We start from the raw sequence: 230,686 nt of genomic DNA on the forward strand, positions 1-230,686 counted from the left end.
GGCAGCACCCACCGATAAGAGCTCAACGGATCTAGCCGAGCCATGTATGGTCATTTTGCGGTCATAAGTTAGTTGGGGAAGCGTTACTTCAAGCGTTAGTATAGACTCTTTGATTTCTTGTAAATAACCTATTTGCGAAAGGTGCTCTCGTTGTTTGGAATCGTTCAGTTCGAGCTCGAGAGAGGTATTAAGCTTATTAAGATCCTCATCAAGATTAGGAAGCAGTTTCTTCATTCGGGCTAGCCAGTCGGGTTGAGTTTTTATCATGAGCTCTCTAGTTCTACTGGAGGATATGATTACTTCTTCCGAGAAGAATTGGTTCCCTCTAACGTGGTCTCCATGCCAATGGCTGTTGATGACGTATTTGATAGGTTTATTAAAATAATACAGAGCGGCATCCCTAAGATCTTTGCCAGCTTGTGGAGTGTTGAATGTATCAAAGATTAATGTGTAATCACCCATATCTATCAAACCGGCATTGCTCATGGCTCCGCCTTGCTCCTTCGCTTCAAGGCAATAAATGCCTTCCACTAGAGGGACGCAGTTAAAATGTCTGGAATGAAACATAAATTAACCTCTTTTCCTAGATAATCGAATGAAATTTATATCTATTTTATAATTTTATGGAAGTTTATACTATGATTTAATTACTCTCGGAATAGAAAAGGTTGCTTTTATACGCCCGATTTGCTACCATACGATGTAACTTAATCATTTATTTGTTTTCTAGGGTTCCGCAGCGAGTGCACAGCTGGTCTGGTCCGAGGGAAAACGCACGAACATTAAGTTTGTGTCTACACGGAGGGATAAAAGCCCGGGAGGTATCGCCATTTGGCGATGACCTTCCGGGCTTATTTGTTTGTCCGTGGGCAATCATAAGATATGGTGAATTGAAGGAGGGCTTGAAATGAAAAAGAATTCAGAGTGGCTGAAGGTAGTTGGCGCTGCGATTTTCGAAGTCATGTGGGTCATAGGTCTAAAGCATGCTTCAAGCGTGTGGGAGTGGCTGATCACAGTTGTAGCCATAATAATAAGTTTCTATGTCATTATTTCAGCAAGCAGTAAATTACCGGTGGGTACCGTATATTCTGTATTTGTTGGGCTGGGGACAGCAGGTACAGTCATTGCGGACATGGTTTTATTCGGTGAACCCTTCAAGCTAATGAAGCTGGTACTGGTGGTTATTTTGCTGGCAGGAGTAATAGGTCTGAAAATGGTAACTAACGAAACCAAAGATATCAAAGAAACTGAAATAAAGGGGGAGTCTTAAATGGCATGGGCATTTTTGGTTGTTGCTGGATTGTTTGAAATGTTCGGAGTGGCTATGATCAACAGGTTGAATAAACACCGGAATCTGCAGTCGTTTTTGCTGCTCTTCCTTGGTTTTGGGGGGAGTTTTCTTTTTCTATCATTTGCAATGAAAAGTTTGCCTATGGGTACAGCTTATGCGGTATGGACGGGGATCGGTGCATCTGGTGGGGCGATTTTGGGGATGCTTTTATATGGAGAGGCCAAAGATTGGCGGCGGGTTATCTGTATTTTTATGATACTGGGAGCCGCAGTGGGGCTGAAGTTGATAGCGTAGTTAGCAATCAATTTGTTGCTTTTTCTCTCCTAAAGGAAAGAAAAGTTATAAATTAGACACGATTCAGATGTTTCGAAAGGGTCATAAAGGTCGTATAAAGTAAGTATACAATTTATCGGTAAGGAGATTTTTACAATGACTAAGGATTCAATCGAGCATTTGGCTGAAATTGTGAAAGTGAACCGAGCTAACCGCATGCTTCTTCCAGATGGTACCTCTCTGCCTAGAATAGGACAGGGAACTTGGAATATGGGTGATGATGTTTCCCGTAGAGAGGAAGAAATTGCTGCTCTTAGATTAGGCGTGGAACTAGGCATGGATTTGATAGATACGGCTGAGATGTATGGGGAAGGAAACTCAGAGCTTTTAGTAGGTGACGCTATTAAAGGAATTCGGGATGACGTTTTCCTGGTGTCCAAAGTATACCCACATAATGCCGGCAACGAGAATCTTATTCGTAGCTGTGAAGAAAGCTTGCAACGACTGAATACGGATCATCTGGATCTCTATTTACTGCACTGGCGGGGAGATATTCCGCTTGAAGTGACTGTGGAAGGCATGGAGAAACTGGTCTCTCAAGGTAAAATAGCAAGATGGGGTGTATCGAACCTTGATGTTGACGATATGAAAGAGCTGCTTAGTATAGCTGGGGGAACTCACTGTGCTATGAATCAGGTGCTGTATCATTTAGGGTCGAGAGGCATTGAAGCTGAATTGCTGCCATGGCAGAAAAGTCACCGCATGCCCGTAATGGCGTACTCTCCGCTTGCACAAGCAGGCGCGCTCCGCAAAGGGGTTATTGAGAGTGAGGCGGTTCAGGAAATTGCCCGTGTTCATAACGCAACACCACTGCAAATAATGTTAGCTTGGACGATCCGCGAGGAGGACATTATTACGATTCCGAAAGCTTCTTCACGTGAGCATGTAATTGAGAATGCTGCTGCAGGTTTAATTACGCTGAGTGAAGAAGAAAGATGGAAGCTGGATGAGGCTTTCCCGATACCTTCGTGGAAAGTGCCACTGGATATGAGTTGATATAGCTGTCTGAGAATGGTCAAAGAGCTCGCCGTGAGGCGGGCTTTTTTTATATGGGACGGGGGATAGTGGAGTATCTATAGGACACAGATGATCTTAAACGCAGAAATATGCCACTTTTGGAGGAGTATCGGACACCATAGTCGCTATTAGCATGAATGACACCAATTATGAGCCCATTTCTATGGAATAGTGTCACTGGGTTCGGAAGCAACATTGGGGGCGTAAATAGTAAACAACATGGGTTCGTTAGCAAGCAACATGGGGGACATAAACAATAAACAACGTGGGTTCGTAAGCATCATGGGTCCGTCGTAGTACCTATAGCGGGATCAGCGGGCAATGGGGTTCATAAGCATAAGCACAATTGTTTTTTAGAAGTAATATCGGGGTTTGTAAACACCACAGGGGCGCAAGTGACACAGGTCCGTAAGCCACGACCCCAAAAAAAGAGCAGCAATCCTTCAAAAAGGATTGCTGCTCTTTTAAAAATAAGAACCTAGCTGTTCTCAATAATCGTTTGCAGTGTAGTGCGGTCGAGGCCTTCTACCAGTTTAACTAGCAGCTCTTTAGCAGCTTCGTAGTCATCGCTATGAATAACTGATGAAGCGGTATGAATGTAGCGGGAGCATATTCCGATGACTGCGGAAGGAACGCCGATTCCACTTACATGAACCTGACCTGCATCTGTTCCACCTTGGGAGACAAAATACTGGTATTTGATCTTGTGAGTATCCGCTGTGTCTTGTACATATTCGATCAGGCCGCGATGTGTAACCATCGTTGGATCAAAAATGCGCAGGAGAGCGCCTTTACCCAAATGGCCAAAGGCTTGGCTATCACCGGTCATATCAGCAGCAGCGCTCGCATCCAAGCCAAAGAAGATGTCTGGGGACAGAAGATTAGCGGCTGTACGTGCTCCACGAAGTCCAACTTCCTCTTGTACGGTAGCTCCAGCATAAACAGTATTAGGCAGCTTTTTGCCGTGTAATGATTTAACCAGCTCAATGGCGAGACCTACGCCGTAACGGTTATCCCACGCTTTAGCCATGATTTTTTTAGGGTTGGCAAGCGGGGTGAACGGACAGATTGGCAGTACTTGTTGACCTGGTCTGACGCCAAAGCTTTCTGCCTCTTCACGGCTGTCTGCACCGATATCAATATACATTTTGCTGATTTCGCCCGTCTTGCCGCGTTCTTCAGCGCTTAGTAGATGGATAGGGGTGCTGCCAACAACACCAGTCAATGTGCCTTTTGGTGTAATGATTTGGAGACGCTGGGAAGCAACAGCAGAAGCAAGCCAGCCGCCTAGCGGTTGAAAACGAATCATCCCGGTGTTAGTAATTCCGGTGACCATAAAGCCCACTTCGTCAAAATGTCCAGCGACCATAATTTTTGGCCCGTTTTCCTCACCGCGCAATACGCCGAACAGACTTCCGAGACGATCCTGCACGAACTCTTCGGTATAAGGTGTCATAGCATCCTTGACGTAAGCGCGGAGTTCGTGCTCAAAGCCCGGGGCTGCAGGGAATTCGGTAAGTGTTTTGAATAGATCCAATGTTTCTTGATTCATTTGAAATCACTCCTTTATTAAAATATAAGGACGTATAAGCTTTGCGTTATACATCATCCTTATAGTTCTACGAGAAACGGTTGCCATCCAAAATGGACGACAACGTTATTTCTTCCTGCCACTTAGTATGAACATTGTGAGCTCACTTGTCCATGCTAAAGAGACAAATGAACACCCGGTGAACGCTCCGCGAATACAATGCAATAGGGGCTCTGGTGGCAGGAGCTTTAGAAAGGATGCGAAGGAAATGAGGGTAGCAGGTAGTGTACCCAAAAGAAGGGTGCAGGGAGGATACTCCAAAAGAAACCTAAAGGTTAGCGGAGCGCGCAGACGTTACTGGCGCCACAACTCTCTGGAAAAGGAAGCGGTGCTTATTCTTGTGCTGTTCCTGCTGCTGATAGTTGTGTTACTGTATTTTTCCTGAATTGGAGGGACATAACGAAGCGGGGTATGGCAAACAATAAGGAAAACTTCTAAGCGAAGAAACAACTTGAGGGGCTCAAAGTGAGTACTACTATGATGCTTGTCAGCCCCCTTCGCCTAACTTTCAGGAGGTGCTCTCAATGCCGGCGAAAACGAAAAAATCGGGTGTCAAGCTGAAGCTTGATACCCTGACCCCGCAAGATTACGAGAAATTGTCCAAGCCCTTTGTACCCGCTAGGCCCGTATTCAAAAACTGTGTGCGAGCATTTCTTGCTGGCGGCCTAATCTGTGTAATTGGACAAGGGATTCAGGAGGCTTATATGGCCATATTCGATATGACCTCCAAAGAAGCCGCAAGTCCAACTGTAGCGACGATGATTCTACTCTCTGTAATTCTGACCAGCTTTGGCGTTTATGACAAAATGGCCCAATGGGCCGGTGCAGGAACTGCGGTTCCGGTTACTGGTTTTGCGAACAGTATGTGTTCAGCAGCTCTGGAACACCGTGCGGAAGGACTTGTGCTCGGTGTGGGTGGCAATATGTTCAAGCTGGCGGGTTCAGTCATCGTATTTGGTGCTGTCGCTGCTTTCATAATTGGTATCGTCTATCTCTTTTTAGGCGTAGGTGGAGGTGCACATACATGAAACAGCTTGGCAGTCAGACTTGGGAGTTCACGAGCCGTCCCGTTATTTTAGGCTCTTCCGCTGTAGTGGGGCCTGAAGAGGGAGAGGGTCCATTAACGTCAGATTTTGATTTTATATTTGACTCCCTGGAAATGGGAGAAAAAACATGGGAAAAGGCCGAGCGGGCTCTTTTCGAAAAAGCTTCCCTACTGGCACTGATTAATGCAAACCTCGATAAGGAGAAGCTGGAGTTTTTTGTTGGCGGAGATTTGATGAACCAGATTATCAGCAGCTCCTTCGCGGCAAGAAAATTAGGTGTGCCTTATCTTGGAGTCTTTGGTGCTTGCTCCACTTCCATGGAGAGCCTGGCGATTGCCTCTATGATCGTTGATTCCGGAGGGAGCAAATACGTGCTCGCGGGAACATCTAGCCATAACTGTACGGTGGAAAAGCAATTCCGTTATCCTACCGAATACGGTTCACAGAAGCCGCCAACAGCGCAATATACGGTCACAGGCTCGGGCTGTGCTGTAGTAGGTCAGAATGATGGGACTGGCAACAATCCGGTAGTGGTCTCGGCTACCCTTGGACGAATAATGGATCTCGGTTTGACAGATCCTTTTAATATGGGAACAGCGATGGCACCGGCGGCGGCGGATACGATCACTGCGCATTTTCGGGATACCGGACTATCCCCCGGGCATTATGACTTAATTGTAACAGGCGATCTTGCATCTGTAGGCTTGCCCATTGCGAAAACCTTATTAGCTAAAGAAGGGATTCCAATGGAGCAAACAACCTTTGATGATTGCGGTTTGCTTATCTACGATTTGGAGAAACAGAAGTATGTGATCGCCGGAGGAAGTGGTTGCGGATGTTCCGCGGTAGTGACTTATGGTCATATACTCAAGCGTATTAAAAAAGGTGAGCTTAAACGGGTGCTGATTGTGGCAACTGGAGCCTTATTATCCCCATTGTCATACCAGCAGGGAGAGAGCATTCCGTGTGTGGCTCATGCTGTTGCTATAGAAAGTGGAGGTGAAGTTTAATGATGATTTACTTATGGGCTTTTCTGATCGGAGGAGCCATTTGCGTTATAGGCCAGCTGATGTTTGATGTATTGAAGCTGACACCTGCACATACGATGAGTACATTAGTTGTAGCCGGAGCGATTGCTGATGCTTTTGGCATCTACGATCCACTTGTGAAATTTGCGGGTGCAGGCGCAACCATTCCAATCACAAGCTTCGGTAACTCTTTGGTCCATGGGGCATTGACAGAGCTGGAACGGGATGGCTGGATCGGTGTAGTTACAGGGATTTTTGATATCACGAGCGCAGGGATTTCGTCAGCGATTGTGTTCTCTTTCCTGGCTGCATTGGTTGTCCGGCCTAAAGGATAATGGGATTCTAGCGCTTTAGATTAGAACCTGCGGGACATTGTGTCCTGCGGGTTTTTGGTTTGTTTACACTTCGTAAGCTTCAACAATGTACTTTGGGTCCCCTAATCATGTAAAATATAAATATTACTGCTTATTCTGACCTAGGAGGATCATATATGCCCGTTCGTCAAGAATCAATGCACATCATGAATGCTGTCCGTAATAATCTAGAATCCTGCATACTTGGAAAATCATTTGAAATACAATTGCTGCTAACAGCGCTGCTTGCCGGTGGTCATGTTCTGATCGAGGATGTACCGGGAACAGGAAAGACCCAGCTTATTCGCGCACTTTCCAGATCAATGTCCGGAGAGTATCGCCGGATACAATGTAATCCTGATATTCTTCCGAGTGATATTACCGGTGTATCTGTGTATCATCCGAGGGACGAGATGTTTCATTTCCGCCCAGGTCCAGTGATGACGAATATCCTGCTGGCCGATGAAATTAACCGAGCCACCACAAAGACACAATCCGCCCTTCTGGAAGTGATGGAGGAACGAAATGTAACCGTAGATGGGGAGACCTATCCGCTGCCGCATCCATTTATGTTGTGCGCCACCCAGAATCCGATAGATTTTGAGGGAACCTACACGTTGCCGGAAGCTCAGTTGGATCGGTTTATGCTAAGAATTAGTCTTGGTTATCCTGATGCAGCAACCGAAAAAAATCTATTGCTGAGCCACCAAGAAGGTCAACCAGTGGACAGGCTTACAGCCGTCACTAGTATGGAGCAGATCGCTAGTATTCAGGAGGAGATTCGTGAGATTTATATGAGTGATCCTGTACTGAATTATTTGTTAGATATTGTGCGCCAGACAAGAGAGCATCCGCTTGTATTGCTCGGTGCAAGTCCACGAGCTTCGTTATCGTTTATGCTGGCTTGTAAAGCTTATGCTTTCTTACAGGGAAGAGATTATGTGCTTCCAGATGACGTAAAGGTGCTTACTCCATTTGCCTTGGGTCATCGTATATTGCTGCGTCCAGAGTCGCGCCTAGATAATGTTAGCGTAGATTCACTGCTTCAAAAGCTTCTGCAGAGCATTCATGTGCCTGTTACGATGAGGCAATAATATGAGACGTTATTTGTCTACGGTGGCAGCTCGCATTCAGCCTACTAAATTCGCCAGCATCCTTGTAATTTGGAGTATTACTCTCTTATATGTACTATTTCAGGGCGGTAAAACTGCATTTATGTTGTTTATTATGGTCTCTGTACTTATTGCATATCTGATTGCTGGAGGTTTGGGAGGCGTTCGGCGGGCTAAGGGTGTTCGCAGTTTTTATGCCGAACAGGATAAGGGAGATTTGCTCTCTGCCGGTGGGTATCTTCGTGTAGGTCTGAAGGTCACAATCCCGGGGATTTTGCCTTTACCTTATGTAGTTGTAAGGGAAGTTCTGAAACGGCATAATGGCGAATCATGGGTATTTGAGGAAAGTCTGATTCCCAGCCTCAGAGGACTTGGGGAACTGCGGTTTCAGACACCAGTTCTGGAACGGGGCACTTATACATTTTCAGATACGGATATCATCAGCCAAGATATTTTCGGCCTTGTCGAGCATAAAGGTACTTTTTTGGCTGAAGGACAGTTTCAGGTGTTGCCTCGTGCAATCTATGTTCCGCGCTGGCAGTTATATGAAAGAAAATCCCGTCTTTCTGGACCACAGACCTCTGTAGTTCAATCCCGTCGTGAGACTACCCAAATTAACGGTGTACGTGATTATGTATATGGCGACCGCTTAACACGTATTCATTGGAATGCAACGGCAAAGACAGGCTCGTGGAAGTCCAAAGAGTTCGAGCATGAGTCGATTCCCAAAACCATTCTAGTTCTGGACGGCTCTGCTTCTGCTTATATGAATTCGAATCAATTTGAACTCGCAGTCTCCGTCGCAGCCTCACTACTTGGATTCGGCATTCGAGAGCGAATTGGGATCGGTCTTTGCTGCTTGGATAAAACCACGAAGGTATTTGCACCTGTTGAAGGTGCTGCTGAGCGTCAGAAAATGATTCAATATTTGATCGATCTTAACGCCGAAGGGCACGGTCCACTCATTTCCCGTTTGGAAAAAGGTTACCGTATGTTCCCTAAAGGCTCATACTTCGTGCTAATTAGTCCTCAACGTGGGCAGCCTGTACTGGATGCACTACGTTGGGCTGACAGCAGAGGGATGACTCCGTCGCACATTCATATAGGGAATTTATCAGAAACGAATAGCAGCACAGATTGGACAGACGTTCTAAGATCACGGGGGATTACAGGCTACAGCATTAGCTCACTGCAAGAGCTTCCCATAGTATTAGGAGGGGAAGTCTGATATGAGAAACTGGTGGAATCAGATGAAATTCTCCTGGCACCGTTCTTTAGGTCTATTGTGGCTTTTGATTATAGCCCACCAGTGGGTCTCTTATACGGAGCCTATCTGGTTAAGACAGACAACTGCTGTTGTGTGGGCTGCATTAATAACGATCACCGTGATTGAAATCATAATTCCTGTAAAAGTTCAGATAAGGCTCTTTATTGAAGCGGCAGCTATTATTTATATCGTTTATCGTATACTTATCAATTATGGTATATACGTCGCTGATCCTTGGGCAACAACCCTCCCGGACAGACTGCAGGATATTGCAGTTCATATGGTGCCCTATATCTGGTTTGCTCTCGGGGCCTCAGCCCTGCTGCTGTTGTCGTCTTGGTGGGCATCCTCAAAAAGACGTATTTTATGGTTTATAGGAATGAACATAGTGGCTTTTGCTGCCTTGGATTCCTTTACATCTATCGTTTTGTGGCAGGAAGTAGCCTGGACGGTATTTGCGGGGATGGGCTGGCTGGTCAGCCATCATCTGAGAAGCTTCCAGCTACATTATCCGCGTGGTTGGGTGCATCTGCTGAAATATCCCACGAAAATTGTCATTAATATTGCCATCGTCTTCTCTTTGGTCATCCTAATTGGAGTGAATATGCCTGGGGTAAGGCCTACCCTAACCGATCCTTATACCGCTTGGCAAGAATGGAATGGGATTGGGAAGTCTTCTGGGAAGGGCACAGTTGGGACCACGAAATCTGAGATGGGTTCTGTCTCCCCTACTAACAATACTTCGTCAGGTTACAGTCTGAATGATGATCAACTAGGCGGCGGCTTTACCTTCGATTATACACCGGTGATGACAGTGGTTTCTGATTTGCGTATTTATATGCGGGGAGAAACGCGCAGATTATATTCCGGAAGAGGCTGGGTCGATAGAGATCGGTTAAATCGGGGACCTCTAGAAGCGGTGGATGTAGGTGAATCTTTAGAGAGCAGTGTGGGTTCTAAAGTGAATACACGAACACTGAAACAAACAGTAACCGTGCTTAATAATAATGAATTTCCTGTGCTGTTTGGCACTTATTCAGTATCTTCGGTGGATTCTTTAAATGGGGAAAAAGCTGGAAATGGACTCTCCTGGAGAAGCCGGGACAGCGAGCTGATCTGGGATGTGGATGGGAAGAAACTCGCTTATCCGTCTACCTTTGAGGTGACGTCTGAGGTTCCTGTAATTCCTGTTCAAGAATTGACAACAAAGACGTATGAGGAGCTATATAAAGGGAACGATTTGGAGAAAATGTTTCTTCAACTGCCTAACGATTTTCCTAAAAGAGTCAGGGAGCTGGCTGAGGAAATCACGGCTGAAGGAAAAACGCCGTATGAAAAAACAGCGCTTTTGCAACAATACTTACAACAAACCTTTCCATATACCAATAATCCAGATATATCACGTGTCACAAGCAACGATTTTGTAGAAGGGTTTTTGTTTGAGTTAAAGGAAGGTTACTGTGATTATTATTCTACGGCACTGGTTACTATGGCGCGCTCTCTGAACATCCCTGCACGATGGGTTAAGGGGTACGCACCTGGGGAACAGCCAGAAATCCCAATGAATCCGGCACAACAGCAATCAGGCACAGTGAATAATAATTATACAATTACCAATGCGGATTCCCACTCTTGGGCTGAGGTTTACTTTGGTGATTATGGTTGGATTCCAGTTGAAGCTACACCTGGATTTAATATTCCGCTTTTAACTCAGAATGAGCAAACCCCTGAGGTCGAGTCAGAAGATCAAGAAGAACAGGCAGAACCTACACCAGCGCCTGTGAATAACGCACAAGAAGATCAAGGGTTTCATGTAGGTCTTTGGGTTGTTGTGGCAGCTGTAGCGGTGTTGCTGTCCTGGACGATTTTTATAGTTTGGCATAGACGCTTTAAGCTTCGCTTCTTCATGCAGCAGCTGCGCAATGGCCGGCCTTTAACGCCAGATCAGAAAGTAGTGGCGGAAACTGAGCGTTGGGTAAGGTATTTGCACCGCAAGGGAATGCTAAAAGAAGAGCACGAAACTTTGCGTGAAGCCGTAGATCGCTGGAGTGGAGAACGTCCGGCAGTGGCTGATCATCTATCCTCACTACTAGCAATGTTCGAAAAGGCGAAATATAGCCCTGAGGTTATTGAAGACAAAGACTGGCAGAGCGTGTATACTGAAGCTTTGTGGGTGCGGAGAAAAATGAGATCCAAGAAATAACACTTTGCGTGAAAGCATAGATACAGATTTATTTGCGATGCGCAAGGAGTATGTTATAGTTTTTTGTATGAAATCGAGGTGAACGTATTGTTTGAAATGTTAGTTCCCAAACTCCGGGTGAATACGGTATTCGATATTGCTCTGGACGAGCTGTATAGACAGGGATATCGCGGAATCATCACGGATCTGGATAACACACTGGTCGGTGCCAAAGCGCCTGTGGCTACTCCGGAGCTGTTGTTATGGTTCGAAAATGTGAAGGAACTGGGCTTTAAGCTCATCATCGTATCTAACAATAACATGGAACGGGTGTCACGCTTTGCAACACCGCTTAATATTGAATTTGTGCACCAGGCTCGTAAACCGAGTAATGCTCCTTTTCTCAAAGCGATGAAGCAGATGGAGCTGCCACCTGAACAAACGATTGTGGTGGGAGATCAAATGCTTACAGATGTATACGGCGGCAATCGCCTTGGCCTGTATACTGTTTTGGTACTGCCAATCTCCGTCAAGGATGAGGGGTTCGGCACAAGGTTTAATCGCCGGGTAGAGCGGGTTGCTCTGACACGGCTTCGCAAAAAAGGATTGTGGCACGAGGAGGAAAAATAGTAATGAACGAACAAAGCGAAACACAGCGTCCTGAGAAGTGCAGCGGTTGCGGCATCAAGCTTCAGACGGAGCATAAGGATCAACCAGGATACCTTCCGGAGGTTGCACTTGAACGGGACCCGGTGATTTGCCAACGCTGTTTCCGGATTAAAAATTATAATGAGGCTTCATCTGTTTCGGTGAATCAGGATGAATTTCTTCGCCTGCTGAGTGGAGTAGGAGAGAAGAATGCGCTTGTTATTCATATTGTCGATATCTTCGATTTTGAAGGCAGTCTGATTTCCGGCCTGCAGCGCTTTGTTGGCAATAACCCTGTTATTCTTGCAGTGAATAAATGTGACTTGCTGCCGAAAGTTACAAACTGGAACAAGTTGCGTAACTGGATGCAGCAGCGCTGTAAAGAGGAAGGCTTGCGGACGGCTGAAATCGTACTTTGCAGTGCGAAACGCAATCAAGGTTTTGACCGTTTGCTGGAAGCCGTAACGGAGTTGCGCGGCCAACGTGACGTATATGTCGTGGGTGCTACCAATGTGGGCAAATCCACACTTATTAATCGTCTGATTTCGGACTATAGCGATTTGGAGCAGGAGTTAACGACTTCACGTTACCCTGGCACAACACTCGATACGGTCAAAATTCCATTGGATGATGGCCACTACATTATAGATACTCCAGGGATTGTGTATCCTTGGCGTTATAGTGAATTAGTAGAGCGTCAGGATCTGGATGCAGTTATGCCTGCCAATCCTTTGAAGCCAACAGTCTATCAGTTGAACGAAGGACAGACTCTTTTCTTCGGTGGATTGGGACGTTTTGATTTCGTACAAGGCCCGCATCAATCCTTCACTTGCTTTATTAGTGGTACTTTAAAAATCCATCGCACGAAGCTGGAACGCGCAGATTCCCTCTATCAGGATCATCGCGGTGAAATGCTGTCTCCACCGGGAAGTGACCGGATGGACAAGCTGCCACCTTGGCAGCGGCATGAGTTCCGGATTAATCGGGGCAGCCGAACCGATCTGTACATTTCGGGTCTGGGCTGGATTAAGGTTAATGGAACTGAAGGTGCAGTTGTGGCCATTCACGTTCCGCGTGGGGTGAAGGTGCTTACCCGCCCTTCGATGATTTAACGAGGGAGGATAATCTATTGTCTACAACAGCAGTCGAAGGCTACAATAGCGGTAATATTCTACTCGGTGTAATGGGAGATCCTATTATACAATCCAAATCTCCAATTATGCATGAAGCAGCGCTGCGAGCGCTGGGAATTCCGGGTGCTTATGTACCGCTTCATATCCACCCGGAGAAGCTGGGCGATGCGGTGCAAGCGATCCGTACGCTTGGTTTCCGTGGAGTGAATGTGACGATTCCGCATAAGGTTGCGGTGATGGAGTATTTGGATGTATTAGATGAGAGTGCAGTAGCCGTTGGTGCAGTCAATACGATTGTTAATGATAACGGAGTGCTCACCGGATATAATACGGATGGAATCGGTTATGTGCGTTCGCTCAAAGCGGAAGCTATTTCTGATTTGTCTGGTGCGAAGATTATGGTTATCGGGGCCGGTGGAGCAGCAAGAGGAATTGTTGCCGCACTACTTCAAGAGAAACCTTCTTCAATCATTATTGCTAATCGCAGCGCTGAGAAGGCAGAGGACTTGGCGACACAGTGCCGGAGCAAAGGGAATGTCATCGGGATTAGCATGAACGAAGTAGCAGAAAAGCTAAGTGGTGTAGACGTGCTGATCAATACTACCTCCGTAGGTATGTATCCTCATATGGATGAGACACCGATAGATCCTGGACTGCTTCGTGAAGGAATGGTCGTAAGCGATCTGATTTATAATCCGCTGCGCACGCGGCTATTGTTGGAAGGACTCGAACGGGGCTGCACGATTCATGGAGGCCTTGGTATGTTTGTCTATCAGGGAGCTTATGCTCTGGAGTATTGGACAGGGCAGCCTGCTCCTACAGAAATCATGCGGCAGACCATTCTGGATTGTTTGGGTGGAAATGAGTAAGAAATGGATTCATTAAGTTAGGGTAATAATAGGTAATAATATATGTTAATTAAGGAGTTATTCATTTATGTTAACTGGTAAACAAACACGGTATCTTCGTTCATTGGCGCACCATCTCGATCCTATTTTTCAAGTGGGCAAAGGTGGAGTAAACGATCACCTCGTACGCCATATTGAAGAAGCTATTGAGAAGCGCGAGCTTATGAAGATTAGTATACTGAGCAATAATATTGAGAATCCCAAGGAAATCGGTGCTGCTCTGGCTGAACAATCGGGTTCTGAGCTTGTGCAAGTGATCGGTAAGACTGTCGTTCTATACAAAGAATCACGTGATAACAAAACCATTGAGCTGCCGCGTTAATAGCTGTAAGTATACCTTACCGAGGAGGTCGTCCTCTTGAAAGTTGGAATTATGGGAGGTACCTTTGATCCTCTTCATATCGGTCATATGATGGCAGCGGAAGCCGCAAGAGATACTTATGGTCTGCAAGAGGTATGGTTTATGCCTTCACATATCCCGCCTCATAAACATGAGGCAGGTGTATCTGGAGAAGACCGGCTAGCAATGGTGCAGGAAGCGGTGAAGAATCACGAAGCTTTTTGCACATTAGATTGGGAAGTTGTCAGAGGTGGCGTCTCCTATACCTATGAGACCATAAGACGTCTGCAAGAGGAGTATCCGCATTTCGATCTTTATTTCATAATTGGAGCGGATATGGTCCAGTATTTGCCGAAATGGAACGAGATTGAAGAACTGGTGCAGCGGCTTACATTTATTGGTGTGGGTCGTCCGGGAACACCTCTTGATCTAGATGCATTGCCAGACTTTATAGCAAAAAAGGTATTGCTTGCAGATATGCCACTGGTTGATATTTCGTCAACGATGTTAAGAGAACGGGCGGCAGCAGGTAAATCTATTCGTTATATGGTTCCAGAGGCAGTGTTCGATTATGTTCAAAGGAGTGGATTGTATGGCATACGGCCGCGAAGCGCTGATTGAGGCGGTCTCCACACAGATGCCTGATAAGCGCTGGAAGCATACACTCGGCGTGATGGAGACATCTATTCAACTGGCGAAGCAATATGGTGCTGACCCTGAACGTGCAGAGACAGCAGCGATTCTGCATGATGTGGCCAAGTATTGGCCGGTTGAGCGAATGAAGGAGATCATTGAACAAAATCAATTGAATTTGGATCTTCTGGTGTATGACAAGCAGATGTGGCATTCGGAAGTAGGCGCCTTTGTAGCTGAGAAAGACTATGGGATTACGGATCCTGATATTATCAATGCGATTCGTTTCCATACCTCAGGCCGTGAAGACATGAGTTTACTTGAAAAAATCGTCTGCCTAGCTGACTACATCGAGCCTGGGCGTGATTTTCCCGGGGTTGATAAGATACGCGAGAAGGCACAAGTAAGTTTGGAAGAAGGATTAGTCGCTGGGTTCGATTCTACGATTAGTTTGTTACTGGAGAAACGCCGGGTGATTTTCCCCTTAACGGTACTGGCGCGTAATGATTTAGTTAGAATATTGGAGGATAAAATATGAGTGTACAACCAAGCAAGCTGTTAGAACTGGCCCTTAAGGCTGTTGAAGATAAAAAAGCAATGAACGTCGTGGCACTAGATCTACGTAATGTTTCACCAATCAGTGATTACTTTATCGTATGTCACGGTAACTCGGATATTCAGGTACAGGCGATCGCTACCGAAGTCCGTAAAGTAGTTCATGAAGCAGGCGGAGTCATCAAAGGGATTGAAGGCATGGATTCAGCACGCTGGGTGCTGATGGATCTTGGCGATGTTATCGTTCATATATTCCACCGCGATGAGCGTGAATATTACAATATCGAGCGTCTGTGGTCCGATGCCAAGGTTGTGGAGACTGTATGAGCCTGATTGCAGGAACTACGGTTAGACTTCATGTAGAGCGGGAAGTTTCCCCATACGGATTCTTTTTAAATGCTGGAGACCAAGATGTTATGCTGCATTATACGGAGCTGACAGAGAAGGTAAAAGCAGGCGATAAAGTTGAAGTTTTCATTTTCTTTGATACCGAGGACCGTCTTGCGGCAACGATGAAAAAACCATTTCTGACGCTGGGCGAGATGGCGTTATTGGAAGTGGCTGATATTCATCCGCGTCTGGGCTGCTTTTTGGAAATGGGCCTTGGACGCCAGCTGCTGCTGCCTATTCGTGAGCTTCCAGAACTTCCAGAGCTGCGTCCGCAGGTTGGAGACTATGTGTTTGCGATCATGGAGCATGATAAACAGGGGCGTCTGCGTGCCAAGCTGGCCGGAGAACAGGAGCTTGCTCCACTAGCTCTGCCTGCACCTGAATCTTGGATGGGACAGACTGTAACAGCCCGAGTGTATAAGCCGCTGCAAATGGGTACTTTTGTACTTGTGGATGCGGGTGTTCTAGGCTTTGGGATTATCGGTATGGTCCATTCATCTGAGCGGAGCCGTCTGCTGCGTCTTGGTGAGCAGTTTGAAGCACGTGTCTCTCATATCCGTGAGGATGGACGTGTTAACCTTTCTATGGGTCTCCGTAAAGAAGTGGGGATGGATGTAGATTCTGCCGCACTTTTGGAGTTCTTAAATGCTCGTCCAGGTGGAGCGATGCCTTATTCGGATGCTACGCCGCCAGATATTATCAAACAACGGTTCGGAATCAGTAAATCCGCCTTCAAGCGTGCACTTGGGAAGCTGATGAAGGAAGGCCATATTACTCAAAAAGAGAATTGGACTTATCTTGTTGCTAAGGATAATGAAGAAGGAACAACCGAAGGGCAAGAAGAAACGACGGATTAAGCTTACGATTCAATAGACGTAATTTATAAAATGTTGTTATAGAAAGCGGTGTAATTGTGTCTTCCTATGGGAAATTTGCTTATGTATACGATGAGCTTATGGCAGATATGCCGTATCCAGATTGGATATCCTTTGCTGAAGCCGCATGGAGTAAATACGGCAAGCCGTTAACTGTAGCCGAGCTTGGCTGTGGTACAGGGAGTATTACAATTCCTTTGGCGGGTTCAGGATATCATATGACCGGAATCGATTTATCTTCTGACATGCTCTCAGTGGCACAGCGCAAAATGGAGGAGCATCCCCAGGGACGGCGCTTTTTGCGTGAAGGCAGTGTTCGTTGGATTAGACAAAACATGAAGGAATGGGAGCTTCCGGAGCTGGTGGATTCTGTGATTTCCTTTTGTGATTGTCTGAATTATGTGTTGGAAGAGGATGACATCAGCGCTGTTTTTGCCAGTACCTATGCAGGGTTAAAGCAAGGCGGAACCTTTCTGTTCGATGTGCATCATCCAAACACACTAATTCGTTATGAAGAAGAACAGCCCTTTATTCTGGACGAGCCATCTGTGTCTTATATTTGGACTTGTGAGATGGATGTTCCACGCCGCGAAATTGAACATCATCTGTCCATTTTTGCCCGTGAAGACGGACACAGCGATCGCTATCGCCGATTCGAAGAGACCCATATTCAGCGTGCCTACGATCCTAACTGGATGAAGGAAGAGCTGCTTAAGGCTGGGTTTAGTGATGTGAAGATCTATGCCGATTTCGAGTGGGTAGAGGCAGAAGATGATGCTGAACGATTATTTTATGTAGCTATAAAATAAATATTCAAAATGCTAAGAGGGGCTGTCCCATAAGCTATGAAAATAGCTGCTGGGACAGCCCCTTTTTTGACCTTAGCTGATTGCTGGGGGAAGCGAGTGGAATGCTGCTGTTGGAAGCACCTAGGTTGACGCTGCCGGAAACAAGTGTGTTTCCGCTATCGAATGCTCATGCATTACCGCTGGCGTGAGCGTGTGGGTTCTCGCTCTCGAAAGCTCATATACTGCCGCTTTGCGGAAGCGTGTAGGTTCTCGCTCTCGAATGCTCATGCATCGCCCTTTACGGATGCGTGTAGGTTTTCACTATCCAACAACATGCATGCACAACTACCATCAGATATACGTATTAGTAGTAGCTATCGGACCCAGCGGACCTTATACGCAGCATTTTCCAATATATTGGGTGCTATCGGACTCCAGTGCAGCTATTGGCTTGAAAAACGTCCAATATTGGTCATTTTCCAAGGGATAGCGTCACTGGAGTCCGAAAACATGCTCCAAGGGCTAAAAATATGCAAATAACGTCATCTGTGGACCTCTGTCAAGAAAGTGGACAGTCACGCAACAGACATTCTAGTCAATTGCTCAGCAAAACGAACTGGAGAAAGATACCCCAGCGCGCCATGCATTCGCTTGCGGTTATAGTAAAACTCAATATATTGAAAAAGTGTCTGGTAGGCTTGCTCCTTAGTTTTGAATCGTGGATTACAATAAATGAGCTCCTTTTTCAAAATGCTGTGCCACGACTCGATACAGGCGTTATCATAACAGTTACCTCTGCGGCTCATGCTGGACTCCATGCCATACGCTTTCAACTGCTTCGTGTATTCATGAGAAGTATATTGAGAACCTCTATCGGAGTGATGTAATAGACCCTTTTCCGGTTGTTTAGCTTCGTAAGCATCTTGTAAGGCGCCCGAAATTAAGCTAGTTTCCATATGGTTCTCCAAGCGCCACCCCACGATTTCACGCGTGCAAAGGTCCATCACACTAGCCAGGTACAAGCGCCCTCCCCGGCAAGGAATGTACGTAATGTCGGTAACCCATACTGAATTGGGTTTGAGTATTTTAAATTGCTGGTTCAGCGTATTCGGGGCAATCGGATGGTCATGATTGGAGTCAGTGGTCTGTACGCGATACGTTTTGGAGACAATGGAGCGAAGCTTCATATGTCGCATGTACACACTCACCGTGCGTTCGGTAACGGTATAACCTTCTTGATGTAACAGGCGGGTGATCTTCGGACTCCCATACCGCTTTTGATGGTCGGCAAAATGATACTGAATTCGCTTCATTATCGCAGCCTTACGAAGCATATGCGTACTGTTTTTTTCTGTCCGCCACTTGTAGTACCCGCTCCGTGACACATGTAGGGTCATGCACATCTTCTCCAAGAGAAACTCGGAGCGATGTTTTTCAATAAACTGGAATCTCAGTTCCTTGGTTTGCTGAAGATGTGCACTGCTTTTTTTACGATCGCTAATTCCTCTTCCACATCAGCAATCTTGTTATCTTTTTCTTGAAGTTGACGGCTCATTTCTTTCAACTGTGCCTCGAGTTCCCGTACTCGATCCACGCTAGCTGCCGGTTCATTCTTTAGTTCTCGATACTGGCTCATCCATTGATGCAGGGTACTTTTTGGGATGTTGAGCTCTTCCGCCAAGTCGCCCACTGTCTTTGTTTGCTCTTGAATGAACTGCACTGTCTGTTTTTTAAATTCTTCGTTATACCGTTGTCGATGTTCTCCCATGTGAACACACCTCCGTGGACTCATTATCGCCAGTCTGTTAACTACTGTCCACTTTTTATTCTAGCTTCACTGGGTCCGTGAGCCACGTGAGATACGTAAGCCACGTGAGATACATGTGAGATGATGGGGACAAGGTTGGAGTAACCAGCCAGCGACCCAAACATAAACAGCGATTCTCCGATATCAGGAGAATCGCTGTTTTTATGACTTCATTCGTTGGAGCAGCTTGTAATTGCGCCAACATAATAAATACAAAATAAACCGGGCAGTGTTTATACCACCCGGCATCTTCCAATCCTTACCGATGCTCAAACAGATCAATGGCACCCAATACGACATGAGCCAGACCAAATCCAAGTACGCCTGTTGCTGCCATCTTATACTTGCTTCCAAGAAAAGCGGCGCTAGAAGCGGTTACGACGGTTCCAAGAACAGCGGGAATTAGACCTTCACGCATTCGAAACACTCCTTCTCGGTGGTTTGGGAGACAAAGTTATTATGGTTCAATATCGAAAAAATATACGAAGCTCAAAAAGACCCTAAATCAGCGTTAGCTGAATTTAGGGTCTTTTTATTTAGATTAGGGTTGGTTACTCTGCTATTATAACAGCGTTACGAGGGAGGCCCTCTCCAACTTCATGTACATCATACAACACACGTGCCAGTAGGTCCTGGCTATAATTGCCGAAATGTTTTCCGTAAATCGTGAGTCCACGTTTGTTTGTAGGCTTGTCGGTTACTGCGATACGGAATGTGAGTTCACTTTTGTAATCCAATTGAATATCATCAAGGGTCACATCAGAAATCCGACAGCCATCAATGAAGCTGCCTTCATTATTGATACGGATCAGCTTCAGCATGCCGTATTGGTTTAGGTGCGGAGGCCACCAATCGGGGTTAAACGTTCCCCGGGTATCTCCGAAATCGCCAGGGCTAGTCCAGAATCCGATTTCAATTCCATTTAAATAGAAATAAAGGTCGGACGGATAGTTATCGTTAGACCCAGGAGCTTCAGAGCCGATCTCCATCGAGAACTGAATTTCGCGGAACGTTTGGTTGGCTTTAAGGTAGTTTGGAATTCTATATTCGAGGAACCCTTCAGCCATCCAAATAATTTCGGATTCAATTCGCTGCGGATCTGCAAAATAACGCGGCTCGTCGAAATCCCCGATGATGCTATCTTTGGTAGCCAATCCACAAGTTGGAACAGCCTGATAGTTGCTGTAATGACCTACTTGAATTTCTACTTCGTAAAGATTATCAACATCCTTGCTGCGAAGGTCAACAATAAGCTTGTCCTTATTTAAATAGCAGACCTTTTGAATACCGTGTTTGCCCACTGATGTGTTTATCTCAATGAGACCGCTTTCTTCTAACTTTTTAATATGCATGGTAATGGCGCCGTTGCTGAGGTTCAGTTTTTTGGCAATTTCATTCAGGTTCAAGGCTTGATTGGTGGCAAGGAGCTCTAAAATGAGGATTCTGATTTCTGAGCTTAGTGCCTTGAAAATTTCTAATCCACTCATTAAATCTTTAATATAGATCATTTTATCAATACCTTCTTCCGATTACGTCATAAATTATACTATTTTATAAAATTATAAACTAATAAGGCATATAAATAAAGTATACTTCCTTATTTTGTAGAATGGTCAAATATAAGAGGGATTTTTGGCATGATTTTCTTTTAATTTAGTAAAATTTAAACAAACAAAGGATTAAACTAAAGAAAAAGACGATTATTTCGCCATAATTCATTTATTTCGAGTTTAATTTCATATAAATATGAAAAGGTTTATAGAAATATATTTACAAGGCTTTTTATATATGTTATTTTATATTGTAAGCGAATACATATTTTTTCATTTTAAATTTAATATTTATTGCTGCTCAATCTGTTGCTATTTCTGAGGTGATAATTTAATGGTAAAAAAAACAACAGATCTTGTCTTTCCAAGTTCCCCAGGGAACATGCCAATGTATGATCTATCAGTGATTGATATTGAGTCTTTATGGACGCTTCACAACACACATGATCCAGGCATTATTAAAACAGATGAGGGTTACTATGTTTTTTCTACCGACATAAGAGTCGGAGGAGAATTACGACCAGGCGTAATGGTTCGAAAATCACAGGATCTTATCCATTGGGAATGGGTTCATTATGCGCTGCCGGGAATTCCCCGAGTTGCGAAGGAATGGGCAGGGGCTACTAATTTATGGGCACCCGATGTGGTGAAATACGGTGATCAGTATCGAATGTATTACTCGGCCTCATCTTTTGGAAGTAGACAATCGCTAATCGGACTTCAAACTTCATCTTCTATTGAGGGACCTTGGACCGATGAAGGTGTGGTGATTCAGACGCGTGCTGAAGATTCACTGAATGCGATTGATGCAAATGTGCTTACGGATGCAGATGGACGGATGTGGATGGTGTATGGTTCTTTTTTTGGTGGAATTCATATCATTGAGCTGAATGCGGAAACGGGCAAACCGAAGCAAGAAGGTTTTGGTACGCTGATCGCTAAACGGGATAACACCATTAAAGATGGAGCAGTTGAAGGACCGTACATAGTGTATAACGAGCAATTCAAAAAATACTATTTGTTCGTCTCCTATGACTCCCTGTTTGAGGATTATAACGTTCGTGTCGCTCGTGCAGATACTATTACCGGCCCATATGTGGATTATAACGGACGAGATATGACTGATAGTGCGCATCAACCCCGATATGAGGTCGGCAATAAAATACTGGGTGGCTATCGCTTTGGACAAGATCCAGGTTGGATTGCTCCCGGCCATAACTCAGTTCTTCATGAGGATGGCAGCTATTATATAGTTCATCATGCACGTGGTGAAATCGATAAACATTGGTCCTATTTACAGGTTCGTCGAATTCTGTGGACAGAGTATGGTTGGCCTGTTGTATCTCCAGAACGGTATGCGGGTGAAGTGGAACAGGATATTCCAGAACAGCTAATCGCAGGACAGTGGGAATGGATTGTAATGGACCCCTCAGTGGATGGCCAGATTCAGTCTGCCCTCATAAGTCTATCCTCTGACTTTAAGCTGGAAGGTGCGAATGGAAAGGGAAGCTGGTCTTTTGATGGACGCAGAGTTCTGACCTTGGTATGGAATGATGTTGTCGAGGGTAAAGGCCGGATAGAGAAGGTGCAATTGCTTCCGTCATGGGATTGGGAGAAAGAAACTCAGACCCTTGTATTTACTGGATTAAATGAAAATGGAATTTCCATCTGGGGTAAGCAAAAGAATGGAGAAGAGAATAGATGACTACTATCAAGCTACATGCAGGTAAAGGAATTAATAAGATTAGCAAGTATCTATATGGTCATTTTGCCGAGCATTTGGGCAGATGTATCTATGATGGGATCTATGTGGGGGAAGATTCGCCGATTCCGAACACCAAGGGCTTTCGCAACGACATCCTAGCAGCACTCAAAAAAGTTAATATTCCTGTCCTTCGTTGGCCGGGGGGCTGTTTTGCCGATGAGTATCATTGGAAGGATGGCGTCGGTCCAAAAGAAACCCGTAAGCGGATGGTGAATACGCACTGGGGCGGTGTCGTCGAGAATAATCATTTTGGGACGCATGAATTTTTTGAATTATGTGAGTTGCTGGATTGTGAACCATATATCTGCGGGAATGTTGGCAGTGGCACTGTTCAGGAGATGTCGGAGTGGGTTGAATATATGACCTTTGAAGGCGAATCACCGATGGCGGACTGGCGTCGTGAAAATGGGCGTGAAGAGCCGTGGAAGTTGAAGTATTTTGGTGTAGGTAATGAGAACTGGGGCTGCGGCGGCAATATGCGTCCAGAATATTATGCAGATTTGTACAGACGTTACCAGACATATGTGCGTAATTATGGTGAAAATCAGATCTATAGAATCGCTGGTGGCGCCAACGTTGATGATTATAATTGGACAGAAGTGCTAATGCGCGAAGCTGGACGGTTTATGGATGGTCTCAGTCTTCATTCGTATACGATTCCTGGAAGCTGGGAAGAGAAACGTTACGCTTTAGGTTTTGACGAAGCCGAATGGTTTGAGACTATGCAAAAAACCTTGCATATGGATGAACTGATTACCAAACATTCAGCGTTAATGGATAAATATGATCCGGATAAGCGGGTTGGAATGATTATAGATGAGTGGGGAACCTGGTTCTTAAATGAACCTGGTACGAATCCGGGGTTCCTGTATCAGCAGAATACACTCAGAGATAAATTGGTAGCAGGGGTAACGCTGAATATTTTCCAAAAGCATAGCAGTCGTGTGCAAATGGCGAATTTGGCTCAAGTGGTCAATGTACTGCAGGCTCTTATCCTGACGGAGGGCGACAAGATGATTCTAACGCCTACCTATCATGTATTTGAAATGTACAAAGAGCATCAGGATAATGAACTGCTTGAAGTAACTGTTGAGAGCCCTGATTATACGTTTGGGGATCTAACAATTCCACAGATTAGCGTTTCTGCTTCTCGCGATACGAATGGCAAAGTATATGTTTCTCTCTGTAACTTGAGCCATAATGACAGCGCATCGCTAAGTATTGGTATTGAAGAGGTTACCTTTAGCAAAGTGACAGGTCAGATCTTAACGCATTCCGTGCTGGGTGCGCACAATACGTTTGAGGCACCGGATACAGTTACTCCAGTAGCTTTTGAGGGTGCATCTTTATCGGGTGAAAAGCTGAGCTGTGAGCTTCCACCTGCTTCTGTAGTAGTCTTGACTCTGGAATAATATCATGTCAGAGAATCAAGAAAAAAACCGTCGCTGCAAAAGCTGTGATGAGAACATGAGAATAAGCCCAGAAAAACTGGAGCGTTTAATAGAAATAGCCACTAGAGAAAGACCCTTAGCGCCGGAGGAGCAATATTTGCAGCGTATTGAACATTGCCGAGATTGCTCTGGCCTGCAATTTGGTAGCACTTGCCGTTATTGTGGCTGCCTCGTAGAGGTGAGAACAAGATTACAGGACTCTACTTGCCCTTATCCCTCGGCACCTCGCTGGGAGTGAATACTAAGTTTTTGAAAAGGACGTGAAAATCATCAAACAAAATTTGCTAGCTGCTACGCCCCCGATGGGCTGGAATAGTTGGGACTGTTACGGAGCCAGTGTAAATGAAGAAGAAGTAAGAGGCAACGCAGAATATATGGCTACCCATTTGAAGGACTTTGGTTGGGAATATGTAGTTGTGGATATTCAGTGGTATGAGCCTGGAGCGAATTCTTCGCAGTATCGCAACTTTGTACCGCTGGTTATGGATGAGTACTCCAGACTTCAACCTGCTGAGAATCGGTTTCCTTCCGCAGCGGGAGGCAAAGGGTTTGCGCCACTCGCTGAATATGTGCATGGATTGGGTTTGAAATTCGGTATACACATTATGCGCGGAATTCCGCGTCAGGCTGCTCATGCGGCCAGTGCCATACTAGGATCTGAGCAAACCGCACGCGATGTGGCTCACCCAAATTCTATTTGTCCATGGAATACGGACATGTATGGAGTTGATGCTTCAAAAGAAGGCAGTCAGGCGTATTATGACTCGCTGTTCCAGTTGTATGCCAGTTGGGGCGTGGATTATGTGAAAGTGGATGATATTGCCGCTTCTCGCATTTATGGATACCACAAAGAAGAAGTTGCTATGATCCGTAAGGCTATTGACCGCAGTGGTCGCGAGATGGTGCTCAGTCTTTCGCCTGGACCTGCTCCAGTGGAAGAGGCTGAACACTTAGCCGGACACGCTAACCTTTGGAGAATGACCGATGATTACTGGGATCATTGGCATCTGCTGCGCGGGATGTTTGAGCGCTGTGAGAAATGGGCTCCTTATGTTCAGCCGGGCCATTGGCCGGATTGTGACATGCTGCCGTTAGGTCATCTGGGCATTCGTTCTGTAGATGGCGGGGGAGACCGGTTCACGCGGTTTACTCATGACGAGCAGGTCACCATGATGACACTGTGGAGTATTTTCCGCTCCCCGTTAATGTTTGGAGGAGAACTTCGGGACAATGATGATTGGACATTATCTTTATTGACCAATAAGGAAGTGCTTCATCTGCATCGTTATGGTAAAGGCGGCAGACAGGTAGCGCTAAATGAGGAGCATGCGATCTGGACATCTGAGGATGAACAAGGTAACCATTATGTAGCTTTGTTTAATCTTAGCGATGAAACATTAACGCTTCAGGTATCATTCGAGCAGCTTAATGTTTCAATTCCTAGTACTATACGTGATCTATGGCAGAGCCGCGATTTGGAAGTAGTTAACGAAGGTATTTCTCAAACTCTTCCACAGCATGGTTCTGTATTGTTAAAGTTTAAATAGAGGAGAGAGATTATGAATACGAGTGTAGAATATAAAAATCCATTGGTGGAGCAGCGTGCTGATCCATGGGTATATAAACATACAGATGGTTATTACTACTTTATTGCTTCTGTCCCAGAATACGACCGGATCGAAGTGCGGAGAGCAACAACAATCGAGGGATTGGCTGCTGCAGAACCGGCTGTAGCTTGGCGTAAATATGAGACGGGTCCGCTTAGTGCAAACATTTGGGCACCAGAGCTCCATTATATTGACGGGAAATGGTACATTTATTTCGCAGCGGCGCGTACTACGGAGACGAAGGATGGATTATTCGATCACCGTATGTTTGCTCTTGAGAATGAATCTGCCAATCCTTTAGAAGGAACATGGGTAGAAAAAGGCCAGGTGAAAACCGCTTGGGAATCCTTCGCTTTGGATGCAACCACCTTCCAGCACAAAGGAAAATTGTATTATGTATGGGCACAGAAGGACCTGAATATTGAGGGGAATTCTAATCTGTATATTTCTGAAATGAGTAATCCATGGACGCTAACGGGTCCTCAGACGATGATTGCTACTCCTGAATATGACTGGGAAATTATTGGGTACAAGGTAAACGAAGGAGCTGCAGTGCTTAAACGTAACGGCCGTATCTTTATCAGCTTCTCGGCTAGCGCTACGGATTTCAATTACTGCATGGGACTTTTGGTTGCGGATGAAGACAGCGATCTGCTGGACGCCGCTTCATGGACCAAACTGCCGGAACCGGTATTCCAGACCCACGAAGAGAATGGACAATATGGTCCAGGTCATAACAGTTTTACTGTAAATGAAAATGGGGAAGATGTACTCATCTACCACTGCCGCAATTATAAAGAAATTACTGGCGATCCGTTGTATGATCCGAACCGTCATACTCGTGCTCAAGTCTTCCATTGGAATGAAGATGGTACGCCGAATTTTGGGGTTCCCGTTAAGGATGCTGCTAAACAATAATTCGTTGAGTATATAAAAAAGAGGGTTACTCATAAGCCATGTAGATGGCTGCTGAGTAACCCTCTTTCTTATGTTGCACCTTAAGGTATATATTGTTGAACGATCGAAGTAATTACGCCGTCCTGAATGGTGATGTGATACGGGAACTGGCTCAAGTCGATGACATCCGTATTATTAAATTGATCCATAAATTGCTGTAAGGTGATGGACTCATTCCAGTTGATATCCAAGTCTTCCATGTTGCCAGTGTGATCAAAAATTTGCATCGTCACTGTGGCGTTATCCGCTATCGGATAAGTTGTTAGAGTATCAACATCATTTACAATATAATAACTGTCTGGAGCTCCGCCGATTTCTGCTGCAGCTTCTGGATCTCTTTCAGCAAAGATTCGATCGGCATCAGCACCCTGATACCAGTTTATTTCATCGGTCGTACCGGAGAGCTTGCCATGGTCGGATTCAATAGTATGAAAGTAAACTGTTTGATGCTGGGTCTTGTCACTATCTTGCGCATCTACCCGTGTTCCAACGGTACTTGCAGAAGTAATGAGGGAAAGAAACAACAGAACAACAACCGGTAACACATACGCTGACTTTTTCTTAAACATTATTAATCTCCCCCTTGAGATATGTAAGACGTTGTATAAAACTTATTACCCGCTCCGTTTTTTCTTAAACGGGTTATATATTACTCTTTACGTGAAATGAGCAGTTTTTGTTGCATTTTTTTAAAAGTTTTTTTTAAAAAAAGCAATGAGAAGTCACGAGTTCCCTAAAATGAATAGTAAAAGCTTATCTCCTCGGGCATATTAAAATATCAAAACATGCAGATTAGGGGGAGCAGCGAATGGGCGGAATACTACGGATTTATAGGAACGATTGGCGTAACTTATTCAGAGTTCCTGTGGCCGTATTGCTGGTTGCCGCTTTGGTGGTATTGCCCTCCGTGTATGATTGGGTGAACGTTGCGTCAGTATGGGATCCTTATAGCAATACTTCTGGCATTAAAATTGCAGTTACCAGCTTAGATGAAGGTACTAAGGTACAGGAGAAGGATTTTAATATCGGGAATGAGGTCATGGAAAGTCTTCGGAGCAATAAAAACCTGGGCTGGACCTTTGTAGATGCAGAGACTGCACATAATGGTGTCAAACGCGGAGACTACTATGCCAGTATTGTTATCCCTGCTAATTTCTCCAAACGAATGACTGGAATTCTTGAAGGAACGATTGTGAAACCAGAGATCGAATATACCGTCAATGAGAAAATAAATGCGATTGCTCCTAAAATCACGGATAAGGGCGCCACTTCAATCACCACACAGATCAGTGAGAATTTCACGGAAACGATTAGTGAGACGGTATTTACTGTTTTAAGTCAAATCGATAAGGAATTTCAATCTGAATTGCCCATTATACGCAAGGTAGAAAAAGGATTGTTTAAATTAGAGGCGAGCCTGCCAGAAATTGAAACCGCAGGTAAACGTGTATTGAAAATTCAGGAAAATTGGCCGCAGATTCATGCTTCAGCAGAGCGTATTTCCACATTGGAGAATAAGCTGCCAGAGGTGGAAAAAGCGGGTGAGGCTTTAGAGAAAATTGCTGAGCATTGGCCGCAAATCGCGAGTGCCTTAGATCATTTAGGAGGGCTACAGGACAAGCTGCCCAAGATTGAAGAAGCGGCACAGCTAATCGTTCAACTTGATAACCATTATGGTGAAGTTGAACAGATCATGGCTCAGGCCTCGCAAGGTCTTACGGAAGCGCATAAGATCGTTAATGCTGCCTTAACAGCGCTGCCTGAGGCAGAAAAGATTGCCACTGCCGGAAATGATTTTGTTCTGGAGCTTCAACAATTTTTGGAGAAGAGCAGTGCTGCATTTGAAGCTGTTCCAGCAGCTATCAAACAGAATCTTAATCTCCTACAGCAAACGGAGAACTCAGTGGTCAAGCTTGCTGAACAGTTAAAGGGAGAGGATAACGAGCCGCAAGCTGTACGTGAGCAGCTGGAGGTGCTCTCAGCACAGTTGGCTGCAGGAAGCAGCGTGATTGAACACACACTTTCTATGTTAAATGCATTGAACACATTTTCACCTGAAACAGTGTCTATTGCTGATCTTGCAGCATTGAAAGGTGTAGACAGTGTTTTGAACAGTCAGAAGTCCTTGGTAAATGCTATGGCGGCTGACGTTCAGAATAAGGATAACGCTGATTCCAGTGCAATTAACCAATTGTTCCTAAAGTCTGGTCTTGGGAAGCTGGCGATTGCGAAGCTTATCTCAGGGTATGATTCGTCGACAATCCCTGCCATAAAAAATACACTGGAGCAAATAACTTCGGCGGCAGATGTCACAGCCACCGCATTGCAGCAGGTGCCAGATCGCTTACCCGCGCTGGGTACCCTGCTGGAAGAGACAGTGTCGGCGATTGAGTTTGGGCAGACAAGCTTAGCTAGTCTGCAGCAGGATTTGCCAGCTATACGCGAAGCGGTCCACACAGCAGCCAGTGGGGTTGCCGATCAGACCCAGGGCTTTGGTGCCTTCATCCGAGATACACTTCCGCTATTGGAGAGTAGCTTGCCTACTGCAGGGGAAAAGATACAGCAAGCTGCGAACTTCGTGCGTCAGGATCTGCCTACTGTAGAAGAGCGGGTTCATCAGGTCTCGGAGTTGATTCGTACAGGACTCCCCCGTGCGGATAAAGGAGTGGCGCTTGCCGCAGATTTGGTGAGAAATGATCTTCCAGTACTGGAAGACTCGATTCGAAAAGCCGCTTCCACGATCCGCCAAATTAAAGAGGAAATTGATCTGGGGGAGATTGCACAACTGCTCGGAGGAGATATTAAGAGCAAAAGTGATTTTTTGGCCAATCCGGTAGTGTTAAAAGAGAATAAGTTATATCCCATTCCGAATTATGGCTCGGCAATGACTCCTTTTTATGTGGTACTTTCCTTATGGGTCGGAGGCACACTGCTTGTCTCCCTTCTCCGCACAGGTGTGGATACGGGTGGGCTAACGTACAAAAGATATCAATTGTATTTTGGCCGCCTGCTGACCTTCCTTACGGTGGGAATTCTTCAGGGGCTGGTGGCTGTCCTTGGCAACATTTTTATTCTGCACTGTTATGTGGTGAATAAGGTGTGGTTTGTACTTTTTGGAGTGTTAATCAGCATCGTGTTCGTAACCATTGTATTTACGCTTGTCGCTGTATTTGGCAACCTGGGAAAAGGAATAGCGATCGTGTTCATGGTGCTTCAATTCTCTAGCTCCGGCGGTACATTTCCGATTAGTACGACAGGGCGTTTTTTTCAAATATTAAATCCGTATATGCCGTTTACCTATGCAATTAGTCTGATGCGGGAGGCGGTTGGGGGAATTCTGCCAGAAGTGGCGATTCGTGATGTGATCTATCTGATTATCTTCGGTGTGCTGGCACTCTTGCTGGCATTACTCCTCAAGAAATCACTGGAGCCTTTTATCCATAAGGCTTCTGAACAAGCCGAAGAGTCTAAATTGATTTCTTAAAGAAAAAGAGGATGTGCCTAAGCCATGGTGATGGCTTTTGGCACAACCTCTTTTGTGTACTATATGGCAAGTGTGCAATAGGTTATCTTGCAGGAGCAAAATCAGCTACTGGCTTAAGAATCTCCTCGATCTGCTGTAAAGTATCAGCGGAGAGTACCGCATCTACAGCTTTGGCGTTTTCTGCAACTTGTTCTGGCTTACTGGCACCAATTAATGCTGAACTTACACCAGGCTGGCGCAGGATCCAAGCCAATGCCAATTGCGACAGCTTCAGGTCTAAACTGTGAGCGAGTTCAACCAGCTGTCCAACCACAGACAACACATCATCACGGAGGTAGCTGGAGATTACACCATTAACTGAATTATCCGCAGCACGGGTTCCTGCTGGAGGTTGTTGTCCCGGTTTATATTTGCCAGTCAGAATTCCTTGCGCCAGTGGAGAGAAGACCACTTGGCCCAACCCCTCACGCTGGGATACTTCAAGGACCTCGTCTTCAATATAACGTTCGAACATATTATAGATGGGTTGATTGGAGATCAGTGGACGCAGATTCAGTCTGCGGCTGATACCAGCAGCATTAGAGATTTGGGCTGCGCTCCATTCGCTAACAGCGGAGTAGAGAATCTTGCCTTGAGCTGTGAGATCATCCAGTGCGCGTAGAGTCTCCTCTACAGGGGTCTCTGTATCGAAGCGATGACAATAATATACATCAATATAATCAGTGCCTAAGCGGCGGAGGCTGGCCTCGCATTGCTCCATAATGTGCTTGCGGGACAAGCCACGGTTATTAACATCGTCTCCCATGGGGAAAAAGACCTTTGTGCTTAGCACATAAGATGATCTTTCATAGGAACGTAGAGCAGCACCCATCGCTTTTTCGCCTTCGCCACGGTTATATGCATTAGCCGTATCAAAGAAATTGATACCGCATTCAAAAGCTTTGCTTATACAAGCATCGGCTGCCTTTTGCTCTGCTGCGGTTCCATATGTAAGCCAACTGCCTAGTCCGATCTCACTGATTTTGAGCCCTGAATTGCCTAGTCTTCTATATTTCATTTTTCTCTTTCCTCCTTGTATTCTATATGATAACTTTACTTGTATTATAGGAGACATTCAAGTTGAATGATTAATATACTAGTAATCAAGGAGATGAAAGATTCAATGACTAATCCAGCTACTAAAAAATCAAAAGTGATCTTATTTCAGGGTGACTCCATTACGGATGGGAATCGAGGTCGTGATGAAGACCCGAATCATATTCTTGGACATAGCTATGCGTATATCATCGGAGGCAAGCTAGGGAATGAGCGGGCAGAAGAAAATCTGGTATTCTATAACCGCGGAGTGAGTGGAGATCGAATCTCCGATTTATATGCACGCTGGAATGAAGATGCAATTAGCTTGCAGCCTGACATCATTAGTATATTGATTGGGGTAAACGATATTTGGAGAATGATGAAAGGGGAACCAAGTGGAGTTACGGACCGTTTTGAACGCGCTTACCGTCACGTACTTGAAGAAACACGTGAAGTTCTGCCACATACGAAGCTGGTTTTATGTGAGCCTTTTATTTTAAATACCGGAGCTCCAGCTGAACAGTGGACAGAATGGGAAGCGAAGATTACACATTATCAGGGAGTGGTTAAGCAGCTGTCTGAGCAATTTGATACAGTTTATGTACCTCTACAGGATGCTTTCAACGCAGCTGCAGAGAGAGCAGAGGCAGCCTATTGGCTGTGGGACGGCGTTCACCCGACGACTGCCGGGCATGATCTGATTGCTGGGGAATGGCTGAAGGTCGTTTTGGAAAGTGGTCTTTTAAACAATTAAGTTATAAAGTCATTATCTCTCTTTATCTATGCACCTACTGATCACTCAGCGGGCGCATAGATAAGAGATACATGGTAATTATTTAAGAAATCGATCCATTCCTCAGAAGGCTTCTGATCTGTAACGATATAATCCACTCTATCAAAGCTGAACAACTTAATGAACGCGGTCCGGTCAAATTTGGAGTGATCTACGAGCAGAACCACTTTATTCGCCTGCTGCTGCATAAGCACCTTCAGTTCGCTTTCTTCTTCATTTGAATCACTTAGACCGCCTGTCATGGACAATGCTTTACAGCTGAATATGGCTACATCCACATTATATTTTCGAATTGTCTGTGAAGCGGTATTTCCAACAAAGGAGCTGGTCTCGGGGCCTAAAATTCCACCTGTGGAAATCAGCTTTTGACCGGAGTGTTGAAATTCAGATAATACCACCAGAGAGTTCGTAATAATTGTCAGATTGTTTTTCTCCTCAATAATTCTACGCAAGGCTTCAAACACCGTTGAGCTCGTATCCGTCACCAAGCTGTCTCCATCATTGATTAATTGCAGTACATTATCGGCTATGATTCGCTTCGCTTCAATATTGACCTGATGCCTGCTGGTATAGGAAGGATCTTCATTGGTATGGGCGTTGAGAATGGCTCCACCATAATTTTTTTTGGCAAGACCTTCTTTGTCCAGTTTATCTAGATCCCGCCGAATGGTCTCTTCCGAGACGTTGAATTTTTGCGCTAGCTCTGCGACATGGACCTTCTTCTGTCTGTAAAGCTCTTTAATAATTAGATCCCGTCGTTCAAATGCTTTCATTCGTTCACTCACCTTTATATATAAATCGTCTGCTTTCTAGTGTACTACATTGTTGTTTAAATCTAAAAATAATTACATATTCACATAAAACCACAATATATAATAATTATATCACATAAAACCACACTTTTGTTTAGGTAATATGTTGTTTTGTGTTGACTAAAGCGCTTGCAGATTTTATGATGAAGGAGAAATAGATCTATTAACGATGACTCTAAGATGATCTTGAGGAGGAACGGCATTGATAGAAAACTATCCGAAAATTGGTATCCGCCCAACCATTGATGGCAGAAGAAGAGGCGTTCGTGAATCACTGGAAGAGCAAACGATGGGCATGGCTCAGCGGGTGGCTAAGTTTATTGAAGCGAATTTAAGGTATCCAAATGGGAGTCCTGTAGAGTGCATCATCGCCGATTCTACGATCGGTGGTGTTAAAGAAGCTGCTGCGGCGGCTCAGAAATTCTCCGGGGCTAACGTAGGGGTGTCGATCACCGTGACGCCTTGCTGGTGTTATGGCTCAGAGACAATGGATATGGATTCATCCATTCCGCATGCCGTGTGGGGATTTAACGGAACGGAACGGCCGGGTGCTGTGTATCTAGCTGCTGTTCTCTCTGCGTATGCTCAAAAGGGAATTCCTGCGTTTGGTATCTATGGTGAAGATGTTCAAGAGTCTAGCAGTGAAGAGATTCCAGCGGATGTGCAGTCTAAATTGCTACAGTTTGCTAGAGCAGGCTTAGCAGTTGCTCAAATGAAGGGGAAATCATATTTATCTATGGGTTCTGTTTCGATGGGGATTGCGGGTTCCATTGTGAATGAACAATTTTTCCAAGAGTATCTGGGCATGCGCAATGAATATATAGATATGTCTGAATATGTCCGGCGCTTTGAAGAAGAGATTTATGATAAAGAGGAATTTAAGCGGGCGCTTGCCTGGACTAAAGAAAACTGCCAAGTTGGCGCTGATAATAATCCGCAGCATCTGCAAATCAGTGCAGAAGAGAAAGAGAAGCAGTGGGAGACTTGTGTGAAAATGACATTGATCGCCCGCGACCTGATGATCGGCAATCCGGTTCTCGCTGAGCTTGGTTTTGAGGAGGAAGCTAACGGCCACAATGCAATTGTTGGCGGTTTCCAAGGCCAGAGACAATGGACGGACCATTTCCCTAACGGCGATTTCATGGAGACGATGTTGAATTCTTCTTTTGACTGGAACGGCAAACGGGCACCTTATCTCGTAGCGACAGAGAATGACAGCCTGAATGGGGTAACGATGTTGTTCAATTATTTGCTTACGAATACAGCACAAATTTTTGCTGATGTCCGAACCTTCTGGAGTCCCGATGCCGTTAAGCGAGTGACGGGTCATCAATTGGAGGGAGAAGCAGCTCACGGAATACTGCATCTGATCAACTCTGGTTCGGCAGCGCTTGATGGCACAGGTGAGCAGAGGATAGAGGGTAAGCCTGCAATCAAACCGTTTTGGGAGATTTCAGACGAAGAGGCTGAGGCTTGTCTAAGCAATACACAATTCCGGCCAGCTTCTCAAGAATATTTCCGGGGAGGCGGCTTCTCTACCGATTATTTAACCAAAGGCGGAATGCCGGTTACTATGGCTCGCTTGAACCTGGTGAAGGGGCTTGGACCTGTTCTTCAGCTTGTTGAAGGTTACACTGTAGAGCTGCCTGAAGAGGTTCATCATATTTTGGATCAAAGAACAGATCCGACCTGGCCGACGACCTGGTTCGCTCCTAAGCTAACTAACAGTGGTTCATTCCAATCGGTATATGATGTCATGAATAATTGGGGCGCGAATCATGGGGCGATCAGTTATGACCATATCGGGGCGGATCTAATTACGCTGGCGTCGATTTTGCGTATTCCAGTAAGTATGCATAACGTTGAGGAATCACGTATTTTCAGACCACGGGTGTGGTCGTTATTTGGGACGGAGAATCTGGAAGGAGCAGATTACAGAGCCTGTCAGAATTTCGGACCGCTATATTAAAATCTTCTTGTGAAGCAGGTGTACGTGAAATGGGTGATACGATTAAGCTTCTGGCTATGGATCTTGGCGCCAGCTCCGGAAGAGTGATGTTGGGATTGTATGACGGTAACACCCTTCGCATGGAAGAAATTCATCGGTTTGCTAATACCCCGGTGTATATTGGCGGGCATTTGTATTGGGATGTTTTGAAGCTCTTCCACGAAATGAAAAAAGGAATCCAGAGAGCTTATAGGGCGCGTGGAAAATTGAGGTCTCTAAGCGTGGATACGTGGGGAGTCGATTACGGTTTTATTGATAAAAGAGGGATGTTGCTCTATTCCCCCCATCATTATAGGGATAAGAGAATGGGAAGTCATCGTCTAGGGTTGGAGGTATTGCTTCCGCCAAGGGAGCAATTTAGCGTTACTGGTATTCAACCGAGCTTGATTAATACGGTTTATCAGCTGTTTGCTGATTATCAGGATAATGATTCTCTGCTAGAGGTCGCAGATACTATTTTAATGATGCCAGACCTGTTCCACTATTTGTTCTCTGGTATCGCGGCAGCAGAAAGCACGATTTGGAGTACAAGTGGCTTAATGGACGCTGTATCTGGTGAAGTCTCTACTGAAGTATTTAGCAGGCTTAGTATCCCGGTTAGCCTAGTGCCACAACAGGTTCAATCGGGGACGGTCATTGGTCCTATCCTTCCGGTAATACAAGAGGAGCTTAGCGTTGGTCCAATGGAGGTAATTGCGGGTGCTTCTCATGATACGGCTTCAGCAGTAGCTTCCATTCCGTATTCTCTTAAGGATAATGCAGCATTTATAAGCTGTGGAACATGGTCGATAGTGGGCATGGAGACGCCTGAAGCTGTCATTACAGAGAAAAGCTATGAATACGGATTCACAAATGAGCAGTGTTACGGCCAATCTAATCGTTTGCTCAAAAATATAACGGGACTATGGATTTTGCAGGAGCTGCAAAGGAATTGGGCAGAAGCGGGAAAATACGTCAGCCAAGGCCAAATGGTTGAGCTAGCTGAAACCATAAATCATGCCCCAGCAATTATTGATCCGAATGATGAACTGTTTAGTACACCCGGTGTGATGACCCAACGGATTAGAGAATATTGCGAACGAACAGGCCAGCAAGCCCCCTACACGAAAGCTGAGATTATTCGCGTCATACTTGAGAGCTTAGCAGAGTCCTATCGCCATACGATTAACGAAATGGAAGAGATCACCGGCAAAAAAATCAATATCATTCATATGGTCGGTGGTGGGATTCAGAATGAACTGCTCTGTCAGCTTACCGCTAATATTACGGGGAGAAAAGTTGTAGCAGGGCCTGTGGAAGCTAGTGCAATTGGCAATATAATTATTCAACTGGCTGCCCTAGGGGAATTGGAAATCTCCGAGGGCAAGCAGGTAGTGGAAAGATCTTTTGCCTTTAAGACATATCAGCCTTCTTTGGTGAAGGTTTGTGAAAAATAGGATACGAGGAGAGAAACCCTATGGATACATTGGAACAAAAATTACGTTTGCAGATTTGTGATATCGGGAGAAACCTGTTTAATAAAGATTTTATCGCGGCTAATGATGGGAATATTTCTGCTCGCTTATCAGAGAATGTAATTCTGACTACCCCCAGAGCGGTGAGTAAGGGATATTTAGAGCCTCATATGCTTGTAAAAGTGAATCTGCAAGGTGAAGTCCTTGAAGCTGCTGAAGGCTACAGACCCTCAACGGAAGCAAAAATGCATCTAAGAATTTATAATGAGCTGCCAGAGATGAAGGGCGTGGTCCATGCACATCCCCCGTATGCTACTGCATTTGCCATAAAAGGTGAGGCGCTCGACAAGATGATGATGCCAGAGTCGGTGATTATGATCGGAGATATTCCGTTGGCGGAATATGGAACACCATCGACGGAAGAAATTCCAGATTCACTGATGCCTTTCCTGGGCAAAAAAACTGCGGTCCTGCTCGAGAATCACGGAGCCCTTACTTGGGGAGAAGATGTTATGGAAGCATATCTGAATATGGAACGGCTTGAGTATACGGCCAAGCTCACCTTCATTACCCGGATGATTGGCGGGGAGAGAGAATTGCCGCAGCATCGGATTGATGAGCTGGTAGCGTTGCGATCATTTTATGGGAAGTAAAGAGGTGCCTTATGTTAAAAGGAATTCCTAAGCTGCTCTCTCCGGAGCTGGTGCGCATTCTGATGGAAATGGGTCATGGGGATGAGCTTGTATTGGCTGATGCTAATTATCCCGGACATTCGTTGAATCCGAGGGTACTGAGATATGATGGCATCGGTATTCCTGACCTGCTGGATGCCATCTTAGAGTTGTTACCTCTGGATCATTATGCAGAGCAACAGGTGGCTTTTATGGCAGTGGTGGCTGGAGATCCAACTGTGCCGGTCATCTGGTCCACATACGAGACTATCATTGCCAAGCATGATGCTGAAGCGACGATTAAACATGAGGAACGTTTTGATTTCTATAACCGTTCTAAGCAAAGTTATGCGGTTATAGTTACTGGTGAAGAAGCATTGTATGGGAATGTTATTCTTAAAAAAGGCGTTATTAAAAGTTAAAATAACGGAAATGAAGCCGCTAACCGCTTGGGTGACCAAGGAGTTAGCGGCTTTTTATGCTGTAAGGATAAGTATTTATAACCGGATTACTCTGTACTCATATGCACCAAGGGAGAGGGGGCCGCAGGCCACGGATTTGCCTGAGAGAACATCATGTCCGTCCCGCGGGAGTGTGAGACTTCCCCCGTGTCCATCCATATTTACAATGGTCCACACTTCGGTACCTTGGTCATTGCTTCTAGGGCAGACAAGGGTTCCCTTAGTGACATCACTGCGTACGGTAACACCAGTACGTTCTGCATAATGATCAATAAGTTTACATAACATTAGGTCACCTTCTTCACCGGCAGGCATTGAACCCAGCATAACAATAGTACCTTGTCCGTAAGGCTGCTCCGTCAGGAAGGACAAACCCGGTGTCACCCCCTCCGTAATCATTCCGAGACTGGAAGCGGACTCTGAAACGGGTTCAAAAACAGAACTCCACATGGACAAGGGAGCAGATACCCCAAAAGCGTGTCCAATCGTGCCTGTTAATTCCAGCGGATAGATAAACTTAGTTTTGACTCCTGCTAATCGCTCCAATTCCCCAAGTCCGGCATTCCTATGAAGGGTATGCTCCTTCGTTCGTCCTCCGGTAAGAGGACCGACAATCCAAATCCCGCCAGCTGCTGTGAAGGCCAGCGCACTTTCCACATACTCGGGGGACAAATAATGTACGAATGGAGTGAATAACAGCTTGTATCCGGTTAAGTCACCACCTTCGGGCAGCAGATCCCGGTGAATACCCATATGTAGAATTCTTTTGTAGAAATCGCCCAGCAGACTACGATAATTTAGCTTCCGATGAGGTTCAGTTGCGAGATAAGCTTTGGTTCTGTCCGAATAGGTAATCGCAACATCTGCCCGAAGGGGCCGGGTGGAGAGCATAATTTGTTCAATTTCTTGCCGTGCTTGATTGGCCTCCAGCACATTATCGTACCCTAGAGCGGGTTCTCCCCAGGCACTAAGGATCGAGCTATGTGTTTGTTCACTTCCGGAAGTATGCTGGCGCCAGAGCCAATAGCAAAATGCACCTGCACCCAGCGCATAGGCGGCAACCGCTTCTGCCTTCAGATATCCGTTCGGATGTGGCACACCAAAACTTACTAGAGATGCGGCAAACGAGGGTCCTGTCTCCATTATCCAGAAATCTTTTCCCGGCTTGAAATTTCGCCATAGATCACAGTTAAGCAGATAAGCATGCATATTTTCCTGTGAGGCATAAGAGTCGTAGGCGGCAAAGTCGAGATTCTGAAATAGCCGCTCATTATCTAGATGAAAAGCGACACTGCTGTTGTGGGTAATTGGTGCAGAGGAGTGGCGGCGGATAATATCAGCCTGCTCATCGGCGAATTCAGCGATTTTTTCCATTGAAAATAAGCGGTACATCGTCCGCAGAGATGAATTGTGGAGGAAAGGTGCGGGTCCTGGCTGTGGCACCTGATCAAAACGTTGATAAGTTTGGCTCCAGACGGCTGTTCCCCATGCCTCATTCAACTTTTCAATGGAGCTGTAGCGCTGCTGCAACCAGATATGCCATAAGCCTTTACAGGTCTCACACATGCACTCCGCCACATGCGCTTTGAATTCGTTATCGAGCTGCCAGGCGGTTAACCCCGGAAGTGCTCCGGTCTCCTTGGCAATATGCTCCGTAATGATGGCAGCCCGCTCACGAAAATAAGGATTGTTCGTACAGATATGCTGCCGTGCTCCATGTCCCATTACCGTTCCGCTCTCATCCACATAACAGCGCTCAGGATGTCCATGGGTAAGCCAAATGGGGGGTGTAGGTGTCGGCGTACACATTACTGTGTCAATTCCGTTTCTATGTAACCTTTCGATATATTTCACGACGGGACGGATATCAAGCTTATCTTCTTCTGGCTCCAAGGCAGACCAAATGAATTCTCCGATTCGTACGATATTAATCCCCGTTTCTTTCATTAGAAGGATGTCCTGCTCAAGCACCTCTTCACTCCATAGCTCGGGATACCAAGCAGCACCATAGTATAACTTGTTCTTCAATTCAGCTCCCCCTTTAAGGCAAACATTTGCTGGAAATCATCACTTGGAATCATAGGTTGTTAGGGTCTTGCGGGCAATAGTAAACTTTTGCGCGGTTTGGACTTTTTAGATAAAATGGGATTTTTAGCTTATATAGAGCGTTCAAAAAAGTCCGATTGCTGGAAAAAATCACTAGCAGCATAATAGGAGTCGCAGTAAGGGTGATTGCAGTAATCCATGGCTACAGTAATCGCGAGATGTACATGACAAATGGAGGTGAACAGGATGAAGCACGTAACAGTTCCGGGAACTGCAGAACAACAGCTAAAACCGCAGACCTATCGAAATATCCGGGTAAGAAGATGGAAACGTTTTAAACGTGATAAATGGTTATATATTCTGCTGCTCCCTGGAGTCCTTTATTTTCTTGTTTTCAAATATGTTCCGATGTGGGGCGTGCTGTTGGCTTTTAAGAATTACCAGCCGTTTCTTGGTTTTCAGAAAAGTGAATGGGTAGGTTTTGAGCATTTTCGTGTTTTTTTCCAGAATCCCGATTTCTTTATGCTGCTGCGCAATACGTTATTGTTATCTTTTTATAATTTGATTTTCTTTTTTCCGGCGCCGATTATTCTGGCACTACTTCTAAACGAAATACGGCTTTCCTTCTATAAAAAGACGATACAAACGATGATTTATGTTCCGCACTTTATATCCATGGTCATTGTGGCCAGTATGAGCTATGTATTTCTAACTACGGAAGGCGGGACTGTAAATGAGTTTTTGTATACGTTTACAGGCAGGAAAATAGACTTTCTAGCTAATCCCGACTGGTTCCGTCCATTGATTATTCTCCAGACGATCTGGAAGGAGTGCGGTTGGGGGACAATTATATTCCTGGCAGCGCTGGCCGGTGTAGATGTGGAGCAATATGAGGCTGCGGTAGTAGACGGTGCGAACAGGTGGCGGCAGATTTGGCATATTACGTTGCCTGCTATTCGCAGTACAATCGTTATTTTACTTATTCTTCGGATGGGAACGATTTTGGATAACGGTTTTGAACAAATTTATTTAATGATGAATGCTCTTAATCGTGAAGTAGGTGAGGTGTTCGATACCTATGTATACGCACTGGGAATCACCCAGGGAGCTTTTAGCTACAGTACAGCTGTTGGATTATTCAAATCAATAATCGGTGTGACGCTTGTGCTCGGGACGAATTGGATCGCCAAAAAATTTGGTGAATCCGGACTTTATTGAGAAGGGAGTAGCTTGCTGTGGCCAAACAATACAAGAGTACGGGTGGAACTGCATTTGATGTATTCAATTATATATTTTTAGGGATTATCGGAATCGTAGCGATTCTCCCTTTCCTCTTTGTGGTTTCGGGCTCCTTCGCTACAGATGCGGAAATTACTAAACGTGCCGTATTCCTGATCCCGACCACGATTTCATTTGACGCCTACCGATTTATCTTTTCAACAGATACGATTATGCGCAGTATAGGGGTTTCTATTTATGTTACGGTAATCGGAACTGTCGTTAATTTATTCTTCACGGTAACAATGGCTTATCCGATGGCAAAACGATATCTGATGGGCCGTAATTTGGTACTCAACCTTGTTATTTTTACGATGCTGTTCGGTGGAGGAATGATTCCAACCTATCTCGTCATTCGGGAACTGCATCTGCTGGATACGCTCAATTCTCTTATTTTACCGGGAGCAATTAGCGCCTTTAACCTGATTATTGTCAAAAACTTTTTTCAGGAGCTGCCTATAGAAATGGAAGAAGCGGCGCGTATTGATGGTTGTTCTGAGCTGGGCTTGTTGTGGAAGATAGTCCTTCCGTTATCCAAACCGGTTCTTGCTACATTTACGTTGTTCTATGCTGTGGGACATTGGAACAATTTCTTCTCGGCACTGCTCTACATTACGGATCCGACAAAATGGCCTTTGCAGGTGATGCTGCGACAGATCGTAATGTTGTCCCAATCTGCAGCTGGCGATATGAGTTCTATGGATCCGAGCTTTGTGCAGCCACCGGAGCAGTCGATTAAAATGGCGGTTATTGTAGTAGGTACTCTACCAATTTTATGTGTGTACCCATTTCTGCAAAAACATTTCGCTAAAGGGGTGATGCTGGGTTCTGTTAAAGGATAGCAAACTTAACTTATTCCAATTTGGAGGTATAATAATGGAAGCTAATCGTTCGGTAAAAAAGAAGCGCTGGTTGTTACTTTTACTTGTGGCTATGATGGTTACCACTGTTGTTGCAGGTTGCTCAGGTAATGAATCTGCAGGTTCTAACAGCAAAAGTGAGGGGAGTAGTAATACTGGAGAAGAGAAAAGCGAGTCCCCGCTGGATCTGACCCTCATGCTGCCGATATTCAAAACAAATTATCCGAAGGATGGCAGTCCGGTTGCTGCTGAACTGGAGAAACAGACCCACACAAAAATCCACTTTGAGTGGGTCCCGAACGCATCTTATGCAGATAAATTTAATATTACGCTAGCTTCTGGGAAGCTGCCGACTATTATCTACGTGGGGGATGTTAAGGCTTCTAGTTTTGTGAACGCTGCCAAATCGGGCGCATTCTGGGAAGTAGGGCCTTATCTTAAGGATTATCCGAATTTAAGCCAAGCGAACCCGGTTATTCTGAAAAACTCGGCTATTGATGGGAAGAATTACGGAATCTATCGGGGGCGTGTACTCGGCCGTAACGGTATGGTTTTCCGTAAGGATTGGCTGGAGAAGGTGGGGCTGCAAACACCGCAGACGGTAGATGATTTCTACAATATGCTGAAAGCGTTCAAGGAAAAAGATCCAGACGGCAATGGTAAAGAGGATACTTATGGCATGGTGCTGGTCAAATGGAGCGGCCAGTGGGCCAGCGGTTTTGATACCATTAAGTTATGGTTTGGAACACCGAATAAATGGGGCGTGCAAGATGGCAAGCTGGTGCCTGAGCATGAATATCCAGAATATTTGGAAGCGCTTAAGTTCATGAAGAAGCTGTACGATGAGAAATTGATCAACTCCGACTTCGCTGTGATGGACAGTGCCAAATGGACAGATCCGATCGTGAACAATAAGGCAGGAGTAATCGTCGATGTGGTCGATACAGGTGCCCGGGTGGATGATAAAATTCACGCTGCGCTAGAAAAAGAAGGCAAAGACGAACCGGATAAACATTATGTAGATGTAAGCGGGGGCGTAACAGGTACGGATGGCAAGCTACATACATTGCCGACCTCTGGTTTCTCGGGCATGCTGGCTATTCCAAAATCATCTGTGAAGAGCGAAGAAGAATTGAAACGGGTACTGGCTTTTCTAGATCAAATCAATAATCCGGAATTACAAACGATGTTAGGTTTTGGTTTGGAAGGTACTCACTACACTATGGTGGATGGTTTTATTGAACGCTCCAAAGACACTGTCCTTCTGGAGTCAGAAGTGGAAGGGTTAAACCAAATTCTGGCCTTTATACCTGAGGACAAATCCAAGACTGTAGCTCAGACACCGCTGCGGCTTAAACAAATCGAAGTTCAGAAAGCAAATGAAGCTTCGATCGTGGTTAATCCGGCAGAGGCCTTTATTTCCACAGTATATTCGCAAAAGGGCGCTCAACTTGACAATGTAATTAATGATGCACGCATAAAATATATTGTAGGACAAATTGATGAAGCTGAATTGAAATCAGCATTTGATGTATGGAGAAAAACAGGTGGAGATGATTTAGTTAAGGAAATGAACGAGTTATACGCTAAGGCTGACCGCTAGATCCTTCCTAGTGCTTTTATCCGGCTGGAAAGGATCTGAGGAGCAAAACGAATGTGGTTCGATTGCACTTCAAATTTATCTGATTCGGCTGGTGAGAGCATAGTGATGAGAAATGTGGCGAAATGGAAGCGTTATACAAAAGGCTGGTCAGGCTGTAAGGGCCGATATTATCGTAAAAATCTGATCATTATGCTGGTGGTGTCATCCATTCCGGGGTTTATTATTGGTGCGCTTGTCTACTGGATGGCAGGGGGACGCCTGGAGAGCGAGCTGCTGCAGATGCATAACAGGCAGATTGAACAGCGGGCGGCTAATATTGATGATCAACTGTCCAATCTGGAGCTGATGCTGGCACATTGGGCCTTTGATCCCAAGTTTGATTACAGCTTGAATGGCCTTGATTTTATTCAGGATCATGAGCGGGCTTGGGATATTACGAAGACACTCGTAGTGATGCAGGGCTCGAACACGATGACGAGTAACGTTGAACTCTATCTATCAGGAGATCATCCATTACTATTTAATCCCGAATATGGCACGATTGACTCCAGCGCGGTATCGGGTCAATATGACAAATTGATTGATACTGAACAAAGCACCTATTGGACGCAGTGGGCATTCGATCCCAATAAACCAAATGTCAAAGAATTAACGCTTGTCCATCATATTCCGGGCGGAAGCTTGAAGCCCTTCGGGGCTCTTTTGCTCCGCATGGATACGGAGAAAGTAGCTGCGATGCTACGAACTATGACACCTTATAATAGCGGCGAGACATTTTTGCTGCAGACGACGGGGGATTTGTACGTATCTGCTGGAGACAGTGCCGAGGATTCTCCCTTACTTACCGCATTGCATAATGAGATTGTGGAACGGGGCGCGAACCATGAGTCAAATCTTGAGTCCTCTTTTCTCTTCGACTGGGGTAAGGCTACATATGCAGTGACTTATGGTGAGTTTTCCCGACTCTCCGCAGATTGGCTCTATGTATCCGCTTCACCGATAACCAGCATAACTTCACCTGTCGTCTTCATTTCAAGACTGATATTTTTAGTTAGCTTCAGTGCTTTGCTGCTGGCGGCGATTCTGTCTTGGTTTGCTTCCCGCAAAATCTATTCACCGATAGGACGTTTGCTGCAGACTTTGTTGCCTGACCAAGCGGCGGCTGCGAGTAGGGAGGATGAGTTTATTCTGATTGAACGGCATTGGCAGAACTTGCACGGGGAGAGCCATGCCCTGAAGTACACTCTTTCCGAGCAACTTCCACATGTGAAGGAAAGCTTCCTGCATCAGCTGTTTCAGGGGTATTTATATTCTTATTCTGAGCAGGATCTGCAAAGCCGGATGCGGCGTTTTAAGTGGGAAGTAGAGGATTGTCATTATATTATTCTTTATATTCAGCTTACAGGCATCTCCAGCCAGGAGGGGAAGTTCCGCAACGGTGATGAAAGTCTTGTATCATTCGCCGCCGTCAATATTATCGGAGAATTGTCTGCCGAGCACTTTAAGCAGGCTGATATTATCAATTTCCATGATCTCACGGCAGGATTACTTCTTATCGAACCCGTTGCGAATCCATCGCTGGAAGCGGTGCAAGCCTTTAGCGAAGAACTGACAGGAACGATTAATCGCATGTTAAAAATGAGGGTAACAGTGGCGTTTAGTGCACCGGTTGGAAGGATATCCGGTATTCCGCTAGCGTTCGAGGCTGCGAAGCAAGCCGCTAGTTATCGCCAGTTTGGTGGTGAGAACCAGATTATTAATATGGAGCTACTGGATCGTGAGGGGCAAAGTACGCCTGAACCGCAATATTCGTTCACTTTGGAGCGCGGAATGATTCAGGCCCTGCGCACAGGAGAAGCGGAAGAGGCTTATCGGCTGTTGGAGGAATTTCTGGAGGCACTGTGTGCCAATGGGGCAAAAGTGATTGATGTGCAGCAGGGCATGCTTCATTTGTTAGGCAGTATTCAGCACGCCATTATGGTCTCAGGCATTCATCCAAACCAACTGTTCAAAGGGGCTAATCTGTACGCGGCACTGTCGCAAATTCATGAGCCGAAGCTTATCCTTGCCTGGTTTCAGGAAAAGGTAGTCGCACCGTATCTGACGGAGCTGAGCGAGCGTTCTGATGCCGGAATCAAACGGACGATTGAGCATGCCATGATGTATATCAATGAGCATTATATGGATAATATTTCGCTGGATGGATGTGCGGATTATACAGGGATCAGCCCATTTTTACTGAGTAAATCATTCAAACGGGTCACCGGGAAAAATTTCATTGATTATCTGACCGAATTGCGGCTTGATAAAGCCAAGGAGCTGCTGCGTGATACCTCGCTGCGAATTAACGATGTAGCTGAACAGGTGGGTTATCAGCATAGCTATTTTAACCGGATTTTTAAGAAACAAGAGGGAATAACCCCAAGCCGCTATAGAGAGCTAAGCCATAATAATGAAGCTCTTTAAAAGTAAGAAGACGTGCGGCGAAGAAGGTATAAAGGAGATGGTTGTTGTGCCTACGGCTCTGCCGATTAGCCTGCATTGGCTAAAAAAGCCCGCTATTGATGTGGGTGTTACCTGGGGGGTTCCTTGGAAAAAAGGAGCGCTCAACAGGGAATCGTTAAAGAATCTCTGCTTAAGTATGCCGAAGAACGAAAAGCTTGTGCCGCTGCAAAGCTGGCCGGCAGCTTTTTGGCCTGACGGGAGCATCAAATGGTCCACGCACTCGGCAGTAAACAAAAATTCGGATATTCAGCAGGATTCCTTAGCGACAATGACAATAAATCAAGCGGCTCCAGCTACGGAAATGACTGAGCGACTAACTGTGCAGGAAACAGAGGAAGCTTTCATTATAGATACAGGTGTTATTATTTGCACGGTTAACAAGCAGGGGAAGGGTCTTATCCGCAGTATTGTGCGCAGAAATCCGGCGGACACGGAAGGAACCGAAGTATGCAGTAATGGAGAGCTTGTATGTATACGTGAACAGAGAGATGAGGGTGCTGGCACCCTGAGCATACGTGAGGAGCGATTCACAGGACGAACGTTAAGTGCCATCCTTGAACAGGACGGACCTGTTCGCGCAGTGGTGAAGCTAGAGGGACTTCACCAAGCTTCACACAATGCTCGTGAGTGGCTTCCCTATACGTTACGTTTATATTTTTATGCTGGGCTGGAGTCTATTCGATTAGTTCATACGTTTCATTATGACGGTAATCCACAGCAGGATTTTATTAAAGGATTAGGAATAGAATTCACAGTGCCGCTGCATGGACCGCTTTACAACCGCTATGTTCGTTTTGCCGGAGATAGCGGCTTGTTTAGCGAGTCTCCTAAGACGTTGCATACACGGCGAACCAAAGGTAAGTACCGTGATTTATTCGTCGATCAGGTAGCAGGATGTGCTGTGAAATTTGATCCAGAAGAGGATGCCTATTTCCTTAGTTTATTGGATGACTCCGCGACTTGGGGCAGCTTTCGGCTGGTTCAAGATTCTTCCGAGCATTATGGGATCTGGAAGCGGACAGAGGATGGGTGCGCTTGGATCAAGGCAGCAGAAGGCCGCCGGGCAGGTGGGCTTGGTTATGTTGGAGCAGAGGGTGGAGGGCTAGCCGTCGGGATGAAGAATTTCTGGCGTAAGCATCCGGCAGGAATGGAGATTGGATCCACTGCCACAGACGCGGCAGCTCTTACTGTCTGGTTCTGGTCACCTGATGCGGCAGCTATGGACTTGCGGCATTATGATACAAAAACACATGTGGAATCCTCGTATGAAGGTGCAGAAGAATTACGGGCCACTCCATTTGGTATCGCTAATACTAGCGAGCTAACATTCTGGTGTACGGCGCAGACTCCCGGGCCTGAATTGTTGCAGCGGATGCAGGCAGAAGCTGAAGAACCTTCATTGCTGGTTTGTGAACCAACTTATTATCATGAAGCGGGTGCTTTTGGTTTCTGGAGTTTGCCTGATCGGAGCACGCCAGCCAAGGTGTATCTGGAAGAGCGGCTGGACGGGATCATCTCCTTTTACAAGGAAGAGATCGAGCAGCGCAAATGGTACGGTTTTTGGGACTACGGAGATTTCATGCACAGCTACGATCCGGTCAGACATGTATGGAACTATGATCTCGGTGGCTGTGCCTGGCAGAATTCCGAGCTGGTGCCAAATATGTGGTTGTGGGTAACGTTTCTCCGGTCCGGGAGAGCGGATGTGTTCCGAATGGCCGAAGCTATGACCAGGCATACGAGTGAGGTAGATGTATATCATTTTGGCGAATACGCCGGACTAGGCTCGCGGCATAATGTCATCCACTGGGGCTGCGGCTGCAAAGAGGCTCGTATCGCTATGGCGGGTCTGCATCGCTACTATTATTATCTGACCGGAGACGAGCGGGTCGGCGATATTATGGACAGTGTAAAGGATGCTGATTATTCAACAGTTACTCTGGACCCGATGCGGGCGTATTTTCCGAAGGATGAATTCCCCACTCATGTTAGGGTGGGTCCGGACTGGGCGGCCTTTAGCTCTAATTGGATGACCCGCTGGGAGCGGTTCGAGGATACCGCTTATCGTGACAAGATTATAACAGGCATGAATTGCATCAAAAGGGCAAATTTACGGCTTTTATCTGGTCCCACATATGGGTATGATCCGGCAACTGGCCTATTGTCGGGAATGGGCGACGATAACTGGGGGCGTCATCTAGCGATTAGTATGGGAGGTCCGCAGGTGTGGTTCGAGCTGGCGGCAATGCTGGAGGACTCGGACTGGGAAGATATGCTGGCTGAGTTCGGCGTATTTTATAATTTGCCACAAGAAGAGAAGGACGCATTTACAGGAGGGTTGATTTCAGGAAAACTCCGTTTTGAGCATCCTGTGCTCAGCGTAGCCATTGCTGCATATGGAGCATATTACCGCAAGGATCCGGCGACGGCAGAGCGGTGTTGGACGATTTTGCTGGAGAATCCGTTTGGTTGTGTGAATCTACAGGAGGAAGCTGATCGGGTCACTTATATGACTGAGTTAAATGAGATCGATTGGATGAATACAAATGAAGCCTCGCAGTGGTCTTTAAATACGATCATTGCCTTGGAATTAATCGGTAGTGCTATACCGGAACTCGCGAATTGAAGGCTTCATTGTGGGGAGGAATGATTTATGGCTAGGCCGATGCAGGACACGGGTATAGGTGGTTTGATCCCTGAAGCATGGAAACCAATCTACCATAATCCCCTCGCTTCAACTAGTGATATCGCTGGATTCCAGATGGAGGGAGAGGGAACGGTTTCCTTCCCTTTGCAACGAATGAGATTAGAGAGCACTATCCATGCCGAGGCCGGACAACAAGCAAATGTCGTTCTCTGGTGTCCAGAGGAGTTCCCGGCAGACCTCGCCGTATCGTGGAATTTCCGCCCATTGTGTGAGCCGGGGTTGGCGATTTTGTTTATAGCGGCCAAAGGAGAGGGTGGGAAGGATTTATTTGATTCCACGCTTGCTCGCCGTACGGGTGAATATGATCAATACCATCACGGGCAGATAGACACGTATCATATCTCGTATTTTCGCAGGCGTTGGGTGGAAGAACGTGAATTTCATACCTGTAATTTGCGCAAAAGCTATGGTTTTCATCTCGTTGCACAGGGAGCCGATCCGCTTCCGGACGTCAGCGACATGACTGAGCCCTACCGGATGTTAGTGGTGAAGCGTGGTCCTATGCTGTCTTTTGCGATCAATGAACTGCCGATTTTTACATGGATAGATGATGGTGAAACCTATGGGCCGCTACTGACAGGCGGGAAAATTGGGTTCCGACAGATGGCACCCCTGATTGCTGAATACTCGAATCTCACGGTTTATGGACAGTAATGCGAAGGAGGGTTTAGAGTGATGTCTATTATATATTATTGTTACCCTGAGGGCAGACATAAGGCGCTTACGATGAGCTATGATGACGGCAGACGGGCTGACGAAAGATTGGTTGGACTATTTAACCGCCATGGGATTAGAGGAACATTTCATCTCAATTCTGGCCTGCTGGGTGAAGGTGATCGTATTACGGCAGATGAAATAACTGAGCTGTACCAGGGACATGAAGTATCTGTCCATACGCAACACCATCCGACGCTGGCCCGTTGTCCGCAGGAGCAAATCATCCATGAGATTATGGAGGATCAAAAATATTTTGAGACGCTGCTCCAGGTGCCGATACGGGGAATGTCTTATCCTAACGGTTCCTTTAACAAGGAGATAAAGAAGCTTTTGCCTCATTTAGGCATGGAATATGCCCGTGTGGTACAGACCACTGGCGGCGGCTTTGGGCTGCCGGAGGATTGGCTGGAATGGCGGGGGACTTGCCATCATAATGATCATTTGCTGGAGCATGCGGAGCAGTTCGTGAAGCTGCATAAACGGCAGTATTTATATCTGATGTATGTGTGGGGCCATAGTTATGAATTTGATAACGATAATAACTGGGAGTTGATGGAAAGCTTCTGTGAAGCAGTGGGAGGACTAGAGGAAATCTGGTACGCGACAAATATTGAACTCGTTTATTATATGAAGGCTTGTGAAGCCCTTATTTTCTCCGCTGCTCGGGATTTTGTATATAATCCGGGAGCGGTATCTGTCTGGCTGGAAATCGACGGTGTGATTATAGAAGTAGCAGGCGGACAAACCGTCCGTTTCCCTGAGATTTAATCGAAGAGAGAAGACAGGAGGATTCTAATGAGAACGAAGGACACACAATCAGTCTATCAGCTGGCAAAAGTAGATATTTCCGCTGCTGGTCCACGCTGTAAAATGCTTATTGGCGATCTGAATGGGGATGGACGTGCAGAAATGCTGCTGGTCCAGCCGGATAATCGCCAGGATGTTCGTTATATTCCCCATCAGGTGCAATGCCTGACCGCTTTTGATATGGATGGCAAGCTGCTGTGGCAGGTGGGCACACCCGATCCTGACGCTGGCAGCCAAGGCTCGGACTATCCAGCGCAAGTTTATGATATAGATGGTGATGGGTCGCTGGAAGTATTATGTGTAATGGATGGACGTTTTCATATTTTTGAAGGTTCAACAGGAACGGTTAAGTCCATATACGACTTACCTGCTGAACATGCACATGATTGTATTATCATTGCCAATCTAACAGGGCAAGAACATGCTTCCGACATCATTCTGAAGGACCGTTATCATCAACTGTGGGCCTTGGATAAGGATTTCAATTTATTATGGACGCATACAGGCAATGTAGGACATTATCCGTGGGTTCACGATCTTTATGGAAATGGACAGGATCAAGTGATGGCAGGTTATGATCTGCTTGATTCTAAAGGTAATTTATTATGGAGCTGCCACGATCTGGATGACCACGCGGACTGTATTTGGGTTGGCGATGTGAATGGAGATGGTTATCCTGAACTGGTTGTCGGAGGAAGCGTAACGGTGATGTATGACCGGGACGGACAAGAGCTTTGGCGTTATGACGGCTCCATCGAGTCACAGCATTTGGCGTTAGGCCGATTCCGGCCTGAACTGCCTGGCCTTCAGGTTGCCGGGCTGGACCGAATGATCCGCGAAGATGACGGCAAAGGGCTAAAAGGTAAGGATGCGTTGTTCCTTTTAGACTGTAATGGCAAGGAACTGTGGAAAGAAGAACGTACAACCGACGGTTGGCTGACTATCGTTGAAGCCGTTAGTAACTGGCAAGTGGGTTCTCCGGATTATATTCTCGCGTACCGCCGGGGAGGCGGGATATATCCTGCTTTGTACGATGGACATATGAGGGTTGTAGCTGAATTCAAGGAGGAAGGTTATGCCGTTCATGGCGATCTTCTGGGATGTGGCAGGGAACAGGTTGTAATTTATAATGATGAGTCAGCAACGGTATATTCAAGCGAGTGGATAGATATTAGTACATGTGCCTCTGAGAAATCGTTACCTCAGCCTAAAAGATTGTACAGCTCGACGCTGTATCCGGGTGGAGAAATAACGGTGTGAAGGAGGATACGTTTAGTGAGTACTTATATTCCAGAATACTTTCCTGATCCTGATTGTATTGCCAAATATAATGGGGGCAAAATCGAAAATGTACTGGCCGCTGTGGCCAGCCGTTTTATCGGTGCCTATCCCCCGCAGCCTCCGGTTTACCGGGTACATTCGCAGAGTGGTTTCAAACGGCTCCGCGACTGCCGTTATGATATGAATCTGGAAGAACGACTGCCGGAGCTAGAGGCAGGACAGTTCGTATATGTGTGGGGAAAGCTGTGGAGCGACAATGAGGTAGAAGCCCCTTTCTCAGTTAGTTGCTACAGTCCAGTTAAGGTTTACATAAATGGACGGCTGGTGTTTAGCTCCAATCTAAATGATGATGTGTTTCCGGACCGGAGGACGTTTTTTCGGGCGGGCATGGATAAAGGCTGGAACCATCTTGTGCTGGAGTATGTAGCAACAGGTACAGGTTGCGGAGGGGTTTTTGGAACGGGCAGCGTCAAAGGTGCACCGGTACACTTTCTTACTCCAACGGCGCAGTTAAGCGGTTGTGAAGGTTGGATTTATAGTGGACCCCAACAGACGTCTTGGGCAGCTTGGCTGGAAGCTGATTTCACTGAAGAGCAGATGACAGCTCGCTGCGCTTGGTTTCCGACGCCGCAATGGTCGCCACAGGAACAGGCAACTGGCAACTGTTCACGTATATTTGGGGAATTACTAGGAGCCAAGGCGTTTGCTTGGTGTAAGCTGGAAGTTAAGAGCCTACAGAAAGATGACATACGCCTGCAAGGTAGCTATCGTGGAATGGCTGAAATCTCTATCTATGTGAATGGGGAACTTGTAGCTGAGCACCAGAACGTGAACGGCATGCTTGATATCCAACTGGAGCTTGGTTATGGACTACATGATCTCGTCGTGGAGTCCGTCTGCGGAGAGGGGAATTGGGGATTTGAACTGGACGTACGGTCTGGTGGTGTTCAGAGTAGTCTCGTGCAACCTTATTCAGTTGAAGGATTAACTGATCCTTGGCTGTACCTTGGACTATTCACCTCGGGGACAGCGCCGAAAGTCTTAGAACTGACCTCTATGGATACTTTATTTGGGGAAGCGGATGAAGTAACCTTTTGGCGGGTGGACCAACCGAATAGCTGGGTTAGGCCTTATTTGGAGAGTGTTATGTTTGGGCGCTGGAATTACCCTCTAGGCGTAACCCTGTACGGATTGCTGAGAACAGGAGTAGAGCTTAAGGCCCCCCATTATGCCGAATATGCACAACACCATATTGAGCAATGTACAGGGCTGCACGAATATGCCTTATGGGACCTTGAATGTTATGGCGCTCCGGGCATCAATCATCAGCTGGCGCTGATGGATTCGCTGGACGACTGCGGATCCTTCGGGGCAACGATGCTGGAAGCAAATAAGCTTCGTCCACTACAGGGCGCACCGGAAGCTGCTGCTGAAATTGCCAATTACATTACTAAAGTGCAGAGCAGGCTGCCTGACGGAGCTCTGTATCGGACCAGTGGCACAGTTGATTTCATGCAGCAGACGATGTGGTGTGATGATCTGTATATGAGCACGCCTTTTCTAAGCAAATATTATAAATTGACCGGAAATGCGGCTTATCTTGATGATGCGGCGGCGCAGTTTTTACATTACAAGGAGCGGCTGTTCCAGCCGGAGCTTGGCATTATGCATCATGTATATGATTATAAGTTTAATAAACCCAATGGCGTGCCTTGGGGCAGAGGTAATGGTTGGGTGATTTTCTCACTGACTGAGCTGCTTGAAGTTATGCCTGAGCAACATCCGTTGCGGGCTGATTTACTTGATTATTTCCGTGAGCTTAGTAAAGGCTATCTTAAGCTGCAAGATGAGCATGGCTTATGGCATCAAGTGTTGACGGATCCTGAGTCTTACGCGGAGGCTTCTTGTACCTCTATGTTTATTTACGCTTTTGCTAGAGGTGTCCGCTGCGGTTGGCTGCTGGAACCAGAGTCATACGTAACCTCTGTACTCCACGGCTGGAGCGGCTTAACCCGTCATTGTATTGACAAACAAGGCAATGTTTACGGTGTCTGCCGCGGTTCGGGTTATTCGTTTAACAAACTGTATTATAAAGATGAATTGACCTGGCAATTAAACGATACACATGGGATTGGCATCGTGCTGCTGGCCGGAATTGAGGTTCACAGGCTTGTACGAGATTTGGAAATGAAATCACATAACGAAGCAAAATGAATGGCATGATGAGGAATGAGACGACCGTATTAATCACAAAATGACAGCGGAGCAGCGATACTCCATTAGTGGGGATCGCTGCTCTTGTTATGCGTTACAGTGCTACCTAAACCCCCGAAACCCCGAAACCCCGAAACCCCGAAACCCCGAAACCCCGAAACCGCCGATTACTCCTGCGAGACAAAGTTATGCGGACCCAGATGACGTTATTTGCAGATTTATTGCTTATTCGGCAGGGGTTCGGACTCCAGTGACGTTATTCCTTCGGAAACGCTCAATATAGGTAGCTTTTTATACCAATAGCGACTATGGGGTCCGATAAAATCCCAAAATAGCGATTATGCTGCGAATAAGGTCCACTGGGTCCGATAGCCTCATGAACTTTGTTCGCGCGAAAAGGTAATCTAGGGACGGGGTATTGTTGTTGCCTCAATGCTCCGGATGCCCCCGATGCCAGATGCCAGATGCCAGATGCTCCCGATGCCCCCGTTCCCGATGCCCCCATATGCCGACAACATTTCACATGTATACTTCCGGGCGACGGAGCGGCTACATAGAGAATCGGTTGTGATTTCTAGCTGTGGATCAGCGGTTTTGCTTGCGATATTGCAAAGGCGAGCGTTTAACGATTTGTTTAAATACACGCCCGAAGTGGGCGATGCTGTCAAAGCCGGTATCCTCGGCGATGTTCGTAACTTTAGCGTTGGTGCTCTGCAAGAGACGTTGGGCTTCCTTGATCCGAATGTAGTTTAAATATTCTACGATGGTGAAGCCAGTTGTCTGCTTGAACACACGGCAGAGATAGGTGCTGCTGATGAAAAAAGTCTCAGATAGCCGCTCTAATGTAAGCTTTTCAGCATAATGTGCTTGTAAAAAATCGATAATTTCGTAGACTTTTAGCTGCTTCTCACTGCTCTCAGGGGCAATGGGCTCGCGGCTTATTTCCTGTATTCTGTTCATTTCAATAAATAGTTGGATGAGCAGCGTCTGAAGATAGGAGATTTGCTGTGTCCGTGGTTCTGTTTGTTCTTTTAGCATGCTGAAAAGAAGATATTCAATGGCCCCCTGTTCATGTACTCCGGGCCGCAAAAGCAAGCTTTGTGTAGCCATAAATGGAAAATGCAGCTCGAAGTGCGCCAATGTCTTTTGCAGAAAGCTTTCCTCAAAGTTAATTAAGATCCGTTCATGGCTTGCAGAGCCTTTAGAGGTGGTACGATGGAGCTCGTTCTTGTTAATAAAAATCAGATCACCTTTACGCAAGGTGTAGATCAGATTGTTAATGTAATAACTGCGTTCCCCGGCGAGTAAATAATAGATTTCATAAGTATCGTGATAATGGTCGGAATCCATGCTGAATGGACCGGCTCTTTTTATTTGCTCAATCATAAAAGGAGGCTGAGGCTCCTGTTCCATGCTAAATCTGCTCCTTTCAGATAATGAAGATAATATATGCAAAGTTTTTATTGTTTCTGCTAAGAATCGCTTAGATTCAGATGTATTTTATACTATACACTATAAGAAGAAAACGCTTTTAAATCAATAAGTGATGGAGTGATCCTGATGTCCAACAAGAAATATGCTTTCGTAGGAACCGGCGGCCGAGCGGAGTTTTTTTATGGTGAGATCACTACGAATTATCGTGAAACCTCTGAAATTGTAGCCTTTTGTGATGTGAATGGAGCAAGAATGGATTATGCGAACCGTTTGCTGGAGGAAAAATATAAATATCAAGCGGTTCCTACCTATAAAGCTCATGAGTTTGACCGTATGATTGAGGAAACCCAACCTGACACGGTAATTGTCACGAGTATTGACCGCACGCATCATCGTTACATTATCCGGGCGATGGAGCTTGGCTGCGATGTTATTTCGGAGAAACCGATGACAGTGGATGAAGAGAAATGTCAGGAAATTCTTGAAGCGATTGAGCGGACTGGGAAAAAGCTGCGTGTGACCTTCAATTACCGCTATGCACCACACAACACCAAAATCCGTGAACTCATTATGGACGGCGCGATTGGAGAAGTGCTTTCCGTCAACTTCGAGTGGCTGCTGAATACGCAGCATGGGGCGGATTACTTCCGCAGATGGCACCGTGATAAACGGAACAGCGGAGGTCTCTTGGTTCATAAATCCACACATCATTTCGATTTGATGAATTTCTGGCTGGGTTCGCGCCCGGATACGATTTATGCGATGGGCGATCTAAGATTTTATGGCAGAGAAAACGCGGAGAAGCGCGGGGTGACTGAGTTTTATCAGCGTGCTCATGGAAGTAGCGCGGCAGAAAATGATCCGTTTGCCCTGCATCTTAAAGACAATGAGCAGTTAAAGCAGATGTATCTGGATACGGAGCATGAGGATGGTTACCTGCGTGATCAAAGTGTGTTCGGTGATAATATCAGCATTGAGGATACGATGGCGGTTATGGTCAAATACAAAAATAAGACGATTATGAATTATTCACTTAATGCTTATCTGCCTTGGGAGGGCTTCATTGTAGTATTTAATGGAACGAAGGGGCGGATGGAAGTAAAGGTCGTCGAACAGTCTTATGTAAATGCCGGAGGAAACAAGGAAGATGAAGGGGCGTTAAAAGACAAGCGGATCACGGTTTTCCCTCATTTCGCAGCACCTTATGAAGTGGAGATTGAAGAAGGAGTTGGGGGGCACGGGGGCGGAGATCCTGTGATGCTGCGTGATATTTTTGAACGTCCACTAGAGGATCGCTTTAATCGTGCGGCTTCCCATGTGGACGGGGCGTTGTCTATTATGACCGGGATTGCGGCAAATCGTTCGATAGCTACTGGACTTCCAGTTAAGGTAGATCAGTTAATAAAATTGTAGTAGCCCGTTTATGAACAAGCGGCTTTGGGTTCGTAGGTTCTTACGATCGCTGTTAAAGTCCTATTCCTGGATTATTAAAATTCGCAGTTAAAATAGGACTTTAAAGGCGAACATTGGTATTTTTCCAGAATCTCCCCGATCTTCCGCGCTGTCCGCACGTTAAGTCAACTTCTACTTTTAAATTAAGCTAAAAAAAGTAAAATACAAGGCTATCTCTTAGTCATCTACGATGACTAAGAGACAGCCTTGTTTATTTTAGCTAAAGCAATTATTGTTTGACGACGTTAAAGCCATCTTTTTGCAATTGGGTCACGATACCATCGTCACCGAGCATATGCAGCGCGCCAACGACGACAAGGTAAGTCGCTTTTTTATCACTATTCAAATATTCTTTTACATGCTTCACCATGTTGACGTTACGATCCGAAACCAGGCCCTTATAATACTCTGGCTCTTGCGCGACCGCTTTTGTCATCGCTACGAGCGACTGCTCATCACCTTGCATCCACATTTGGGATAGTGCATCCAGTGAAGCTGCTGCGGAAGTATTGTCCGTTTGATTGAGGCTGCCGAGTGTGTCGACAAGAAGCTTTTCTTGCAATCCATCTGAGAACTGGTCGAACATATTCAGCTGCAATTGTGTGTTTTCCAGCTCAATAATAGGTTTGTTCAGCTTGCCTGCTTTTTGTAAAAAATATAAATCAATGCCGGTATCCGCCGTATAACTTGTAACTTGCATCTGTAGACTTGAGACACCTTGGGTAACGACCCACGGTTTGAAGGAATCGAATGCATTTTCCGCCAGACCATTTGCTTTTAGCAGTTGAGTCACTTTGTTATAGGTATCTGCGGATACATGATCCTTGAGCTTGGTTCCATCTGTATAGGAGCCTTTTTCCAAAATAAACTTTTGGATCTCAGCTTGATCAATCTTAGAGATATCTACTTCGACACCTAAATATTGCGAGGCTTCAAAAGCAGCTTCAATCTCCGGACGCAGCGGGTACATTTTGTCGTTAGCCACATGGATAGAACCAAGCAGATAAACGGTGTTGCCTTTGTTCTCCACTTTCCATAAGAATCCGGTGCTTCCTGCAGCTTGAGTATTGGCCACAAAAGTGATGGTGCGCAGCGCTGGACTCCACTCCACTTTATAGCCGATCGTTTCTCCTATAAAGCGGACAGGAACATAGGTGACATTGTTGATGGTCTTAGGAGCCACCTCTAGTTTTTTCTTCTCCCCATTTACCGTTGCAGTTGTGCTGCCAATGGTCAGTGAGAGGGCCAGTCCATTTTTGGTCCCTGTTACGGTTTGGGTTTTTTTATTCCAATTAATATTTACATTAAGCTTCTCTAGCAGAGGACGCATAGGAACTAGGGTCGTTCCTTTTTCTACAACAGGGTTAGAATCGCCTAACTTTATTTCGGTTCCATCAATCCATACACCGACAGGCTTTTCAGCAGCATGCGCAGTGGTAAAGACAGACATAACCATGAAAATGGATAAAAATAATGCACCTAGCTTTTTCATTAATAGGACACTCCGTTTCTAAAAAAGAATGAAAGATGTAAGTCACTCTCTGATTTTAACGTATTTTCCCATAAACAGTTATACCTTTTGTTACTATATTGATTTGATGCCTATGATTGGAAAGTAAACTTACAGTACTTCACGTCATTCAAAAGTCAAAATAATGCACATCAAAGCAAAAATCGCCCCTATTAGATCCTGTTCACTCTCCTTATCATGAAACGTAAGAAACGAAGAGCCTGAAGGGAGCAAGGAACTTATGTGGAGCAGTGCGATTGAAGATGCGATAGAGAAGGTACGTAAGAACATAGACCGGTTCGGGGGCAGTTTCCCTCATGTCAGCAGGAATGGAACTTATCAGCTCAATAACAACGACGACTGGACTAACGGATTTTGGAGCGGCATGTTGTGGTTGTGTTATGAATATACGCGGGATGACAGCTTCCGTATTGCGGCATCCCATACCGTAGAAGATTTCCGCCGCCGTTTCGCGGCAAAGACCGTGCTTGATCATCACGACATTGGCTTCCTGTATTCGTTATCCTCTAAAGCCCAGTGGATTATAGATAAAGACGAATCTGCGCGTCAACTGACATTGCAGGCGGCAGACCTGCTGCTGAAGCGCTGGCGTACAGCTGGCGGTTATATTCAGGCATGGGGACCGGAGGGGGATGCTCAGGAAGGCGGGCGCATCATTATTGATTGTCTGTTAAATCTTCCCCTTTTGTATTGGGCAGAAGAACAGACCGGTGATTCCGTATACAGGGAGGTGGCGGTCATGCAGGCGGAGAAAACGAGACGGTATCTGGTACGGGGAGATGACAGCTCTTACCATACGTTTTTCTTCGACCCGAAGACCGGAGAGCCGATTGGCGGCGCCACACACCAGGGTTTTACTAACGGATCGACCTGGACGCGCGGGCAGGCTTGGGGTGTTTACGGTTTTGCGTTATCTTACCGCTATACCAAAGATCCGTTGTATTTGGAAACGTCCAAGCGGATGGCCCGCTATTTTCTGGAGCATTTGCCGCAGGATCATGTCGCTTACTGGGATTTTAATGCTCCGGTATCTCCGGATACTTACCGGGATAGCTCGGCCTCAGCAATAGTAGCAGCCGGACTACAGGAACTGCTGGAGCTAATGGATGGGGAGGATTCTGAGCGGGCTTATTTTCAGCAGGGATTAGTGCAGTCGATGACTTCGCTTGTGCAGAACTATTCCACGCTCGGCGAAGAGGCGGAGGGGCTGCTGAAGCATGGTTCTTACCATGTGCGCGGCGATCTGTCTCCAGATGACTTCATGATCTGGGGAGATTATTTCTATCTCGAAGCATTGATACGGCTGCAAAATGGCAACAAGGGGTACTGGTATGAACGCTGATGTCAGACAAATCTCCCCCTATGCCGTCTTTGCGCTGCTCGATCTTGAGTTGCCCGCTTTAGTTCTAGTGAAGAATGCGCTCAGCCAAGCGCGGCAGGACGATGCGCTGACTGAATTGCATCGGTATTTGACCCGCCGGACCACGCCGGGCTGGCGGATAGAGGATAACCGGAAGCAGCAGCTTATTGACTATGTACAGCGCTATTGTGCAGGCGAGCGGGAAGCTGTAATGAAGACAGCGGATGAAGTTGTGGAGCAGACGTTTCTCTTTCGTTTTCCCTGGGATATGGAGCGCAGCCGCATTCCGGTTACCTTTGAGGAAGAAATTGACTGGCGTCATGTTCCAGACAAGGATGTAGAATGGGCTTATATGCTGAATCGCCACCGCTACTGGGTGGCATTAGGACAAGCGTATACGATAACAGGTAAAGAGGATTATGCGAGAGCATTTTGCTGCCAGCTTGAAGATTGGATAGACCGTAACCCCGTTCCAGACAAGCCTACGAATGATACGCTGACATGGCGCACAATTGAAGTGGGCCTTCGCTGTGCTAACTGGATCAAAGCGTTGTCCTATATACAGGATAGTCCACTGCTCACACCGGCGCTGCTGGCCAAAGTGATGGTATCTCTGTATGAACACGGCCAATATTTAGCTTTATCGTTTACGGGCTGGAAGAAGATCAGCAACTGGGGGGTGCTGGAGACTTGTGGTTTGTTCCAAACTGCGCTCTACTTCCCTGAGTTCACTAGCGCCAAAAACTGGCGACAACTCAGTAAGGAGAGACTGGGAGAGACAGCTCGAATTCAGATTATGGCGGACGGCATCCACTGGGAGCAATCGCCCACCTATCACCATGAGGTTTTGGTATGTTTTCTCGACTGCATCCGTTTAGCCCGATTGAATGGAGTGGAGCTTCAGGATGAGTTTCAGCAAAAGGTTCAGCAAATGGCTGCCGCTTCATTATATTGGGCCAAGCCGAATCACCGGCAGCCGATGCTTGGCGATAGTGATGACAGCGATATCCGTTCGCTTTTGACTTATGCGGGCTGGTTATTTCAGGATGCTGTACTCCGCTTTGGCGGATACGATCAAATGGATTATGACAATGCCTGGTTGTTTGGGATAAATGGAGTTGAGGGCTACGAGCGGCTGACTGCGGAGCTACCACCAAACTTGTCACACGCCTATGCACATTCCGGCCATTATGTGATGCGAACGGGCTGGGACGAGCAGGATTTGTACCTATATTTTCACTGCGGACCGCTTGGGGGTGGACATGGGCACGCGGATCTGCTACATTTCGATCTGTATGCCTATGGGCGGGATCTGCTTACCGATCTTGGCAGATACAACTATAGTGATCATACACCACTTAGAAAAGCGCTAAAAGAAAGCGCTGCCCATAATACGACCACTGTCGACGGAATTGGATTTACCGAAGTCACGGATACATGGTCCTTCTCTCAGATTGCGAAGCCAATGGGCTGCCAATGGATCAGCCATCCGGACTTTGATTATGTAGAGGGTAGCCACGACGGCTACCGTCATTGGGATGATCCGGTTTACCCGTTAAGGAGGATCCTATTTATTAAGCCTTTTTACTGGCTTTTGGTGGACAGCTTCAGTTCCCGGCAGGAGCATACATTTTCCCAGCATTTTCATTTTGCACCCGGAGCGGTTCAGATGGAAGATGGAACGCTAATATGCCGTACAAAAAATGAGCGGGAAGCCAATCTTTGTATCCTTCCTGTTCATGTTGAGGGTCTTCAGGGCAGGGTTGCTGCTGGGGTAATCTCCCGCGAATATAATCTGCTGGAACCCAATCAGTATGCTGTGTACTCCCGAAAGGGGAAAGGGACGGTCTCGATCATGCAGGTGCTGTACCCGCAGTCTTCGGGTGAGTTGTTCTGTCCGCTGGTCGAACAGGTGCCGATTTACCGCCATACAGGTGAACCGGTGGCTGCTGCACATGCGGAGGCCTGCCGCATCATCCTCCCCGAAAGGAATGAGGAGCATATTATCGTGATCAGCCACGAGATTCCATCCAGTCATTTAGATTCCTATGTAGTGGAAGGCGTACAAATTTTTGGAGAAGTAGTGCTTATTGTTTCTGCAGACGGTCAAAAGAAGGTCACGGTAATCAGATAATGTATGAATACTGGACAACGGGCTGATAGAATAAAAGAAAAGAGCATGAGAGAGGCGCGGAGAAAACATGTTCAAATTCACTTACTATAGACGTATCCAGGTTTCATTTCTTTTGCTGATTTTTATCCCTCTGATTGCAGTATCGATCATTTCCTTCGTGCTCATCCGGGATACGATGGTAGAGAAGCTGCAGCTCAGCAACGATAACTTCCTGAACGTTATGATTGACGAACTAAATAAAACTATTGATGATGTGACGTTCGCTTCCCATTTTATTGTAAACGATACCAATTTCCGCGCTAATCTGAAGTCTTTTGCGGATACCGAGCGGCTGAATAGCTATCAGGATTACGTACATTTTACGCAAATTCAAGATGTGTTTTCGCTCATCAACTCTAAGCCGTTGAATAATAATATCCGCATGTATTTGGTCAACCGGAAACACTTTGTGATCTCCTCTGGGACTGAGAATTTATCCGTGATCAATGCCAACCTGGACAAGCTGATGAGCCGTGTCAATATTCACGAACCGGAGACCTTGCAATGGCTTGGGATGGCTGATAGCGGTTCCGGTAAAAGCAGCAGCTATTATATTGCCAGAGTTATCTATGACAGCCGGGAGAAACGGCAGGTGTCCGTGCTGCTTATCTCAATTCCTGAATCCTATTTCAATAAATTGCTCGGACCCGTCGAATTTGGCAAGGTTGCGTTATTTGATTCTGGAGGAGGCTTGATCGCTGGGAACTCAGAATTGGCTCCAGAAGGCAAGGAAGCAAGAGGAAGCGTTCGTACGGCCAGAGCTATCGACAAATCTAATTGGCAGCTGATCTATGAAGCTTCGGAGAAAGAATGGTCGGGCCAGATCTCGCGGACGTTTTATAGTGGCATTGGCTTGGTACTCCTCTTATTTATTGTCTTTTCGGCTACCTCCATGCTGATTGCCAAAAGATTGCATAGTCCGATCATGAAGCTGCAGCGCGTTGTGCGCCAGTTCGGGATGGGGAATCTTGATGTCAGGCTGGAGGTCAAGGGCAAGGATGAAATCGCTGAGCTGGGGCAGACGTTGAATACTATGCTGGACCAGCTGCAAGGTCTGATTCACGACATCGAGCTGGAGCAGGAACAGAAGAGGGTGATGGAGCTGGAGGCGCTGTTTATGCAGATTCGCCCCCACTTTTTGATCAACACGTTGAATTCGATTAAATGTAGCCTTATTTTGGCCAAAGATAAGCTGCATAGCGGGATCATCGATTCATTAATGAGTCTGCTCCGGGCCTATTTGAAGGTCAATGAACCGGCCACCTTGCGGGAAGAATGCAAACTGCTTGGCCATTATATCGATATTATGAAGATCCGTAATGAAATCCCTCTTGAACTGGAGGTCGATCTGGAAAAGGATACAGAGAAGCTCATCGTCCCTAAGCTGATTTTGCAGCCCCTTGTAGAAAATGCAATCGTCCACGGATTGGTTGACCACCCGGCACCGCGTATTGTCGTTCGCTCGCGAACGGTCCCTGATGGGATCATGATTGAAGTTGAAGATAATGGCTGCGGTGCAGGGGCTGAAGTTCTGGCGGGACTGAACCGCAGGTTACTGTATAAGGACGATGAACAGGATGAAGTTTATCAAAGGGTCGGGTTAATGAACGTAGTTCAAAGGCTGAGGCTGACCTATGGGCAGGATACCCGCTTGTCGCTGCATAATCTGCCGCAGGGTGGGGTGTCCGTTTCTCTGTATTTGCCGCAAGGCAATCATCAGGTTAATCTGTCAGAGAGAGAGGGATATTGATGTATAAAGTGATGCTCATAGACGATGATGTTCCTATGCTCAAAGTGCTTCAGCAGATGATTGACTGGGAGGCACATAGCTTGCAGATTGTCGGCAGCACCTATTCCAGTGCCAAGGCGTTATTAATGTTTGAGGAAGTGCAGCCTGACATTGTGATCACGGATATTGGTTTGCCGCAAAAGAACGGGATTGAGCTAGCCGATTGTTTCACCCGCATGAAGCCGGAGGTCAGAATTATTTTCCTGACCTGTCATGAGGATTTCCATTATGCTCAGCAGGCGGTAAAGCTGAAAGTAGATGATTATTTAATCAAGGACCAGCTTACAGAAGAGCAACTGGAGAAAAGCCTTGCCAAGTCCGTACACTTGCTTAAGTCGAAGATTGGCTTGATCAGCCATGGGGAGACAGGCTACAACAGCCAGCTCTTCCGGCAGAACCTGCTGCAAAGGGTGATTGGCGGTGCTCCGCCTGAAACCACACTGGCTTATGCGGCGCAAATCGGCATATCCTGGACGTATCCGTGGTTTATGCTGGGCACGGTTAGTATTCATTTTTCCAGTTTCGACAAGCGATACAAGCAGAGTGAGTATCCACTTATTTTATATGCTATTTACAATATAGCCTTGGAACTGTCCGAAACATGTGAAGGGATTACGCCTTTCTTGGAGCAAAAGAATATTGTGATTCTATATAATTACCGTGTGAATCTCGCGCAGAATGCCAGTCTTCATTTTCACGATTATTTACAGCGGCTGTGTTCCGAATGCTCCCATCTCCTAAAGATTCAACCGGGCATTATTGCCGTCACAGAGAAAATGGAGCTACAGGCGATTGGCCAGATCCATCGGCAGATTGTTCAGGACAAATGCGAGTTCTATGCAAGTGCGGATTACACGGTTCTGGATACTCTGCAAATCGCTTCTCCACGTTTCCAGCCTGCACCCCAAGGATTTCTGGACAGCTATATCCCGCAGATGGAACGGGCCGTGATTAAAAAAGACCTTGAAGCCATCCGTGGCACTCTACAGGAAATCGCTAGGACTGCAAAAGCAATGTCTATTCATCCTGGCGATTTCGCCCGGGATTTATCCTTTATGCTCCGCGGCATCGAGTTAATGTTTACGAGCCTGATGTTCGATGAGGATCTGTTCGTCTATCTCGTGCAGACCCGCACACTTGAAGATACGATGGAACTGGTGGAAAGAAAGCTTGTACAGATTACAGGCAGCAAGCAGCAGGTGACAGGAGCTTCTCCGCAGGAGCCCAAGCTGCAGCTTATCCAGCAGTATATCGACCAGCATCTTGGCGATAATATCACCTCAATTGATATGGCACGTTATCTGTTTCTGGATCCAAGCTATTTTTCGCGTTATTTCAAGCGCATGACTGGCCTGACCTTTACGGACTATGTACATCAGCACAAGATGAAGGTCGCTACCAAAATGCTGAAAATCTCCAGCCAGAACCTGGAGTCGCTGGCCGTCGGCCTGGGATATTCGGACAGAACCTATTTTTCAAAAGTGTTCAAAAAATATGTAGGAACTACGCCAAGCGAATATAAATCCAAACATTCGGTACGCTGAGAAGCACAATTGTTAACGATATGAACAGACCCGCCGCCCCTCTAGGGCGGTTTTTTGTTGTCGGCGGACAAAGGTCAAAATCTTGCACATTCCGGGTCATAATCACTCCTTCTTGCGGAAGGCGGATGTATTACTATAATGACAAATCAAATTGTCGAGGTGATACAACGTGGAGGCTGCAAAACAACCTGTGCCAAAAATTCTGCAAGAGAAGCGGAAATTCTGGACTCCGCAACGGAAAGAGGCTTTAACCGGATGGCTGTTTTTGGCACCGGAAATTGTCGGGATGCTTTTTCTTAATGTATTTGCGCTTGGATTCTCACTTTATTTGAGCTTCTCGAAATGGGATCTATTGTCGGGAGTCAAAGGAATCGAGTTCATCGGATTGGATAACTATATCAAAATGTTCCATGATCCGAGTATCATTCAAGCTTTGAAGAACAATGCTTTTTATATGATTATGACCGTGCCGATACCGATTGCGATTGCGCTGGTGCTCGCGGCATTGATTCAAAACAGTGTGTTCCTCAAAAATTATTTTAAAGTGGCTTTCTTTATTCCTTATATTTCTTCGATTATTGCGATAGCTGCCGTATGGAGTGCATTGTTCCATCCGTCTCTTGGACCGATCAATCAGTTGCTGATGGAGTTTGGAATTTCCAGCCCTCCGAAATGGCTAGTTGATCCAAAGACCTCACTGTTATCCATTGCTATTATCAGTTCTTGGGCGAGTCTTGGCTACACCATTATTATCTATATGGCTGGCTTGACGAATATTTCCGATGAAATCTACGAAGCCGCCGAAATAGATGGCGCCAGCGCGCTGAAAAAATTCTTTGCCATCACAGTTCCGATGCTGCGTCCGACTACATTTTTCCTGCTTATTACCATGCTGATTGGCTCGTTTAAGGTGTTCGACATCATCGCCTTTTTGACCGAAGGCGGTCCGAATAATTCTTCTACCGTGCTTGTGTTCAGGATCTATGAGGAAGGGTTCAAATACTACAACATGGGCTACGCTTCTGCAATTTCCTGGCTGCTATTCGCTGTTATCGGCTTGATTACCGCAGCCACTTGGAAAATGAGAAATGAAGAATAAAGGGGGGAGATTAACATGCAACTGATTAGAAAAAATATGTCCAGAGTGATCACTACCTGCATCATGGGGGCTTTGTCCATTGTGTTTCTTATTCCGCTGATCTGGATGATTTCCGCAGCCTTCAAGTATGAAAAAGATGTAATGCGCTTCCCGATCCAATGGATTCCCGAGAAGATCAATGTAGCGTATAATTTCAAGATGGTTTGGATGGGACGGGTACCTTTCTCCCATTTCTATTTAAACTCCTTTAAAGTTGCGATTATTACAACCTGCATCACACTGATCATTTCATCTATGTCGGCGTACGCCTTGACCAAAATCAAGTTTAAAGGACGGAATATGGTCTTTCTGGCGCTGCTGTCGTTCATGATTATTCCTGACCAGGCCACGCTGATTCCGCGTTTTCTGCTGATTCGTTGGTTCGGCCTCTATGATACTCATGCTGCTATCGTACTAATGAGTATGTTCTCCATCTACTTCACGTTCTTGTTGCGGCAATTTATGATTGGTATCAGCGACGAATATATTGAAGCGGCGCGAATTGATGGTGCAGGCCATTTGCGGATATTCTGGTCTATCATTGTTCCGCTCTGCAAGCCGGTGCTCGCTACCGTGGCGATCATCAAATTTATCTGGACCTGGAATGACTACCAGAATCCGCTGATCTTCTTGCTAAACAAGAATTTGTACACTATCCCACTCGGTATGACACTGTTCCGGGACGATTATTCGAACAACTATGCGATTATGATGACGGCAGCCGTTTCGGCGATCATCCCATTGGTCATCGTGTTCATTGCCCTGCAAAAGCAAGTCATTAACGGAATCTCCTTGGGGGGCGTAAAGGGCTGACTTGCGGGTATGCAAAAGTGGGTAAAAGTCAAAAATGTGATCCTACTACAGCAAAATTGTGCACTTGGCTTGTACAGCGGGTGCCTATAATAAGAAATGAACAAGGCACTATACTTAAATTTCAGTGCGGGGGGAAGTAAAATGAAAACAAAGGGCAAAAAAAGATTATCCGTTGTACTAGGCTCCATGCTGGCGGTTTCCTTAACGTTAAGCGCCTGTGGAAATTCCGGAAATTCAGAGAAGAATGGCGGTGCTGAAGCCAGTACGAATGCCGGGAACACCAAGGTGGACAAGCAAGTCGCCATCAAATATTACAACTGGGACAATGAAGCCCAATCAGCAGGCACGGATGCCATGCTGCAGGAATTTATGGATCAGAACCCAAATATCAAGGTAGAGCATGTGACACTCGTTCCCGGTGATTCTGTGGAGATGCTGAAGAAACTCGACTTCCTGATTTCATCCGGCGAAGCGATTGACGTTGTTCAGGTACCAAGCCTCGGAGGCGTACTTGAACGGGCGACCCGGGGAGCACTTGCCCCGCTGAATGAATTCTATGAGAAGGATAACCTCGTTCCTGAGGATGAATATTATGTGAATGCTAAGGTAGACAACAACTATTATGGGATGCAATATACCAAGAGCAGCAACTATGTAATGCTGAACAAAGATGCACTGGATGAAGCTGGGCTGCCTGTACCTACTTTTGGCTGGACATGGGATGACTACCGCGATTATGCTAAAAAACTGACCAAAGGTGAAGGCGTAGACAAACGTTACGGCACATACTTCCACACCTGGGAGTTGTATATGAACGCTCCGGCCCAAACGATGATGAAAGATCCATTCGTGTATGATGACGGGACGACCATTTTCGCGGATCCAACCTATAAATACTTCTTCCAGCTGCGCAAAGATATGGAGTCTGCTGATAAATCTGCGAAAACTTATGCAGACGCTTTAGCGGCTAAGCTCAATTACCGCACGGAATTCTTTAATGAAGAAGCCGCTATGATTCTGGCTGGTAACTGGACGATTGCTGATCCGGGCAATACTGAGCAGTATCCGCATGATTTCAAGACAGCTTTTGCTCCGGTACCGGTGCCTCCGGCAGGATCGGAACCGAAAGAATACGAGGGCAAATACTTCACCAGCGGCAATATGCTGGCGATGGGCGCTACTTCGAAGAACAAAGAGGCGTCTTTCCAACTGATGAGATTTATGTCAACGGCTGTTAGTGATAACAGACTGGAATTCTCCGGTTATAAAAAAGCGGATAATGAAGCCTTGCTGACCAAACTGGTAGCTGGCAAAGAGGATATGTATGATATGGATTCACTCAAATATACACTCTTTGACAGTGCAATTCAGTTCCTTGATGGTGCGCAGGTGATGACGACGGCAACATCCGAATTGACCAAAATAATCGATGACGGCTTCAGCAGATTTATGCTTGGAAATGAATCGATTGATAAGGTGCAGCAATGGATGGTTGATGAAGCGACAAAAATCATCAACGAAAAAGGTGTTATCAAATAAATAGGGAATAAGCAAGTATCACAAGTTGTGGACGGGGCTTTGGAAGGTCATCAACTGGCTTTCCAAAGCCTTATTTATATATTGGGCCTACACAAACATATGGGAGAGTGTAGAAATGATGGAAAGCAGATTTTCACAGAATAAGCCGGAAGAGCAACTGGCGCTGCCTTCTAGGGAACAGCTGGAGTGGCAGGACCTGGAGCTGGGGATGTTTTGCCATTTTGGCATCAATACGTTTTGCGATCAGGAGTGGGGAGAAGGCAATGATTCACCTGCGGTCTTCAATCCGCTTCATTTGGATGCCCACCAATGGGTTAGTACGGCCAAAGAAGCTGGATTCCGTTATTTTATACTGACAGCTAAACATCATGATGGCTTCTGCTTGTGGCCGACTGCGACAAGTACTTATTCTGTGGCTTCTAGCCCATGGAAAGAAGGTCGCGGCGATGTCGTCAAGGAATGCGCGGAGGCTTGCCGTGAACTTGGAGTTGGCTTCGGCATTTATTTGTCTCCGTGGGACAGACATGAGCCCTGTTATGCAGATCCGCAAGCGTACGATGATTTCTATGCCCTGCAATTACAGGAATTGCTTACGGGCTATGGTCCGCTTACGGAAATTTGGTTCGACGGCGCAGGGTCGGAGGGCCGCAATTACGATTGGCAGCGGATTATGGATCTGATCAAGCGCCACCAGCCAGGCGCCATGGTGTTTAATATGGGGGCACCAACGATCCGCTGGGTTGGCAATGAGGATGGCGTTGCTCCTTATCCATGCTGGAACACTGCAAATTCTGCGCGGGGTAGCATGTTTAGTGAAGCTTCATTGAACTGGCTTCCCGGAACGCCGAGCTGGGTGCCTGCGGAATGCGATGTGCCCATCCGTAAAGACCGCTGGTTCTGGCATCCTGAGGAGGAGCATCTGCTGCTGTCTCTGGAGCAGCTAATGGATATTTATTATCGTTCGGTTGGACATGGGGCAACTTTGCTGCTCAATGTAGCCCCTGACAACCGCGGGCTGTTTCCGGAGGCTGATGTGCAGCGGCTGCTGGAATTCGGCAAGGAGATAAGACGCAGATTTGACAAGGCTCTGGCGGTAACAGCAGGTACTGGAGATATTGTTGAACTGGAATTGCCAGCAGCTACTGTGATTGATCATGCCGAGATTATAGAGGATATCGCTTACGGCGAGAGCGTGGAAGGATATGTGCTGGAAGCGTACAGCAACGGGGCGTGGCTGGAGTTGAAGCGTGGCAGTGCGATTGGCCATAAGAAAATCGACGCCTTCCCTCCGGTTGTCGCAGAGAAAATCCGCTTACGGGTGTCAGAAGCTGCCGCAAGCCCCAAGATCAGACGGCTTGCCGTCTACCACTGCGGGGAATCGTTAGAATAAATATTAATAAAGGAGGTTGTCGATAATGAGCCTGCTCACCTGGAACGACGGACACTATTTGCTGGACGGACAGCCTTATCGTATCGTATCAGGAGCCATTCATTATTTTCGGGTTGTGCCTGAATATTGGAAAGACCGGCTGCTGAAATTGAAAGCCTGCGGATTCAATACCGTGGAGACCTACATCGCCTGGAATATACATGAACCTAAAGAAGGGGAGTTCGTATTTGATGGCATGGCCGATGTGGTATCTTTTATCGAACTGGCTGGTGAACTTGGGCTTCATGTTATTGTCAGACCGAGTCCATTCATCTGTGCGGAGTGGGAGTTCGGAGGCCTGCCGGGCTGGTTGCTAGCTTACGGGGAACTCCAGCTTCGCTGCTGTGACCCTCTTTATTTAAGCAAGGTAGACCGTTATTACGATGAGCTAATTCCTCTGCTGGTTCCGCTGCTCTCCACACATGGCGGACCAATTCTGGCCGTTCAGGTAGAAAATGAATATGGCAGCTATGGTAATGACAGTGGCTACCTGGGCTATATGCGTGATGGACTGGTCAGCAGAGGGATCGATGTGCTGCTCTTTACTTCCGACGGGCCAACCGATGAGATGTTGCTCGGCGGAACACTGGAGGATGTGCATGCGACAGTCAATTTCGGCTCCAGTACAGAGGAATCCTTCCGCAAATATCGGGAATACCGCTCTGAAGAGCCGCTTATGGTGATGGAATACTGGAACGGCTGGTTTGATCACTGGATGGAGGATCATCATGTACGCGATGCCGGGGATGTAGCAGGTGTTCTGGATGAGATTCTGACACAGGGCTCCTCATTTAATATGTACATGTTCCATGGTGGAACCAATTTTGGTTTCTATAATGGTGCGAATCATATCGTCACCTACGAGCCAACGACTACAAGCTATGACTATGATGCCCCGCTCACGGAATGGGGAGATACGACGGCGAAATTTGAAGCTGTCCGGTCGGTACTCAGCAACCATGGATTTGCCCCGACTTGTCCACTCCCTGAGCCGATTCCGAAGATTTCTTACGGGAAAGTCGCTTTGACGGAAAGAGCGGAACTATTCACGGCTTCCAATCTGGAGAAGTTATCAGAGACGGTGAACAGCGTGTGTGTACAGCCGATGGAGAAGCTCGGACAATCCTATGGTTTTATATTGTACAGCACTTATGTGAAAGGGCCGCGCTCTAGACAGAAACTCTACATCGAGGGCGTGCGCGATCGGGCGCAGGTCTTCCTGGATGGACAGGTGCTTGGGGTGATTGAGCGCTGGAATCCGCTGCCACTGGAACTTTCCATCCCCGCTGGGGGAGCGCAGCTGGATATCCTCGTCGAGAACATGGGACGAATCAATTACGGGCCGCTCATTCGCGATCCGAAAGGGATTCTGGACGGGGTTCGGATTGATAACCAGCTGCAATATAACTGGACGATTCGTACTTTGCCGTTGGAACAGGAACAGCTGGATTCACTAGCGTACAAGAAGCACCCGGTGGAGAAGCAGCAAACTGCGACCCTTTCGGGTCTGCCCGGATTCTACCGGGGGAGCTTCGAGGCGGAGGAGATTGGCGATACCTTTCTACGATTCGATGGATGGAATAAAGGGGTCGCCTGGATCAATGGTTTTAATCTGGGCCGCTACTGGAACGCAGGGCCGCAACGCGCCCTATATATCCCGGGCCCATTGCTGCGCAAGGGGCGCAATGAACTTGTTCTTTTGGAGCTGCATTGCCGTGCGGAGACTTGCGAGATTGAGCTTGTGAACCTTCCTGATCTGGGAAGAACTTCGGCCGTCGATGACGCCGTGTTGAATTTTGTGCAGGATGATAACTTGTAGATTCGCAGCTAGGGCTTTGGGGCGGTTCTTTAGAACCCTTCCAGAGCCTTTTTGACGTCTATAAAAATCTCCGGGGCACGTTTCATTTCACCTTGGTATGTGAATAATGGGGGATTGAATAGGAAGGGAGCATTAGAGATGCAGGTGTATATGGACATTGTGCTTAGGGCGTTTGTTGCTATGATCATGCTTTTGCTGATCGCCAAAATATTGGGAAAACAAACGTTATCTAACTTGACCTTCCACGATTTCGTGACGGGTATTATATTGGGCTCAATAGCCGCGAACCTGGCGTTTAATAAACAGCTGCATTCTTCCTACATGATCCTGGCGCTTATAGTCGTTACCGTTACATCTTTTATACTATCTATCATCGCTTTAAAAAGTCGTAAAATGAGAAGCTGGATTTCAGGTTCACCCACTGTACTTATTGAGGATGGGAAAATTCTTGAGCAAAATATGAAAAAGGTAAGGTATTCGTTGGACTCTTTGGATCAGGCATTGAGAGAAAAGGAAATATTTAATCTAGAGGTAGTAGAATACGCTGTGCTGGAAGATAACGGAATGGTGTCTGTATTAAAGAAACAAGAGTACCAATATGTTACCCGAAAAGATCTAAAGCTGTTGTCCGTTCCTCAGAGCTTTCCCGTTGAATTGATTATGGATGGAATAATGCTCGCAGATAATCTTAAGGATAATGGCCTGACCCAAGAGTGGCTGGAGAACGAGTTAAGACGTAAGGGAAAACAAATTTCTGATGTGTTTTACGGGGTAAGAGGAACGCAGCAGCAGCTCATTTTTGACTATTATGAAGACGGGATAAAGAAACCTATTGATAAAGAATAGCTTTTATTCATATTGGAGATTGACGGATGCCTAAGCAGCGTCTTATAATGTTTATATAATTATTAATTAGTTAATAAAAATATAAACGTTGAGAGGTGGTATTTAACCATGGCAGAACGTGCGATCCTTAATACTGACATTCGCAAAGGGACGATTAACAGAAATATTTACGGACATTTTTCTGAGCATCTAGGCCGTTGTATTTATGAAGGGATTTGGGTTGGAGAAGATTCAACTATTCCTAACACCAACGGCATTCGTAATGATGTCGTGAAAGCGCTTAAGGAAATTAAAATTCCTGTACTTCGCTGGCCAGGCGGCTGTTTCGCGGATGAATATCACTGGAAAGATGGTATCGGAGCCCGTGAAGGTCGTAAACGTATGATCAACACTCACTGGGGCGGAACGGTTGAGAACAACCATTTTGGTACACATGAATTCATGGAATTATGTGAGATGCTGGAATGTGAGCCTTACATTAACGGTAATGTGGGCAGTGGTACCGTTCAAGAGATGTCCGAATGGGTGGAGTATTTAACCTTTGGAGGCGTATCTCCAATGTCCGAGCTTCGCCAGCAGAATGGCCATCAAGAGCCTTGGGCTGTGACTTATTTTGGCGTGGGGAATGAGAACTGGGGCTGCGGCGGGAATATGCGTCCAGAATATTATGCAGATCTTTATCGCCAATATCAGACGTATGTACGTAATTACGGGGACAATCGTATTCACCGGATTGCTTGTGGTCCTAACGTGGATGATTATCACTGGATGGAGGTTCTGATGCGTGAGGCAACACGCTTTATGGACTCGATTACCCTGCATTATTATACAATCCCTGGTCCAGCATGGGAGAATAAAGGTGCAGCTACAGGCTTTGAAACGAGTGAATGGTTTAGTACATTAGAGAAAGCCCTTCGCATGGATGAGCTGATCACCAGACATGGCGTTATTATGGATAAATATGATCCGGATAAAAGAGTAGGCCTTATCGTAGATGAGTGGGGAACTTGGTATGATGTAGAGCCGGGAACGAATCCAGGATTCCTGTATCAACAAAATTCAATTCGGGATGCTCTTGTGGCAGGCGTGACCTTGAATATTTTCCATAAACATAGTGACCGGGTACGGATGGCAAATATTGCGCAGACGATTAACGTACTTCAGGCAGTTATATTGACCGAAGGGGAAAAGATGGTGCTGACTCCTACGTATCATGTGTTCAATATGTTTAAAGTCCATCAGGATGCGGAGCTGCTGGATTTGGCACTGGAAAGTGGCACTTACAGCTTTGAAGGCCGTGAGATTCCTGAAGTATCTGCTTCGGCATCCGTAACTGCTTCTGGAATCATCCATGTCAGCCTTTGCAACTTGAACCATGCTGCCTCTGCTGCTGTTCCACTTGAGCTTCGTGGTCTTTCCGGGAAGAAGGTTGAAGTGACAGGCACAACACTTGCCGGTGATAAAATTGATGCTCACAATACCTTCAGCCAACCGGAGGCGGTAGTGCCGCAAGCCTTCACTGCCTTTACTCTGGAGGGCGATCTTCTTAATGTTGAGCTGCCTCCAATGTCAGTAACCGTGCTGGAGATTACGCCGAAGGCTTAAGGTGGTGTTACCATGTCAACAACATCAACATGCAAGGGATGCAGAGAGGATTATAAAGTTACGCCAACGCAGATTAATCGTATCTTGTCTTCTTCCATGTTTAAGCCAGAGTTTTGTGTTCCAGATGAAGTTTATGCTGAACGGGTTGCCCTTTGTGGGACTTGCCCTAAGCTGCACGAAGGGGTAACTTGCGTCGCTTGCGGCTGCATCATCCCCGTAGTAGCCAAGCTTAAGGAACGTAGTTGTCCATTGCCCGGGGGTGGCTTGTGGGGTCCCTTTATCGAAAAGAATTAAGCTAAAATAAGAGCCGCATTCGACTCTCCAATGGGAGGTGAATGCGGCTTTATTCTTGGTTATCCGTATAGAACAACTCAACGATTAGATCTTCATTGTAATTTCCAAAACCTTTGCCAAAAAGAGTAATCCCGCCAATATGCTCGGCATCTTCATCTACGGAAAGCTTGAAAGACCACTGTTTGTCACGGATATTTACTTGATCAAGGGTAACTTCTGAGAGCTTCAAACCATCCATAAATGTACCTTTTGCTGTAATGCGCAGCTGCTTGAGCAAGCCGTATTGGTTCGTGAGTGCTGGCCACCAGGCCGGTGTATATTTACCACGGCTATCCCCGTAGTCACCGGGACTTGTCCAGAATCCAAGCTTCACTCCGTTCAGAGTGAATGTGATATCCGAAGGCCAATTATTATTAATGGAAGGTGCTTCGGAAGCAATTTCCATGGTTATAATCAATTCCTCAGGATGCTGGCTGGAGAGTAGGAAATTAGGGATTTTATATTCAATAAATCCTTTGCCGAACCAAAGAATCCCCGCATTCATACGCTCAAGATCCCAGAAATATCGGGGATCATCAAAACTGCCGATCACTTTCTCAGTAGTTGCAAGACCACAGGTTGGCTCGATCAGGAAGTCGGAATAATGTCCAACCGGAATTTCCTTGCGATAACTTTTGCGCTCATTGATTTGTCTGCCTGGAAAGGTGATTTCTGCTCCTTCAGCAGCTAGAGTACAGATCTTTTGCAGACCACTTCGACCAGGTGCCATATGCGTCTGGATCAGGCCGGCAGCTTCCAGCTTACGCACATGCATAGTCATAATGGCGCTGCTCAAATTTACTGCTGCGGCCAATTCCTTAACATTCATAGGATTTTCGGCAAGCAAACGCAACATGTGTAGGCGTACTGAGCTGGCTAAAGCTTCATAGACGGGAAGGGATTCTTCCGACAGGTCAAGTTTCATAAATGGCCTCCAATTAAAATTTATGGGCTAATCGCCGATGATTAAGAAATTTATTAATAACAATATAAAAATCGACGTTTATCTCGGACGTATAGTTAATGATTATATTAGTTAAATACTTTTTTTACAATATGGGACTTTAAAAAAAGAACGGAGCCTGTGGCTCCGCTCTCTCTTTTCAAATCAAGTCTTGCTTAATCTACGTTCGAGCTATACTCTGCCTGTACTTCATCTGACTTGAGCGCTCTGCTGTAAATCTTCAGTTCATCAATCATACCCTGAAATGGTGCATCCCAATAGTTGACGCCTAGAGCGAAAACACCATTCTTATTCTTAAAGACATTCGGGAAGCCCTCACCAGAGAACTGCTCTACTCCGTTGAGGTAAACTTTTACGGTTCCATTGCTGACCGTAAACGCAACATGTGTCCATGTATTTACTGGAATCTTCATGGCAGAAATAGCATCATACCAAGCTTCTCCGGACCATAACAACGTTTTACCGCCACCGTTCTGAGGAACGAAGCTAATCCAGCTATTTTTAGTGGCAGCGCCGAAGAAAGTAGTTGTTGCATCTGTAAGTTGTTCAGGGTTTAGCCACATAGATACGGTGTAGGTATTGCTGTCAATTAATCCATCAGGCAAACGGATACCGGAGGTACCGTTGAATATTGCAGCTTGACCGAGGACACCGTTACCGTATGTGATATTGCCTACTGTTGGGCTATCTACTTTTGCTCCTGTAACTTCGCCTTTTCCGTTCAATTGGAAGGAGTCATCCAGGTCGCCATCAAAAGCATAATGAGCTACTTTTCCATCAGTTACATTTACTGTGTAGCTGGCTGAAACTTCGCTTCCATCAGTCGCTGTTGCAGTAATTACAGCTTGGCCACCGACAGTTAGTGCTGTTACTATTCCGCTCGCTGCGTCAACAGCCACTACGCTGGAATCGCTAGAGCTCCAAGTTAGCGCCTTATTTCCGGCATTGGTCGGAAGCACACTTACTTGAGGGGTGAAAGTATTTCCTACAGCTACTGATTTAACAGCTTCACTGAATGAAATATTACTTACTTTGATGTTCGTATCAGGCTCACCGTTTACAAGCCAGCCAACAGCTTCCGCAGACAATGCTCTATCATACACGCGGAATTTATCAACCAAACCTTTGTAGGGTGCATCCCAATAGTTCACACCAAGAGCAAATACGCCGTCTTCTGTATCAAAAATATCTGTGAATCCTTTTCCGGAGGATTTCAATACACCATTTACATACATATTGACTGTTCCAGCATTGTAAGTGAAGGCTACATGCGTCCACTGGTTAACTGGAATTTGTAAGCCTGTATCAGCATCCAGCCAAGTCTCGCTACCGAACCAGAGTCTAGTGGTTGCTCCACCGTTTCCATAAGGCAGGAGACTGAACCAGTTCGTTTCGGTTTTAGCACCGAAGAATACAGGAGTAAAAGCTTTTAATTCGGATGGATTCAGCCACATCCCTACCGAGTATGCGCTACTTTGAATTAATCCGTCAGGTAGACGAACACCGGATTTGCCATCAAACTTGGCTGCCTGACCGTCTTTACCAGCCTCAAAAGTGATGTCTCCATCCTCAGTGTTGTTGATCAGATTTCCGGTGACTATGCCGTCAGCTGTACGATCACCATTTTCTGCAAGGTCGCCATCAAAGTCAAAGGCAGCTACTAAGCCGTCTTCCAGTTGCGTGCTCTTTTTTTCCATAACAACGGCGGTGAAGGTTTTAGTTACTGCGACTTCGCCCAGCTTAATTGTAGCAGTCAGTTCAACTGTAGCGTTTCCAAGTCCAAGTTCAGGACGAGTAACCTTACCATTGTTACCAATTACAGCCTCATTGGAAGAGGACCATGAAATTTCTGCTCCGCGCAAGCCTTCCGTAGGGAGGGTGATGTCATCGTATATTTTTCTTGTGTCACCAATACTCAAGCCTGCAGCAATATTGTTCAAAATCTGCTCAACGCTCATCGATTCCATCTGGCTGCCCCAGATAGTGATTCCTTGATCTGACATTGCGGTGAACGTCATAACATGCTGTTGGCGTGAGGAATCCCATTGCTTCACAAATACACCTTTGTAGAGATGTTGTACGGTGTTTCCATTTTCCGTTTCGTTAATAAGCAAATGAGCGAAGTACTCATCCTTCAATTCCCAAGTTCCGGTTAACGATCCAGCGATCGTTCCGTCACTTTTCAGCTCGATATCTACTGTAGGTTTGATGATGCCTGAAACATCTTTGCCGTGGTTAACGAACTGATAAGAGCCGACAACATTATCCCGTGCTACAGCCCCAATAGTTTCACCCGTGTAACGATGTACGGCAGTTACTGGCCAGCCATCTTCGTTAGTGAACATTTGATGCACACGAAGTTCATGTGTTTCACCACGGAGTGGGAAACGAGTGTGGAAGAAGTTAAATATTTTACCCGTTTCATCATCATATTGTACCGAGTTATGTCCTGAGGACACATAACCATACGTTTGGAAATTCGGGTCTGCATTTTGATTTGTAAACATGAAGTTTCCTAATAGCTTATTACCATATGGTGTGTTGTCACCATCGGTAGTTAGAACAGCATTCTGTCCTGCTGCATCCGTATAAGGGCCGTCCGGATTTGTTGAACGGAACTGCCGCATGCTGTAACCGCCTTTGGAGTCAAGTCCACCGTAAGTTACATACAAGAAGTAGTAACCAGTATCCTTGTCGTAAACGATATACGGACCTTCACCCGATTTGGTCATTCCGCCAGAAATATGGGTTCCGAAATAGCGGTCGATAAGACGTCCATCAGCGGTCTTTCCATCTTTGCCTGGATATTTAGGTTCTCCGGTAGCTGGATCAATCTCCAGAATGAATATACCACCTGACCATGAACCATAAGTCATCCAAAGCTTGTTGTCTTTGTCGTAGAAAATAGTTGGGTCAATTGCATTTGTATAGGTTTTGTTTTGGTACAAACCACCTGCATTAAACCAATCTGGATTGACACCTTCCAGCGTTCCATTGTCGATAAGGTCCTTGATATTTGTATTGTCCCATTTCTTATTTACTTTACTGTCACTGTCATAAGCCTCTTCCTTGGTGAAACCGGAATAAATTACGGTATTTCCATAAGTATAAGGCCCTTCGATATTTTGCGAAGTGGCGTAGCCAATCGCCGAACGGATATAAGTAGAAGAAGCGCTGTAATACATCATATAAGCGCCAGTTGTTCCATCAGCGTTCTTATAATCGTTATTCCAGAATACGTCCGGTGCCCAGATGGAGAATCCGCCTTTACTGTCCGAATCGTTCTCGCCAGCCCATTTAAAGGATTCTGCCAGATTCTTGGACAGATCACCAAAAATCACGTTGCCCGGTGTTGTATAACCATTAGTGAACTGTGTCCAGTTCATCAGATCATCTGATTTGGCCGCATCGATATGGGAGCCAAATACATAATAAGTTCCATTATCCACTACCACCGATGGATCATGTACCGAGACATTGGTGAGTGCTGGTGCAGTTGCTCCCGGACTAGGTGTAGCCGTCGGACTAGGTGTAGCCGTCGGATTTGGTGTAGCCGTCGGATTTGGTGTAGCCGTCGGATTTGGTGTAGCCGTCGGATTTGGTGTAGCCGTCGGATTTGGTGTAGCCGTTGGATCTGGTGTAGCAGTTGGATTTGGTGTAGCCGTCGGATTTGGTGTAGCCGTTGGATCTGGTGTAGCAGTTGGAGCCGGAGTAGCTGTAACTTCCGGAGCTGATGTAGCAACAGAACCGCTGTTAGATCCACCAGTACCAGTGGTTGCCGTAGCCGTTGGAGTTGGTGTTTCAAAATGGATTAGCTGACTGTACTTGCTATCAAAGATAACCTTACCCGTGCCTTGGATGGTTAGGATATCGTTGAAACCAAGGATTAGATTCTTGATTTCCGTACCTGCCTCTACACGCAGCTTGGCTTTTTGCTTCAGTGTAACTTCAGCAATACTGCCTGCTGTCAGATGGAGTGTAGGCTCTCCCAACGCTTGAAGCTCAACGGAATCAAAGCTTCCTCTCAGCTTGAGGATGGAATCCTTAGGCAGCGTATTCTCAACAATAACCCGGCTGAAACCTGCCCCCGTTAATGCATCTTCCTCTAGTATTACACTGGAATGTACGCGTACGTTTGGTACAGCACTTGTGCCTCTAGTAACGACGCGCAGCTTGCCGTTATGCTTATCTACTACCATTTCAGCAGCATTGGAGTCGCTTAGTACGACACTGTTCTCACCGCCACCGGCAACGAATACTTTTCCCTTAACAGTGACATTATTCAGTGTGATATCGCCCTCAGCAATACCTTCGGTAAGGTAGAGATTCCCTGAGATTGTGGAGTTTTTCAACTCTACGCCTGGGCTGCTGATAACCATATTCCGAGTGTTAATCCCCGAATAGCTTCCGCTCTTAGGTGTGATTTCTCCGCCCAGCTTCTCAATCATGCGCAGTGCTTCCGCTCTTGTTACAGCCTGAGTTCCTTTAAAGCTGCCGTCAGTGTAGCCTTGCAGATAACCTTCACCAAGTAAAGACAATACTGCTTCTTGGCTCCATTCTGGCAAATCAGCAGCATCCTTTGGTGCAGAAGTGCCAACAGATGAGTTGAGTTGGAACAGTCTGTATAACATTACTGCAGCTTCTTGACGACTTACTTGCTGTGCGGGTCGGAAGGTGCCATCGCTGTATCCTGTCACATATCCTGCAGCGGTTGCTTTTTGGATATCGCTGTAGTAAGCACCTGTCGTGGAAACATCCGTGAAGCCAATTTCGGCTTTTTCCTGCAAATTAAAGACCCGATTAACCAGAGTAACCCACTCTGCACGGTTGATTTCTTGATTTGGCTTATATATTCCGTTTCCGTAACCCAGAATCAAGCCCTTATCTACCCAAGATTGAAAATCCTTCTGTGCCCAGTGGCCGGAATAATCGGCGATTTGTTGCTGAGTGGATAATGCGACTGATTTGGAATCGCTTGCAGAAGCTGCAGAAATTAATGGAGCAGGCACTAATAGAGTGAGTGCAAGCAGGGAAGCGGTTAGTTTACCAGTAGTTTTTCTCAAATGTATGATCCTCCGATTCTAGTGATGTAGAGCTTGTACACGCGTATTTTTCCAATTCCTCCCTTCTTTACTGAAAAAAATGTAAAACGCTTACATAAATAGCTACTAAAAAAACGCTTTCGTATATGAAAATGGTTTTAATTTATGTATTACTAAACCATAACAAGAAAAACGTTTTATAATGCTCTCATTTTAAGCATGATATCAGCAAATAGTCAAATAGAAATTTATAAATCTGTGAATCTTTTTATATTTTTATAAATTATAATTTCAAATAAGAGGAAAATGATTTAACTACTGGTGATTAATGCTGAAGTGGATAAGAGTGAAATTTGGTGAATGGATGACTAGGCGGGATATATCAGCATGGATAAAGAGAGGGGGTAGGGCATAACGGGTGGGGGGGAGCTAAGGAAGAATAGCTAATTAGTTGTTCACCCCCGCAAAAAGAACCAGTTTTGCTTAGAACATAAAAGAAAAATTTACAGATAGTACAATTTGAAAATGATATCTTGATCATGGTTTCCGAATTTTTTTCCGAAAATCGTTGCTCCTCCTACATGCTTTGCATCTTCCTTCACTTCGATCCGAAAGGTCCAACGGTCACAAGTCGTATCTAAATCCTCAATCGAAACCTGAGACAGCGGGTCACCGTCAATGTAAGTTCCATTGTGGTTTGTAATTCTAATCGTTTTTAGCAATCCGTATTGATTGATATTGTGTGGCCACCATTCCGGTGTGAATTTACCTCTAGCATCAGCGAAATCCCCGGGGCTCGTCCAAGTCCCTAATTCCAAGCCATTCAAAGAAAAGGTGATGTCTGAAGGCCATACGTCATTAGCAAAGGGGAATTCGGAAGAAAGCTCCAAGCTAATTTCAAATTGCTGTAGGGTTTCCTCTTTTTTTAGGAAATTAGCGATATTATATTGCACATAACCTTGAGTGAACCAGAGAATCTCTGCGTCCACTCTTTTAGAATCCATGAAATACTTAGGTTCGTCTACTCTGCCGATAAACTCCTTATCCGTAGCAAGTCCGCAAGTAGGTTTCAGATCATAATCGGTATAATGACCAATCGGCACTGATGTCTCGTAGGAGGCAAAGGAGTGAAAGATTTTCTTCGGGAAGTTAATCTCAATATGATCCACCCTAAGGATTGAGATTTTTTGCATTCCTGATTTACCAGGCACCTTTTCCGTTTTTATGAGCCCTGCATCTTCTAGTTTTTTAATGTGTTTGGTAACGATAGGACTGCTTATTTTAAGTTCTTCTGCCAAATCTTTGATGTTCATCTTATTTTTGGAGAGCAACTGAATAATTTTGATGCGTACTTCACTCGCTAAAGCTTCGTAAACAACAAGAGAGGATTTGTCGATTTCCAACTGCATTTTACCCACTTCTTTCAAAGTTATTTCATATACTGTAAAGTTTATTAATCTATATATAAAGTAACATGAAAGGTAACCGAAGTAAATATAATATCGCTTTCATCTCCGAGAGATGAATCAAAAGGTTAATTAAACGAAAAAAAATTCTGTTAAGTTTATTTAAATGTTATTGACTACGCTTTCACAATGAATGTATACTAATCTCAAGTTAATCGTTTTCAAAGAAAGTGAACATGAATGGTTATCTTAACATTACAGCTGCAGGGGGAGAGAGTAATGAAAAAGAAATTTGGAGTTTTATTAGCAACGGTTCTAACATTATCGACAGTTTTGGCAGGATGCGGTGGTAAAGATGATAGTAAGACGATTACGTTCTGGACACCGCTGACCGGTGATGACGGTGCTTATATGGATCAAATTGTTAAAAACTACAATGCAACGAATCCCGAAATTAAAGTAAAACATGTTATTACGGCTGATATGTACACAAAGATTTCTACAGTTTTGGCATCTAGCAAAGGTGTTCCTGATTTAGCAATTATCCATGCTGACCGTGTTCCTGGATTTGTTAAACAAGGTGTACTGGAATCCATGCAAGATACCGTATTGCCAGCACAACCTGAACTGAAAGCTGAAAATTACTTACCACAAGCTTGGAACACTGGTAATATCGATGGAACTCAATACACAGTTCCTCTTGATATTCATAGTAACGTAATGTATTACAATAAAGATTTGCTGAAAAAGTATAATGCTGAATCTTTCTTGGATGATAACGTTGTTACTATTGATGAAATGCTTTCCTTACAAGGTAAATTGGATGAAGGCGATTACGTAGTTAATGATGCTTTGCTGGGCTGGGTTATCTTGGCTCAAATTCAAGATTTGGGCGGCGATATCCAAGTTGATGGAAAACCGGCTGTTAACACCCCTGTCTTTAAACAAGCGTTTGAAAATGTTAAGAAAATCGCCGATGCTGGCCTTATGACTCCATTTGGTGAAGACGGTTACTTGATGTTCCAATCTCAAAATGTACTTTTCTCGACAGACGGAACTTGGAGTTCTACAGCACATGCTGGGGTTGAAGGTTTGAACTTTGGCGTGACCAATGTTTATTCTCCTACTCCTGACAAATTCACCAACAGATCTTCTTCTCACTTGTTCGCTATGTTGAAAAATGATAAGAGAACAGACGAAAAAGAAGTAGGTATTGCTAACTTCTTGGAATATGTTCGTACGAATTCGATGGAATGGGCAAAAGCTGGACAAAACGTAGCTAGTAACGTAGTTAACCAAAGCCCTGAGTACAAAGACTATATGCAATCCTTCTTTACATCTGATGAAAAAGAAATCGAATCCCTTTACATTTACACATATGAATACTACCCATACATTGCGGAAGCTGTAGATACTTACTGTGCGGATATCGTTCGTGGCAACGTTGATATTGATGAGACTTTGGCAACGATGCAAAAATTTGTTGAAGATAAAATTGCGGAAAGCAGCAGTGCAGCAAAATAAAGCAAAATAGAATAGATTGTACGAAGTAATGTGCCATGTTATGGTGCATTACTTTGTGCAAAAGGAGAAATGAATTCCTATGAAAAAGAAAATCAATTGGGCACCTGCTTTCTTTGTAGGTCCGCATGTCATTTTGTTTGCTGTCTTCATTTTATTGCCAACGATTTATGGGATTTATGCTTCATTTACAAAATGGAATTTAATGAGTGATCCGGTATGGGTAGGCTTTGATAACTATAAAGCTATTCTTTTTGACGGCGGATCAACCTTTCATACTCAATTTTTCAGAGGCCTAAAAAACACATTGATTTTCGTTGCTATGTCTGTTCCGTTGCTGATTATTATTCCATTAATGGTCGCGGTGGCGTTGGAACATAAAAAAGTTAAAATGAAGAGCTTAATTCAATCTATTCTTTATATTCCTGGCTTGATTTCAATTTCTGCGGCAGCACTGATTTGGCTGTTGATCTTTAATAAGCAACTAGGGATCACTGGTAATCTGTTTGGATCACAAATTGCTTGGCCTGCAAATCAACCCTATGCGTGGATTATTATCATTGTAATTACTTTATGGGGTGGTATTGGGGGCAACATGATTATCTATCGTGCTTCCTTAAGTGGCGTGGCTCAAGAGTTATATGAATCAGCGGAGCTCGATGGTGCGGGTTCAATTAAAAGATTCACCAGTATTACCTTGCCATCTATTCGTTTTCCATTAATTTATACCTTTGTTATGACAACTGCGGGTGCCTTTAATGTATTCGGCCAACCGTTAATGATGACCGATGGTGGACCTCGACAAAGTACACACGTTCTAATGATGTATATTCGTCAATTAGCTTTCGGTAACGGTGAATCCATCGCCGGGATGGCATCAGCTATGGCAGTTTTACTGGGATTAGTTATTTTGGTGATCTCAGCACTGCAATATTATGTAATGAACCGAAATGCTTCATAGGGTTCGCAGAAACTAATTGACTAACAAGGAAATGGAAAAGGTAGGTGTACTAAAATGTCAAACCAGGCAGTAAATCCAGTTGTAAATACAACAGGCAAAATAAAAGGCTCCTCCAGTGTAAGTATTTCAAAATATATATCCTATATATTTCTAGGTATCCTATGTGTGATTTGGATCATTCCTGTTATATTCGGGATTTCCACCTCATTTAGATCACAAACGGAAGTAGTATCCTCGGGCTTTAGACTATTTCCTAAAGAGTGGGTCTTTGAGAACTACGTTACGATCCTAAACAATACTTCTACAGCTCCAATTCTACGTTGGTTAGGTAACTCATTGTTTATTGCTACATCTCACACCATTCTGGTTGTTATTGTTATTTCGATTACAGGTTTTGGTTACACCCGTATTAAGTTTAAAGGAAGAGACACATTGTTCTTTACTTTGCTGGGGATCTCCTTCTTCCCGGGTGTTGTTAACTTGATTCCTTCGTATAAAATCATTGACTCCTTTGGTTGGGTGAACACTTCCTGGGCTATGATTATCCCTGGTCTTGCGGGTATGGGTAATATCTTCTTGGTCAGACAGTTTATGAACGGTATCCCAAAAGAATTAGATGAATCGGCTAAAGTTGATGGTGCAAGTGACTTTAGAATTTTCGCGCAAATTATATTGCCGTTAGTTAAACCAATACTAATTGTTTGCGGATTGTTCTCCTTTACTGGATCTTGGAATGACTTCCTCTGGCCGGTTATCGTGTACACAGACGTAGACAAAATGCCAATTACCGCTGGTTTGCTCTTATTGCAAGACATCTACGGAAACTATCGTATGATCGGACAATTAATGGGCTCGGCAATCATGGCGATTATTCCAACATTGCTGCTATTCGTTTTTGCACAAAAATACTTCGTTCAATCCATCAACCTGAATTCGGGTATCAAAGGTTAGATCGAATGAACTTAAACTTAAATACACCTTGACTTCTTATAAGGAAGGGTGTGTTTTGGTGACCTGCAAATATAAAAAAAGAGATAAATATAGGAGTTGTCATTGTGAGAGAATTTAATGTAAAAAATCCACTAGTTGAGCAACGAGCAGATCCTTGGATCTATAAACATACTGATGGTTACTACTATTTCATAGCTTCAGTTCCAGAGTTCGATAGAATTGAGCTTCGCCGTTCTGAATCCATTCAAGGATTGGCTGAGGCTGAAGGAAAGACCATTTGGGTTAAGCATGAAACGGGTTTGATGAGTGCTAATATTTGGGCGCCAGAGATTCATTATATTGATGGAAAATGGTACGTATATTATGCAGCTGCACATACCTCTGATACGAAAGACGGTTTATTTGATCATCGCATGTTTGCGTTAGAAAACCCATCCGCAAATCCTTTAGAAGGTGAATGGGTGGAAAAGGGTCAAATAAAAACAAAATGGGAATCTTTTGCCTTGGATGCAACAACTTTTGAGCATAAAGGAGTTAGATATTACGTTTGGGCACAAAAAGATCCTGCTATCCCTGGCAATTCAAATATTTATATTTCCGAAATGGAGAACCCTTGGACACTAAAAGGTGAGCAGGTGTGCATCACTACTCCTGAATACGATTGGGAAAAAATCGGATTTTTGGTGAACGAAGGCGCGGCAATCCTTAAGCGTAATGGACGTATTTTCATGACATTCTCAGCTAGTGCAACAGATCACAACTATTGTATGGGATTATTGACTGCTGATGAGAATAGTGATTTAATGGATCCAAAATCTTGGGTCAAGACACCTGAACCTGTGTTTACGACTTCTGAGGAAAACGGCCAATATGGTCCGGGACATAATAGCTTCACTGTCTCTGAGGATGGCACACAGGATATCCTTGTTTTCCATGCTAGAAGCTATAAGGAAATTGTCGGAGATCCGCTTTACGATCCGAATCGTCACGCACGTGTGCAAGTAATCCAGTGGAATGAAGATGGAACGCCAAACTTTGGTGTACCTAGACCGGATACGAAATAAAAAGGGATTTGTCGCATAAAACAACAGAGCAATGATTCTCCCAGAGGTGGAGAAACACTGCTCTGTTGTTTTTTATAAGAGTCATAGTTGTAACCCTCCTGAGGCTTAAGGACTCAGCTGACGCTATTTGCAATTTTTTAGTCATTTGAGTAAGGTTGCGGACCCCAGTGCAGCTATTCCTTTAGAAAAGGTTCGTTTTTGCTGATCTTCAAGCCAATAACGACTTTAGGGTCCGTTAGGTACGCAAATTTGTGATAAAGTTGCATTTAAGGTCAACTGTGTCCGATAGTTGCTTCGGGAACGCGTAAAAGCGAGTTGATCAAATGAGGTACTCTTATAATGGAAGATCCCGTCTTCTGAACAGCTCTACTCCCAAGGAAAAGGTGAGCACTCCGATCAACAGCAGCCAACTGGAGACCTGAATAATCTCCACGTTGCCCTGAACGATTTCCCCGGGTTGATAGAAGGAGAATAAGGTTAGGAAACGCAGCCCTTCCAGTTTGTCGCTTATTTTACCGAGTAGATCCAGAGTGAAAAATCCGAAGGCGATGGCGCCGGAAATTCCGAGCGCTTTTTTCTCGTCATTACATACAGAGGACACGAGAAAGGTAAGGCCGCCTACCGCAAAAAACAATAAAAACGCCACGGTATTCAGCTGAGCGAAGCGACCGCTGTTAAAGTCATATTCACTGCCAAGGAACCATGCTTTACCTAATAATCCGGCGAGGGTGGTTACACCCATAATTAAGAGTAATGCTGTAGTGAGAACAAGTGCCTGCGTGGTAGCGACTTTTCTCCGTGTAGTTGGGGCTATGAGCAGATAAGCCATGGAACCGCGATCCACGAGTCGAGCCATAAGCTGCGTTGACATTTGCACACAAACTATGGAAAGAATCAGAACTAGTATAAGTCCATAATATTCTCCGGAGATAAAAGCTTCAGCACTGGTAAATCCGCTATTTAATCCAAAGGCTTTACCCACACCCTCTGGCATCGCCTTAATAAGGTCATCAATTGCTTGTGTACTCCCCGCAATCCCAGGATAAAGCCAGATCATAAACAGAATATAGAAGGCAGAACCAAAGGCGTAATTCAATATTCCTTTCAGGTTCACTCGCATCATTTCCTTATAGAGCGGAAGATTCATTGCACTGCCCCCTCGCGGTCATAATAGTCCATGAAGATGTCCTCCAGATTCTGCGTGAATACGTCGATGCTGCGGACATTGTATTTTCCAGTTTCGCGGATGAATCGGTCATAATTGCCCTGCACAGCTATGCGGACCCTATTTCCCTCATGAGCTTCCACTTGTAGGCCGGAGGCGGCAAAATTCACTGCATCTTCACTATTCGCAAAAATGACCTCAAACAGCTTCCGTTGCATCGATTGCAGTTCATGAATATTTTTTACGGTGATAATCCGTCCGTCTTTAATAATTGCGGCGCGGTCACAGGTGCGTTCAATTTCCTGAAAGCTGTGTGAGGACATGAGAAAGGTAGTTCCGGCTGATTTTTCCTCCAGTACCAGATCAATAAATACCTTTTGCATGAGCGGGTCGAGACCCGAGGTAGGTTCATCCAGAATAATAACTTCAGGACTGTGCATAAAAGCAGCGACGATTCCGACCTTTTGCTTCATTCCCTTTGACATTTTTCGGATCGGAGTTGTGGCATCAAATTGCAAGCGTTCAATCAGCTGCTCGCGTTTGGTAGTATTTTTGATTCCCTGCATGGCTGACATGAATTTAAGGAAAGAAAGGCCCGTCATCCCATCAAAAAAGTTAATTTCACCGGGTAAGTAGCCAATATGCTTCTGGACTGTCCCTTGTGCCTTCCATACATCAAGCCCATGGATACTCGCATGCCCTTGATCTGGTTTCATAAAACCCATGATATGCCGTATAGTTGTCGATTTACCCGCGCCATTAGGACCTAGAAATCCAAAAACCTCGCCTTTGTTTACGGTAAATGTTACATCTTCGATTCCTTTGCCATTCGAAAATCGTTTAGTTAAGCCTTCTACAACCAGCATGCCGCCACCCCCGCCGCAAAATAATGAACTAATATGAATTGAATATTTCATATGTTATATTATTCCTAGTGGTTAATGAAGTCAATATAATTATGAAATAATTGAAATGGAATATTTCATTAAATTTAAATACGCATACTTAATAACGAAGTTAGGGTGGAAGCTATGAATGGATTTGAGAAGAGAGCAGCACAGATTAAATTCAAAATTATGAAAACTACCATGGAGATGCTCAAGAACTGGGAACCGAAACGTCTACGGATCGCTGATATTGCGAAAGAAGCAGGGGTCTCTCAGGTGACGATTTATAATTATTTTGGCAGTAAGGAAGCGCTGCTTAGTGAGTCTTTTAAGGACTTTGTTCAGAAGGAAATTCAGGAGTTTGAAGATTACATTTATCAAGAGCATTCTCTAAAGGAGATTATTGGTTACATTCTAACCATGGAAAGGCAAACTTACAGCGGTTTATCTCCCGCGACTGTGAAGGAGCTTATGGTTGAGGATCAAGAAATGTTCCGTTATATTGAGGAACGATATGCGAATGACATTTTGCCGGTGCTGGTGAAGATGGTTGAGGATGGGAAAGCCCGGGGAGAAATCTCAAATAAAGTATCCACCAAAGGGATACTTTCACTAATGGGGATGTATATGCGTAATGCGGGTGAACTTCTAGACGAAGCTAGCAAACAGGAAGATATGGATGCCTTCATCGAGGAAGCCATCCATATTTTCTTCTATGGCATTTGCGGGAAAGAGTAAGGGGAGCTTGAGCTACGTGAACATCACCCTTAATTGATCAGGTCAACAGCGGATTCCCATTCATGCCGACCCAAAGAGCGGATTGTTCAAGCTGGGCAGCAAGCTGAAGCAGCAAATCTTCACGGCCTTTGTTCGCCATGACTTGAACGCCTAGCGGCAGGCCAGTTGCTGACTTATGGACGGGCACACTCATTGCTGGCTGGCCTGTCAGATTTGCGAGCTGGGTGAACGGTGTATAGGTTAGGCTTGGCTCAAACATCTCGTAAATTAAGCGGCTCTGTTCTTCTTTTGGCAATTCGTTTACGTGCAGCAGCTTTGCTATCTCTGCAGGTTTATGCGTTAATTCACCAATTTTGGGAGCGGAGTTTGCATTCGTAGGTGTTATATATAAGTCGTAATGATTAAACAGTTCCGCCATTTGGGCGGCTGCAACGTCCCATTCATCCAGACTATGTACGAATTCGGCCGCTGAAACATTTTTTCCGGTCTCACCAAGAACCCACGTAATGATATCGACATCGTCAGCAGTTATGGAACGTCCCATATTTCTCTCCAGGGAGACGAACATGGCTGCTACCTCTCCGGCATTCATCGTATAGTAGTTCTCCATCAGTCTTGTGCCATTCACAGGACTTTCTGTTTCTTCAACCGCATGTCCTTCAGCTTCGAGCCATTTCACGGTTTTGAGAACAGCATTTACGGCCTCTTCAGAGACAGGCGTACCTACTGGGGAAGCAGTCGTAAATCCAATTCGTAGTTTACGTTGCGTAGGCTTAAACAGATCATCCAGATATACGCCCGGATATAACGGAGTCTGGAAGGCGGCTTCTGGCTGCACAACCTGCAGCAGATCTAACATAGCAGCGCTATCGCGAACGGACCGGGTTAAGGCAAAATCAATAGAAGCCCCTTGCCATTGACGGCCGACTCCGGGTCCTACTGGTGTGCGCCCGCGCGTGGGTTTAAGTCCGAATAAGCCTGTGAATGAGGCGGGAATACGGATGGACCCACCACCATCACTGGCTCCTGCTACTGGAACGATACCAGAAGCAACAGCTGCCGCGGCTCCGCCACTCGAACCTCCAGGAGAATATTCGAGATTCCAAGGATTACGAGCAGGTCCATGGAGGACATTCTCTGTAATGTTTTTTAAGCCGAACTCTGGTGTGTTCGTATGGCCAAGTGGAATGAAGCCGGCTTTCCTAATCCGTGCAACATAATTTGAATCCCACCGCGCGACATTGTTCTTCATCAGCATAGCCCCACAAGTGATGGGCTCGCCAGCGATAGATTGGGAAATATCCTTTAATAGAAACGGAACGCCAGCAAACGGCCGAGTGTTATCCTGAACAGGCATCTCGTCGGCTTCTCTAAGAGCAGCTTCCCGGCGGGTGCGCACCACCGCATTTATGACTGGATTGACCTCATCTAACCGAGCAAAGGCGGCTTCGACCAGCTCACGAGGTGAAATTTCACGTGCTTTGACAAGTGAAGCAAGTCCTAGAGCGTCATAGGTAGAGTAAGAAAAGGTCAAATTAATACCCACTTTCAATTTAGGATGATTATTATATTATACATCCCATTAGTTATTTTTTGAAAATGGGTAATCTGACATCTATCAATTCTTTTTTAAGTCATATTAGGCTATACTTAGTGTTAAATGATTTTATGGGGTGTACTGATGAACGAAGAGAAATATCAGAATGTGGATGGATTAATGGAGGCTTTCCAACAATTTGCTAGAATGAACTGGCGTAAAACTACGATTTGGGGCTTGAAGCCAAGTGAGGTCCGGATGTTGGTTTCTTTAAAGCTTGGTAAAGAACGGGAAGGGAAGAAGGGACAGACGGTTTCGGAGATTAGCAAGTTTTTGAAAGTCACCTCTCCTACGGTTACCCAAATGCTCAATAGTCTGATTGCACAAGGATATGTGGTGCGTACTTCCGATGCACAGGATCGCCGAGTTAGTGAGATCACGCTTACGGAAAAAGGGGAGCATCTGGCTGAGATGGCCGTAACGAAATCCCGGAATACCTTTAAAGGTATGATTGATTACATGGGCAAAGAACAGACGGATACGTTAATGGAGCTGTTAAACGGAGTTTACGTTTACTTCGAAGAATTGAATGATCAATCAAACGAATCCTAGCCCTTCTTATCAAAAAGAGATGCCGCACAGCCTAAGCTGTTTACGGACATCTCTAATGTAAGGTTATTTGTGATTAATGTGCAGCAGGCACAGATTTTTCGAGTTTTTTACTCCCGGTTTTATCCTCTGCGTGTGCCTCCATTTTTTTCTCTCCACTACGTAATGGAATCTCTTTAAGGAACAGAACGAGCAGTGCTGCGATAACTAACAGCGCCGTACCACTTAAGAACACAACTGTCAGGGAATCGCTCAGTGCGTTCCGCAGCATCTCAATCAATTGATTGAAGAGCGGCTGGATTTGCTCTGGCAATGTTGCATGCAATTCCTTTAGTTTAGGTTGATCTAGCAACATTTGAGGATTCATAAAGGCAGAAAGCTGTTTAGCGGATTCAGGATCGAGTTTGGATAAATCCGGACCTTTGCCTGAAGATACCGCTGCCTCTAATTTTTTCGTTAATGAGGAGTTCATAATGGTACCCATGATGGCAATACCTATGGTTCCACCTAAATTACGGAATAAAGTATTTGTAGCAGTAGCAACACCTAGCATTGAAGGAGCAACAGCATTTTGTACGGTTAGTGTAAATACGGGCATCGATAGTCCTAACCCAACCCCGAAGATAATCATGCTGACTACAGCCGTAGCAATGTTACTCATAAAGGCCATTAATATCATGGCTACAACCATGAATGGCATCCCCATTAGAGCATAACGTTTATATTTTCCTGTTTTGGAGATCCATCTTCCCACTAAAGTACTTAGTACAATCATAGTAAGTGACATTGGCATATTGATAAAACCAGATTTAGTTGGGGAGACGCCCTCTACCCCTTGCACAAAGAAGGGCAGGTAGATCATTGCGCCCATCATACCGGCATTCATCAGGAAACCGACAATCATTGAGATGGATACGATGGAGTTTTTAAATAAGGATAATGGCAATACGGGGCTCTTAGCTTTACGCTCAATCAGAATCAGGATAATCAGACCCAGAATGGAAGCACCAAACAAGCCGAGAATCTCCGGAGAACCCCAGTCATATTTTGTTCCTGCCCATGAAAAGCCGAGCAAGAGCGCAACGATGGTCAGGGAAAGGAAAATGGAGCCTAAATAGTCAATGGACTCAGATGTAGAACGCGTTGTTTTAGGGAACATTTTCAAAATCATAAAGAAGGCCACGATACCGAAAGGTAAGAAGATCCAGAAGATCCATTTCCAAGCCATGTGATCTACCATGAATCCGCCAAGGGTAGGACCAATTACGCTGGAGAAACCAAATATCGCCATCATAATTCCAGTCCACTTGGCTCTCTCTCTTGGAGCGAACAAATCACCTACAGCGGTTACGGTAGCCGACATTAGAATCCCGCCGCCTAGACCTTGTATCCCGCGATAAGTGATCATTTGAAAAATGTTGGTCGACAATCCGGATAGGAAAGCACCTATAATAAAAATGACAATCCCTGATAACAGGAAGGGCTTTCTTCCGTAAATATCGGATAACTTACCGACAAGTACGGTAGCAATGGTTGAGGTGAGCATATAGATGGTAATTACCCAGGTATAATGTTCAATGCCTCCAAGCATCGCAATAATTCGGGGCATTGCTGTACCCACAATCGTCTGGTTGATTGCTGCGAAAAACATAGCCGCCATTAAAGCAATCATAATTGTAACTTTCTTTTTCAGAGTGAGATGCTCCAGAGCAGTTCCTCTCCTTTAACTTCTATATATTGTAGTTTGGGAATTCATGTCGTAATAATTAGGTAGCCAAACTATCATTTATGTATAATACACAAATTCATCAATTAGCACAACAGGTTAATTATTAAATTTTAATTTAAAGAGAATTCCAATTTGACTTGATTTTTTTGGAATAGGTAAGTAATCTAATTAGATTGAGGTATATTGGAGGTGCCCTATGGATACCCATGACAATCAAGAGCAGAAGCTTATCATAGCCCTTGAAAATATAAAGCGTCTGACTGCTCGCCCCTACTCGATTGATGTAGTATCGTATAGAGAGTTTGTTATGATGTACGTCATTCACACTGTAATGAAGCAAAAGAAAGCCACTGAAGGCGACAAACAGCACCGGGGAGTTATGATTTCTAAATTAAGTGACCTGCTCCAGATAAGTAGACCTACTGCCACGCAAATGGCAAATACTTTGGAGGAAAAAGGTTACGTAGTACGTACAACATCCGATACAGATCGTCGGGTCGTATATATCTGTCTGAGTGAGCTTGGAGAGCAGATTTATAGCAGGCAGATGGCATCCTATTCCGGTATTTTGAGTGAAATCACGCAAAAGGTCGGTAAGGAAGAGATCGACCAGCTGATCTTTTTGTGCGATCGTTTTCAAGAAGCGGTGCATGAGGTCAGAAGCCGTCATTTTTTTCCACAGTCGGATGAAGAGTCATTAGTTATAGAATCAGTATAAAAAGCCCAACATCAAAAGATATTCCTGCACACCCGCGGGAACATCTTTTTTTGCATCTTAGAGCAAGGAGCGATTATCATCAGAATATTAGCAATTAGTGACATTCACGGAAGTTATGTAGAATTCAATGCACTGTTATCAAAAGTGAATTATCGCCCAGCGGAGGATAAGCTTATCTTGATGGGAGATTATGTGGATAGAGGGCTGGACAGTAAAGGAATTGTGGAGCAAGTGATGACTCTGCAGCAAGAATGTGGAGCTATAGTTCTCAAAGGAAATCACGATAAAATGGCTTGCGATGCGCTCACCGGCGAAGATGATAAATTGGATACCCATTGGCTTACTAATGGCGGATTTCATACGCTGATGAGTTATTGTGAGGCGGGCTCCGAAGGTTTGCAGGAGGATTTTGGCTGGAAGGATTATATGCAGCTAAAAGAAAAAATTAGGCGGGACTATAGACATCATATAGACTTTCTAAGCACATTGCCGCTTTATCATGAGACGGAAGAACATATTTTTGTTCATGCGGGCATTAATCCATTAATAGAGGATTGGAAGCACCAGGACCCTTATGATTTTATCTGGATTAGAGAACCCTTTTATAAGAATCCGGTAGTTAGCACTAACAAAACGGTTGTTTTCGGTCATACTTCGACGATGGATCTGCATGATTCAGAAGAAATTTGGTTTAGTCCACTTGGAGATAAAATTGGCATAGATGGTGGCTGCGCATATGGCCAACGACTAAATTGCTTGGAGATTTCCGCAGGGAAATACATAACGCATTTTGTTCGGAATGGTGAGACGCTTTGAGCGTTCTCCCATTTTTTTTAGAATAGTAATGAATTAAACGTTAACTATGTATAAAATAAAGATAGGAGGGGTGCAAATAGGTGAATGCAAACAGCAAATATCATATCCTCATGCAAGGGGCCATCAGCAAGAATGTGAGCGAAACCTGTAAGGAGTTTGGCATTTCCCGGACGATCTATTATAAGTGGTCTAAAGCTTATCAACAACATGGAATGGATGGACTTGGGGAGAAGAAAAAAAAGCCGGTAATGCCTAATAAAGTAGATAAGAAAACGGAAAGATTGATTTTGCAGTACGTCGCCAGATTTCCTGAGGATGGGCCTAGACGCATCTTTTATGAACTGCAAGATGAAGGTATGCAAATAGGGGAATCGGGTATTTATAATGTACTACGTCGAAACGGACTAAATAAACGAATAGAGCGTGAAGCTTACGCCAATCAAATCAAAGCAAAGAAGAGGGATGGCGCACAATCCACTCTCACTAAAGGATTTAAAGAGAAACGGAGAACACTAGATTATAAGATGAAGAATCCGATAAATGCTCATCCCGGGTATATGTGTCAGCAGAGTATCAGCTATTTGGGAGTTTTCCCGAGGGTCGGAAAGGTATATCAATATGTAATTTATGATGCCTACTCCAGACTAGGTCTAGTTAAGCTATACAATCGTAAGTCTACCATTCATTTTATAGATTTTATGCATCTGAAAGTTCTCCCATTGATGAAGACATTAGATTTTCATATCGATAATCTGGTTACGAACAAAAGCCGTGAATTCATTACGAACTGGGACAGAGGAAAACATAAATATAGTGAATTTTTACATAAGAACAATATTAATCAAGTAGCTATAACGGTAGACCAAACAGAGATATTTCAGCCCTTGCAGCAATTTGCGGCGGTGTTGACCAAAGAATTCTACCAGCAGGCTTGGGTAGATGATACGATAGATTCTTTTGAAATTTTAGAAAAGCGCTTACATGAATACTTGAGAACCTACAACTTCAGCAGGCAAATTACAGATGGGCCTAATCAAGGTAAAATACCATCGGATGTCGCACTTGCCTATACGGGACAACGAGAAACTTTGCCATTATGGTTATTTACAAGGAGATAACGGATGATGACAAACACGAAGAATAAAGACCGAATTGGGATCATCGGTGCAGGGATTTCTGGGGTTACAGCTGCTTACGAATTAGCGAAAAAAGGATATACCCACATTACCCTCATGGAGAAGTCGGACAGAGTAGGAGGAAAGTGTCATTCTATTGAGTACAAAGGAAAAAGTTATGAAATGGGGACGCTAATCGGCCTGCCTACCTATAAACATACGATGGATTTAATGAGAGATTTTGATCTTATGGATAGGGGACCCTTGTTAGAACGTGGATTTTTTGATAATAATGGGAGAAAAACTTCACAGATTCCCATGGAGCAGATAGAGGCGTTTACACAAGAATTCAAACGACTGCCGGATATTCTAAAACGCTATGAGTCTCTCCAAGAACCGGGATTTCTTCACTTACCACCAGATTTATGTCAGCCATTTTCACAGTGGTGTGCAGAGAATAAGCTGTCTGTCCTTGAACAGGTCTACATGCATTATTTTAATACTTTTGGATTTGGTAGTATCCATAATGTGCCCGCTGCATATGTGTTGAAATTTCTAAGCTATGATAATCTGTTGTCGTTTATTGAAATTACTCATATGATAACCTGGCCTAAGGGTGTTACTGAACTGATAAGACGAATGGCCGACCAAGTGAACGATCTCCGCCTGACTTGTGAAGTGCTTTTTATGGAGCAAGAACAAGATGGACAGGTTCGAGTAGAGACGAGTCAGGACATCTTTTATTTTGACAAGGTCATTTATACAGCAGCTTTAGAGCAAATGGGCGATACAGTTAGCCTGTCCAGTGAGGACAAAACCTTATTAGCGAGTATAACGTATGAATGGTTTAGGGTATATGCCTACAGAGTGAAAGGGCTGCCGGAGCTTTCTGGCTATATCCCCCGGAATATGTACCCTGAACGTAAAGGGCATATGATGGCATGGTACTATCGGTGGGCAGATATGGGAACTACGGATCTAGTTACGGTTTATGTAGCAGAGAATGAAGCTATGACTGATCTGGAAATGCGAGAGACGGTAGAAAATAAACTTCGCGAGCTGGGCGGAGAGAGCATTCGACTGTATATGATGAAGCGTTGGAAGCATTTCCCTCATGTGGATTCTAATGCGCTACATGAGGGGTTTTATGAACGGGTTGATCAGATGCAGGGGAACAACAATATCTATTTAGCTGGAGAAATCATGAACTTCCCTACACTTGAGAATTGTATTGTATATGCGAAACACTTGGTTGAACGATTCTTTTAAATAATAGTAAAGAGGAACCTTGTCCACAAAGAAATTTGTCGACAAGGTTTTTTTTACATTCAAGTTAGGTTTGCAGTATATAGTTCTGTAGACATGCATTCTAATAGATTGCTCAGAAGAAAGGTAGAAACTTTGGCGAATCCTAGTGCTATGGTTGTGTAAACTCAACTTGAAATGAAACTAAAAAAACACTGATAAATCAACGTTTTAAGCGATTTGATCGTTCAAAGAGGGATGTACTATATTGGACCTGAGACACAGATTATATACACCAAACTACAAGGAGGAGTAAAACATGTTTTTATTCGAATCGATTCCCTGGTACTCTGCGCTAATGTGGTTAGTAGTACTAGCAGGATTAATGTTTGTAAATGAAATCGCACGGAAGAGCAAGTGGTTCTCAATCATTCTGTTTATAGTTGTCCCTATTGTTCTTACCATAGCGGTCTGGCCGAATACGGCAGGCGAAGGCTCTAGTACCGGAACATGGTTTCACTGGGTAAAAGTATATTCTGCTTTGGCAGGATGTATAGGGTTTATGGCTATCCGTTATGTTAAAGGATGGGACAAAAATAAATATATATTAATGTTCCCGGCTATTATCCTTGCAGTTAACATTCTTGAAGCAGTTATTCGTGATTTCCAAGTGTACAGCTTGCAAGGTATGGTGGATGGCGTAATGATGGTAGGTGGTCCTTGGAACATTATGAACGGGATCGCAGGTATTCTGAACATTATTACGATTTCTGGTTGGATGGGAATTGTGATCAGTAAAGATAAGAGTAAAGATATGTTGTGGCCTGACCAGCTTTGGTTCTGGATCATTGCTTATGACATTTGGAACTTTGCCTATGTATATAATGCAGTTTCTGACCATTCCTTCTATGCAGGTGCAGCATTGTTGATTTCTTGTACCATCCCGGCGTTCTTCTTCAAAAAAGGGGCATGGCTGCAGCATCGTGCACAGACTTTGGCGATTTGGATGATGTTTACGATGTCATTCCCGGCGTTTGTTGGCGAGTCAAAGTTCTCTGTACAATCCTCTCATAGTGAAACCGCTCTGTGGGTAGTAAGTGCATTATCTTTAGCTGCTAATATTGCAGTGTTTGGTTATCATTTCTATAAAATTATCAAGCATAAACGCAATCCGCTTAAAGAGGAAGTTTATACGGATTTAGCTGCTTATAAGGCTATTGCAGAGGGTGCGAATTAATAGAAATAATATAATAATGAAAGAGGTTCCTCCAGCTTAAAGGGTGGAACTTCTTTTTGTGAGTAATTAAAGTTCTAATTATCAGAGCTCCATCTCCGCCTGATGTTGCTGCGCGCGAAACTCTTTCCTTTTTATACAAAGCAAAAGACAGGTCAGTAATAACACACATAATAAAGTTGCCGTATACGTGAAATTGCTATTCCAAAACACTATCTGAATATTCATTAATGAGTGAACGCCGATCACGAAAAATAGATTTTTGGTTAAGATATAGAGTAGAGCGAATATAACTCCTAGAATTAGAAGCATGATAAAATCATAAACAAACTCCATTCCAACTAATCCTGAGTAAATCCGGTTTGGGATATGTATGGCAGCAAAGATCGATTGTGAAATCAGCATTGCCGAGATCATCCGTGTAGTCTTGTTGTTGATTTTTTTTAAGCATAAATAGATTTGAACGAGCAGGAAGCCGCGAAATAAGATTTCTTCCAATAAAGCATTTCCGAAGATTTGACCTAGAATTTCACCGAAAACTAAATTTGAATGGCTGAAGATAGCATTGTTAAGTGTTAGCTCTGAGTGATTCAGGTGTACCATACACAAATCTACTATATTTATAGCGAGCCAAAACAGAAAGGTACCCAGCAGTCCGGCTCGTAATTTTTCTATTTTTAACCCAAAATCCCGGGGCGAAACTTTAGCTATCAGAATCAAAAAAATAATTACTTCTAAGAGAAGCCCAACTAGATTGGCGGCTAACGTTTCATTGATCCAGTGGTTTGTGTTTTTGGCGATAAAACTTAAATATCCATGCTCAAAAAGGATAAGATTAACCGCAAGAGTAAAGATAATATGAATAAAAATCAGGCTCGCTATAAAAAGGTAGTGTGTAGGCTTTGCTTCAAAAATCGATGATGGATTGAACTCCTTGGAGTGAAGCATCAACGGCAGTCCTCCTGAATACAAAATATTCCAAATTAACCTTAGATTTCACTATATCCTTTTTGAGGCCAAGTTTACTGTTACAAAAATCATGTGTTATTCTTCACATTCGCCCATCCCCAGATTGACAGAAGCAAGGGCACTGGCTATACTTGAAATGTTAAAATGCAAATCGGACAAATCGTTGATGAAAATGAAGTACACCGGAGGATGGCTTGATCAGAGAAAAGGTTCCTTTACGAAACGTTTCGTAATGGCTGTGAGAACCTTGAAGACAGGCCGGTGGAAAGCTAATTTCGGAGTGTGAGATCAATGCTCACCGGGGGCGCCCGTTATCAGCCGCGACAAGGCGATCGTCTGCAATTGTCCCATTAGTGGGGTCAAGGCGATAACCAGGGTGGTACCGCGATATTAATCGTCCCTGAATTATTCAGGGGCGTTTTTTTGTTTTTATTTTTTAGGTATTTTGTAATTTCCGGTGTAAATGCCGAAGTAAAAAGATGAGACGGGAGCTGTAAATTATGAAAGCAAGTGAAATTCGTTCCAAATGGCTTAAGTTTTTTGAAAGTAAAGGTCACAAGATTGAACCAAGTGCGTCCCTCGTTCCTCACAACGATCCTTCGCTTCTGTGGATCAATGCGGGTATGGCACCTTTGAAAGTATACTTCGATGGCCGGGAGGTTCCAGAAAATCCGCGCCTGACTAACTCACAAAAATGTATTCGTACCAATGATATCGAGAATGTGGGTAAGACACGCCGTCACCATACATTTTTCGAGATGCTGGGTAACTTCTCCATCGGCGATTATTTCAAAGAAGAAGCTATCACATGGGCTTGGGAGTTCCTAACCGGCAAAGAGTGGATCGGCTTTGACCCGGAACGTATTTCTGTAACGGTGTACGCAGAGGATGAAGAGGCATTTAAGCTGTGGAATGAAAAGGTTGGCCTGCCTGCTGAACGCATCATTAAGCTAGGCGACGATAATTTCTGGGATATTGGCGAAGGCCCGTGCGGTCCTTGCTCGGAAATCTTTTATGACCGCGGTGAAGCTTACGGCAGTGATATGAGCGATCCGGAAATGTATCCAGGTGGAGAAAATGAACGCTGGTTAGAAGTATGGAACCTGGTGTTCTCACAATTCAACCATAACAAGGATGGCAGCTATACGCCGCTTCCGAATAAAAACATTGATACAGGTGCTGGTTTGGAGCGTTTTGCATCCATTCTACAGGATGTAGATTCCAACTTCGACACTGATTTGTTCCAACCTATTATTCAAAAGACAGCACAACTCGCGGGTGTAACTTATAAAGATAACGTTGAGCAGGATATCGCGCTTAAAGTAATCGCTGACCATGTGCGTACCGTTACTTTTGCAGTAGGGGATGGAGTACTTCCTTCTAATGAAGGACGCGGTTATATTATCCGCCGTTTGCTTCGCCGTGCTGTTCGGTACGGAAAGACCTTGGGTCTGGATCGTCCATTCCTGTATGAGCTGACTGAAACCGTTGGCGAAATTATGGGTGTCTACTATCCATCCGTTGTGGACAACCGCGAATATATCGCAAAGATTATTCGTACTGAAGAAGAACGTTTCCACGAAACATTGTCTGACGGATTGGCTATTTTGGGTGAGATCAGTGCTAAAGCAAAAGCAGAGGGTCTCAGCAATATTGCTGGAGCCGATGCATTTAAGTTATATGATACTTATGGATTCCCATTTGACTTGACCGAAGATTTCGCAGCGGAGCAAGGATTAACTGTAGACCGTGAAGGTTTTGATGCGGCTATGCAGGAGCAACGTGACCGTGCAAGAGCTGCACGTCATGATGGCGGCAGCATGAAGATTCAGGGAGGCGCACTAGCAGACCTGACGGTTAAAAGTGAATTTGTTGGATATAATGACTCGGTAACAGAGTCGAAAATCCTGGCTATTGTTGTGGGTGATGAATTGGTAGATGTCGCCGGCGAAGGCGCAGAATGCCAAGTTATTCTTGAAGCAACACCGTTCTATGCTGAGAGCGGCGGACAAGTAAGTGACACCGGTGTGCTTACTGGGAGTTCAGTTACGGCTAAGGTAAAAGGACTCTTTAAAGCGCCGCACGGCCAACACGTACATTTGGTAACTGTGGAAGCGGGAGAATTGAAAGTGGGCGAATCCGTTCGCGCGGAAGTGGATCGTGCAGAGCGTGAAGATATCGTGAAGAACCACACAGCTACCCATTTATTGCACAAAGCGCTTAAAGAAGTTCTTGGCGGGCATGTTAATCAAGCGGGATCTTTAGTGGAAGGTGCTCGTTTGCGGTTTGACTTCTCCCATTTTGGAGCGATTACTCCAGAAGAACTGAGCGATATCGAACATCGCGTAAATGCACAAATCTGGCGCGGTCTAGATGTAGTGATTGAGAACAAGCCGATTGATGAAGCTAAAGCAATGGGAGCAATGGCGCTCTTTGGTGAAAAATACGGTAATATCGTCCGTGTCGTTCAAGTGGGCGATTACAGTCTTGAGCTTTGCGGTGGTTGTCATGTATCCAACACGTCGCAAATCGGAATTTTCAAGCTGCTTAGCGAAAGTGGCATTGGATCCGGAGTGCGCCGCATCGAGGCAGTTACCGGACGTTACGCTTACCAGTTCACTGAAAGCCAGCTAGATTTGCTCAAACAATCAGCAGGCCTTCTCAAGTCTTCTCTGAATGACGTTCCGAAACGGATCGAAGCGCTGCATAACCAGGTGCGTGAGCTTTCACGTGAGAATGAATCTCTGCAATCCAAGCTGAGCGCTACTTTTGCTGCTGAACTTACAAGCAGTGTGAAGACAGTTGGTGCAGGTACGCAGCTCCTGGCTGTTGCTGTTCAAGCAGGTAATATGGATGCTTTGCGTTCTACAGCGGATGAATTGAAATCCAAGCTTCCGGATGCAGTGCTTGTATTAGGTGCGGCGATGGATGATAAGGTGAACTTTGTAGTATCTGTACCGCAAGACCTTGTGAAGAAAGGTTTCCACGCTGGTAAACTCGTTAAAGAAATCGCAGCGGTTTGCGGCGGCGGCGGTGGCGGGCGTCCAGATATGGCGCAAGCCGGCGGTAAAGATGCTTCTAAGCTAAACGAAGCATTGGCAAAGGCTGAAGAATTGGTAGCTTCCTTAGCCTAAGTTAAAATTACGAAACCATTTCTCTAACTAAACGTATTACGAGAAAACATAGCGGTACTGAGAGTTTGATATCAGTACCGCTACTCTTTATTAGCAGGATGTTAGATTATTCATGAAGAATTGTGCTTGACAATAGCTTAAAAGCCAAAAATATCATAATTTTTGTAGAGAAAATGCCAAAAAAAGCGTTAATAACGGGCAGGATTTCCTCGTTGGGGCATGAATATGTTATGATAAAGGAAGCAAGCGAGCTGCACAGTAGCAACTTTGCGAAGCCGTCCCAAAAGGCGATTTTGCAGAAGGAAGGTGTCACAAATGGACTCCATGGACAAAACGGTCAAATTCAATGTGAAGGGCGACGAAAAGGAAGCTTCTCCCCAGGAAATATTGCTAGCAGTATACGATGCACTGGTGGAGAAAGAGTATCATCCGATCAATCAGATCGTAGGGTATCTTCTTTCCGGAGATCCGGCTTACATTCCGCGCCATAACAATGCGAGAAGTTTGGTCCGGAGAAAAGAACGTGATGAGCTGATTGAAGAGCTGGTTAGATTCTATCTCGTCAATCACAGGGTGGACAATCCGAAATGAAGAAAAAGTTAGGTTTAGATTACGGCGACCGTAGAATCGGTGTAGCCACAAGCGATGTTTTTGGCTGGACGGCACAAGCTCTTGAAACGATTGAGCGCCGAGGTACGGGTAATGAGTTCGAACGCATTCGTGAACTTGTTGCAGAGCACGAAATTGGAGAGATTGTAGTTGGTCTGCCGAAGAATATGAACGGCTCAGTAGGACCCCGGGGCGAAATCTGTATTGAGTTCGCTGATAAGCTACGGGAAGAGTTAGAAATGCCCGTACACCTTTGGGATGAGCGTCTGACGACGGTATCCGCAGAGCGGGTGCTGATTGAAGGGGACGTCAGCCGGAAGAAACGCAAGGGGATTGTGGATAAAATGGCTGCAGCCCTGATTTTGCAAAATTTTTTGGATGCTAACAGTAAAAGGTGAGGGGTGCGAGGATATGACAAACGAACAGATTGGCCAAGAGGAAGAACCGGAAATTATCTATATTCCCGATGAGGAAGGTAATGAAGAGGAATTCGAGGTCATTATGAAGTTTGAGGTTGATGGCTCGGACGCTAAGTATATGATGGTGGTTCCGCTAGACTCCGAGGACGAGGAAACCGATGAGGTATACGCGTTCCGTTATGTGGAAGAAGGCGACGATCTTCAATTGTTCATGATCGATAATGATGAGGAGTGGGCGATTGTCGAAGAGACTTTCAACACACTGGTCGACGAGTTGGACGGAGGATCGGAGAATGACTGAGATATCCGCTGATCAAGCGGTGTGGACTTCACGGCTTAAAGAAGCATACGGAGAAACTGTAGAACTGGAAGATGAGCAAGGCAAATCTTCCATTTACGATATTATCGCCGAATTTGAAGTCGGTGATCGCGGATATGCGGTGCTGAAAGGCTCTGGCAAAGACGTGGAGTATGAAATCCTGCGTATCGTTGTCTCTTCTGACGGACTTCCGGAATTGGAGAGCATTATGGACGATGAAGAGTGGGAAGACATCTCTGAGCTATACGATGAGATGACTTTTCCAGCAGATGGCGCTGAATAAATCTTAAACATGTACGTTACATTTATGATGGGCACGGAAGAGGGCGGAGAATTCCGCGCTCTTTTTGCTTGAAATGCGAGCAATATCCTGTATAAACATCAATTTAAGGAAATATATATTGAATTTTAGGCAATACACTTTTATACTTTATAGTCGGAAAGTGAGGAACCAGACTTGAAATCCGCAATCCGTACTGTGTTAATCATTATTCTTTTGCTGGCAGCAGCAGGAGGTGGGGGAGCATGGTACATTTGGAACGGGATGCAGCCGGTAGAGCCTGCAGGTCCTGCTGTAACATTTACGATAGAGAAGGGCATGGGAAGTGCGGAGATTGCTGATCTGCTTGAGCAGAATGGCATTATCCGTAAGAGTCTTTTTTTTAAGGGATATTTGAAATGGACTAAAGAAGGTTCTAGCTTCAAAGCAGGTACTTATATCGCTAAGCCGGGTGACAGCTATGATGAACTCATTGCGAGATTAAATGCAGGTGATGTAGTTAAGGAAGAAACTGTGGTCTTTACCATCCCCGAAGGATATACTGCTGAGCAGATCGCTAAGAAGCTCGCTGAAGCTTGGAATCAGGATGCGGCTACTTTTCTTGAAATTATGGATACTGGTGCAGGTTTGAAGGGGATTGATATTCTGGGTATCCCGCAGGATAAGAATCTTCGCCACCGTCTTGAAGGATATTTATTTCCCGAAACCTATGAACTGGCCAAGGATAGCACGCCCCAGGAAGTTGTAGAAGCACTTTTGGATCAGTTCCAGAAGAAGCTGGATACGATTCCCGACTGGCAGCAAAAGCTAGAAACGCGTGGATTGTCTCTGCATGAACTGTTAACCGTAGCCTCGCTGGTAGAGCGGGAAGTTGTGGTGGATAGTGAACGTCCGCTTGTGGCTGGGGTTATTTATAACCGCCTAAAGAAAGAACAGAAGCTGGAGATTGACGCTACCGTTCAATATTTACTCAATAAGCAGAAGGAAAGACTTTTGTATAAAGATTTAGAAGTTGATAATCCATATAATACGTATAAGAATATTGGACTTCCTCCGGGACCTATTAGTAATCCGGGGCTGGAGTCCATTCAGGCGGCACTCGAACCAGAAGCTTCTGAATATTATTTCTATGTGACCAAAAAAGATGGTACACAGGGCCATTTGTTTGCTAAGACCTACAAGGAACATTTAGCCAATATCGAAAAAAGCAAGCAAGAATCGAAGTAAACTATTAAAATGAAGAGTGGTGCGGTTGAAATAACTGTACAAGTAGGAGGTACAACATGACTAACAAACCGGAATTGCTGGTGACGGCAGCGTCCTTGGAGGAAGCTGCTGCTCTGCTGGATGCCGGAGCAGATGCGCTGCTCATTGGGGATGACCGTTTTGGAATGCGGCTTGCTGGACATTTCTCACTGGAGGATACAGCGACTGTCGTAGAAATGGCACATTCGCGAGGCTGCAAAGTGTATGCAAGCTTGGGTGGGCTGATGTCTAACCGTCTGCTGGATGAGCTTCCTGCCTATGTGAAGGCTTTAGGTGAGCTTGGCATTGATGGTGTTGAATTCGGGGATCCAGCTGTGTTAACCACAGTGAAGAAAGAAGCGCCAGCAATGAAGCTGCACTGGAATGCGGAAATGACTTCCACCAACTATGCGACCGCGAATTATTGGGGACGCAAGGGGGCTTCTCGTGTCGTGCTGGCCCGTGAGCTGAATATGGATGAAATGACGGAAATGGTTCCGCTTTTGGAGATTGAGGCACAGGTGCAGGTTCATGGAATGACCAATATATACCATTCCAAGCGGAAGCTTGTTGAAAGCTATATGTCACATCAAGGCCGTCCTAGTGATGGAGGAAGTCTCGGGAAGGAACGCGGACTATTTCTGATTGAGGAAGAACGAGATGACCAGAAATTCCCGATTTATGAAGACGAGAACGGCACTCATATTATGAGCTCGGATGATATTTGTATTTTGGAGGATCTGCATATTCTGATGGCTGCAGGTATACACAGCCTTAAGATTGAGGGACTCTTGAAATCGATAGCGTATAATGTGACGGTTGTGAAGACATATCGTAAAGCTATAGATCTTTATGCGGCTGATCCGGAAGGTTATGCCTTCGATGAGGAATGGATGGATGTAATCAGAACGGTGCAGGACCCTGAACGGGAGTTAAGCTTCGGATTTTTCTATAAAGAGCAAGTATATTAAGTTTGACAAAAATAAAGAGGTTATAGGTCCCCACGAAGATTAGGACAGCATTTATAGCATGTGACTTAGCTTTGTGGGGCGATGGAGGGGAGAACAGGAATGGGAACCATGACAAAGCCGCAATATAAGGGCAAACGTTACCGTCTGGACAAACCGGAGCTCCTCGCTCCGGCTGGTAATTTGGAAAAATTGAAGTTCGCAGTACACTATGGTGCGGATGCTGTTTATATCGGAGGACAACAATACGGCTTGCGTTCCGGCGCAGATAATTTCAGCTTCGAGGAAATGCGCGAAGGTGTTGAATTCGCCAAGAAATATGGCGCTAAGGTATTTGTTGCAACAAACATTTATGCTCACAATGAAGATGTCGCGGGAATTGAAGAATACCTGCGTAACTTATATGAAGCTGGCATTGCTGCTATTATCGTAGCTGATCCAATCATTGTAGATACAGCACGCCGGTTAGTGCCTGGACTTGAAGTGCATTTGAGTACACAGCAGTCTACATTGAACTGGCAAGCGGTGTCCTTCTGGAAAGAAGAGGGGCTTCCGCGTGTTGTTTTGGGCCGTGAGACAAGCCTGGAAGAGATTGCTGAGATTAAAAAACATGTCGACATTGAAATCGAAAGCTTCATCCATGGTGCCATGTGCTCCTCATATTCGGGTCGTTGTGTATTGTCCAACCATTTCACCGACCGTGATTCCAATCGCGGGGGCTGTTGCCAGTCTTGCCGCTGGAAATATGATTTGTTTGAGGATGCACGTCCGGAAGGGACTTGGGTGTCTGAGGAAGAGCAGGCTGAAGCGAAATCTCCAGCTCCTCTGCTTCCAGGTGTAACTCAGATTCCACTGCATCAGCAAGGAGATAATCCCTTCTCCATGGGCTCTAAGGATCTGTGTATGCTGGAAAGTATACCTGAACTGATTGAAGTGGGCATCGACAGCTTCAAGATCGAAGGGCGAATGAAGTCAATCCACTATGTGGCTACTGTCGTAAATGCATATCGTAAAGCCATTGATGCTTATATGGCAGATCCGGAAGGGTATGAATTGAAGCAGGAATGGCTGGATGAGCTTAACAAAGCGGCTAACCGTCCGCTAAACACAGGATTCTTCTATGATACTCCGGATCATGAAGATCATATCTATGAGCCTGAAGAAAAAGCAGCTCCGTATGATTTTGCCGGACTTGTAATTGAATACGATGCTGAAAGTGGTACGGCACTAGTTCAACAGCGCAATCACTTTAAGCCAGGTCAGGAAGTAGAATTCTTTGGACCTAACGATACGTTCTTCAAGCAAACGGTTGGCGAAATATGGGATGAGAAAGGCAATTCGCTTGATGCCGCCCGTCATCCACTGCAACCTATTCGCATGAAGGTAGATCAACCAGTTGCATACTTTGATATGATGCGTAAGAAGAAGTTTTAATAAAAAACAGGGAAGCTTTTGGTCATCCAAGAGCCTCCCTGTTTTTCTTTTTGACAAAGCGAACAATAAGTTATATATATTAGGGATTAACAAATATATCCAAGGGAGGAGGTCCAACAAGCTATTTATTATGATTAAACATACATAGGTTAAAAGTTGTAAAAAAAGTCTCGTAAAGCTAAGGAAAAAGACCTAATACGCCGATATATATATTGGTTAACGCTTTCATGCGTATTCTAATATTAGCGGGTAGGTGATCAAGATGGGGGATCCTGATCAAGATAGTATTAGTGAAAAGCATAATGAGAGAAGGTTTAGCATGAATAAAAAGAATAAGAAATCGGCGATTACAGGAAACAAGGAAACAAGCAAGATTGAAGGGGCAGGCAAGACACCTAAGTTTAATTTGAAGAATGGAATAGATTTACGGGGACAGATCAAAAGAGTTAATCCTATGGAATCTGTTGGCGTGAAGATATTCCTGATATTTTTGTGTGCAATTGTAATTGTGGTAATGGCACTTGGACTGCTATCTTATTCAAAAGCCAAGAAGACAATTAAGAACAACGTATCGGAAGCCTACCGTCAGACTATTATTCAGACCTCAGAGAAGTTAGATATTACTTTGAAGCAGTACGAGAACTTGGCTTTACAGCTTTATTTTGATGCGCAGATGCAAGAAGATTTGAAGTCTTTAGTGACTGCACAATCTTCCTATGAGAAATTTGAAGCTACAAGCGCAGTAAGTAAAAAGTTGTCCAGTCAGATTACAACGGATTCTAATATTCTTAGTGTTTCTTTGATCCCGGAGTCACCTGATCAAGACATTGTTACAAGTGGCAGTGGCGGCATTAAGTTAGATAACATTAGAGAACAAGAATGGTATAAGAAGATTGTCGACAACACTGCATCTTATGAATCCTACTATTCTAAAGGTGATGGTGATGCGGCCAAGAACATATGGTTCTCTACAGCTGTTCAAGGTGATGGAGACAAAAATATTGCTATGGCAAGATCTCTCAAAACCCTGGGCTCAGGTACAGGATACATAGTCATCCTTGTGTTGAAGAATACATTGCTGGAGGAATCATTCGCAAGTGTCCAACTGGGAGATGGCTCTCGAATTCAACTTGTCACTCCTGATGGAACCGTAGTAGCTTCTTCGGATTCAAAAGACGATGGTAAACCTTCAGAGTTTGCTTTTATTCAGGCAAGTAAAAAAGATAACAAGAGTTTGGATGAAAAAGATACAAACGGGGAAGAAATCCTTGCTGTCTTTAATCCAATGATCCGGGCGGATTGGAAGTTGGCAGGGGTAGTCCCAACAGATGAGCTAGTGAAAGAAGCACGTCCGATTCTGTTGACTACTTTTATTGCGGCTGCTGGCGCGGCTCTTCTAGCCATAGTAATCGGGATTTGGATGGTGCGTATGATTGCTCGTCCTCTAGCTCGCTTGAAGGATCTTATGGTACAAGGTGCAGGTGGTGATCTTAGTGTACGTACAGAATATGTATCTAAGGATGAAATTGGCCAGCTGTCAGCTTCCTTTAACGTGATGATGGAGCGTATTACTGAGCTTGTATCGCAAACGACAGAAACCGCTCGGGATGTGCTGGAGACCGCTGGTGAGCTTGGTGAAGCCTCACGTAAGACAGCTATTTCTGCGAAGGAAATCGCAGCCGCTACGGAAGAAATTGCCGGTGGGGCAGGCAGCCTGGCGCTCGAAGCTGAACGTGGTAATGAGCTTACAGATGTGATAGCTACGCAAATGCAGACTGTGATTTATGCCAACACTGAGATGGATGAAGCAGCACGTGGGGTTGGTGAAGCTAGTGCTCAAGGTGCTAAGCAATTAACGGACCTGCTGGATCAGACCAGCCGCACTGGAGAAAAAACAAGTGCGCTTGTCGAACGTGTCAACCACCTGAAGGAGACCGTATTCTCCGTAATTAAGGTGTTGGATGTGATGAAGAGTATCACGCAGCAGACGAATATTTTATCATTAAATGCGACAATAGAAGCCGCTCGTGCAGGAGAAGCTGGTAAGGGCTTTATGGTAGTTGCGGGTGAAGTGCGGCAGCTTGCTGACCAATCGAAGCAATCTATTGCCCTTGTTGCTGGAATTACGGATAAGATCATGGCGGAAATGAACGAAACGGAAGCTGTATTATCCGAAGTAGCACCACTGTTTAAAGAACAAGTAAGCTCTGTGAAGAGTACAAGTGATATCTTCTTGTCCGTAAAAGGACAGATGGATGAATTCATAACAAGCTTAGAATCGGTAACAACAGCGATTAGCAGTCTGAATCATTCACAAGGTGTGTTGTCAGAGGCTATGGGGAATGTTAGCGCCGTAGCAGAACAGTCTTCAGCAACTTCCGAAGAAGTAGCTTCACTCAGTAATGAACAGCAAAATGTAAGTGATCAACTCGTTTCATTATCTGGCAAGCTGGAAAGTGCTTCAGGTCAATTGAAGGACAAGCTGTCATTATTCACTATAAAATGAGTGGATTCATCACTAATCTCTAAATTGTTTACCTAACAAAACCGCTTCTTCAACATGAAGAGGCGGTTTGTTGTTGTGTAATGAAGAACTACACCGTATAATAACTTTGTTAGGTATTTGTTATAATTTAATAACAAGTTAGGTAAAAAGTATTAAGGAGAAGGACCAAATGAAAGGTAGACGCATCTCTGGCTGGTGGTCCGTTATCGGGGACATGAGCATGGAACGCAAGCTGCTCCTCGTCTTTTTAATTATCATTACCCTCCCGTTATCCTTCATCAGTGTATTTACCTTCAAGAGCTACTCAGAATCTATTCAGGGGAACACTATTGCTTATTCTGAGAAGTTAATCGATCAAATGATGGATGGAGTAGACGATTATATCGAAGATATGAAGCGTATTTCATCTATGCCCGCCTATGTGAATGATATCAAACTTAATTTAATACGTTCAAACCGCTACCATGAGCAGAAAAAGATTATGGGAGGCGCAACTGGGAGTGCTACTTTATCACCCGGTGATTTTGATCTACTGTTGTCCATTCAACGGGGGATAGAGGGCAACATTTCGTTTATTAACAATATTAAGCGAGGCGCGAACTCGGTTTATATTTTTGACGCTTACGGAAATGGTTATTATTCTGCGAAGGATGGTGGCGTACGGCTCGATCTCGAGCAAAGCTATAAATACTGGAGCCAGCAGACTAAGGATTCCAGCGGAGAAGCATTATTGTTCGGTACTCAGGCGTATACAAGTAATCTGCAGAGCACCCGATATGCTTTTACCGTTGTTCGCAAAATCGTGGATGGCTTGTTAAATCCAATCGGGCTGATTGCGGTTGAAGCGAATATCAGCAATTTGGAGAATCAAGTTACGGAGCTGGATAAAGTCACCCATGGGAAGTCGTTGATTGTGGATGAGAAGGGAATGGTCATCTACGACAGCGACAAGAAGCTGCTGGCCACAGATATTTCTGATTCAGACTTGTTCAAAAGAGTTGGGGGAATATCTGGAAGCTTCTATGATACAGTCAACGGAAAAGAGCGCTTAAATATATACTCTGGTTCTGCCAAAACCAATTGGAAGGTAATTATCTCTATACCTGTTGATGTACTGATGCGTGATGTGAAGGTGACCCGTAATACAACACTTGCTGCTACATTAAGTATCATTGTACTGGCGTTAATTATTTCGATTATTCTTTCCGTTGCCCTTACTAAATCGCTGACTCAAATGATTCAATTGATGAAAAAAGTTCAGGGCGGCGATCTGGATGTGATGTTCAGAGTTAAACGGCGTGACGAAATTGGTCTGCTGGGGCATCAATTCAATCGTATGTTAGCCCGAATCAGGCAGCTAATTCAGGATATCTACCGCATAGAAGAACAGAAAAAGGAAGCAGAGCTTCATGCGCTGCAGAGTCAAATCAATCCTCATTTTATCTATAACACACTGGAGTCGATCCGAATGACCGCTGAGCTGAATGATGATGTCGAAGCTGCGGATATGATCTCTATTCTGGGCAAACTGCTACGGTATAGTACAAGTGATCTGAGCGGTAATACGACATTGAAGCAAGAGCTTGGATATGTGCGTAATTATGTTGAGCTGCTTAACTATCGTTATCCTAACCGGTTTTTGCTGGATATTGATGTGCCGAAGGCGTTAGATAATTACTCTATTATCAAGCTGGTCTTCCAGCCCATCATTGAGAATGCTGCTTATCATGGCTTAGATGATAATAAGCCGCAAATGCATTTAAGCATCCACTGTGAGATTACAGAGCAAATGCTGTTGTTTCATATCAAAGACGACGGTATCGGAATGGATGAGAAGACTTTGGAGAAATTGAATGATGGGCTGCAGAACGAAAGTCCTCCTAAGAAAAGCATTAACGGGGGCATAGGCATGAAAAATGTACAGCAGCGAGTGCGTCTTCATTATGGAGCGGCATTTGGGATCCAGGTATATAGTGAGCTTGGACGAGGGACCGATGTTATTTTGTCGCTGCCATTACTGGAGCCGGAAATGATTGGCTTACCTGAGTAACGAAATAAGAGGGGGCTGTCCGTTGAAGGGGTTGAAATTAGAATGGACTATGCGAACCATACTGTTACTTCTCTTGGTGTTATTGAGTAGTAGCTGTGCCAATAACAATAAGCAGGCGCAATCCACTCCGCCTCCAGTTGGAGACGAGGTGATGTCTGACTTGTCCGGCACCATAGTCATGATGACCAATCGAATAGATCTGATTGAGAACGGAACTTTTCAAGGATACGCGGACCAGTTTAAACAGAGATACCCCGAAGCCAATGTGGAATTTGAAGGTTTGTCCAATTATGCAACGGATATTCTGGTACGGCTGTCCACGAAAGATGCCGGTGATGTACTGCTGCTTCCGGTGAATCTTCCGGCAAAGGAGCTGGATTATTTTTTCGAACCGCTGGATGAAGAAACCGCTGCTAGTGAGCGTTTCACTTCTTTTGCTACGTATAACGGGAAACGTTATGGGCTGTCCACTGGGACTACTACGGTTGGGATTGTCTATAATAAAAGGGCATTCGAAAAAGCAGGGATAACTACTGTTCCGAAGACACTGGATGAATTCTACGAAGCGAGTGCGAAATTAAAACAAGCGGGTATTATCCCCCTATATATGAATTATGGGGCCGTCTGGCCTTTACGTGAATGGGGGAACAGTCTGGTTAACTATATGACAGGCAATCCAGAGTATCTAAATAATATGGTAAATGAGGATAGCCCATGGCAGCTTGATAATGAGTGGGGGAAATCAATTTCCATTGCTCGAACCTTAATTGGTAAAGGCTACGTAGAAGATGAACTATTCTCGAACAATTGGGAGATATCAAAGACTAGGCTAGCTAAAGGTCAAGCAGGAATGTATTTACTGGGGAATTGGACGATTGGACAAGTCCTTGATGTGGGGGCTGACCCGGATGATATAGGATTCTTCCCGTTTCCTTATGATAATGGCAGCACTCATTATGCACCGATCAATCCAGATTGGTTCATGGGGGTTAGTAAATACACCAAGAACAAAGAGCTTGCTATGGCGTGGTTGAATTTTTTTGTAAAGGAGACTTCCTATCGGGATGACTGGGGATTCCTTCCGGCTGATGGAAGCTTGAATTCCTCTATGTCGCAGTACCGTGAGTTTTTATCTTATAAGCCTAAGCTACTTGATGCTACCGTACAAAGTGATGCGTTCATCGATCTGGCGAATAGAGCCAAGCTGTCCTTTTGGTCCGGGGATTACATTCAGGAGTTACTGGCTGCGCCTGATTTACAAAAGGCTTTTGACGAATTGAATGCAAAATGGAAGGAAGCGCGGGCAGGAACATCAGAAACTTCTCAGCCTTAAAGTTAGTACTACATAAATTTGATGACATTCTCTGGAGGGTTATATATGGCTAAAAAGGTCACTATGCAAAAAATCGCTGATCATCTCGGCGTATCCAAATTCGTTGTTTCCAAGTCACTTTCGGGTAAAGGCGGCGTTAATGAGACGACAAGAGAACGAGTGATTCAAGCGGCATCGCAGCTGGGTTATTTTACGCAAAAAAATGCTTTTGTCCAAGGCATAAAACGCACCCCTCCGGTAGGTGGCGGTGATCGGAATAAGCAATCCGTGCTGGTGTTAATGCCGAATATTCGTTCTCAGACGCAGGATTCCTTGTATTGGGGCAAAATTGTGGATGGTATTGCTATTGCGCTGGATCAGGAAGGGCTTGGGATGGTCATTATCTCTGAGAATCGTGCGGATAATTTCGTCAATATTTTGAATCCAAATGGAATCCTTGGCTTAGTAGGTGTGGGACAAATCTCTACTTCCTTACTGCTTGAGGTGCATCGTATTGGTCTGCCGATGGTGTTGATTGACCATGAAGATCCGCTAATTCCAAGTGATACCGTGTTTGCGAATAATGTGGATTCCATGGCTCGACTTACGAATCATTTGATGGGAACAGGCCATACCCAAATGCATTTTATCGGCAATATTGGATTCTCACGCAGTTTCCGCGACCGGTGGATTGGCTTCCGGAGTGCGCTGGAGGAGAGCGGAATAAGACTGCCTTTGGAAGATGATGCGAATCTTTTTCTGGAAGGGGTGGAGGAAGACTTATTTCAGGAGGATTTTAAAAGCTGGGTGAATAAGCGTAAAAAAGCCAAAACACTCCCGACAGCCTTGGTCTGCGCTAACGACTCCACAGCCCTTTCGGTCAGTGACATTCTTAAGGAAGAAGGGTTTAGTATTCCGGAGGATATCTCAGTTACAGGCTTTGATAATATTGAGGATGCCTTAAGAGGAGTTCCACCGCTTACAACTGTTCATGTTCCTAAAGAAGCGATGGGCCGAGCCGCAGTGGAGAAACTTCTGAGCCGTATTCATAATCCTTCTGCGCCGCTTGAGAAAATTCTTATCGCAGCGGACATTGTTCATCGTGATTCTGTGGATAAGCCGCGAGACTAGAACTATGTTGTGATTTGCTTGAGTAAGGGGGAGTTTAGCTATGACAGAACCAGTTGTCATGCCAAGGATTGAAGGCGAACAGATTCAACTACGAGGTGTACAAGTATCCGATTTGGAGGCTTATTATAATTTTTTGCTTGATGTTGAGATGGGGCAATTAACAGGATCACAAGGAGATTTCTCCCGTGAGCAAACAGCAGCTTGGATTCGTAAGATTAGTGTTCCAGCCGAGGATCGTGTAGATCTTATGATTATAGTAAAGGACACGGGTGAGCTCATTGGAGAAGTGGTACTAAATGAAATAGATCCGGACAATCGTAGTGCAAATATCCGAATCGGCATTTGTGGACATGAACATCGGGGTAAGGGTTACGGTACTGAAGCTATGACTCAAATGCTACGATATGGCTTTGAAACTTTGAAGCTGCACCGCATCCATCTCGGCGTATATACTTTTAACCCCAGAGCCGTTCATGTCTATGAGAAGCTTGGTTTTCAACGCGATGGTGTGGAGCGGGATGCTCTTTATGTAGACGGAGAGTTTCATAACATGATTCTGATGTCCATGCTTGAGGAGGAGTTCCGCAGTTTGTACAATTAAAAAAAGTGAATCTATGGTAAGGAAGATTGTAAGTAACTTCCTCACCAGATTCACTATGAATATTAGTCTGTAATATTTCCAGCCATTTTGAGGCGTTTGGCAATTTCTTTAAAGTCTTCGGGGGAGATTCCTGGAGCGAATTCCTCTTCGACTGCCGGAGCAACGGGGATCGGAAAACCTTTAGGGGCTCCCTGAATGACTTCAAGCGGAAGATTATCCTCCGGGTGGGTTCCCTTCCAAATCTGATCGATGGCGCCGAAGTCACTTTCACTCCAGGTGTATAGCTTGGTGTGCACGCCTTTTTCTTCATATTTTTTTGCTTCACTGAATGATTTATTATTTAACGAAGGAATCGGCACGAGCTTAGTTACATTAACACCTGTTGCCACTTCGATTGCTTTGGCATAAGCGACCACGTGGACACCACCACGGACTAAAAGGAATCCGACTACAGCGCGTGCAGCTGGATGGTCTGTCATTTCGTAGACCTTCATTTTATGTGTTCTGGCTCCGCATTCGAGGAAGAAGTTATGTAGCAGATCTTCCACTAGGTTGCCGCTATTAAATACGTTTGCTCCGGTCCACGGGTTCCCCGTTGAATCAAAAGGCATAGCCCCTTGTGCACCAGCCAGAAAGTGATAGGATAGACGCGCATCTTTTGCGGACCCTAGAGGGGTGGAATCGGGCTCTTTATAACTTGTTGACCCTCGAAGACATTTGTTGATGGCATGCGAAACCAGCTCGACGTGGCCAAGCTCTTCCGCTGTTATGCTCATCACCAAATCATAAAAGGGCTTCAGTTTGTCTTTTGAACGGAAATTAAAGGATTGAAAGAGGTAATTGTTAAGGGTCGACATTTCTCCGAACTTTCCGCCAAGCAATTCCTGAACAGCGGCAGCAGCATTGGGATCGGGCTTCTCAACTTCAGGAATCTCGATCATGATTTCATCCATACGTTTGAACATTAATATCTCAGCCTCCTTGAGGTTAGGGGTTACTGAGCTATTTTGAGCTTAATCTATAGGAATTACTCATGAATGGGTTGAAAAGTATGGATGTGCGTCATGTAAATGGCTTTTTGTGTCGAAAAGGCAAACTGCAAATACTATCAAATACGCAATCAAATACGCATAGTAACCCGCTAACGGATACAGCTGACCCTATATGCAGTATTATCCGATATTTGCAATACTAACGGACTCCAGAGCAACTATCGTCCTAGAAAACGCCCCAAATGGACCTCTTTTCAGGGAATAGCGTCGTTGGAGTCCGAAAACATACTTTAAAGGCTAAATATATGTGAATAGCGTCATCTGAGTCCTTAAGATACTTTAGATGATTGATATTCGCTTGAAGCAAACAGTGAATGATTAAAACGCAGAGCAGCGATCCTCCAATAATAGGAGAATCGCTGCTCTGTTGATTTCTAGGGTTTATGAAACCTTGTTTACAATGCTAAATTACGGTCAATAAGAGCAATACGTTGCTGTACACAAGCATAAGAGCGAAGTGGATCCTCTGGAGTGTTCAGCACATAATCTAACATTTGGTCAACGGTAGTTGTAGCCACGTGGATACGAGTGTCGGAGGAAGCGTAGTAAATATAGATTTCACCTTTATCACGTGCAATCACGCCATTACAGAACACGACATTGGAGACATCGCCGACACGTTCTTCACCATCTGGTGCGATGAAATGACCGCCAGGTGAATGAGTGACTTTGTTTGGCTCATCCAGATCAGACAAGAAAGCATATAGTACGTATCGGAGTCCAGCAGCTGTGTTGCGTACACCATGAGCAATATGCAGCCAGCCTTTTGCAGTTTTGATTGGAGCCGGACCTTGGCCGTTTTTAACTTCCTTGATGGTATGGTAGTGGCGTTCATCCATGATGGTCTCACTAGTAATTACGGCATCTTCAATTGTATCCGAGAGTCCCCAGCCAATACCGCCACCGGAACCTGCATCGATAAAGCCATCTTGTGGGCGAGTGTAGAAAGCGTATTTTCCATCTACAAATTCAGGGTGGAGCACGACATTACGCTGCTGAGCAGAGCCTGTTTTGAGATCCGCCAGACGTTCCCAGGTTTTCAGATCTTTGGTGCGAACAATACCACACTGTGCTACTGCGCTAGAAAGGTCACCATGTGGAGCTTCTGGATCTTTGCGTTCTGTACAGAAGAGGCCGTAGATCCAGCCATCTTCATGGCTTACGAGGCGCATGTCGTAGACGTTGATATCAGGAACTTCTGTCTCAGGCAGCACAACTGGATGATCCCAGAAGCGGAAGCCGTCTACGCCATTGTCGCTTTCTGCTACAGCGAAAAAAGATTTGCGGTCATTGCCTTCAACGCGAGCAACAAGATAGAATTTGCCGTTCAGTGCTATAGCACCCGGGTTGAAGACGCCGTTGACGCCAATTCTTTCGGCAAAATAAGGGTTGGTGTCTGGGTTAAAATCATAACGCCAGATTAAGGGCGCATGCTCAGCAGTTAGCAGTGGATGAGCATAACGGTCATAAATGCCGTTTCCATAAGGAAGCTTTTCGTTCTTGCGGGCGATCAGGGCTTCATAACGTTCTGTTAATTGTTGTTTGCGTTCTTGGAATAATGATGACATTAGACAGTCTCCTTTATAGTTGATTTCAGTCGTGCGATCATTTCGAAGCAGGCTCTGCTGTTATGATAAGGACATTTCCAGGCGCTAACCTTTGATCCGTGAGGCAGGGGCTGAAGGTTCTCGTCCACGCCCCAGTACCATTCACCGAGCTTGTGATCCACCATGTATTTATCGATAAAAGTCCAGGAGGCTTGGGCAGCCTCATTAAATTTGCTGTCACCAGTCAGCTGATAAGCATTATAGAATCCAACAACCGCCTCAGCTTGCGGCCACCAATCTTTATCTTTGCTCAGGAGCCCGCTTGGGTCAGCTTCATTCCATATCCCACCATCGCTATCTATACCTTCCGCAAGAACGGCTTCTGCCATGGAGACAGCGACTGTTCGCACACGCTGCAGCAGCAGCTCTTCTCCAAGGGTTTCAGCAGCTTCCACCAGCAGCCAGCTTCCTTCGATGTCATGTCCGTAGGAGATAATATCTGATTTCACATTCCATGCCTCATCTAAGAAAAGATGAAAATGCTGGCCTTTCTGATCAATGATATGATCCAGCATCGTTTCGATTAGCTCGGTTAGCGTGCTCTTTAGCTCCTCCGACTTCCATACTCGATAGAGACCGGTATACGCTTCCAGAACATGCAGATGGGTATTCATAGATTTTTTTTCATTCATATCCTTGCTGCTGAGACTGAGGTTATCAGTGATTTGCCATTCCCGTGATAAAGCTTCGACATAACCTTTATAAATAGAATCATAGCCGTATTTCTCAACTAGCTGGAATAATTGAATCGCATCCTCTAAGACTTCTGGACGTCCGGTCGCATGGTAGAATTCAGCCAGTGAGTAGATAGCAAAGGATTGGCCATAGATCTGCTTTTTCTCTTGAGAAGGTCTGCCCTCAGCATCCACCATCCAGTATAATCCGCCATACTCTTTATCAATGAAGTGTTCCATCAGATAGGTATAAGCACGTTCTGCCATCGCCAGATATTCCGGTTTACCGTAGATCCGGTAAGCGCTCGCAAAGGACCAAAGGATCCGGGCATTAAGCACAAGGCTTTTCTCTGCGTTAGGAGTAATGTTCAGCTGATTGTCGATTTCACCTACAAAACCGCCGTTTACTTCGTCCTTCGTCTGTTTCATCCAAAAACTAAGAATATTATCCTGCAGCTCATCCTCAAGTTGGGTCAACCATAATTCTGGTGAATTAATCATTGTAATCAGTCACTCCTCACATTATTTGGTGATTTTTGAGGTGAAATATTTGTTGATGATCCCAGCGGCTTGCTTACCGTACATACAGTAATCATCATTCTGTGCTGCTTCTTCAATTGGATAAAGATGAGTAGGCCAATCCCAGAGCATAAAGCCCTGAACCCAATCTCTGTGCTCACAGCCTTGAAACATAGCCTGATAGAATTTACTTTGTTCTTCTTGACTTGGTTCGCCCTTTAAGGTCCAATCATTGGGAATCGCAGCGCTCCCGCTCCGGCTTGGGCAACCCGCTTCCATGAAAAAGAACGGCTTATTCTGTGAGCTCACCACTTGCTCAATCCGGTCGAGCTGAGCCTCCCAATCACTAGCTGGATAATACCCACTTGAAGAAATCACATCGAGCGCATCCCACCAGGTTACGTTATCCTCCTGATACTTATCGCAATTATAAGTAAGAATACCTGAGTAGACCTTCCGCACCTCGGCAATAAGCGAACGCCATTCGGCTTCGCGTCTATCCGTCTGTACAAGCTCACAGCCAATACAGAACATTTCACAGCCTGTTTCCTCAGCGATAGCGGCATAGTGCAGAATAAATTTAGTATAAGAGCTGAACCACTCAGACCATTTAGGCTCGCAAGGGACATCCTTATCGAAAAAGTTAATATGGGCACGCCAAGTTCCGTCAGCACAATTAACAATCGGCTTCAGACATACTTTTAGCTGCAGTGACTTCGCTTTGCTGATAGCCCATTTCACTTCTTCGTCGCTAACGGTTGGAGCCTCCCAGTAGGGAATTTCCGTAGAATGAGCGGTAGCTTGAAGCGCACTGAGCGCAATGGCCGTCCAGTTCGCTCCGGTGACAGAGGACATTAATTCCAGCGAACACTCAGCTTCTTTTGTTGTCCATGAACCACGTCTACCTGAGAAACCCCAGGTTACGCCTGCAATATATTCGTTGTTTAACATCATCGAGGATCCTCACTTTACAAATGGAAATAGATAAATTAGCAAACTTAATTTTGTTAGATAGTTATTATTGTTTTGTTAGTTTATAATAACAACTTAATTTAGTTATATACTTTTTCGTAGATGATTTCAAGGACAATTTGTAGTTGGAGCTGGGAAATTTGAATAACTTTAGTTATAGTAAATATAAGACTATAAAAGGGCGCAATCGTACATTGACGTAATGCATGGGGAGATACTATTCGTGATGATAGCGCAATCATAATAACTGGCGGATACAACTGGAGGGAATTACTTAAATGATAAATGTTATGATTGCGGACGACGAGGAAGTCATTCGCAGGGGGCTCGAAAAAATCACATCCAGAATGGAAATAGACGTACATGTAATTGGATCTTACGGAAACGGGTTGGAAGCCTGGGAACATTTAGAAAAGTTATCCCGAGAGGATATAGATCTGCTTATTACAGATATCAAAATGCCTAGAATGGATGGTTTTAAGCTGATTGAACAGGTTAGAGACCATATGGAGGATATACCTATTGCTGTCCTTAGCGGTTTTAGTGAATTTGAATATGCCCGTCGAGCGATCCGCCATGGGGTGATGGATTATTTGCTTAAACCGATTGATAAGACTCAGCTATATGAGCTGCTTAAGAGAGTAGAGGATGTAAAGAAAAAGAACGTGACGGAGCATGAGGAGATTTTCTCACAAGCTGCGGATGGTGGGGAACATTATGTAGTTGAGCAGACAAAAAGCATTCTGGAGAGAGAGTATGATCAGAACTTCGAGCTAGAACGCCTAGCGGAGATGGTGGGCATGAATGCGAGTTATCTTAGCCGTTTGTTCAAATTAAAGACGGAGCAGACGATCACAGACTATCTGATTCGGATTAGAATTTCTAAAGCTAAGGAACTGCTAATGGAGCATCCTGACCTGAAGAATTATGAAATTGCCGAGAAGGTGGGTTATAGCGATCCGGTATATTTTAATAAATTGTTTAAGAAAATGTGTGGTATGACACCTAAGGATTATAAAAGCGGCTGTAAATTCCCGAAAATTGAACGAGAGTTTTAGGCATATATAGGAAGCTATTTATTAGGAGGGCGAAAAGCTCTCTTTTTTTGTAGATATTTTTATAAATTAGATAACAAAATTATTATAAGTAAAACAAAAATAACAAATATAAGACCAGAAAAAGCAATTGAAACCATCGTTTTGCGTCGAAAATAGATTTATAATGGGTTTGTAAGCGATATCATCACTTGTTTTCAAGAGTAATTCAGATAATCCGGTATTAATGACTACTCTTTCAAGTTATGAGTGATGATAAAAGTTATTATATTTGTTATTTACCTAAAACTAGAGTTGAATTGAAGAGAGGGGTCGTAACAGCATGAAAAAAGGCAAAACAATGATGGGCTTGATGGCACTAACACTTGTGGCGGGATTGTTTAGCGGTTGTTCCTCAAACAACAACACTAACAATGAAGCTGCTAAAAACACAGGAAACAATGGTTCTTCAGCAGAGGCAACTGCTCCAGCCGATGGTACAACAGCCAAGGATATCAAAGGGGATATCACAGTCATAACGCAAAGAACAGATATTGTTGATACCGTATTCAAAGAGTATGCGGCTAAATTCAATGAGAAATATCCTGATGTAAAGGTGAACTTTGAAGCGCTCGCTACTTACGAAGACCAAATTAAAATTCGTATGAGCACTAGTGATTATGGCGACGTTCTTTTGTTACCTACTAGCATAGCTGTAAAAGATATTCCTGATTTCTTCGAACCCCTTGGCAAGCTTGAAGAAATGAGCAAACAATACACAGGGCTGGAAGAACGTGCAGTTGACGGAGTTGCCTATGGTATTCCGATGACCATCAACTTTAATGGCATTATCTATAACAAACAAGTCTTCAAAGATGCCGGAATTACAGAGGTTCCCAAAACCCCTGAACAATTCTTGACTGCTCTGCAGACTATTAAAGACAAAACACAAGCTGTTCCTCTTTACACAAATTACGCAGCAGGCTGGACACTGACACAATGGGAAGCGGATCTGGCTACAGTAGCTGGTGACCGTGATTATGTGAACATTGCTCAAGTGGCTAGCGACGACAACTATGTAGCGGGTCAACCACACTATGAATTGTACAAAATTCTGTACGATGCAGCACAAAAAGGTTTGATTGAAGAAGATCCAACTACAACAGACTGGGAATCTTCCAAAGCTGATCTAGCCAACGGAAAAATTGGGACTATGGTGCTTGGATCTTGGGCGATTGGCCAAATCAAAGGCCTGGCTACAAATCCAGACGATGTTGGATTTATGCCTTTCCCAACCAATGCGGATAAAATCCTTGTGCCGCTTGCTGGTGACTACAATCTGGGTGTCAGCATTCACAGTAAGAACAAAGAAGCTGCTAGAGCTTGGGTGGATTGGTTCATCAACGAATCTAATTACCCTACAACTGAAGGCGGCGGTATGAGCCCGGCTATCGGTGCAGAGCTTCCGGAAATCCTGAAACAATATGAAGGTACAGATGTAACCTTTGATACTCTTGCTCCTGCTAAAGCTGGTGAAGAAGGCTGGTCTGATGAAATCGACAAACAAGCTGAGATCGGTGCTTGGCAGCCAGACTTCAAGAAACGGATTATTGAAGCAGCGATTGGCAACAGAAAAGAATCCTATGATGACATCATGAAAGACCTGAACGACAAGTGGAAAGCCGCTCGCGCTAAAGTCACAGCACAGTAACAACTATAAGCTTCTTAGATGCTATAGGCGGTAGTGAATGTGGGAGGGGATATGCTAACAAGCATTTCCCCCTTCACATTTAAACGAGTCTTAAATAATTAAGGATGCTTTTTCTGGAGGTGTATCGGGTGTTTAAGTTTTCAAATTTGAGCTATAAAAATCAAAGAATCGCTATCATCATCTTATTCTCATTAGTGCCGATATTATTGCTGCTCACATTCGCTTATTATCCAGTCATCAGTATGTTTCGGTACAGCTTCACCAGTTGGAATGGATTGAGCAAAAATATGGAATATGTCGGTTTAGAAAACTACAAGACCATTTTTACAAAACCTGAGTATTTTTCTGTGTTTAAGGTCAGCTTGTATTATTTCTTTACCACTTTTATTCAGATGGCACTTGCTTTGTATTTTGCAACCATCTTAAGCTTTAGTGTTCGCATGAAAAACTTGTTTAAAGGGATTTTGTTCTTCCCGACCTTGCTAAACGGTGTAGCGATCGGTTTTATCTTTCTCTTCTTCTTCAAACCAGATGGAACGCTAGATACGATTCTTAATCTGATTGGGCTTGGCAGTCTGCAGCAGAAGTGGCTACTGAATCCTAATTTGATTAACTTCTCGCTCGCAGGTGCATCACTGTGGAGATACATGGGAATGAACTTCCTGATTTTCCTTGGAGCTATTTCTTCTATCGGTAAGGATATCTATGAGGCCGCTGAAATTGACGGTGCAAACAGATGGCATCAGTTTATGCATATTATTTTGCCAAGCATTAAACGTATTCTGCAATTGAACTTGATTCTTGCGGTTAGTGGCGCCATTGGGGTATTCGAAATTCCATACGTCATGACAGGCGGATCAAACGGAAGTAGTACATTCGTTATTCAGACGGTCGATGTAGCTTTCAAATACAGCAAGGTTGGTTTGGCATCGGCGATGGCCGTGGTATTGCTGGGTATTGTTATCATAGTTACTATTTTGCAGCGCGTTCTGATCAAGGAGGAGAAATAAACTATGCATTCTGTAAAATATACCACTGCTAGTATATTCAAATATCTCACCTTGATTTTGGGAGCACTTGTAGCTTTGATACCTATCGTGGTCGTGTTTTTCGCTTCATTAAAGACCGGAACGGAATATGCTTCTACCGGACCGTTAACGCTGCCAGAGAATTGGTTGAATTTCTCCAACTACACAAAGGCTTTTGTAGACGGGAAAATGCTGCTCGGTTTTAAAAATACTGTCATTATCGTTGTGATTTCTATTGCGGGTGCCACGTTGACGGGTTCGATGATGGCTTATATTTTATCGCGCTTCAAATTTAAAGGCAGTAAGATCCTAATTAGTATGTTCCTGATTGCTACCCTGATTCCAGGCGTAACTACACAAGTGGCTACTTTCCAAATCATCAATCACTTGGGATTATTTAATACCAGATGGGCGCCAATCGTTATGTACTTGGGCACGGATATTATCGCTGTTTATATCTTCATGCAGTTTTTGGATTCGATCTCCGAGTCACTGGATGAATCCGCGATGCTGGACGGAGCTTCGTATTGGACGATTTATTGGAGAATTATTTTGCCATTGTTGAAGCCGGCGATTGTAACTGTAGTGATCGTGAAGGGTGTTAATATTTATAACGATTTTTACACCCCTTTCCTTTATATGCCGAAAACAGATCTGCAAACGATCTCCACAGCACTCTTTAAGTTTAAAGGTCCATATGGATCGCAGTGGGAAGTAATATGTGCGGCGATTATGATCGCAATTATACCTACATTGGTTGTGTTTACCGCCTTGCAAAAATATATCTACAATGGTTTTTCGCAAGGTTCTGTAAAGTGAGCTCAACAGTAAATTTAATAACAGTACTAGATAAAATAGCATACTGAAAAGTTGCATACATTTGGAGGGAAAACTAATGAGTGAAGTAAAATTGGTTGGAGCAAGTGCAATTAACATCCCGAACATGCCTTGGCAAGAAAAGCCTGCTGGCTACGAGAATCCGATTTGGAGACATAATGATAACCCGGTTATCAAAAGAAATCCTGCAAAAGGTGTAGCCCGTATTTTCAATAGTGCGGTTGCTGCGTATGAAGGCAGTTTTATTGGTGTATTTCGTGTAGAAGATAACACGACTCGTCCGCATCTGCGTATGGGACATAGTGTGGATGGTTTGGATTGGAAAATCGATGATGAGCCGATCCGATTTATAGATGAAGAAGGTAATCCTTATCAGCCGCGTTATGCTTACGATCCACGTCTGGTGAAGGTTGAAGATACATTTTATATTATCTGGTGTACAGATTTCTACGGCGCAGCTATTGGTGTAGCTAAAACACAAGATTTCAAAACATTTATCAGCTTGGAAAACCCATTCCTGCCATTCAACCGGAACGGCGTACTGTTCCCTAGAAAAATCAACAATAACTTCGTGATGTTGTCCCGTCCAAGTGACAGTGGCCATACGCCATTTGGTGATGTGTTCCTTAGTGAGAGCCCTGACTTCGTATATTGGGGAAAACACCGCCATGTAATGACCAAGGGTGGTCAAGGCTGGTGGCAAAGTGTCAAAATTGGTGGCGGACCAGCGCCGATTGAAACTACTGAAGGCTGGTTGATGTTCTACCATGGCGTAACTGGAACCTGCAACGGTCTTGTGTATAGCATGGGGGCGGTTATTTTGGATATCAATGAGCCCTCAAAAGTAAAATATCGCTCGAAAAACTTTGTATTAACGCCAGAAGAATGGTATGAGGAAAGAGGTTTTGTGAATAACGTCCTGTTCCCATGTGCCACACTGCATGATGCAGAAACCGGCCGTATCGCCATTTATTATGGCGCTGCTGATACTTATGTAGGCGTTGCTTATACAACGGTTAATGAAATCGTCAACTATGTCATCGAAACTCATGAAGAGGTTGGCGATGATGCAGGTTTAGGCAAAATCTAGTTGGACTTAATAACCTATATTTGCAGAGAGCTTGCTTGTCCGGAGAATTGCGTAGCGTAGAGTTCGAAAGAAGTGTTGGGATTGGTGTTGTTAAGTGTGCTCAGTGCGGAGGTTGCCATGTGCGGCCTCCGTTCTGTTGCAGAATGTGCAACAGAACAACTCAATATTGCTTGTAATAGATAAGTAGCAGGTGAGGGGGAATTCGTCTCTGTTGGCGGCTTTGTCAGTCTGTTGCTTAGTTACTCTGTGGCTTGGTTACTCCATGGCTTTGCTACTCAATGGCTCTAACGTAAATAGTTGCACTCTGTGCACTTAAACTAACATTTCTTTGGTTACTAGGTGATATAGTTGCACTTTGTGCAACTGTATCAGCCAAGTAACCTTCAAAAGCTCCTTTTAATGTTTTTTAGTTGTACAAAGTGCAACTAAAAGGGGAAAAAGACATATTCCGCTGTAATAGCTGCACAAAGTGCAACTCTATGGCTCTGACGTAAATAGTTGCACTTTGTGCACTTAAACTAACATTTCTTTGGTTACTAGGCGATATAATTGCACTTCGTGCAACTATATCAGCCAAGTAACCTCCAAAAGCTCCTTTTGCCGTTTTTTAGCTGTACAAAGTGCAACTAAGAGAGAAAACACACATATTCAGCTGTAATAGCTGCACAAAGTGCAACTATCCAGCCAGAAGCTGTTACTGTGCCGATTATAAAGAAGTTAATAGCCAAGGTGGAAATGTGGGTGTTGTGGAGGTAAGAGGAAGATAGCGGATAAGTGGAATGTGAGTGGTTGTAGAGGTAATAAGAAGGTAGTAGGTACGTGGAGTGTGATTAGTTGTGGAGGTAATAAGAAGATAGCGGATAAGTGGAATGTGAGTAGTTGTAGAGGTAATAAGAAGGTAGTTGGTACGTGGAATATGATTAGTTGTAGAAGTAATAAGAAGATAGCGGATAAGTGGAATGTGAGGGGTTGTAGAGGTAAAAAGAAGGTTATAGGCACGTAGAATATGATTAGTTGTGAAGGTAATAGGCAAGCAGCGAGTGAGTGGTGAATGTGGATCTGTTGGTGATTCTGCTACTCTGTTGCTTAGTTACTCTAGGACTTCGACGTAAATAGTTGCACTCTGTGCACTTAAACTAACATTTCTTTGGTTACTAGGCGATATAATTGCACTTCGTGCAACTATATCAGCCAAGTAACCTCCAAAAGCTCCTTTTACTGTTTTTTAGTTGTACAAAGTGCAACTAAGAGGAAAACACACATATTCAGCTGAAATATAGCTGCACAAAGTGCAACTATCCAGCCTCGGAGCTGCAATTAAACTATTCAGTCGCAGAAAACGCAACTAACCCATCCCACTATCCCGTCCCACTATTCCATCGCAACTACCCCCTCGTAGATATCAATACATCAACGGAAAACCCATATTGGGTTTTCCGTTTCTATCTAGCATAGTAACTCCAATGATGCTTCGCGGTTACGAACAGCAAGTGAACAATATCGTTACATAACTTAAGGAGGATCATTATTTTGGGAAGCGACATGAATTTGTCACAGTTAAGGGAATATAACGGAAGTAGTCCAAAGCCGGGTGATTTCGAGCAGTTTTGGAAGCGGGCATTACGTGACCTGGATGCACAGCCGCTGGATTATGAGCTGGAGCCGGCGGAGTTTGTCAGTGAACTTGCGGAATGTTTTCATTTGTATTTTACCGGTGTTGGCGGTGCAAGAATCCATTGCAAATATGTAAGACCGAAGAAAAACGTACATAAAAGAGGCCCCGGTGTAGTGATGTTCCATGGGTACTCCTGTGACAGCGGGGATTGGATGGAGAAGGTGGCTTATGCTGCCCACGGGATTAGCGTCCTGGCGATGGATTGTCGCGGACAGGGCGGCCTCTCCGAAGATAATCTTACCGTAAAGGGCACCACGATACGTGGACATATCATTCGAGGGATTGATGATCCTAATCCAGATAACCTTTATTATCGCAATGTGTTTTTGGATACGGCACAGACTGCCCGAGTTCTGATGTCTATGGATGAAGTTGATCCTGAGCGTGTAGGTGCCTTTGGACTATCTCAAGGTGGAGCACTTACTGTCGCTTGTGCAGCATTAGAGCCTCGCTTAAAAATAGCCTTGCCTGTGTATCCCTTCCTTTCAGATTATAAACGTGCTTGGGAACTGGATATTACCACCTCAGCTTATGAGGAGATCAACTATTATTTCCGGTTTTTTGATCCCCATCATTTGCGTGAGGATGAGATTTTTAATAGGCTTGGCTATATCGATATTCAGAATCTTGCGGAAAGAATTCAGGCTAAAGTACTGTGGGTTACCGGGTTATCCGATACGATTTGTCCACCTTCAACTCAATTTGCCGCATACAATAAAATACTAGCGTCCAAAGAGCTTATGGTTTATTATGAGTACGGTCATGAGTATTTACCATATCTTGCCGATCGGGCGTTGGAATTGTTCATGACCTTGTAAGAGATAAGCCAGCAGGCATAACTGAAGACAACGGTGGTGAACAATTGATGAAGTCGCAAGCAAAAAAAGAAAAGGCGCATTTCCAGCTGCACCCTGCCAAATCGATTGGGGTGCGGCTTTTTCTCATCTTCTTCATCTCAACAATGGTGCTCGTTCTCTCACTTGGCTACATTTCCTATTCCGTAGCTGAGCAAACGATCGAGAATAACGCGCTGTCAGCCAATCAACAGACAGTCGTCCAAGCTGCAGAGAAGTTTGATGTTGAATTATTGCGTTATGAGGACGGCCTAGGAAGAATTCTTTACAACAATGAGATTCAGGATGCACTCAAACAAGGGAATAATTCCACTACAAGTAATGAGGAACGTAATTTGCAGTCTAACCAGATTAGCGCCGAGCTGAATGCCTGGCTGACCGCATCAAAGGGGGTAGAAGCTGTATACCTCATCCCGATGAATCAGGAAGTCCCCACTTCGTCAGCGGGATCAAAAGACAGCACTTTTATCAAGGGATTCAGAGAGTCCTCATGGTTCAAGCAGCTTGAGGAGCAACCGCAAACATTGTGGATTCCCCGAACAGAACAGGGGCAAGCCGGAAATACTTCGGGTATGTTTCATTTGGCACAATCGATAGCTGGGGATACACAAAGCCCGGGATACATAATTATCTGTGATATTAGAATTAGTGAATTAGAAAATCAGCTTCGTAAAGTTGATCTCGGACCCAGCTCTTACATGCAATTGCTGACGGATAAGGATGAATTGATCGCATCGTCCCAGCAAGTAGGAACAGATACTTATCTCAGTCTGGGAGGGACCCTTCTTCATGGTTTGGAGCATGAGGCGGGGTCATTGCCAACGAAGGATGAGAAAGGGAAATCCATACTAGCTGTGTATGGGACGATGGAAAGCTCCAGCTGGAGATTGCTTGGTGTTGTTCCGGCTGAGAATCTTACGAAAGACGCACTTCGTATTCTAAAAACTACATATATTATTGTTGCGGTGGCTGCTATTGTCGCCATTCTAATTGGTTACTGGATGTACAGAATGGTATCCAAGCCCTTGACCCGGCTTAAAGATTTAATGTCTAAGGGGGCAGATGGGAATCTTGGAGTACGCACGGAGATTACCTCACGAGATGAAATAGGTCAGTTATCGGGTTCCTTTAATAGGATGATGGAACGGATCACAGAACTGGTTATCCATACTAATGAAACGGCTCGAAAGGTAATGGAAACGGCCAATGAACTTAGTGGGGTATCGCGTAAGACAGCGATGGCCGCCAAAGAGATTGCCGCTGCAACAGAAGAAATTGCCGGAGGTTCAGGCAGCCTGGCTTTGGAGGCGGACCAGGGCAACGAGCTTACGGGGCAAATTTCGGTGCAAATGAACAAAGTGAACTCAGCTACGCATGAGATGGATCATACCGCACATAGTATCGGCGTGCTTAGTGAAGAAGGTTTTAATGAGTTAAAAGAGCTGCTTGGCAAAACCAATAAGACGGGCGATATGACGAATAAGCTCGTGTTGAAAGTGAATGAGCTGCAAGACACCACATCATCAGTGATGAAGGTGCTTGATGTTATGCAGAATATTACACAGCAGACGAATATTTTGTCTCTAAATGCAACGATAGAAGCGGCAAGGGCAGGGGAGTCCGGCCGGGGATTTATGGTAGTGGCCGATGAAATACGCCAGCTTGCAGATCAGTCCAAAGATTCCATTGCTGTGGTGGCTAATATAACAGACACCATTATGAAGGATATGAACGAGACCGTAGGTGTTCTCTCGGAAGTAGCCCCTCTTTTTAATCAGCAGGTGACTTCAGTGGAGAGCACTAGCGATATCTTCGTATCTGTACAGGATCAGATGCGTCATTTTATTACACGTTTGGAATCTGTTGCTTTATCGATGGATAGCTTGAGCCAATCCCAAAAGGTGCTGTCAAATTCCATGGGCAATATCAGCTCCATTGCAGAGGAATCATCAGCAGCTTCGCAAGAAGTGGCTTCGCTTAGCGGGGAGCAACAAAGTGTGAGTGATCATTTAGTGGAGCTGTCTGAGCAGCTTGAGCATGCGTCCCGGCAGTTGCAAGAAAAACTGTCCAAGTTTAATTTGTAACCTTGCATAACCTCAGTAATTATTTTCAATACAAAGACCAGTCTCCAATTATTTGGGACTGGTCTTTGTGCTATTCAAAAGGTTATAAAATAGCTAACTAAGCATGAGTGTAAATAATCCAGCGGGTGGGACATAATAAAGGCTATGAACGTCAGTCAGGAGGAATGGGATTGCACAATAATGTCCACAGACGCATACTCGGCGGACTGATTATTTTATGTTCAGTGGTAGCCGTGTTGGTCCTTAGGCTGGCGTGGATTCAACTGTTTATGAAGGAACAGACGGTCCCTGGAACGAAATATACACTTGCAAAGATGGCGGAAATTCAAAGCGAACGGGAGACTGTATTGGATACTGGGCGGGGGCGCCTGTATGACCGAAAGAGTGAACCCCTTGCCGGGGAAACCATTTGGACGGCTGCTTTTTTTCCTCAAGAGGCGAAGGCTAGGAATACCGTGACGAAGGTTGTATACGAAGAAGCTGAGTCCATGCACCGATTGGCAGCTATCCTTGGAGTGAGTTATGAGCAATTGCTAAACAAGCGCTCTTCCCTTAAAGAACCTCTGCTTTGGCCATCCTCAGTGGGAAAGGGACCGCTCGCACTTACATCCGCACAAGCAAAAGAAGTGAGTGCGCTGGGGATCGACGGAGTAGGCGTGCTTCCCTTTGCTCGCAGATATGATGGAAATTCAACTGGACGGCAGTGGCTTGGATATTTATCGGAAGCGGTCCCAAACACTGATGGGAAGGCATCGCCATCGGGGCTGAGAATTCCGATGACAGGAACGGACGGGTTAGAAAAGACCCTGGAGCCGTTGCTTCGAGGCGTCGGGCATACTGAGGCATACGCTCAGGTTGATGCGCACGGGCAACGTGTCCCGGGCAGTCCCATTCAAGTACGAGCCCCGGGCAATCCGTATTATCCGCTGTCTTTATATACAACGATTGATAAAAAGCTTCAGGAACAAATAGAGGAGTTAGCTGTCAAAGCTGGAATGGAGGAAGGAGCCGTGGTGGTGTTAGACACCGGAACGGGAGATATTGAAGCCATGGTATCTTTACCTTTTTACGACCCAGAGAAGATATCCCCTGAAGGGGGAGAGTGGAATAACCGGGCGCTGCAGGCTGCTGTACCTGGATCAATCTTCAAAATCGTCACAGCAGCAGCGGCACTAGAAGCCGGGGTCACCTCAGCGGATGAGCTCTTCTATTGTTCAGGGCAATATGAGAAATATGGATTATCTTGTCTAAAAGGAAAAGGACACGGCGCCCTCACGCTGGCGCAAGGGTTCGCCGTGTCCTGTAATACAGTATTTGCTGCGCTGGCAGAGCGCTTAAGTGGGGCGCAGCTTCAAGCGACAGCACTCGCGCTGGGGCTCGGAAGAGATATTAGCTGGCAAGCGGAGAATACGCTTGGTTTTCCAGTTCTTAAGCCACTATCCGGTGAGCAGAAGGGGACGATCTTCACTTCTTTGCTGCCGGATGATCCAGGCGCCAGAGTGCAGACGGCCATTGGGCAGCGAGATGTGCAAGTGACACCACTTCAGGCAGCCAACCTGGTAGTGACGTTACTGCATGGAGGGGAAGTGAGAGCGCCAAGAATTCTCCAGCGTGTGACCTTTGCAAATGGTCAAAAGCTAGAGGATCTGCCGGGTCATCTTTCCCCTTCAACTGCAGGGAGGATCTCAGAATCTACAGCCCGCCAGCTGCTGTCCTGGATGCGTAAAGTTGTTACGGATGGAACCGGCACAAGTCTGCAGAGTACGAAATGGCCGGTTGCCGGGAAATCAGGTACGGCACAAACCCTTGTTAAGGGTGTGCCGCGTAACAATCAATGGTTTATCGGCTATGGGCCGGTGGATCATCCCAGATATGCTGTGTCGGTAGCAGTTGAGAACGTTGCTCCGGACAGCTCTCATCTAGCCGTTAAGCTGTTCGGTCAGGTATTGGATTTATTATCATCGGTTCCCTCTGGAGCTTGAGGTTCAGGTGGTGGCGCAGAACTGGTATGATTGGAAGCTGGACCGTTAGCAGCAAAGGGCGAAACGATAAATTCCTCTTGCGGAAGATAGATCCAGCTCTGAAGATACCCTTGTTGAATCAGTTCTTTTATCAGAATAAGCAGAATCGGCGAAAGGATCAGACCAGCCATACCGAAAGCAGACGTGGACAGAATGACGAACGACAGCATAAGGAAAGCTGAGGATACGCCAATCGAATTCCCGGTAATCTTCGGCTCAAGCAATTGCCTAACAATTAGTACAATGGCAAGGAGGATAATTAATCCAATAGCCAGTGAAGTATTGCCCACGATGAACAAATAGATGATCCAAGGGACTAAAATTGTCGTCACGCCAAGAAGCGGCAAAACATCAAATACAGCGCAAACTAACGCCATTGTGATTTCGTTGCCGGTTCGCAGAATAAATAAGCCGACCAGAACTATGACAAAAGTAATGCTGATCAGAATAAGTTGTGCTTTTAAATAGGACCCGATGGCTTTAAAAACATTGCCTTGTAAAAAGGCAAAGGCGTTCTTAAAAGTTTTTGGCATTTTGTCATGCGCGATTTTACGCCAATCTTTGATCTCCATGCTAAGGAAAAATGCCAAAATGATGGCTATCCCGAAATTGGCCATGAAGGTGGAGAAGGAGCCAAGAATACCGGCCATATATTTTAGAAAAGTAATCAGCCATCCTGTTAGGACATCCGTGGCATCTTTAAAGTAGCCGTTGACCTTGTTCGTAATATCGGGTGGCAAGTTATCTATTTTTTGCTGCAGGTAGGTCGTGGTCTCCACAAAATGCTGCTGCACCACGTATGTATATTTAGGGAGGTTCTCTTGGAAGTGAAGGGCCTGGATCGTAATCAGTAGACCGGCACCAAATAATGTACCTAACAGCACAATCAGAAAGAGCAATACTGAGATGGCGGAGGCAAAAGGTTTACCAAGACCACGGCGGTTCAAGAAGCGGGCCAAGGGTTCGATAAGCAAAAATACAAAAAAAGACAGGAATACAGGTGCAGCTAACTGGTACAGTTTACTAAAGGAGAACATAATTAAATAAACCGTGAGGACAATTAATCCGATGTCAAAAAATGTGCGCCAATATTTTTTGTATAACGGCAGCATAGATATAAACAACTCCCTTTTTTTATAAGTGGATATGCCAGGTTGATTACATTGTACATGATTTTACTTTAAAAGCGTCTATTTCTTTGATACATGTGTTAAAATAGGGGGTAACGTTTTTTTTATTCTACTTCACTTGGCCGTTTCACAGGTTCTGCTTGCAGACATTAGGCGAGCCAAAGTCAACTCTGGAAAAGCGGGGAATTAATATGCAGACTTTGCTGCTCTGGTTATTTTACATCTCATCATTTTATGCTTTTATCCCTGGTATGATCAGCCGGATTTTTGGTTACCGTGTCTTTCGTAAAGGAACTGGGCGAAATGAATTCGCTCTGACCTTCGATGATGGACCTGATCCTCGATTTACACCATTACTGCTGGAATTACTGAAGAGGTATGATGCAAAAGCGACCTTTTTTGTAGTAGGCTCTAATGCTGAACGTTATCCTGATCTTATTCAGCGTATCCATGATGAGGGACATCTCATCGGGATTCATAATTATGTTCACAAGACGAACTGGCTCATGCGGCCAGCAACCGTCCGCCGGCAGATTCAACGTACGAATGATATTATTTATAATATTATTGGCGAACGCAGTACGTATTACCGTCCACCTTGGGGCATTGTCAATTTATTTGATATTTCCAAACGACGCCAAGTTGAAATTGTGCTTTGGTCGGCAATGTTTGGCGATTGGCGTGAGAAGCTCGGCGCCGAAAAACTTACTGAGAAGATGCTGGCCCGTCTAAATCCCGGGGAAGTGATGTTGTTGCATGATAGCGGCACAACGCTGGGTGCAGATGCGGATGCTCCAGGGAATATGCTTGTGGCTCTTGAGCAGACACTGGAGGAAGCCCGTAAACGGGGACTCCGCAGCATTCGGATTGACGAAATGATTAAGATGGCTGAGACGTCACCTATCCGGCGCTTATCTTTTGGTAAACGGGTGCTTGTAGGACTTTGGTTAGCTTGGGAACAGGTATTTCAAGCTCTTTTTCATCTCCAAACGATTACTCCGTCAGATCCTTTCCTGCATTATCGGATGCGGAAATATCAGGGCGAACCGGTTGAACTCGAGGGTGGAGCACTGCTCCGTAAAGGTGACAAAGTCATTGAGCTGCACATCGATAATAAACAGTTGTTCGAATTAGGAATTCATTCACGTTCTTCCGCTCAACTTGCGATTCGAATGATCCGCAGAATGGAAAAGGATCTGCCCATTCTTGCTGAGATCATTGCCAAAGATGTGGATCTTGCAGAAGCCAAAGCGCTTTACGGAGTCAGCATGATTAACCGGGGACCGGAGAAATTCGGCTTTACCGTACGTGATTTGCCGGATGGCTTATTCGCACGTTCCTCCAAATTTTACTTAAGGATCCTGTTAAGTGTGATTCATCCAGCAGGTGGGGCAAGGCTTAAAGAACGGAGCGAGGTCCTTGTGCCGAAGCTTATCCTGATGCCTGTCTCAGAGCTGCTCAAAAAGATGAATCAACAGCTGCCTCATCATCCGAAAACTGCAAAAAAACGCAAATCGCAACAGGAAGAATCGTTGTCACTTAATGATTCGGTTGCGGAAGTAGAAATGCCAGGTGCGACAGTAACAAATTGATTCATGATCTTATTGATAAATATTATACAGTGGACGTGTAAAGAGATGTTCTACAATCCAGCGATGGGTTGTGGAACATTTTTTTGTTGGGATAATTTAAAAAAAGAGCAGCCCGCCAGTAAAATACTAAGGTGGGACTGCTCTTGCTTGTTTTAATATTCTTTTCTGCTAAAGGGATTAGATCTTCAGCACAGCGCCGTTACTTGCGTTGGTAACCATTTTGGAGTAACGAGCCAGGTAACCAGTTTTAACTTTAGGTTCGAATTCTTTCCAACCTGTACGACGAACTGCTAATACTTCTTCTTCAACCAGCAATTCAATCTTCCGGTTGTTGAGATCCAGTTCAATGATATCTCCATCCTCAACAAAAGCGATCGGACCGCCTTCAGCTGCTTCTGGAGAGATATGACCGATACTGATTCCGCGGGAAGCCCCCGAGAAACGACCGTCTGTAATCAGACCGACCTTAGCACCCAGCCCCATACCCACGATTTGTGAAGTAGGCGCCAGCATTTCCGGCATTCCAGGTCCGCCCTTAGGACCTTCATAGCGGATAACGACTACATGGCCTTCTTTAACTTTACCGTTGGCGATACCTTCCAGTGCAGCTTCTTGGGAATCAAAGCAGATCGCAGGACCTTTATGATATCCGCCTACTGAAGCATCAACTGCACCAACCTTGATGATAGAACCCTCAGGAGCCAGGTTTCCGTAAAGTACGGCCAGACCGCCTCTTTCGGAGTAAGGGTTGTCGATAGTATGAATTACGGAAGTATCTTGGATCTCGTGTCCGATTACGTTCTCGGCTAATGTTTTGCCGGTAACGGTCATACATTCCCCGAACAGAGCACCTGGTTTCTTCAGCAGTTCATTCAATACAGCACTAACGCCGCCCGCACGGTCCACATCTTCGATAAAGATATCAGAAGCTGGAGCCAGCTTAGCCAGATATGGAACACGGTTTGCAACTTCGTTAATGCGTTCAAGCGGATAATCGATACCTGCTTCTTGAGCTAATGCAAGGGTGTGCAGCACTGTGTTAGTAGAACCACCCATTGCCATATCCAGTGCAAATGCGTTATCAAGTGATTCTTTAGTTACGATATCTCTTGGTTTAAGATCCAGCTTAATCAATTCCATCAGTTGTGTTGCGGATCTGCGAACAAATTCTCTACGCTCATCAGCAACAGCCAAAATTGTACCGTTACCTGGCAATGCCAGTCCAAGTGCTTCTGCAAGGCAGTTCATGGAGTTGGCAGTGAACATTCCGGAACAAGATCCACAGGTTGGACAACCGAATTGTTCTAATTCAAGCAACTCTGCATCGTTGATTTTGCCGACTTGGTGAGCACCAACGCCTTCAAATACCGAGGTCAGAGAGAGCTTGTTACCTTTACTATCTACGCCGGCTTTCATTGGGCCGCCGCTTACGAACATGGTTGGGATGTTAACACGCAGTGCGCCCATCATCATGCCCGGTGTAATTTTATCACAGTTAGGGATGCAGACCATGCCATCGAACCAATGCGCGGAAACTACGGTTTCCAAGGCGTCAGCGATGATCTCGCGGCTTGGCAGTGAATAACGCATGCCGATATGTCCCATAGCAATTCCGTCATCTACGCCGATCGTATTGAATTCAAAAGGAACGCCACCAGCTTCGCGAATCGCTTCCTTAACGATTTTACCGAACTCTTGCAAATGCACATGCCCTGGAACAATATCAATATAGGAATTGCAGACCGCAATAAACGGCTTTCCGAAATCTTCTTCTTTTACTCCGGCTGCTCTCAGGAGACTACGGTGTGGAGCACGGTCAAAGCCTTTTTTAATCATGTCTGAACGCATTTTCTTGGCTGCCATAATGACATTCCCCCCTAAATGAATTTCAATCAAATATAGTGTCGCATTAACGCAATGAACTCCAAAGACCTGCGTATATACGGTTTATAGAAAGAACGGGGACCTGCTTCCTCAATAAGAAAAGCGATGCCGTTTCTATAAAAAAAGCCGCTGTTTTGGTATAAACAGTTACCGCCTAAAATGAACGGAGAAGTCATTGTTATTAGTGAGTCTATCACAAAGAGCACGTTTTTTCTACCGGACAATGTGAAGTTTGTCGATTGACGCAAAGCGTGGGAAGTGGAGGAAAAGCTCATTTTCGAAAGGAAAGTGCTTTATTTGGAAAATGGATCAGGGTTCGGATGTATCTATTTACCACTCTAGACAACTTTAGGAGAGCTGAGTATGATGGGAGTTATTATTTTATGGGAGGTGCTGGAAAATCGGGATTTGTGTATTATTATCGCCGCGGTGGATCGTTTTTACGGGGATGAAAAGCTAAGGAGGGAAAGGGAATGTCACAGCGTACAACTTATTTAAATCCAATTGTAGCAAGCTCAGGAGACCCATGGGTATTCAAACATACCGATGGATATTATTACTTTATGGCCACAAAAGCTAAATGTCTGGAGCTGACGAGATCTAGAACCTTGACCGGCCTTGCGGAGGGCGACAAGAAAGTGATCTGGTCTCCCGAACCGGGGGGCAGCTACAGTTACAATCTGTGGGCGCCGGAAATTCATCATTTGGACAACAAATGGTACATTTACTACACTGCGAATGACGGAGGAGGCGACGATTCACGACGGATTTGCGTGCTGGAGAATGAAGAGGCAAACCCGCTGGAAGGGCAGTGGGTATGGAGAGGTGCTTTGCAGACACCTGTCCCAGGGTTGGATGGAACAGTAATGTCATTGCGGGATCAGCTGTACTTTCTGTATGCGGGATATGGTCATTTCCCTGATTATGGGTCGGCTATTTACATTATGCGAATGAGTAATCCTTGGACCTTGGAAGGGGAACATCACCTGCTTACCGCTCCAACTCTGTCATGGGAGAAGCAAGGTGGCATGGCGATTAACGAAGGTCCGGTAATTTTGCGGCGCAACAATCGTATTTTCATGGTTTATTCGGCAAGTACGACTTGGTCTGAGGATTATGCACTAGGGATGCTCACCATGAGCGAAGCGGCAGATCCTTTGCAACCGCTGTCATGGGAAAAATCAATGTCGCCTGTATTTTGCAAAAGTGTAGAGAACGGGATTTTTGCCACGGGGCACAATAGCTTCACACGATCTCCTGATGGCAAGGAAGATTGGATAGTCTATCATGCGCTTCCTTCCGCTGGAGCGGATGTGTCTTTGCGAGCAACCCGTATCCAGAAATTTGGGTGGAAGGTGGATGGGACACCGGATTTTGGGGTTCCTTGTAGGGATACGCTTGCTCAGACCGTACCGTCGGGAGAATAAGAATAAAACAGAAAAACAAGATTGAAAAGGCCATTTATTACAGAAAAACTGTAATGAATGGCCTTTTCATGTAATGCAGATATTTTTATTCGCTGTCGATAATAATTGACGAAAAACGCCTGTGTTATAAGGGTTTTTTCGCCAAAATACAGGGTGTTTAGTACGTTTTTTTAATAGGTTTGTAGTTGGTGTAGCCATATATTTGTTTGAGAAAAGTTCGTAAGATTACAAAATTATTGTATGAAAGCGTTGACATATGGATTTTGGATGCTTATAATTCGATCTGAGATACAGAAAAACTGTATTAATCAAGGGGAGTTATCTACAGGGCAAAAAGGAGCGTGGTTCCAAGCTTTGGATTTGCTTAAGGCGTTGTGGCAAATATTTTATAGTGGGAGGTTAAGTATGAAGAACAATGCAAAGCGTTTTTTTAGTCTTTTATTTGTGTTAATACTGATCATTTCGACTGTAACAGCATGTAGTGGCAACAGTGCAAACAATGGGGCTGATAACGGTGGCTCCAACAACAAAGAGAACGAGAGCACAGCCAAAGACCCGGTTGAGTTTACAGATATCAGCGCAGACATACGCGGCAATACAGCCCCAACGCAAGAGCAAATCGACGAAGTTAATCATTCCTTGAATGATACATACCTCGGCGACGTTTTCGATGAAGTCATTCCAAATGATTACTCAGCTTATCCTGTTAAAGGTGATGTGGTTCTGGATGTATGGATGCCTGCGAATTCCAATATTCCGGATATGAACAATCATGCTGTCCAGAAGCAGGTGGAGCAATTAACGGGAATCAAAGTAAACTTCATCACGCCGCCAATCGGCCAGGAAGCGGATGCCTTCACGCTGATGATCTCCTCCGGTGAACTGCCTGACATTATCATTGAGCCGGGACGTTATCCGGGAGGTTTTGAAGCGGGCGTAAATGACGGCGCTTATATCGATCTGACAGATCTGATGGAGAAAAATGCTCCGAACTATACGAAGTGGCGCAATTCGGATGAATCAAGAAGAAAAACCACGGTCACGGATGACGGCAAGCTGCTTGGCTTTTATGGCATCGCCCCATATTCAGAGTGGACTTGGTTTGGAACGTTGATTAAGCAAGAGGCGCTGGATAAAACAGGGCTTGAAGTTCCAAATACGATTGATGAATGGCATACCTTCCTGACAAAAGCAAAGGAAGTCGGATACAAAGCACCACTTAATTACGGCTCTACTTACGGCCAGATTTTTACCGGCATCATAAATGGCGCATATGGAGTATGGGATTGGACGTTCCTTGATGAGAATGGCAAAGTGGCCTGGGGGCCAGCACAGCCGAAAGCTAAGGAATATTTGACCACCATGCAGCAATGGAACAAAGAAGGATTACTGAACCCGGACTGGGCAACGGCAGACTTTAACCAGAGAATGGCGAGTGCCATTTCGGGAGATACCGCGATGATGATGGACTCTCCGGATACGATGTGGAGTTATTGGAAAGAGCAAAGCGGTATCGACTTTGTGGGGGCACTGAACCCGGTTCTAAACAAAGGAGATAAGTCCGCAACCACGTACAAAAATTTCAAAAGAGCGGGGATCGAAGCTGCGATCACAACGCAAAGCAAAAATGTAGAAGCGGCAATGGCTTGGCTTGATTTTAATTACAGTAAAAAGGGCTGGGAATTGATTAACTTTGGTGAATACGGCACGGTCCACCTGATTGATGACACGGGAATGCCTTATTATCCAGAGAACAGTTATATCTTTAAAGACCCTGAAGGTCAGCCCGTATCGACAACCTTATGGAAATACCGGATGCACAACTGGCCGGATATCCGGGATGAGCATCATTCCAACCCGCTGATCGCTGCCAAAGGAAGTTATTCGGGAGACATTCGCAAGAATTGGACAGAAAATATGGACACCAGTATGGCTATGCCACCTATTTCCTTTACCAAGGATGAAGCTTCGCGGGAAGCCGAGCTTGGAAACCAGCTGTCGACACTGCGCGGAGAGTATTTTGCAAAAATCATAATGGGAGACCTGCCGGTAGATGCCTATGATAAATTTTTGAAAGAAGCTCAGAGCATGGGACTGGAAGAGTTTTTGAGTATCCATCAGGCAGCCTTAGATCGATATAACAAACGATAGGTGGTTGTTTTATGGAAATGTTACGAAAAAACAGAGCGATAAAGCCCACTCCTCAGGACGCCAAACCTAAAAATACCAAGCTAGTGATTAAGAAGGATTTGAAAAAGAACTGGTTTGTCTATCTGTTGGCCGTCCCTGTTGTAGCATGGTTCCTGATTTTCTGCTACGGGCCGATGTGGGGGGTTATGATCGCCTTCAAGGATTTTAAACCCCTGCTGGGGTTTGGCCAGAGCGAGTGGGTAGGGTTTAAGCACTTTATTGATTTTTTCCAAGGGCCTTATTTCTGGCGGGTCGTTAAAAACACCCTTCTCCTCAATGTTTGGGGGATTGCCTTTGGATTTACAGCCCCGATTATTCTGTCCTTGATGCTGAACGAAATCCGTGGGGTTAAGTTTAAAAAAGTGGTCCAAACGATCACCTATATGCCGCACTTTATTTCCCTGGTGGTGGTATGCGGGATCATTCATATCTTTGCCGCAGATGAAGGGATTATCACGCAAATCCTGCAATTTATTACCGGAAAAGAGTACTCTTCACTGCTCGGCTACTCTTCGTTCTTCCGGCCGATTTATACCTTCTCCGGCATTTGGCAGAGCATCGGCTGGGATAGCATCATCTACCTTGCGGCGATGAGTTCCATCGATACTTCATTATATGAAGCTGCTGAAATTGACGGAGTGGGACGGATTAAAAAAATGTGGCATATTACGCTGCCGCAGATCAGCCCAGTTATCATCATTCTGTTTATTTTTGCCATCGGCGGGTTGATGTCATCCGGGTACGAGAAGATTATCCTGCTGTACAATCCTCTGATCTATGATACGGCGGATGTTATTGCCTCTTATGTTTATCGTCGCGGTTTAAGAGAAGCCAGTCTTAGTTATTCTACGGCTGTGGGCTTGGTCAGCTCAATCGTTAACTTCGGGCTGCTCTGGATGACAAATACAATAGCCAAACGCAGGTCCGAGGTCAGCTTATGGTAAGAAAGAGGGACAGCTATGAAAGATAATTTGCAGCGTAAAACGAAAAAAAGACGAAAACATAAATCCATCGGCGACAGAGTGTTTGACGGCACGCTTTATACTCTGCTGACCGCATTAACCTTGGTGTGTTTTTATCCGATCCTGCATATCCTGTTTGCTTCCGTCAGCGACCCCGGCATGTTGATTGCTCATAAAGGGATTTTGCTGAAACCGCTGGGGTTCACTTTGGATGGCTATAAGCTGGTGTTTAAAGATAACAGTCTGATCAACGGCTATAAAAACACGATTATATATGTAGGGTTAGGCACATTAGTCAACATGATCATGACCATTCTGGGAGCTTATGTATTGTCCAGACGAGGTTTGTATTTTAAAAACTTCATCATGATCCTGATTACAATCACCATGTTCTTTGGTGGCGGGTTGATTCCTTGGTTCTTATTAATGAAGGATATTGGTTTGTACAATAATTTGTGGGCCATGATTTTGCCAAGTGCTTTAAGCACATGGAACATTATTATTTTACGAACTAGCTTTCAAGCCATTCCGCAGGAATTGGAAGAGGCGGCTACTATTGACGGGGCAAGTCAGGCCCATATTTTAACGAATGTGATTCTACCGCTGTCCAAAGCTACGCTGGCCGTAATCTTTTTATACTATTTAGTGGGGAACTGGAACTCATGGTTTAATGCGATGGTGTTGTTGAAGGACAGACAGCTGTTCCCGCTGCAGCTATTAATGAAAGAAATATTAGTAGCTAATGATGCAACCGCAACCTCGATCGGCAGTGCAGGCGGGGTAGTCATCGATAGCGCCCAGAGCCAGACGGCATTCCGCGAGCTGGTTAAGTATTGCGCGATTGTCGTTTCTACGCTTCCTATATTAATGGTATATCCTTTCTTGCAAAAATATTTTGTTAAAGGTGTTTACGTAGGTTCGATTAAAGGATAGCGGGCAAAAAAACAAGTTCATCTTATATAGAAATTATTTAATAGGAGTGAAGTACACCATGTTGACAGAAGCAAGCAGCACATCCGTTCCACGTCCAGAATATCCAAGACCCCAATTTGCCCGTAAGGATTGGCTTAGCCTAAATGGAGAATGGGATTTTACGTTTGATGATGAAGATGTCGGTGAGGAAGAACAATGGTATCGGGCGGACGCAAAGGGTTTATTTTCACGGGTTATTCAAGTGCCCTTTGCGTTTCAGAGCAAGCTGAGCGGAATTGAAGATCCTTCATTTCATGATGTTGTGTGGTATAGAAGAACTTTCGAAGTTCCTGAGGGTTGGAACGGGAAGCGGATTGTCCTCCATTTCGGCGCCGTTGATTATTTGGCAAAAGTCTGGGTGAATGGTCAGCTGGTGGCCGTGCATGAAGGCGGACATACGCCATTTCAGGCCGATATCACTCCTTCGCTGATCAAAGGAAATAATACCATTATACTGCGCGCAGAGGATTTCAGCCGCGATGTCACCTTGCCGCGGGGCAAGCAATATTGGCTGGAACAGTCTGCTGCCATCTTTTATACCCGCACAACCGGAATCTGGCAGAGTGTCTGGCTTGAACCGCTGTCTGCAGTGCATCTGAGTAAAACTATGATGACACCAGATATTGACCGCAATGAAATCCGGCTTCGGACCTTTCTGCAAGGATTTAAGTCTGCTGATCCGCTCAAGCTGCGCATAACGGTATCGTATGACGGTGAAGTGATCGCAGAGGATCAATATATGCTCAAGAATGCAGAGCAGCTGCGGGCTATCGGCTTGGGGGATTTTGCGGATCATGGTCTTGGACGTTTATGGAGCCCTGAGCATCCGAATTTGTATGATATTCAATTCCAATTGCTTCGGAATGAGGAAGTAATTGATGAAGCGGCGAGTTATTTCGGCATGCGCAAGGTGTCGATTGAAAATGGCAAGCTATGCTTGAATAACCGCCCATATTTCCAGAGACTGGTGCTGGATCAGGGGTACTTCCCTGACGGGATACTAACCGCACCTACAGACGAAGAGCTGAAACGTGATGCCCAGCTGACGAAGGAAATGGGCTTTAACGGGGTGAGGAAACATCAGAAGACAGAAGATCCCCGGTTCCTGTATTGGTGTGATAAGCTCGGCCTGCTGGTATGGAGTGAGGCAGCCAATGCTTACGAATATTCCGAGGAGTATGTCCGCCGCTTCACGAAGGAATGGCAGGAGATCATCGAGCGCGACTATAACCATCCTTGTATCGTGACCTGGGTTCCGCTTAATGAGAGTTGGGGGGTTCCCAATGTCCAGATTGATACACGCCAGCAGCAGCACGGATTGGCAATGTATCATTTAACGAAATCCTTGGATGAGATGAGACCTGTTGTGTATAACGATGGGTGGGAGCATATGACTACAGATTTGGTGACTATTCATGACTATGAGAGCCATCAGGAAGTGCTGGAGGATAGATACGCCACGGCTGAATCTTCTGTAAATGCGATGCCGGCCAACCGCAAAATATTTGTCGGTGGAGCTTCGTATCAAGGCCAGCCGATTCTCGTATCCGAGTTTGGTGGAATTGCCTTCAAGAAAAGTGAGTGGGAGGGCTGGGGTTATTCTGGGGCAGAGAACGAAGAGGATTTCCTGATGAAGCTCAAGGCTGTGGTTGACCCGATGTTCACTTCCCCGGTGATCCAAGGTTATTGCTATACCCAGCTGACGGATGTCGAGCAGGAAATCAACGGACTGCTCACCTATGATAGACAGCCCAAAGCTCCGCTTGAAGCGATCCGCAACATCATGATGCATATCAAATAAATAACATTTATTAAAAGGAGTTACACCATGACACAACAAGCAACGCTTCCGCGTCCTGAATATCCCCGCCCTGACTTTGTTCGACCAGAGTGGATCAATCTGAACGGCCAGTGGCAATTCGAAATTGATCATGGCAAAAGTGGGAAGGAACGCGGATACCCTGTTAACGAACATAATTTCTCAGGGACAATTACTGTGCCCTTCTGTCCGGAAAGCAGGCTGTCCGGCGTAGAATACAAAGATTTTATGGCTGCTGTATGGTATAAAAGGGAGTTTACCGTGCCGGAGAACTGGACAAATGGCAGAGTTATCCTTCATTTTGGCGCCGTTGATTATATGGCGGAGGTCTGGGTGAACGGCGTATCCGTAGGTACGCATCGCGGAGGATATACTCCGTTTAGCTTTGATATTACTTCTAATCTTTTAGCGGGCGGTAATGTGATTACTGTATATGCTGAAGACGACGTTCGATCGGGGCGACAGCCGCGGGGCAAGCAGAGTGAACAGTTCCATTCGCACGGCTGCGACTATACACGCACTACAGGAATCTGGCAGACGGTATGGCTTGAGCAAGTGCCTGAGACCTATCTGTCTAATCTGAAAGTTGTCGCTGATCCCGACAATGGCTGTGTGCACCTCGAAATGAAGGTACAAGGGAACGTTGCGGGGGACACGCTTAGCGCTACTGCTCTTTATGGCGGCAAACCCGTCGGGGACAGCAGTGTGATTGTTTCCGGGCCCTCTATAAAACTTACGATTCCACTGTCAGAGATTCACTTATGGGAAGTTGGAAACGCCAGATTGTATGACCTGAAGTTATCCTTGCATTGTCAGGGACGGGAGAGTGATGTGGTCCATTCTTATTTTGGACTCCGCACGGTACGACTGGATGGGATGGCATTCCGGATCAATGGGAAATCCTTATTTCAGCGGTTAGTACTGGATCAAGGTTTTTATCCGGAGGGAATCTATACCGCTCCTACTGATGAAGATCTGCGCAGAGACATCGAAATCTCAATGGGGCTTGGCTTCAATGGCGCGAGACTTCACGAGAAGATCTTTGAGCCGCGTTATCTTTATTGGGCTGACCAATTAGGTTATCTTGTCTGGGGAGAACATGCCAATTGGGGGCTGAATATTACTGGAGCGGATAGCCTGTCTCACTTCCTGCCGGAATGGCTCGAAGGTATGCAGCGTGATTTCAATCATCCCGCGCTGATCGGCTGGTGCCCTTTTAATGAGACCTGGGATCGGGACGGTGTGAAGCAGCATAACGCCGTGCTACAGATTGTTTACGACGTAACAAAACGTATGGATCCAACACGTCCCGTAATTGATACAAGCGGTAACTTCCATGTGGCTACAGATATCTTCGATCTTCATGACTATGACCAGAATCCGCAGACGTTCCGGGACAGATATGAACCGATGAAGCATGGCGGCGAAGTATTCAATACCTTCCCGGATCGCCAAACGTATGAAGGTCAACCTTACTTCATCAGCGAATATGGCGGAATTTGGTGGAACCCACAGCAGAAAGATGAAAAATCATGGGGGTATGGGGACAGACCGACCTCAGAGCAAATGTTTATCGAACGCTACGAGGGGTTGACGAATGTTCTATTAGATCATCCGCTGATGTTTGGATTCTGCTATACCCAGCTGTACGATGTGGAGCAGGAAGTTAATGGACTGTATACTTATGACAGACAGCCGAAGTTCGATCCTGACCGTATCCGCCGCATCAATGCACGGAAGGCTGCAATTGAAGATTAGAGGCGCTACGTAACTATTCATTCGAAAGGAATGTGATAGATTATGAAAGTGAATTTCCGGCAAAAATGTCTGGTCGCCTTAAGTGTTCTTCTTATTCTTCCAATGGGGAAGGTGACCCTTGCAGTCTCTGATCATAATGACTTTTACAACGTGGTTATGCAGGACGGGGCGGACCCATGGGTGTATAAACATACAGATGGCTTCTATTATTTCACCAAAACAACAGGTGGCAATGTTACTCTCTGGAAGTCAGCCCAGTTGACCACTATTGATGCAGCGCCTACTAAAGTTATCAACACGGGCGGTAGCGGCATCTGGGCGCCTGAGCTACATTATATAAACGGAGCTTGGTATATCTACTATGCGATGGACGACGGAGATAACGTAAACCACCGCATGTATGTAATGGAGAACACAGCGGCAGACCCGATGCAGGGAACTTGGCAGTACAAAGGCCAGATCACAGATTCAAGCAATAAGTGGGCTATAGACGGTACTGTGCTGCAAGTGAACGGCGAGCTGTATTTTATCTGGTCCGGCTGGGAGGGGAATGTTAATGTGCGGCAGAATCTCTATATCGCGCATATGAGTAATCCCTGGACCATTGATTCCGAACGCGTAGAAATTTCAAGACCAACGTATAGCTGGGAAACGAATCATTCCCCAAATGTGAATGAAGGACCGCAGGTGATTATAAATGGAGAAGTCATTAGTTTGGTCTACTCGGCAAGTGGAAGCTGGACTAATGATTATTGTCTGGGACTGATCACCGCAGACATCTCCAGTGATCTGTTGAATCCGGCATCATGGAATAAACGCAATCAGCCTATCTTTTCCTCAGGCAATGGACTTTACGGACCTGGACACCATTCGTTTACTAAGTCTCCTGACGGCCAAGAGGATTGGATCATGTACCATGTCGCCAAATACAACAACGCTGGCTGGAACCGCGAGGTACGGATGCAGAAATTCAGCTGGAATGCTGATCATACACCTAATCTGGGCATTCCCGTTGACCCTAATCTTCCTATAACTTTGCCTTCAGGTGAAAACATGCATACCCGCTACGAAGCGGAAAAAGGGACATTTGGCGGCGATGCCTATGCCTCTTCGAGTCCCAAGGGCTCGGGTGGGCTTAAGGCGGGTCATATTGATACGCCGGACAGTTACGTAGAATTTTCGGTTGATGCGGCAGCCGCAGGCGAGTATATTCTTTTGGCTCGAACGGCGAATGGAACGGCTGGCGGGAATTGGTCGAATTTTCAGCTTAGTGTCAATGCAGGACCTTCCGGACCATTCTATATCACCAATAAAGGGTGGGAGAATTGGGGGCTGTCCACAGCCCGGATTCAACTGAAGGCAGGCATAAACAAGCTTCGTTTTACCAAAGGCGAAGGTTACGGAGAAATTGATTTCATTGATATTAAGCCATTGTGAATCGAACAAACCTAAGAGACCTACGAGATGGCTTCCGGTTTTCCGGAGGTCATTTCTAGGTGAAAGGGCCTGTAGTTGTAATTGTTTTTCATCTCATTAAGAAGTAAGATTAGGATAATTATTAGGATACAAGGAGAGCTGATTTGTGCTGGAACTTAGCTTAAACGACCCGGAAAAATTAGTCACAGTAACGCATGCTTTATCAACCCGTTCTAGGGTTGATATACTTCGGCTCTTAAACTCCAAAAACTTAAATATTATTGAAATCGCTGAGAGGCTGAAGCTTCCAGTGTCGACGGTAGCAAGCAATATTAAAGTATTAGAAGCAGCAGAGTTAATTCATACAGAATTGCTTCCGGCTTCACGCGGGGCGATGAAAGTTTGCAGCCGGAATTATGATGATCTTCATATTGCCTTGAATTTAAAAGAGCCGATGCCAAAGGGATTAACTCATGTCTATGAAGTAGAGATGCCGATCGGTCATTATAGCGACTGTGAGGTATCTCCTACTTGCGGAATGGCTAATAGCGAGGGTCTTATTATCAAAGAAGATGAACCGTCGAGCTTTTATCACCCTAAACATGTCAACGCTCAGCTGATCTGGCTCCGCAAAGGATTCCTGGAATATTTGCTGCCTATGGATATCCCCTCCGGAGCACAAATTGAATCGCTGGAATTATCCATGGAGATCTGTTCGGAAGCTCCGAATTATGACCAGAACTGGCCTTCGAACATTTCCGTGTGGGTGAATGGATCGGAGATCGGCATGTGGACCAGTCCCGGTGATTTCGGTGACCGGCGGGGCAAGCTGAATCCGAACTGGTGGTGGGATGGATCCACACAATACGGGTTTCTCAAGACCTGGCGTGTTGACCATGAAAAGACGACACTTGATATGGAGAAGGTGTCGAATGTTTCCTTAAATGATCTTCTGATTAACCGGAGCCCCAAATTGCGGCTGCGCATTGGAATCAACCCTGATGCAGTTCATCAAGGCGGACTTAACCTGTTCGGGCGTCAGTTTGGCGATTATGAACAACATATTATGATGAAGGTGAAATATACCATGGACCAGGATGAAGTAGAACTTTAGCTTAGGAGATGAACAAAGCAAGGCGGTTCCTCGGAAACGAATCTTCGTATCCAGGGAACCGCCTTGCTTTGTTTGTTCTGGATGTAAAATCAGAGTGTGCGGCGTAGGGCGGCACGCTGAAGGGTGATCATCCAGTCAACGGACGGCTCAACCAGCGGGTGAAAGAGCCGTTTAACTGACGGCTGAGCCAGCAATACGGTGAATAATACGGCGGTGAGCAGCAGGACTACTGCCCCAGCAGCATTGCCAATATAGGTGTAAATCCCAGAAACGGCAGCCAGACGAACGATAAAACCATGAAGCAGGAAGACATACAACGTGCGGCGTCCCCAGTCGGTCATGCGGCTCGCTCCGTAAGGTACAAGACCGAGGAAAGCGAGTGAAGCGACAATTTGTAGTCCGTACAGTCCCAGGCGGTATACGCCTGCATACCATACATTGGCATCAAGCTGCATATAGGTCATGTTGCCATATAACCAGCCAAAGGGAAATCCTGCTCCCCATGTAGCCATGATGGCAAGGAGTAGAACGGAGGCTGCTGCTGCAAAGATTTTGATATATTTCTGATAGAGCTTGACGAAGGTTTCGAAGGAGAAATGATAGCCGATAATGAAAAAAGGCAAATATACAAAGGTACGGCTGATGCTAAACCATACACCGTCCAGCTGGAGATATCCCACAGCCACCCCCGCTGTTACAGCGAAGAGGAGCTTAGCGGTTATTGACCATCTGCTCATTCCGAGCATCAGGAGGCGCCAGCAGGCATGACTGGCCAGAAACCATAGGAGCAGATAGGGTGCGAAAATGGAATGCTGGATGTTGCTTACATGAAAGAGGGAAACGTCGAGTGCGGAATATAAGCTTTGAAAAATGAGGTATTGCAATCCAATTTGCAGCAGCATTTTGCGGCCGGTAGTTCCGGCAAGGCTTTTTCTGGCGAAATAGCCGGTCACCAGTACGAACAGCGGCATGTGAAAGCTGAAAATCCACATATATAATCCGTGTATTCCGCTCATTTTGTTAATCAGAGGTTCAATTGCATTACCGGCAAAAACAGTGATAATAAGCATAAAACGCAGGTTGAGAAAAAAGGTTTCTCCGCGCGTTTCCAGCGAGTTTTCCCCTACCATGATTTAGCCTCCAAATTATGCTGTATGCAAATTAATTTAATTTTAAAATACTAGATTTTCTTTGATTTAATTGTGAATTAAATCACAATAGAAAGCGTTATCATGTGTGCGAAATGTGGCGATGTGTTGAAGGTTGTTAGAATAGAGGGATTCCACTATAATTTTTATATGCATTAACATCTGGGAGTGGAACATGTTGAAGAGAAGAATAACTAAGCGTCGCGTCGCTATTTTTGTATTGATTATTTTAGTTGTAGCCGGGTTGCTGTTATGGAAGTATTTAACGCCATATGCACCGGCTCAAGAAGCCGAAACCGCACTGATTTCAAGTGGTGGAGTTACCGTCGAACAGAATGATAATTGGATTTCGTTCGAACCTTCCATTACTAAAGGCGCCTCGATTATATTTTATCCTGGGGCTTTGGTTAAACCGGAAGCTTACTCCCCTCTTGCGAAGAGCGTCGCTGCTGCAGGGCATCCCTTCTACATCGCCAAAATGCCGTTTAATTTAGCCGTAACGAAGGGGGATGCCGCAGAAGAGATTATTCGTGTACATCCGAAACAATCTTTTGTGCTGGGTGGACATTCACTTGGGGGTGTCATGGCCTCACGTTACGCAATTGAGCATACGGACCAGCTGGAAGGTGTATTTTTCTTAGCCTCTTATCCAGATGAAAAGGGCAGTCTACGAGAGACTACTTTGTCAGTGTTATCGGTTGTGGGTACTGAGGATCAAGTGATTGACAGAGACAGCTACAACAAAGGGCGCTCCTATCTGCCAGATAATACAGTTTATAGTTCAATTGTAGGTGGGAATCATGCGCAATTTGGCAGCTACGGGCCTCAGAAGGGGGACGGCGAAGCCACAATATCCGAGCAAGAGCAGCAGAGTCGCACAGTAAGTGCCCTGTTGGATTGGCTGGGAAATCTGAGGTAGTTACGGGTCATTCAACAGAGGGAGGAAACAATTCATGCCAGTATTACACATTAACGATGAATGCGTTCCCTGCTCTGGAATATTGTTTGATAAAGATGGGACGTTACTCGATCTATTAGCCACCTGGGGGAATTGGGCGGAGCTTGTGCTGCGCGGACTGGAAGATCAACTAGCGATCATGGGAGCGGGATTTATTGTAGAGCGCAGCAAGGTGCTGGGTACGCAACATGATCCGCAAGGGAAGTTAATAGGGTACGACCCGGCGGGGCCGCTTACCATGGCTACAGAGGAAGAAAGTTACGGTGTACTCGCGTGGCAGCTATATGCAGCAGGAGTTCCTTGGAATGAAGCGCTGACCCGTGTGAAAAGCATAACTAAAAACGCAATGTACGAATTACGCCGACGCCGTATGGCACAGCCTTTAGCGGGACTTTATTCTTTTTTGGAGCAATGCTCTGCGGCATCCCTTAAGCTTGGCGTGGTTACCTCCGATGGGGCAAAGACCACTGGAGAGCATTTGGAATGGCTTAATGTGGCAGGCTATTTTGATTCGGTAGTTACTAGGGACAGGGTAAAAAACGGAAAACCCGCTCCTGAAATGGCTGAATTGGCCTGCCGGGAGCTAGGGCTTTCGCCTGAAGAGACGATTATTATTGGGGACAGTAATGCCGATATGCAATTAGGTAAAGGTGCAGGGCTTCGCCTCGCAATTGGGATTTCCGCCAGTGGTGATGGGGAGCACCTTATAGACGCAGATGTAATCATTTCCGGTTTTAATGAGCTTCGGATCACTTACTGATCAGCTAATAAAAGGAAAGGATGTGCTACTTAGTATGGATCAATTGCAGACACTTGCTTCTTGGATCAAAGAAAGTGACAACATCGTTTTTTTCGGAGGGGCGGGTACGTCGACAGAGAGTGGAATTCCCGATTTCCGCTCCGCAGCTGGATTATATCAAACTCAGCACAATTCACCTTATCCACCTGAAGTGATGCTGAGCCGCACTTTTTTCATGTCCTCACCGGACATTTTTTTTGATTTTTACCGCAGTAAAATGATTCATCCAGAGGCCCGTCCGAATGGTGCGCACCAGCTACTAGCGGAATTGGAACAGCAGGGGAAGCTGAAGGCGGTGATTACGCAAAATATTGACGGCCTGCACCAGCAGGCGGGTAGCCGTAGTGTACTTGAGCTGCATGGTTCGATCCATCGCAACTATTGTATGGACTGCTCACGGTATTACGGGCTGGATCAACTGCTGGAAATGACTGAGATCGTTCCTCGCTGCCCGGAATGTGGCGGAATTATCAAGCCGGATGTGGTTTTATATGAAGAAGAATTGGATCATTCCGTGCTTATGGGCTCTGTCGCAGCGATTGCCTCTGCAGATATGCTTATTATTGGTGGAACCTCGCTAACGGTTCAGCCTGCGGCCAGTTTGGTGACTTATTTCCGTGGCAAACGTACGGTGCTGCTGAACGGAGATCCCACACCTTATGATGACCGGGCGGATCTGCTGATTACAGATCGAATTGGAAAAGTAATGGGCAGTGTCAAGGATCTATTAAGCTAGATGGAAAAAGCTGTCCTTTGGTTTCTCTTGCCAGATTATTATTACGCTCAGAAGTTTAAAGATAAGGTAGGCTCACAACAGCGTGTAATGAGAGGCAGGGATAAGCAATGGTATATGTAGCAGACGATAAACGGTATGACAACATGCGTTATAATCGTTGCGGGAACTCAGGTCTCAAGCTCCCAGCAATCTCATTAGGATTATGGCAGAATTTTGGTGGAATCGATAATTACGAGAACGGCAGAGAAATGATCACTCGTGCTTTTGATCTTGGAATTACCCATTTTGATCTGGCCAATAACTATGGTCCACCAGCTGGTTCAGCAGAAGAGCTGTTCGGTAAAGTTCTTGCCAATGATATGTTTCCTTATCGTGATGAAATAGTGATCTCTACAAAAGCAGGGTATAACATGTGGCCCGGCCCTTATGGCGAATGGGGTTCGCGTAAATATATGCTGGCTAGTCTGGATCAGAGCCTGAAACGGCTAGGCCTAGATTATGTTGATATTTATTACTCTCATCGTCCAGACCCGGAAACACCGCTTGAAGAAACCATGCAGGCGCTGGATTATGCGGTACGTTCTGGCAAAGCTTTATATATAGGACTATCCAACTATAATGCGGAGCAGACGGCTGAAGCCCTCAGCATTCTAAAAAGCCTGGGCACACCGCTCTTAATCCATCAGCCTAGTTATTCTATGCTCGATCGTTGGATTGAGGGCGGCTTACAGGATGTACTGGAACAAAGTGGTGTAGGGAGCATCGCTTTTACACCCCTGGCTGAAGGTTTGTTAACCAACAAATACTTGAATGGTATTCCAGAGGGGTCAAGGGCTGCCAAGCCGTCTGCCGCCTTGAATGAGAGCCGGATTACACCGGAGGTGCAGCGGAGGATTCGCGCACTTAATCAGCTTGCAGTTTCGCGAGGACAGAGTCTGGCTCAGTTTGCACTGGCTTGGACACTCCGGGGGGGCAAGGTTACTTCTGCCCTAATTGGAGCAAGCAAAGTGGATCAGATTGAAGAGAATATAGCTGCTTTAGCTAAGCCTGATTTCAGTCCAGAGGAGTTAGAGCGGATTGAAACGATTCTAAAGACAGAACTATAGCGTATTGAACACAGTAACAGCCCGGTTCCTTAAGTTAAGGAAGACGGGCTGTTGTTGTAAGGTGGATTTATAAATTAAAGGTCAAACTAACGTTCAGGTTTCTCTGCTTGTCTCGTTGTAGTCATCCGGTAAGCCGTCGGTGACTGGGCACAAAACCGTTTGAATTGGCGAGAGAAGTATAAAGCATCGGTGAGCCCCACGGATGCTGCTACCTGTTCCACGGACAGCTCCGGTCGTTCACGCAGCAGCTGTCTGGACTTTTCAATACGCAGCTTCAGCAAGTAGGTCACCGGAGATAATCCGGTCTCTTGCTTAAATACACGGGACAGGTAGGCTCGATTATAACCCAGCGTATCACACATTTGTTCAATAGAGACCGGGTGCGCATATTGAGAAGCCATATAGTGGATCATTTGCTTCACAGTACGCTTAACCTGTGATTCTGTTCCGGGAAGACGGGAGAAGGAAGAGAGCAAATCAGCTGCCTCGCCGACAATGAGATAGAGATACCCAAGCGAAGTCAGATGGGCACTTTCTTTGTTGGCGTTGAAGGCTTGCATGATGCTGGACAGGGCACCTGGAATGAGGCTTTCACCTGTTGTGGTCACCACGGGTTGTTGTGGTGTGAACCCCGTCTGCAGCACCAGATCGTCAGCTTCGCTGCCAGTAAATGCTGCCCAGCGATAGCACCAGGGCTGATCTTTATCAGAGACGTAACTGACTAATTGTCCCGGATGGATCAAGAAGCAGTCTCCTTTACCCAACTCATATTTATGATGTTCTGTACGGAAAACGCCCGAGCCAGATTCTATGAAATGCAGCAAATAATAATCATAGATCTTGGGTCCAGCTTGATGCATGGGCAGTGTCTGACTCTGGCCGGCAAACAGCACATGAAGGTTCTGTTTATCGTAATACACGGGATTGGATCCTACGGAATAAGTATGCTCCATTTGGGACAGCCTTTCTTGTGTTAATGTCATTTAATGGCTTATAGTTTAGAGAGTAACAGTAATATATGTAATTATTATATTATGGGAAGTCACATTTATCCATACATTACACACATGATTGCATTATCAGAGGATGAGTGAATCTATTATAATGAGTACATAAAGAACGCTTTACTAATTCCCACTGGCTGAAGCAGCGAAAGGATGGAGTGGTATTAATGAGCATGCAGGAACTTAATAACAAATTTATTGAAAAATATGGGGTGAGCGGGGAAGAGGCTAAGGTGTTTTATGCACCAGGTCGTGTCAATCTCATCGGAGAGCACTTGGATTATAACGGCGGATATGTACTTCCCGCAGCTTTGGAATTCGGTACAACGCTGATTGTGCGTCCACGTAGTGACAGCAAAGTGAATTTTGCATCGACTAATTTTCCTTACGAAGCTTCTATTGATTATAGCGAAATTGGCAAGTCCAAAACTGGTGAATGGATTGACTATCCGATTGGGGTAATGGTTGAGCTGGATAAGAAAAGCACCCCGGTATCCAAAGGGTACGATCTGCTGTTCCATGGCGATATTCCGAATGGAGCAGGCTTGTCCTCCTCGGCATCTCTTGAAGTCGTTACTGCTTATGCGTTCCTGACTCTCGAAGGCGGCGATACAGACACTGTTGAGATTGCACTTTTGTCCCAGCGTGCGGAGAATCAGTACGTAGGTGTAAACTCCGGAATTATGGATCAGTTCGCAGTTGCTAACGGCAAACGCGATCATGCAATCCTGCTGATGTGCGACACACTTGAGTACAATTTGGTACCATTCATCACAGGTTCATACAAATTGGTTATCGGCAACACGAACAAACGCAGAGGGCTTGTAGATTCCAAGTACAATGAACGTCGTCAGCAGTGTGATGAAGCATTGGCTATTTTGCAAAAAGAAGTGCCTTCGCTAGCTTATCTGGCACAGCTCAATCGTGAACAGTTCGAAGCACATCAAGATAAAATCACAGACGAAATTGTAAGACGCCGCGCTCGCCATGTCGTGGAAGAGAATCAACGCGTGCTGGATTCCGTTGAGGTATTAAAAAACAATGATCTGAAGCAGTTTGGACAGTTCATGAATGATTCGCATGCGTCCTTGCGCGATTTGTATGAAGTTAGCTGTGCAGAGCTTGATATTATGGTTGAAGAAGCTGGACGTATCCCAGGTACACTCGGTTCCCGTATGACTGGCGCGGGTTTCGGAGGTTGTACAGTATCTTTGGTACATGAAGATGATATAGAACGTTTTATTCGTGAAGTTGGTGAAGCCTATACCACAAGATCTGGTTTGGTTGGCGAGTTCTACGTTTGCGGCATCGGTAATGGTGTCCAAGAATTGAAGGGAGTGTAATCAGATGGCGATTTTAGTAACAGGTGGAGCAGGGTATATTGGGTCTCATACTGTAGCGGAGCTGCTGGATCGTGGCGAAGAAGTGGTGGTCATCGACAATCTGCTAACAGGGCATCGTGAGGCGTTGCTGGGTGGCAAGCTGTACGAAGGTGATCTGCGTGATAAAGAACTGCTGGGTAAGCTGTTCGCTGAAAATGAGATTGAAGCGGTTATCCATTTTGCCGCAAGCTCGCTGGTCGGAGAAAGCATGAAGGACCCTGTAAAATATTACGACAACAATGTATATGGTACACAGTGTCTTTTGGAAGCTATGCAAAAAGCTGGCGTAAACAAGATCGTATTCTCGTCCACAGCTGCAACCTACGGCGAACCGGAAAAGGTGCCGATTGAAGAAACAGATCGCACTGAACCGGCCAATGTGTATGGAGAAACTAAGCTGACCATGGAACGGATGATGGCTTGGTTTGATAAAGTACTGGGCATCAAATATGTAGCATTGCGTTACTTCAATGCAGCTGGCGCACATGCCAGTGGCAAAATCGGTGAAGACCATCGTCCAGAAAGTCATTTGGTGCCGCTGGTATTGCAAACGGCTTTGAAGCAACGTGACAGTATCGCTGTTTTCGGAGATGACTATCCTACAGAAGACGGTACTTGTGTGCGCGACTACATCCATGTCAGCGATCTGGCTGACGCCCATGTTCGTGCGGTAACTTACCTGCGCAGCGGAAGCAGCAGCAATATTTTCAACCTGGGCAATGGACTTGGATTCTCGGTAAAACAGGTGATTGAAACGGCGAAGAAGGTTACTGGACTTGAAATTCCTGTAGTCATTCAAGAACGCCGTGCCGGCGATCCTGCTGTGCTGGTAGCTTCCTCCGACAAAGCGCGTAGCGTCCTTGGATGGAACCCGCAGCATGCAGATTTGGAAGATATCATTCAAAGTGCATGGAACTGGCACTCTGCCAATCCGCAAGGATACGGAGAATAAGGGACTTTAGGTTAGCTTATCTTGAACTTGAGACCCTACTTAAGGAGAATTAAAATGCACAACGAGAATAAGATTACGCCTGCTGGCCAGATAGCATTACATGCGATTGAGCAGCTTGTTCTGTTCGCACTGCGCCAGCAGCTTATAGCTCCATCCGATGAAGATTATAGCCGTAATGTGCTGCTCGAACAGTTTGGTTTCAGTGAGCCGCTTGTAGGTGACATCGATCAAAGTGCATTGGAAGGGCCGCAGGCTCCACTCGATGCACTGATTGATTATGGTTTTGAAATCGGATTGATCCCAGAGAATAGTGACACTTACCGTGACTTGCTGGACGCCAAGATTATGGGACTTCTCATGGCCCGTCCTTCGGATGTAAATGCTGAATTCTATAGTCTGACTGCTGAAAAAGGCATCTCCGCGGCTACAGACCGTTTTTATAAATTGAGCATTGATTCGAACTATATTCGGATGGATCGGATCTCCAAGAATGTCTACTGGCTGCAGGATTCGCCGTACGGAGACATTGAAATGACGATCAATTTGTCCAAGCCTGAGAAAAATCCGAAGGAAATTGCGATGGCTCGGCTGCTCCCGCCGCCAGTCTATCCGAAATGTCTGCTGTGCCGTGAGAATGTAGGTTATGCCGGACGGATCAATCATCCGCCGCGCCAGAACCTGCGTATCATTCCGCTTAACCTGAATAATGAAAAATGGTTCTTCCAATACTCGCCATATGTTTATTACAATGAGCACTGCATTGTATTCCATCATGATCATGTGCCAATGAAGCTTACCAAGGATACCTTGAAGCGGCTGCTTAGCTTCGTGGAATCATTTCCGCATTATTTTATTGGCTCAAATGCAGACTTGCCGATTGTTGGCGGCTCTATTCTGACGCATGACCATTTTCAGGGCGGACGCCACACGTTCCCGATTCAAAAAGCGCCTAAGGAAGATACATTTACACATGCTTCTTATCCGGGTGTCAGCATTAATATCGTAAAATGGCCGATGTCCGTATTGCGCTTAAATGGTGAAGATCCTGCGGTTCTACTGGAATGCGGAAATGCGCTTTATGAAGCTTGGAAAGCCTACAGCGATCCAGAGGCGGAAGTGCTAGCCTTTAGTGAGGTTGACGGTGAAGTACAACCTCATAATACCGTTACTCCTATCGTCCGCCGGGCCGAGGACGGCAGCTTCGAGATGGATCTTGTGCTGCGGAATAACCGGACTAATGAGCAATATCCTGAAGGGATTTTTCATCCACACCGGGAAATGCATCATATCAAAAAAGAAAACATCGGCTTGATTGAAGTTATGGGACTGGCGATTCTGCCGGGCCGTTTGAAGGAAGAACTTGATTCCATCGCAGGTATTCTTGCAGGAGATCAAGCGCTGTTAGAAGCGGTGAAGAATGACCCTAGTCATTCTCTTGCGCAGCATGCGGCTTGGATTCAGGAGCTGGTGGAGAGATTCGGAACTGCACTGCAACACGAGGAAGCGCTCAAGATTGTGCAGAACGAAGTTGGCATCAAGTTTACGCATATTCTTGAACACGCTGGCGTTTACAAACGGACTCCAGAAGGTCAAGCGGCTTTCCGCCGTTTTGTAACTAGCTTCGGTGCTTTGTAGTAAGTGAATTTAGATTTAAGGATGTCCTCAAGCCTATGGGCTTGGGGCATCTTTTTTTATTCGGAATGACGAAATCCAGCCACCTAATTTGAATGCGGGTAATCAGAGGTTTATAATACGAAGGAGTAAGACATTATGAATTAACTACTGGAGGTTTACACATATGCGTAAATTTGAATTTTATAATCCTACCAAGCTGATTTTTGGACAGGGTACCCTTGAAGCCTTGAAGACGGAGGTTCCTAAGTACGGTAAAAATGTGCTTTTGATGTACGGTGGTGGCAGTATCAAGCGCAGTGGTTTGTACGATAAAGTAGTTGCTGAGCTGAGTTCAATAGGCGCTACAGTGACTGAACTCTCTGGAGTAGAACCCAATCCACGTCTTTCCACAGTACATAAAGGCGTAGAGCTGTGCCGGGAGCATAATATTGACCTTGTTCTCGCAGTAGGGGGCGGAAGCGTATTGGACTGTGCAAAAGCTGTTGCTGTTGGAGCGAAATATGATGGTGATATGTGGGACTTTGTAGAGCGTAAAGCAGCGGCCCAAGACGCGCTTCCACTGGGCACAGTGCTGACAATGGCTGCTACGGGATCTGAAATGAATAACGGCTCTGTAATCACAAACGAGGTTACTAAGGAAAAAATGGGCTGGGGCAGCGTGCATGCCTACCCGGCATTTTCGATTCTTGATCCAGAGAACACTTTTTCTCTGCCACGTGATCAGACCGTTTATGGCATGGTGGATATCATGTCACATGTTCTGGAGCACTATTTCCATACAGACGGCAATACACCGGTACAAGACGGTTTCTGTGAAACTTTGCTGCGCACTGTAATTGAAACCGCGCCGAAGCTTATCAAAGATCTGAATAACTACGAGCTGCGTGAGACCATCATGTACTGCGGTACGATGGCGCTTAACGGAATGGTCAGCATGGGTTTTGCCGGAGATTGGGCGACTCATAATATCGAGCATGCAGTATCGGCTGTATACGATATTCCGCATGGCGGAGGTTTGGCGATTTTGTTCCCGCAATGGATGAAATATAACCTCAGCACAAACCCTGCACGTTTCCGCAAGCTTGCGGTAAATGTGTTCGGAGTTGATCCTGCTGGCAAGACTGATGAAGAAATCGGGTTGGAGGGTATCGAGGCTCTGCGTAATTTCTGGGATTCCATCGGTGCGCCGAAGACACTTGGTGATTATGATATTGATGACAGCGAGATCGGCAGTATGGCTGACAAGGCTGTTCGTTTCGGAGCGTTTGGTAATTTCCGCAAGCTTGAGCGTGAAGATGTAGTTGAGATTTATAAAATGGCTTTGTAAGTAACTCTTCTACGGAAAGAGACCATTTGTCTTTATTCAAGAAGCCGCAATAGAATGTCAAAGAAGCGGATCCTCCGTTAATGGAGGATCCGCTTTTTTGTGTTTATGGTCTAGTGTGACTTGCTCCTCTTGCACAACTTCACTCGCCCACGTCCCAAGTTCCGCTACCGCCGACTGCGCCTCCTATGCTTCTGACCGTAAACTCCGCTGCCGCTGCCCGCGCCTCCGCTGCCGCTGCCCGCGCCTCCGCTGCCGCTGCCCGCGCCTCCGCTGCCGCTGCCCGCGCCTCCGCTGCCGCTGCCCGCGCCTCCGCTGCCGCTGCCCGCGCCTCCGCTGCCGCTGCCCGCGCCTCCGCTGCCGCTGCCCGCGCCTCCGCTGCCGCTGCCCGCGCCTCCGCTGCCGCTGCCCGCGCCTCCGCTGCCGCTGCCCGCGCCTCCGCTGCCGCTGCCCGCGCCTCCGCTGCCGCTGCCCGCGCCTCCGCTGCCGCTGCCCGCGCCTCCGCTGCCGCTGCCCGCGCCTCCGCTGCCGCTGCCCGCGCCTCCGCTGCCGCTGCCCGCGCCTCCGCTGCCGTGCCCGCGCCTCCGCTGCCGCTGCCCGCGCCTCCGCTGCCGCTGCCCGCGCCTCCGCTGCCGCTGCCCGCGCCTCCGCTGCCGCTGCCCGCGCCTCCGCTGCCGCTGCCCGCGCCTCCGCTGCCGCTGCCCGCGCCTCCGCTGCCGCTGCCCGCGCCTCCGCTGCCGCTGCCCGCGCCTCCGCTGCCGCTGCCCGCGCCTCCACTGCCGCTGATCGCACCTCACTGCCGCTGATCGCACCTCACTGCCGCTGATCGCACCTCACTGCCGCTGATCGCACCTCACTGCCGCTGATCGCACCTCACTGCCGCTGATCGCACCTCACTGCCGCTGATCGCACCTCACTGCCGCTGATCGCACCTCACTGCCGCTGATCGCACCTCACTGCCGCTGATCGCACCTCACTGCCGCTGATCGCACCTCACTGCCGCTGATCGCACCTCACTGCCGCTGATCGCACCTCACTGCCGCTGATCGCACCTCATCAATCACTGTTCGCACCCGTAATCTAATCCGTCGACCGTCCTCGGGAGTCTTACGGACCCAGCTGACGTTATATGCGAATTTTCAGCCTTTTGAGCAAGTTTTCGGACACCAGAGACACTATTGCTTCGAAATGGCCTTATATTTGCTGGTTTTCATGCGAATAGAGACTATGCGGTCCGATAGCATGCCAAATGTCGGATAAATCGGCGAATAGGGTCTGCGGAGTCCGATGGGCCGAGGCGCGTAAGCAGTATAGTATCTTCATACGCGCGAGAGTGTTACCTAACAAACTAGGGTTTGTATGATCCCCACACGACTGATTCCTCTACCAATACACGCCTACCCTACGGACCTAGCTGACGTTATCTGCGAATTTTCAGCGTTTTGAGCAAGTTTTCGGACACCAGAGACACTATTGCTTCGAAATGGCCTTATATTTGCTGGTTTTCATGCGAATAGAGACTATGCGGTCCGATAGCATAACAAATGTCGGAAAAATCGGCGAATAGGGTCTGCTGAGTCCGATGGGCCGAGGCGCGTAAGCAGCATAGCCTCTTCATACGCGCGAGAGTGTTACCTAACCAACTAGGGTTTGTATGATCCCCACACGACTGATTCCTCTACCAATACACGCCTACCCTACGGACCTAGCTGACGTTATCTGCGAATTTCCAGCGTTTTGAGCAAGTTTTCGGACACCAGAGACACTATTGCTTCGAAATGGTCTTATATTGTTGTTTTTCATGCCAATAGAGACTATGCGGTCCGATAGCATAACAAATGTCGGAAAAATCGGCGAATAGGGTCTGTTGAGTCCGATGGGCCGAGGCGCGTAAGCAGCATAGCCTCTTCATACGCGCGAGAGTGTTACCTAACAAACTAGGGTTTGTAAGATCCCCACACGACTGATTCCTCTTCCAATATACGGCCTACCTTAGGACCCAGCTGACGCTATATGCGAATTTTCAGCCTTTTGGGCAAGTTTTCGGACACCAGAGACACTATTGCTTCGAAATGGCCTTATATTTGCTGGTTTTCATGCGAATAGAGACTATGCGGTCCGATAGCATAACAAATGTCGGAAAAATCGGCGAATAGGGTCTGTTGAGTCCGATTGGCCGAGGCGCCGAGGTGCGTAAGCAGCATAGCCTCTTCATACGCGCGAGAGTGTTACTCAACCAACTAGTGTTTGTAAGATCTCCTCACGACTGTTTCTTCTTCCAATACACGCCTACCCTACGGACCCAGCTGACGCTATATGCGAATTTTCAGCCTTTTGATCAAGTTTTCGGACACCAGAGACACTACAAATTTTGCTGTTTAGATTAAGTAACTTTCCAACAAAAATCAGCGCCTCAGCAACTATTGGACGGCTTTGGGACAACCCCATCGTATGTAATAAAACAGTGTCAATGTGCGCATGCTTATCCTCTGAATGGAACTTATTTGGGTGAATATCCAAAGATTGTGAAACCAAGGACCTACTTTGTACGTTTAATGTAATATGACAGTCCTGATTGAAGACAGGAGGAAACAAAAATGCAAACGCTGTATTTAGGCTGCTTGGCGCTAGGCGTCATATTTGCCATAGTCAGCGTCCTGGTGGGCGATGTGATCGGAGATGCCTTGCATGGGGCCTTTGATTTCGTATCTGTAGATTTTCTGAATCCCACCGTGCTGGCAGGAGGAATAACCGTGTTCGGCGGAGCGGGCATTCTTCTAACCCGGTACAGCGCTCTGGAAGCTGGGGCGATCATTGCTTTGTCTTTGTTAGCCGCCGCTTTTTTGGGAGTACTTATGTATCTAGGGGTGGTTAAGCCCATGGAAAAAAGCGAAATGTCCAATGGTTTCTCAATGAGTGATCTGCCTGGTAAGATCGGGGAAATCACAATTCCTGTTCCCGCCACTGGTTATGGTGAGATTATGGTAAAGTTTGGCGCCGGCAATAGCCTGCATACGGCAGCAAGCTTTGATCATGAGCTGCTTCCGGCAGGGATTAAAGTTGTTGTAGTGGAGGTTAGAGAAGGCGTTGCATTGGTGTCAGAATTCGAAAAGAGAAGAGGAGTGGATCTTTAATGTTCGGTATTCCTGAGTATTTGTTAGTCCCTGCTGTTGTCGTTGCTGTTTTGTTTGTGCTAGGTATCGCATTCTGGGCACGTTACAAAACGGTTGGACCCGATGAAGGGATGATCGTAACGGGGTCGTTCTTAGGGAAAAATCATATTTCAGACGATGGTTCTGGTCGTAAAATAAAGATTGTACGCGGGGGCGGTGCCTTTATACTCCCAGTCTTTCAGAAGGCTGAATTTATGTCGCTTCTTTCTCATAAACTCGATGTGACGACCCCGGAAGTATACACCGAACAAGGGGTTCCGGTTATTGCCGACGGCGTAGCGATCATTAAAGTGGGTAGCTCAACGGAAGATGTGGCGACAGCTGCTGAGCAATTTATGGGCAAACCGATTGAAGCACTGAAGAGCGAAGCACAAGAAGTTCTTGAAGGTCATCTGCGGGCCATTCTCGGTTCGATGACCGTTGAGGAAGTATATCGTAACCGTGACCGCTTTGCGCAAGAGGTTCAAGGCGTGGCGGCACGTGATCTTAAGAAAATGGGTCTGCAAATTGTTTCCTTTACCATCAAGGATGTGCGAGACAAACATGGATATCTAGAGGCACTGGGTAAACCGCGGATAGCTGCTGTGAAGCGGGATGCAGAGATCGCTGAAGCAGAAGCAGTGCGGGATGCGAGAATTCAAAAGGCAAACGCAGAAGAGCAAGGGCAAAAAGCTGAGCTGCTGCGGGATACGAATATTGCCGAAGCCTCTAAGGAAAACCAGCTTAAGGTGGCTGCGTTTAAACGGGATCAGGATACAGCGAAAGCGGAAGCCGACCAGGCTTATCATATTCAAGAGGCACGTGCAAAGCAGACCGTTGTTGAAGAACAGATGAAGGTTGAGCTGGTACGTAAGGAACGTGAAATCGATTTGCAAGCCAAAGAAATTCAAGTTCGCGAGAAGCAGTATGATGCTGAAGTGAAGAAAAAAGCAGAAGCGGATCGTTATGCAGTAGAGCAAGCGGCGGAAGCCGATAAGGCGAAGAGAATGCGTGAGGCAGATGCCTTGCAATATAGTATTGAAACGCAAGCAAAAGCGACATCTGAGCAGAAGCGTCTTGAAGGTCAAGCGATGGCGGATGCAGAGCTGGCTAAAGGTACAGCGGATGCTGAGGTTATCCGGTTGCGCGGTCTAGCGGAAGCAGAAGCCAAAGAGAAACTGGCGGAAGCTTTCCAGAAATTCGGCGAAGCAGCGGTGCTCGACATCATCGTCAAAATGCTGCCTGATTTGGCTGGCCAAATTGCGAAGCCGCTGGCATCTATTGATAAACTTACCGTTGTAGATACCGGTAATGGGGAAGGTGCAGCCCGGGTCAGCAATTATGTGACTCAGCTAATGTCCACCGCTCCAGAGATGCTGAAGAGCGTCTCAGGGATTGATGTAGAGGCACTGATCAAGGGGCTGACCACTAAAGCTTCCGGAAGCAAAGGAGCATCAGTTACACCAACCGCAGCAGTTGCCCCTGCAACTTATATTCAGCCATCAGTAACATCCAGTGCAGCCAGCGAGACTTTAACTTCTCTGCCTGAACAAAAGGAAAAATAGTTTAATGCAAATTATATTGATTTAATTTACTTAAGGTATGACTGGCAAAGCTGCTGGTCATACCTTAATCTTTATGTGTTGATCTAAAACAGACAACATGATAAACAGCTCGTGCGTATACAGGTGATTTTTGGTGAAGGCTTATAGCTTATCGAAATACCATGGGAATTATTGTATAAATGGACATCGTCGCTTTCACTGGTGTTTAAAGATTTTTTCAGGTAAAATAAAAGCCTTTAAGGCTGTTCACTCTGATCTACTAGCTTAGTAAGGACACAGAGTGTTCTTCTAATATGCAATTCTTGGTGTTATGATGGTAGCAAAGCTTGTATTTATCGTACGATTTCTTATTGCGAATGCTGCTGGAAGTTAGGTGTTTAGAAATAAAAGAGGTGTCAAAATGAGTAGCATAACAGTGGCGAAGGTGTTAAATAACAACGTTATCATTGCCCAGCATCCTCAATATTCTGAGGTTGTAGTTATCGGTAAAGGGATAGGGTTTAACCGCAAGCTGCGTGATCAGATTAATCTATCCTCCGTGGAGAAGATGTTTATTCTTCGTAGCCAGGAGGAGCAGGAACAATATAAACAGCTTCTTCCCCAAGTGGATGAGAAGTTGATTGAGGTCGTTCAAGAAATAGTATTACATATTATGCATTGTAACCGTCAGCCGCTTAATGAGCATATTCACATTGCACTTACCGACCATATTTCTTTTGCTATCCGTCGTTTTGAACAAGATATCCCAATTCATAATCCATTTTTGTATGAAACTAAGGAGATTTATCCTGAGGAATATAAGATGGCAGAATATGCGATTGGACGGATCAATGAGGCTATGGGCGTGGAATTGCCGGTGGATGAGATAGGTTTTGTGGCTCTTCATATTGTCAGCGCACTTAGTAATAGGCAAATTTCCGAGGTTAGACAACATTCTCTCTTGATTGGAGAGCTGGTTGGGTTAGTCGAGAATTATCTGGACTATCGAATCCCACGGGATTCACTTGATTACTCAAGACTGGTAACCCATCTGCGATTTGTTCTAGAAAGATTACGCCGTGGAGAGGCGGTACAAGAGACCTCAACCCTGGATGGACTCATGAAACGGGAGTATCCTGAGATGTATTCGTTGGCTTGGAAATTAACAAAAATTATCGAACAGCGTGTGCGAATTCCCGTGTATCAAGCTGAGGTAAGTTATTTGACGATTCACCTGCAGCGTATTGCCCAGAAAAAAGTGGACGAACAAGATATGGACAAGAATGGTGAAGCTCCTTAAAGTGCAAAAGTTGTAACAAATCATGGTTTCAAAAAAAACGCTTGCTACTTAAAAAAAACGATGCTACAATGTTCACTGTCATCAACAAAACAGAATATCGAGCGTGTAACTGATTCGATCAGGCATGAGTGAATTACAGTATTTTGGTTGTTAACCCCCTTCTTGGGGCAATCTAACGATAGCGTTAGATTACAACTTCTATACTGTGTTGCTCATGCCTTTTTTGGCATCTGTTTTAGTGAAATTAATGAAAGGAGTAACCTAAATGTTTAAAAAGTTGTTTGGTGTTTTACAAAGAGTTGGTAAAGCTCTGATGCTTCCAGTAGCTATTCTGCCTGCGGCAGGTTTGCTTCTTGGAATAGGAAACATGCTGGTAAACCCAGACTTCCTGCAATATGTTCCAGCACTGGAGAACCATGTTGTTCAGGCTGTTGCCAATGTATTGATGAATTCAGGACAAATTGTATTTGATAATCTAGCCTTACTCTTCGCGGTGGGGGTTGCGATAGGTTTAGCCGGGGGTGAAGGTGTTGCGGGTCTAGCTGCCATTATCGGTTTCCTCGTAATGAACATTACGATGGGTACAGTTATTGGTGTTAATGATTACGTTCTAAGCCAAGGCGACTTCTCGTATGCCAGCGTATTAGGGATTCCAACACTGCAAACAGGGGTGTTTGGAGGTATACTCGTCGGTATATTGGCTTCGGCCATGTACAAGCGATTCTTCAAAATTGAGCTTCCTTCTTACCTAGGTTTCTTCGCAGGTAAACGTTTCGTACCGATTATGACGGCGGTAACAGCTCTAATCTTGGGCTTGTTACTGACAATAGTATGGCCACCTATTCAACATGGTCTGAACTATGTGTCACAAAGTATGATTGATACGAACAAAACGCTTGCAGCGTTTATCTTCGGAACGATCGAACGTTCGCTCATTCCTTTTGGACTGCATCACATTTTCTACTCTCCATTCTGGTATGAATTTGGTACCTACGTTGATAAAGCTGGAGAATTGGTACGTGGTGACCAACGGATCTTCATGCAGCAGCTTCGCGATGGAGTAGACTTCACAGCAGGGACATTTACTACGGGTAAATATCCATTCATGATGTTTGGTCTTCCAGCAGCGGCTTTGGCTATCTATCATGAAGCTAAACCTCAGAATAAAAAGATCGTCGGAAGTTTGATGATTTCCGCGGCATTGACATCGTTCTTGACAGGGATTACTGAGCCGCTCGAATTCTCGTTCCTATTCGTGGCTCCATTGCTGTTCGCTGTACATGCTGTGTTTGCAGGTCTGTCCTTTATGACTATGCATATTCTTGATGTTAAAATCGGCATGACATTCTCGGGTGGTTTTATCGATTTTGTGCTCTTCGGTATTATCCCGAACCGTACAGCTTGGTGGCTGGTTATTCCGGTAGGTCTGGCCCTTGCCTTAATTTATTACTTCGGCTTCCGGTTTGTAATTCGGAAATTCAATCTTATGACACCGGGTCGTGAAGAAGATACGAATGAAGAAGAAGAAGTGAATACGGAGTCTGTCTCCAGAGCCGGTGATGATCTACCGCGGAACATTTTGTCCGCTCTAGGTGGTAAAGAAAACATCACTCATCTAGACGCTTGTATTACCCGCCTTCGTGTTGAAGTTAAAGATAAGGCAGGCGTAGACAAGAACCGTCTTAAGAAACTTGGTGCATCAGGTGTGCTGGAAGTGGGTAATAACGTTCAAGCGATTTTTGGCACACGTTCAGATACGATTAAATCGCAGATTCAAGATGTAATTAACGGAAAGACACCTGCGGCTTCAGCAGCTCCAGTAGTGGTTACTCCAGAGCCAGAAGAAGAACAACAGGCAGGTGAAGCTGGTGAAGCGATTATCAAGGAAGATATCGTATCTCCAGTAAACGGTGAATTGTTGGATATCACAGAGGTGCCAGATCCAGTATTCTCCCAAAAAATGACGGGCGACGGCTTCGCGTTTCTATCCGAAGATGGGAAAATTGCTTCACCGGTTTACGGTAAGGTATTTAACGTGTTCCCGAGCAAACATGCCATCGGTATTATGTCTGACGGAGGCAAGGAAGTGCTCGTTCATATTGGGGTTAATACGGTTAAGCTTAAAGGTCAAGGCTTCACGGTATTAGTTGAAGAAGGCGATCTTGTAGCGGCTGGGCAACCGATTATGGAAGTGGATTTAGAGTATGTAAAAGCACATGCACCTTCTGTAATCTCACCTGTTATTTTCTCGAATTTACCAGAGGGCTCTTCTGTAACATTGAAGAAGCCGGGTAAGGTTTCTATAGGAGACCAAGACATCATTACGATTCAGTAAAAGTGCAAGGGCCGATGCTTCTTTGTTCATACAAGGAAGCGAAGCTTTCACTATAAATTTAAAATACTCTAATAACAGAAAGCGAGTTGGATAATATTATGCAAAAAACATTCAGAATTGTCGATGAAGATGGAATTCACGCACGTCCAGCAACTGCCTTGGTAAATACAGCGACAAAATTCAAAGGTACAGAAGCATTTGCAGAAGCTAAAGGTAAAAAAGTAACTTTGAAATCCATTCTTGGCGTATTGTCATTGGGCCTTGAAGCTGGAGATACTTTGTCTTTGATTACTGAAGGAAGCGAAGAAGCAGAAGCTTTGAACGCTCTTCAAGAAGTAATGATTAAAGAAGGGCTAGGGGAAATCCATGAATAAGATTTCAGGAATCGCGGCTTCAGCAGGGATTGCAGTAGCCCGTGCTTTTATCCTGAAACATCCGGATTATACGATTACGAAGACAGGTATCAGTGATACTGAAGCAGAAGTCGCTAAGTTGAATGATGCACTCGCCAAATCAAGAGTGGAGCTGCAAACGATTAAAGAGCGTACTTTGGCAGAGCTGGGGGAGAAAAAGGCTGAGATTTTCGAATCACATCTGCTTATTCTTGATGACCCAGAGCTGATCAATCCCGTAATTGATAAAATCCGTGAGGAATCGGTTAACGCGGACTATGCGCTAAACGAAGTGGCTACACAATTTATTGAAATGTTCGAAAATATGAAGAGTGCCTATCTGCAGGAACGTGCAGCTGACATGCGTGATGTTACCAAGCGTTTGCTGAACCACCTGCTGGGCATTCATTATGTAAGTCCTGCAGAAATCAGTGAAGAAGTAATCGTGATTGCTCAAGATCTAACACCATCGGATACAGCACAGCTTAATCGTAAGTTCGTTAAAGGCTTCACAACGAACATTGGTGGACGGACTTCCCACTCTGCGATTATGGCACGTTCTTTGGAAATTCCAGCGGTTGTTGGAACTAAAACGGTTCTGTCCGAAGTGAATTCTGGCGATTTGGTGATTGTCGATGGTCTGAATGGGGACGTTCTGATCAATCCTAGCGAAGCTGAAGTGGCAGAGTACACTCGCAAGCAGGAAGCTTACGACTTGCAAATCGCAGAATGGAAGAAACTTCGCGACGAACCAACAGTATCAGCAGACGGTAAACATGTTGAGCTAGCTGCCAATATTGGTACACCAAATGATGTGAATGGTGTAATTGAGAATGGTGGCGAAGGTGTAGGTCTGTACCGCACTGAGTTCCTTTACATGGGTCGCGATAAGCTGCCTTCTGAGGAAATCCAATATAACGCCTACCGTACTGTACTTGAGAACATGAAGGGTAAGCCGGTAGTCGTACGTACCCTGGATATCGGTGGCGATAAAGAGCTGCCTTATCTGGACCTTCCGAAGGAAATGAATCCTTTCCTTGGTTTCCGTGCGATCCGTCTGTGCTTGGATCGTCAGGATATTTTCCGTACTCAACTACGTGCATTACTAAGAGCAAGTGTTCACGGGGATCTTCGCATTATGTTCCCTATGATAGCTACGCTTGGTGAATTCCGTGCTGCGCGTGATCTTTTGCTCGAAGAGAAAGCTAAGCTTCGGGAAGAAGGTAAGGAAGTATCAGACAACATTCAGCTCGGCATAATGGTTGAGATTCCATCAACTGCTGTACTGGCTGACCAGTTTGCTAAGGAAGTTGATTTCTTCAGTATCGGTACGAATGATCTTATTCAATATACAATGGCTGCTGACCGTATGAATGAACAGGTATCTTACCTGTATCAGCCTTACAATCCAGCCATCCTGCGTTTGGTCAAAAATGTAATTGATGCAGCCCATGCAGAAGGTAAATGGACAGGGATGTGTGGTGAAATGGCTGGTGACGCAACAGCTATTCCGCTGCTACTGGGTCTTGGTCTTGACGAATTCAGCATGAGTGCAACTTCCATTCTGCCAGCGCGCAGTCAAATTTCTAAATTGTCGGCTGCCGACATGAAGGATTTGGCTGCAAAAGCTTTGCAGCTTGGCACGGCTGAAGAAGTAGCTGCACTTGTTCAAAGTATCGCTAAGTAACTTTTTACGCATGCATTAATCCGTTTTAGCGTTCTACTGTTTTCCAACTACTATTGCCGACTTCCGATGGCTGGAGGTCGGCTTTTTTATGTTTTTTAATCTATAATTTACTTTAATTCGACCTCATTTACTGTTCACTGTTTATTTTCTTTATTGCGCAGATGTCTATACCGATAGTATTAGTAATGAGCATAAAGTCGATAAGGAACCCAAACCTATAAATATGTCGTACATATAATAGTAAGGATCCATAGAAAGTTTATACTCCATTTGCCGACTTGCAGCGCTGTGCAAGTATTAATATGTAATGAATTGGTAATATATGGACTTATAAGCAACCCTACAGGTTAGGTGGGGAGCCATAGGATGGTGTTAATTCATGAGTAAAAATTATATAAATGCAGAATTGATGATGGAAGTCTATGAGGGTAAGGACTTAGGCTTGACGTATTCAACGGAGTACAGTGTCTTTAAAGTCTGGGCACCTACGGCTCTTGCTGTGTCCCTTGTCCTGTACGAAACAGGTGGTTATCAACTGAATAGTGAGTCACATAAGAGCGCTGTGGACAGTGGTCGGATTGTATATATGCAGCGTAGTAATGGCGGAGTCTGGCAGACCAAGTTATCAGGTGATCTAAAAGGGAAATATTATATGTACCGTGCTGTTTTTGCAGATGGTAATGTGACAGAAGCAGTAGATCCTTATGCAACAGCCGTATCAGCTAATGGTTTAAGATCGGCAATCGTTAATTTGCAGGATACGAATCCAGAACATTGGGATCAGGATGTAGCGCCTCCGTTACAGCATCCTGCCGACGCAGTGATTTATGAACTGCATGTTCGTGACTTTTCCTCACATGAGAGCTCTGGTATGTATTATAAGGGTAAATTCAAAGCATTTACCGAATTTGGATTAAAGGATCCGGCAGGAAATACAGTGGGGATTGATCATCTGGCTGAATTAGGGATTACCCATGTTCATCTGATGCCGGTATTTGATTTTCAGACCGTGGATGAGCTGAAGGTGGTTAATCGGGGTTCCTCCATAGCTAATGTGGACTACAATTGGGGGTATGATCCCCAGCATTATAATGTACCTGAAGGATCTTACAGCACCGATCCTGCCAATCCTGGCTTGCGGATCCGTGAATTTAAAGAGATGGTGCAGGCCTTGCACAGCCGCGGGATCGCGGTAATTATGGATGTCGTTTACAACCACACTTATGCTGTGGAGAATGGACCTTTTGAGCCGCTTGTCCCAGATTATTTCTATCGCCGCGATTTTATGGGACGTTTGTCGAATGGCTCCGGGGTTGGCAATGAGCTGGCTACAGAACGTCCGATGGTCCGTAAATTTATTAAAGACTCCCTATCTTATTGGGCTGCGGAATATCATATCGATGGTTTCCGGTTTGATCTGATGGGTCTGATGGACAGTGTTACCATGCGGGAGATTACGGAAGAGCTCCGTCTAGAAGTGAATCCGAATCTGTTGCTTTACGGTGAACCTTGGACGGGTGGAGATTCTCCGCTGGCCACTAAAACGCTAAAAGGTGTACAACGGGGCAAGGGTTATGCTGTCTTCAACGATAACTTTCGTTCAGCGATCAAAGGGGATAGTGATGGCTTCGGAAGAGGGTTCGTGACAGGCGAATATGGCAAAGAAGGTGCTATTGCAGCCGGAATTAAAGGAGCAATTCATGAGTTTACGGACTCGCCTGTGGAATCTGTGAACTATGTAACTGCCCATGATAATTTGAATTTATGGGATAAGTTGCTTATCGTTCAAGGGGGGAGCCAGAAAGCTGATTTTCCGGTAATCGCCAACATGGATAACGAGGATCTGGAAGATGCAGTGGCCCTTGCCAATCCATACGTGAATGTAGATCCGGAGAACATTCTCGGTAATGAAACTGTACGTCGTTCCTTGCTTGCTAACGGAATTATTCTGACATCGCAAGGGATACCTTTCCTGCATGCTGGAGATGAGCTCCTGCGCAGTAAATTTGGAGATCATAACAGCTACCGAAGCGGTGACGCGATCAACTCGATCCGCTGGAATATGAAAAGCGTATTTAAGCCCGTATTTCAATATTATAAAGGCCTGATCGAGCTGCGGCGCACACATCCGGCATTTCGTCTGCATGGCCGCCAGGAAATTGAACGTTCGTTGGAATTTCTGCGATGTGATGGCGGAATAGTATCGTATCTTCTTAGAGGCCATGCAGGAGGCGATCTTTGGAACAATATAACCGTTATCTTCAATGCTAATAATGATCGAATGACGGTGGCTCTTCCTGAGATTTCTAACGGGTGGAGTATAGTAGTAGACCATACCCGTGCCGGGATAGAAGCCATCCGCAGAATCGAAGGCAATGAGGTAGAAGTGGAAGGGTTGTCGATGATGGTCCTTTATGATGAATGTGGTGAGCCAGCCCCACGCTCTAAAATCATCGAAATACACTATGAACGCCCTGATCAGAATTACCAAGGCTGGAATCTTTGGGTTTGGGATACAGGAATCCAGGATGGACAATGCGATTTCCGTTATATGGAGAACGGGCGTGCAGTAGCCCGCATCGAAGTGCTGCCAGATACCCAATCAATTGGATATATTTTGCGGCTTAATGATTGGGAAGAAAAAGATGGAGACGGAGACCGCTTCATTGATTGTTCTACGAATGGAGAGTTAACCAAGGTCTTAGTCCGGGATCGTGAACAGGAGATTGATGGAATTTCAGAGGATCATCTTCGGTTAAGCAGTTAGTGGCAATACAAAAAAAAGCTGTTTCAGGGTTGATTGTATCCTGAGACAGCTTTTTATTTGGTTTTATGGTTTTACAATGGTCTGGTCAGCAAACTCTTCGTCCACAAGCTCATAGTAAAGATTGGCTTTATTGCCACCATGGTCTTTGGAGCGGTACATCGCCAAATCGGCGGCACGCAGCAGTTCATTGATACTGCTTCCATGTTCAGGAAATAAAGCTACTCCGATACTCGCGGAGGTGTGGAAGCTGGACCCGTTATCAACAGACCAAGACTTATTGAACAGTTTAAGTAACCGCTGCAGCGTTTCATCAAGCATCTCTGGAGAAGTGAATCGATGCAGTACAACTGCGAATTCATCTCCGCCGATCCGGAAGGCCTGACCTATTCCTTTGACTGTATGCTGAAGTTCACGGGAGAGCAGCTGAAGAAATTCGTCTCCAGCCAGATGGCCTAAGGTATCATTTAGCTGCTTGAATCTGTCACAATCCAGCAGGGCCAGTGCAATTTTTTGCTTCCGTTCTCCGGGTTGTGTGATAAGGTTCTCCATATACATTTTGAAATGAGCCCTGTTGGGAATCGCTGTTAAATGATCATAGAAGGCTAGCTTATGTAGTCGTTCTTCGTATTGTTTTCGCTGGGTAATTTCTCGAGATAACAGCATGAATTGTGCTGGGAATTTACGGCTGCCGAGAACAGGTGACACCTTAGTTTCAAGCCATACCCATTGGCCTTCTGCTCCGCGCATGCGCAGTTCTGAAATGCGCGGGGTTCCCTGAACCACGCTCTTTAATTTAGCCCAGGCAATCTCCGGTTCACGTATGTAGTTGGATAACGGATCTCCTTTTTTAGGCACATAGCCTAGAATACTGGAGTGTGAGGGGGAAGCGTATAGAATCAACCCGTTAGGATCCGTCAAAATAATGAAATCAGACATGGTTTCACCGATTAGCTGATAAAGTGTTTGTTCTTCCAGCATTTCATTCTGGAGCCAGATGATTTTGCGTCCAAGGTAAATAATGACCAGGAGAAACACAAGTAAGAGGAGCGAATATAGGGAGAACAAAGCGCTTTTTTTATCCTTAAAACCGTCCGTTACTTGCAAGGCGTAGTTGCCAATCAAGTCCTCTGCTTGATCGAGATGTGCTCTAGCTTCATTGAATTGCGAGTTTAGGGTGAGCGCAGAATATGAATCCGGATTCCAGCTACTCTTCGTCCGTTCCGTTATTAGCGTATGCCCTGAATTTTTCCACATGACAATGGTAGTTTCGAAGGAGCGCAGCTCGTTTTTTAATTCGGAAAGGATAATTCCACTTTGTTTCATATCACTGTAAGGTTTTTTTATAGCGTTGATATTTGCTCTTGCTAGACTTATTCGTTCCTGCGCTTGAAGATTATTATCTATAAACTCCGTAGTGAACTGTTCACCTTCCGCGGCTGTTAGGTTTGGACCCATTGCGATTTGCAAGGCTACAGCAGCTTGATGCAGATCACGATCGGCGCTCAGTATGAGCTTAGAGTTCTGATATATATCATCATAAAGAGAATCTGACAATCTATTAATAGTGTGATTTAAATAGAGTAGCGAGGACACGCTGATCCCGACCAGAAGGACGGAGATTGCAGCGAAGACATAGAATAGTTTGCGTGTTACCTTGAATTCGAAGAACCCTGCCACAGTCATCTTCTCCCTGTATAAGATGATTAAGTAAATCTATTGCTGCTTAAGTAGAACCTGCAGAAGTCAATCTATGGTCAGGCGTAATTTAACTCAGTCACTGATGTTTGAAGGTGCTTTTGGGAATAAAAGAGGTGTTGTATACATAGTGGGAAAACATAGGAAAGTGTACGTGTGAGTAAATGGTAGTTTCTAGTATATCAAGTATATAGGACGTGCTGCTTATAGAGCAATCTTTACTCATAATAATCCAAAAGACAAAATTTAAAGTTTAATGTATGGGCCTATTGAATTATCTATATTCAAACCGATGGATCCTATTACCCCACTCGATCATAAATGATACGGCTTACAGCTGCTGAAAAAAACTGCCCTTAGTCATAATGACTACAGGAAAGCTAATCATTCATTATTCGTTACGCAGTGCGTGAATGGGGTGAAGTCGTGCGGCTTTGTTCGCAGGCATCATTCCAAAAATCACGCCTGCCCGCCCCGATGCCAATCCAGCTTGTCAAAACGACAGATTTTGCATATAATAAAGAGACATATCTCTTGTAGTAAAGAGATACCTGACAATTAGCATGAATTGTGAAATGCAGTGATGGAGAAGAGTACACAGTGCCTGACTTACAGGGAGGAGACGCCGCGGATTGAGAGCGTTTCTAAGAAGCAGAGCTGTCGAAGTTCACTCCGGAGCAGTTCCCTGAATTCCTTAAGCTGTCTAATAGGGAAGGGTAGGGGATACCGGTCACAGACCGTTATTTCTGTATAAAGTGAGATAGGTATCTGTCCAGCCAAAAGAGGGAATGAAGCTCTTAAGGGGAACAGATCAGCTTGTCTAACAAGGGTGGTACCACGGTCTTTTCGTCCCTTACCGGGAGGAAAGGCCTTTTTTTGTTGAACTAGACAATGATTGAAGGGGGCTGTACACGGCCATGAAAGAGAAGTTGGAAGCATTGAAGGTTGAAGCGCTGGCTAAGCTGCAGGAGGTTATGGATCCGCAGGTACTAAATGATTTAAGAGTGAAGTATCTCGGTAAAAAAGGTGAGCTTACAGAGGTTCTGCGCGGTATGGGAGGACTTAGTGCTGAGGAGCGTCCGGTAATCGGGCAAGTGGCGAATCAGGTTCGCAGTGCTATTGAGGAGATTATCGGCGCGAAGCAGGAGGCTTTTCAAGAGCAGGAAACCCAGCAACGTTTGCAGGCTGAAAAAGTAGACGTAACCTTACCGGGTCGCCGTTTACAGCAAGGGGGCATTCACCCGCTTAGCAGAGTCGTACAGGAGATTGAGGATATTTTTATCGGCATGGGCTACCGTGTAGCTGAAGGTCCGGAAGTGGAGACCGATTATTATAACTTTGAAGCTCTAAATCTGCCTAAGAATCACCCGGCACGTGATATGCAGGATTCTTTCTATTTAACAGATGACCTGCTAATGCGCACTCAAACCTCGCCAGTACAGATTCGTACTATGCAGGCTATGAACGGTGAAGCTCCTGTTAAAATCATCTGTCCGGGTAAAGTATTCCGCCGTGATGATGATGATGCAACGCATTCCTTCCAGTTCCACCAAATCGAAGGTTTGGTCATTGGAAGTAACATTCGAATGAGTGATCTGAAGGGCACCCTGCAACAATTTGTGCAGGAGATGTTTGGACCGAATACAGGCATTCGTCTTCGTCCGAGCTTTTTCCCATTCACGGAGCCAAGTGTTGAAGTAGACGTAAGCTGCTTCAAATGTGGTGGCGATGGCTGCAGACTATGCAAGCAAAGTGGATGGTTAGAAATCCTTGGCGCAGGTATGGTACACCCGAATGTACTGAAAATGGGTGGCTATGATCCTGCTGAATACAGCGGCTTCGCCTTCGGAATGGGTGTAGAGCGGATTGCAATGCTTAAATACGGCATCGATGACATCCGTCATTTCTATAGTAATGATATGAGTTTTGTGAAGCAGTTCAAGGGCGTTTAGTTATTGTGGTGCGCTGGCTGATAGTGGCTGGAGAATGGGTTTTGGAGCATCTGATTTCCTTGTAGGGACCGTCCTTAATAGTGTGTAGCTGAAATTGAGTGCACTTCATCCGTTCTCCCACAGGAAGCAGCACGAACGACAGTGAAATAAATACATCTGAAACATAAAGGAAGTGAGCGGATATGAAAGTATCAACCGGATGGTTGGCTGATTATACATCGATTGAAGGAGTAACCGCCGAACAGCTAGCGGAGAAGATTACCGCTGCCGGCATTGAGATTGACGGCGTAGAGCGCCGCAATAAAGGCATTTCCGGCATCGTAACCGGCTATGTGAAATCAAAGGAAAAACATCCTGATGCCGACAAGCTGAACGTATGTATCGTGGATGCGGGCCAAGATGAGGATCTACAAATCGTCTGCGGCGCAAAAAATGTAGCTGCAGGTCAAACTGTACCTGTAGCACTGGTCGGTGCTAAGCTGCCAGGACTGGATATCAAAAAAGCCAAGCTGCGCGGCGTCCTATCGCAAGGGATGATCTGCTCGGCCAAAGAATTGGGACTGAATGATAAATTGCTTCCAAAAGAGCAACAAGAAGGTATTCTTGTGCTGCCTGAAGGGACAGAGATTGGTCAGGATATTTCCAAGGTCCTCGGCTTAGATGACGAGATTCTGGAATTCGATCTGACTCCGAACCGTTCGGATTGCCTCAGTATGATTGGTGCTGCTTATGAAGTAAGTGCGATTCTTGGGCGTGAAGTTAAATTGCCTGATCCAAAAAGCGAAATTATTGAGATCAGTGGTCCTGCTGCGGATTCCATTTCCGTCAAGATTGAAGATGAAGAATACTGCAGCCATTATGCAGTTCGTTATATTGCAGGTGTTAAACCTGCACCATCACCGCTGTGGATTCAGAATCGTCTGATGGCTGCTGGGGTTCGTCCAATTAATAATATCGTGGACATTACCAATTACGTGATGCTGGAATATGGACAGCCGCTGCATGCTTTTGATGCAGATAAAGTGCAAGGTGGAGAACTCGGCGTTCGTCTTGCCCATGAAGGTGAAGTTTTGGTTACACTTGACGGTCAAGAGCGTAAGCTAGAGCCGCAAATGCTCGTTATCGCTGATGGAGTTAAAGCTGTAGGTCTGGCCGGAGTAATGGGTGGACGGGATACAGAGGTTACTGCTGAGACGGTAAACCTTGTTCTGGAATCTGCTAAGTTTGATGGTGGTACGATTCGTAAAACCTCGCGTCAATTGGGACTTCGCTCTGAAGCCTCCCTTCGTTTCGAGAAGGAAGTGGATCCAAGTGCAGTTATTCCTGCATTGAACCGTGCAGCAGTGCTGATTGCACGTTATGCTGGCGGATCGGTCCATGAAGGCATCGTGCAAGCAGGAACTGACGCTGTTCAAGAGAAGGTTCTCACCTTGTCCTTAGAGAAACTGAATCGTTATCTGGGAACGGATTTGTCCTTGCTGGAAGTGAAGACATTGTTTGGCCGTCTACACTTCAAATGCGGAGATACCGCACAAGGGCTGGTTGAAGTTCAAGTCCCAACCAGACGTGGCGATATCAGCTATGATGTTGATCTTATTGAAGAAATTGCCCGCCTGTACGGATATGACAATATTCCAACGACTCTAATTGAAGGAATTACAACGCCAGGAGCACTAACTCACAAGCAAGCGCTCCGTCGTGAACTGCGCCGCTTATTGTCACATGGCGGTTACCAAGAGGTGATGGGTTACTCCTTCATCCAGCCGCAACAAAGCACAATGTTCCCTGCGTTATCAGAAGGAGCAGTAGCGGTGAAGCTGGCTATGCCGATGAGTGAAGAACGCAGCGTACTGCGTACCAGCCTTCTTCCGCAACTATTGGATATTGCCAGCTACAATACCAATCGTCGTCAAAGCGACTTGGCATTGTTTGAAATCGGCAACGTCTTCTTCACGGATGAAGAACAGCTGACTCGCCAACCACGCGAACTGCCAGTGCTGGGGCTGTTGCTTAGCGGAAGCTTAACAGTGAAGCAATGGAATGTTTCGGCACAGCCTGTGGACTTCTTTGATTTGAAGGGTGCGCTGGAAACGGTATTTGCTCATTTAGGGCTGACTGATAAAATCGTCTATGTGGGAGACAGCCCAGAAGGATTTCATCCTGGGCGTTCCGCATCGGTATATTTACTCGGGAACGAGGGCCGTGTGAAGATCGGAACGATGGGGCAGATTCATCCGGATCTGCAAAGACAGCTGGATCTGGTGGATACTTATGCGGCAGAAATTTTATTGCAGCCGTTATATGAAAGTGCGCAAAGCCGTTTGCAATATAATGAGCTTCCGCGTTTCCCGGGAATGGAACGGGATATTGCTGTGGTCGTGGATTCCGCTGTACCAGCGGGCGATCTGCTGGCTTCCATCCGTGATAACGGAGGTACTTTGCTCCAGTCCGTACAGGTATTTGACGTGTACACTGGCGGTAAGCTGGAGAGTGGAAAGAAGAGCATCGCGATCTCACTGCTGTATCGTCATAGTGAACATACACTGACTGATGAAGAAGTAGGAGAGGTGCATGAGAAGGTATTAGCATCTCTTCAACAAACTTTTGGTGCAGAATTAAGAAAGTAGCAGGAATTGTGTAAAGCCGCAGCGAATCCATTTAGAAACTGAGATTCGCTGCGGTTTTTTCTAGGTAGAGTGCAAAGCGGAGAATATCAGCCATAATCTATTGAATATTAGGGATTTTGCCAAATGCTTACCAAAAAAGCTACAATAGAAGAAGTGAAACTAGCTTAGAATCCGCACACATACAAAGGAGGGCACAACTGTGGCTATGGACCGGACACGTGTCGCCGTGGAGATATACGGAACTTCCTATAAACTCGTCGGAAGCAGTACTGAATATATGAAACAAGTGGCCCGTTATGTTGATGAACATATGCGCACGATTTCTAAATCTCACACCAGACTGGACACACCGCGTATAGCGGTGCTTGCAGCTGTACATATGGCGGAGCAGGCTATTCAGGTTCAGGACTTCAAAAATGAACTAAACATGATGACAGGTGAACGCAGTGAACTGCGATTGGAAGTATCTCGCCTGCTGGAGGTACAGCGGGAGCGGCAAGAAGAAATTGAGCGACTTGAAGCTGCGGCCAAAGAAGAGGCTGGGCGACTGATTGCTGCTGCTGAGGAAGAACGTAAGCGGCATTTGGAGATTCAGGAGAATGAACGCAAGGTACATGCGGAGCAGCTTCAGGAGGCAGTGCAAGCTGTGGAAGTTGCACGCAAGAAGCTGGAAGAAGAATTGCTTGAGCGCGAGATAGAGCTGCAAGAACTGCGGACAAGCTACGAAGAAGAGCGGGCAGCTAGTCGTGAACAACAGCGGCAGGAACTGGCGAAGGCGGAAGCCATCCGCTTGCAGCAGCTGGAGGAGCAGAAGGCTGCTCATCTGCAAGAGCTGGAGAACATCCGAGAGACGCTGACCAAGGAGAAGACAGACACGCTGTCTGCTCTGCAGCTTGAGCTGACCGAGACCAAGTCAACACTGGAGGAAGAGCTTGAGGTTACCAAGTCTACATTAGGTAAAGAACTCGAAGATACCAGATTGACGCTGGGTAAGGAGCTTGAGGATACCAAGTTGACCTTAGGTAAAGAGCTTGAGAGTACCAAAGCGAAGTTGGGCAAAGAGCTGGCGGAAGAACGTGAAGCACTGCAGCGGGAGCAAACCAAGAATAAGGAACTGCGGCAGTCACAAGGCACTCAAGAGCATAGACATAAGCAAAGCATTCAAGAGCTGGAGAAACAGCTGGCGGAGCTTCGTGGTGGGACCGGGCAACTTCAGTCCAGATTACGGGCGGCTGAAGCCAGTCTTAAGAGTGAGCGAGATGCAAGACAGACGCTGCTTGGACAATATGAAGCGATTGTTAAACGTGAAGAACAGCTCAGTGAAGAGCTGCGCACGGCTACTGAGCTGGGCACACTGTTGAATGAGGAGCTGGAAGAGTTACGCCAGCGTTATCAACAGTCACAGAATGAAGCGACAGAGCTAAGAGCGTCTCTACAGGAGACGAGTGAGAATCTGCACCGTGTTCAGGAAGAACTTGCGGGATCAGCAGCAGAGGCGGCTAACTGGCAGGAGCTTTCGGATAAACGTATGGAAGATATTGGTGAACTGGAAATGAATCTGCTGGAGTCTGAGGAGAAATCCGTGTTGCTTCAGAAAGAGATCGACACGCTACGTGGGCAAGCCGATGGATTAGTACAGCAGCTGGATCAGGAGGTTCAGCTTCGTACAGATGCAGAACGCGAAACAGCGGCACTTCGGGAGCAAGGTGTGCAGGTTCAGAAGGAGCTGTCTGCGCTTCGTGTGCGTTATGAGGAATTGATTGCTCAATACGATGATGTACTGCAAGAAGGAGAACGCCTGCAGGAAAGATATCAACTGCTGCAGGAAGAAGGCGAAGAGGCAACACGACGCTTAGAAGAGCTGTCTGAAGCTAGTCGTGAAGCCGCTGCTACTGTTGCTGAGCAACAGGAAGTGCTGAAGGAAGCAGAGGCGTACGGAGCTTCTTGGAAGCACAAGTACGAGGAGCTATCCGATCGGCAGCTGCAGTGGACGGATCTCGAAGCGAAGCTGCGCGAGGAGATCGACATTTGGCAGCAGGAAGCCGGCGAGGCTGAGATGAAGCAGGAAGCTATTGATCGTGAACGTAGCGAGGTGCTTCAGCAGTTAGGTGAAGTTGGTGAAAGCTATGAAATGGTTCAAGGACAGCTTCGTTTGTTGCAGGTCCAGTTTGAAATGCGTCAGGAAGAGCTTGACAAGCTTACGGACGAGCATCGTAACCTTAAAGAGGAATATGCCAAGCTGCAAAATGAATATAATGAATGGATTCAACTGATCGAGCAGGACAGTTGAATGCCGGATGCAAGTAAGAGGGCTGACCTGATGAGTAGAGAGATCTATCTCGGGTCAGCACTCTTTATTAATGAGCTCAGATTAAAAAAACAGCCGATATCAGGGAGAATCCCTAATAATCGGCTGTTTATGTGTAATCTATTCCACGATGATAGTAGCTCTCATTCCGCTATGTCCGGAGCCACACATAATGGAACAGGTCATTTCGAAAGTTCCAGCTTCCTCTGGTACGATCACCTTTGAGGATTTTTTTTCATTAAGCTGCAGCTCGAACTCAGGAATAAGGATACCGTGATTGCCGTCATCATTTTTAAAAATGATTTTGACGGGTACACCCTTTTTTAGATGATATTCTTCCTGATCAAAGCTGTAATTCGTAGCTGTAATTATGAGTTCTGTTTCTGCCTCGATCTCCGGCTCCGATGTGTTAGCATTGCCAGCAGCACTATCATTGCTGTTCCCACAGGCTGTAAGTGCTATAACGAACACCATTGAAAGTAGAATTGCAAATTTTTTAATGATCTAAATCCCCTCCCAAGAAGTCCAAGCATAGTGAAAATGTGACAATTATGTAGACATCATAACTTAAAATTTAAGAAAGCGCTTTGATTAAATGTGAAAAATCTGTGAACAGGCAGACTGTTCAAACTTTGTCGTAAATTGCAAAAAAATGATGAAAATATAACTAAAATTTATTATAATGAAAGCTATTACATTAACGTCTAAAAGTAGGGGATACATATTACAAGTATTAACGATGCGCTAAGTACGGAGGTTTGGCACCGTAGAATCTTAAAAGGCTATTGGATGGTAGTCATTCTTTTATTAATCTCACAGTTGCTGTTTTTGTCGAATATTGACCGACTCCAAATAAAAACAACAATGGACACGAACCTGTGGCATTTATTTATAGCCTGTAATTTACTAATTGTGGTCCTTATGATTACTGCGGAGCTGTGGCTGCGTTATAGTAAACAGTCCCCTAAATATGGGGTGGTTAGCTGTGGTTTTTTAGTGTCCTACCTTATGTATTTTGTATTAGAGCCTTTTGTTGACGGTGCTCAGATGACACTTATGATGCCGATTATGGTTGCTCTTATTTATTTTGATCGTAAGCTCCTGTACATAATGGGGTTATTTAGTATTGTGTTTTATGCTGGGGTATATTTTGGGTTGGAACGGCCATTCCTACATAAACCGCTGCTTGAATTCTTGATGGTAGAGTGTGTATTTTTGGTATTTGTGCTGATGGCTATTGCAGTAATTATTCGTGCTCGTGAAGCGCGTATAAATTTAGAGAGATTAACGAAGGCGGGCCAAGATCTAATGGTGGAGAGGGCTATTTCGGATAAGCTGCTGAAGATTGACGCACTTACTGGACTCTATAATCATAAAACCTTTCATGAATATTTGGATTCATTATTGGAGCAATGTGAAAGCAACAACCTTCAACTGCAGCTGGCTCTTTTCGATATTGATAACTTCAAGCAAGTGAATGATACCTACGGACACAGGGTTGGAGACCTTGTGCTTAAGGTGATAGCGGACAAGGTAGGCGGTATGATTGAATTAAATGATTTTGCGGCTAGGTATGGCGGGGAAGAGTTCGCTGTGATTTTTACAGATAAAAGTTTCTCGGAGTCCTATGAAGCAGTAGAAAAATTACGGAAAAATATTGCTCAAATTGAACATTTGCAGGCTGGGAACAAGCCGATCACCGTTAGCATTGGAATTTGTGATTATCAGCTTGGGGATGGGAAAGAGCTTCTCTTCCGTAAAACAGACAAGGCGCTTTATACCGCTAAAAAGCAAGGCAAGAACAGAGTGGTCAACTGTGCTGAAAGTCATAAAGAGGAGATTGTGTCTTTTGCATAAAAACAACACAGAACCCCTTATTGCCGGAGAAGAACCGGGAATAAGGGGTTCTGTGTTGTGAAGAGCTTTTGTTACTTAGCGGCCTCAAATGGAGTGGATACCGGCAGGAACAAGTCGATAATCCCAATGACCAGAGCTGCTAAAATGGCACCCAGAATGGATACGCTGACTCCGCTGACTACGAATTGAGCGACCCAGATAACTACCGCACTGACAATAAAGCCGACGATACCGCGACCGAAAGGCGTTGCTTTTTTGCCGAAGATTCCTTCGACTACCCAGCCGAGTAGCGCAATCACCAGTGCAAGGATTAGAGCGCTCCAGAACCCACCAACCGTGAACTGTGGAACAATCCAGCCAACAACCATCAGAACAAGCGCTGCGACCACAAAACGACCAACATGACTTAAGAAATTCACTGTACTAACCTCCTTTGGCCCATGCTAAGGATATGTGCAGTTCTTATTGTGACCTTATTACGTGATTCTATGCTTAATAATAAGACCCAAATAGCGAAATTGACCTGAATTCTGTATAATGGAAACATCTATGAAGGGAGCTGTGACTGTAATTGGACGACAAAATTTTGCATACGCTTGAATATCGCAAGATTTTAAATAAATTAATGCAATATACGCAAACCCCCATGGGGAGATTGGCTGCTGAGCAGCTAAGACCCTCCGGCGATTTCGAAGGCGTGAAGAAGCTGCTTCAAGCCACGGATGAAGCGGCTAATGTGGACCGCCTGAAGGGTATTCCTTCGTTCGGCGGGGTAAGCGATATTCGAGCTGCACTAAAACGTGCGTCTATAGGCGGAATGCTGGGAACAACTGAGCTGCTGGCCGTTGGAAATACCATTGGCGGCGCACGCAGAGTCAAACGTTTCCTGGCAGCTATGCATGAGGAAGAAAAGATTGAGCTCCTGTTCTCACTGAGCGACGTTTTATCGGAGCAAAAACATGTGGAAGATGCCATCCGCTTATGTATAGACGAGAATGCTGATGTACTTGATACAGCTAGTTCTGAGCTGGCTAACATTCGCCGTGAATTGCGCGGAGGAGAGACCAGAATTCGTGAGAAGCTGGATTCGATGATTCGTTCGTCTTCAGTAGCGAAAATGCTGCAGGATCAGCTGGTAACCATTCGTGGTGATCGGTTTGTTATTCCTGTAAAAGCGGAGTACCGTGCCCATTTCGGCGGTATCGTACATGATCAGTCTGGATCAGGAGCGACTTTATTTATCGAGCCAGAGTCTATTGTGGCGATGAATAATAAACTTCGTGAAACACGGCTGCGCGAAGAACGGGAAATTGAGATCATTTTACACAGGCTGACGGCACTTGTAGCCGACATTGCGGAAGAAATGACCTACGATATTGATATTCTGGGAGAACTGGACTTCATCTTCTCCAAGGCGCGTCTTGCTCGTGATATGAAGGCTACTCAGCCGCGCATGAATGACCGCGGTTATCTTAAGCTGCGCAAAGGGCGGCATCCGCTTATTCCAGCGGAGCATGTGGTTCCTTTGGACGTGGAGCTGGGCAATCAATACAGCTCAATTATCGTAACCGGACCGAATACCGGTGGTAAGACCGTTACCCTCAAAACCATCGGCTTGTTAAGCTTAATGTCGATGTCCGGCTTGTTTATTCCAGCAGAGGAAGGCAGCCAGATGTGTGTATTTGATGCCATTTATGCTGATATTGGCGATGAACAGAGCATTGAGCAAAGTCTGAGTACCTTCTCTAGTCATATGACTAATATTATCTCCATTCTGCGTAGAATGACTCCTAAGAGCCTTATTCTGCTTGATGAAGTGGGTGCTGGAACCGACCCGGCAGAAGGCTCTGCGCTGGCAATTGCCATTCTGGAGCATATTCACCGGATCGAATGCCGGATGGTCGCAACAACACATTATAGCGAATTGAAAGCTTACGCTTATGAGCGTAAGGGAGTCATCAATGCCAGTATGGAATTTGATGTCCAGACCCTTAGCCCAACCTATCGCTTGTTGATCGGCGTACCGGGACGAAGCAACGCTTTTGCGATTGCTGAGCGTCTAGGCCTGCCTCATGCGATTCTGGAGCATGCCCGCGGTGAAGTGAAGGAAGAAGATCTGCGCGTGGAGCATATGATTGCTTCTCTCGAAGAGAATCGGCTGGGAGCGGAACAGGAGCATGAACGTGCAGAGGGCATCCGCCGTGAAGTGGAGGAGCTACGCAGCAGACAACAGCAAGAGCTTGAGAAGCTGGAAAGCCAGCGCGAGAAACGCCTCGAGAAGGCAGAGAAGGACGCCAGCGCGATCCTGGACAAAGCGCGTAAGGAAGCTGAGGAAATTATCAGTGATTTGCGCCGCTTGGCTATGGAAGAAGGAGCTTCAGTTAAAGAGCATAAGCTGATTGAAGCGCGGCGACGTCTGGATGAAGCTGAGCCATCACCGCGCAAGAAGGCTGCTACCCGCAAGACTGCCAAGGCCCCACGGACAATTGGTCCTGGAGATGAAGTGAAAGTCGACAGCTTGAACCAAAAGGGCTTTGTGGTGGAGCTAAGCGGTACTAAAGAGGCGCTGGTGCAGTTTGGCATTATGAAGATGAAGGTAAGGCTGGATGATTTGGAATTGCTCTCCTCGAAGGCAACAGCTGCGCCAACGGCCCTTCGCCATGCGACAACCGTCAAACGTTCCCGTGATGAGAACATTCGCAGTGAACTGGATTTGCGCGGCACTAACCTGGAGGAAGCTATCATGGAGACAGATCGTTTTATCGATGAAGCCTTTTTAGGTAATCTGGGCCAAATCGCCATCATTCATGGTAAAGGAACGGGTGTGCTGCGCACAGGAATTCAGGAATATTTGCGTAAGCACAAGCATGTGAAGAGTTATCGGCTCGGGAATTATAACGAAGGCGGCGCGGGCGTAACTGTGGCTGAGCTGCAATAGCGGGATTTCCCGGCAGAAAGAAGGGGAAAGCGTGCAAGAAGATATTGATCTTTTGCTGGGTCATCCGCTAGGTGCCTTGCTTGGCTACTTCGCAGTGGCGATTCTTGGGCTAGTTGTATTTCTGTCTTTTTTTGAAATGGTAACGAAATATAATTGCTGGGAAGAAATACGTAAGGGAAACCTGGCAGTGGCAATGGCCACAGGTGGTAAAATCTTCGGGATTTGCAACGTACTGCGTTTCAGCATTGAAGCTGGTGTTTCAATTTATGAGACCATGAAGTGGTCCGTCGTCGGTTTTTTGCTGCTGCTGCTTGCCTATTTTTTATTTGAATTTCTGACCCCTGTATTCTCTATTGACGAGGAGATCGCTGCGGATAACCGTGCTGTTGGACTTATTGCCATGCTGATCTCGGTATCGTTGTCTTATGTAATTGGTGCGGCTATTTTTTAAATCCGTCCTTATAAGGACACCCTGCAAAGGATTATGATCTGGACAAGCTTTGAAATGAGCAGTCCCACTCTTTGTGGGGTATCTTAGGAGGAAATCATGAAGATTCTCACCCGAGTTCTGTTTCTGTCAGCGATTGCTTTTATAGCAGCCGGTATTATTTATTTAATGATGAATTAAATTTAAAAGTGAAAGTATGAAGGAGATTAAAAAGATGGAAACAACTGTATGCCCTTGGTGTCATACTGAAATTGTATGGGATGAGGAATTTGGACCTGAGGAGAATTGTCCTCACTGTAACAATGAGCTTAGCGGATACCGCACGGTCACTGTTGGGATTGACGGCATCGAAGAAGAAGAAGTAGAGGAAGTCGTAGAAGAACCCAAACAAGAGGTTGTTAATGACGATGATCTTTGGGGAGAGCCTGATAAAGACAGCGTAGTTCCAATTTATAATACGCTTAATCAATTCGGCGATGATTATGATTTGAACAAGTACGAAGAGAGTGTTTCAGCTATTCTAGCCATTCAGGAGGAGGCTCCGGAATGTACTCAATGCCATGAGCTTACGATCCTTGCGGGTAAGCAGCCTGTGAGCAGCTTTGAGCCGTCTGCTCCAGCAACATTAGGTAAATCGGTATTAACCGCTCCATTCTCACTCAATGTTTACGTGTGTCCTTCATGCTTCCATGTTCAGCACAGTCTGGCACAGGAAGATCGTATTCAGCTCGTACGCAATTTGAGCAACGCTCAGGCGTAAGGTTAAGCATATAAAAAAAGGGGCTGTCCCATAAGCTTATAGCTGCTGGGGCGTGCTCCTTTTTTTGGACCTTACTTGACCGTTGTCGAAAGCGTGCGTATATGTAATCACTGACGGATGCGCATAGTAACCCGCAAACGGACACAGCCGACCTTAAGCGCAACATTATTCGATATTTGGAATGCTATCGGACTCCAGTCCGCAAGCTCCATGGAATGATGGATTTACGATTAAAGCAGGCAAAATTAAAAGCAGGATTGTCCCAAAAGCCGTGAGCGGCTACGTGGGAGAGTCCCTTTTTTATTTTCTATGCTAATCAGCTTTGTTTCATCACGTCCAAATTCTTAGAAGGAGAGGGTTTGGCTGACCGGGTGAGTGAGAATAAATCTAACTCAGGCCGATGTTTGCCGGCAATCGTATCCGTTAACAACTCCGCAGCGATCATACTGTACACAGTCCCATTGCCTCCGTAGCCCTCGATGAAATAACAGTGAGGGAACTTTGGATGGGGGCCGATATATGGGAGTCCATCACGAGTAGAACCGAACACAGCACCCCAGGAGTACTCCAGCTCAATGCCTTTGATTTCTGGAAATAAGGCCTCAAGCTCCTCAAGCAATTTTTGACCTTGAGAGATTACCCGGACCTCACGACGTTCAGGGTCTGTCAGCTGCTCATCCTTGCCTCCCGCAATAATCCTGCCTTCAGGAGTTGTCCGAAAATATAAATAAGGGCGGGCTGTCTCCCACAGCAGGCTACGCTCATGCCATTTTGGAAGATCCTTTAAAGGTTTGGTCATCACTGCATACGTGTTGATCAGCTCAGCGCCCCGGTCTTTTTTGAACTCTTGTGTTTCATAACCCATTGCAAAAATAACATCCTTGGCAATAATCCGGCCATTTTCTGTGTGGCAAATCACGCCATCCTTAGTAAACTCATAATGTTTCGCTTCGCTCTGTTCAAAGACGCGTACACCATTCGACGCTGCCTTGGCGATTAAGCTGTGCACCGTTCGATAAGGATTCGCTTCGGCATCCCCACGTGAATAAAGTCCTGCTGGTTTTGAAAAAGAGTATAGAGCTGCAATCTTTTCCTCTTCCCAGAATTCAGAATCGAAACCGTTAGCTGCGAGATTCTCATATTCTTCCCGCAATGCAGGTACATCCTCTGATGTGCTGGCATATAAAAGACTGCTGCGTGGAATGATCTGTGGATCGATATCGAGCTTGTCCGGCAGGTCCAGAATGTTCCTAACCCCAGCTTGGCATAACTGATAAAAGAGCAAACCGTTCTTTTGCCCAAAAGTGTTCATACATGAGGTTAATGATTTATCGTTGGAAATTTGCAGGAGCCCTGTGTTAGCATGCGAGCTGCCGCTACCGACCCGTTTTTTTTCAATCAGAACAGTATCCGCTCCACTTAAGGACAAACGATAGGAAGCCATTGCTCCACCCATTCCCGCGCCTACAACCAGACAATCACAATGAATAGTACCTTCTAGAGTGGGGTAAGTCGGAGGGTTCTGTAAAGTGCTAGACCAAGGTGTGCTTCCACTATTTAAATTCATGAATTGTTCGCTCCTTCATTCGTGCCGTGATTAGTATTGGCGGCAATTTATCGTCTCATTCGCAGCGTGTTCTTATTTCTGTCATAACTCTCTAGTGCTTTTCGGCAAATAAATAGCGCGCTTAAGCGGCATACTAATGCCTGTTTGAATCAACTACAAGGAGGGACTACAACAAATGCAATCAACGCAAATGCAAGCGCTAAGTGGTAAAGAATTGGAATATATCGCTGACTCCATCTCCAATGAGGACTTGCTTCTTAAGCAATGTGCAGCAACGGCTGCGACAACACAGAATCAACAGGTTCGTCAAATTTGTATGCAGCATATGCAAAATCACACCAAGCACATGACTGAGCTCACTCAGTTAATCCAACAACATCAACAATACGCGCCAACAAGCCCACAATAATTGCAATATTAATTCTAAGGAGGTTATTTAATGAACGCGCAAAATACTGGAGCATTTATGCCGGATGAGGATTTACTAAACACCATTTTGTGTGATTTGAAGCGGACCGTACGCGAATATGCTACAGCTGCTACAGAATCAGCATGTCCAGCGGTTCGTAGGGTTTTTAATACTATGACCATGGACACACTGCAACTCCAAGGTGATTTATACACGCATATGTCTCAATTGAATATGTATCCTGCACCTGCAAAAGCATTGCGCCAAGATGTGGACAAGCAGCTTCAAACCGCACAGCAAATGCAACAGCAAACAGGGCAATTCGTTCAACAAAAAACAGGGCAATTTGGCGCATCTGCTCAGAATGCTCATATTCCGGCTAACGGACAACATCAGCCTTCTCATTTAATGTAACCATGATGGTTGGCGAATGAAGCAAATCGCTTCATGTGTGTGGAGCTAACGCCCGTTTTTACTGGTTAAATCCGGTAGAACGGGCGTTTTTTCTATATTTTTGAGTATGCTCAATATAAACTCAGCCTTTCATGGGAGCTCCTATAGGGTTATTTTGTTTGCAGAGATGCACATTTCATGTCATATTAGTATTAAACTCTTTTCGCGGGGCGACGCATTAATAGCGTACCGTCATTGGCGAACTATCCGGAGGGAAGGCATGAAGGAAATGAACGAGCTTAAGAGGAAAGTGCTGGAACTGCTTAAGGAAGACGCGAGAAGATCTACTGCACTCTTGGCAACGCTGCTTGGCGCGGAGGAAGAAGATGTGAAGACTGCGATTGAGCAGTTGGAGAAAGATCATGTCATTGTAAAATATGCTGCCGTTGTAAACTGGGATAAAGTGGACGATGAGAAGGTAACCGCACTGATTGAGGTGCAGATTACGCCTGAACGAGGGCGTGGTTTTGAAGGAATTGCCGAGCGAATCTACCTGTATCCACAGGTCAAATCAGTTTATCTGATGTCTGGTGCTTATGATCTTCTGGTGGAAGTGGAAGGCCGGAATTTACGTGAAGTGGCCAATTTCGTATCTGAGAAGCTGTCTCCAATCGATTCAGTACTTTCAACCAAAACGAATTTTACCCTTAAAAAATACAAACAGGACGGGATCATCTTCGAAGAGCATGAAGAAGACAACCGTCTGATGATCTCTCCATAAAGGAAGTAATCATATGATCACGAATAAATCGCAGCTAACTGGAGAAGACAGCAAGTCAATGGATTCTTATTTGGCCCCGTTGGTACAGCAAATTCAACCTTCGGGTATCCGCAAGTTTTTTGATCTGGCTGCAGGTAGCAAGGATATCATCTCTCTGGGAGTCGGAGAGCCTGACTTTAAGACCCCCTGGCATGTTAGAGAGGCTTGTGTCTATTCGCTGGAAAGAGGGTTTACAGGGTATACATCCAATGCAGGGATGCCTGAACTGCGGGAAGGGATCTCAAATTACTTACACAGCCGTTTTGCTGTGGAATATGATCCTGCCAATCAAATTATTGCAACCGTTGGCGGAAGTGAGGCCATCGACTTGGCGCTACGTGCGCTGATTTCACCGGGGGATGAAATTCTGATTCCGGAGCCTTGTTATATCTCTTATTCGCCGATTACCGCGATTGGTGGAGGGATACCTGTAGGTATTGAAACGGTTGGTGAGAATAACTTTAAACTTACTGCGGAAAGCCTGGAAGCCAAAATCACTCCGCGCTCCAAGGTTCTGATTTTGTGTTACCCAAGTAACCCTACGGGAAGTGTAATGACCCGAGAAGATTGGGAGCCGATTGCTAAGGTAGTAGAGAAACATGATCTTATAGTGATTTCAGATGAGATTTATGCAGAGTTGTCTTATGGCATTAATCACGTCAGCTTTGCCTCTTTACCAGGCATGATAGACCGTACGATTCTGGTTAGCGGCTTCTCCAAAGCTTTTGCAATGACCGGATGGCGTATGGGTTATGCTTGTGGTCACCCGGATCTTATCGCTGCAATGCTTAAGATTCACCAGTACACTGTGATGTGTGCTCCTTCTATGGGACAGGTGGCTGCACTTGAAGCGCTGACCAATGGTATGGAAGAGAAGGACCGGATGGTAGATTCCTATAATCAACGGCGGAGGTTGATCGTCAAAGGCCTACGCGATGCGGGGCTGGAGTGCCATGAGCCGCAGGGCGCCTTCTACGCTTTCCCAAGCGTGCGCAAGACAGGGCTGACTTCTGATCAATTTGCTCAGCGGCTTTTGCTTGAATACAAGGTTGCAGCTGTGCCTGGAAGTGTCTTTGGATTAGGTGGAGAAGGTTACTTGCGCTGTTCCTACGCCACATCAGTATCCCAACTGAACGAAGCAGTAGAACGCATTGGTGCTTTTGTCACAAAGCTTACACGTGAGAGAACGGATTAGTGAAAATTGAACTATAGCCGATCATACAATCCTATGGTATTATTTTACTTTGAGAGTAATTAGCCCCTATAATAGAACTTACAAGGATCCATTTACTCTGGAACTAAGCGTTGCTTTGAAGTTGCTTTATTTAACTTTCATGCTATTTTGCAGCACGCGCTCAATAATACTTTTGGGAGGGATGATTGTGCTTAGCGCCGATTATTACTTACCTTCCTATGGTGGGAAATGTTTCTCTGGAAATGGGAAAATACCCCCCAAGGGTGATGCTTCTGCTCGCATACTCTCTCTGGAAGATGAAATTAGAATACTCCGCAGCAAGATGGAGCAGCTTTTCCTGCAGGAAAAATCATTCACTTCGGATAATGTGATTGAAATTAGCAGTTTATTGGACCTCAAAATAAATGAGTACATGAAGGGGCGTCCGGCTGGAAAATAGTGCTGCTGAATGCTCTTGAGAGGACCCTAGGGTCCTCTTTTTGTTGTTCAATCTTACTAATGACGGTGTTATTGTGTATACTCTTAATTTGCTATCTTTATTGCCTTCCTTATAGCAGAAAGCTTAAACTATCAGTATGTGATTTCAAGAATGGATAGGAGGCTTAAACCATGGCGATTTATACACGTACGGGTGATGCAGGTCAGACTTCAGTGATTGGCGGCCGGGTCGGCAAGGATGATGTCCGCGTCGAGGCCTACGGAACGATCGATGAGTTGAATTGTTTTGTAGGGCAAGCACGAAGCCTGATGGAAAGTGATAATTTCGACGATGTCCGCGAGCAATTGCTCGAAATACAGCATGAGCTGTTTGATTGCGGCACGGATTTAGCATTTGTTAAACTTGCTGACGGTGGTCAATATATGGTGACAAGTGAGATGGCTCAGCGGCTGGAAGGCTGGATAGATTCTCTACAAGAGGAGAATCCACCACTAGAGAAATTTATCCTGCCAGGAGGTAGTCAGCTGGCTTCGGTTCTACATGTATGCCGCACGGTTTGCCGTCGTGCGGAACGCCGGGCAGTTACCTTAGGGCGAAATGCGGACATAAACCCAGAAGCGGTGATTTATCTCAATCGATTGTCGGATTATTTTTTCGCGTTGGCTAGAACGGCTAATACACGGTCAGGGATTACTGATGTAGAATACATCCGTAGTAAAAAGGTGTTTCGAGACTAATATGACAAGCTATTATTCACCCATTACTTATATCATACCGCCAGAAGAGGATGACTTCCTGCTGAAGACAATCCTGCACAAACGGATGGATGTCTCACGCAAGCTACTCTCCCGGCTGAAGCAGACGGAACAAGGCATTACATTAAACGGTGAACGTGTATACATTAGTGTGCATGTTAAGGCAGGAGATACCGTGCAGATCCGCATGGAAACGGAGACTTCGGATGATATTTTACCGCAGCCGATTCCATTCGAGATTCTATTTGAAGATGAACATCTGCTAGTGGTTAACAAGGCAGCGGGAATTATAGTTCATCCAACACATGGACATTACACTGACACGCTTGCCAATGGCGTGGTTTATTATTGGGCGCAGAAGAATGAACGCTTCCGTTTCCGGCCTGTTCACCGCCTGGATCAGGAAACCTCCGGTGTGTTAGTGATCGCCAAAAATCCATACAGCCATCAGCATATTTCCGGGCAGATGATCGCTGGTACTGTGGATAAGCGTTACGCTGCATTTGTTCATGGGGTTCCTGCGGAGCTATCCGGTGATATCGACGGCCCTATCGACCGTGATCCTGAGGAGCCACATCGGCGTATCGTGACACCGGATGGATATCCTTCCCTAACCCGCTATGAGGTTAAGCAGGTGTATTCGGCCGGCTCCAGAGTTGAACTAAAGCTGGAGAGTGGACGTACGCATCAGATTCGGGTCCATATGACCTCTATCGGCTGTCCACTGATTGGAGACAGCATGTATCGTCATGAGCTGTACAATCTACCAGAATTTACTTCAACGCAAAGCGAGCAGTTGGAGTCCGTTGCAGCACTCGATGCTTCCATACCGCGTCAGGCACTGCACGCAGTGCGTCTGACGTTCAAGCACCCGGTGCTTCTGCAAGAAATGATATTCGAAGCCCCGTTGCCACCTGACATGGCAGTCTTGGAGAAAATATTGGAGCAAGGTCTGACAGCGAATTTGTGATAAAATTATGATTCAGGCGATAGAGTGGCGAAGGGGAAGTTTGGAACTGTAGGAGCGATAGCGACCGCCTTTGTCTGAGGATTTCAACCGTGTTTAATGGTAAAATTGAAGAAATCTGTAGACAACAGCGGCCGGAAGTCCAAACATTCCCTGTGGTTACGGTATTATTAGCCGATTATTAAAGGAGCACATCATGAGCAAATTAAAAGTATATCAATATCCCAAATGCAGCACCTGCCGCAGCGCAGTGAAATGGTTGCAGGGACAAGGTCATGAGCTGGAGCTTCAGCACATCGCAGAGCAGCCGCCTACGGTGGACGAGCTGCGTGAGCTGCTCGCGAACAGCGGCCTTGAGCTGAAGAAGTTTTTTAATACAAGCGGTGAAGTATACAAATCATTAGGTCTGAAGGACAAGCTGCCCCAGCTTACGGAACAGGAGAAGTTAGAGCTGCTCTCAAGCCACGGGATGCTGATCAAACGTCCGATTGTCACCGATGGAGTTAAAGTTACGGTGGGATTCAAAGAAGACCAATATGCCGATACTTGGACTAATGTTTAATATCAATACAACGATCAAGGGAGAGGTTTATAAGTGAGAACAGAAACAATGGGCCGGGTAATGCTTGTAGATGGAATGGCTCTGCTGTTCCGGGCCTTTTATGCGACCTCTTATGGAGGATATATTCGCAAGACAAAAGATGGATTGCCAACGAATGCGGTATATGGATTTTTGCAGTATTTTTTTGATGCAGTAAGTACGTTTGAGCCTTCTCACGTCGTATGCTGCTGGGATATGGGCAAAGGAACGTTCCGCACCGAGAAATATGATGGATACAAATCCAACCGGATCGAAGCTCCGCTGGAATTAATTCCGCAGTTTGACCTAGTAAAAGAAGTGGTGGCTGAGCTGGGTGTGCCAAACATTGGTCTTGCCGGCTATGAAGCAGATGATTGCATAGGTACGCTGGCATCCTGTTACAGCGATAATTCTGAGGTTTACATTCTGACGGGTGACCATGATATGCTGCAGCTTATTGATGAGAATGTTAAAGTCGTCATTATGAAAAAAGGACGCTCCAACTATAAAGTTTATGACCTTGCAGAATTGCTTGAGGATAAAGGTCTAACCCCTAGACAGGTTATTGACCTGAAGGGCTTTATGGGCGATACAAGTGATAATTACCCTGGTGTAAAAGGGATTGGTGAGAAAACCGCGCTGAAGCTGTTAACAGAATACGGTACAGTTGAAGGTGTAATTGAGAATCTACACTTGCTCCCTAAAGGTGTACGGTCCAAAATTGAAGCCGACCTAGATATGCTGCATCTATCAAGGGAGCTGGCTGAAATCCGTTGTGATGTGCCTGTGGTCTGTGAGCTGGCAGAAGCTTTATGGCAATTACAGCGTGAAACAGCCGCGCGTAAATTTCAAGAACTGGAATTCGGCAGCCTGATGCATTTGATCGCTGAGGTGCAGGACGAACGGGGAATTGTACAGATTGAGTTAGGTGATCTGGGTTAAGGAGAGAGGTTCTCTTCTGATGAAAATGTGAATAAACATAATGGCAGGTCAAGGTTACTATCCTTGACCTGCTTTTTTTGTTGTCGAATTCATGTGGAAATTTATCAATATATGTCTTTTTTTGACTGAATTACAAATTAAGGTTTCTAATCATGGATATTGGTTTAATGAAATTTCAAAGGAAATACATAGGGATTATTTTCCATAGTAGGTGATGATGAGATGAAGATACTTTTGGTCACGCACAAGTTTCAGAAGATAGTAGGTAATTATTGCAGTCGGACCATGGACGTAGTGAACGAGTCTGAATTAGTCCTTGGAGGTGTTTTGGAGTTTTTGCAAAACATCAATCCTTCTATAGATAGCATATTAATAACAGATGATGCATTATCTCTGAGGATGGAACAGAACAGGAGTGATCTAAATAACCTAATCAATTGGCTCGTAGCTAATCAAAAGTCAAATGTAAAGATTTTAATCCTCACCAGGTACATAAGGAAAGATACAGAATGGGAGAATCTCAGCTATAGATATCCGAATCTCCAAATTAAGAATTACGAATACATACGCATTACACCAGTACTATTTCAGGAAGCTCTTGAGCATTTATCCGATACCAAACCTCAATTGAAACAACATTCCAGACCTCACGACGATAAGAGTAATCACCAAAAGAGTACAGACAGAAAAGGGTCGTTTCTGGATCGCTTTAAACCGAAACCGAAAGCCCCAACTGAATTACAGGCTACGGATACCCTTACTAGGGAGCTTGATAAGATTAGCCGAGGGATTAGTCGTATTGTAGCGATAACCGGGCATAGTGGATGCGGAATTACCAGCACAACTATCAATGTTGCAAGTGAAGCGAGTAAACGGGGGCTAAATGTAATAATCGTGGATATGGATATCGAATATCGAAGTACGAATATGTATTTTAGCAGCTTTCATGAACGAACCAAGCGGGATGAAGATATAAATGCATCTCTCATCCGAACGTTAGCAAGACCTCAGGATTATTTGACTACGGCTTTTCATTTGAAAGAAAACCTATGGCTGGCTGGACTAGGTTACAGCTTTTCCGATCCCAAGTTAATCCAGCAATTTTACACCAGCTCTAAACTTGTCGGTCTGTTGTCCTTACTCCGAAACAAATTTAATTTGATCCTATTGGATCTACCACTGAACTTATTAGACAGATTTCGAGAAGCATTAATCCATATCGACAGCTTTGGCCTCTGTATTCCCAATAATCTATATGCTGTTTTAAGCACTCTGAGGAATGTAGAAGAGACACTGAATAAGGAAAATACGGCCTATTTGAATGCTAAATCAAAAGTAATTGTCACCAAATATAATGACCGTTCCAGATTTCAAGGTGAAATTTTCGTACCAGACAAGGTAAGTGCAGTTGCTACATCCGGTCTTTTAGAAAGCTTTACATACGGAATGAAAGTGGCAGGTCATATCTCTTATGACACGGACTTTGATACTCAGATTGAAACCGATGTGCCGCTTGTATATTCAAACAAAGACCATGAGCGGGCATATGGAAATATACTTCTTAGATTACTGGAGGGGAGTAGTTAATGGATTTAAGTGGGCTTAAAAACGCGACACCCAATAAGCAAATGTTCAAGCGGGTTGCAGCATTGCTTTTTAGTCTATTGATCATCGTGGTTTCTTATATGTTCATTACGAAAGCCAGCAAAGATGCCAGCGATGTGGTAGAGGTGTTGCGGGTCAAGCAGAGTGATGGTATTCCGGCTTACGTAGTCATTACGGAGCCTATGATTGAGAAATACAATATTATCAAAAAAGAATACACGGAGGACATGGTGTTGTCTGAAGATATAGATTCGGTGAAGGATAAACTGTCCGCATATTATCTTCGAGAAAACAGCGTGCTCTACAAAGATCAGTTGCTGGATGAAAAACCGCAAAAAAATGAATGGCTGTATCAAGTGAATGAGGAAAATGAGGTCTTGACGCTTCCTTATAATTTTCTGGAGGTTGGTGGAGATATTCTAATGCCAGGAGACCGTGTTCGTATCCGTGTGTCCTATGAGGTAGAGGAGAAGGATGCCCCGGGTGGCAATCCAAACGCTATTTATTCCGAGTCCACGAATACGATCAAAAAAACTGAAGTATTGTTTGAAAGCATTGTTGTGAAGGATATGCTCAACGCAAGTAGTCATTCCATCTACGAAGTATATAAAGAGGTGCAGAAACTGGATGAGGATAAGAAACAAAATATTATGAAGAGTAAAGATTTCTTAAAGAACATTCAACCTAAAGCATTACTCCTCGAGGGGACGAGTGCACAAATTAACAATTATGCCAAATACAAAGGACTTAATGGAAATTCATTTCTGATTACCATACTGAGCAGAAAAAGTAGTGATGTCATCATTGACCAACTGCCCACTTTGGAGAAAGAGGTGGAATCGTGGATCGGAAAAGAGGATTAGGAATCGACAGCATTTTTCAGAAAATATCATCTAAGGATCTCGTCGGTGCCGAACTTCAAGAGAATAATCTGATTTATAGTGTAGTAGGTTTTATACCTGCTTGTGATGGTGTAGATAATGCCATGCTCATAAGCAACTTAGGATATTTATTATCTCAAAAGGGTCTAAATACTTGTGTGGTTGACCTTAAGGTGTTTTATCCGAACTTATATCAATTTCTAGATGTCCCTGCACATAAGAAGGGGCAAGGATTAATTAAGGTGTTAAAAAGCGACAAGGTAGATTTCCGAGATGAATTGCAGCGGACCAAATACGAGAAGCTGTTCCTGTTATCAGCTAGTCCACAGGATCTAATGGAGGAGTATTTTGATTTTGAGTTTGGAAATTTAGAGCGTGTAATTACTACACTTAAGCAGATGTTTGATATTGTGCTGATCGACATTCCCAACAACCCACCATTGGAATTTTGTCTGGGTGCCATGAAGTATTGTCACATAGGATTCTTTACGGCAACAGAGAGGATGGAAGCTACCATAAATATGGTGAAGCTGCTGGATTATGCTAAATCGGTGGGGATAAGTACGGCTAAGTTCACCAGTGTGGTGATGATGAATATTCAGCATATTGAATTTGATTATAAGGTTATGAAGGACATGGGTTTTAACATAGTTTCTGTACTGCCACTTGTGAAGGATGCCGTAGTTCGTGCACATGAGGGCAGGCTGTACATAAAAGATAACCCCCTAATTAATAAATATTTTAAAAAAGAGATTCAAAAGCTGGCCGATCGGTTGGCGGATCAGTAAAGGGGAGAGCGACTTGCTGACACGTGCGAAAATTAGCGATATGCAGCAAAAAGTACTGCATCAGGTAGGGCCGAAGGAGAACATGGAGGATCTGGCTAGTAAATATACGACCATAAGCTTTGATGAGGCTTTGGAGTTATGCCAAAAATATATTACGAAAATAACGACACATGCCTATAGGCGAGAAAACGACCCTGCTCGAAAACGCGAAATGACTAAGGCATACATAAATGAATTTGTAGACGCGCAGAAACCTTCTGTCGAGGGATTTTATGATCTAGCAGAGTTGAAAAACGCACTCACCAATGAAATCACTCACTATGGTCCCATTACCAAGGCTATGGAGGACCCTAGTATAGATGAAATTAGAGCCAACGGGCCTGATCAAATCTTTGTGGAAAGCGGCGGAAGAAGCCTGCAGTGGGATCAAAATTTTACAGATCGTGATCATATGGAACGGATTATCGCCAAGCTTATAGGTATCTCCAAGGTTCGGCTGATTCCAAAGATACCCATGGTAAATGCCAGAACGATTGAGGGGTATCGTGTGAATGCCACTCATGCTGAGATCTCACCGTATGACCAACCGGCGTTTGTGATCCGAAAGTTCAGCAAGAAGAGTATTGTTCCGAAAATGCTCATTGAGAATAAATCCTTCTCCTCAAATATGTATAAATTATTGTCTTTGATCCCGAAATCAGACTTATCCTGGATTACAGTGGGACCGACAGGAAGCGGAAAGACTACGCTAAATGAAATTCTTGTGAAGGAGATCAATCCTCTATCAAGGATCATTACCATTGAAAATCCTTCAGAGATGAGATTGATTCAAAGAGAAGATAACAGCGAACACGGTAGAGTGCTGAATGATGTGTTGCAATACGAGTCGGTCCCTGATGATGATGACTCAAGCCCAGCGACTATGGAAAATTTGCTTATTAATGCGATGAGACAATCACCTCACTGGATTGGACCAGGGGAGCTTCGAACACCCGGTGAATTCGCCACAGCGCTTCGAGCAGCACAGACGGGACACTATTTCTTTTCCACACTTCATGCAGAGGGGGATAAGGAAGCGATCTTTAGATTTCTAACGGCCTATCTAATGGCCTCTAATGAGCCAGCGGAACTTGCTCTACGAAATATCTGCAGTGCTGTGAAATTTGTAATCTTTCAAGAGAAACTGGCAGATGGTACTCGTAAAGTGACTTCAATTTCAGAGATTTTGGGCTCAGATGGCTTGAATCCACTGATTAATCAAATCTATAGATTTGATTGTGATGATGTGATTGAAGAGATGATTGAAGGCAAGAAGATGATCAAAATTGTTGGCAGACATTTACGTGTAGGAAAGATCTCGGAGAATGTACAGCAGCTAATGCTCAAGGCCGGAATTAAGAAAAGCAGGTTTGAGTTCTTTACCAAGGATCCGTTGGAGGGCGAAACAGAGGTGTACGAATTCGATGAATACAACTTTAATCATTAGTCTACTTCTTGGTATGGCTGCATTTGTACTATTTAACGCCATCTTTGAGGTCAAGTTTTTTCAGGGTTCTGTAAGATATGTTCTCGACGTTATGGATACCCTCGCAGAGTACCTAGGCAAGTATAACACGAAGCGTTATGTTGACCGGATCAAGAAGGAGCGAATCGTCAGGCAGAAGGAAAATATTTATGCGAAATACAATCGAATGGTAGAGGGTTTGATTTTAGACTTTAATATGCCGTTTACGCTGGAGAGCTTTACCTCAATGCTGTGCATTTGCTTTGCGATTATAGCTCTGCTAGTGGTTCTGCTTATGAAAAGCGTTACGCTTTCGCTTGTGATTACGATTTCAATTTTTGTAGGATTGTTTACTTTTTTCGTGATGCAGTCTAGAGCCATCCAAGCAGAACGGCTTGAAAATATAATGGATGCCGAAGATGTGATTTGTCCGTTAGCCCGTGAAGGTGTACTAGTAGCCATTAAAAAGGTGATGGAGAGCGATGAATATATCAGTCCTAATCTTAGGCCATATTTTCAGCAATTTATAGATAATTGCGACAACAACGGCTATTCCTTTAAGCAAGCTATTACGCTATTAAATAGACAGCTTGGTCCCAAATTTGATAATTTCACAAAAAAAGCAGTGGTCTTCGAATATAACGAAAGAAAAGGTATGGCAGACATTTTCCTCGATATTGTAGATGAAAATGCCGTGCTGCGCGAGATTAACTCTAAAAAGGAACGGATTTTTAGAAAGATGAATCGAGATTTTATGTTTAAAACCGGAATCATTGTGCTTTTTTTCTTGTACGCATTAACTGTAAAGGATTTTAGAGAATTTATGCTTGAAAGCAATGTTGGGAAATTGATCAACACGATATTGATTAGTGTCATTTGTTTAAGCTTTGCACGCAGTCAGGTACTCCAAGGGAACGTCGGCATGGGTGGTGAGCGCAAATGATATTCCTAGTTAAGCTGATAGCCATGCTCTCCATCCTTTATTTGATCAAGATATTGTTATACCCCTTCTTCAAGCCTGTGAGCAGAAAACAGAAAAAACGTGCACGTCAATATATCAAGCAGCGTAAAAATGCGGCGCTAAAAGAGAAGTTCAACCAATATAAACGAAGAATTGCAATGAAATATGTTAAAGGGTTATTGGGAAGTGCTGAAAGATTAAGATTCAAGAAAATCATTGACCGACTTGATCTACAAAAGACTCCAGAGGAAATACGGACCGAGCAATTCATGTACACGCTAAGTGCTATTGTGATTATGTTGTTGCTATGGAAGGTGAACATCCTGCTTGGCTGTATCTCTGCCATCTTCATCATGCTGGGCTGGCTCTATCCGGTGGTCGAGTTGGAGAAGATTATCGATAAGAAGAACAAAAATATATCCCTGGATTTCCCAGCCTTTTATAGTATGGTCTATTACCAGTATATAAAGTCGGTTAACATTCATTTCTCAGATGTGCTTAAGGACTACATTCCTAGTGCAAATCCTGATATAGCCGAGGAGCTCGGTGTGATGCTGGACAATATTGATTACGGAGAAGAATTCGCTTTTAAGCAGCTGAAGAAACGGATTCCGATGCATTACGTGATCAAGTTCTGCGACATTATGGAGACGAGGCTTAAAGGATACGATAATGTGTCTCAGATGGCATATCTCAAGAATGAATTAGATGGCTTCAGAATCAGGGCTTTGGAAGAAGAGCTGGAGAGTAGGCAGCGCAGCAGCGCAAGGATCCAGTTTCTACTTATTATAGTGTTGGCTATTTATATCGTTATGTACTATTTGTTTACCATTCTGAGTTCAATGAAGATGTTTCAATAAGCCAAATTTATTTATAGGGGGATAAACGAATGAAGACAGATCTTAAGGAATTGCTAGTGGAGGAAAAAGGAGAAGTAGGGATCAAGCAAATTGCCATCACGGTAGGCGTTATTATTTTAATTGGAGTGGTAGTGACCTATCTAAAGGGTGGAGTACTGACAGGATGGGTTGATGATGTTTGGGAATTCTTATTCGATGATTTGATTGGAAAGATGGTTAGCTAATTTGGGGTGAAAACACAATGCAAGGGATAGCAAAGGCAGTATTACTTACCATTCTGACCTCGGTTACGATTTTGCTGTTTGTAAATTTGGCTTTCTTTTTCCCATGGTATTTAACGCTGGTCACAGAGACGTATAGTGTTTCGCAGATTGTAGCTGGTGATAACTACTTGAAGGAATCGTATTATGAGGATGCTATGGAGAGATTACAGGAGCGCCCTATTTACCGAGATAAAGCCGATGATATTGTCATTACGGTCACTAATGCAGATCATGATAATGCGATTGGAAATGATGATGAAACCTCATATTACGATGAAGGGAACGAATGGAATAAACCTTATCGGCAAAGAGGCGAACCGCTTACGGTTGAGATTAAAGCTGTATATCCTTTCTCTATCACTTTATGGGGAAAGAAGCTGGAGCGTGAAATTCCGGTCCACTTCTCCATGTCAACGACAGGCCTGAAACATTATAAGGATCTGGACTACTATATAGATTGATAGGATGACTTTGTGTGAAAAATATTGCAGTAGGAGTATTGTTGATTATTCTAGTGTCAATTGTTGTGGAGCCTTTGGTGGAGATGGGCATTGTATTTAGAGAGAAGGTAGTGCTGAGCACTGCGATCTCTAATGCTTGCCGGGCAGCCAAGGATCGGAGTTTAGAGTATGAACTGCTACGTGGACTGGATGCGGTGATTAACGAGGAGAGGTTCAAAGAATACTTTTCAGATGCGTTCGAAAGTGCTCTAAATGTATCGGAACAGACCGATAATGGCAACGTGCTTACATTTACCTCCAATGATGATAGATACAATGATTTTACGGTAAATTTAGATTTTTCTAACATAGAGAACACCCAAACCAGCCAATGGGTATCAGAAGTTAATGTGAAAGCACAGGCAACATACAAATTTAAAACCAGATACTTAAAGCTCGCTGAAGAAGCAGACAAAGAAGTAGATTATCAGTTAATTAGCGAGAGGAAATATATTCTCTCCGTTAAGAATTGATGAAAGGAATAATCAGAATGGACTATATCATGGTTACTTTTCAAACGGATACAGGTCTAAGAATGGACCTAAAAGTCCCGGTGTTTGTGACTATAGAAGAACTGTTAGACATGTTAACGGAGTCCTTGAGCTTAAAGGAGAGAAGCGGGGCTAAGCTTCAGGCTGAGCCATTAGGCAGAATATTAAGTAATAGTAAAACCTTGGATCAAGAAGGTGTAGCCCAAGGCGCACTGCTCACACTTATCTGAGAAGGGGCAATGAAATGAATGGCAACCTGCAAAGTGGCGGATTAATCCTAAAGGCTGATGAATCTCTTTTTATTACGGATATTAAAAACTATTCAGGAACCTATTCTTTGGACAGAGCGAATGATCAAGCTGTGCCTATTCATTATGAGGGTTTGTTCTGGTTCATGAATGAGGCTGGCAATTTCCTTTATTACAGTGATCAGTTAAAGGGAAATGTGCTCTGTAAGCTTGATATTGTAAAGCAACATTCAGAAGTATTGTTAGACAAACCTTGTTATCAGCTTCAGCGACATGAAGATTGGATCTACTATATTCACGAGGAGGACCATCGATTATATCGCTGTTCTACTAGTGGTAAACGTGATATGAGGCTGATTGATGAGCATGTGGAGAGTTTTCTCTTGTACGAAGGACAAATCTACTATGCTACACCAAATGGGATTAAGAGGAGCACAGAATCCGGTGAGGCAAGTGAAAAGATTAGTGAATTGGTTACAAGTTTACTGATTCGGATAGGAAATAAGCTGTGTTTTTCAGATGCCGGGAATGGACATCGCTTGACGCTACTTGATGTGGAGCGTCATACGGTAACTATGGTAGACAATATAGTTGCCCTTAGTATAAGCACGGATGACAAATATATTTATTGTGCTAACCGATTAAATGACAACAGTATACATCGCGTAGATCCATTGCATGGAGGGAGTATTCGAATATCTGGGGAAAGCGCGGACTATTTACATGTTCTGGACAATGATCTTTATTTTTGCAGTGATCGTGAATGGCATCGAATCTCTCTATTTGGTGGAGAGGCGGAGACAATAACCTTTATAGGAAGGTAGATCTAATGAGCTATGAATTCAGTCGTCAGCCCCGTTTTCTACCGGATATGCCCCGGGGAGAAATTGATGTTCCTAATCCACCTATGATTAACGAGAAACCAGAGATCTCTTGGTTCGGAATATTGCTTCCACCTATCGTAATGTTGATTATTACCGTATTAATCGCAATGACTTCACAGTCCATCTATTTACTGATCTCAGTTGCGACCACAGTAATGACACTGATTGGCTCATTGACAGGAGCAACTTCTCAGATTCGGAAATATAAGCTAAAGAAGAAGGAACGGGAAGAAAAATATCTTCAATTTATAACCGATGTCCGCAGCGATTTGTCGATAGCTCGCGAACAACAGGTGAAAGCCATGAATGAAATGAGCCCGGATCCTGCGGAATGTGTGCAACGAATCTCGCGCAGGGATAACAAGCTATGGGAAAAAACGCCTTCACATAATGATTTTCTGGCTCTGCGGATCGGGGTGGGAAGTGTACCCCTGGAACTGCACATCAAATACACCAAACAGGCGATCATCCTTGAAACGGACCCGCTGCTGATGGAGCCGCAGAGATTGGCCATGGAATTTGAGAAGGTCCCGAACGTTCCTATAACGGTTAATCTGTTGACTACCGAAATATGCGGGATTGCCGGTGAAAGCGATAAAACAGCTGTGCTAATAAAGCTGATGCTGCTACAGCTTGTGACTCATCATGGTTATGACGATGTCAGGGTTATTGTTCTTGCCGCAGAGGATGAATTGGAGAAATGGGATTGGCTGAAATTTGTACCCCACCTATGGGATGACGGTTTTAATATCAGATTTCTTTTATGTGGTAAAGCCATTGCCCATCAGACCTTGTCCGAGATTTATGGCTCTTTGAAGGAGCGGGAGATGAGGTCTTTGAGCGGTGGTGTATTGCCCCATTATCTCTTTATTGTAGAGGACGCTTCCTTGCTTGAGAATGAGCTAATCAGTAAATATTTGTACAACGGCAGTGTAAAGCTTGGAGTATCAACCCTTTTTATCGCCAAGAATTCCGCTTATTTGCCCATGAACTGTAAAACGGTTATTCATTTAAACGGAAAAAGCGGTGAAATGGCCAATCGATTAACCGGGGAGAAGATCGTATTTACTCCGGATCAGGCAGATATAAAAGATTTAGATCTAGTCGCCAGAAAGCTCGCACCGCTACGAATCAAAAATTCAAGTGCTAATTTCTCACTTCCATCCTCCATCACACTGATGGAAATGCTACAGAACGAAAAGGTATCTGAAGTAAATGTAATGTTGAACTGGACCCGCAACAAAACCTATATGGGCATGAGTGTACCTATAGGGGTGAGGGCTGGTGGAGAAGCTTTATATTTAGATATGCATGAGACGGGGTTCGGGCCCCATGGTCTTGTAGCCGGGACAACAGGTTCTGGCAAAAGTGAATTATTACAAAGTATCATCGTATCCCAAGCCATTCATTACCATCCGCATGATATTGCTTTTGTCCTTATTGATTATAAAGGGGGCGGCATGGCAGATGTATTCAAGGGAATGCCTCATCTGGTCGGTACCATTACGAATTTGGATGGGAATCAAACGACGAGAGCACTGCTATCTATCAAAAGTGAGCTCATGCGGCGGCAACGTGTCTTCTCGGAATATGGCGTGAACAATATTGATAAATACCAGAAATTATTTTATAGCAAAAATGTAAAAGGTGACATGCCAGCCATTCCCCATCTGATTATGATTGCGGATGAGTTCGCGGAGCTTAAGCAGGATCAACCGGATTTCATGAAAGAGCTTGTAAGTACGGCCCGGGTAGGTCGAAGCCTTGGCGTCCATTTGATCCTTGCCACCCAGAAGCCTGCCGGCGTAGTGGATGACCAGATATGGAGTAACTCGAAATTTAAAATATGTCTTAAAGTGCAGGATGAGGCTGACAGTCGGGATGTTATTAAACGTCCTGATGCGGCCATGATTAAGGAACCGGGAAGGGCGTATATACAGGTCGGAAATGATGAGATCTTTGAGTTGTTCCAATCTGCGTATTCTGGTGCTGATTATGATCCGAAAGGCGAACTGCAGAAACAGGAGAACAAGACCAAACGAATCTATAAGGTAGCTCTGAATGGTAGAAGCGAGCAGATCTTTCCGCTTGAGGAAGAGAAATTCTCCCAAAATGAGTCTGCTTCCCAACTGCATGCCATGGTTGAATACATTACAGAAACCGCCAAGCAATATGGGATTTCTCCAATGAAAGGGCCTTGGCTACCGCCACTGCCTGAAGTAGTCTACCTCGATTTATTGCTGCCGAATAGCTTAGCAGATGGTAGATGGCCGCAGCAGCAGAAACTGCTCAGTGTGCCAGTGGGGATCATGGATGATCCAAGAGGACAGAGACAGGAAGCGCTGGAGATAGATTTTGCATCTGAGGGGAATCTGTTTGTCTATGGAACGCCGGGTACAGGTAAAACCGTGTTCCTCAAAACGTTATGTTTATCGCTGGCTCTAATGTATCCGCCGGATGACGTCAATATCTATATTATGGATTTTGGCGGAAGCTCACTCAAAGCTATGGAGAAACTCCCTCATGTCGGTGGGGTAATGACACTGGAGCAAGAAGATAAAATTGACCAATTTATGCGCTTTATGTTCAGGGTTATGGAGGATCGAAGAACGCTGTTTCAAAATAATGGAAGTGAAGGGTTCAATGATTACCGTAGAAGTGGACGAAAACTGCCCGCATTTATAGTCATAGTCGACAACTACTTTGCTTTATCGGAGACCTACGAAGATTTTGACGCTCAAATGGTGCTGCTGGCTCGTGAAGGTTTTAAATACGGTATTTATATGGTCGCTACAGCAACCAATAGTGCTTTGGTCAGATATAAATTTTCGGTTAACTTCAAAATGGCGATCAGCTTCCAGATGACTGAGAAGAGTGAATATGATGGTATTGTAGGACGAACGGAAGGCTTGGAACCCGCTAAGGTTGCAGGCAGAGGATTGGTAAGAGGCAAGCCGCCTTTGGAATTTCAGACTTCGCTTCCTGAATATCAACATACCGCTACCGAGCTCATCTTGAAGAGAATGGAGGCTTTGAATCTAACTGGAGCCGCACCAATTCCGGTGATGCCTTCTACGATTGATCTGCGGCAGCTCAATAATAATACAGAGCAACTGGCAATAGGCTTGGGCAACAATGATTTACAGCCTGTGTTTATAGACCTTGTTGCAACACCAGTGCTGATGATAGCTGGAGAGGCTATGTCAGGAAAGAGCACTTTACTTGTATCGTGGATGAAGCTGCTGAGCGAAAAGGAGGATCTAGAGGTATATGCGCTGGATTCATCTGCTATGGGCATTTATGAACTGATACAACAGTCTTACGTAACGGATTTATCGAACGTGGATGATTTGGACAATTTCATTGATGGGATCAAAGAACAATTGGAAACTAGACGCAGTGAGCTTCTCTCATGCAGAATGTCCGGTGGTGACGTTGGCGCTCTGATGAAACAGTGGAAGCAGATAATCTTCGTTATTGATCGTCTAAGTGAATTTACGAGCGGAGACAAGTATATGCTGCATGAGCTGATTGAACGAATTGTGAAGCAAGAACGCGGCATGAAGGTAGCTGTTCTAGCGGCAGATAACACAAATGATCTTACCTCTAATTGGGATTCCTTGGGCAAGACTATCCGAGAAGAACAGACCGGGATCCTGCTAGGTAGAATGAAAGAACAAAATCTTTACAATGTGTCCTTACCTTACGGAATCCAGGAGAAAGATGGGGAGCAAGGTGATGGCTATCTCATTGTAAAGAATAAATATACCGGATTAAGATGTGCCGTATGGAGTAAGGAGAATCGAGTTAATGCGGGAGTAGGAGTTTAGGATGGAGGTGCAGCTAGTGTCAGTTAGTCCATCAGAAATCAGGGGAAACGCTTCACAAATCCATAGTCTAATCAATGAAGTGAACAGTACTTCAAAAAAACTGCAAAGTGATTATACACAATCGGCCAGCTATTGGACCGGTACGGCTTCTAAAGCATTTCAAAGTGAATACAACGAGCTGGATAGCGAAATGAAGACCCTGCTTACAATGCTGGATAGGCTCGAAAGTGGGGTCCAAAGAGTGGCTTCAGAAGTGATCCGTGCTGAACAGGAAAGAGAAGAAAAGCGAAGACTAGCAGAGAAAGCGGCGCAAGAGGCACTGAAACAAAAGCAATTAGAAAAGCAAAAGCAAAGCCAGAAGTAATGACAGGGGTGTTGAGATAGAAATGCTTTGAAAGGAGGTGAATAATGTGGCGGGAAACAATCTTACATTTAATCCGGATCAGGCACTAGGTGTAGCTAAGTCTATTAAAACCAAAGCAAACAATGCAGATACTCTTATCAAACAATTGCAATCTGAAATTCATGCTGTTAGCGGTTGGTGGCAAGGAGAATCACAAACTGCTTTTATACAACAATTCGATGGACTTATGCCTAGTTTTAAGGAAATGGTTCTCTGTGTAGAGAACATCAGTAAGAACCTAACGCAAATTGCTAACATCAAGCAACAAGCCGAGCAAGAAATGGCAAGTAAACTGCGTGGAAAATAATGCTGGCATACATAACAAGGCAGATTTTGAGCCATCTGCCTTGTTAGTATGATTTTAAGTAAGTATGAAGTGAATTTATTTGGGGGGATCTGTAAGTGAAGCTGACCGAACAACAATACATAACACTGGCATCAGTTGTAGAAGCAGCAGACGGTCTCGAACTGACGGATAGTCTGGCTTTTGCTGGTGCAGCAGCCTATGCCTATAGAGATGAGCATGATGATAGATTAATTATCTTTACATATAAAGGAAAAGATTGGCTTGCGGATCTGCAGTCTCTGTTAAGCGGTCAGAGCAGCATGCCGGAGGAAGCATCAAGATTTTTATTAAAAAACAAAGGGGAGAAGGATTGCCAGGTTACTGGTTATTCCATGGGCGGTGCCTTAGCTCTTTATGCAGCAGCGGTTAATGAGGGGATTGGTGGTGTGGTATTCGACGCACCAGGTATAGCAAACATTCTGACTGCGGAGCAAAGGGGAAAGCTTCAGGTTAAAAATATTGTGGCTTATAACAGTCTTGTATCCGCGTTAGGCAAACACAACGAAGAGATTGTATTTGCTAAATCGGGTATAGAAGAAACGGAATTCCTAATTCCTGATTCGCTTTGGCAGCGCTATACCTTTGACTCTGAGGGGAACGTGATTATAGGTGAAAAAGGGAATGCCTATGCTTTGCTATCCAAGATTAATATCCTAACGGAAGAGCATACGCCTGTTTTTGATGCTGTTATGAGTGGATTTGGGGATACCGTCGGACTAACAGAATCTGCATCGGATCATTTGGGTTACGTGATATTTACCTTAATAGATCAGTTAGATGTAGGAAAAGTGCGAGGTGCACTGATTGAAATTGCCCACAAATATGAACGAATGTTGGATGCGAAGTTCAGTGAGTGGAGAACCGAAATGAATAATATTCCGGAATCCTTCTTATTCGATGACATCCGTGCGAAATTTGAACAACTATCTGAAGCAGCCATGCTAGAGGCAGCGGGAATAGCAGAAGAGCTAAATGAAATCACGCAAGCTGTCTTATCCATCTTGCTGATTTGCAGTCCGGTAGGGGATAAGCTGATGGACCATGTAGAGGAATGGTTGAATAAACTGACAAATGCCCTCATGGAACGTATGGAGAAACTAACGAACCAAATGACATTACATCTCGATAAGGTGGTTGAAACAACCATGAATCAAATGCTCAAATTTCCAGAATTGAAGCTGGATTTTGAGTTCTGATTACTAACTGGAATCGCCATCAAAAAGGAGTGAAGCCAGCATGAAAAAGATTTATACAAGGAAGGTGTTGACTCTGATGTTGATATTATCAATGTTCAGCTTTATGGGATGTGGCTCTAGAGAGGAGAAAAGTGAAAAGAAAATTTTGAGCTCCTTGCAGGAAAAGTATGGCGAGGAATTCATCCTTGATGGCATAGGCGGCGGTTGGGGAACGATGAACAACAATACATTGAAGGCGACTGTGCATCCTAAGAAGGATGACACGATTAATGTACGGGTGGAAATCACGAAGGATTTGGAAAAGGTGTATGACAACTATTTAAACCAGGTGGTAGCAAAAAAAGACGAACCAATGATTCAAGCAATCGCTGCTAGCATTTGGCCTGACAGTAAAATTATCGTTGCCAACGAAACGGGGTTGGTTTACCCCAAGCATAACGATACAAAGATTTCCTACGAGCAATTTCTGAAGTTATATCCAACGAATACGCTGGTGATTTCAGTCTATTTAAATAGTGATAACTATGTTGATGGTAATGGAGATATGGACCAAGAGGCAGAAATGAGAAAATATATGGATTTTGCAAAAATACTAGCAGAAAATAAATATGTGAGTAGTCTGATAGGGATAGGATACCTCACTCCAGAGGCCTATGGTCGATTAGAAGAGGTCAAAAAGGCAGAGGAAAGTGTTGACATATATTTTAGTGACGAAACTAAAAAAACAGGAATTATTAATATAGTTACAATGGCTGGATTCAAATTAGGAGTTGATGGAAAGATTGTAGAATCTCAAGACAAGATTAGAGAATTCTTTGATATATGGAAAGAGGACAGAATAAAAAGAATGGAACAAAGAGGGGGATTGTAATGGACGATACGCTTACAGAGGTAGAGTTAAAGCAGATCTCGCAACTTGTTTATTTAGATATACTCAACATTAAGGATTTGGAAAAAACATATGCATTATATAAAAAAATCACTCTCGGCGAAGTTCTCAACTTCTACGCTTCTCCCGCAGGTCAGCAACAATTAAAAGAACGCTTTCCTGACGATCTTAACGGAGTCAAAGAATACAAGCAGTGGAATGATCTCATAGAGCAGATGAATATATCTGATTATCAGAATTGGGAAATCTCCAATATCGTCTCTCATAATAAAAAAGAGGAATCAGGTTTTGTTGCATTTACAGTAGATACCAAGAACGGGGCAAAGGTAGCGGCGTTCCGGGGTAGTGAACCAATGGATAACCCGCTTTACCATAATGACTGGAAAAACAACGGAACAACTGCATATGCCCTTGAATCTTTACAACAGGCGGAAGCTAAAGAATATATGGATAATTTCAAAATAGATGCGGGTTATGAATTGTTTCTGACTGGACACTCGCTAGGAGGTAATCTAGCCCTATATTCCTCTTTTATATTACCTGAGAATTTACGGAATCAGCTAACTTCCGCATCAACGTTTAATGCACCGGGATTTAATGGAACCTTGCTTGATAAACACAGGGCCACTATAGATGAATTGAATGAGAATGACAAAATTAAAGAGTTCAGAAATAAAAATGACATCGTTCCGGCCTTATTTCAAAATCCATCAGCAGGTATTTACATTGACACTGAATCTGAAAGGAATACCGTGCTGCCACATCATTCCTTATTCTCACTGAAGATCGACGGGAACAATGAGTCCTTTCAACGTTCAGAGTCACAGACTCGGGCTTTGGTTCCTAACCTTGTGCATAATATTACAGTTGGTTTAGAAATTGTGCCGGGGCCACTAAAGGAAGCATTGGTTGAAGGGATTTTTAAAGTATTGGATGGGGAAGTAGATCTGCGGCCATTAGCGTTTGCGGGAATAGCCGTAGTTGGGCTTTTAATGGTGACTGTTGGGCCCGTTGCAGTTGTTACTGCGGCGATTACTGCAGCGTTAGCTGCGCTCGTTGTCACTATAAAAGCTCTGGTTGCGCTTTATGTGATTGGTTTTGTAATTGACAGTGTGATTCCCTGGATTGAGCAAAAGGTGGAGGATATCAAGGAGAGAGTGGTCTCCTTTTATAATCAAAGTGTTGAATTTGTAACGAATATGGTGACAGAAGCTGTCCGAGTGACTAATTTGATCGGTGATAAAATTGAGGAGTTTTCACAAAAGGTAAAGCACGCAGTCTCTGATTTTATGACGAAATTAAAAGAGGGCTTTAATCGTTTTGTAGAGAATGCCATTCAGTATATTGAAGCTCAGAAGGAATATTGGATTAGTGTAAAAGACAAAGCAATGAAGAAAATGGGGGATATATTCCAAAGTGTAAAATCTAAAATTAAGAAAACTAAGGAAGAATTTATCGCTGGCGTACGCACGATTAAAGATTCAGCGATCAGCAAAGTCAAATCGACCGTAACGAAAACCATAACGAAGATTGCAGTTGCATCTGCTAGTGTCATTCAAGGAGCCAAGATTTTGGCGAATATGGATAAACTGGAGAGTCTGCAGAAAAGTCTGGTGCGTAAGGAAGAGAGCATTGCTGAAGCCGTCGAGAGGATATTATCTATAGCTTCAGGAGTCAGTTCTAACGTGGGCAGGAATTACAGTGAATCTTATGTTCAAGCTCAATTAAGAGAAGTTCAACGTTTAAGCAATGAAGTCCTGACACAGAAAAATCGTGTAACAACAGCGATTAACGGAAAAACTGCAGGTTTAAGATACACAGTTACAAAATATCGAGAGATTGAATCCAAAATTGTTGCAGCTGCCCGTGCAAGTACTACCACAATACATCTTAACTAATTATATCAGGAAATAGAAAGATAAATTGAGAGGAGTAATTATATGAAAAAATTAATCAGTTCTCTACTTTTATTACTAATGGTATCCCTGATGACTTCTACATTCTCAGGTTTTGCAGCAAGTCTTCCATTGAGGGTAGTAGTAAATGGAGAAAAAGTTATTTTTCCAGACGCCCAGCCTTTTATCGATGCGCAGCAAAGAGTACAGCTACCCGTGCGTTTTATAAGTGAAGCGCTTGGAGCTAAGGTGTTATGGGACAGTAAGGCCAAAAAGGCAACAATCTCGCTTGAAGGCAAAACAATGGGTGTCTATATCGGGAAAAAGAGTTATGAGCTCAATGGAAAAACAAAACAAATGGACACGGCAGCATTGTTCAAACAGTCAAGAACCTTTGTCCCACTTCGATTTGTATATGAAGGACTCGGTGTAAACGTGAAATGGGATGATGCTGTGAAGACGGTCTACATCACTACTCCTTCAGGTGAAATAGCTACCTCTGATAAGCCTGCTACGGGAGAATCAACGAATGGAGCGAAGACGGTAACGATTCATGGGTTTGAAATCCCGTATACCCATCTGGGGGCTAATCTAGAGTCGACTTATATTACCGATTCACAGCTGACAGTATACAACAATGATGATCGGAAAGCAGGTCAGTATCTTTTTCAAATTACAATTACATTTACTAATATAGGCTCTGACCCTGCACTGGAAGCGAAGGAAGCGGAGAATATTCTTAGACAAAACATTGAGGGCGATGTCGTAGATTCGATTATGAAGTATGTTAGAACAAAAACAAAAAGAATGGATGAGCTAGATTATAAAGTCTTCCAAAGCAAAGATTATAAAATTGATGTAGATTCTCCTGGTATGGGGGATATAGGAATCGCAGTATGGCCGAAGTAGGAGAGGTGAAGGTATGAAAAAATCGATATGGCTTAGTATAGTGACAATATTCTTATTCCAATCTATAGCTTCTTCAGTTTTCTCTGAAGAGTCAGTGAATGATACTTCTAACAATCTTCCAAAAACAGCGACAGCTGTTATCGAGAAGATCAATAAAGATATGGCGGAGCTCTATAAAAAATCTAATTATTACACAATGGAGACTAATAAAGGAAAGTTAAGAGAGGATTTGTTACAAAACCAGATAAAATCTAACAATAGTAATTTTGAGATTGTCTATGGTGGAAATCATGAATGGCTTGAGCATAGCAATATGTTTGCTTTTTCCGGGTATTCGATTGATGGGGACTCGGTCTCAACTGAGGGAGCTCCATGGTATGCTGGATGGAGCGGGATTCAAATTCAGAATTTTAATATGATTAAGGAACCTTGGAAGGACTCTGGCGTAAAATCAAGCTACAAAATTAGAAAAAATGATTTTGATGCATTTGTAGGTCGGGATATTGAGTATCTAGCGAATTCCGGCGGGACTTTTGAGCAGGCGATTCTTACTGGATTAAACTTGAGCTATGCCGGAAAGAAATATGAACGGTTCATCTATAACAATCAAGACAAGGAGTATAAAGATAGGGTTGTATACACTCAGAATACTACACCGTCTAAGGGAGGGCGATGGATAGATTATGTCCACGTCCTGCAACCGCCTACCTATCTGTCTTGGGGATCAGGGAGGATTTACATCCAAGGTTCCAATGGAAATATTACTTACTTAGGCATTCCTATCGCACCGTTTATTTTGCAGGTAAATGATTTATCCCCTCATTTCGAAACTTTGCCAACCGGCGCGGTAGCTGGACAAGAGGTAACCGTTGGAATCAGACTCAGATCCAGCTTCGCCACGCAGAAAACAACAGATTACGCTTGGAAGATCACGAGTAACGGAAAGGAAATCCCTGTAAGATACCATGGTCATGCGTCAACGTTAGCAGGTGAAATTATGCTTGCGGCTAATACGGCTGACAATATTCTTTTCGCGACATTTACAATGCCTGATGAGGACGTATACATCCAGTTTAATCTGAACAGGCTGAAGTCACCTAATGAAGTCTTTTACGGAAATAATGAGATTTACGGATGGATTAAGAAGGTCAACTCGATGCCAACAACTAAAGGCTCCTTCGATCTGGATTATAATGTGTTATCGAAAAAAGTGAAATTCGGGTTAGCCGATGGTGCTGCTATAAAGGCTGTTCTACAACCGCAATATTCTGATTTTACTTGGAGTGGGAATGCTACAGGCGCTTTGGAAGTAATCAATAATTCGGATACTATCTATCGTTATTTCCGTGTGGAGAATAATCCGCTGGTTAACGATGCCGCCAGTACTATAGTTAGGCAACCTGACATCATAGCTAGTCTACAGCGTCCTGATTTTGGTGATGATCCTGTTAACGGTAAGTGGTACATTAATCCGGCTCCGTATACACCTAATCAAAAGTCAGGTAATATCAGTTTCCAGGGTACTGTGAGCAGAAATTTCACTCGTAATTATCAGGTGTGCAGCACAACTAAGAACGGGCAAGGTAAAGATGTTGAATCTTGTCAAACGTATACGGAGAGCGGCAGCACTTCAGCTCCGTTTACACCAGGTGAGGATGTCAAAACCATTCGGACCTATATTTATAACGGGGCCAAACAAATAGCACCTAAGCTGTACAAGAATTCAATAGACAAGAATAAAGCGGATTCTTTGATTCGAAAGCTCCTCTGGACAAGTGAGCCTTACAATTATAATGTAATCCGCTGGATGGCTCATGAAGATGAGAATAAGAACTTACAGGATTGGACGAAAGTAAAGGGGCAATTCGAACGAATCTTCACACAACAGGCAAGCGGAGACATCGGTTGGAAGGTAGAGAATAGCATGGCTCAAGCTTATAAGAAAGCCAGAGCTACCGCTAAAAAAATGCTTAACGACAAATCTAATTATGATACCGCCGTGTTTGCGACGGATAAGCAACTTCAAGGGTATGATTATCCGATTAAATCCGGATATTATTTTAATCCTGTTGGAACGTATACCTTTACACTGGAGACAGTTACGTTTAAAGATACGGATAAAGACACGAAGGACCATAAGGATCTTGTTGAGGAACTTACGAATTCTTTCCGATATGAAACTGATCTTATGTATATCAATAATGATAAAGTTGCGGTCAATCTGCGGAATGAACCACTGAGCAAAAACGGGAATAACTTTGCAAGAAAGCCAGCAGCTTTATCCGTAGAGGATAACACCGGAGTGAATGATGCGAAATTGTTGACGGTGGAGAACAGCTTTACTAAAGATGTGGAAGAGATCCCATATTCACAAGAAAGAGAAAGTGATAATGGCACCCATGAATTCTGGAAGAATATATTAGAGGGTTACTCACAGTCTAGTACACTGGGAAGCTTCAACAATTTCAAATACCGTGAATATGTGGGCTTGAATCAGAATATGTACAAGATCACGGAAAAGTCTACGGTGACGATTACGATTAATAAGGACCATATTCCTGTCTATACTACAGCTGAAATGCCAGATGGGAAGTACTATGTTAAGGCTTGGTTGGCAGATGTGGAGCTCTCCAAGAGTACCAACGCATACAAATCACTGGGCAAGCTTGTCGGCATTAAGCCGCTGGATCAAATTGAGGTTACGGTAAAAGGCTCTATGTTTGATGACTTAAATAATTAAACAACAATAGTCTCCCTTCATGCAAAATAGCATGAAGGGAGTTTTATTATTGTGATAGCGCTTCATCCAACGTATAATAAGGGCTGTTGATTGTTTTATTTTATATTGTTTTTTATTTTCACACTGGATGGCGGATTATTGCTTATTGGAGAAGGGAGATAGTTGCTATGAAGTTATTGGGAGCGATTGAAGCAGGCGGAACGAAGTTTGTATGCGGGATTGGTTATGAGGACGGTACCATTCTGGACCGAGTTAGCTTTCCGACAACAACACCGGAAGAAACGATGGGACTCGTAATCGACTATTTTAATGGGAAGAATGTAGAAGCTTTTGGTATTGGATCGTTTGGACCGATTGATCCCGTGCTGGACAGCCCTACTTATGGTTACATAACAACGACACCAAAACCTCACTGGGGACAATATAATCTGGTAGGCACAATGGCTGAGCAATTTAACGTGCCGATCGGTTTTGATACGGATGTGAATGGTGCAGCGCTTGCGGAAAGTAAATGGGGAGCGGCTAAAGGTCTGGACAGCTGCCTTTATATTACGGTTGGGACAGGTATTGGAGCGGGAGCAGTTGTTGGAGGTCAGATGGTGCATGGATTGTCTCATCCTGAGATGGGACATATTCTAGTTCGCAGACATCCAGAGGACACGTTTGAGGGCTACTGCCCTTATCATGGCGATTGCCTTGAAGGGTTAGCCGCAGGTCCGGGGATTGGCAAACGCTGGGGACAACCAGCAGGCGAGCTGCCTGTTGACCATCCAGCTTGGGATATGGAAGCTCATTATCTTGCACATGCACTTATGAATTACGTGCTGATTCTGTCTCCCGAAAAAATCGTAATGGGCGGTGGGGTCATGAAGCAAAGCCACTTGTTCCCGCTAATCCGTACCAAGCTGCAGGAGCTGCTTAAAGGTTATGTTCAGCATCCAGCGCTCAATACCGATATTGATAATTACGTTGTGCCACCGCAGCTTGGAGATAATGCAGGACTTGCAGGTGCGATTGGACTGGCAACTTTAGCTTTGGCAAGAAACTAGTATAAAAAGATATTGACTGTTAGGAAATATATGGTATTGTAGGATCTAACAGTATAGCATTTAATGAGGGAGCACCTCTTTCACGTTTATCGTGAGAGTGGTGCTTTTTTGCGTTTTCCGAGTCTGACAGTGTGGGATTCACACCAGCGAAGTGTAGTTCAGACCCGGTAGGTATAGTGCTTGCTGAAGACTAGAAAGGCAGGGATGAATATGCAAATTGTATTTATGAATCGCTTATCCAGAATATCTGGGGTGGATCAAGAGGTGTTTGCTCAGCTATGGATTGGAGAGGAAGAAGGGGTGTGGAGCCTGGGCTGGCGTGATTTTTCAGACGGTGAGGAGACGCAGGAGCATTTGTGGTATGCGGGTGGTTCTTGGAATGAAATGCTCTGTGTTTACAGGCATGAGCTGGCGGTGAAGATGGGGGATGGCTATCGGCCATTGATTGATGGCGTATTTCATGAAGAAGACGGCCTTACTGGGCGTAATCAGGAGCAGCTAAGGCTGCAATATTACAGTGAATATAATGGGAACGAAGCTATTTATGAGGAGTTATGTGCTTGGCGCCGCAGCCGAGCTTCTAGTGAACGGAAAGCCCCTTACATTCTTGCCAGCAATCGTTTGTTACGTTTGATAAGCACTTTCTTGCCGCATACACCAGAGGAGCTGCTGCAGATCCCTGGTGTAGGGGAAGGAAAGGCAGCCCAATATGGCACGGATTGGTTGGCTATAACCTCTACGGCTGCAAGGGAACATTCCTTTCCTTTGAATTGGGTTCACCAAGAAATTGAGGAGGACTCTTTTGTATCCTGGCTCTATAAACAGAAAGAGGTCAAATATAAGAAACAGCTAGAAAGACTGCGATTACGGCGAATTCTGCTGCAAGGGATCGAGAATGGGTTAGGGTTAGAACAGCTTAAGGTGAACAGTGGAGTGAACCGTCGCGAACTGATTGAAGCGGTAGAGGAGCTGGAAAGAGAAGGTTATTGCGTGGAGAAACTGATCGAGGTAGAACTGAAAAATATGCCGCAGAATGAACAGGAAGCGATATGGAATGCCTATCTAGAGGCAGGAGATCTTTTTCTAAAGCCAGTGCTGCATAAGGTGTATGGGGAGGATTTTTCAGCAGCAGAAGGGCTGGATAGCTATTATGAACGTCTGCGGCTGATCCGCATTCGTTTCCGGCGGGAGCAAGCTCCTAAAGTGGGCGTGGCGACCAGTTTCTAGTAGCTTTTCCTCATATCAAAAAGACGAAGGCTTCCTTACACCATAGGGTTAAAGGGCCTTCGTCTTGCCTATTCGTCCGTTTATTTTCATAGCCATTCTTTCTTGCGGAATACATACAGCATCCCACAGCCTAACGTCAACATTAGACCTATAACGGCAAAATAGCCGTATTTCGTATGCAACTCAGGCATATGATCAAAGTTCATCCCATAGATTCCGGTAATTACGGTCAAAGGCATGAATATCGTTGTAATCGCGGTAAATACTCTCATAATTTCATTGGCGCGGTTGGCGATACTGGATTGGTAGGCCTCACGTAAGTTGCCCATGAGATCGCGGTACGTCTCAAAGGTTTCGGATATTTTAACTGCATTTTCATAAATGTCGCTAAAATACTTCTGCAGCTGATCATCAATCAGACGGAGGTCTTTTTTGTTCAGGGTATTGATAACCTCTTTCTGTGGTCCCAGCATCTTCTTTAACCATAAGATCTCACTTCGCAGACCGATAATCTCACTCAGATGAGATTTCTTGGTATGCATTAAAATATCCTCTTCAAGCTTCTCAATCCGGGCTTCAATTCGGTCACCTACGGAGAAATAATTATCTACGACAAGGTCGATAAGCAGGTAAAGGAATTGGTCTGGTTCGCTAACCTCTTGCTCCCATAACATGGGCTTCAGGATGCGCAGCTCGTGGATCTTTTGTTTCGTTACAGTAATAATATAATGTCTGCCCAAGAATATATTGAGTGCCCGCAGGAAAATTTCCTCATCATCAAAGCGGATGCTGTTTACAACAATAAAGTAATGACTTTCGTATATTTCGATCTTTGGACGTTGATCCTCTTCACTAAGGCAATCCTCAACAGCGAGATCATGCAGGTTGAACAGGGGCTGAAGCAGCTCCAAATCCTCCACATCTGCATCAATCCAATAGAACCCTTCTGTTGGGGGTGTCAATGTTTCATCAATTTCATCAATAGGTGTAAAAACCCCTGCATTCACCAGCCGGATTTTCATCTGATTCCACTCCTTCTATCCCCGGGTCTTCACCAGGGACTGCTAATTAAGCACAGAGAAAAAAATCAGCTTGGCCGGCGTTACAATCAATACAAGAGGCCGAATGACGATTCGAGGGCATGAAGAAGAACTGCTCCCGCCGCCGGCAAGCTGATGATTATCCTGTGTGGTTGCTCATTCTGTACACTTAATTGCGAGCTCGGGTCGCCTTCCATTCTTCTTCTCACCTCTTCTTTTCGTTCAGGTATGAAATACTTGTCTAGTATAACAACGGAGTATGCCTCTTTCAAGCAAATTTATTGTTACTTTAAGGCTACTTCAGCATTGTATGGACTTGACGAAAAGGAGGTTCATGATTTAAAGTAAATTTTAAAGAAATTTAATTGAATACAGCTAAATCTTATCAAGAGCAGGTGGAGGGACTAGCCCTATGAAACCCGGCAACCGGCGTGTGAACGCACGGTGCTAATTCTTGCGGAACTTTGCTGACGACTAAACCCCGTCCAAAAGTTTCTGGCAGATGAGAGAGGCGCATATGACTGTAGATATGACCTTTCTCGTTTTCCGAGAAAGGTCTTTTTATTGTTCAGAAAGCCGCGATGTGACAACATAACCTAAATACAGTTAAGGAGTGGAAAGACAATGCCAATTAAAATTCCCGACAGTTTACCAGCAAAAGAAGTACTATCCGGAGAAAATATTTTTGTGATGGATGAAAGTTTGGCTTTCCATCAGGATATCCGTCCACTAAGGATTGCTATTCTGAATCTCATGCCGACTAAAGAAACGACGGAGACTCAATTGCTGCGTTTAATAGGAAATTCACCGCTGCAAGTTGATGTTACCTTGCTGCATCCACGCTCACATACTTCTAAGAATACTTCTGCTGAGCATTTGAGAAGCTTTTACAAAACTTTTGACGAGATCAGCCACCGCCGTTTGGATGGCCTTATTGTTACAGGAGCACCCGTAGAGCAAATGGAGTTTGAGGAAGTATCCTATTGGGAAGAGCTAAAAGAGATTTTTGAATGGAGCAAGGATAATGTGACCTCGACCATGCATATCTGTTGGGCGGCACAGGCAGGGTTATATCATCATTTTGGTGTTCGCAAAGTGGCATTGCCTGAAAAATGTTTTGGTGTATTCTCCCATACGATTAATCAAAATAACATTAAATTGCTGCGCGGTTTTGACGAGGTATTCCATGTACCGCATTCCCGTCATACCGATGTCTCCCGCGAAGATATTGAGAGCAATCCAGATCTGCAGATTCTGGCAGAATCCGAAGAAGCTGGTATGTATCTAGTAGCTACGACCGACGGCAAACAAATATTTGTGACCGGACATTCCGAGTACGATCCTCTATCCCTGAAATGGGAATATGATCGTGATTTGGAGAGGGGCATGGAGATGGCCTTGCCGAAACACTATTTCCCTAAAGATGATCCAGAACGGACACCTCCTGCAGTGTGGCGTGCACATGCCAACTTATTATTCTCTAATTGGCTCAATTACTATGTATATCAAGAGACACCTTACGATATCGACCCGATTGTTTATTAAGATCAGCGCTACATTATAATTTAGGAGGCATTTATCATGGACGACAAACTTAGGATTGAAAGCAGACTGGCACAAATAGGTTCACAAGAAGATCCGGCTACCGGAGCCATTAATTTTCCTATCTATAATGCTACGGCATTCCGTCACCCGAAGCTTGGGCAGAGCACAGGTTTCGATTATAGCCGTACCAAAAGTCCGACCCGTTCCGTACTGGAGAATGCGGCTGCGGAATTGGAGTCTGGTGATGCAGGTTTTGCCTGTAGCTCTGGGATGGCGGCTATTCAAACCATATTTACCCTGTTTGGGCAAGGCGATCACTTGATCGTTTCGCTGGATCTTTACGGCGGGACCTATCGTTTGTTGGAACGAATTATGTCCAAGTTTGGAATCACTGCTTCCTATGTAGATACGAATGATTTGGATGCGCTTGAGGCTTCCCGTCTTCCAAATACAAAGGCGATATTTATTGAAACGCCAACGAATCCTTTGATGATGGTTACGGATATTGCAGCCGTTGCTACTTGGGCTCGTCATCATGGGCTGCTCACAATTGTAGACAATACACTGCTGACTCCATTTTTCCAGCGTCCTCTGGAATTAGGTGCGGATATTGTAGTCCATAGTGCTACCAAATATTTGGGCGGACACAATGATGTACTTGCTGGTCTTATTGTATCTAAAGGGGCTGAATTATCCGCTGAAATAGCGATTCTACATAACTCTATTGGCGCTGTGCTTGGGCCAACAGACAGTTATCAGCTGATGAGAGGCATGAAGACACTGGCTCTGCGTATGGAACGGCACGAGAGTAATGCACTAGCAATTGCCCGCTATCTACAAGAGCACCCGGCGATTGCGGAAGTGTTCCATCCAGGCCTGCCGGATCATCCGGGATATGAAATTCAGAATCGCCAGTCCTCGGGCAATACCGGAATTTTTTCTTTCAAATTAAAAGATGCCAGATACGTAGAACCTCTGCTTCGTCATATCCGGCTTATAGCCTTCGCGGAGAGCCTCGGTGGGGTTGAATCACTAATGACCTATCCTGCAGTACAGACGCATGCGGACATTCCTGTGGAAATTCGGAATGCGGTGGGTGTAGATGATCGGTTGCTGCGCTTCTCGGTGGGCATTGAACATGCGGAGGATCTAATTGCTGATCTGGGTCATGCTTTGGAGGCTGCGCGGGCGGAAATCGAAACGAAGTAAAAGTAACGGCAACCCAGATCGGCACCGAATTGCTGGGAAATATCGAGGATCTATCTCACCGTTGATTTAGAGCTGGTGTTAGACTGAGGATGAAATAGAGCTGTCTCATAAGCCGGGAATTGGCTGCTGGAGTAGCTCTTCTTTTTGGACTTTTCGCTATTGGACACAGCTGACCTTAGATACAGCATTATTACACATTTGGAATGTTAACGGCCTCCACAGCAGCTATAGCGCTAAAAAACAGCTTTCATGAGGCTCTTTTCATGGAATAGCATCACTGGAGTCCATAACTATGCTCTAAAGGCTAAAAACTTGCAAATAACGTCATCTGTGTCCGACAGCCTCAGGGAATTTTGATTCAACGGGTGCAGGCAGCAATGTAAGGACTCTTTCTGCTGGATGGTATCTTGCTGAGAAAGTAAAAAGTTTTTCAAGCTGTTCAGATTGTGATACGATGAGGAAATGAACTGTTCATTTATTAAAATATAAGGTATAAGTTACATACTATACTTTATCCTTATGTTACTACGAGAAACGGTTGTTATCTCTAAAGGACGACAACGTTATTTTTTCTTGTGATTTTGTGAATCTACCATATCCCTAAGGGTTTAAAAGGAGGATGCGAACGATGAGTGCGATAGATCTTATTTTGGATAAAGCCCTGCGGGGCGACCGTCTCCAATTGGAAGATACCATCCGACTATTCGAGAGCAACGAAATTGAGAAAATGGGTGCTGCTGCAAACACTATTATGGAACGCTGGCACCCGGACCCGTTAGCCACTTTTGTAATTGGCCGTAATATTAACTATACGAATGTATGTGATGTGTACTGCCGTTTTTGCGCTTTTTACCGCAGACCAGGCTCGGATGAAGGCTATGTGCTGCCAGATGAGGCGATTTATCAAAAAATTGCTGAAACAATTGCTGTTAATGGTACAGAAATTCTTATGCAAGGTGGAACTAATCCTAACCTTCCATTTAGCTACTATACAGATATACTGCGCGGAATTAAGCAACGGTTCCCTGAGATTACAATGCACTCCTTCTCTCCTGCGGAGATTATGAAGATGAAAGAAGTATCAGGATTACCACTGGAACAAGTGGTTCGTGAAATTCATGCTGCGGGTCTGGATTCATTGCCAGGCGGAGGCGCAGAAATTCTTGATGACCGTACACGCCGCAAAATCAGCCGACTAAAAGGCTCGTGGCGCGAGTGGATGGATGTAATGCAGACGGCACATAAAGTGGGTATGAATACCACAGCGACAATGGTGATTGGGCTTGGGGAAAGTATGGAGGAACGTGCTTTGCACTTACTACGTGTGCGTGAGGCTCAGGATGAGTGTATTGCCAACAAATATGATTCTGAAGGTTTCTTGGCCTTTATCTCATGGACATTCCAGCCGGACAATACCAACCTGAAGCTGGACAGACAAACGCCTGAGGAGTATCTGAAGACGGTGGCGATCAGTCGCCTTGTGCTGGATAATATTAAGAACTTCCAATCTTCATGGGTCACTATGGGACCAGAGGTCGGCAAGCTCTCCCTGCAATATGGCTGCAACGATTTCGGCAGCACAATGATTGAAGAGAACGTAGTATCTTCGGCGGGTGCGACTTACAAGGTAAACATCGAGTCGATTACTCAGCTGATTCGCGAAGCAGGCAAAGTTCCAGCGCAGCGGAATACACGTTATGATATTCTGCGGGTGTTCGATGATCCTAATGCGAAGATTGATAATGATTTTGTAATGCAGAACTAATATATATTAATTAATCAACGCTTGATGCTTGTTAATCCTTCAGTGGACTAATGAGCATCAAGCGTTTTTTTGTAAGGTTAGGATTACGATCATTAGCAAGCCTCATTGCAGAACACATCTGAATCTTCGCTTGTTATATCATCCGTTAGGCGTATGGACCCAGTGGACCTAATTCGTAAATTCAGCGTCTTTTGAGCAGGTGTTCGACCCCAGCGACGGTATCCTTGAAAAGAGCCTTATATAGGCTGGTTTTTAGCGCAATAGCGACTGTGGGGTCCGATAGAGCTGCAGTATATGAAATATGAACAGAAAAGCATTTTTAATTTCTTTTTACCTATTCACATTATTATCCAGAAGTGATATCATAATCATATCAAAAGAATATCTAGTGGGGGTGCTTTTATGAAAGAGAAAACGCTTCGTCCTGTCAGTGGATTTTGGGTTCTCGCATTGATTGCAGTTTGTTTAGCTGGAGGAATTTATGGTGCTGTTCAGGAGTATGTCGCAGTGCCAGTCATTCTGTTCGTTGTAGCTGGAGTTCTATGTACAAGTTTTACGGTTGTGCAGCCCAATAAGTCGGTCGTAGTTACCTTTTTCGGGCAATATGTAGGGACTATCGTGACAAGTGGCTTGTTTGCAGTCATTCCGTTCAGTTTGCGCAAGACGGTTTCCCTCCGCGTGCGTAACTTTAACAGTGTCAAGCTGAAGGTTAATGATGTGGAAGGTAATCCGATTGAAATTGCTGCAGTTATCGTATTTAAGGTAATTAACTCTGCAAAAGCGCTTTTTGATGTAGATAAATATATGGCGTTTGTGGAAATCCAAAGTGAAACAGCGCTGCGTCATGTAGCCAGTAAATACCCGTATGATAACTTCAATGAATCGGGCATGTCCCTGCGGGCTAATGCAGATGAGATTGCTAAAGAATTGGCAACCGAGCTGCAAGAACGTTTGTCGATATCTGGTGTAGAGGTCATTGAAGCGCGGCTTACACACTTGGCTTATTCCACAGAAATTGCCAGTACAATGTTGCAACGTCAGCAAGCATCTGCAATTCTGTCCGCTCGTCAAATCATTGTTGAAGGCGCCGTAGGCATGGTCGATATGGCGATTAAACAGCTTAAAGAAAGCGGCGTAGTTGAGCTTGATGAGGAACGCAAAGCGGCGATGATCAATAATCTGATGGTTGCGATCGTGTCGGAGCGCGGAGCGAGTCCGGTCATTAACGCCGGCTCGTTGTACTAAGGCGGTGCATCATGGCGGCCAAGAAAAGCTTTCCACTGCGGATCGATCCGGATCTGCATGAGGCGCTGGAACGATGGGCGGGAGAGGAATTTCGCAGCGTAAACGGACATATCGAATACTTGTTGCGTGAGTCTTTGAAACGTGCAGGCCGCTTACCTGAAAAAAAACGGCGAGAGGAATAACCACAAAAGGATTGTTTCGGTATCCATGTATTGGCTGCCAGAACAGTCCTTATGTGTGTCTTCTGCCTGAGTTTCTATCATTTTGGACCCTTTTCTGACTTGACTGTCAGAGAGGACAGATTTATAATTACTCCATAATTCACGTTAACAGCATTGACGAAGATATGAGTTGATTGTTCTGGACCGTTCAGAGAGAGGAAACTTAGGCTGAAATTTCCTCCGGCAACCTGCTTTCGATTTACCCCTTTGTAGCTGCCGTTTTGAACTCCCTGCAATGGGATAGTAAGAACTGCCGGTTCATGGTCGTTACTCCATGCTTACGAAGGATTCTATCTTCACTCCGCTTGAGGTTTCAAGGGAGGCTAGAGAGAATCGAATTTGGGTGGAACCACGGGTGTAATCGCTCGTCCCTTTGCGGGACGGGCGTTTTTTTGTGTGCGTGGATATTATTGTTCCGCAAAGGTTAAAGGGCCGTTAGGCTTAATTATATGAAGGAGGAATTAGCAATGTCAGTAAGTATTAAGCTTCCGGACGGTTCTGTCCGTGAATACGCAGAGGGTAGCAGTATTGATGATGTAGCAGCTTCTATTAGCAGTGGCCTGCGCAAAAATGCAGCAGCGGGGAAAATGAACGGTATCGTTGTAGATTTATCTACTCCCCTTGAAGAGGGCGCACTGGTAGAGATCGTAACTTTGGATTCACCTGAAGGTCTGGAGGTTATGCGTCACAGTACAGCTCACTTGATGGCTCAAGCGGTCAGACGTTTGTTCGGAACAAAAGAAGTTAAGCTTGGTGTAGGTCCGGTCATTGAAGATGGCTTCTACTACGATATGGATCTGGAACATCCTCTAAATCCTGAAGATTTGCTCAAAATCGAAAAGGAAATGGACCGCATAATTTCGGAGAACCTGCCGATCGTGCGCAAAGAAGTTAGCCGCAAGGAAGCACTTGAAATTTTCGGTGAGCTAGGTGATCCTTACAAGCTGGAATTGATCGAGGCATTGCCTGAAGATAGCGTGATTTCTATCTATGAACAAGGTGAATTCTTCGATCTATGCCGCGGACCGCATGTGCCGTCGACTGCCAAGATCAAAGTCTTTAAATTGATGAATGTAGCTGGTGCTTACTGGCGTGGCGACAGCAAGAATAAGATGCTTCAACGCGTATACGGCACAGCTTGGATTAAAAAAGCTCAGCTTGATGAGCATCTTCGCCTGCTTGAAGAAGCGAAGAAACGCGACCACCGGAAGCTTGGTAAAGAGCTTGAAATCTTTACATTTAATCAATTGGTAGGACAAGGCTTGCCAATCTGGTTGCCTAAGGGTGCCAAATTGCGCAGTATTCTGGAGCGTTATATCGTAGATCTGGAAGCAAGTCTTGGCTATCAGCATGTATACACACCAGTTCTGGGTAATGTTGAACTGTACAAAACTTCAGGACACTGGGAGCACTATCAAGAGGATATGTTCCCTAAGATGACTATCGACAATGAAGAATTTGTTCTTCGTCCAATGAACTGCCCGCATCACATGATGATTTATAAGAGCTCGATGCACAGCTACCGTGATCTGCCGATCCGTATTGCTGAGCTTGGTATCCAGCACCGTTATGAAATGTCAGGCGCATTGACTGGCTTACACCGTGTACGTTCGATGACTCTTAATGACTCCCATATTTTCTGCCGTCTGGACCAAATTAAAGGCGAGTTCATTCGTGTAATCGAATTGATTAAACAGGTATACAGTGACTTTGGTATTAATGACTACCGTTTCCGGTTGTCCTATCGTGATCCTAAGGATACAGAGAAATATTATGCGAATGACGAAATGTGGGAAACTGCACAGCGGATGTTGCGTGAGGTAGTAGAGGAAGCAGGACTGCCGTTCTACGAAGCAGAAGGCGAAGCTGCATTCTATGGTCCTAAACTTGATGTGCAAATTAAAACTGTATTAGGTAAAGAAGAGACTCTGTCTACTGTACAAATCGACTTCTTGCTGCCTGAACGTTTTGAACTGGAATATATCGGTGATGATGGTCAAAAACACCGTCCAGTCGTTCTGCACCGCGGAATCTTGGGTACTATGGAACGTTTCGTTGCCTTCCTGTTAGAGAACTTTGCGGGCTCGCTGCCGCTTTGGTTATCTCCACAGCAGGTTAAAGTAATTCCTGTATCGACAGCGTTCGACGATTATGCCAAGGAAGTTACAGACAAGCTGCGTCGCCGTGGTATCTCTGCTGAGGCAGATCTCCGCAATGAGAAGCTGGGTTATAAGATCCGCGAAGCTCAGCTTGAGAAACTGCCATACATGTTCGTAGTTGGCGAGAATGAGATGAACGCTCAGACGGTCTCCATCCGTAAACGCGGGGAAGGCGACATTGGAGCTAAGCCGCTTCAAGAAGTGATTGAGCTCTTGTCTCAGGAAATTGCTGATCGTGTGATTTCCTAATTTCTTGTAATTAACAACACCAAAATTACGTCTAAATAAGACCTCTGTTATATGCCCATGAGGATCAACTTCTGATCTTCATGTATAAAATTTTGTGAATCGGGAAACCTTCGCTAATAAGGGGGAGGTTTATCACATGAACAAAATGGGCATATTTCAGAGGTTTTGGTGTCTTTTTATCACCATCGTTTTGCTATTGACCGCTGCTGGAATCATTCCAGAATCTAAGCAACAGGCAGTAGGGGCCATTGGGACAGGAGACACTTTACAGCACACGGGTATTAACAAAACGCTATCGAACGAGTTGCAATATACCAAAGCTAATTCTGTGTTTATGAGAACCACAGATGATAAGGTCGTTCTTGCGACTGGCCGCGCCACACTAATGTCAAACGAGGCGCATTCCGTCGCACCTGTATTACCTGCAACAACAAAAAATAAACCAGCAGCGACAAAGGCACCGCAGAGCACCAAAGCTCCAACCACTAAAACAAATGGTGGCAGCGGATCCTCAAAACAGTTACCAAATTCTATTCCTGTAGCCGCTCCTGCGGAAGACCAGATTATTACTTCAATGAAAGTAATGGCGACTGGCTATACTGCGGGTTATGAATCTACAGGTAAAACATCTAAGCATCCCGAATATGGAATCACCTATTCAGGTGTAAAAGTGCGCAGAGATAAGAATACAGTCTCAACCATTGCTGCTGACCCTAAGGTTTTGCCGTTGGGTAGTATTCTTTATATACCGGGCTATGGATACGCCATAGTTGCTGATACGGGCTCGGCTATTAAAGGGCGGAAGATTGATCTGTATTTTGCTACTACGAAACAGGTGTATAAGGAATGGGGCAAAAAATCGGTTGTAGTTCAACTCATTAAGCGTGGTAACGGGACTTGCACGGAAGTCATGCTGAAGAAGCTGAGCCAAGCGATTGAGACTTACAAAGCAGTGCCGCAATCCCTGCTCGAAGAATCCATTTAATGGGATTGAACTTATTTTCACTTGGTCATGCATAATAGTGACATCACCTTGCCATAATACGGACTGGGGCAAAGCAATTGCCTCTTCCGAGATGTTCTCTTAGTAAGCATATTCTATGCTGCATAAGAGAAAAGGAGGTGAATTCCGTGGCCAATAACAAGAAATCTAAAGTACAAGAAAATTACAAAACACCAAATGAAAAATACAATGCTGAGTTTGCTGTTGAGAATGACGGCGCTACTAAGCAAAGTGGAAATACTTCTAAACCAGCTCAGAAACCGCAACAATAATGCGCTAACTGAAGCAGAAGACTGCTGAAAAAAAGAGACTGTCCAAATCAGTTAATTACTGAGGGACAGTCTTTTTTCATATATAATGAAGTAAATAGAATTTTATCCCATTCATCTCAGTCTAGAGACTGAGGGGAAGTTCCTTCTCTCGCCGCTGTTTCTCAGCACTTCATTCCTGTAGACTAAGGCTATAAGATTGAAGAAGAGAGCGTTCCACTACTTTAAAGGGGAAATGAGTCATGAAAAGAAGGTTCACCAGCCAGGTTTTAGGCGGCCTGATCCTGATAGGGATAGGAGCTATGTTTCTACTGAGACAATTGGGTTACACTGATTTCAGCTTAGGTTACCTGATTTCGAATTATTGGCCGGTTATCTTGATCCTAATGGGAATGAAACGGCTTTTAGGTACAGGGGAGGAGCAATCAAAAGGTTCTTCACCTATCGGCGGCTTTTTCTTTCTGGCGATCGGAGTGTTTTTCCTTGGACGGAATTTAGATTGGTTTGATATTTCGGCCGGGGATTTTTTCAAAATGTTCATTCCAGTCATGTTGATTGGCGGCGGACTTTATGTGATTTTTAAACCACGCGGTTCAGTACCACCTGTGCCACCAGCTCCACCGTCACCACCAGATCACTTTCCTTCAGGAAAAAGCTCACTAGATGTGGAGCCGCCCAAACCGCTGGATTCCACACTTGATGAACAATTTGAGCAAAAATTCGGCAAGGCTTCTGGTCAACGCGACTGGAAGGACTATCTTCAAAAAGATGAAGAAGACGATGAGGACGAAACAGGATCTTATAAGTCCGGCGCTGAAGCACGTTGGCAAGAGAAGCAGGAACGACACGAGCGCAGACGTCAGGAACGTCATGAGCGTCATGCTCGTAGACATGGTGAATGGCATGAGGAATTCCATGAATCAAATAATCAAAAGGAATCGACCAATCGCTCTGCTTTTATCGGAGATGTCCACATGGGGCGCGAGCATTTCCAACTGAAGAACACGAATATCTCGCAGTTTATCGGCGATACCGTACTGGATCTGACGAATGCACAAATTGCTTATGGCGAAACGAGGATTAATATTTCCGCTTTTATAGGCGACATTAAAGTGTACATTCCGAATGATATGGATCTTGGCATCTCGGTGAACAGCAGTTCTTTTATCGGGGATATGGAAGTTCTGGATCAGTCTCGCAGTGGGTTTATGAGCAGTGTACAGTGCAAGACTCCTTATTATAAAGAAGCAGGCAAAAAAGTCCGTATAAATGTAAGTGCATTTATAGGTGACATTAAAGTTAAAACGGTGGGTTAGATGGGGACAATC

The 230,686-nt window shown here is 45.0% G+C and carries 188 protein-coding genes, 2 riboswitches and 1 other annotated feature (2 of these 191 running past the window's edge); of the genes, 155 read left to right on the plus strand and 33 right to left on the minus strand.

Annotated features, from left to right (window positions below):
* Positions 1–567 carry the 5' portion of an MBL fold metallo-hydrolase gene (locus MKZ16_RS07700; protein ID WP_076098853.1) on the minus strand. Its footprint begins 372 nt before the window's first position, so 567 of the gene's 939 nt are visible here — the first part of the coding sequence; it begins with the start codon at positions 565–567; its stop codon lies off the left edge, out of view.
* Positions 568–715: 148 nt separating this feature from the next.
* Positions 716–823, plus strand: a riboswitch (guanidine-I (ykkC/yxkD leader).
* Between the two features lie 84 nt (positions 824–907).
* On the opposite strand from MKZ16_RS07700, the gene MKZ16_RS07705 reads away from it, so the two are divergent.
* From MKZ16_RS07705 to MKZ16_RS07715, 3 genes are all read left to right on the plus strand, one after another.
* Positions 908–1,270: a multidrug efflux SMR transporter gene (locus MKZ16_RS07705; protein ID WP_036675723.1), complete on the plus strand. Its 363-nt coding sequence runs from the start codon at positions 908–910 to the stop codon at positions 1,268–1,270.
* Positions 1,271–1,585: a multidrug efflux SMR transporter gene (locus MKZ16_RS07710; protein WP_036675721.1), complete on the plus strand. Its 315-nt coding sequence runs from the start codon at positions 1,271–1,273 to the stop codon at positions 1,583–1,585.
* Positions 1,586–1,720: 135 nt separating this feature from the next.
* Positions 1,721–2,620 carry an aldo/keto reductase gene (locus MKZ16_RS07715; protein ID WP_076104722.1) on the plus strand — a complete coding sequence of 300 codons (900 nt, stop codon included), beginning with the start codon at positions 1,721–1,723 and terminating at the stop codon, positions 2,618–2,620.
* A 499-nt stretch (positions 2,621–3,119) separates the two neighbouring features.
* On the opposite strand, the gene MKZ16_RS07720 is transcribed toward MKZ16_RS07715, so the two are convergent.
* A complete protein-coding gene (locus tag MKZ16_RS07720; RefSeq protein ID WP_076104721.1) occupies positions 3,120–4,193 on the minus strand; it encodes a M42 family metallopeptidase in 1,074 nt (357 codons plus the stop codon).
* Positions 4,194–4,440: 247 nt separating this feature from the next.
* Here MKZ16_RS07720 and MKZ16_RS07725 point away from each other — a divergent pair, with 247 nt between their 5' ends.
* From MKZ16_RS07725 to MKZ16_RS07800, 16 genes are all read left to right on the plus strand, one after another.
* Positions 4,441–4,617 carry a hypothetical protein gene (locus MKZ16_RS07725; RefSeq protein WP_155288103.1) on the plus strand — a complete coding sequence of 59 codons (177 nt, stop codon included), beginning with the start codon at positions 4,441–4,443 and terminating at the stop codon, positions 4,615–4,617.
* 139 nt (positions 4,618–4,756) lie between these two features.
* Complete coding sequence (gene spoVAC, locus MKZ16_RS07730) at positions 4,757–5,260, plus strand: stage V sporulation protein AC (RefSeq protein WP_036675716.1); 504 nt, start codon at positions 4,757–4,759, stop codon at positions 5,258–5,260.
* On the plus strand, positions 5,257–6,288 hold the full coding sequence (gene spoVAD / locus MKZ16_RS07735; protein WP_038569463.1) for a stage V sporulation protein AD: 1,032 nt from the start codon (positions 5,257–5,259) through the stop codon (positions 6,286–6,288). The genes spoVAC and spoVAD overlap by 4 nt, the downstream gene beginning before the upstream one ends.
* 2 nt (positions 6,289–6,290) lie before the next feature.
* Positions 6,291–6,641 carry a stage V sporulation protein AE gene (gene spoVAE / locus MKZ16_RS07740; protein ID WP_036675923.1) on the plus strand — a complete coding sequence of 117 codons (351 nt, stop codon included), beginning with the start codon at positions 6,291–6,293 and terminating at the stop codon, positions 6,639–6,641.
* A gap of 155 nt (positions 6,642–6,796) precedes the next feature.
* Positions 6,797–7,753, plus strand: a complete 957-nt coding sequence (locus MKZ16_RS07745) for a MoxR family ATPase (RefSeq protein ID WP_038569465.1) — start codon at positions 6,797–6,799, stop codon at positions 7,751–7,753.
* A 1-nt stretch (position 7,754) separates the two neighbouring features.
* Positions 7,755–8,999, plus strand: a complete 1,245-nt coding sequence (locus MKZ16_RS07750; RefSeq protein ID WP_076104720.1) for a DUF58 domain-containing protein — start codon at positions 7,755–7,757, stop codon at positions 8,997–8,999.
* Between the two features lies 1 nt (position 9,000).
* The gene (locus MKZ16_RS07755) at positions 9,001–11,241 is read left to right on the plus strand and encodes a transglutaminase domain-containing protein (RefSeq protein ID WP_076104719.1); all 2,241 of its coding nucleotides are present in this window, start codon (positions 9,001–9,003) and stop codon (positions 11,239–11,241) included.
* Positions 11,242–11,328: 87 nt separating this feature from the next.
* Positions 11,329–11,850, plus strand: coding sequence for a YqeG family HAD IIIA-type phosphatase (locus tag MKZ16_RS07760; protein ID WP_076104762.1), 522 nt, complete (start codon positions 11,329–11,331; stop codon positions 11,848–11,850).
* A 2-nt stretch (positions 11,851–11,852) separates the two neighbouring features.
* On the plus strand, positions 11,853–12,980 hold the full coding sequence (gene yqeH, locus MKZ16_RS07765; protein WP_076104718.1) for a ribosome biogenesis GTPase YqeH: 1,128 nt from the start codon (positions 11,853–11,855) through the stop codon (positions 12,978–12,980).
* 17 nt (positions 12,981–12,997) lie between these two features.
* Positions 12,998–13,870, plus strand: a complete 873-nt coding sequence (gene aroE, locus MKZ16_RS07770) for a shikimate dehydrogenase (RefSeq protein WP_076104717.1) — start codon at positions 12,998–13,000, stop codon at positions 13,868–13,870.
* 67 nt (positions 13,871–13,937) lie between these two features.
* The gene (yhbY, locus tag MKZ16_RS07775; RefSeq protein ID WP_036675703.1) at positions 13,938–14,231 is read left to right on the plus strand and encodes a ribosome assembly RNA-binding protein YhbY; all 294 of its coding nucleotides are present in this window, start codon (positions 13,938–13,940) and stop codon (positions 14,229–14,231) included.
* 36 nt (positions 14,232–14,267) lie between these two features.
* On the plus strand, positions 14,268–14,870 hold the full coding sequence (locus MKZ16_RS07780) for a nicotinate-nucleotide adenylyltransferase (RefSeq protein ID WP_036675702.1): 603 nt from the start codon (positions 14,268–14,270) through the stop codon (positions 14,868–14,870).
* Positions 14,842–15,420: a bis(5'-nucleosyl)-tetraphosphatase (symmetrical) YqeK gene (gene yqeK, locus MKZ16_RS07785; RefSeq protein WP_036675700.1), complete on the plus strand. Its 579-nt coding sequence runs from the start codon at positions 14,842–14,844 to the stop codon at positions 15,418–15,420. Before MKZ16_RS07780 ends, yqeK begins: the two co-directional genes overlap by 29 nt.
* Positions 15,417–15,764, plus strand: coding sequence for a ribosome silencing factor (gene rsfS, locus MKZ16_RS07790; protein ID WP_036675699.1), 348 nt, complete (start codon positions 15,417–15,419; stop codon positions 15,762–15,764). The genes yqeK and rsfS overlap by 4 nt, the downstream gene beginning before the upstream one ends.
* A complete protein-coding gene (locus tag MKZ16_RS07795) occupies positions 15,761–16,684 on the plus strand; it encodes a S1-like domain-containing RNA-binding protein (protein ID WP_076104716.1) in 924 nt (307 codons plus the stop codon). Before rsfS ends, MKZ16_RS07795 begins: the two co-directional genes overlap by 4 nt.
* A 56-nt stretch (positions 16,685–16,740) precedes the next feature.
* On the plus strand, positions 16,741–17,511 hold the full coding sequence (locus MKZ16_RS07800; RefSeq protein ID WP_038569469.1) for a class I SAM-dependent methyltransferase: 771 nt from the start codon (positions 16,741–16,743) through the stop codon (positions 17,509–17,511).
* 554 nt (positions 17,512–18,065) lie between these two features.
* On the opposite strand, the gene MKZ16_RS07805 is transcribed toward MKZ16_RS07800, so the two are convergent.
* From MKZ16_RS07805 to MKZ16_RS07820, 4 genes are all read right to left on the minus strand, one after another.
* Positions 18,066–18,992, minus strand: coding sequence for an IS3 family transposase (locus MKZ16_RS07805; RefSeq protein WP_143760599.1), 927 nt, complete (start codon positions 18,990–18,992; stop codon positions 18,066–18,068).
* Positions 18,941–19,258, minus strand: a complete 318-nt coding sequence (locus tag MKZ16_RS07810; protein WP_036683594.1) for a transposase — start codon at positions 19,256–19,258, stop codon at positions 18,941–18,943. The genes MKZ16_RS07805 and MKZ16_RS07810 overlap by 52 nt, the downstream gene beginning before the upstream one ends.
* A gap of 298 nt (positions 19,259–19,556) precedes the next feature.
* Complete coding sequence (locus MKZ16_RS07815) at positions 19,557–19,715, minus strand: hypothetical protein (protein ID WP_036675694.1); 159 nt, start codon at positions 19,713–19,715, stop codon at positions 19,557–19,559.
* Between the two features lie 133 nt (positions 19,716–19,848).
* Positions 19,849–20,805, minus strand: a complete 957-nt coding sequence (locus MKZ16_RS07820; protein ID WP_036675692.1) for a winged helix-turn-helix transcriptional regulator — start codon at positions 20,803–20,805, stop codon at positions 19,849–19,851.
* A gap of 376 nt (positions 20,806–21,181) precedes the next feature.
* Here MKZ16_RS07820 and MKZ16_RS07825 point away from each other — a divergent pair, with 376 nt between their 5' ends.
* From MKZ16_RS07825 to MKZ16_RS07845, 5 genes are read left to right on the plus strand one after another with little or no spacing between them, the layout of a single operon-like run.
* Positions 21,182–22,552 carry an arabinan endo-1,5-alpha-L-arabinosidase gene (locus MKZ16_RS07825; RefSeq protein ID WP_076106139.1) on the plus strand — a complete coding sequence of 457 codons (1,371 nt, stop codon included), beginning with the start codon at positions 21,182–21,184 and terminating at the stop codon, positions 22,550–22,552.
* Positions 22,549–24,024: an alpha-N-arabinofuranosidase gene (locus MKZ16_RS07830; protein WP_076106142.1), complete on the plus strand. Its 1,476-nt coding sequence runs from the start codon at positions 22,549–22,551 to the stop codon at positions 24,022–24,024. Before MKZ16_RS07825 ends, MKZ16_RS07830 begins: the two co-directional genes overlap by 4 nt.
* Before the next feature lie 4 nt (positions 24,025–24,028).
* Positions 24,029–24,301: a DUF6171 family protein gene (locus tag MKZ16_RS07835; protein WP_076106144.1), complete on the plus strand. Its 273-nt coding sequence runs from the start codon at positions 24,029–24,031 to the stop codon at positions 24,299–24,301.
* Positions 24,302–24,332: 31 nt separating this feature from the next.
* Entirely contained in the window at positions 24,333–25,610 is a 1,278-nt protein-coding gene (locus MKZ16_RS07840) for a glycoside hydrolase family 27 protein (protein ID WP_076106163.1), read from the plus strand.
* Between the two features lie 12 nt (positions 25,611–25,622).
* Positions 25,623–26,588: a family 43 glycosylhydrolase gene (locus tag MKZ16_RS07845; protein ID WP_036675689.1), complete on the plus strand. Its 966-nt coding sequence runs from the start codon at positions 25,623–25,625 to the stop codon at positions 26,586–26,588.
* An 80-nt stretch (positions 26,589–26,668) separates the two neighbouring features.
* Here the strand turns inward: MKZ16_RS07845 and MKZ16_RS07850 are convergent, their stop codons facing one another.
* A complete protein-coding gene (locus tag MKZ16_RS07850; RefSeq protein ID WP_339815541.1) occupies positions 26,669–27,172 on the minus strand; it encodes a hypothetical protein in 504 nt (167 codons plus the stop codon).
* A 263-nt stretch (positions 27,173–27,435) separates the two neighbouring features.
* On the opposite strand from MKZ16_RS07850, the gene MKZ16_RS07855 reads away from it, so the two are divergent.
* A complete protein-coding gene (locus tag MKZ16_RS07855) occupies positions 27,436–30,111 on the plus strand; it encodes a YhgE/Pip domain-containing protein (RefSeq protein ID WP_076106146.1) in 2,676 nt (891 codons plus the stop codon).
* 82 nt (positions 30,112–30,193) lie between these two features.
* Here the strand turns inward: MKZ16_RS07855 and MKZ16_RS07860 are convergent, their stop codons facing one another.
* Positions 30,194–31,168 carry an aldo/keto reductase family protein gene (locus MKZ16_RS07860; protein ID WP_036675684.1) on the minus strand — a complete coding sequence of 325 codons (975 nt, stop codon included), beginning with the start codon at positions 31,166–31,168 and terminating at the stop codon, positions 30,194–30,196.
* Positions 31,169–31,234: 66 nt separating this feature from the next.
* Between MKZ16_RS07860 and MKZ16_RS07865 the strand changes: the two genes are divergently transcribed.
* Positions 31,235–31,942, plus strand: coding sequence for an SGNH/GDSL hydrolase family protein (locus MKZ16_RS07865; protein ID WP_051490864.1), 708 nt, complete (start codon positions 31,235–31,237; stop codon positions 31,940–31,942).
* 41 nt (positions 31,943–31,983) lie between these two features.
* On the opposite strand, the gene MKZ16_RS07870 is transcribed toward MKZ16_RS07865, so the two are convergent.
* Entirely contained in the window at positions 31,984–32,754 is a 771-nt protein-coding gene (locus MKZ16_RS07870; protein WP_036675683.1) for a DeoR/GlpR family DNA-binding transcription regulator, read from the minus strand.
* 241 nt (positions 32,755–32,995) lie between these two features.
* On the opposite strand from MKZ16_RS07870, the gene MKZ16_RS07875 reads away from it, so the two are divergent.
* The 4 genes from MKZ16_RS07875 to fucU are packed head-to-tail and all read left to right on the plus strand — an operon-like array spanning position 32,996 to position 37,348.
* A complete protein-coding gene (locus MKZ16_RS07875) occupies positions 32,996–34,762 on the plus strand; it encodes an L-fucose isomerase (protein WP_036675680.1) in 1,767 nt (588 codons plus the stop codon).
* 29 nt (positions 34,763–34,791) lie between these two features.
* Positions 34,792–36,237 (plus strand): rhamnulokinase family protein, encoded by a 1,446-nt coding sequence (locus MKZ16_RS07880; RefSeq protein WP_076106149.1) that lies wholly within the window; start codon positions 34,792–34,794, stop codon positions 36,235–36,237.
* 20 nt (positions 36,238–36,257) lie between these two features.
* Positions 36,258–36,908 carry a class II aldolase/adducin family protein gene (locus MKZ16_RS07885; protein ID WP_038569477.1) on the plus strand — a complete coding sequence of 217 codons (651 nt, stop codon included), beginning with the start codon at positions 36,258–36,260 and terminating at the stop codon, positions 36,906–36,908.
* A gap of 11 nt (positions 36,909–36,919) precedes the next feature.
* Positions 36,920–37,348: an L-fucose mutarotase gene (fucU, locus tag MKZ16_RS07890; protein WP_036675675.1), complete on the plus strand. Its 429-nt coding sequence runs from the start codon at positions 36,920–36,922 to the stop codon at positions 37,346–37,348.
* A 75-nt stretch (positions 37,349–37,423) separates the two neighbouring features.
* Here the strand turns inward: fucU and MKZ16_RS07895 are convergent, their stop codons facing one another.
* The gene (locus tag MKZ16_RS07895; protein ID WP_076106152.1) at positions 37,424–39,415 is read right to left on the minus strand and encodes a beta-galactosidase; all 1,992 of its coding nucleotides are present in this window, start codon (positions 39,413–39,415) and stop codon (positions 37,424–37,426) included.
* 264 nt (positions 39,416–39,679) lie between these two features.
* Between MKZ16_RS07895 and MKZ16_RS07900 the strand changes: the two genes are divergently transcribed.
* Genes MKZ16_RS07900 through MKZ16_RS07940 form a run of 9 tightly spaced genes read left to right on the plus strand, consistent with a single transcriptional unit; the run spans position 39,680 to position 53,405 of the window.
* The gene (locus MKZ16_RS07900) at positions 39,680–40,651 is read left to right on the plus strand and encodes a sugar ABC transporter permease (protein ID WP_076106155.1); all 972 of its coding nucleotides are present in this window, start codon (positions 39,680–39,682) and stop codon (positions 40,649–40,651) included.
* 17 nt (positions 40,652–40,668) lie between these two features.
* Positions 40,669–41,553: a carbohydrate ABC transporter permease gene (locus MKZ16_RS07905; RefSeq protein WP_036675671.1), complete on the plus strand. Its 885-nt coding sequence runs from the start codon at positions 40,669–40,671 to the stop codon at positions 41,551–41,553.
* A 34-nt stretch (positions 41,554–41,587) separates the two neighbouring features.
* Complete coding sequence (locus MKZ16_RS07910) at positions 41,588–43,174, plus strand: extracellular solute-binding protein (protein WP_036675669.1); 1,587 nt, start codon at positions 41,588–41,590, stop codon at positions 43,172–43,174.
* A 51-nt stretch (positions 43,175–43,225) separates the two neighbouring features.
* Positions 43,226–45,640, plus strand: coding sequence for a helix-turn-helix domain-containing protein (locus MKZ16_RS07915; RefSeq protein WP_080742433.1), 2,415 nt, complete (start codon positions 43,226–43,228; stop codon positions 45,638–45,640).
* Complete coding sequence (locus MKZ16_RS07920; RefSeq protein WP_256718443.1) at positions 45,627–48,305, plus strand: hypothetical protein; 2,679 nt, start codon at positions 45,627–45,629, stop codon at positions 48,303–48,305. Before MKZ16_RS07915 ends, MKZ16_RS07920 begins: the two co-directional genes overlap by 14 nt.
* Before the next feature lie 27 nt (positions 48,306–48,332).
* Positions 48,333–49,040: a DUF1961 family protein gene (locus MKZ16_RS07925; RefSeq protein ID WP_256715530.1), complete on the plus strand. Its 708-nt coding sequence runs from the start codon at positions 48,333–48,335 to the stop codon at positions 49,038–49,040.
* A gap of 21 nt (positions 49,041–49,061) precedes the next feature.
* On the plus strand, positions 49,062–49,871 hold the full coding sequence (locus tag MKZ16_RS07930; RefSeq protein WP_076106157.1) for a polysaccharide deacetylase family protein: 810 nt from the start codon (positions 49,062–49,064) through the stop codon (positions 49,869–49,871).
* Between the two features lie 27 nt (positions 49,872–49,898).
* Positions 49,899–51,170 (plus strand): FG-GAP repeat protein, encoded by a 1,272-nt coding sequence (locus MKZ16_RS07935; RefSeq protein ID WP_076106160.1) that lies wholly within the window; start codon positions 49,899–49,901, stop codon positions 51,168–51,170.
* Between the two features lie 15 nt (positions 51,171–51,185).
* Positions 51,186–53,405, plus strand: a complete 2,220-nt coding sequence (locus tag MKZ16_RS07940; protein ID WP_179090033.1) for a glycoside hydrolase family 88 protein — start codon at positions 51,186–51,188, stop codon at positions 53,403–53,405.
* A 585-nt stretch (positions 53,406–53,990) separates the two neighbouring features.
* Here MKZ16_RS07940 and MKZ16_RS07945 read toward each other — a convergent pair.
* Complete coding sequence (locus MKZ16_RS07945; protein ID WP_076104901.1) at positions 53,991–54,818, minus strand: helix-turn-helix domain-containing protein; 828 nt, start codon at positions 54,816–54,818, stop codon at positions 53,991–53,993.
* Between the two features lie 147 nt (positions 54,819–54,965).
* Between MKZ16_RS07945 and MKZ16_RS07950 the strand changes: the two genes are divergently transcribed.
* Complete coding sequence (locus MKZ16_RS07950) at positions 54,966–56,252, plus strand: Gfo/Idh/MocA family oxidoreductase (protein ID WP_038569484.1); 1,287 nt, start codon at positions 54,966–54,968, stop codon at positions 56,250–56,252.
* A gap of 268 nt (positions 56,253–56,520) precedes the next feature.
* Here MKZ16_RS07950 and MKZ16_RS07955 read toward each other — a convergent pair whose 3' ends face one another.
* Positions 56,521–57,783 (minus strand): TraB/GumN family protein, encoded by a 1,263-nt coding sequence (locus MKZ16_RS07955; RefSeq protein ID WP_076104902.1) that lies wholly within the window; start codon positions 57,781–57,783, stop codon positions 56,521–56,523.
* 259 nt (positions 57,784–58,042) lie between these two features.
* Here MKZ16_RS07955 and MKZ16_RS07960 point away from each other — a divergent pair, with 259 nt between their 5' ends.
* The 12 genes from MKZ16_RS07960 (at position 58,043) to MKZ16_RS08015 (ending at position 74,171) form a co-directional block, all read left to right on the plus strand.
* Positions 58,043–59,164: a glycoside hydrolase family 88 protein gene (locus MKZ16_RS07960; protein WP_076104903.1), complete on the plus strand. Its 1,122-nt coding sequence runs from the start codon at positions 58,043–58,045 to the stop codon at positions 59,162–59,164.
* Complete coding sequence (locus MKZ16_RS07965) at positions 59,154–61,316, plus strand: alginate lyase family protein (RefSeq protein ID WP_076104904.1); 2,163 nt, start codon at positions 59,154–59,156, stop codon at positions 61,314–61,316. Before MKZ16_RS07960 ends, MKZ16_RS07965 begins: the two co-directional genes overlap by 11 nt.
* 67 nt (positions 61,317–61,383) lie before the next feature.
* Positions 61,384–63,105: a histidine kinase gene (locus MKZ16_RS07970; protein WP_076104905.1), complete on the plus strand. Its 1,722-nt coding sequence runs from the start codon at positions 61,384–61,386 to the stop codon at positions 63,103–63,105.
* Complete coding sequence (locus MKZ16_RS07975) at positions 63,105–64,688, plus strand: response regulator (protein WP_076100553.1); 1,584 nt, start codon at positions 63,105–63,107, stop codon at positions 64,686–64,688. Before MKZ16_RS07970 ends, MKZ16_RS07975 begins: the two co-directional genes overlap by 1 nt.
* A gap of 169 nt (positions 64,689–64,857) precedes the next feature.
* Positions 64,858–65,787 carry a sugar ABC transporter permease gene (locus tag MKZ16_RS07980; protein ID WP_051490863.1) on the plus strand — a complete coding sequence of 310 codons (930 nt, stop codon included), beginning with the start codon at positions 64,858–64,860 and terminating at the stop codon, positions 65,785–65,787.
* A gap of 15 nt (positions 65,788–65,802) precedes the next feature.
* The gene (locus tag MKZ16_RS07985; RefSeq protein WP_036675652.1) at positions 65,803–66,639 is read left to right on the plus strand and encodes a carbohydrate ABC transporter permease; all 837 of its coding nucleotides are present in this window, start codon (positions 65,803–65,805) and stop codon (positions 66,637–66,639) included.
* Between the two features lie 141 nt (positions 66,640–66,780).
* Positions 66,781–68,178 (plus strand): extracellular solute-binding protein, encoded by a 1,398-nt coding sequence (locus tag MKZ16_RS07990; protein ID WP_076100552.1) that lies wholly within the window; start codon positions 66,781–66,783, stop codon positions 68,176–68,178.
* Positions 68,179–68,293: 115 nt separating this feature from the next.
* Positions 68,294–69,568 (plus strand): alpha-L-fucosidase, encoded by a 1,275-nt coding sequence (locus MKZ16_RS07995; protein WP_256715486.1) that lies wholly within the window; start codon positions 68,294–68,296, stop codon positions 69,566–69,568.
* A 25-nt stretch (positions 69,569–69,593) separates the two neighbouring features.
* Entirely contained in the window at positions 69,594–71,426 is a 1,833-nt protein-coding gene (locus MKZ16_RS08000; RefSeq protein WP_076104906.1) for a beta-galactosidase family protein, read from the plus strand.
* A 51-nt stretch (positions 71,427–71,477) separates the two neighbouring features.
* Positions 71,478–72,272: a DUF421 domain-containing protein gene (locus MKZ16_RS08005; RefSeq protein WP_339815549.1), complete on the plus strand. Its 795-nt coding sequence runs from the start codon at positions 71,478–71,480 to the stop codon at positions 72,270–72,272.
* A gap of 108 nt (positions 72,273–72,380) precedes the next feature.
* Positions 72,381–73,877, plus strand: a complete 1,497-nt coding sequence (locus MKZ16_RS08010; protein ID WP_076104908.1) for an alpha-N-arabinofuranosidase — start codon at positions 72,381–72,383, stop codon at positions 73,875–73,877.
* 12 nt (positions 73,878–73,889) lie between these two features.
* Complete coding sequence (locus MKZ16_RS08015; RefSeq protein ID WP_076100542.1) at positions 73,890–74,171, plus strand: DUF6171 family protein; 282 nt, start codon at positions 73,890–73,892, stop codon at positions 74,169–74,171.
* Positions 74,172–74,220: 49 nt separating this feature from the next.
* On the opposite strand, the gene MKZ16_RS08020 is transcribed toward MKZ16_RS08015, so the two are convergent.
* The 3 genes from MKZ16_RS08020 to MKZ16_RS08030 form a co-directional block, all read right to left on the minus strand.
* Positions 74,221–75,135, minus strand: a complete 915-nt coding sequence (locus MKZ16_RS08020; RefSeq protein ID WP_076100540.1) for an ArsR family transcriptional regulator — start codon at positions 75,133–75,135, stop codon at positions 74,221–74,223.
* Positions 75,136–75,329: 194 nt separating this feature from the next.
* Positions 75,330–80,237 (minus strand): LamG-like jellyroll fold domain-containing protein, encoded by a 4,908-nt coding sequence (locus MKZ16_RS08025; RefSeq protein WP_339815551.1) that lies wholly within the window; start codon positions 80,235–80,237, stop codon positions 75,330–75,332.
* Positions 80,238–80,719: 482 nt separating this feature from the next.
* A complete protein-coding gene (locus tag MKZ16_RS08030) occupies positions 80,720–81,625 on the minus strand; it encodes an ArsR family transcriptional regulator (protein WP_036675644.1) in 906 nt (301 codons plus the stop codon).
* A gap of 276 nt (positions 81,626–81,901) precedes the next feature.
* Here MKZ16_RS08030 and MKZ16_RS08035 point away from each other — a divergent pair, with 276 nt between their 5' ends.
* From MKZ16_RS08035 to MKZ16_RS08050, 4 genes are all read left to right on the plus strand, one after another.
* A complete protein-coding gene (locus MKZ16_RS08035) occupies positions 81,902–83,146 on the plus strand; it encodes an extracellular solute-binding protein (RefSeq protein WP_036675642.1) in 1,245 nt (414 codons plus the stop codon).
* A gap of 79 nt (positions 83,147–83,225) precedes the next feature.
* Positions 83,226–84,104, plus strand: a complete 879-nt coding sequence (locus tag MKZ16_RS08040) for a sugar ABC transporter permease (RefSeq protein ID WP_038569498.1) — start codon at positions 83,226–83,228, stop codon at positions 84,102–84,104.
* A 54-nt stretch (positions 84,105–84,158) separates the two neighbouring features.
* Complete coding sequence (locus tag MKZ16_RS08045; RefSeq protein WP_036675639.1) at positions 84,159–85,055, plus strand: carbohydrate ABC transporter permease; 897 nt, start codon at positions 84,159–84,161, stop codon at positions 85,053–85,055.
* 104 nt (positions 85,056–85,159) lie between these two features.
* Entirely contained in the window at positions 85,160–86,119 is a 960-nt protein-coding gene (locus MKZ16_RS08050; RefSeq protein ID WP_038569499.1) for a family 43 glycosylhydrolase, read from the plus strand.
* A 334-nt stretch (positions 86,120–86,453) separates the two neighbouring features.
* Here MKZ16_RS08050 and MKZ16_RS08055 read toward each other — a convergent pair whose 3' ends face one another.
* Positions 86,454–87,266: an ABC transporter permease subunit gene (locus MKZ16_RS08055; RefSeq protein WP_036675636.1), complete on the minus strand. Its 813-nt coding sequence runs from the start codon at positions 87,264–87,266 to the stop codon at positions 86,454–86,456.
* Entirely contained in the window at positions 87,263–88,150 is an 888-nt protein-coding gene (locus MKZ16_RS08060; RefSeq protein ID WP_076104910.1) for an ABC transporter ATP-binding protein, read from the minus strand. Before MKZ16_RS08060 ends, MKZ16_RS08055 begins: the two co-directional genes overlap by 4 nt.
* 210 nt (positions 88,151–88,360) lie before the next feature.
* Between MKZ16_RS08060 and MKZ16_RS08065 the strand changes: the two genes are divergently transcribed.
* A complete protein-coding gene (locus tag MKZ16_RS08065; RefSeq protein WP_339815554.1) occupies positions 88,361–88,909 on the plus strand; it encodes a TetR/AcrR family transcriptional regulator in 549 nt (182 codons plus the stop codon).
* 37 nt (positions 88,910–88,946) lie between these two features.
* Here MKZ16_RS08065 and MKZ16_RS08070 read toward each other — a convergent pair whose 3' ends face one another.
* The gene (locus tag MKZ16_RS08070) at positions 88,947–90,449 is read right to left on the minus strand and encodes an amidase (RefSeq protein WP_076104938.1); all 1,503 of its coding nucleotides are present in this window, start codon (positions 90,447–90,449) and stop codon (positions 88,947–88,949) included.
* 141 nt (positions 90,450–90,590) lie between these two features.
* Here MKZ16_RS08070 and MKZ16_RS08075 point away from each other — a divergent pair, with 141 nt between their 5' ends.
* Positions 90,591–91,058, plus strand: coding sequence for a MarR family transcriptional regulator (locus tag MKZ16_RS08075; protein WP_036675630.1), 468 nt, complete (start codon positions 90,591–90,593; stop codon positions 91,056–91,058).
* 73 nt (positions 91,059–91,131) lie between these two features.
* On the opposite strand, the gene MKZ16_RS08080 is transcribed toward MKZ16_RS08075, so the two are convergent.
* Complete coding sequence (locus MKZ16_RS08080; RefSeq protein ID WP_063829770.1) at positions 91,132–92,727, minus strand: MDR family MFS transporter; 1,596 nt, start codon at positions 92,725–92,727, stop codon at positions 91,132–91,134.
* Between the two features lie 253 nt (positions 92,728–92,980).
* On the opposite strand from MKZ16_RS08080, the gene MKZ16_RS08085 reads away from it, so the two are divergent.
* The 5 genes from MKZ16_RS08085 to MKZ16_RS08105 all read left to right on the plus strand — a co-directional run bounded on the left by MKZ16_RS08085 (position 92,981) and on the right by MKZ16_RS08105 (position 97,915).
* A complete protein-coding gene (locus MKZ16_RS08085; RefSeq protein WP_076104912.1) occupies positions 92,981–93,502 on the plus strand; it encodes a MarR family transcriptional regulator in 522 nt (173 codons plus the stop codon).
* 84 nt (positions 93,503–93,586) lie between these two features.
* Positions 93,587–94,318, plus strand: coding sequence for a metallophosphoesterase family protein (locus MKZ16_RS08090; protein ID WP_305953734.1), 732 nt, complete (start codon positions 93,587–93,589; stop codon positions 94,316–94,318).
* Between the two features lie 80 nt (positions 94,319–94,398).
* Complete coding sequence (locus MKZ16_RS08095; protein WP_076104914.1) at positions 94,399–95,436, plus strand: helix-turn-helix domain-containing protein; 1,038 nt, start codon at positions 94,399–94,401, stop codon at positions 95,434–95,436.
* 3 nt (positions 95,437–95,439) lie between these two features.
* Complete coding sequence (locus tag MKZ16_RS08100; RefSeq protein WP_081384073.1) at positions 95,440–96,702, plus strand: FAD-dependent oxidoreductase; 1,263 nt, start codon at positions 95,440–95,442, stop codon at positions 96,700–96,702.
* Positions 96,703–96,997: 295 nt separating this feature from the next.
* Positions 96,998–97,915 carry a DUF5692 family protein gene (locus MKZ16_RS08105; protein ID WP_036675614.1) on the plus strand — a complete coding sequence of 306 codons (918 nt, stop codon included), beginning with the start codon at positions 96,998–97,000 and terminating at the stop codon, positions 97,913–97,915.
* A gap of 81 nt (positions 97,916–97,996) precedes the next feature.
* Here MKZ16_RS08105 and MKZ16_RS08110 read toward each other — a convergent pair whose 3' ends face one another.
* Complete coding sequence (locus MKZ16_RS08110) at positions 97,997–98,860, minus strand: type II CAAX endopeptidase family protein (protein ID WP_076104916.1); 864 nt, start codon at positions 98,858–98,860, stop codon at positions 97,997–97,999.
* 521 nt (positions 98,861–99,381) lie between these two features.
* On the opposite strand from MKZ16_RS08110, the gene alaS reads away from it, so the two are divergent.
* The 13 genes from alaS (at position 99,382) to MKZ16_RS08175 (ending at position 114,889) form a co-directional block, all read left to right on the plus strand.
* Complete coding sequence (gene alaS / locus MKZ16_RS08115) at positions 99,382–102,015, plus strand: alanine--tRNA ligase (protein ID WP_076104917.1); 2,634 nt, start codon at positions 99,382–99,384, stop codon at positions 102,013–102,015.
* 315 nt (positions 102,016–102,330) lie between these two features.
* Complete coding sequence (locus MKZ16_RS08120; protein WP_036675601.1) at positions 102,331–102,606, plus strand: IreB family regulatory phosphoprotein; 276 nt, start codon at positions 102,331–102,333, stop codon at positions 102,604–102,606.
* Positions 102,603–103,022, plus strand: coding sequence for a Holliday junction resolvase RuvX (gene ruvX / locus MKZ16_RS08125; protein WP_036675598.1), 420 nt, complete (start codon positions 102,603–102,605; stop codon positions 103,020–103,022). Before MKZ16_RS08120 ends, ruvX begins: the two co-directional genes overlap by 4 nt.
* A 13-nt stretch (positions 103,023–103,035) precedes the next feature.
* Positions 103,036–103,344 carry a DUF1292 domain-containing protein gene (locus MKZ16_RS08130; protein ID WP_038569507.1) on the plus strand — a complete coding sequence of 103 codons (309 nt, stop codon included), beginning with the start codon at positions 103,036–103,038 and terminating at the stop codon, positions 103,342–103,344.
* On the plus strand, positions 103,337–103,645 hold the full coding sequence (locus MKZ16_RS08135) for a DUF1292 domain-containing protein (protein ID WP_076104918.1): 309 nt from the start codon (positions 103,337–103,339) through the stop codon (positions 103,643–103,645). Before MKZ16_RS08130 ends, MKZ16_RS08135 begins: the two co-directional genes overlap by 8 nt.
* A 174-nt stretch (positions 103,646–103,819) precedes the next feature.
* Entirely contained in the window at positions 103,820–104,869 is a 1,050-nt protein-coding gene (mltG, locus tag MKZ16_RS08140; protein WP_235219365.1) for an endolytic transglycosylase MltG, read from the plus strand.
* 56 nt (positions 104,870–104,925) lie between these two features.
* Positions 104,926–105,858 (plus strand): peptidase U32 family protein, encoded by a 933-nt coding sequence (locus MKZ16_RS08145; protein ID WP_076104919.1) that lies wholly within the window; start codon positions 104,926–104,928, stop codon positions 105,856–105,858.
* 99 nt (positions 105,859–105,957) lie between these two features.
* On the plus strand, positions 105,958–107,289 hold the full coding sequence (locus MKZ16_RS08150; protein ID WP_036675585.1) for a U32 family peptidase: 1,332 nt from the start codon (positions 105,958–105,960) through the stop codon (positions 107,287–107,289).
* 319 nt (positions 107,290–107,608) lie between these two features.
* Complete coding sequence (locus tag MKZ16_RS08155) at positions 107,609–109,795, plus strand: methyl-accepting chemotaxis protein (protein ID WP_235219364.1); 2,187 nt, start codon at positions 107,609–107,611, stop codon at positions 109,793–109,795.
* Between the two features lie 169 nt (positions 109,796–109,964).
* Complete coding sequence (locus MKZ16_RS08160) at positions 109,965–111,845, plus strand: sensor histidine kinase (RefSeq protein ID WP_036675579.1); 1,881 nt, start codon at positions 109,965–109,967, stop codon at positions 111,843–111,845.
* Positions 111,846–111,867: 22 nt separating this feature from the next.
* The gene (locus MKZ16_RS08165; protein WP_081384072.1) at positions 111,868–113,178 is read left to right on the plus strand and encodes an ABC transporter substrate-binding protein; all 1,311 of its coding nucleotides are present in this window, start codon (positions 111,868–111,870) and stop codon (positions 113,176–113,178) included.
* A gap of 45 nt (positions 113,179–113,223) precedes the next feature.
* On the plus strand, positions 113,224–114,288 hold the full coding sequence (locus MKZ16_RS08170) for a LacI family DNA-binding transcriptional regulator (RefSeq protein ID WP_076104920.1): 1,065 nt from the start codon (positions 113,224–113,226) through the stop codon (positions 114,286–114,288).
* A gap of 40 nt (positions 114,289–114,328) precedes the next feature.
* The gene (locus MKZ16_RS08175; protein ID WP_036675574.1) at positions 114,329–114,889 is read left to right on the plus strand and encodes a GNAT family protein; all 561 of its coding nucleotides are present in this window, start codon (positions 114,329–114,331) and stop codon (positions 114,887–114,889) included.
* 62 nt (positions 114,890–114,951) lie between these two features.
* On the opposite strand, the gene MKZ16_RS08180 is transcribed toward MKZ16_RS08175, so the two are convergent.
* The 4 genes from MKZ16_RS08180 to MKZ16_RS08195 all read right to left on the minus strand — a co-directional run bounded on the left by MKZ16_RS08180 (position 114,952) and on the right by MKZ16_RS08195 (position 119,695).
* Complete coding sequence (locus MKZ16_RS08180) at positions 114,952–115,854, minus strand: manganese catalase family protein (protein ID WP_036675571.1); 903 nt, start codon at positions 115,852–115,854, stop codon at positions 114,952–114,954.
* A gap of 482 nt (positions 115,855–116,336) precedes the next feature.
* Positions 116,337–117,509, minus strand: coding sequence for a glycosidase (locus tag MKZ16_RS08185; protein WP_076104921.1), 1,173 nt, complete (start codon positions 117,507–117,509; stop codon positions 116,337–116,339).
* Entirely contained in the window at positions 117,509–118,723 is a 1,215-nt protein-coding gene (locus MKZ16_RS08190) for an AGE family epimerase/isomerase (protein WP_076104922.1), read from the minus strand. Before MKZ16_RS08190 ends, MKZ16_RS08185 begins: the two co-directional genes overlap by 1 nt.
* A 21-nt stretch (positions 118,724–118,744) precedes the next feature.
* Positions 118,745–119,695, minus strand: a complete 951-nt coding sequence (locus MKZ16_RS08195) for a 1,4-beta-xylanase (protein ID WP_036675563.1) — start codon at positions 119,693–119,695, stop codon at positions 118,745–118,747.
* A 296-nt stretch (positions 119,696–119,991) separates the two neighbouring features.
* On the opposite strand from MKZ16_RS08195, the gene MKZ16_RS08200 reads away from it, so the two are divergent.
* From MKZ16_RS08200 to MKZ16_RS08235, 8 genes are all read left to right on the plus strand, one after another.
* Positions 119,992–120,771: a response regulator gene (locus MKZ16_RS08200; protein WP_076104923.1), complete on the plus strand. Its 780-nt coding sequence runs from the start codon at positions 119,992–119,994 to the stop codon at positions 120,769–120,771.
* Between the two features lie 319 nt (positions 120,772–121,090).
* The gene (locus MKZ16_RS08205; RefSeq protein ID WP_076104924.1) at positions 121,091–122,458 is read left to right on the plus strand and encodes an extracellular solute-binding protein; all 1,368 of its coding nucleotides are present in this window, start codon (positions 121,091–121,093) and stop codon (positions 122,456–122,458) included.
* A gap of 128 nt (positions 122,459–122,586) precedes the next feature.
* Complete coding sequence (locus MKZ16_RS08210; protein WP_036675555.1) at positions 122,587–123,468, plus strand: sugar ABC transporter permease; 882 nt, start codon at positions 122,587–122,589, stop codon at positions 123,466–123,468.
* 3 nt (positions 123,469–123,471) lie between these two features.
* The gene (locus tag MKZ16_RS08215; protein WP_036675551.1) at positions 123,472–124,305 is read left to right on the plus strand and encodes a carbohydrate ABC transporter permease; all 834 of its coding nucleotides are present in this window, start codon (positions 123,472–123,474) and stop codon (positions 124,303–124,305) included.
* 76 nt (positions 124,306–124,381) lie between these two features.
* A complete protein-coding gene (locus tag MKZ16_RS08220) occupies positions 124,382–125,413 on the plus strand; it encodes a glycoside hydrolase family 130 protein (RefSeq protein ID WP_036675546.1) in 1,032 nt (343 codons plus the stop codon).
* Between the two features lie 1,530 nt (positions 125,414–126,943).
* Positions 126,944–127,906 carry an alpha/beta fold hydrolase gene (locus tag MKZ16_RS08225; protein ID WP_143759047.1) on the plus strand — a complete coding sequence of 321 codons (963 nt, stop codon included), beginning with the start codon at positions 126,944–126,946 and terminating at the stop codon, positions 127,904–127,906.
* A 47-nt stretch (positions 127,907–127,953) separates the two neighbouring features.
* Entirely contained in the window at positions 127,954–130,026 is a 2,073-nt protein-coding gene (locus MKZ16_RS08230; protein WP_081384071.1) for a methyl-accepting chemotaxis protein, read from the plus strand.
* A 164-nt stretch (positions 130,027–130,190) separates the two neighbouring features.
* Positions 130,191–132,008, plus strand: a complete 1,818-nt coding sequence (locus MKZ16_RS08235) for a penicillin-binding protein 2 (RefSeq protein WP_036680960.1) — start codon at positions 130,191–130,193, stop codon at positions 132,006–132,008.
* Here MKZ16_RS08235 and MKZ16_RS08240 read toward each other — a convergent pair.
* A complete protein-coding gene (locus MKZ16_RS08240) occupies positions 131,966–133,159 on the minus strand; it encodes an AI-2E family transporter (RefSeq protein WP_076104926.1) in 1,194 nt (397 codons plus the stop codon). The genes MKZ16_RS08235 and MKZ16_RS08240 overlap by 43 nt on opposite strands.
* 209 nt (positions 133,160–133,368) lie before the next feature.
* On the opposite strand from MKZ16_RS08240, the gene MKZ16_RS08245 reads away from it, so the two are divergent.
* Complete coding sequence (locus MKZ16_RS08245; protein WP_038569525.1) at positions 133,369–134,769, plus strand: polysaccharide deacetylase family protein; 1,401 nt, start codon at positions 133,369–133,371, stop codon at positions 134,767–134,769.
* Positions 134,770–134,946: 177 nt separating this feature from the next.
* Here the strand turns inward: MKZ16_RS08245 and ilvD are convergent, their stop codons facing one another.
* A complete protein-coding gene (ilvD, locus tag MKZ16_RS08250) occupies positions 134,947–136,632 on the minus strand; it encodes a dihydroxy-acid dehydratase (protein ID WP_036680967.1) in 1,686 nt (561 codons plus the stop codon).
* Positions 136,633–137,126: 494 nt separating this feature from the next.
* Here ilvD and MKZ16_RS08255 point away from each other — a divergent pair, with 494 nt between their 5' ends.
* The 8 genes from MKZ16_RS08255 (at position 137,127) to MKZ16_RS08290 (ending at position 148,311) form a co-directional block, all read left to right on the plus strand.
* Entirely contained in the window at positions 137,127–138,080 is a 954-nt protein-coding gene (locus MKZ16_RS08255) for a glycoside hydrolase family 43 protein (RefSeq protein WP_036680969.1), read from the plus strand.
* Positions 138,081–138,485: 405 nt separating this feature from the next.
* Positions 138,486–140,231 (plus strand): extracellular solute-binding protein, encoded by a 1,746-nt coding sequence (locus MKZ16_RS08260; RefSeq protein WP_036680971.1) that lies wholly within the window; start codon positions 138,486–138,488, stop codon positions 140,229–140,231.
* A gap of 11 nt (positions 140,232–140,242) precedes the next feature.
* Positions 140,243–141,214, plus strand: a complete 972-nt coding sequence (locus MKZ16_RS08265) for an ABC transporter permease subunit (RefSeq protein ID WP_038569527.1) — start codon at positions 140,243–140,245, stop codon at positions 141,212–141,214.
* A 15-nt stretch (positions 141,215–141,229) separates the two neighbouring features.
* Complete coding sequence (locus MKZ16_RS08270) at positions 141,230–142,165, plus strand: carbohydrate ABC transporter permease (protein ID WP_036680976.1); 936 nt, start codon at positions 141,230–141,232, stop codon at positions 142,163–142,165.
* Between the two features lie 58 nt (positions 142,166–142,223).
* Complete coding sequence (locus MKZ16_RS08275; protein WP_076104927.1) at positions 142,224–144,005, plus strand: glycoside hydrolase family 2; 1,782 nt, start codon at positions 142,224–142,226, stop codon at positions 144,003–144,005.
* A gap of 27 nt (positions 144,006–144,032) precedes the next feature.
* On the plus strand, positions 144,033–145,781 hold the full coding sequence (locus MKZ16_RS08280; RefSeq protein ID WP_076104928.1) for a sugar-binding domain-containing protein: 1,749 nt from the start codon (positions 144,033–144,035) through the stop codon (positions 145,779–145,781).
* A 42-nt stretch (positions 145,782–145,823) separates the two neighbouring features.
* Positions 145,824–147,218, plus strand: a complete 1,395-nt coding sequence (locus MKZ16_RS08285) for a family 43 glycosylhydrolase (protein WP_076104929.1) — start codon at positions 145,824–145,826, stop codon at positions 147,216–147,218.
* A 145-nt stretch (positions 147,219–147,363) separates the two neighbouring features.
* Positions 147,364–148,311: an ArsR family transcriptional regulator gene (locus MKZ16_RS08290; RefSeq protein ID WP_036680981.1), complete on the plus strand. Its 948-nt coding sequence runs from the start codon at positions 147,364–147,366 to the stop codon at positions 148,309–148,311.
* An 89-nt stretch (positions 148,312–148,400) separates the two neighbouring features.
* On the opposite strand, the gene MKZ16_RS08295 is transcribed toward MKZ16_RS08290, so the two are convergent.
* Positions 148,401–149,441 (minus strand): fucose 4-O-acetylase, encoded by a 1,041-nt coding sequence (locus MKZ16_RS08295; protein ID WP_036680982.1) that lies wholly within the window; start codon positions 149,439–149,441, stop codon positions 148,401–148,403.
* Positions 149,442–149,634: 193 nt separating this feature from the next.
* Between MKZ16_RS08295 and MKZ16_RS08300 the strand changes: the two genes are divergently transcribed.
* From MKZ16_RS08300 to mgrA, 4 genes are all read left to right on the plus strand, one after another.
* On the plus strand, positions 149,635–150,378 hold the full coding sequence (locus MKZ16_RS08300; protein ID WP_076104930.1) for an alpha/beta hydrolase: 744 nt from the start codon (positions 149,635–149,637) through the stop codon (positions 150,376–150,378).
* 34 nt (positions 150,379–150,412) lie between these two features.
* Positions 150,413–151,177: an HAD-IA family hydrolase gene (locus MKZ16_RS08305; RefSeq protein WP_076104931.1), complete on the plus strand. Its 765-nt coding sequence runs from the start codon at positions 150,413–150,415 to the stop codon at positions 151,175–151,177.
* A gap of 34 nt (positions 151,178–151,211) precedes the next feature.
* Entirely contained in the window at positions 151,212–151,952 is a 741-nt protein-coding gene (locus MKZ16_RS08310) for an NAD-dependent protein deacylase (RefSeq protein ID WP_076104932.1), read from the plus strand.
* Positions 151,953–152,059: 107 nt separating this feature from the next.
* The gene (gene mgrA, locus MKZ16_RS08315; protein WP_076104933.1) at positions 152,060–153,058 is read left to right on the plus strand and encodes an L-glyceraldehyde 3-phosphate reductase; all 999 of its coding nucleotides are present in this window, start codon (positions 152,060–152,062) and stop codon (positions 153,056–153,058) included.
* A gap of 86 nt (positions 153,059–153,144) precedes the next feature.
* On the opposite strand, the gene MKZ16_RS08320 is transcribed toward mgrA, so the two are convergent.
* Positions 153,145–154,041 carry an AraC family transcriptional regulator gene (locus tag MKZ16_RS08320; protein WP_249267705.1) on the minus strand — a complete coding sequence of 299 codons (897 nt, stop codon included), beginning with the start codon at positions 154,039–154,041 and terminating at the stop codon, positions 153,145–153,147.
* A gap of 188 nt (positions 154,042–154,229) precedes the next feature.
* On the opposite strand from MKZ16_RS08320, the gene MKZ16_RS08325 reads away from it, so the two are divergent.
* The 11 genes from MKZ16_RS08325 (at position 154,230) to pulA (ending at position 172,532) form a co-directional block, all read left to right on the plus strand.
* Positions 154,230–155,405 carry a galactokinase gene (locus MKZ16_RS08325; RefSeq protein ID WP_076104934.1) on the plus strand — a complete coding sequence of 392 codons (1,176 nt, stop codon included), beginning with the start codon at positions 154,230–154,232 and terminating at the stop codon, positions 155,403–155,405.
* A gap of 4 nt (positions 155,406–155,409) precedes the next feature.
* Positions 155,410–156,396 (plus strand): UDP-glucose 4-epimerase GalE, encoded by a 987-nt coding sequence (gene galE, locus MKZ16_RS08330; RefSeq protein WP_036680993.1) that lies wholly within the window; start codon positions 155,410–155,412, stop codon positions 156,394–156,396.
* A 54-nt stretch (positions 156,397–156,450) separates the two neighbouring features.
* Positions 156,451–158,031 carry a UDP-glucose--hexose-1-phosphate uridylyltransferase gene (locus MKZ16_RS08335; RefSeq protein WP_076104935.1) on the plus strand — a complete coding sequence of 527 codons (1,581 nt, stop codon included), beginning with the start codon at positions 156,451–156,453 and terminating at the stop codon, positions 158,029–158,031.
* Positions 158,032–158,194: 163 nt separating this feature from the next.
* Positions 158,195–159,358 carry an iron-containing alcohol dehydrogenase gene (locus MKZ16_RS08340; protein ID WP_076104936.1) on the plus strand — a complete coding sequence of 388 codons (1,164 nt, stop codon included), beginning with the start codon at positions 158,195–158,197 and terminating at the stop codon, positions 159,356–159,358.
* Between the two features lie 2,594 nt (positions 159,359–161,952).
* Positions 161,953–162,489, plus strand: coding sequence for a hypothetical protein (locus MKZ16_RS08345; RefSeq protein WP_036683577.1), 537 nt, complete (start codon positions 161,953–161,955; stop codon positions 162,487–162,489).
* On the plus strand, positions 162,489–164,072 hold the full coding sequence (locus MKZ16_RS08350; protein WP_081383764.1) for a flotillin family protein: 1,584 nt from the start codon (positions 162,489–162,491) through the stop codon (positions 164,070–164,072). The genes MKZ16_RS08345 and MKZ16_RS08350 overlap by 1 nt, the downstream gene beginning before the upstream one ends.
* Positions 164,073–164,472: 400 nt before the next feature.
* Positions 164,473–165,351 carry a PRD domain-containing protein gene (locus MKZ16_RS08355; RefSeq protein WP_036683575.1) on the plus strand — a complete coding sequence of 293 codons (879 nt, stop codon included), beginning with the start codon at positions 164,473–164,475 and terminating at the stop codon, positions 165,349–165,351.
* A gap of 265 nt (positions 165,352–165,616) precedes the next feature.
* Positions 165,617–167,686 (plus strand): glucose-specific PTS transporter subunit IIBC, encoded by a 2,070-nt coding sequence (ptsG, locus tag MKZ16_RS08360; RefSeq protein WP_036683572.1) that lies wholly within the window; start codon positions 165,617–165,619, stop codon positions 167,684–167,686.
* Between the two features lie 98 nt (positions 167,687–167,784).
* Positions 167,785–168,060: an HPr family phosphocarrier protein gene (locus MKZ16_RS08365; RefSeq protein ID WP_036683569.1), complete on the plus strand. Its 276-nt coding sequence runs from the start codon at positions 167,785–167,787 to the stop codon at positions 168,058–168,060.
* Positions 168,053–169,765 (plus strand): phosphoenolpyruvate--protein phosphotransferase, encoded by a 1,713-nt coding sequence (gene ptsP, locus MKZ16_RS08370; RefSeq protein ID WP_036683566.1) that lies wholly within the window; start codon positions 168,053–168,055, stop codon positions 169,763–169,765. Before MKZ16_RS08365 ends, ptsP begins: the two co-directional genes overlap by 8 nt.
* Before the next feature lie 379 nt (positions 169,766–170,144).
* Positions 170,145–172,532 (plus strand): type I pullulanase, encoded by a 2,388-nt coding sequence (gene pulA / locus MKZ16_RS08375; protein ID WP_076104005.1) that lies wholly within the window; start codon positions 170,145–170,147, stop codon positions 172,530–172,532.
* A 63-nt stretch (positions 172,533–172,595) separates the two neighbouring features.
* On the opposite strand, the gene MKZ16_RS08380 is transcribed toward pulA, so the two are convergent.
* Entirely contained in the window at positions 172,596–174,215 is a 1,620-nt protein-coding gene (locus MKZ16_RS08380; RefSeq protein WP_081386519.1) for a sensor domain-containing diguanylate cyclase, read from the minus strand.
* A gap of 583 nt (positions 174,216–174,798) precedes the next feature.
* Positions 174,799–175,084: a binding site (T-box leader), on the plus strand.
* Between the two features lie 60 nt (positions 175,085–175,144).
* Here MKZ16_RS08380 and pheS point away from each other — a divergent pair.
* The 3 genes from pheS to MKZ16_RS08395 all read left to right on the plus strand — a co-directional run bounded on the left by pheS (position 175,145) and on the right by MKZ16_RS08395 (position 181,096).
* Complete coding sequence (gene pheS / locus MKZ16_RS08385; RefSeq protein WP_038569531.1) at positions 175,145–176,179, plus strand: phenylalanine--tRNA ligase subunit alpha; 1,035 nt, start codon at positions 175,145–175,147, stop codon at positions 176,177–176,179.
* Between the two features lie 182 nt (positions 176,180–176,361).
* A complete protein-coding gene (gene pheT / locus MKZ16_RS08390; protein ID WP_076104003.1) occupies positions 176,362–178,806 on the plus strand; it encodes a phenylalanine--tRNA ligase subunit beta in 2,445 nt (814 codons plus the stop codon).
* Positions 178,807–179,005: 199 nt separating this feature from the next.
* Positions 179,006–181,096, plus strand: coding sequence for a hypothetical protein (locus tag MKZ16_RS08395; RefSeq protein ID WP_076101561.1), 2,091 nt, complete (start codon positions 179,006–179,008; stop codon positions 181,094–181,096).
* A gap of 138 nt (positions 181,097–181,234) precedes the next feature.
* On the opposite strand, the gene MKZ16_RS08400 is transcribed toward MKZ16_RS08395, so the two are convergent.
* Positions 181,235–181,588, minus strand: coding sequence for a cupredoxin domain-containing protein (locus MKZ16_RS08400; RefSeq protein ID WP_235219496.1), 354 nt, complete (start codon positions 181,586–181,588; stop codon positions 181,235–181,237).
* Positions 181,589–181,903: 315 nt separating this feature from the next.
* Between MKZ16_RS08400 and MKZ16_RS08405 the strand changes: the two genes are divergently transcribed.
* The gene (locus MKZ16_RS08405) at positions 181,904–182,971 is read left to right on the plus strand and encodes a GGDEF domain-containing protein (RefSeq protein WP_038569534.1); all 1,068 of its coding nucleotides are present in this window, start codon (positions 181,904–181,906) and stop codon (positions 182,969–182,971) included.
* A gap of 71 nt (positions 182,972–183,042) precedes the next feature.
* Here the strand turns inward: MKZ16_RS08405 and MKZ16_RS08410 are convergent, their stop codons facing one another.
* The gene (locus MKZ16_RS08410) at positions 183,043–183,390 is read right to left on the minus strand and encodes a phage holin family protein (RefSeq protein WP_036683548.1); all 348 of its coding nucleotides are present in this window, start codon (positions 183,388–183,390) and stop codon (positions 183,043–183,045) included.
* A 152-nt stretch (positions 183,391–183,542) separates the two neighbouring features.
* Here MKZ16_RS08410 and MKZ16_RS08415 point away from each other — a divergent pair, with 152 nt between their 5' ends.
* The 3 genes from MKZ16_RS08415 (at position 183,543) to MKZ16_RS08425 (ending at position 187,117) form a co-directional block, all read left to right on the plus strand.
* Positions 183,543–185,909, plus strand: coding sequence for an endonuclease MutS2 (locus tag MKZ16_RS08415; RefSeq protein ID WP_036683546.1), 2,367 nt, complete (start codon positions 183,543–183,545; stop codon positions 185,907–185,909).
* 31 nt (positions 185,910–185,940) lie between these two features.
* Positions 185,941–186,360, plus strand: a complete 420-nt coding sequence (locus MKZ16_RS08420) for a DUF350 domain-containing protein (protein WP_036683543.1) — start codon at positions 185,941–185,943, stop codon at positions 186,358–186,360.
* Positions 186,361–186,571: 211 nt separating this feature from the next.
* Entirely contained in the window at positions 186,572–187,117 is a 546-nt protein-coding gene (locus MKZ16_RS08425; RefSeq protein ID WP_051491295.1) for a hypothetical protein, read from the plus strand.
* Positions 187,118–187,433: 316 nt separating this feature from the next.
* Here MKZ16_RS08425 and MKZ16_RS08430 read toward each other — a convergent pair whose 3' ends face one another.
* Positions 187,434–188,684, minus strand: a complete 1,251-nt coding sequence (locus tag MKZ16_RS08430; RefSeq protein ID WP_076101563.1) for an FAD-dependent oxidoreductase — start codon at positions 188,682–188,684, stop codon at positions 187,434–187,436.
* A 175-nt stretch (positions 188,685–188,859) separates the two neighbouring features.
* Between MKZ16_RS08430 and MKZ16_RS08435 the strand changes: the two genes are divergently transcribed.
* From MKZ16_RS08435 to MKZ16_RS08580, 30 genes are all read left to right on the plus strand, one after another.
* Positions 188,860–189,093: a spore coat protein gene (locus tag MKZ16_RS08435; RefSeq protein ID WP_036683535.1), complete on the plus strand. Its 234-nt coding sequence runs from the start codon at positions 188,860–188,862 to the stop codon at positions 189,091–189,093.
* 30 nt (positions 189,094–189,123) lie between these two features.
* Complete coding sequence (locus MKZ16_RS08440; RefSeq protein WP_036683532.1) at positions 189,124–189,507, plus strand: spore coat protein; 384 nt, start codon at positions 189,124–189,126, stop codon at positions 189,505–189,507.
* 259 nt (positions 189,508–189,766) lie between these two features.
* On the plus strand, positions 189,767–190,267 hold the full coding sequence (locus MKZ16_RS08445; RefSeq protein ID WP_036683529.1) for an Lrp/AsnC family transcriptional regulator: 501 nt from the start codon (positions 189,767–189,769) through the stop codon (positions 190,265–190,267).
* Between the two features lie 13 nt (positions 190,268–190,280).
* On the plus strand, positions 190,281–191,501 hold the full coding sequence (locus MKZ16_RS08450) for an aminotransferase class I/II-fold pyridoxal phosphate-dependent enzyme (RefSeq protein WP_076104002.1): 1,221 nt from the start codon (positions 190,281–190,283) through the stop codon (positions 191,499–191,501).
* A gap of 250 nt (positions 191,502–191,751) precedes the next feature.
* Positions 191,752–191,940 (plus strand): aspartyl-phosphate phosphatase Spo0E family protein, encoded by a 189-nt coding sequence (locus tag MKZ16_RS08455; protein ID WP_232061510.1) that lies wholly within the window; start codon positions 191,752–191,754, stop codon positions 191,938–191,940.
* 170 nt (positions 191,941–192,110) lie between these two features.
* On the plus strand, positions 192,111–192,677 hold the full coding sequence (locus MKZ16_RS08460; protein ID WP_036684514.1) for a cob(I)yrinic acid a,c-diamide adenosyltransferase: 567 nt from the start codon (positions 192,111–192,113) through the stop codon (positions 192,675–192,677).
* Position 192,678: 1 nt separating this feature from the next.
* On the plus strand, positions 192,679–193,665 hold the full coding sequence (locus MKZ16_RS08465; protein ID WP_076104001.1) for an RluA family pseudouridine synthase: 987 nt from the start codon (positions 192,679–192,681) through the stop codon (positions 193,663–193,665).
* A gap of 193 nt (positions 193,666–193,858) precedes the next feature.
* Entirely contained in the window at positions 193,859–194,224 is a 366-nt protein-coding gene (locus tag MKZ16_RS08470; RefSeq protein WP_038569540.1) for an arsenate reductase family protein, read from the plus strand.
* A gap of 48 nt (positions 194,225–194,272) precedes the next feature.
* On the plus strand, positions 194,273–195,184 hold the full coding sequence (locus tag MKZ16_RS08475) for a 5'-3' exonuclease H3TH domain-containing protein (protein WP_076101643.1): 912 nt from the start codon (positions 194,273–194,275) through the stop codon (positions 195,182–195,184).
* Positions 195,185–195,406: 222 nt separating this feature from the next.
* Positions 195,407–196,771 carry an AAA family ATPase gene (locus MKZ16_RS08480; RefSeq protein ID WP_076104000.1) on the plus strand — a complete coding sequence of 455 codons (1,365 nt, stop codon included), beginning with the start codon at positions 195,407–195,409 and terminating at the stop codon, positions 196,769–196,771.
* On the plus strand, positions 196,771–197,652 hold the full coding sequence (locus MKZ16_RS08485) for a hypothetical protein (RefSeq protein WP_076103999.1): 882 nt from the start codon (positions 196,771–196,773) through the stop codon (positions 197,650–197,652). Before MKZ16_RS08480 ends, MKZ16_RS08485 begins: the two co-directional genes overlap by 1 nt.
* Positions 197,631–198,458 carry a hypothetical protein gene (locus tag MKZ16_RS08490; protein ID WP_036684503.1) on the plus strand — a complete coding sequence of 276 codons (828 nt, stop codon included), beginning with the start codon at positions 197,631–197,633 and terminating at the stop codon, positions 198,456–198,458. The genes MKZ16_RS08485 and MKZ16_RS08490 overlap by 22 nt, the downstream gene beginning before the upstream one ends.
* 13 nt (positions 198,459–198,471) lie before the next feature.
* On the plus strand, positions 198,472–199,944 hold the full coding sequence (locus MKZ16_RS08495) for an ATPase, T2SS/T4P/T4SS family (protein WP_036684499.1): 1,473 nt from the start codon (positions 198,472–198,474) through the stop codon (positions 199,942–199,944).
* On the plus strand, positions 199,922–200,905 hold the full coding sequence (locus tag MKZ16_RS08500) for a hypothetical protein (RefSeq protein ID WP_036684498.1): 984 nt from the start codon (positions 199,922–199,924) through the stop codon (positions 200,903–200,905). The genes MKZ16_RS08495 and MKZ16_RS08500 overlap by 23 nt, the downstream gene beginning before the upstream one ends.
* Positions 200,902–201,783, plus strand: coding sequence for a hypothetical protein (locus MKZ16_RS08505; RefSeq protein WP_036684496.1), 882 nt, complete (start codon positions 200,902–200,904; stop codon positions 201,781–201,783). The genes MKZ16_RS08500 and MKZ16_RS08505 overlap by 4 nt, the downstream gene beginning before the upstream one ends.
* 29 nt (positions 201,784–201,812) lie before the next feature.
* On the plus strand, positions 201,813–202,007 hold the full coding sequence (locus MKZ16_RS08510; RefSeq protein WP_036684494.1) for a hypothetical protein: 195 nt from the start codon (positions 201,813–201,815) through the stop codon (positions 202,005–202,007).
* Positions 202,008–202,024: 17 nt separating this feature from the next.
* A complete protein-coding gene (locus tag MKZ16_RS08515) occupies positions 202,025–202,507 on the plus strand; it encodes a hypothetical protein (RefSeq protein WP_076103998.1) in 483 nt (160 codons plus the stop codon).
* Positions 202,508–202,521: 14 nt separating this feature from the next.
* On the plus strand, positions 202,522–203,019 hold the full coding sequence (locus MKZ16_RS08520; RefSeq protein WP_036684491.1) for a hypothetical protein: 498 nt from the start codon (positions 202,522–202,524) through the stop codon (positions 203,017–203,019).
* A gap of 17 nt (positions 203,020–203,036) precedes the next feature.
* Positions 203,037–203,267 carry an EsaB/YukD family protein gene (locus MKZ16_RS08525; protein ID WP_162164278.1) on the plus strand — a complete coding sequence of 77 codons (231 nt, stop codon included), beginning with the start codon at positions 203,037–203,039 and terminating at the stop codon, positions 203,265–203,267.
* Positions 203,268–203,281: 14 nt separating this feature from the next.
* Positions 203,282–204,109, plus strand: a complete 828-nt coding sequence (locus tag MKZ16_RS08530; protein ID WP_076103997.1) for a DUF5050 domain-containing protein — start codon at positions 203,282–203,284, stop codon at positions 204,107–204,109.
* Between the two features lie 5 nt (positions 204,110–204,114).
* Positions 204,115–207,999 (plus strand): type VII secretion protein EssC, encoded by a 3,885-nt coding sequence (essC, locus tag MKZ16_RS08535; protein ID WP_076103996.1) that lies wholly within the window; start codon positions 204,115–204,117, stop codon positions 207,997–207,999.
* 16 nt (positions 208,000–208,015) lie between these two features.
* The gene (locus MKZ16_RS08540) at positions 208,016–208,363 is read left to right on the plus strand and encodes a WXG100 family type VII secretion target (protein WP_162164277.1); all 348 of its coding nucleotides are present in this window, start codon (positions 208,016–208,018) and stop codon (positions 208,361–208,363) included.
* 46 nt (positions 208,364–208,409) lie between these two features.
* The gene (locus tag MKZ16_RS08545; RefSeq protein ID WP_036684485.1) at positions 208,410–208,709 is read left to right on the plus strand and encodes a WXG100 family type VII secretion target; all 300 of its coding nucleotides are present in this window, start codon (positions 208,410–208,412) and stop codon (positions 208,707–208,709) included.
* Between the two features lie 95 nt (positions 208,710–208,804).
* Positions 208,805–209,944 carry an Mbeg1-like protein gene (locus tag MKZ16_RS08550; protein WP_076103995.1) on the plus strand — a complete coding sequence of 380 codons (1,140 nt, stop codon included), beginning with the start codon at positions 208,805–208,807 and terminating at the stop codon, positions 209,942–209,944.
* A gap of 40 nt (positions 209,945–209,984) precedes the next feature.
* Positions 209,985–210,815: a hypothetical protein gene (locus MKZ16_RS08555; protein ID WP_076103994.1), complete on the plus strand. Its 831-nt coding sequence runs from the start codon at positions 209,985–209,987 to the stop codon at positions 210,813–210,815.
* Positions 210,815–212,731: an Mbeg1-like protein gene (locus MKZ16_RS08560; RefSeq protein ID WP_076103993.1), complete on the plus strand. Its 1,917-nt coding sequence runs from the start codon at positions 210,815–210,817 to the stop codon at positions 212,729–212,731. Before MKZ16_RS08555 ends, MKZ16_RS08560 begins: the two co-directional genes overlap by 1 nt.
* A 42-nt stretch (positions 212,732–212,773) precedes the next feature.
* On the plus strand, positions 212,774–213,637 hold the full coding sequence (locus MKZ16_RS08565) for a copper amine oxidase N-terminal domain-containing protein (RefSeq protein ID WP_052096890.1): 864 nt from the start codon (positions 212,774–212,776) through the stop codon (positions 213,635–213,637).
* 13 nt (positions 213,638–213,650) lie between these two features.
* Positions 213,651–216,377 carry a hypothetical protein gene (locus MKZ16_RS08570; RefSeq protein ID WP_076103992.1) on the plus strand — a complete coding sequence of 909 codons (2,727 nt, stop codon included), beginning with the start codon at positions 213,651–213,653 and terminating at the stop codon, positions 216,375–216,377.
* A 167-nt stretch (positions 216,378–216,544) separates the two neighbouring features.
* Entirely contained in the window at positions 216,545–217,426 is an 882-nt protein-coding gene (locus MKZ16_RS08575) for an ROK family protein (protein WP_051491338.1), read from the plus strand.
* Positions 217,427–217,636: 210 nt separating this feature from the next.
* On the plus strand, positions 217,637–218,653 hold the full coding sequence (locus MKZ16_RS08580; RefSeq protein ID WP_076104008.1) for an HRDC domain-containing protein: 1,017 nt from the start codon (positions 217,637–217,639) through the stop codon (positions 218,651–218,653).
* An 86-nt stretch (positions 218,654–218,739) separates the two neighbouring features.
* On the opposite strand, the gene corA is transcribed toward MKZ16_RS08580, so the two are convergent.
* Positions 218,740–219,675, minus strand: coding sequence for a magnesium/cobalt transporter CorA (gene corA, locus MKZ16_RS08585; RefSeq protein ID WP_038569550.1), 936 nt, complete (start codon positions 219,673–219,675; stop codon positions 218,740–218,742).
* Positions 219,676–220,072: 397 nt separating this feature from the next.
* Positions 220,073–220,202, plus strand: a riboswitch (SAM riboswitch).
* Positions 220,203–220,317: 115 nt separating this feature from the next.
* Here corA and metA point away from each other — a divergent pair.
* The 10 genes from metA to MKZ16_RS08635 all read left to right on the plus strand — a co-directional run.
* Positions 220,318–221,238, plus strand: a complete 921-nt coding sequence (gene metA, locus MKZ16_RS08590) for a homoserine O-succinyltransferase (protein WP_036684477.1) — start codon at positions 220,318–220,320, stop codon at positions 221,236–221,238.
* A gap of 36 nt (positions 221,239–221,274) precedes the next feature.
* The gene (locus MKZ16_RS08595) at positions 221,275–222,447 is read left to right on the plus strand and encodes a PLP-dependent transferase (RefSeq protein WP_076103991.1); all 1,173 of its coding nucleotides are present in this window, start codon (positions 221,275–221,277) and stop codon (positions 222,445–222,447) included.
* A 628-nt stretch (positions 222,448–223,075) separates the two neighbouring features.
* A complete protein-coding gene (gene mqnC / locus MKZ16_RS08600) occupies positions 223,076–224,212 on the plus strand; it encodes a cyclic dehypoxanthinyl futalosine synthase (protein WP_036684474.1) in 1,137 nt (378 codons plus the stop codon).
* A gap of 402 nt (positions 224,213–224,614) precedes the next feature.
* On the plus strand, positions 224,615–225,457 hold the full coding sequence (locus tag MKZ16_RS08605; protein WP_038569553.1) for an SPFH domain-containing protein: 843 nt from the start codon (positions 224,615–224,617) through the stop codon (positions 225,455–225,457).
* Positions 225,458–225,468: 11 nt separating this feature from the next.
* On the plus strand, positions 225,469–225,639 hold the full coding sequence (locus MKZ16_RS08610; protein WP_036684471.1) for a toxin-antitoxin system HicB family antitoxin: 171 nt from the start codon (positions 225,469–225,471) through the stop codon (positions 225,637–225,639).
* A gap of 506 nt (positions 225,640–226,145) precedes the next feature.
* Positions 226,146–228,086, plus strand: coding sequence for a threonine--tRNA ligase (thrS, locus tag MKZ16_RS08615; protein ID WP_036684469.1), 1,941 nt, complete (start codon positions 226,146–226,148; stop codon positions 228,084–228,086).
* Positions 228,087–228,222: 136 nt separating this feature from the next.
* A complete protein-coding gene (locus MKZ16_RS08620) occupies positions 228,223–229,071 on the plus strand; it encodes a 3D domain-containing protein (RefSeq protein WP_256715432.1) in 849 nt (282 codons plus the stop codon).
* A gap of 146 nt (positions 229,072–229,217) precedes the next feature.
* A complete protein-coding gene (locus tag MKZ16_RS08625) occupies positions 229,218–229,361 on the plus strand; it encodes a hypothetical protein (RefSeq protein ID WP_156113077.1) in 144 nt (47 codons plus the stop codon).
* A 239-nt stretch (positions 229,362–229,600) separates the two neighbouring features.
* Positions 229,601–230,674, plus strand: a complete 1,074-nt coding sequence (liaF, locus tag MKZ16_RS08630; RefSeq protein ID WP_036684468.1) for a cell wall-active antibiotics response protein LiaF — start codon at positions 229,601–229,603, stop codon at positions 230,672–230,674.
* Positions 230,675–230,686: the start of a sensor histidine kinase gene (locus tag MKZ16_RS08635; protein ID WP_036684466.1), read on the plus strand. It continues 1,065 nt past the right edge of the window; 12 of the gene's 1,077 nt are visible here — the first part of the coding sequence; the start codon lies at positions 230,675–230,677; the stop codon falls past the right edge of the window. It abuts the gene before it with no gap.

The sequence above is a fragment of the Paenibacillus sp. FSL R5-0928 genome, assembly GCF_037970385.1.
Classification (GTDB): Bacteria; Bacillota; Bacilli; order Paenibacillales; family Paenibacillaceae; genus Paenibacillus_AQ; species Paenibacillus_AQ odorifer.

Coding starts and splice junctions, on each gene's coding strand:
- MKZ16_RS07705 (WP_036675723.1), top strand. CDS start 908: ATGAAAAAGAATTCAGAGTGGCTGAAGGTAGTTGGCGCTGCGATTTTC.
- MKZ16_RS07710 (WP_036675721.1), top strand. CDS start 1,271: ATGGCATGGGCATTTTTGGTTGTTGCTGGATTGTTTGAAATGTTCGGA.
- MKZ16_RS07715 (WP_076104722.1), top strand. CDS start 1,721: ATGACTAAGGATTCAATCGAGCATTTGGCTGAAATTGTGAAAGTGAAC.
- MKZ16_RS07720 (WP_076104721.1), bottom strand. CDS start 4,193: ATGAATCAAGAAACATTGGATCTATTCAAAACACTTACCGAATTCCCT.
- MKZ16_RS07725 (WP_155288103.1), top strand. CDS start 4,441: ATGAGGGTAGCAGGTAGTGTACCCAAAAGAAGGGTGCAGGGAGGATAC.
- spoVAC (WP_036675716.1), top strand. CDS start 4,757: ATGCCGGCGAAAACGAAAAAATCGGGTGTCAAGCTGAAGCTTGATACC.
- spoVAD (WP_038569463.1), top strand. CDS start 5,257: ATGAAACAGCTTGGCAGTCAGACTTGGGAGTTCACGAGCCGTCCCGTT.
- spoVAE (WP_036675923.1), top strand. CDS start 6,291: ATGATTTACTTATGGGCTTTTCTGATCGGAGGAGCCATTTGCGTTATA.
- MKZ16_RS07745 (WP_038569465.1), top strand. CDS start 6,797: ATGCCCGTTCGTCAAGAATCAATGCACATCATGAATGCTGTCCGTAAT.
- MKZ16_RS07750 (WP_076104720.1), top strand. CDS start 7,755: ATGAGACGTTATTTGTCTACGGTGGCAGCTCGCATTCAGCCTACTAAA.
- MKZ16_RS07755 (WP_076104719.1), top strand. CDS start 9,001: ATGAGAAACTGGTGGAATCAGATGAAATTCTCCTGGCACCGTTCTTTA.
- yqeH (WP_076104718.1), top strand. CDS start 11,853: ATGAACGAACAAAGCGAAACACAGCGTCCTGAGAAGTGCAGCGGTTGC.
- yhbY (WP_036675703.1), top strand. CDS start 13,938: ATGTTAACTGGTAAACAAACACGGTATCTTCGTTCATTGGCGCACCAT.
- yqeK (WP_036675700.1), top strand. CDS start 14,842: ATGGCATACGGCCGCGAAGCGCTGATTGAGGCGGTCTCCACACAGATG.
- rsfS (WP_036675699.1), top strand. CDS start 15,417: ATGAGTGTACAACCAAGCAAGCTGTTAGAACTGGCCCTTAAGGCTGTT.
- MKZ16_RS07795 (WP_076104716.1), top strand. CDS start 15,761: ATGAGCCTGATTGCAGGAACTACGGTTAGACTTCATGTAGAGCGGGAA.
- MKZ16_RS07810 (WP_036683594.1), bottom strand. CDS start 19,258: ATGGGAGAACATCGACAACGGTATAACGAAGAATTTAAAAAACAGACA.
- MKZ16_RS07815 (WP_036675694.1), bottom strand. CDS start 19,715: ATGCGTGAAGGTCTAATTCCCGCTGTTCTTGGAACCGTCGTAACCGCT.
- MKZ16_RS07820 (WP_036675692.1), bottom strand. CDS start 20,805: ATGATCTATATTAAAGATTTAATGAGTGGATTAGAAATTTTCAAGGCA.
- MKZ16_RS07825 (WP_076106139.1), top strand. CDS start 21,182: ATGGTAAAAAAAACAACAGATCTTGTCTTTCCAAGTTCCCCAGGGAAC.
- MKZ16_RS07830 (WP_076106142.1), top strand. CDS start 22,549: ATGACTACTATCAAGCTACATGCAGGTAAAGGAATTAATAAGATTAGC.
- MKZ16_RS07835 (WP_076106144.1), top strand. CDS start 24,029: ATGTCAGAGAATCAAGAAAAAAACCGTCGCTGCAAAAGCTGTGATGAG.
- MKZ16_RS07845 (WP_036675689.1), top strand. CDS start 25,623: ATGAATACGAGTGTAGAATATAAAAATCCATTGGTGGAGCAGCGTGCT.
- MKZ16_RS07855 (WP_076106146.1), top strand. CDS start 27,436: ATGGGCGGAATACTACGGATTTATAGGAACGATTGGCGTAACTTATTC.
- MKZ16_RS07860 (WP_036675684.1), bottom strand. CDS start 31,168: ATGAAATATAGAAGACTAGGCAATTCAGGGCTCAAAATCAGTGAGATC.
- MKZ16_RS07865 (WP_051490864.1), top strand. CDS start 31,235: ATGATTAATATACTAGTAATCAAGGAGATGAAAGATTCAATGACTAAT.
- MKZ16_RS07870 (WP_036675683.1), bottom strand. CDS start 32,754: ATGAAAGCATTTGAACGACGGGATCTAATTATTAAAGAGCTTTACAGA.
- MKZ16_RS07880 (WP_076106149.1), top strand. CDS start 34,792: ATGGGTGATACGATTAAGCTTCTGGCTATGGATCTTGGCGCCAGCTCC.
- MKZ16_RS07885 (WP_038569477.1), top strand. CDS start 36,258: ATGGATACATTGGAACAAAAATTACGTTTGCAGATTTGTGATATCGGG.
- fucU (WP_036675675.1), top strand. CDS start 36,920: ATGTTAAAAGGAATTCCTAAGCTGCTCTCTCCGGAGCTGGTGCGCATT.
- MKZ16_RS07900 (WP_076106155.1), top strand. CDS start 39,680: ATGAAGCACGTAACAGTTCCGGGAACTGCAGAACAACAGCTAAAACCG.
- MKZ16_RS07910 (WP_036675669.1), top strand. CDS start 41,588: ATGGAAGCTAATCGTTCGGTAAAAAAGAAGCGCTGGTTGTTACTTTTA.
- MKZ16_RS07915 (WP_080742433.1), top strand. CDS start 43,226: ATGTGGTTCGATTGCACTTCAAATTTATCTGATTCGGCTGGTGAGAGC.
- MKZ16_RS07920 (WP_256718443.1), top strand. CDS start 45,627: ATGAAGCTCTTTAAAAGTAAGAAGACGTGCGGCGAAGAAGGTATAAAG.
- MKZ16_RS07925 (WP_256715530.1), top strand. CDS start 48,333: ATGGCTAGGCCGATGCAGGACACGGGTATAGGTGGTTTGATCCCTGAA.
- MKZ16_RS07930 (WP_076106157.1), top strand. CDS start 49,062: ATGTCTATTATATATTATTGTTACCCTGAGGGCAGACATAAGGCGCTT.
- MKZ16_RS07935 (WP_076106160.1), top strand. CDS start 49,899: ATGAGAACGAAGGACACACAATCAGTCTATCAGCTGGCAAAAGTAGAT.
- MKZ16_RS07945 (WP_076104901.1), bottom strand. CDS start 54,818: ATGGAACAGGAGCCTCAGCCTCCTTTTATGATTGAGCAAATAAAAAGA.
- MKZ16_RS07950 (WP_038569484.1), top strand. CDS start 54,966: ATGTCCAACAAGAAATATGCTTTCGTAGGAACCGGCGGCCGAGCGGAG.
- MKZ16_RS07955 (WP_076104902.1), bottom strand. CDS start 57,783: ATGAAAAAGCTAGGTGCATTATTTTTATCCATTTTCATGGTTATGTCT.
- MKZ16_RS07960 (WP_076104903.1), top strand. CDS start 58,043: ATGTGGAGCAGTGCGATTGAAGATGCGATAGAGAAGGTACGTAAGAAC.
- MKZ16_RS07965 (WP_076104904.1), top strand. CDS start 59,154: ATGAACGCTGATGTCAGACAAATCTCCCCCTATGCCGTCTTTGCGCTG.
- MKZ16_RS07970 (WP_076104905.1), top strand. CDS start 61,384: ATGTTCAAATTCACTTACTATAGACGTATCCAGGTTTCATTTCTTTTG.
- MKZ16_RS07975 (WP_076100553.1), top strand. CDS start 63,105: ATGTATAAAGTGATGCTCATAGACGATGATGTTCCTATGCTCAAAGTG.
- MKZ16_RS07985 (WP_036675652.1), top strand. CDS start 65,803: ATGCAACTGATTAGAAAAAATATGTCCAGAGTGATCACTACCTGCATC.
- MKZ16_RS07990 (WP_076100552.1), top strand. CDS start 66,781: ATGAAAACAAAGGGCAAAAAAAGATTATCCGTTGTACTAGGCTCCATG.
- MKZ16_RS07995 (WP_256715486.1), top strand. CDS start 68,294: ATGATGGAAAGCAGATTTTCACAGAATAAGCCGGAAGAGCAACTGGCG.
- MKZ16_RS08000 (WP_076104906.1), top strand. CDS start 69,594: ATGAGCCTGCTCACCTGGAACGACGGACACTATTTGCTGGACGGACAG.
- MKZ16_RS08010 (WP_076104908.1), top strand. CDS start 72,381: ATGGCAGAACGTGCGATCCTTAATACTGACATTCGCAAAGGGACGATT.
- MKZ16_RS08015 (WP_076100542.1), top strand. CDS start 73,890: ATGTCAACAACATCAACATGCAAGGGATGCAGAGAGGATTATAAAGTT.
- MKZ16_RS08020 (WP_076100540.1), bottom strand. CDS start 75,135: ATGAAACTTGACCTGTCGGAAGAATCCCTTCCCGTCTATGAAGCTTTA.
- MKZ16_RS08030 (WP_036675644.1), bottom strand. CDS start 81,625: ATGCAGTTGGAAATCGACAAATCCTCTCTTGTTGTTTACGAAGCTTTA.
- MKZ16_RS08035 (WP_036675642.1), top strand. CDS start 81,902: ATGAAAAAGAAATTTGGAGTTTTATTAGCAACGGTTCTAACATTATCG.
- MKZ16_RS08040 (WP_038569498.1), top strand. CDS start 83,226: ATGAAAAAGAAAATCAATTGGGCACCTGCTTTCTTTGTAGGTCCGCAT.
- MKZ16_RS08045 (WP_036675639.1), top strand. CDS start 84,159: ATGTCAAACCAGGCAGTAAATCCAGTTGTAAATACAACAGGCAAAATA.
- MKZ16_RS08055 (WP_036675636.1), bottom strand. CDS start 87,266: ATGAATCTTCCGCTCTATAAGGAAATGATGCGAGTGAACCTGAAAGGA.
- MKZ16_RS08060 (WP_076104910.1), bottom strand. CDS start 88,150: ATGCTGGTTGTAGAAGGCTTAACTAAACGATTTTCGAATGGCAAAGGA.
- MKZ16_RS08065 (WP_339815554.1), top strand. CDS start 88,361: ATGAAAACTACCATGGAGATGCTCAAGAACTGGGAACCGAAACGTCTA.
- MKZ16_RS08075 (WP_036675630.1), top strand. CDS start 90,591: ATGAACGAAGAGAAATATCAGAATGTGGATGGATTAATGGAGGCTTTC.
- MKZ16_RS08080 (WP_063829770.1), bottom strand. CDS start 92,727: ATGATTGCTTTAATGGCGGCTATGTTTTTCGCAGCAATCAACCAGACG.
- MKZ16_RS08085 (WP_076104912.1), top strand. CDS start 92,981: ATGGATACCCATGACAATCAAGAGCAGAAGCTTATCATAGCCCTTGAA.
- MKZ16_RS08100 (WP_081384073.1), top strand. CDS start 95,440: ATGATGACAAACACGAAGAATAAAGACCGAATTGGGATCATCGGTGCA.
- MKZ16_RS08105 (WP_036675614.1), top strand. CDS start 96,998: ATGTTTTTATTCGAATCGATTCCCTGGTACTCTGCGCTAATGTGGTTA.
- MKZ16_RS08110 (WP_076104916.1), bottom strand. CDS start 98,860: ATGCTTCACTCCAAGGAGTTCAATCCATCATCGATTTTTGAAGCAAAG.
- alaS (WP_076104917.1), top strand. CDS start 99,382: ATGAAAGCAAGTGAAATTCGTTCCAAATGGCTTAAGTTTTTTGAAAGT.
- MKZ16_RS08120 (WP_036675601.1), top strand. CDS start 102,331: ATGGACTCCATGGACAAAACGGTCAAATTCAATGTGAAGGGCGACGAA.
- ruvX (WP_036675598.1), top strand. CDS start 102,603: ATGAAGAAAAAGTTAGGTTTAGATTACGGCGACCGTAGAATCGGTGTA.
- MKZ16_RS08130 (WP_038569507.1), top strand. CDS start 103,036: ATGACAAACGAACAGATTGGCCAAGAGGAAGAACCGGAAATTATCTAT.
- MKZ16_RS08135 (WP_076104918.1), top strand. CDS start 103,337: ATGACTGAGATATCCGCTGATCAAGCGGTGTGGACTTCACGGCTTAAA.
- MKZ16_RS08145 (WP_076104919.1), top strand. CDS start 104,926: ATGACTAACAAACCGGAATTGCTGGTGACGGCAGCGTCCTTGGAGGAA.
- MKZ16_RS08150 (WP_036675585.1), top strand. CDS start 105,958: ATGGGAACCATGACAAAGCCGCAATATAAGGGCAAACGTTACCGTCTG.
- MKZ16_RS08155 (WP_235219364.1), top strand. CDS start 107,609: ATGAATAAAAAGAATAAGAAATCGGCGATTACAGGAAACAAGGAAACA.
- MKZ16_RS08160 (WP_036675579.1), top strand. CDS start 109,965: ATGAAAGGTAGACGCATCTCTGGCTGGTGGTCCGTTATCGGGGACATG.
- MKZ16_RS08170 (WP_076104920.1), top strand. CDS start 113,224: ATGGCTAAAAAGGTCACTATGCAAAAAATCGCTGATCATCTCGGCGTA.
- MKZ16_RS08175 (WP_036675574.1), top strand. CDS start 114,329: ATGACAGAACCAGTTGTCATGCCAAGGATTGAAGGCGAACAGATTCAA.
- MKZ16_RS08180 (WP_036675571.1), bottom strand. CDS start 115,854: ATGTTCAAACGTATGGATGAAATCATGATCGAGATTCCTGAAGTTGAG.
- MKZ16_RS08185 (WP_076104921.1), bottom strand. CDS start 117,509: ATGTCATCATTATTCCAAGAACGCAAACAACAATTAACAGAACGTTAT.
- MKZ16_RS08190 (WP_076104922.1), bottom strand. CDS start 118,723: ATGATTAATTCACCAGAATTATGGTTGACCCAACTTGAGGATGAGCTG.
- MKZ16_RS08195 (WP_036675563.1), bottom strand. CDS start 119,695: ATGATGTTAAACAACGAATATATTGCAGGCGTAACCTGGGGTTTCTCA.
- MKZ16_RS08200 (WP_076104923.1), top strand. CDS start 119,992: ATGATAAATGTTATGATTGCGGACGACGAGGAAGTCATTCGCAGGGGG.
- MKZ16_RS08205 (WP_076104924.1), top strand. CDS start 121,091: ATGAAAAAAGGCAAAACAATGATGGGCTTGATGGCACTAACACTTGTG.
- MKZ16_RS08215 (WP_036675551.1), top strand. CDS start 123,472: ATGCATTCTGTAAAATATACCACTGCTAGTATATTCAAATATCTCACC.
- MKZ16_RS08220 (WP_036675546.1), top strand. CDS start 124,382: ATGAGTGAAGTAAAATTGGTTGGAGCAAGTGCAATTAACATCCCGAAC.
- MKZ16_RS08230 (WP_081384071.1), top strand. CDS start 127,954: ATGAAGTCGCAAGCAAAAAAAGAAAAGGCGCATTTCCAGCTGCACCCT.
- MKZ16_RS08235 (WP_036680960.1), top strand. CDS start 130,191: ATGGGATTGCACAATAATGTCCACAGACGCATACTCGGCGGACTGATT.
- MKZ16_RS08240 (WP_076104926.1), bottom strand. CDS start 133,159: ATGCTGCCGTTATACAAAAAATATTGGCGCACATTTTTTGACATCGGA.
- MKZ16_RS08245 (WP_038569525.1), top strand. CDS start 133,369: ATGCAGACTTTGCTGCTCTGGTTATTTTACATCTCATCATTTTATGCT.
- ilvD (WP_036680967.1), bottom strand. CDS start 136,632: ATGGCAGCCAAGAAAATGCGTTCAGACATGATTAAAAAAGGCTTTGAC.
- MKZ16_RS08255 (WP_036680969.1), top strand. CDS start 137,127: ATGTCACAGCGTACAACTTATTTAAATCCAATTGTAGCAAGCTCAGGA.
- MKZ16_RS08260 (WP_036680971.1), top strand. CDS start 138,486: ATGAAGAACAATGCAAAGCGTTTTTTTAGTCTTTTATTTGTGTTAATA.
- MKZ16_RS08265 (WP_038569527.1), top strand. CDS start 140,243: ATGGAAATGTTACGAAAAAACAGAGCGATAAAGCCCACTCCTCAGGAC.
- MKZ16_RS08270 (WP_036680976.1), top strand. CDS start 141,230: ATGAAAGATAATTTGCAGCGTAAAACGAAAAAAAGACGAAAACATAAA.
- MKZ16_RS08275 (WP_076104927.1), top strand. CDS start 142,224: ATGTTGACAGAAGCAAGCAGCACATCCGTTCCACGTCCAGAATATCCA.
- MKZ16_RS08280 (WP_076104928.1), top strand. CDS start 144,033: ATGACACAACAAGCAACGCTTCCGCGTCCTGAATATCCCCGCCCTGAC.
- MKZ16_RS08285 (WP_076104929.1), top strand. CDS start 145,824: ATGAAAGTGAATTTCCGGCAAAAATGTCTGGTCGCCTTAAGTGTTCTT.
- MKZ16_RS08295 (WP_036680982.1), bottom strand. CDS start 149,441: ATGGTAGGGGAAAACTCGCTGGAAACGCGCGGAGAAACCTTTTTTCTC.
- MKZ16_RS08300 (WP_076104930.1), top strand. CDS start 149,635: ATGTTGAAGAGAAGAATAACTAAGCGTCGCGTCGCTATTTTTGTATTG.
- MKZ16_RS08305 (WP_076104931.1), top strand. CDS start 150,413: ATGCCAGTATTACACATTAACGATGAATGCGTTCCCTGCTCTGGAATA.
- MKZ16_RS08310 (WP_076104932.1), top strand. CDS start 151,212: ATGGATCAATTGCAGACACTTGCTTCTTGGATCAAAGAAAGTGACAAC.
- mgrA (WP_076104933.1), top strand. CDS start 152,060: ATGGTATATGTAGCAGACGATAAACGGTATGACAACATGCGTTATAAT.
- MKZ16_RS08320 (WP_249267705.1), bottom strand. CDS start 154,041: ATGACATTAACACAAGAAAGGCTGTCCCAAATGGAGCATACTTATTCC.
- MKZ16_RS08325 (WP_076104934.1), top strand. CDS start 154,230: ATGAGCATGCAGGAACTTAATAACAAATTTATTGAAAAATATGGGGTG.
- galE (WP_036680993.1), top strand. CDS start 155,410: ATGGCGATTTTAGTAACAGGTGGAGCAGGGTATATTGGGTCTCATACT.
- MKZ16_RS08335 (WP_076104935.1), top strand. CDS start 156,451: ATGCACAACGAGAATAAGATTACGCCTGCTGGCCAGATAGCATTACAT.
- MKZ16_RS08340 (WP_076104936.1), top strand. CDS start 158,195: ATGCGTAAATTTGAATTTTATAATCCTACCAAGCTGATTTTTGGACAG.
- MKZ16_RS08345 (WP_036683577.1), top strand. CDS start 161,953: ATGCAAACGCTGTATTTAGGCTGCTTGGCGCTAGGCGTCATATTTGCC.
- MKZ16_RS08350 (WP_081383764.1), top strand. CDS start 162,489: ATGTTCGGTATTCCTGAGTATTTGTTAGTCCCTGCTGTTGTCGTTGCT.
- MKZ16_RS08355 (WP_036683575.1), top strand. CDS start 164,473: ATGAGTAGCATAACAGTGGCGAAGGTGTTAAATAACAACGTTATCATT.
- ptsG (WP_036683572.1), top strand. CDS start 165,617: ATGTTTAAAAAGTTGTTTGGTGTTTTACAAAGAGTTGGTAAAGCTCTG.
- MKZ16_RS08365 (WP_036683569.1), top strand. CDS start 167,785: ATGCAAAAAACATTCAGAATTGTCGATGAAGATGGAATTCACGCACGT.
- ptsP (WP_036683566.1), top strand. CDS start 168,053: ATGAATAAGATTTCAGGAATCGCGGCTTCAGCAGGGATTGCAGTAGCC.
- pulA (WP_076104005.1), top strand. CDS start 170,145: ATGAGTAAAAATTATATAAATGCAGAATTGATGATGGAAGTCTATGAG.
- MKZ16_RS08380 (WP_081386519.1), bottom strand. CDS start 174,215: ATGACTGTGGCAGGGTTCTTCGAATTCAAGGTAACACGCAAACTATTC.
- pheS (WP_038569531.1), top strand. CDS start 175,145: ATGAAAGAGAAGTTGGAAGCATTGAAGGTTGAAGCGCTGGCTAAGCTG.
- pheT (WP_076104003.1), top strand. CDS start 176,362: ATGAAAGTATCAACCGGATGGTTGGCTGATTATACATCGATTGAAGGA.
- MKZ16_RS08400 (WP_235219496.1), bottom strand. CDS start 181,588: ATGGTGTTCGTTATAGCACTTACAGCCTGTGGGAACAGCAATGATAGT.
- MKZ16_RS08405 (WP_038569534.1), top strand. CDS start 181,904: ATGGTAGTCATTCTTTTATTAATCTCACAGTTGCTGTTTTTGTCGAAT.
- MKZ16_RS08425 (WP_051491295.1), top strand. CDS start 186,572: ATGGAAACAACTGTATGCCCTTGGTGTCATACTGAAATTGTATGGGAT.
- MKZ16_RS08430 (WP_076101563.1), bottom strand. CDS start 188,684: ATGAATTTAAATAGTGGAAGCACACCTTGGTCTAGCACTTTACAGAAC.
- MKZ16_RS08435 (WP_036683535.1), top strand. CDS start 188,860: ATGCAATCAACGCAAATGCAAGCGCTAAGTGGTAAAGAATTGGAATAT.
- MKZ16_RS08440 (WP_036683532.1), top strand. CDS start 189,124: ATGAACGCGCAAAATACTGGAGCATTTATGCCGGATGAGGATTTACTA.
- MKZ16_RS08445 (WP_036683529.1), top strand. CDS start 189,767: ATGAAGGAAATGAACGAGCTTAAGAGGAAAGTGCTGGAACTGCTTAAG.
- MKZ16_RS08450 (WP_076104002.1), top strand. CDS start 190,281: ATGATCACGAATAAATCGCAGCTAACTGGAGAAGACAGCAAGTCAATG.
- MKZ16_RS08460 (WP_036684514.1), top strand. CDS start 192,111: ATGGCGATTTATACACGTACGGGTGATGCAGGTCAGACTTCAGTGATT.
- MKZ16_RS08465 (WP_076104001.1), top strand. CDS start 192,679: ATGACAAGCTATTATTCACCCATTACTTATATCATACCGCCAGAAGAG.
- MKZ16_RS08470 (WP_038569540.1), top strand. CDS start 193,859: ATGAGCAAATTAAAAGTATATCAATATCCCAAATGCAGCACCTGCCGC.
- MKZ16_RS08475 (WP_076101643.1), top strand. CDS start 194,273: ATGGGCCGGGTAATGCTTGTAGATGGAATGGCTCTGCTGTTCCGGGCC.
- MKZ16_RS08480 (WP_076104000.1), top strand. CDS start 195,407: ATGAAGATACTTTTGGTCACGCACAAGTTTCAGAAGATAGTAGGTAAT.
- MKZ16_RS08485 (WP_076103999.1), top strand. CDS start 196,771: ATGGATTTAAGTGGGCTTAAAAACGCGACACCCAATAAGCAAATGTTC.
- MKZ16_RS08500 (WP_036684498.1), top strand. CDS start 199,922: ATGAATACAACTTTAATCATTAGTCTACTTCTTGGTATGGCTGCATTT.
- MKZ16_RS08505 (WP_036684496.1), top strand. CDS start 200,902: ATGATATTCCTAGTTAAGCTGATAGCCATGCTCTCCATCCTTTATTTG.
- MKZ16_RS08510 (WP_036684494.1), top strand. CDS start 201,813: ATGAAGACAGATCTTAAGGAATTGCTAGTGGAGGAAAAAGGAGAAGTA.
- MKZ16_RS08515 (WP_076103998.1), top strand. CDS start 202,025: ATGCAAGGGATAGCAAAGGCAGTATTACTTACCATTCTGACCTCGGTT.
- MKZ16_RS08525 (WP_162164278.1), top strand. CDS start 203,037: ATGGACTATATCATGGTTACTTTTCAAACGGATACAGGTCTAAGAATG.
- MKZ16_RS08530 (WP_076103997.1), top strand. CDS start 203,282: ATGAATGGCAACCTGCAAAGTGGCGGATTAATCCTAAAGGCTGATGAA.
- essC (WP_076103996.1), top strand. CDS start 204,115: ATGAGCTATGAATTCAGTCGTCAGCCCCGTTTTCTACCGGATATGCCC.
- MKZ16_RS08555 (WP_076103994.1), top strand. CDS start 209,985: ATGAAAAAGATTTATACAAGGAAGGTGTTGACTCTGATGTTGATATTA.
- MKZ16_RS08560 (WP_076103993.1), top strand. CDS start 210,815: ATGGACGATACGCTTACAGAGGTAGAGTTAAAGCAGATCTCGCAACTT.
- MKZ16_RS08565 (WP_052096890.1), top strand. CDS start 212,774: ATGAAAAAATTAATCAGTTCTCTACTTTTATTACTAATGGTATCCCTG.
- MKZ16_RS08570 (WP_076103992.1), top strand. CDS start 213,651: ATGAAAAAATCGATATGGCTTAGTATAGTGACAATATTCTTATTCCAA.
- MKZ16_RS08575 (WP_051491338.1), top strand. CDS start 216,545: ATGAAGTTATTGGGAGCGATTGAAGCAGGCGGAACGAAGTTTGTATGC.
- MKZ16_RS08580 (WP_076104008.1), top strand. CDS start 217,637: ATGCAAATTGTATTTATGAATCGCTTATCCAGAATATCTGGGGTGGAT.
- corA (WP_038569550.1), bottom strand. CDS start 219,675: ATGAAAATCCGGCTGGTGAATGCAGGGGTTTTTACACCTATTGATGAA.
- metA (WP_036684477.1), top strand. CDS start 220,318: ATGCCAATTAAAATTCCCGACAGTTTACCAGCAAAAGAAGTACTATCC.
- MKZ16_RS08595 (WP_076103991.1), top strand. CDS start 221,275: ATGGACGACAAACTTAGGATTGAAAGCAGACTGGCACAAATAGGTTCA.
- mqnC (WP_036684474.1), top strand. CDS start 223,076: ATGAGTGCGATAGATCTTATTTTGGATAAAGCCCTGCGGGGCGACCGT.
- MKZ16_RS08605 (WP_038569553.1), top strand. CDS start 224,615: ATGAAAGAGAAAACGCTTCGTCCTGTCAGTGGATTTTGGGTTCTCGCA.
- MKZ16_RS08610 (WP_036684471.1), top strand. CDS start 225,469: ATGGCGGCCAAGAAAAGCTTTCCACTGCGGATCGATCCGGATCTGCAT.
- thrS (WP_036684469.1), top strand. CDS start 226,146: ATGTCAGTAAGTATTAAGCTTCCGGACGGTTCTGTCCGTGAATACGCA.
- MKZ16_RS08620 (WP_256715432.1), top strand. CDS start 228,223: ATGAACAAAATGGGCATATTTCAGAGGTTTTGGTGTCTTTTTATCACC.
- liaF (WP_036684468.1), top strand. CDS start 229,601: ATGAAAAGAAGGTTCACCAGCCAGGTTTTAGGCGGCCTGATCCTGATA.